Source organism: Streptomyces sp. NBC_01317, from assembly GCF_035961655.1.
In the GTDB taxonomy this organism is placed as follows: domain Bacteria; phylum Actinomycetota; class Actinomycetes; order Streptomycetales; family Streptomycetaceae; genus Streptomyces.
This window is the reverse complement of record NZ_CP108393.1, coordinates 7,824,981-8,055,666: the sequence shown is the minus strand read 5'-3', so window position 1 is coordinate 8,055,666 and position 230,686 is coordinate 7,824,981. Positions and strand designations below refer to the sequence as shown.

Sequence of the window (230,686 nt, the reverse complement as noted above, 5' to 3'; positions counted from 1 at the left end):
CATGAAGGCCGCCGCGACACCGGTGACGAACCGGGCGGTGATCAGCATCCAGCCCTCGGTGGCCAGGCCGCCGAGGCCGGAGAAGAGCAGGAACAGCACCAGCCAGAAGATGAACATCTGGCGGCGCCCGAACAGGTCGGCGGCCCGGCCGCCGAGCAGCATGAAGCCGCCGTAGCCGAGCACGTAGGCACTCATGACCCACTGGAGCGTGCCGGTGGACAGGCCCAGGTCCTCACGGATCGAGGGAAGCGCCACATTGAGCATCGCTACGTCGATGCCCTCCAGGAAGATCGCGCCGCACAGCACGAACAGCACGCCCCAGGCGCGCCCGCTCATGCGGTCGGTGCCGCTGCCCGACGGGTTTTGCACTGTGGACACAGGAAGTCTCCTTGAAAGCACGCAGGAATGAGGAAAGGGAATTCGCCCGCGCTCTTGTCCGGCGCAGGTGGAGCGCCCGGGGGAGGCGGTGTGCGGTTCCCCGGCCACGGAGTCCGGTTACGGGAGAGCCCGCCGGTTCCCACTTGTAACTCCCGGAATCATCCGGCAAGCTGACTGGCCATGGAAGAAGGCACTTTAAAGTCACCGACGCACTGCACGGGTACCGATGGGGACTACGACATCCTCCAGTGGGACACGCGGGAGGGCTGCGAGGTACGGCAGATCCTCGACCGCGTCGCCGACAAGTGGTCGCTGCTGGTCATAGCACTGCTGGAACGGCGGACCCTGCGCTTCACGGAACTGCGCCGCAGGATCGAGGGGATCAGCCAGCGGATGCTGACGGTGACACTGCGTCAGCTCGAACGGGACGGGCTCGTCCGCCGGACCGTACACCCCGTGGTGCCTCCCCGGGTGGACTACGAACTCACTCCTCTGGGGGCGACGCTCCACGACACCATCCAGGCCCTGGTGGCGTGGACGGAGGCGCACCAGCACGAGATCGCGGTCGCCCGCGGTGAGTACGACCAGCGTGCGAAGCTCGAGTCCCGGGCATCCTGACCGCTTGAACACCCGCTGTCCGGTGGGCGGTTACCGGGTGGTTGCCGGCCGGTGACCGCCCCGGGGGGGGTTACCGGGTGTCCGGGGGCCGGCCGGCCGGTGTGGTGTCAGGGGGCTTGGGAGAGGGGGAGCGTTCCATCTCGGCGGCGGCCTGGGTCACATGGTCCGTCCGCTCCCCCACCGAGAACTGCACGGCGTACGCCTCCTCGCCGAGCACGTTGCGCAGGCGCGCCGCGATGCGCTCCACATCGGCCTGTTCGGCGGGCGGCTGGGGTGCGCCTGTGCGCCGTCTGGTGGCGGCGGCCGTGCCCAGGAGTCTGGCCGCCCTTTCCCACCGGCCGGCCAGGGAGTGGGCGCCGGCGAGGCCTTCGAGTGCCAGGGCCACGGCGCGGGGGTCGCCGGTGGCCGTGGCGGTGGCCAGGCCGTCCTGATGCAGTGTCAGGGCTTGTGCGGCGTCCACGCGTTGCTCCGCGATGAAGCCCAGTTCGGCCAGTACGAGGGCCAGGCCCGGGGCGTCGTAGCGGCTGCGGTTCCAGGTGAGCCAGGGGCGCAGCCGGGCCTCGGCGACGTCCAGGTTGCCCTCGCGCCGGGCGCCGAGGGCCAGGCCGAGGGCGGCGAACTGCTCGGCGGGCCGGTTGCCCTGCTCGACGGCGAGGCGCTGGGCGCGGGTGTGGAAGTCCTCGGCCTCGCGGTAGCGCCATTCGAGGATGGCGATGCGGCCGAGTCCGGAGAGCTGGCGGGAGACCTCGGGCCACAGTTCGAGGGCCTCGGCGATGCGCAGGCCTTCGCGGTGGAGTTGTTCGGCCTGTTCGTAGTTGCCGTTGATCTCGGCCAGTACGCTCAGTACTTCGGCGGCCTTCAGCTGTCCCCATTGTTCTCCGAGTTCGGTGAACTGGGCGCGGGCTTCGAGGGCGTTGTCGCGCAGGGCGTCGAGGTCGCCGCGGGCCAGGGCCAGGGCGGCGCGGCTGCTGAGGGCCGCGGCGGTGCCCCAGCTGTCGTGCAGGGCGCGGGAGTTGTGGAGGGCGCGCCGTACGCCGTCCTCGCCGGCGGACAGGACGCCCACGCTCCAGTGGGCGGCGCCGAGGAACCACTCGGCCCTGACCTGTCCCACCTCGTGCCCGGCCGGGCCGCCGCGGGCGGCGGGGGGCCCGGGGTCCGAGACGCCCTCGCCCAGCAGCATGGAGAAGCCGGCGTGCCAGCAGGCTGCCTCGGCCCGTTCGGCGGGGACCGCTTTGCCGCCGGTGGCCTCGCTGTCGACGGCCAGCGCGGTCGCCAGTGCCCTGCGGGCCTCGCCGAGGCGGCCGCGCAGGAACCGGTACCAGCTGAGCGCGTTGGCCAGGCGCAGCGCGCGGTGGGCGTCCTCGGTGCGCCTTGCTTCCTGGAGCGCGCGCTGGAAGTTGGCGGCCTCCGCGTCGAGGCGGCGCAGCCAGCGGCGCTGGTCGCGGCCGTGGAGGTGGGGTTGGGCGCGTTCGGCCAGTTCGGTGTAGTAGCGCAGGTGGCGGGCGGCCAGGTCGTGGGACTCGCCGGATTCGCCGAGGCGCTGCTGGCTGTAGGCGGCGACGGATTCCAGGAGGCGGTAGCGTGCGCCGGCGGGGCTGTCGCTCCTGAGTGCCAGTGAGCGGTCCACGAGCACGGCGAGTGCGTCGACCACGTCCTGGGCCGTCATGCCGGTGCCGGAGCAGACTTGTTCGGCCGCTTCGAGGTCGCAGCCTTCGGCGAAGACGGAGAGTCTGCGCAGGACGGTCTGTCCGCGGGTGTCCAGCAGGCTCCAGCTCCAGTCGATGGTGGCCTGGAGGGTGCGGTGGCGGTGGGGTGCGTCGCGGTATCCGCTGGTGAGTATGCGGAAGCGGTCGTCGAGCCGGTCGTAGAGTTCGTCCACGCCCAGGGCCCGGACGCGGGTGGCGGCCAGTTCGAGGGCGAGGGGGATGCCGTCGAGGCGCCGGCATATCCCGGCGATCCTGCGGACGGTGGCGGCGTCGGGTGAGAAGTCGGGGTCGGTGGCGCGGACCCGTTCGACGAACAGTCGTACGGCGCTGGAGGCGAGGACGGTCTCGAACCGTTCCTCGCCGGAGGGCGGGAGGCCGAGGGAGGGCACGGGCCAGAGTGTCTCGCCGCTGATGCGCAGGGGTTCCTGGCTGGTGGCGAGGATGTGGAGGCCCGGGGCGCTGTCGAGGAGGGGGCCCGCGAGGCGTGCCACGTCGTCGATCGCGTATTCGCAGCTGTCCAGGATGAGGACGAGGCGCTGGGAGGCGAGGATGCCGGCGAGGCGCTGGGTGGCTCCGGCGGCGGGGCTGTCGGAGGCGGATTCCCTGATTCCCAGTACGGCCATGATCCGTTCGGCGAGTGGTTCCGGTCCGATGGTGCGTTCCGGGGCGCGGGCGCCGGCCAGTTCCACCAGCCAGGTCCCGTCGGGGAATTGGGCGGTGAGGCCGTCGACGATGGCGGTGGCCAGCCGGGTCTTGCCGACTCCGCCGGGGCCGGTGAGGGTTACCAGGCGGCGGTGTGAGATGAGCCGGCGCACCTCGTCCATGGCCTCGTCCCTGCCGACCAGGGTGCTGACGGAGGCGGTGAGGTTGGTGCGGGCGCGGGCGGCGGTGGCGGGGGCGGGTCGGGAGTCGGGCCGGGCGAGTTGGGGGTCGTGGCGCAGGATCGCCTGTTGGAGGGCGTCGAGCGCGGGTCCTGGCATCAGGCCCAGTTCCTCGTCGAGGCGGCGGCGCAGGTCGGCGTAGCTGTCGAGTGCTTCGGAGGGGCGTCCGGCCCGGTAGAGGGTGCGCATCTGTACGACGCGCAGGCCTTCTCTGAGGGGGAAGCGCTCGACCAGGGCGGTGAGTTCGCCGACCAGGGCGCTGTGTTCGCCCAGTTCCAGGCGGGTTTCCGCGTAGACTTCGACCGCGGCGAGGCGTTCTTCCTCCAGGGTGGCCGCGGCGGAGCGTACGAAGGGCTGGTCGGCGAAGTCGGCGAAGGCGGGGCCGCGCCACAGGGACAGGGCTTCGGTCAGGACGGTGACCTTCTCGCGGGGTTCGTCGCAGGTGCGGGCTTCGGCGACCAGGGCGCGGAACCGGCCGACGTCCAGTGCCTGGGCCGGTATGTCGATGGTGTATCCGGGTGCCTGGTGGGCGATGAGGGAGCGGGCTCCGGTTTCGGCGTTCTCCAGGGCCCGGCGCAGTTGTGAGACTTTGGCCTGTAAGGATGAGGTGGGGCGGGCGGTGTAGGCGGAGCCGCCCCAGAGGTCTTCGATGAGCCGTCCTTTGGGTACGACTTCGCCGTGGTGGGCGAGGAGGTCCGCGAGGAGCGTACGGACCTTCACCTCGGGAACCGGCACCAGGCTCCCCTCGGCGCTCCACACCTCCAGTGGGCCCAGCACCCCGAATCGCATGATCACACAGTAACCCGATCGACTCGCGGAGTGATGAGGCCTCAAGCGGGCTCCAACCGGGGCCGGCCGAGAACGGGGCGGGCGCCCCGAACCGGACCCGAAGCAAACCCGAAGGACCATCCGCGACTGTGGGACCGGACCGAGGGCGCCAGAGGGGAGTCCGGTGCGGGGAGACGCGAGGGGCGGGACCGGCGCGGCCACGGCCCGGCGGCCCGGTGCCGCGGCCGCTCCTGTGGGGAGCGGGGCCGGGGGTGGCCGAAGACCCTGCGCCGTGGCCGGCGCGTGTGTGGTGGTGCCCGGGTGCCGGGGGGTGTGCTCTCCCGGTCCGCCGGGGGGTGTGGCATGCCGGGGCGCCCGGGTGGCCGGCCGGTGGGCGGGTGGGGCCGTGCGCCGCGCCCGGCCCGCGCTCAAGGAATCCTACGAGCAACCCCGATCGCACGCACAGGAGTTGAGAACACTATGAACAGTCAGTGGTTCAGGCGGTTCGCGGAGGCGGGGCCCGGCGCGGTGCGGCTGGTCTGTTTCCCGCACGCCGGCGGTTCGGCCAGTGTGTACGTCCCTCTGGCGCGCCGGCTGTCGGCCGGGGCCGGCGGCCCGGGTGCGGTCGGTGTTCCCGGCGGCCCGGGCGTCGATGTGCTGGCCGTGCAGTATCCCGGGCGCCAGGACCGCAGGAACGAGGCGGGGCCGGCGGGCATCGTGGAGCTGGCCGGGCGGATCGCCGGGGAGCTGGGCGCGGCGCCGGGCGGCCCGTACGCCTTCTTCGGCCACAGCATGGGTGCGCTGCTCGCCTACGAGAGCGCCCGCGCCCTGGCGGCCGCGGGGGCGCCGCTGCCGGTGCGGCTGTTCCTCTCGGCGCGCGGGGCGCCCGGCCCCTTCCCGGACCGGCACGACGTGCTGGCCGGTGACCGGGAGATCCTGGCGGCCGTCCGCTCCCTGGGCGGGACGGGTGCCGCCGTGCTCGCCGACCCGGAGCTGGTGGAGATGGCGCTGCCCGCGCTGCGCGCCGACTACCGGGCGCTCGCCTCCTACCGCTGGGGCGGTGGTGCGCCGCTGGAGATCGCGGTGAGTGTGCTGGCCGGGCGCGAGGACCCGGTCGTCGCGGTCGAAGAGGCGGCGCGCTGGCGGGAGTTCACCCGGGCGGGGTTCGAGCTGGAGGTCTTCCCGGGCGGTCACTTCTTTCTGGACCAGAACCTCGACGCCGTGGCCGGGCTGGTGCTGCGCGGTGTGCGGGACGCGGTCACGCAAGGGGGCAGGTAGCGCGAGCCCCAGTCACCGACGGTCGGTTGGTCAACTCGCGGGAGAAAACGTGGAATTCAAGATTCTGGGTCCGCTGGAAGTCCAGTCCCTGGACCGTACGCTGGTTCTGGGCGGCTTCAAGCAGCGTGCGGTTCTGGGGAAGTTACTCTTACGGGCCAATCACGTGGTCGCCACCAGCGAGCTGCTGGACGCCCTGTGGTCCCAGGAGAGCCGCCCCGTGACGGCCAGGAAGATCATACAGAACGCGGTGTCCGGGCTGCGGGCGGCTCTGTCGCGGCCGCACTCGCTGCTGGAGGTGCCGGGGGCGCCGGCCCCGGAGCTGCTCACCCGGTCCCCGGGCTACATCCTCCAGGTCGCCCCCGACACCCTTGACGTCTCGCGCTTCGACCGGCGGGTGGCCGAGGGCCGCAGGCTCCTGGACGCGGGCGAACCGGCCCTGGCGGCCGAGCTGTTGCGCGAGGCGCTGGACGAGTGGCGCGGCCCTGTCCTGTCGGATCTGGTGGAACAGGGCCTGGACTGGCCGGAGGTGGCGCGGCTGCGGCAGTTGCGGCTCGACGCGATGGAGTACCGCTTCGAGGCGGAGCTGGCCTGCGGGCGGCACCACGCCGTGCTGGGCGAGCTGGTCTCGCTGGCGGAGTCGGAGCCGCTGCGCGAGCGGCTGTGCGGGCAGTTGATCCTCGCGCTGTACCGCTGCGGGCGGCAGGCCGAGGCGCTGAGCGTGTTCAGCCGGGTGCGGCTCGAACTGGTCCAGAAGTACGGTCTCGAACCCTCCCGTGACCTCCAGACCCTCCAGCAGCACATCCTGCACCACGACCCCTCGCTGACGGCGCCCGCCGAGGAGCCGGCGGAGGTGGCGCAGGTGACAGGGATGAGGGGGGCGCCGCTGGGGGATGTGCCGCGGCCCGCGGCGGCCGGGCCCGTCCCGGACCCCTCAGGGGCGGATCCCTCCGGGGCGGCGCCGGTGCCGGCCGGGGTGCCCGTCGCGGTGATCGGTGGCAAGGACCCCGCTCTCCCGGCGCAGGAGGAGGGCACACCGGCCGCGCGGGCGGCGGGCGGCGGCGCGCCGGCGAACAGGCGCCAGGAGGTGTCCGTACTGCTGATCCAGACCGGCACCCCGGCGGAGCAGCCGCTGGACGCGGAGCAGCTCAATGCCGCGCTGCACCGGGCGGTGACCCTGGTGGCGCAGTGCGTCGAGGAGCACGGCGGCACCGTCGTGGGGTCGGTGGGCCATCTCTCCGCGGCGCTGTTCGGGCTGCGGGGGGACCCTTCGGCGGCGTCGCTGGACGCGGTGCGGGCGGCGCTGGCCGTACGGGAGAGGTTCGGGGACGTGACGGATCTGGCGGTCCGTTCGGTGGTCACCACCGGCGGGGTGCTGGTGCGTGATGTGCCCGGTGCGCCCGGCGGCGGGGTCTCGGTGGTGGGGGCGCTGCTGGACACGGCGCAGCGCCTGCTGTCCGACGTGCCGCCGGGCAGGGTGTACGTGAGCCGGAAGGCGGCGGTCGGCACGGACAGCCAGGTGCGCTATGTGCGGGTGCGGGGGAAGGCGGGCATGGTCTTCGATGTGCGGGAGGCCTGCGCCGTCTATCCGCAGGGGCGCGGGGCGGAGGTTCCGGGCGGTGTCGCGGGCGGGGGGCCGGGGGTGCGGGGTTCCCGCGGGAACATGAACTGGACATCCTGAACAGTCTGCTGGCGCACTCCCGGCATCATCGTGTGCCGTGTCTGCTGACGGTCCTGGGCGAGCCGGGGTCGGGCAAGTCCCGGCTGCTGGCGGAGTTCGAGCACCGGATCACGCGCAGTCCGGGCGGGGTGCTGGTGCTGCGGCCCTCGGCGCCCGTGAGCGGCGCGGGCACGCTGGCCGGTGCGCTGCTGGACGCGTGGCGGGAGTTCTCGTCGATTCCCCCCGGCACCTCGCAGGGCGAACTGCTCATGCGTCTGGTGCACGGGACGGCCGGCAGCGGACCGGTGGCGGACCGGTTGCTCCGGGACCTGGTCGTACCGGACCGTCCGTTGTCGCGCGTGCATCCCCGTCCGGTGATGAACGGCTGGGCGGAGCTGCTGTCCCTGCGGGCGCGGCAGCAGCCGCTGGTGCTGTGCCTGGACGATCTGCATCTTGCCTCGGACGCGGTGCTGGACTGGGTGGAGGAGCTGGCCACGACGGCTGAGGGCTGCCCCTTGCTGATCGTGGCGTGCGCGCGGCCCGAGCTGCTGGGCAAGCGCCCGTTCTGGGGGGTGGGGCAGCGCAGCACCAGTACGCTCAGCCTCACCCGGCTCTCCGGGCCGGGCGGGCTGCCGCTCCAGGCGGTGTCCGGCGGCGAGGCCTAGGAGTTCCGCCGCGGCCGGGGCCCGTACGGGCGCGGCGGGGGTGGGCGGCCGGGTGTGGCAACCGGCCGGTCACGGTCTTTCCACGGCCGGCGCGCAGAGCGGCAGGTGGGCACGCGGTGTACGGGACTTGGTTGGCTGCTCGTATGGACAACAGCCGTACGCAGCGCGAGCACCCCGGCTCCGGGTCCTCGTCGCGGGCCGCCCAGGAGCCCTTCGAGGACGAGGCGACACTCGCCGTGTTCGTCGGCAGGGAGTTCGCCGTGGCCCTCACCGAGGGGCTGCGCCGGGCGAGGGTCACGTCCCGGACCACGGTGTCCGGTGAGGGTGCTCCCGCTGTCCGCCGTCCTGCCCCGGCTCCTGAGGGGGCGCCGGGCGGATCCCTGCTGGCGGAGTACTCCGGGGCGATCCTGCGCCGTTTCGAGCGGAACCTGCTGGCCGTTCCCGCGCCGGGCGTGCTGGCGCACCGCGGGACACGGGTGTCGGTGGCGCGGTGGGCGGGGCGGGTGCTGGCCGCCGCGGGCCGGACCCCGTGTCCGGGGGGCGGGGACGTGCCGCCCTTCCCCCGGGGCGCGGCCTCCCAGCACGCGGTCGCGATATCCCTGCTGATCGAGTCGGCGGCGCACACGCTGCCGCCCCAGGCGCCGCGGTGCCTGGAGGTGATCCGGGCACTGGCCCGCGCCGGCGGGCCGGCCGGGGCGGGCGGCACCGGGGCGGGCGGCACCGGGGCGGGCGGCACCGGGGCGGCGCGGGTGGTGCGGGCCGGGCCGTCTCTTTCGGATCTTGCCGGCTGAGGCCGCGTTGTCCGGGGCGGGGGGTGCCTCCCGCGCCCCGGGCCGCGGGGGGGGCGTCGCGGGGCGGGGGGCCTGCCCGTAGCGGACGCGGGGGGGGCAGGTCCGCCAGCGCGGCGCGTGCGGGGCGCTGGCGGACCGCAGGGCGCTTCGCGGATGTCTTCGCGGATGTCCTGGGGGTGTCCGCGAAGTGGCGTCGTCCGCCCGCAGGGCGGGGCCCGCGGCGTCCGGTGCGTGCGATCGCGAGGCGGAGGACCGGGCGTGTACCGGAGGTACTCGCCCGGTCCGGCAACGCGGCGAGCGCGTGCCAGGCGCCGCGTGCCGGACGCCGCTTCGCGGACACGCCCTAGGCGACCACTGCTGCCCGGCCCGATATGAGGAGGCATTCGAGAAGCTGGTCGAGGGCGTCGTCGGCGACCGGGCCGAGGCTGATGGTCATCGCCTGCGGGCGGCCGGCGGCCCAGCCGGGGCGGCGTGCGAGAAGCCTGGCGTCGGCGCCGACGACGTTCAGCAGCGGCAGGTCGGCGCGCGGGTCGGCCAGTTCCTCGACCAGTTCGAGCAGCGGTTCGTCGGCGCGCTCGAGATCGTCCCAGATCACCACGAGGGGGTGTTTGGCCGCGGCCAGGGCGAGGAAGTCCCGCCAGGCGCCCAGGACCGCGCGCCGTACCGGGCCACGCGCGTAGATCAGCGGGCCCAGGGCGGCCAGCAGGGCGGCCCGGGTCTCCTGGTCGTCGGTGAGCCCGGCGAGGGCCGTGTCGAGTTTGGCCGAGGCGGATCCGGGGGTGTCGCCCGGGCCGGTCCCGGCGTAGGAGGCGAGCATCTGGGCCGGCGCGGACATGCCGCCGCGCGAGGGGGCGACGGTGCCGGTCAGTACCCGTACGGGCTCGGTGGTGCCGGTCCGCACCAGGCGCTGGAACTCCAGCAGCAGGCGGGCCTTGCGGCCGGGCGGGCCGAGGACGGTCACCAGGTGCGGGGTGGAGCGGTGCCGGGTCCTGAGCAGGACGGCCCGCATCAGGTCGAGTTCGCACTCGCGGTCGCCGGCCGAGGTCCCGCACTGGTTGGTGAAGCCGTCGCCGACGGCCATCAGCTTCCAGGGGGCCGTGCCGGTGCCGGTGCCGCGGTAGGTGATGCGGCCATCGGTCAGCCGGCGGGTGGCCTCGCAGACATGGACCTCCCCCGCGGGGACCATGCCCAGCGCCGTGCGGCAGTCGTCGACGAGATGGCCGCCGATCCACGGCGGGGTCACACCGGCACCGGGCCAGCGGCAGACGACGACCTGCCCGGTGGAGACCGCGCCGTGCGCGGAGAGCGCCTCCCCCGTGGAGTGCAGGGTGTCCGCGGCGATGGCCAGGCAGTCGCGTACGGCCGCGGCGGCCCGTACCGCGCGCACCGCGCCCGCGTTCGCCGGGGTGTCGGTGGCGGTGTCCTCGAAGAGGCCGAGCAGGACGGAGCCCAGCGCCGAGGCGACGATGCCGCCCTCCGCCTCGATCTTCTCGCGGGCGAGCTGGGTCACCGCGTCCAGGACCCGGTCGACGTCCTCCGGTGGCAGGGTGCCGAACTCGGGTCCGAGCCCGAAGCGCAGCAGGAGCACACTGGCCTGCCGGTACTCGCCCGGCAAGGCGGCGCGTGCCGCCGTGGGCTCGGCCGTGTGCGGGGAGGGGGGCGCGATGTGCTGCCGCGGGGGCGGGGTGTGCTGCGCGGGCGGTCCGGGCCGGGGGGGCCGTGCCGTCTGCCCGGGCGGGGGGAGCTGGGTCTGCCCGGGGCGGGGGAGCTGGGCGGTGCGGGGCAGGTCCAGTGCCGGGTCCTGGGTGAGGACGGCCCGCTGGAGCTGCTGGAGTTCGGGGCTGGGCTCCAGGCCGAGGCCCTCGACCAGGGCCTCCCGTACCCTCCCGTACACGGCGAGGGCGTCGGCCTGCCGGCCGCAGCGGTAGAAGGCGAGCATGAGCTGGCGCGAGGCGCGCTCGCGCAGGGGCTCGGCCTCGACCAGTGCCTTGAGTTCGTGGAGCACGCTCTGGTGGCCGCCGCAGGCCAGCTCCGCCTCGAAGCAGTCCTCCATGACGTCGAGGCGTTTTTTCTGGATGGAGGTGACCTCGGCCCAGTAGGTGCCCTCCTCGGCGAGATCGGCGAGCACCGGGCCGCGCCAGAGCGCGAGTGCCTCGGTCAGCAGGTCGCGTGCGGCGGCCGGGCGGCCGGCGGCCAGGGCCACCCGGCCCTCGGCGACCCGCTGCTGGAAGACCAGGAGATCGACCTGCTCGGGCCGTACCCGCAGCATGTACCCGGGGTACCAGGTCAGCAGTTCGGGGGCCGGCTCGCCGGGGGACAGCCCGGCGAGGACTCCGCGCAGCCGCCAGATCGCGTTCTGGAGGATCTTCCGCGCGGTCATGGGCGCGTCGTCGGCCGGCCAGAGCGCTCCGAGTAACCGGCTGGTGGAGACCACCTCGTTGGCGTGGAGGAGGAGGTAGGCGAGAGCGGATCGCTGCCTTATACCGCCGAGTTCCACCAAGCCGTGATCATCATTGACTTCCAACGCGCCCAGAACACGAAATCGCATGAACTCCCCCGTTCAATGGCCACCGGCCATGGTGATTGTCATGGCCCCGGCATGGTTCCGGTCTGCTGCCGGAATTCCGGTTTTGATTTGTCAAGCGGGCGCGGCCCCTGATGATCTTTCAGTTCTGTACGCTGAAGAATCCTCACAGGAGTCGCGCCCGTGCCCGCATCATCGCTGACCATCCCCTGCCTTGACCAGGTCTTTAATCCGAATGCCACGCCCGGGGGTGGGCCGGTGGGCTCAGGGCGCGGTCAGTGCTTCGCCCGCGCCGGCCCGCAGCAGCTCGCACACGTCGCGCAGCCCGGTGTCGAGCTGGGCGATCTCGGCGTCGGTCAGCTCGACGGAGGGCTCGAAGCGCAGGGTGTTGAGCGCGCTCGCGGTGGGGAACGTACGCACCCGGTGGCGGCGCAGGAGGTGTCCGGCCAGGACGTAGCCGAAGAAACCGCCGCCCGCGATCTCCCGGACCACCGGTGAGGAGGACCCCGACTGGTCGAGGAATTCCAGGCCCAGCATCAGGCCCCGGCCCCGGACGTCGGCGACGACGTCGGGGAAGTCCGCCCGTACGCCGTCCAGTGCGGCGCGCAGCGCGGCTCCCCGCTCCTGGGCGACGCGGTAGACCCGTCCGCCGTCGGCCTCCAGCAGTTCGAGGACCTTGAGGGCGATGTGACAGGAGAAGCTGTCCTTGGCGAAGGTCGAGCTGTGGACGATCTCGAATTCCTTCCGGTAGTACTTCTCGCGCACCAGCATCACGGATGTCTTGGCGATACCGCCGCCCAGTGTTTTGGCGAGGGTGAAATAGTCGCCGCGCAGTCCGAGGGGGGCACTGGCGAGGAGTGTCCCGGTCCTGCCCATTCCGCTCTGGATCTCGTCGACGACAAGGGGGCAGCCGATCGACTCGCAGAACTGCTGGATTTCCTCGGCGAATTCGCGGGAGAGCACGCGGATTCCGCCCTCGCCCTGGATGGGTTCCACCAGGAAGGCGCAGAAGACCGGGAACTCCCGTTCGGTGAGGGTGACCTGGCCGTCGACGGCCCGCGCGCCGAGGAGGACGCCCCGTTCCTTGGCGTGCACCTGCTTGAGGACGTCGGGCCGGTCCTGGGGGACGAACCGGGCCTGGGCGGCGAGCGACCGGAAGGGGGCGCGGTACCCCTCGTTGTGGGTGAGCTGCACGCTCGCCGCGAGCTTGCCGTGGAATCCGCCCTCCAGTGCCAGGAACAGCGGTGGCCTGGCGGTCTGCTCGGCGTTGCGCCGGGCGAGTTCGGCCTCCAGCAGGGCGAAGGCCTCGCGGGGGTCCGCCGGGGCGGTGAGACCCAGGCGTTCCAGGGTGTGCCCGGCGAGGACGGCGGTGCCGTCGGCGACCGCGGTGCGCGCGGTCTCGTTGTGTGCGCGGATCTCCTCCAGGAGGGCGGCGGTGCGCATCCCCCGGTCCAGTTCGGCGTGTTTGACCGCCGCCTCGACCGCTTCCGCGCCGCTGTTGGCGAATACCGCGAAATACGGTTCCTCGGTGGCCAGTTCCCGGTGGATGATCCGGTTCAGCTCGGCGGCGAGGGCGTTGGCGTAGGGGTGGCTGGAGAACTGGGCGTGCACGGGGGTGTCGCCGTCGAGCAGTTCCCGCGCCCTTGCGACGATCTCGGGGCGGTTGTGCCCGAGCAGGACGGATCCGTAGCCGCCCGCGAAGTCGGCGACGGGTATCTCGCCGCCCTCGCCGTCCCGTTGGTAGAGGGTATTGCCCTTCGCGCGGACGTATTCGACGGCCAGGCCGGCACCGGCGAGCACTTCGCGGAGAAAAGGTTCGGCCAGTTCTCTGGACGGGGTTGCGGTGTTGGTGTGATCCATGCACCACAGGGTGCTCGCGTCCGGTCAACCAGCGGTCACCGCGGGGTCATCCGCGAGGGGTACGGGCAGGTGGCGCGGCGGTTACCCGGGGGTGGGAGACGGCGGGGCCGGCGCGGGTACGTTGAAGGCCACCGGCCGGCGGGACCCAGGGACAACCACGCGATACCCACGGATGGCACGTGATGTGCGCTGCTCAAAATACCTCGGAGAGGGTGGCATGAATTCCGCGTCCACTGAACTCGATCCCGCGGCCGTGCGTCCGGGGCCACAGCCGGTGCAACCCGTCCGGCTCAGGGAAGTGATGTCCCGCTTCGCGACCGGTGTCACGGTGATCACCGTGGGGGGCGAGCACGTGCACGCCATGACCGCGAACGCGTTCAGTTCGGTCTCCCTCGATCCGCCGTCGGTGCTGTGCAGTGTGAGCCACGGCGCGGTGATGCACGGCGCGCTGGCCTCCGCGGGCCGCTTCGCCGTCAACATACTCGGCGTGCGGCAGGAGCCCCTGGCGCGGCATTTCGCCGACAAGCACCGCACGCTGGGGGCGGCCCAGTTCGAGGGGGTGGCGTGGGAGGCCGGGAAACACACCGGGGCGGCCCTGCTGGGCGGTTCGGTGGCCTGGCTGGAGTGCGAGCTGAGCGACTCGCACGTCTTCGGCGACCACACCATCTTCATCGGGACGGTCCTGGCGGCCGGCCGGGGCAGCGGCGAGGACGGGCTGCTCTTCGTCGACGGCCGCTTCGGCAGGCCCGACCCGGCCCCGGCCCCGGGCCACTAGGGGTCGTCTTCAAAGCTGTTTGTGCGATGCGGGATTATGGCGGGTGTGGTGCGTCGTCATGAGTTGTCGGATGTTGAGTGGGCTGTGTTGTCGCGGTTGTTGCCGAGTTCGGGGACGGCTGGTCGGCCCCGGTCGGATGACCGGGTGGTGCTGAACGGGATCGTGTGGAAGCTGCGGACCGGTTCGGCCTGGCGGGACGTGCCGGAGCGTTACGGTTCCTGGCAGACCTTGTACACGCGTTTCCGCAGGTGGGCGCTGGACGGAACCTTCTCCCGCATGCTGAAGGCGATCCAGGCGGAGAGGGACGCGGCGGGTGACATCGACTGGCTGGTGTCGGTGGACTCCACGATCGTGCGGGCCCACCAGCACGCGACCGGTGGGAAAAGGGGGCTGCCGACCGGGACGAAGCGGGTGATCACGCCCTCGGCCGATCCCGTGGAGGACTGAGCACCAAGGTCCACCTGGCCTGCGACGGACACGGCCGGCCCCTCGCCTTCGTCCTGACCGGCGGCAACACCAACGACTGCACCCGCTTCGAAGACGTCCTGGACGCCATCCGTGTTCCGCGCACCGGCCCGGGACGTCCCCGCACCCGACCCGACCACGTCATCGCCGACAAGGGCTACAGCTCTCGCAAGATCCGCGCCTACCTGCGCAGACGCGGTATCGGGCACACCATCCCCGAACGCATCGACCAGGCCACAGGCCGCCTGCGCAAAGGCTCACGCGGCGGCCGCCCACCCACATTCGACAGGAGGGTCTACCGGCTCCGCAACGTCGTCGAACGATGCTTCAACCGACTCAAGCAATGGCGCGGCCTGGCCACCCGCTACGACAAAACCCGCGAGTCCTACCAAGCCACCGTCACCATCGCCTCCATCTTCCTCTGGATATGACCTTTGAAGACGACCCCTAGGGCGTCTCTTGCGGAGCACACCCGGGGCCGCCGGGTGTGCCGGAGCGGTGGGCGGCCCGCCCGGGTGCCGGGCGGGCCGCCGTTTCGGGCGCGGCGGGTGAGAGGGTGTGGGGGTCTTGCGGGCCCGGTGTGCGGAGAGCCGTCCGTGCCGGGGCCGTTCAGGGCCCGGCGCCGTACGTACGCGGAAGGCCCGGGGCGGTGAGCGCGGCCCGGGCCTTCTGCGTGGGTGGGTGCGGGACCGTGCCCGCGGGGGGGATCAGAGGAAGTACGTGCCGGGCTCCAGGCCCAGCAGGACCCGGCCCTGCACCTCCAGGTTGGCGTTGAGCTGGACCAGGGCGTGCAGCGAGAAGCCCTGGATGTCGCGGTGGAAGCGCTGGAGGTCCACCTCGCGGCGGATGACCGAGCCGCCGCTGGCCGCGAAGAGCAGTTCCACGGCCTCCTTGGAGAGCTGCGCCGCGTAGGCGGTCCTGCCGCGGATGACGGCCTTCTCCTCGTCCGAGGGCTGGAGGCCCGCGTCGGCCGCGCCCTGCAGGACCCGGTGCCAGGAGTGGGAGAGTGCCGCGGCCGCCTCGATCTTGCTGGAGGCGAGGGCCACCTGCTGCTGGGTGAGCGGGTGGTGGCTCTGCTCGGTCCACTGGGTGTAGGTGATGCCGCGTCCGGGCAGCCGCTCCAGGAACAGTTCGAACGCGCCGCGCGCCATCCCGACGAAGGTCGCGGAGACACTGGACATGATGTAGCCCAGCAGACCGTAATTACGGCCGGTGGCACCGGTGTTGGAGCGGTTGCCGGTGGCCGAGACCATGGCCTCCTCCAGCGGTACGACCCGGTGCGCGGGCACGAAGACGCCGGTGGCGGTGGTCGTGGAACTGCCGGTGGCGGCGCCGGCCGAGACGTGCCAGTCGTCGGCGAAGGCCAGCTCGGAGGTGGGCACCAGCGCGACCAGTTCCTGGGCCGTCCCGTCGGGCTGCTCCACCACCGCGGCCAGCAGGTCCCAGTCCGCGCCCCGGCAGCCGGAGTTGAAGCGCCAGGTGCCGTCGAGGCGGTAGCCGCCCTCGACCGGTTCGAGGGTGCCGGTGGGGGCGAAGACGATGGAGACCCTGCCGCTGCCTTCAAAGACCTCCTTCTGCGCCTGGTCGGGGTAGAGGGTCGCGCACCAGGCGCTGGTGAGCCACACCATCGTCAGCCAGCCGGTGGAGGGGCACCCCCGGGCCACCTCGGCGATGACCTGGGCCTGCTGCGCCACGTCGAAGTCGAGACCGCCGTGCTCGCGCGGCACGGCCGTGCGGAACACCCCCGCCCTCTGGAGCAGTTCGATGTTCTCCTCCGGTATCCAGCGCTGCTCCTCCGCGGCGGCCCCGTTGCGGCGAAGGGCGGGCACGGCGTCGCGTACCGCGTCCAGTACAGAGGTCAGTTCTTCCTGCGTGGCCACTTTTCTCTCCTCGAAGTGCCGTGGAGTACACGGGCAATACACGGGATGTGCCGTCTTTGACGCCAGAACCCCCCTGGTCCCAGGGGGGTTCGCGGTCGTGCCCCTCGTTCGCGCCCGGACCGCCCGGGGCGTGTGCGCGAAATGGTGTCCGGCTCGCGCCCTGCGGGCGGACGGCCCCACTTCGCGGACACGGCCTAGCCGGCGACCAGGCCCGTCGCGGCCACGGGACGGTCGATGGACATCAGCCAGCGGCCGTCCTCCCCGCGCCGCAGGACGTCGGTGCACACGCCCCGCAGCTGTACGGGCTGTCCGTCCGCCTCGATGGTGTCGATCTCGTAGTTGACACCGATCAGCGCGACGTCGCCGGCGACATACGCGTGGGTCACCGTGGCGCGCAGGTCGGGCTTGCCGCCGAGGAACTCCTTGAAGAACGCCAGCCGTGCCTCGCCGGTGAGGGGCTCACCGGAGAAGTTCGAGATCGAGTCCTCCCGGTAGAGGCTGTCGAACAGCGCTCCGTCACCGGAGTTGAACGCCTGGATGAAGATGTCGTTCTGGGTGTCGGTGTCGGCGGTGAGGTCGGGGTTCGCCGGGTCGAAGTCGACATCGAAGGTGTACGCCATGATCGGTCGGTCCTTTCCGTGGGAGGGGGGAGGAGGGAGGGGGGCGGTGCGGTCCCGGGTCAGTCCTCCTGGCCGTACGGGTCGTCGATGGCGTAGCGCCACACCTTGTCCTCGCCCAGCCGCAGGACGTCGACGCCCGTGCCGGTGAGCCGCTCGGGCTTCCCCTCGGCGTCGACCGTGTCGATCGTCCAGTCGACGATCAGCAGGGCCGTGTCGCCGGTCACGAACGTCTGCCGGGGCACGGCGGTCATCGTCGGCCGGTTCTTGAGGAATTCCCGCTGGTATTCCCGGCGCGCGTCGCCCGTCAGCGGCTTGCCCGGCTCCCAGACTGCGACGGACTCCGCCGTGTAGAAGCTGTCCATGGTTTCGAAGTCGCCCGCGTTGAAAGCCTCAACATATTGACTTGTGTGCTTTTCCACGTCGTCGGTGAGCTGTGACATGACGAAATCCAACCTGCCTTCTCTTGTAGCCGGGTGCCGCCCTTTCGTACGCCGACACTATTGCGGGGTCATCAACGTCCCGCCCATGAACGGGTAATGCGGCGGTCTCCCGGCATGTGGCCGGGGTGGTTACCGCCCGGTGGAGCCGCGCTGAGAGGGCCGAGAGGACCACCTGCCTACGATCTGGAAGCAGTGTCACCGAAATGCCTTTCAAGGTCGCCCAGTTCGGCCGGATTCACTGGAAAGGGAAGTCGAGCGCGATGACGAATCAGCACCATTTCCACAGGGCCGCGCAGGGCGAGGGGCCCGGCGAGGGCATCGCGGTCGTCGGAGTGTCCTGCCGGCTTCCCGGCGCGGACACCCCCGGGGCTTTCTGGGACCTGCTGCGCACCGGCTCGGACGCCATCACCCCGGTGCCCGGCGGGCGCTGGCTGCCCGCCTCCGGCGAACCGGCCTACCAGGCGGCGGAGCCGGGGACGCGCCGGGGCGGGTTCCTGGACCGGGTGGACACCTTCGACGCGGACTTCTTCGGCATCTCACCGCGCGAGGCCACCACCATGGACCCCCAGCAGCGGCTGGTGCTGGAACTGGCCTGGGAGGCCCTGGAGGACGCCGGCACCCTCCCGGCCGCGCTGCGCGGCAGCCGTACCGCCGTGTTCGTGGGCACCCTGCGCGACGACTACACGGCACTGCTCTACCAGTACGGCGACCGGGCGCTCACCCAGCACACCATGACCGGCGTCAACCGGGGCGTCATCGCCAACCGGGTCTCCTACCACCTGGGCCTGCACGGACCGAGCCTGACCGTCGACTCGGCGCAGTCCTCCTCGCTGGTCGCCGTCCATCTCGCCTGCGAGTCCCTGCGCTCCGGCGAGAGCGACACGGCGATCGCGGCGGGCGTCAACCTGAACATCCTCGCCGAGAGCGCGGCCACCGGGGAGCGGTTCGGCGGGCTCTCCCCCGACGGCACGACCTACGCCTTCGACGCCCGCGCCAACGGTTTCGTGCGCGGCGAGGGCGGGGCGGTCCTCGTCCTCAAGCCGCTGGCCCGCGCGGTCGCGGACGGCGACCGCGTCTACGGGGTCATCCGCGCCAGCGCGGTCAACAACGACGGTGCGACCGCGGGCCTGACGGTCCCCGGCCGGCCGGCGCAGGAACGTGTCCTGCGCGAGGCGTACGAGAAGGCCGGCATCGACCCGGCCGCCGTGCAGTACGTCGAACTCCACGGCACCGGGACCCCGGTGGGCGACCCCGTGGAGGCGGCGGCGCTGGGCGCGGTGCTCGGCGCGGGCCGGGCCCCGGGCGCGGGGCTGCGGGTCGGCTCGGCCAAGACCAACGTGGGCCACCTCGAAGGCGCGGCCGGCATCGTCGGCGTGCTCAAGACACTGCTGGCGCTGAGCCACCGGCGGCTGCCCCCGAGCCTCAACTTCGCCGCCCCCCACCCCCGGATCCCCCTGGAGGAGCTGGGACTGGAGGTGCAGCGGGAGCTGACCGAGTGGCCCGCGCCCCAGCGGCCGCTGGTGGCCGGGGTCTCCTCCTTCGGCATGGGCGGCACGAACGCGCACGTCGTCCTCACCGAGGGCCCGGTGTCCCTGGCACCCGGCGCTCCCGCCCACCGGGCGGCCGGTACTCCCGGTGTGGTCCCGCTGGTGCTCTCCGGGCGCTCGGAAACAGCGCTGCGGGCCCAGGCCGCCCGCCTGCGGAACGCCCTGACGGGCGAGGGCGCGCCGGTGACCGCCGACGCCGCCTGGTCCCTGGCCACCACCCGTACCGTCTTCGAGCACCGGGCGGTCGCACTGGCCGCGCCCGGCGGCGGTCCCGGCCTCCTTCACGCGCTCGACGCCCTCGCCGCGGGCGAATCGTCGGCCGATGTGGTGCGCGGCGCGGCCGGCCCGGGGCGGCTCGCCTTCGTCTTCACGGGGCAGGGCGCCCAGCGTGCCGGGATGGGCCTGGAGCTGTACGGGGCGTTCCCCGCGTTCGCCGAGGCCTTCGACGCGGTCCGCGCCGAGCTGGACCCGCTGCTGGAGCGGCCGCTGCTGGAGGTGATCGCCTCCGGGGAGGGCCTGGAGGAGACCGGGTACGCCCAGCCCGCGCTCTTCGCCCTCGAAGTGTCCCTCTACCGGCTGGCGGAGTCCTGGGGTGTGGTGCCGGACCTGCTCGCCGGCCATTCCATCGGTGAGATCGCCGCCGCGCATGTCGCGGGGGTCTTCGACCTGCCCGACGCCGCGCGGCTGGTCGCCGCGCGCGGGCGGCTGATGCAGGCGCTGGCGCCCGGCGGTGCGATGGTCGCGGTCGAGGCCACACCCGGTGAGGTGTCCGCGCTCCTGGCTGGCCATGAGGACCAGGTGGGCATCGCCGCGGTCAACGGGCCCCGTTCGGTGGTCCTGTCCGGTGCGCGCGAGAGCGTCCTGGCGCTCGCGGAGCGGCTGCGCGGCCAGGGGCGGCGGACGAAGCGGCTGAATGTCTCGCACGCCTTCCACTCCCCGCTGATGGACCCGATGCTCGACGACTTCCGTACGGTCGTGGACGGGCTGAGCCTGCGCGCGCCCCGCATCGGCGCGGTGTCGTCGGTGACCGGGCAGCTTGTGGGCGAGGCCTGGTCGTCGGCCGCGTACTGGGTGGAGCAGGTGCGCCGCCCGGTGCTGTTCGGGGACGCGGTGCGGGCCCTGGAGGACGCGGGCGCCACCGCGTTCGTGGAGCTGGGGCCCGACGGGGTCTGCTCGGCGATGGTCCGCGACAGTGTCCGGGAGGCGGACGCGGTGCTCGCGGTGGCCGCGCTGCGCGGGGGGCGGCCGGAGGCCAGGACCCTGCTGGCGGCCCTGGCGGCGGCCTTCGTGCGGGGTACGCACGTCAACTGGGGTGCGATCCCCTCCTACGGTGACGCCCGGCGCGTACCGCTGCCGACCTACGCCTTCCAGCGGGAGCGGTACTGGGTCTCGGGCACCGCTGCCGCCCGTGAGCTCACGCCCGGCGCGCCGCAGGCTCCCGTCACGGGGGAAGCCGCACCCGGCGGCCGGGAGGCGGGCGATGTAGCCGGGGTGGGGGCCGCGGTGGACGCGGACGCGCTGGTGGCCGGGCTGGTCGCGCGGGTGCTGGAGTATCCGGCCGGGCGGCGGGTGCCCCCGCACGCCACGTTCAAGGAGCTGGGCTTCGACTCGCTGATGTCGGTGGAGCTGCGCGACGCGCTGGCCTCCGCGACGGGGCTGCGCCTGGCCGGCGGGCTGCTCTACGACCACCCCACACCGGGCGCCCTGACCAGCCACCTCCAGTCCCTCCTCGCCGGGAAGGACGCCACGGGGGCAGAGGGGCCGGCGCTGCCCGGCGGGCCGGACGAACCGGTCGCCATCGTCGGCATGGCCTGCCGCTACCCCGGCGGCGTCACCTCGCCCGAGGACCTGTGGCGGCTGGTGGCCGGCGGCGGGGACGCCGTCTCCGCGTTCCCCGCCGACCGCGGCTGGGAAAAGGACCTGTACGACAGCGACCCGGCCCGCGGTGGGCACAGCACCGTGCGCGAGGGCGGGTTCGTCAAGGACGCGGCCCGCTTCGACAACGCCTTCTTCGGGATCTCGCCGCGCGAGGCGCTGGCGATGGACCCCCAGCAGCGGCTGCTCCTGGAGACCGCCTGGGAGGCGGTGGAGCGGGCGCGGCTGGACGCGGACGCGCTGCGCGGCAGCCGTACGGGCGTGTTCATCGGCGCCACCACCCTGGACTACGGGCCCCGGATGCAGGACGCGCCCGACAGCGTCGAGGGCTATCTGCTGACCGGCACCACCCCCAGCGTGATGTCCGGGCGCATCGCCTACCAACTGGGCCTGGCGGGCCCGGCGGTGACCGTCGACACGGCGTGCTCGTCGTCGCTGACCGCCCTGCACCTGGCCCTTGGGTCGCTGCGCTCGGGCGAGTCGGCGCTGGCGATCGCGGGCGGCGCCACGATCATGTCGTCCCCCGGGATGTTCGTGGAGTTCTCCCGCCAGCGGGGGCTGGCCGCCGACGGCCGGTCGAAGTCGTTCGCGGCCTCGGCCGACGGCACCTCCTGGGCCGAGGGCGTGGGCCTGCTGGTCCTGGAACGGCTCTCCGACGCACGGAAGAACGGGCACCAGGTCCTGGCGGTCGTCCGCGGCAGCGCGATCAACCAGGACGGTGCCAGCAACGGCCTGACCGCGCCCAACGGCCCCGCGCAGGAACGGGTCATCCGCGCGGCGCTGGCGGACGCGGGCCTGGCCCCGGCGGACATCGACGCCGTGGAGGCGCACGGCACCGGCACCCGCCTGGGCGACCCCATCGAGGCCGAGGCGCTCCTGGCGACCTACGGGCACGAGCGCGGGGACCGCGCCCCCGTCCTGCTCGGATCGCTCAAGTCGAACATCGGGCACGCCCAGGCCGCGGCCGGGGTCGGCGGCGTCATCAAGATGGTGCAGGCCATGCGCCACGGCGTCCTGCCCCGCACCCTGCACGTGGACGAGCCGACCCCGATGGTCGACTGGTCCCGGGGCACGGTGAAACTCCTCACCGAGGCCGCCGACTGGCCCCGGACCGGGCGCCCGCGCCGGGCCGCCGTCTCCTCCTTCGGCATCAGCGGCACCAACGCCCACGTCATCCTCGAACAGGGCCCGCCCGCCCCGCAGCCCGCCCCCGCGCACGAGTGGTCCGGGCCCGCGCCCTGGCTGCTGTACGCCCAGGACGAGGCGGCGCTGCGTGAACAGGCCGCCCGCATCCGCGCGTTGACCGCCGGCGGAGCCGGTGCGTACGACACCGGGTTCTCGCTGGCCACCACCCGTACCGCGCTCCCCCACCGGGCGGCGGTCCTCGCCGCCACCCCGCAGGACCTCCTGGCCGGCCTGGACGCGCTCGCCGGGGGCCGGGAGGACCCCCGGGTCGTCACCGGCAGCGCCGCGGCCCCGGGCAAGACCGCGTTCCTCTTCACCGGGCAGGGCGCCCAGCGCACCGGCATGGGACAGGAACTGTACGAGGCGTACCCGGTCTTCGCCCAGGCGCTGGACGACGCCTGCGCCGCGCTGGACGCGCATCTGCCGCAGCCGTTGCGCACGGTGCTGTTCGCCGCCGAGGGGACCCCTGAGGCGGCGGTGCTGCACCGCACCGCGTACACCCAGCCCGCGTTGTTCGCCGTGGAGGTCGCGCTGTTCCGCCTGGCCGCGCACCACGGGCTCACCCCCGACCTGCTCGCCGGGCACTCCATCGGCGAACTGGCCGCCGCGCACTGCGCGGGCGTGCTCTCCCTGCGGGACGCGGCGCGTCTGGTCGCCGCCCGGGGGCGGCTGATGGAGTCGGCGCCGGCCGGCGGGGCCATGGTCGCCATCGAGGCGAAGGAGAGCGAACTGGCCGCCGACCTGGCCGAGTTCGGCGGCCGGCTGTCCATCGCCGCGGTCAACGGCCCCGCCTCCCTGGTCATCTCCGGCGACCAGGACGCGGCCGGGGAACTCGCCGGGCGGTGGCGGGCACAAGGCCGCAGGACACGCCGCCTCCAGGTCAGCCACGCCTTCCACTCCCCCCACATTGACGGCGTCCTGGAGGAGTTCCGGGCCGTCGCGGCCGCACTGACCTGGCACGCGCCGCGGATACCGATCGTCTCGACGGTCACCGGGCGCCTGGCCACCACCGGTGAACTCACCTCGCCCGACTACTGGGCCGGGCAGATCCGCGAGGCCGTACGGTTCCTCGACGCGACCCGGGAACTACAGGCGCGCGGCGCCACCGTGTTCGTGGAGATCGGCCCCGACGCGGTCCTCGCCCCGCTGGCCCAGGGCTGCCTGAGCGGCGAGGACACCCACACCGTGGCGCTGCTGCGCGCCGGGCGGCCCGAGCCGCGGACCCTGGTCACGGGCCTGGCGAGCGCCCGGGTCCACGGGGCGCCCCTGGAGGGCGCCTCGTTCTTCCCCGGCGGCCGCCCCGTCGATCTGCCGACGTACGCCTTCCAGCGCGAGCACTACTGGCTGGCACCCCACGCCCCCGGTGACGCACGGACCCTGGGCCTGGATTCCGCGGACCACCCGCTGCTGTCCACCGCCATGGACCTCGCGGACGGTGAGGGCCTGGTCCTGACCGGTCTGCTGTCGGCCGCGGCACATCCCTGGCTGGCCGACCACACGGTGGGCGGCGGGGTGCTCCTGCCCGCCACGGCCTTCGTCGAACTGGCCCTGGCCGCCGGCGGGCGGACCGGCGCGGACCGGGTGGGCGACCTCACCCTGGAGGCGCCGCTGCCACTGCCGCGGGACACCGCGGTGCGGGTCCAGGTCTCGGTGGGCGCCCCCGGCCCCGACGGCGCCCGGCCCTTCGCCGTGCACGCCAGGCCCGACGGCACCGGGCACGGCCAGGTGCCCTGGACACGCCACGCCTCCGGTGTCCTGGGCGGCCCACCCGCCCCCACCACCACCGGCACACGTGATCTCGCGCAGTGGCCGCCCGCCGGGGCGTCCGACCTGCCGCTGGAGGGCGTGTACGAGCGGCTCGCGGACCTCGGATACCACTACGGCCCCGCCTTCCGGGGGCTGACCGGTCTCTGGTCGGCGGGCGAGGACCTGTACGCCACGGTGCGCCTGCCCGGCGACCAGCACGCGCAGGCCGCCCGGTTCGCCGTGCATCCCGCGCTCCTGGACTCCGTGCTGCACCCCCTGGTCCTGCACGCCGCCGACGCGGCGGGCGACGGCGGCCTGCGGCTGCCGTTCGCGTGGGCGGGCACCCAGCTGTACGCGAGCGGCGCGACCGAGCTGCGGGTGCGGATCTCCCCGGCGGGCCGGGACACCTTCGCGCTCACCCTCGCCGACACCACCGGCACCCTGGTGGCCGAGGTGGAGTCCCTGGCCCTGCGCGTGGTCCCCCGGCAGGCGCTCGCCACCGCGGCCGCCGGGCACACCGAGGGGCTGTACCAGGTGGAGTGGATGACCGTACCGCCCGCCCCCGCACCTGCGGGCGCGGGCCCGGGCCCGCGGATCGGGTGGGCGCGGGGCACCGAACTCCCCGAAGAGGAAGGGCTGGAGGCCGTTGTCGTCCGCACGGCAGACCTCGGCCCCGGCGCCGGCGCCGGCGCCGGCGCCGGGGACCGGCCGGCGGCGGTGCACGGGACCGTACAGGACGCCCTGGCCGTGGTGCAGCGGTTCCTGGCCGACGACCGGTATGCCCGTACCCGCCTGGTGTTCCTCACCCGGGGGGCGGCCGGGGCCTCTCACCCCGAGGAAGCCGGCGCTCTTCCCGGCGCCGGGGTATGGGGCCTGGTCCGCTCGGCGCAGAGCGAGCACCCGGACCGCCTGGTCCTGCTCGACACCCCCACCCCCAACCCCAGCCCCTCTGACTCTGCCGGGCCTTCCGACCTGGAGATCGCCGCGGCCCTGGCCACCGGTGAGCCCCAGCTCGCCCTGGCCGAAGACGGCCTGCGCGCGCCCCGGCTGGTGCGGGCCGCACCGGACACCGGCACCCCCGCGGCCCCGCTGGACCCCGACGGCACGGTCCTGATCACCGGCGGCACCGGCGGCCTGGGCGCGCTCTTCGCCCGCCACCTGGTCACCGCGCACGGTGTACGGCATCTGCTCCTGGCCGGCCGGCGCGGACCCGACGCCCCCGGCGCGGGCGAACTGCGCTCCTCGCTGGAGGAGCTGGGCGCCCGGGTGACCTTCGCGGCCTGTGACGTGGCCGACCGCGGCCAGCTGGCCGCCCTGCTGGACACCGTGCCGGCCGGGCACCCGCTGACCGGAATCGTCCACACCGCCGGGGTCCTGGACGACGCCACGGTCCAGGCCCTGACCCCCGAACGCCTGGAGTCCGTCCTGCGCCCGAAGGCGGACGCCGCCTGGCACCTGCACGAACTGACCCGGCACCTGCCCCTGTCGGCGTTCGTCCTCTTCTCCTCGGTCTCCGGGCTGCTGGGCACCGCGGGACAGGCCAACTACGCCGGCGCCAACAGCTATCTGGACGCCCTGGCAGCGCACCGCCACACCCTCGGCCTCGCCGCGACCTCCCTGGCCTGGGGCCTGTGGGACGCCACCCACGGCATGGGCGGCACACTCGGTGAGGCCGGTGCGGCCAGGTGGGCCCGGGCCGGTGTCCGCCCGCTCACCCCGCGACACGGCCTGGCCCTGTTCGACCGCGCCCTGGCGGGCGGAGGGGCGCTGAGCGTGCCCGTGGACCTCGACCTGGCCGCCCTGCGCGCCCGTACCGAAGCACCCGCGCCGCTGCTGCGCGTCCTGGTCGCCCCCGCCCCCCGCCGCACCCCCGCGGCGGCCGCGGGCGGCGGCACCGGCTGGGCCCGGGACATGGCGGCACTCCAGGAGGACAAGCGCCGCGAGGCGGTCCTGGAACTGGTGCGCTCCACCGTGGCCGGCGTGCTGGGGCACACCGGTGCCTCGGCCGTCGACCCGCGCCGCGCCTTCAACGAGATCGGCTTCGACTCACTGGCTGCGGTCGAACTGCGCAACCGGCTCAACACCGCCACCGGGACACGGCTGCCCGCCACCGTGGTCTTCGACCACCCGTCCCCGCAGGCCCTGGCGGACCGCCTGGTCACCCTGGCCGCGGGCACGGGTACCGGTGCGGCGGCGGCGCGGCCCGCCCCGGCCGGCGCCGCCGCCGCGACCGAGGAGCCGATCGTGATCGTCGGCATGGCCTGCCGCTACCCCGGCGGCGTCACCTCGCCCGAGGACCTGTGGGACCTGGTCGCGAAGGGCACCGACGCCATCAGCGAGTTCCCCGCCAACCGGGGCTGGGACCTGGACCGCCTCTACGACCCCGACCCCGACCACACCGGCACCTCCTACGTGCGCCACGGCGGATTCCTCCACGACGCCGACCAGTTCGACCGGGAGTTCTTCGGGATCTCACCGCGCGAGGCCACCGCGACCGACCCCCAGCACCGGCTCCTGCTGGAAACCGCGTGGGAGACCCTGGAGAGCGCGGGCATCGACCCGGGCACCCTGCGCGGTTCGCGTACGGGCGTGTTCGCCGGGGCCATGTACGACGACTACGTGTCGCGGCTGGCCGCCAGCCCGCCGGAGTACGAGGGCTTCCTGCTGGCCGGGAACCTCTCCAGCGTCGTATCGGGCCGCCTGTCCTACACCTACGGCTTCGAAGGCCCCGCCGTCACCGTCGACACCGCCTGCTCCTCCTCCCTGGTGGCACTGCACCTGGCGGCGAACGCGCTGCGCAACGGGGAGTGCGACCTGGCACTGGCGGGGGGTGTGACGGTGATGGCCGGGCCCAGCGTCTTCGTCGAGTTCTCCCGCCAGCGCGGCCTGTCCGCCGACGGGCGCTGCCGCTCGTTCGCGGCCGGCGCGGACGGCACCGGCTGGTCGGAAGGGGTGGGCCTGCTGCTCGTCGAACGCCTCTCCGACGCCCAGAAGAACGGCCACCGGATCCTGGCCGTGCTGCGGGGCAGCGCCGTCAACCAGGACGGCGCCAGCAACGGCCTCACCGCCCCCAACGGCCCCGCCCAGGAACGCGTCATCCGCCAAGCCCTCGCCAACGCCCGCCTCACCCCCACCGATGTGGACGCCGTCGAAGCCCACGGCACCGGCACCCGCCTGGGTGACCCCATCGAGGCCCAGGCACTCCTCGCCACCTACGGGCAGGACCGCCCCGCCGGACAACCCCTCCTGCTCGGCTCACTGAAATCCAACATCGGGCACGCCCAGGCCGCGGCCGGGGTCGGCGGCGTCATCAAGATGGTCCAGGCCCTGCACCACGGCGTCCTGCCCAAGTCGCTGTACGCGAACGAGCCGACCCCGATGGTCGACTGGGACTCCGGCGCCGTCAAACTCCTGAACGAGACCACCGACTGGCCCCAGACGGGGCGTGCGCGGCGCGCCGGGGTGTCGTCCTTCGGCATCAGCGGCACCAACGCCCACGTCATCATCGAGCAGTACACCCCCGCCCCGGCCGCCCCCCGGCCACAGACCACCCCCACCCCCGCTGCCGCTCTGCCTGTCGTGCCCTGGCTGCTCTCCGCGCGCGGCGAGGACGCCCTGCGCGCGGCCGCCGGACGCCTGCACACCCACCTCACCGACCGGCCCGGCGCCGCTCTCGCGGACATCGGCCTGTCCCTGGCCACCACCCGCACCCTGCACGAACACTCCGCCGCGATCCTCGCCGCGGACCGGGAGGGCCTGCTGGAGGGCCTGGCCCACCTCGCCCAGGGACAGACCTCCGCCACAGTGGTACGCGGCGGGCCCCCCGCCCCGCGCGGGAAGACCGCGTTCCTGCTGACCGGGCAGGGCGCCCAACGCCTGGGCATGGGGCGCGAACTGTACGCGTCCTCCCCCGTGTTCGCCGCCGCCTTCGACGCCGTGTGCCACTACCTGGACCGCGAGCTGGTACGCCCCCTCAAACAGGTCCTCTTCGCACCCGAGGGGTCCGCGGACTCGGCGCTGATCGACCAGACGGCCTTCACCCAGGCGGCACTGTTCGCGGTGGAGAGCGCCCTGTTCCGCCTCGCCGAACACCACGGCCTGACCCCGGACTTCCTCCTCGGCCACTCCATCGGCGAGGTCACCGCCGCCCACCTCGCCGGGGTCCTCGACCTCCCCGACGCCTGCGTCCTGGTCGCCGAGCGCGGGCGGCTCATGCAGGCCGCCAAGGAGGGCGGCGCGATGGCCGCGATCGAGGCCGCCGAGGAAGAAGTACGCGAGAGCCTGGCCCAGGAGGCCGGCACGGTGAGCATCGCCGCGGTCAACGGCCCCCGCTCCACCGTCATCTCGGGCGACGCGCAGAGCGTCGAACAGCTCAGCACCCTGTGGCGCGAACGGGGCCGCAGAGCCACCCGGCTGCCGGTCAGCCACGCCTTCCACTCCCCCCACATGGAAGAAGTACTGGACGAATTCCGCACCATCGCCCAGGACCTCACCTTCCACCCGCCCCGCATCCCCGTCGTCTCCAACCTCACCGGCACCCTCGCCACCACTGAACAGCTCACCTCACCCGAGTACTGGGCACGGCACATCCGCGAAGCGGTCAGGTTCCACGACGGAGTCCGCCACCTCACCGAACTGGGCGTCACCGAATGGCTGGAGCTGGGCCCCGACGCCGTCCTCACCTCACTGGTACGCCAGTGCCTGGAAGAAGAGGAGGAGGGCGGCCCCACGAACACGGCGGCCGGGGCCCTCGTGCCGGCCCTGCGCCGGGGCCGGGACGAGGCGGCCGTCTTCGCCACCGCCCTGGCCCGCCTCGCCCTGCGGGGCGCCCCGGTGCGCTGGGAGAACGTCTTCCCCGGCGCCCGCCGCGCCGACCTGCCGGGCTACGCCTTCCAGCACCGGCGCTACTGGCTGGACGCCCCCGCCGGCGCGGGTGACGCGGCCGGGTTCGGGATGTTCGCCGCCGACCACCCCTTCCTCGGCGCCGCCGTCATGCTGGCCGACCGCGACGAACACGTACTGACCGGCCGGCTCTCCCGGCACACCCACCCCTGGCTCAGCGGCCACACCATCGCCGGCACCGTCCTGGTGCCCGCCACCGGACTCCTCGAACTCGCCGTCAAAGCCGGGGCACACAGCGCCACCCCGGTGGTGGAGGAACTCACCCTGGCCGCACCCCTCGTCCTGCCCGAACACGGCGGCCTCCACCTCCAGGTATCCGTATCGGCCCCGCAGGACGACGGCGGGCGGACCGTGCGTATCCACACCCGGCCCGACGCGGACGACACCGACACCTCCGGGCAATGGGCCCTGCACGCGCACGGGCGCCTGACCACCACCCCCACCACCGACACCACCACCGGTCCTGCTGCTGGTGGTGCTGGTGGGGGTCCGGCGGTATGGCCGCCGCCCGGCGCGACCGAGAGCGACCTGGGCGGGGCCTACGAACGGCTCGCCGAGGAGGAGTACGCGTACGGCACGGCGTTTCAGAACCTGCGGCGCCTGTGGACCGGCCCGGGGGGCGACCTGTTCGCCGAGGTCTCACTCGGCGGGGAACTACGCCCCGACGCCGGCCGGTTCGCCCTGCACCCCGCCCTCCTGGACGCCGCACTGCACCCCCTGCTGCCCGCCGTCACCGGCCGCCCCGGCACCCCCCTGCTGCCGTTCTCCTGGACCGGCGTCACCCTCCACACCACCACAGGCCCGGCGGACCTGCGGGTCAGGCTGACCCCCGTACCCGGCACGGACCCGGGCTCACCGGCCTACGCCCTCAGCGTCACGGACACCACGGGAACACCGGTGGCCACGGTCGAGGCACTCACCCTGCGCCCCCTGTCCGCGGACCTCCTGCGCCCGGCGGACAACACCACCACCAACGGCCTGTTCCAGGTGGACTGGACCCCGCCCGCCGGCGAACCCGCCACCCCACCGGGAGGAGAGGTGGCCGTCATCGGCGACCCCGCCCACACCCCCTGGGCCCCCGGCGCGACCGCCCACACCTCGCTCGGCGAACTGCGGGACACCCTCGGCCAGGGCAACCAGGCACCCTCCCTGGTCCTGCTCCCCCTCCCGGACACCACAGCCGCGGACGGGCCCGGGGTGCCGGACGCGGTCCGCACCGTACTGCACCACCTGCTGGCACAGGTACAGCAATGGCTGGCGGACGACCGGTTCGCCTCCTCACGCCTCGCCGTGATCACCCGCAACGCCGTCGCCACCACCCCCGCACAGGAAACGGACCTCGTGCACGCCCCGGTCTGGGGACTGCTGCGCAGCGCACAGAGCGAGAACCCGGGCCGGATCGTGCTCGCCGACCTCGACGGCAGCGAGCACGGCGGCCCGCACAGCCCCCCGCTCCTGGACACCCTGCGGGGCGACGAACCCCAACTGGCCGTGCGCCAGGGGCGGATCCTCCTGCCGAGGCTGGCCCGCGCCCTGCCCACCACCCCGCACCAGGCCCAGGCCCAGGACCGGGATTCCGCCACGGCCCCGGTCTGGGGCGAGGGCACCGTCCTGGTCACCGGCGCCACCGGCGCCCTGGGCACGGTCCTCGTACGGCACCTGGTACGCCGGCACCACGTACGCCACCTGCTGCTCGTCAGCCGGCGCGGCGCCGACGCCCCCGGCGCGGCCGGCCTGCGTACCGAACTCCTGGAAGCGGGCGCCACCGACGTACGGTTCGCCGCCTGCGACACCGCCGACCGCGACCAGCTCGCCGCCCTCCTGGACACCGTGCCGGCCGGGCACCCGCTGACCGGAATCGTCCACACCGCCGGCGTCCTGGACGACACCACCCTCCAGGCCCTGACCCCCGAACGCCTGGACACCGTCCTGCGCCCGAAGGCCGACGCCGCCTGGCACCTGCACGAACTGACCCGGCACCTGCCCCTGTCGGCGTTCGTCCTCTACTCCTCGGTCGCCGGGCTGCTGGGCACCGCGGGACAGGCCAACTACGCGGCCGGGAACACCTTCCTCGACGCCCTGGCCGCGCACCGCAGGGCACTGGGCCTGCCCGGCACCTCGCTGGCCTGGGGCCTGTGGGCCCAGGCCAGCACGCTCAGCGGGCACCTCGCCGAGGCCGACCTGCGCCGGCTGGCCCGCTCCGGACTACGGCCGCTGGCCACCGACGACGCACTGGCCCTCCTCGACGCCGTACCCGCCACCGGCCAGGCCCTGCTCGCCGTCACCCGGCTGGACACCGCCGCACAGCGGGCCTCCGGCGAACGGCCCGGCCCCCTGCTGCGCGGCCTGGTCCGCGGGGCACCCCAACGCGCCACCACCACGGCCGGCGGGCCCGCGGCCGGACCCACCCTGGTCGAACGCCTGGCCGCCGTACCGGCCGGCGAGCAGAGCCGTATCCTCACCGACCTGGTACGGGCACGGGTCGCCGAGGTACTCGGACACCCGGACCCCACCGCGATCGCACCCGAACGCGCCCTGCAGGAACTGGGCTTCGACTCACTGACCGCCGTCGAGCTGCGCAACCGGCTCGCCGAGGCGACCGGACTGCGGCTGCCCACCACCCTCGCCTTCGACCACCCCACCCCCGGCGCCCTCGCCGTTCATCTGCGCGAACGGCTCGCGGTCAAGGAGACCACCCCGGACGAGGCGGTACTGGCCGAACTGGCCCGCCTCACCCCCGCCATCACCGCCCTCACCACGAACGGGGGAACCCCCCGGAACGCCGGGAACAGCGGGAACGCCGGGGGCGGGGGTAACGGCGGGGACGGGGGGCCGCGCGGGCGGGTCATCGCCCGGCTGCGGGAACTGCTGGACTCCGCGGAAGCCGCGCAGGCGCCCGCCGCCCCCGGGGACAGTGAAGCCGATCTGTCGGGCGCCACCGACGAGGAGCTGTTCGCCCTGCTCGACGACCTCGAATGACCCGCGCACCCTCCCGGCGCACGCGCACCCACGACGCAGCAGACCGATCCCACAGGAGTGGAGAACACCATGGCGGGCGAGGACAAACTCCGCGACTACCTCAAGAAGGCCGTCGCGGATGCCCGTGACGCACGCAGACAGCTCCACGAGGCGAACGACCGGCAGCACGAGCCGATCGCGATCGTCGGCATGGCCTGCCGCTACCCCGGCGGCGTCACCTCGCCCGAGGACCTGTGGGACCTGGTCGCGAAAGGCACCGACGCCATCAGCGAGTTCCCCGCCAACCGGGGCTGGGACCTGGACCGCCTCTACGACCCCGACCCCGACCACCCCGGCACCTCCTACGGGCGCGAGGGCGGATTCCTCCACGACGCGGACGGCTTCGACGCGGACTTCTTCGGGATGTCCCCCCGCGAGGCCCTGGCCACCGACCCCCAGCAGCGGCTCCTGCTCCAGGCCACATGGGAGGCACTGGAGAGCGCCGGGATCACCCCAGGGGCCCTGCGCGGTTCGCGGACGGGCGTGTTCACCGGGGTGATGTACAACGACTACGGCTCCCGCCCCCACCTGCCGGCCGACGGTTTCGAGGGGTATCTGTTCAGCGGCAGCGCGGGCAGCGTCGCCTCGGGCCGCCTGTCCTACACCTACGGTTTCGAGGGGCCGGCGGTCACGGTCGACACCGCCTGCTCCTCCTCGCTGGTGGCACTGCACCTGGCGGCGAACGCGCTGCGCAACGGGGAGTGCGACCTGGCACTGGCGGGGGGTGCGACGGTGATGTCGACGCCGGTCGCGTTCGTGGAGTTCTCGCGGCTGCGGGGGCTGGCGGCGGACGGGCGCTGCCGGTCGTTCGCGGCCGGCGCGGAGGGGACCGGCTGGTCGGAAGGGGTGGGCCTGCTGCTCGTCGAACGCCTCTCCGACGCCCAGAGGAACGGGCACCGGATCCTGGCCGTGCTGCGGGGCAGCGCCGTCAACCAGGACGGCGCCAGCAACGGCCTCACCGCCCCCAACGGCCCCGCCCAGGAACGCGTCATCCGCCAAGCCCTCGCCAACGCCCGCCTCACCCCGGCCGATGTGGACGCGGTGGAGGCGCACGGCACCGGGACCCGCCTGGGTGACCCCATCGAGGCCCAGGCCCTGCTCGCCGCCTACGGGCAGGACCGGCCCGCCGGACAACCGCTGCTGCTGGGCTCGCTGAAGTCGAACATCGGGCACGCCCAGGCGGCGGCCGGGGTCGGGGGCGTCATCAAGATGGTCCAGGCCCTGCGCCACGGTGTCCTGCCCAAGTCGCTGTACGCGAACGAGCCGACCCCGATGGTCGACTGGGACTCCGGCGCCGTCAAACTCCTGAACGAGACCACCGACTGGCCCCAGACGGGGCGTGCGCGGCGCGCCGGGGTGTCGTCCTTCGGCTTCGGCGGTACGAACGCGCATGTGATCGTGGAGGAAGCCCCACCAACCCCGCAAGCCCCGCAAGCCCTGTCGGCCCCGCAAGTGGCGGCCCCGCAGGCCCTGTCGGTCCTGTCGCGGGAGCCGGGCGCCGGGGGGGTGCGGCCGGCGGGGGTGGTGCCCTGGGTCCTCTCCGGCAAGACCCCGGAGGCGCTTGCCGGGCAGGCACAGCGGCTGTTGGCGCATGTCGAGGCCGATGCCTCGCTCACCGTGCCCGACATCGGGTACTCGCTGGCCACCACCCGTACCGCCCTCGACCACGGTGCGGTCATAGCCGGCAGCACCCGCGACGAACTCCTCGCGGAGTTGCGGGTGCTCGCGGAAGGGGTGCCGGCGGGGGGCGGGCGGCCGGCGGTGGGACGGGTCGCGTTCCTGTTCACCGGGCAGGGCGCCCAGCACACCGGCATGGGCATGGAACTCTACGCCGCCTACCCCGTCTTCGCCGAAGCCTTCGATACTATTTGCGCCCACTTCGACCCCCACCTCCCACGCCCCCTGCGGGAGATCATCACCACCGGTGAAGGCCTCAACGACACCGCCCACACCCAGCCGGCGCTGTTCGCCCTCGAGGTCGCGCTCTACCGGCTGGTGGAAAGCTGGGGCGTCGTCCCCGACTACCTCGCCGGGCACTCCATCGGTGAAGTGACCGCGGCTCATGTCGCCGGTGTCCTGGGCCTGGCCGACGCCGCCCGCCTCGTAAGCGCACGGGCCCGCCTCATGCAGGCCATGCCCCCCAACGGGGCCATGATCGCCGTCCAGGCGCCCGAGGACCAGGTCCGCCCCCTCCTCGCAGGGCGGGAGAGCGAGATCGGTGTCGCGGCTGTCAACGGGCCCGCCTCCGTCGTCATCTCCGGCGACACACAAGCAGCCGAGGAGGTGGCCGCCCGGCTGGCCGAACAGGGATACCGGACGCGGCGCCTCACGGTGTCGCATGCCTTCCACTCCCCTCATATGGACGGCATGCTCGACGACTTCCGCACCACCGCCAAACAACTCACCTACCACCCCCCGGCCATCCCCGTCGTCTCCACCCTCACCGGCCGCCCCGCCGAGGGAGAGGACCTGCGCACCCCCGACTACTGGGCCAACCAGGTCCGCCACACCGTCCGCTACAACGACGCACTCCACACCCTGCAATCGCAAGGGGTCACCACGCTGCTGGAGCTGGGGCCCGACGGTGTGCTGAGCGCGCTCGCGGTGGCGGGCGCGGAGCGGCCCGAGGCGCTGACGGCCGTGCCGGCACTGCGCCGGGGGCAGCCGCAGGCCCGGACCCTGGCAGGCGCGATCGGCACCTTGCATCTGAGCGGGGTACGGGTGGACTGGGAGGCCTCCTTCGCCGGCACCGGCGCCCGGCACATCCCCCTGCCCACCTACGCCTTCCAGCACGAACCCTTCTGGCTCACACCCGAAATCCCCGCCGCGGACGACGGCGCCCAGGAAGGCGGGCTGGTCCACCGCACCTGGGAGCCCCTCGAACTGCCCGAGCCCGCCGCAACGGCGCGCTGGGCCGTACTGACCCCGGAAGAACCCGGCACACCGGCCGGGGCGCTGGGCGGGACACCGGCCGGGGTGCTGGTGGGGGCGGCGCGTTTCTCGCGGGTCGCGGACCTCGCGGCCCAGGCAGAAGGCGGGGCGGGGCCCACCGCCGTACTCCACCACCTCACCGCCTCCAAGGAGGCACCGCACCAGGCACTGGCTCTCGCCCGGCAGTGGCTCGCGGAGGACCGGCTGGCGGACATCCCCCTCATCGTGCTGACCGACAACGCCGTCCCCGCCGGCCAGGTCCCCGATCCGTACACCGCCGCCGCCTGGGCACTGCTCAGCTCGGCACAGTCCGAGGCACCGGGCCGCATCATCCTCATCGACATCGACGCCTCCCAGGACGCGGATCCCGCCGTCCTGGACGCCATCGTCGCCTCCGGCCACGCCCGCACGGCCATACGCCCCCAAGGGGTCCTCGCACCCCGGCTGCGCCCCCTGCCCACCACCCCCACCACCCCCTCCGCCCCCGTGTTCGACCCCGCCGGCACCGTCCTGATCACCGGCGGCACCGGGACCCTGGGCTCGCTGGTCGCCCGCCACCTCGTGACCTCACACGGCGTGCGCCACCTGCTGCTGACCAGCCGCCGGGGAGACCAGGCCCCCGGGGCACAGGACCTGGTATCCGCACTGTCCGCTCTGGGCGCCACGGTCACGGTCACCGCCTGCGACGTCACCGACCGCGACGCGCTCGCCGCACTGATCACCCACATCCCGGCCGGCCACCCCCTGAACGCGGTCGTCCACACCGCGGGCATCCTCGACAACGGCCTCCTCTCCGCGATGACCTCCCCGCGCCTGGCCGCGGTCCTCGCACCGAAAGCCGACGGCGCCCGGCACCTGCACGAACTGACCCGGCACCTGGACCTGAGCGCGTTCATCCTGTTCTCCTCGGCCGCCGGGGTGTTCGGCGCACCCGGCCAGTCCAACTACGCCGCCGCCAGCGCGTATCTCGACGCGCTCGCCGAACACCGCGCCGCCCACAACCAGCCCGCCACCTCCGTCGCCTGGGGCCTGTGGCAAACAGGAGGAATCAACGCGGACCTCGACGAGAGAGAGCTGACCCGCTCGGCGCGAGAAGGCTTCCGGGCCCTCACCGACCAGGAGGGACTGGCCCTGCTCGACGACGCCCTGGCCTCAGGACGCCCGGCACTGATCGCCGGCGTGAGCGCGGCGGCCCCCGTGCGGGGCCCCGCACGGGCACCGGCCGGCACCGCACCGGCCGCCCTCACCCAACGGCTCGCGAACCTCCCCGCGACCGAACGGGAACCGTACCTGTCCGCCATGGTCACCAAGGAGATCGCCTCCGTACTGGGCCACGCCTCGGCCACAGCTCTCACCCCCGGCAGGCCCCTGCAGGAACTCGGCTTCAACTCCCTGACCGCTGTGGAACTACGCAACCGGCTCAGCGCCGCCGCCCGCCTCCCCCTGCCCGCCACCCTCGTCTTCGACCACCCCACCCCCGCGGCACTCGCCGCGTTCCTCCTCACCCTGGCCGCACCCCCCGCCGAAGACCCCGCCAAAACCGTCCTGGCCGAACTCGACCGGCTGGAAGCCTCCCTGGCCGCCCTGCCACCCCAGGACGAATCCCGCCCCGCCCTCTCCGTACGCCTGCACGCGCTGCTGGGAAAACTCAACGCCAAAACACCCGAAGGGGACGGCGGGGAACCCGGCGAGCCGTTCGCGGCCGCCTCGACCGACGACATCTTCGACTTCATCGACAACCAACTCGGCCGCGGTACCGGCTGACACCCGGCCACCACCGGCCCACCGGCCCGGAGCACACCCCACCACCCCACCACTGCCGCCGTTTCCGCCACCACCCCCACCCCCACCACTGCCACCACCGCCGCCGCCGTTTCCGCCACCGCCGCCACCACTGCTGTTCTGGTGGCGGCACCGGCCCGCCGGCCTACCGGCCCACCGGCACCGACGAGGAGAGACTGATCCCGCATGTCCGCTGACCCGTCCAAAGAGCAGAAGCTGGTCGACTACCTGAAGTGGGTCACCGCGGATCTGCAAAAGGCCCGTGAGCGCATCACCGAGCTGGAGAACGCCGGTGAGGAACCGGTCGCCATCGTCGGGATGGCCTGCCGGTTCCCCGGCGGCGTCACCTCACCCGACGGCCTGTGGGACCTGGTCGCCGAAGGCACCGACGCCATCGGCGGCTTCCCCACCGACCGGGGCTGGGACCTCGAACAGCTCTACTCCCCCGACGCCGACACCCCCGGCACCTCCTACACCAGGGAAGGCGGATTCCTCGACGGGGCCGCCCTCTTCGACGCCGGCTTCTTCGGCGTGTCCCCCCGCGAGGCCAGGGCGATGGACCCCCAGCAGCGCGTGCTCCTGGAAACCGCGTGGGAGGCACTGGAGGACGCCGGGATCGACCCGGCCTCACTCAAAGGCTCCAGCACCGGCGTGTTCGCGGGCCTGGTGGAACAGAGCTACCTCGGCCTCGAAGGACCCCAGGAACTCGAAGGCCACCTCATGACCGGCCGCCTCAGCAGCGTCGCCTCCGGCCGTATCGCCTACACCCTGGGCCTCGAAGGCCCGGCCGTCTCCATCGACACCGCCTGCTCCTCGTCCCTGGTCGCCCTGCATCTCGCCGCACAGTCACTACGCAGCGGGGAATCCACACTCGCACTGGCCGGCGGCGCCACCATCACCGCCACCCCCGGCGGCTTCGTCGACTTCTCCCGGCAAAAAGGCCTGGCCCCCGACGGACGCATCAAATCCTTCGCCGCCGCGGCCGACGGCACCTCATGGTCCGAAGGCGCCGGCATCCTGGTCATCGAACGCCTCTCCGACGCCCAGAAGAACGGCCACCGGGTGCTCGCCGTGCTGCGGGGCAGCGCCGTCAACCAGGACGGCGCCAGCAACGGCCTCACCGCCCCCAACGGCCCCTCACAAGAACGCGTCATCCGCCAAGCCCTCGCCAACGCCCGCCTCACCCCCACCGATGTGGACGCCGTCGAAGCCCACGGCACCGGCACCCGCCTCGGCGACCCCATCGAAGCACAAGCCCTCCTCGCCACCTACGGCCAGAACCGCCCCACCGGACAACCCCTCCTGCTCGGCTCACTGAAATCCAACATCGGCCACACCGTCGCGGCGGCCGGCGTCGGCGGCGTCATCAAAATGGTCCAGGCCCTGCGCCACCGCGTCCTGCCCCCCACCCTCCACATCGACGAACCCACCCCCATGGTCAACTGGTCCCTGGGCGCCGTGGAACTACTCAGGGAAAAACGCCCCTGGCCCACCCGCGGCGGCCAACCCCGGCGCGCCGCCGTCTCCGCGTTCGGAGTCAGCGGCACCAACGCGCACGTGATCCTGGAGGAAGCCCCACCAACCCCACAGGCCCCGCAAGCCCCGCAGGCCCTGTCGGCCCCGCAAGTGGCGGCCCCGCAAGCCCTGTCGGTCCTGTCGCGGGAGCCGGGCGCCGGGGTGGTGCGTCCGGCGGGGGTGGTGCCCTGGATCCTCTCCGGCAAGACCCCGGAGGCGCTTGCCGGGCAGGCACAACGGCTGTTGGCGCATGTCGAGGCCGATGCCTCGCTGCGCGTGGGGGACATCGGGTACTCGCTGGCCACCACCCGCACCACCCTCGACCACGGCGCCGTCATAACCGGCAGCACCCGCGACGAACTCCTCGCGGAACTACGGGCGCTCGCGGAAGGGGTGCCGGCGGGGGGCGGGCGGCCGGCGGTGGGACGGATCGCGTTCCTGTTCACCGGGCAAGGCGCCCAGCACACCGGCATGGGCATGGAACTCTACGCCGCCTACCCCGCCTACGCCGAAGCCTTCGATACTATTTGCGCCCACTTCGACCCCCACCTCCCACGCCCCCTGCGGGAGATCATCACCACCGGTGAAGGCCTCGACGACACCGCCCACACCCAGCCGGCCCTCTTCGCCCTCGAAGCCGCCCTCTACCGGCTGGTGGAAAGCTGGGGCATCGTCCCCGACTACCTCGCCGGGCACTCCATCGGTGAAGTGACCGCGGCTCATCTGGCAGGTGTCCTGACCCTGGCCGACGCCGCCCGCCTCGTCACCGCACGGGCCCGCCTCATGCAGGCCATGCCCCCCAACGGGGCCATGATCGCCGTCCAGGCGCCCGAGGACCAGGTCCGCCCCCTCCTCACGGGACGCGAGAGCGAGATCGGTGTCGCGGCTGTCAACGGGCCCGCCTCCGTCGTCATCTCCGGCGACACACAAGCAGCCGAGGAGGTGGCCGCCCGGCTGGCCGAACAGGGATACCGGACGCGGCGGCTCACGGTGTCGCACGCCTTCCACTCCCCTCATATGGACGGCATGCTCGACGACTTCCGTACCACCGCCAAACAACTCACCTACCACCCCCCGGCCATCCCCGTCGTCTCCACCCTCACCGGCCGCCCCGCCGAGGGAGAGGACCTGCGCACCCCCGACTACTGGGCCAACCAGGTCCGCCACACCGTCCGCTACAACGACGCACTCCACACCCTCAAAGAACGCGGCGTCACCACCCTGGTCGAACTGGGACCCGACAGCGTACTCACCGCCCTCGCACAAAACGCGTTCCACGGGACCCCCGACACCCTCACCACCACCGCCCTGCTCCACCACGGCCGGCCCGAGGCCCGGACACTGGCCACCGCCCTCGGCCGGCTCCACCACACCGGAGCAGGACCCAACTGGAAGGCCTACTTCGCCGGCACCGGCGCCCGGCACATCCCCCTGCCCACCTACGCCTTCCAGCACGAGCGGTACTGGATCGACCCCGCCACCACACCCGCCGACGCCAACGGACTCGGACTCCTCCCCGCCGCACACCCCCTGCTCGGTGCCGCACTCCCCCTCAGCGGCACCCAGGAAACCGTGTTCACCAGCCGCCTGACCCGCACCACAACCCCCTGGCCGGCCGGCCACACCCGCGGCGGAATCCCCGTCCTGCCCGAATCCGCCCTCGTAGAACTCGCCATACGCGCCGGCGACGAAGCACACTGCACCACCCTGGACGAACTCCACATCACCCAACCCATCACCCTGCCCGCCGAAGGAGCCATCCACCTCCAGATCCGCCTCGGCGCCCCCGACACCAACGGACAACGCACCCTCACCTTCCACACCCGCCCCGACCACACCCAAACCCCCTGGACCCCCCACGCCCACGGCCTGCTCAGCACCACACCCCACCCCACCCCGGCCACCACACCCAACACCCCCTCACCCCACCCCGGCCCATGGCCACCCGCCGGCGCCACCCCCCTCGACCCCCACACCCTCTACGAACAATCCACCAAAAACGGAATCACACACGACCCACAGACCCGGGCCCTGACCCGCCTCTGGCAACACGGACACGACCTGTACGCCGAAGTAGAACTGCCACCCGGCACACCCACAGAAACAAACCCCTACGCACTACACCCCCTCCTCCTCGACGCCGCCCTGCTCCCCCTCCTCACCCCCACCCCAACAAAAACCAGCACCCAACCAAAAGCCGAGACCGGGGAAACCGGAGCCGGGGAAACCCGAACCGACACAGGGAACAGGGAAACCGAGGCCGAGACCGACGCCGGGGCCGGGGAAGCCGGAACCGAGGCCGGAGCCGGAGCCGAGACCGGGGCCGAGGCCGAGGCCGGGGCCGGGGCCGGGGCCGGGGCCGGGACCGAGGCCGGGGCCGGAGCCGAGACCGGGGCCGGAGCCGAGACCGGGGCCGGAGCCGAGACCGGGGCCGGAGCCGAGACCGGGGCCGGAGCCGAGACCGGGGCCGGAGCCGAGACCGGGGCCGGAGCCGACGCCGAGGCCGAGGCCGGAGCCGACGCCGAGGCCGAGGCCGGAGCCGACGCCGAGGCCGAGGCCGGAGCCGAGACCGGAGCCGGAGCCGAGACCGAGGCGGGGGCGGGGGCGGGGGCGGGCATTGTCACCGCCTGGCACAACGTGCGGCTCCACGCCGCCGGAGCGACCACCCTGCGCGTACACCTGGCCCGCGGCGGCGAAGGCACCGCGAGCGTACGGCTGGCCACCCCCGCGGGACAGCCCGTCGCGGACATCACGGCCGTCACCGTGGAGCCCCTGGACCTGACCGCACTCGCGGCCGCGGCCGCCCGCGACCACGAAGCGCTCTTCCACCTCGACTGGACACCCCACCACCTCACCCCCACCACCGGAACACCCGCCCCCCACACACCCGCCGACGGAACACCCGCCGACGGCATACCGGCCGGCGGAACACCGGCCGACGGCATACCGGCCACCCACACGCCGGCCGCCGGCGCACCGGCAGGTGGCGTACCGGCCGACGGCATACCGGCAGGTGGCGTACCGGCCGGTGGCATGCCGGCCGGTGGCATGCCGGCCGGCAACGTGATCGAGCGCCTGCGCTCCGCCGACCCGGCCGATCCCCTGGCCTCGCTGCACGAGACGACCCTGCGCGCACTCCAGCTGGCCCAGCGCCACCTCGCCGACGAGGACAGCACCCACACCCTGACCGTCCTGACCCGCGGGGCCGTCAGCACCACCCCCGGGGAGCCGATCACCGATCCGGGCGCCGCCGCGGCCTGGGGCCTCCTGCGCTCCGCCCAGTCCGAAGCACCCGGCCGTATCATCCTCATCGACGCCGAACCCGGCACCGACCCCGCCCTCATCGCCGCGGCCGCCGCCTCCGGCGAACCCCAGGCCGCGATCCGCCAGGGCACCATGACCGTGCCCCGCCTGACCCGGGCCACCCGCCCCCAGCCCCCCACCACACCCGCCTTCACCCCCGGGGGAACCGTCCTGATCACCGGCGGCACCGGAACCCTGGGCTCCCTCTTCGCCCGCCACCTCGCCACCTCACACGGCGTACGCCACCTCCTGCTCGCCGGCCGCCAGGGCCCCCGGGCACACGGAGCCCAGGAACTCGCACAGGAACTCAACCGCCTCGGCGCGAGCGTCACGATCAAAGCCTGCGACGCCGGCGACCGCGACCAGCTCGCCGCCCTCATCGACGCGATCCCCGCAAACCGGCCCCTGACCGGCGTCATCCACACCGCCGGCATCCTGGACGACGGGCTCATCCCCGCGATGACCCCCCAACGCCTGGCCGCGGTCCTCACCCCCAAAGCAGACGCCGCCTGGCACCTGCACGACCTCACCCGCCACCTCCCCCTCACCGCCTTCGTCCTGTTCTCCTCCGTCGCCGCCCTCATCGGCGGCCCCGGCCAGGCCAACTACGCCGCCGCCAACGCCTCCCTCGACGCCCTGGCCCACCACCGCGCCGCCACCGGCCTGCCCGCCACCTCCATCGCCTGGGGCCTATGGGCCCAAAGCACCGGACTCACCGGCAACCTCAGCGAAACCGACCTCAAACGCATCGCCCGCACCGGCCTGCTCCCCGTCCCCACCACCCAGGGCCCCACCCTCCTCGACCTCGCCCTGCGCACCGGCCGCCCCGACACCGTGGCCACCCCCCTCGACCTGACCGCCCTGAGCGCACAACCCCACATCCCCACCGTCCTCACCACCCTCGCCCACCGCCCCCCACGCCCACACGTCCACAGCGACACCCCCCACACCCCCCCGCTCACCGAACAACTCACCCACCTCACCGGCGAACAACGCCACGAAGCGGTCACCCGCACCATCCTCGAAGAAATCGCCGGAACACTCGGACACACCACCCCCCAGCACATCGACCCCCACCGCCCCTTCCAGCAACTCGGCCTCGACTCCCTGACCTCCGTCGAACTACGCAACCGCCTCACCACCCGCACCCACCTCAAACTCCCCGCCACCCTCGTCTTCGACCACCCCCACCCCCACGCCCTCGCCACCCACCTCCTCACCCGCCTCACCCCCCACACCACCAGCACCCAACCCGCCGACACCACCAACACCCCCGACACCACCGACTACACCGCCGACATCCACCTCGACGACGACATCCGCCCCACCACCCCCCACACCCCCCGCACCACCCCACCACGCCACATACTCCTCACCGGCGCCACCGGCTTCCTCGGCACATTCCTCCTGCGCGACCTCATGCGCACCACCACCGCCCACATCCACTGCCTCGTCCGCGGCACCGACACCACCACCGCCCTCCAACGCCTCACCACCAGCCTGAAGTGGTACCGGGTCTGGGACGACATCGACCCCCAGCGCCTCACCGTCCACCCCGGCGACCTCGCCCAACCCCTCCTCGGACTCACCGAAAACACCTTCAACACCCTCGCCCGCACCCTCGACGTCATCCACCACGCCGGAGCCACCGTCCACTGGCTCCACCCCTACACCACCCTCAAACCCGCCAACGTCGGCGGCACACAAGAAATCCTCCGCCTCGCCACCCGCCACCACACCATCCCCGTCCACCACGTCTCCACCGTCGGCGTCTTCAACGGCCCCCGCACACCCGGCACCCCCCTCAAACCAACCGACCCCACCGGACCCCCCCAACACCTCCCCAGCGGCTACCTCAAAACCAAATGGGTCGCCGAACAAATCCTCGACATCGCCCGCACCCGCGGCATCCCCGTCACCACCTACCGCGTCGACGTCATCTCCGGCGACCAGAAAAACGGCGCCTGCCAAACCCGCGACTTCGTCTGGCTCACCCTCAAAGGCATCCTCCAGACACAAACCGCCCCCACCCACACCCAAAGCCGCTTCCACCTCCTCCCCGCCGACTACGTCAGCGCCGCCATCCTCGCCCTCGCCGACAACCCCCACACCACCGGCCACACCTACCACCTCCACAACCCCCACCCCCTCACCCTCACCGACTGCATCGAACACCTCCGCACCCTCGGCTACCCACTCCACAACACCACCCGCCACCAATTCACCCAAACCATCCAGAACAACCCCGACAACGCCCTCCAACCCCTCCTCCACGCCTTCGACATGATGACCAACCACACCGACGCCTTCTACCCCCCCATCGACACCACAGAAACAACCCGGGCACTCACCGGAACCAACATCCACTGCCCCCCCATCACCCCCCAACTCCTCACCACCTACATCCAATTCTTCATCGACCAAGGCCACTACCCCCCACCCCCCAACCCCACCAACACCCAACACACACCACCCACCTAAACCCACACCCACACCCACAAGAACACCCAGCCGCCGCCCCGCCCGCACCCCGGCCGGCCACCAAACGCACAGCGCCACGAACACCACGCGGTCCAGGAGACGACGCGCCCGGCCGGACACCGCCCGGGCGCCCACGCCACGCATACGGCCCATACCCGCCAGACAGGCAAGGACGGAAAAGCGTTCACCGGGCCCGAACGCAGCACACCAACTTCCCTCACCGACGAACGACCTCACCCCACACCCGGACAACACACCCGAAAACCCCACCCGCTTCCAGCACCACAGAGGATGCCCCACAGCCCAGAGCGTGTCCGCGAAGTAGGGCCGTCCGCCCGCAGGGCCTGGCCCGCCGCGCCCGGTGCCCGCGACCCCAAGACGGAGCACCCACCCCATACCGGACGCACCCGCCCGGTCCGACAACACCACGAACGCGCGCACCAGACACCGCAAACCAGACACCCCCTAGTCTTCTGAGTCAGGAATTCTGTTCAGATATGAGGCGAGGCGTTCGAGGATCTCGTCCGCGGTCTTGGTCCAGATGTAGGGCCTGGGGTCGGTGTTCCAGGCTGTGATCCAGGTCCGGATGTCCTTCTCCAGGGCCTGGACGGTCTTGTGGACGCCTCGCCGTATCTGTTTGTTCGTCAGCTCGGCGAACCATCGCTCCACGAGATTGAGCCAGGACGATCCAGTCGGCGTGAAGTGCAGATGGAACCGCGGGTGGGCCAGTAGCCATGTCTTGATGGCCGGGGTCTTGTGGGTGGCGTAGTTGTCCAGCACGAGGTGGATGTCGAGGCCGTCGGGCACTTCCCGGTCGAGTTTGACGAGGAACTTCTTGAACTCCTCGGCGCGGTGGCGGCGATGCAGGGAACCGATGACCTTGCCTGTGGCGACCTCCAGGGCGGCGAACAGGGTGGTGGTGCCGGCGCGGACATAGTCGTGCGTGACGCGTTGCGGCACTCCGGGCATCATCGGCAGCACCGGCTGCGAGCGATCGAGGGCCTGGATCTGCGACTTCTCGTCCACGCAGAAGACCAGAGCCCGCTCGGGCGGGTCCAGATAGAGGCCGACGACATCGTGGACCTTGTCGACGAAGTACGGGTCTGTCGACAGCTTGAACGTGTGCGACCGGTGCGGCTGCAGACCGAACGCCCGCCAGACCCGCGACACCGTCGACTGCGACAGGCCCGTCCGCCTCGCCATCGACCGCGTCGACCAGTGCGTCGCGTTCTTCGGAGCCGACTCCAGCGTCCTGGTGACCAGCGCGGCCACCTGCTCGTCGCTCACCGTCCGGGGACCGCCCGAGCGGGGCATGTCGCCCAGGCCGGCGATCCGATACTCGACGAACCTCGCCCGCCAGCGGCCCACCGCATGCGGCGTCGCGCCGAGCCGGGCAGCGACGTCCTTGTTGGAGGCGCCCTCCGCGCAGGCCAGGATGATCCGACAGCGCAAGGCCCACGCCTGCGGCGTGGAACGGCTCCGCACCCACCCCTCGAGCGCAGCCCGCTCCTCGTCCGACAGAACCAACTCGGCCTTCGGCCGTCCAGTACAGGCCAAGCCTAAACATCTGAACAGAATTCCTGACTCAGAAGACTAGGGCGTTTCGTTTGGATCATCGGGCGGACCAGATGAAGATGCCTGCGAGGTGGAGTCCGGCGAGGTAGATGGTCGTGGTCTTGTCGTAGCGGGTGGCCGGGCCGCGCCACTGCTTCAAGCGGTTGATGCACCGCTCGACAGTGTTGCGCTGCTTGTACGCCTCACGGTCGAAAGCGGGTGGTCTGCCGCCGCGACTGCCGCGACGGAGTCGGTGGCCGCGCTGGTCGGCCGGGACGGGGATGACCGCCCGGATGCCGCGTCTGCGCAGGTGTTCCCGGATAGCGCAGGAGGAGTACGCCTTGTCGGCCAGGATCACGTCCGGTCTGGTGCGGGGCCGCCCGCGAGGGCGGGGGACGCGCAGGCGGGCCATGACCTCGGGAAACGCGGGTGCGTCGCCGGCCTGCCCGGCGGTCAGGACGAACGCCAGGGGCCGACACCGGTCGTCGGACGCCAGGTGGATCTTCGTGGTCAGTCCGCCGCGGGAGCAGCCGATGGCATGGTCGTGCGGCTCGCCGGCCGGGACCCTTTTTTGCGGGCCCCGGCCGCGTGCTGGTGCGCGCGCACGATGGTGGAGTCCACCGAGACTGCCCAGTTCAGGTCCTCATCGGCGTCGGCCCGCGCCATCAGCGCGGCGAAGACCCGCTCCCAGGTCCCGTCGACGGCCCACATCCGCAACCGGTTGTAGACCCCCCGCCAGTTCCCGTATATCTCCGGCAGATGAACCCACTGCGACCCGGTCTGGAACTTCCACGCGATCGCATCGATCACCTCACGGTGATCCCGCCACCGCCCACCCCGCCTGGGAGTCCGGTCCGGCAACAACGGCTCGATCCGCGCCCACTGCGCATCAGTTAACGGCACACCCAGACCAACGATCAGATGATCCGAACGACACGGCCTAGGCCTGGTCGAGCCACCGGACGAGTTCGATGCGGGAACGGATGCCCAGGGTAGCGAACACATTACGCAGATGGTGATCCACCGTACGGGGACTCAACGACAAGCGCAACGCCACCTCACGATTAGTGGCACCCTCCGCCACACAACGCGCAATCCGCTGCTGCTGAGGCGTCAACACACGCAACACACCCACCCCACGAAACCGCTCCCCCGCCGGATCGGACACCGCCTCACCCGCAGCACGCAACTCACCACGCACCCGCCCCAACCACAAATCCGCACCACACCACTCAAAAGCAACAAGAGCATCCCGCAACGGCCCCCTCGCCTCACGAGTCCTGCGACGACGCCGCAACCAATGCCCATAAAGAAGCAACGTACGACCACGCTCAAAATCACCAGACACACACCCATGCCGACGCAACGCCTCCTCAAACCACCACCCCGCCTCACCCCCAGAAGCCAACAAAGCCCGACAACGCGCCAACTGAGCCGACACCACCACATCCCCACAACCACCCACCCAAACACCAAACTCCTCCACCACCACACCAACCCCCGGCTCAACACCCCGCCCCCCCAACACCATCGCCTCCACATAACACGGCACAACCAACATCCGAACCGCGAAATGACCACCCCCCGCACCCCGCCCCACCAACGGCCCCAAACGCGCCGCCGCCTCACCACACCGACCCACCGCCAACTCCCCACGACCCACAGCCCACCCCGCCAACGAAGCCGCCAGGACAAGCCCACGAGACCCCGCCTCCGCCAACGCCACACGCGCATACCTCACACACAAACCAGCCCCACCCTCAACAGAAGCCACCAAAGCCAGCACAGCCTGCAAACACACCACCGCATTACCCAGCCCCAACCGCCCCGCCACCACCACACCCTCCCCAGCAAGCACCCGCGCCCGCCCAAAACGCCCCACACGCAACTCACCAAAAACAACACACACCAACGCCCGCACCAACCACACCCCAACCCCCCCACCACGCACCACCGCCAAAGCCCTCGCCCCCACCCGGCAGGCGGTGTCCACCTCGCCCAGCACCAAGGCGGCCACCCCGGCTCTCAACAGCGCCGCGGGATCTCCGGGCTCACCGGGCACCGCAGGCTCAGCGGGCTTGCCTGGACTGCCAGGCCTTACGGGCTCACCTGGGCGGACGTGTTGTCGCGTGCCCGGCCGTGTCTCGGCGTTGATGCTTGCGCCGATGCCCTCGTCTCCTCTCGCACGGATCCGTGAGCTGATCTTCTCGCCGATCCACGGGTCGGTAGGCGGACCGGTCTGCGGGACGCCCTCGGCACGCGACCCCGCGCCGGCCGCCGACCCCGGAATGCCACCGGGGTCGGCGGCTTCGTGGGACCCCCGGTCACCCATCGCCCCCAAGTACCCCCGTAGCAGCGCGTGTCCCTCACCCGTACGCCCGGCCAGGACCGCCGACATGCCCGCGCGGTACAACTCCAGCACCGGGTCGGCCGGTTCAGGACATATACGGTCCAGCGCCTCGCGGCAGGCCGACGCGTCGCCCATCGCCCAGGCCGCCTCCGCCGCGCCCAGCAGCGCGCTCACGGTCCGTTCCGTGTCGTGCGCGCGGAGCAGGTCCGCCGCCATCAGCAGGGTTTCCCTGGCGTCGGCCGCAGGACCGTCGCACAGGGCGAGCAGCCCGTGCACGTAGTGCGCGCGGCCCGGCGGCGGTACGGTCCGTACCCGCGCCAGCAGCAGGCGGGCCTCGCCGGGCCGCCCGGCCAGCCACGCCTGCTCGGCGGCCGCGGCCAGGCGCGCGCCGCGCAGGACCTCGTCCGCCGTGAGCCCGGCCGCGCGGACCAGCGCCGCGGCCCGGTCGGCGTACGGGCGCGGCGGCACGGCGGCACGGGTCAGCGCGTGCGCCAGTGCCGCGTCGGGCCCCGGCGCCGCGCAAGCCGCCTGGACCAGGCGCGGCAGTGCCTGGTGAGGGCCGTCCAGGACGGCGGACAGGGTGCGGTGCACGGCGCGGCGCCGGGCCGGGGGCGCCGTGCGCAGGACCGCCGTACGCAGCAGGGGGTGGATGAAGCGGACCCGGCCGCCTCCGCTGCGTACCACTCCCGCTTGTTCGGCGGGCGCCAGCCGGCCGGGGTGGATCCCGGCCGACCTTCCGGCTCTCAGCAGCAGTGCGGCGTCCGCTCCCGCCCCGTCCGGTTCGTGCTCGGCCGCCGCGGCGGCGAAGAGCAGCAGGGCCCGGGTGTCGGCGGGCAGCGTGTCGAGACAGGTCGCGTAGGCGTCCAGCAGCTCCTCACCGCCGGGCAGCGGCTGCGGCAACGGCTGTTGGCCGGAGAGTTGCGCGGTGCTCAGATGTCCGGCCAGGGCGGTGAGCAGCCGGGGGTTGCCCGCGCCCTCGCGGCGCAGCTCCTCCCGTACCGCCGGGCCCAATTGACGATCCGTCAGGTCATCGAGCAGCGCGTCGGCCGCTTCATCGTCCAGGGGGCCGAGGCGCAGCGCGGGCAGTCCGGCGAAGGCGTCCGCGCCCGGCCCGTGGTCCGCCACCGCGAGCAGGACCGCGACCCGGCCACGAGCCGGCAGCCGGCGGGCCGCGAAAGCGAGCGCCGCACGGGACGCGGGATCCCAGGCGTGGGCGTCGTCCACCTGGACCAGGAGCGGTTCACGGGCACCGAGATCCGTCAGACGGTTGAGCAGGGCGGTCCCGGCGGGCCCCATCCGTACTCCGGCGCCGAGCGGGAGGAGGGGCGGCACGGGCGCCCGTAGGGGCGCGTGCGGCGCTGAGCACAGGAGCGCGTGCAACCCGCTGTAGGGCAGGAGCCGTTCGGCCGCCGCGGCCTCGGCGCGCAGGACCGTACCGTCAGTGTGTAAGGCGGCGGTGTGGTCCAGGAGTGCGGTACGGCCCAGGCCCGGTGGCGCGGTCAGTACGAGCGTGCCACCGTGACCTGCCCTCAGGCGGTCCAGCAGCGTGCCCAGGATGGCGAGTTCACCGCTTCGGCCGTACAGCGGACGTGAACTACGCACGGTTGTCGATGAGTTCATCTCCGTGACGTTACTTGCGCGTAACGGACGCCGGAAGGCCCGCGTCCACGGGCGTGAGGCCCGTGGCGCGGGTCTTGGGCGCCGACCCAGCCGGGCCGGCGCCCCGCTGTGCGCCGGCACAGCCCAACGGACGGTGGGTCAGGGGAACGGATGGTGGGTCAGTGGTCCGGACGGTGGGTCAGGCGTGCGGGCAGTTGCCCCGGTACTCCTCGATGGTCAGGCTCGGCCTCGGCAGCGGGCAGAGGAACTGCTCGTACCGGGTGTCGTCGTCGATGAACCGCTTCAGCCACGAAATGCTGTACTTCGCGATCGTGGTGTCGGAGGAGTTCGGCGTGAAGTGCGTGGCGCCGTTGAGCTCCAGATACGCCTTGTCCAGCGAGCTGGGCAGCGAGGTGTAGAACGGTTCCGAGTGCGAGGCCACGGGCGCGACCGTGTCCCCGTCCGCCCCGATGATGAGGGTGGGCGTACGGACCTCGGGCCAGGACTTGTCGGTGTTCCACCCGGTCAGCGGGATGGCCGCCTGGAGCGACGGCCGGCTCTTCGCGGCCTCCAGGGTGCCGCCGCCGCCCATCGAGTGGCCCATGACTCCCAGACGCGCGGAGTCGATGCGGGTGCGTACCGACGAACGCTCCGTCAGATAGTCGAGCGCGGCGAGCAGTTGGCGTCCCCGGCTGTCCGGCTGGTCGAGGGTGGTGTTGGTGTCGATCGTGAAGACGACAAAACCCTGGGAGGCGAGGCGGGGACCGAGCCACGAGATGCTCGACTGGGTGGCGGTGAAGCCGGGCGAGATCACGACGGCTCCGAAGGTGCCGTCCGCGGTGCTGGTGGGGTAGTAGACGGTTCCGCCGCCGAAGCCGGTCACGCTCACCGAGGAGACGGAGGTCTGCGAGACGGCGTAGGAACCACGGGCCGCCTCGATGCTGGACACGGAGGGCGCGGGACCACGCTCGTACGGGTTGGCGGCGGCCTGGGCCCCGGCGGTACCGGGAACCAATGCGGCGATCAGCGCGGCGGCGGTGATCCCACCGGCCCACAGGGCGCGCGGGCCGGACCGGGCGCGACGACGGAGACGGAGGCGGGGACGAACGGGGGTACGGGCGTCGGAGAGCGGGTGCACTGGGGGGCCTCTCGGTCGAGGCGGGACCACTCCGGAAACTCGGACGGACCGGGTGGACGCCGCCGTACGGACTGACGGTGGCCACTGTTGCCGGGCGAACGGCCCCTCGGCATCGGCGAGTTCGCCAGTCATCGCGGAAGCCGTCACGCGGGGCGTCACCGCGTGGGACGGAGCCGGTGCCCACGCGCGGTCGGACCGGCGCCCGTCGAAGGCACATCGGACGCACCCAAATCCGCGCGCACCCGGCGAGCAACGCACAAAACCGCCGAAGTCCTCGACCCGCTGCCGACGTCGGCCCGGCCTGCGGCCAAGCGCGCGCTCCAGGAGATCTACGACGTCGAGGACAAGGAGCACGCCGCCACGGCAACGGCCGCGTTCGCCCAGCCGTACGGTGCGAAGTACTCCAAGGTCGTCAAGCGGCCCACTGACAATCAGGAAGAACAGCTGCGTTCCTCGACTTCCCCGCAGAAGACTGGTTCCACCGAGGAGGCGGGGGCGACCGGGGCTTGTCCAGGTCAGTCGGATGTCTGACGCAGGACCAGGCTGACGAAGCCCCACGTGTCCCGGTAGACGCGCATCCGTTCGGTGCGGCGGGTCGTGGCTGTCTCAAGTGCCTGAGAGCTGTCCGGGTCGGCCGGGTGGTCCAGGGCCCCATGAGGCCAGCGACCTCCAGCAGGCCCACTCGTAGTCGTCCAGTTCACGGCGCGTGCTGACATACCCGTGGACGGCAGTCCACCCGTCGGCGACGACGCGGTCCAGGGTGGCCGCCAGGTCGGTGAAGTCCCCGAGCATCTCGATGGCGTCCTGTGACGGTTCACGTTCCCAGAAGCCCTCACCGATCAGCAGACTTTCGCCCGGAGCCAGATGCTCACGTGCCGCCGCGAGGGTGGGCAACAGGCCGCCGAAGGCATGCGTGGCCCCGACGCTGATGTCGACGCCCTCGGCGTGCAGTTGCGGGTCCGCGGTCAGAGCACGCAGAAGCTGTTCCCCGCCGCCGCAACCCAGATCGAGTACCCGCTCGTCGCCACGCGCCACGCCATGTTCCAGCACTCCAGGCGGTTGAGCATTCAGGCGGTCCGTGGCGGGGTGGAGGGGCCCGGGTGACGATCGTACTGAGGGCCCGGTGTAGGTGGTGCCCAGTTCGGTCACCGTTCCGGGGAAGGGGCCGGGGCCGTGGCGCAGGGCGCTGACGTAGTTCTCGGGCAGGAGTACCCGGTCTTCGACCTCTGGCTTGCCGGGGCCGCTCCAGCGGTATCCGTAGCCGGCGACTGTGACGGCTTGGCAGCCGTCGTCCTCGTGACGGCGGGTGTTGGCGTCGAGCTTTCCCGGAAGGTACGGACCTGTTGTTCACGGCGTTCGATGCACGCGGCCGCGGCCTGTTGTTTTCCCACTGCTTCGCGCGTGTCCGGCCGGTTTCGAGTCCCTGGAGGTAGGCGTCCACGAGGGCGTTCTCATGGTCGGTGGTGTGTATCTCACAGGCGAAGCCGGGGCCGGAGAACTGCACGCGGCACGGATTGCCGGACTTGGTGGAGCGCCCGCAGGGGCGTTGGTGTGTCTCGTCGAGCGGCTGGGGCGTGGCGGATTTTGGTGCGCGGCACGCGGCCCACTCGGACGGTACGAAGGGCTCGCTCGGCGACACCCTCGGTTCCTGGAGTGCGGAACTCTCCCGGGGCGTCCGGCCCCACCATGTTGAAGCCGGGGCCGGCTCAGAGCCCGAAGGCTCCGCCTTCGGCGAGGATGAGCAGGCCGAGGGCGATCAGGACCACGGGCAGCAGGATGTGGCCCCAGCGCGCGAGTGCCTTGGCGATGACCGGGCGGGTGGCGAAGAACTTGCCCGCGAAGCACCAGACGGCGACCAGGACGAGGAAGACCACGGCGTAGACGCTCGTCCCGCCGACACCCGCGGTGGCGAACACGGGGACGTAGACGCCGATGTTGTCGCCGCCGTTGGCGAAGGTCACCGCAGCGACCGTCAGCGGACCGAGGCCGCCCTCTTCGGCTTCGGCTTCGCCGTCCTCCCCGGCGTCGCGCGCCTTCCACTCCTGCCAGGCGGTCTTGAGGCCCAGGGTCAGCGGCAGCAGGCCGAGGTAGGGGACGGCCGACTCGGGCAGGAACGAGGAACCGAACGCGGCGGCCACGGCCACGGCCAGGATCGCGGTGAAACCGAGGTATTGGCCGAGCACGATCCCGCGGGTCGAGCCGCGGTGTCCGGCGCCCCGCGCGAAGAGCAATGCCAAGATCAGGATGTCGTCGATGTTGGTGACGGCGAACAACCCGACCGCCTGTCCGATCACACCCAGGTTCACGAACCGGCCCGCTCCGCTCGTAGGACAAGACGGATCACCCTACTCCGGCCCGAACGAAGAGTCCCAGCCGCCCTGACGACCGTGATCAACCTTCGCTGTCAGGTTCCTTGCCGCACTCACGTGACCTTCGGCGATTTCTACAGGCCGCCGAGTCGCTTGTTCAGCGTGTCGAGTGTCGGCCAAGGAGGACCGTCGTGCAGTGCGCTCAGGAGTTCCTCTCCGAACCGCCTCCCGTTCGGAAACTGGTCGCCGAGCTCCCACCGCCACGCGGCGACCATCGCGAGGACGAGCTGTCGGCACTCGTCCAACAGCCCTTGGTCGACGTTCGGGTAGTGCGCGCAGACCGCCTCCGGAACATGGGCGAGGTCGAACTCGACAGGTCCGCGGCAGCACGTCTCAAGATCGATGAACAGCGGGCCGTTTGTCGTGCTGAGCACATTGCCTGGATGCGGTTCGCCGTGGAGCAGCTGCTCCACGGCACCGCGGTCGTCGATCGCTCGTCGCAGGCTTGCCAGCCTGCCGCTGAGGAAAACGCGGTCTGCGTCGGCGAGTTCCGGCGAGCGATCCGGGTCGACGACAACTTCTTCCGCCTCCGTGATCCGGTCCGTGAACCTCGGGCTCGGCAGATCGGCCTTGCGCATGCCGACGTGCAGTTGCTTCAGCGCCCTGGCGTATTCGACCGGCGAGGTGTGAGGTGTCACGGGCTCGTAGTAGGTCCACAGCGTCACCGCGAAGCCATCGCGCGTGTACACACGCGGGTCCGCCCGAGGTTCCAAGGGACACACCGGGCACCCGACTTCGGCGAGTCGCCCGGCGAGCTCGACTTCGAACTGTGCAACCTCTTGTCCCACAGGGGCGACCCGGGCGAAGACTCCGCATGGCGTCAACCGCAGTGCCAGCTTGTTCGAGTTGTGGAGAACGATCGCGTCGTCGGTCGGCAGGTCGAGCGATGCGGCGACCGACGTCGCGGCCGCGATCGCACGCGTGACGTCGGTCATCTCCACCCTCGAATCTTGGCATAGGTGAGGGAGGCGGTGCCAACCGGCGTCGCCGGAGGTGACTTCGTCCGCATCATGCCTGCGAAGCCCTCCCCCTACGCCTGGGCCCGCTCGGTCCGCTGTCCGGATGCTGTACGAAGAGCGGTGTGAACGAACCGACTCGGCCTGCGACCATTCGTGTATTCATCGCCCTCGCGCCGCCGGACCCCGCGAAAGAGGAACTGGGCCAGAAGCTGCGCCCCGCGTACGACACGCACCCTCACATGCGGTGGAACCGCATCGAGGACTGGCACATCACCCTGGCCTTCCTTGGGGAACTACCGGCTGAGACGGTCCCGCTTCTGCTCGGGCCTCTCGCCGACGTCGCAGCACACCACCAGCCACCCCGCCTGGCACTGCGCGGCAGCGGAAACTTCGACGACCGGGTGCTGTGGAGCGGACTCGACGGCGACCTCGATGAACTGCACGCGCTCGCCGCCGACGTGCGTACCGTCGTCAAGGACTGCGGTGTCGTCTTCGAGGACCGGCCGCTGCGACCCCATCTGACGTTGGCTCGTGCGCGTCGGGGGGATCAATCCTCGGTCGGGGAGATCGCCGAAACGTTCGCCGGATTCACCGGCCGCCGGTGGTCGGCCGAACGGCTGCACCTGGTCGGCAGCAACACCGGCCGCAGCCGCGGGCCGATCCACTACCGCGACATCGAGGCGTGGCCCCTCGGTAACGCGGACTCCAGCGGATCTCGGAACTGGATGTGATCATCCCGGATCTCCTACGGACTGCGTGCGTCAGGCGCTGAACGATCACTGACCGCGCTTCCGAGTCGGACCAAGCGCCCTGGTTCCAGCCGGGCCGACCGCGTGAGTGGGCTGGGGAGCCGTGCGGTCGTTTCGGAGGTTTAGCCGGCGGCGTACGGGTGAGGCGAAAGGTGTCCAGCGATACTCGACGAGCAGGGCAGGACGTGAGCACGATGAAGGACAACGAGAAGACCGAGGCGAAGGTCGAGCAGGCCAAGGGCAAGGTCAAGAAGGTCGCCGGCCGTACGGTCGGGAACGAGCGGATGACCGCCGAAGGCCGCGCCGAGGAGTCGAAGGGCGACGTGCGGCAGGCGAAGGAGAAGGTGAAGGACGCCTTCAAGCACTGACGCTCAGGGACTGATGGGCGCCCCTCCGAACCGGGGGCATGCCTGACGCGGGAGGGGCCGACCAGCAGCGCTGGTCGGCCCCTCCCGCGTTGTCACGCCCGGTGGTCGGCACACCCTCCGCCCACACATCGCCAACCATTTCGGCAGCCCCAGCCGTTGGCGCGATCCATTTCCACGCGCGATCGGCAGGGTTGCCGTGGCACTGGTCGGCGGGCGCGCAGTAATCTCGTATTACGGTCGCGCACGACGGCGGCGCGGGAAGAAGGGCCTGATGGACCGGTACGCGGGAGAAGTCGCCCTGCTTGAGGACGCGGCGCTCACACGGGCCGCGCAGGCGGGGGAGGTCGCCGCCCTGGGACTGCTGCTGGAACGGCACCGGGCAGGGATGCGCGCGGTCGCGCTGAGCATTCTGGGGCCGGGGCCCGACGTCGACGATGTGCTCCAGGACGCGGCCGTGACCGCGCTGCGGCGCGTGGGCGATGTGCGCGACCCGGCGGCCGTGGGCGCCTGGCTGCGGATGATCGTACGGAACGCCAGCCGTTCCCTGGTGCGCGGAGCCGTACCGTACCGGCCCATCGACGATCTGCCCCTGCCCGCCACGGACCCCGGACCGGAGCAGTGGCTGGAGCGGCACGCCCTGCGGGACTGGACCTGGGAGGCGATGGAGGAGCTGTCCCCGGCCTTGCGCCTGCCCCTGGTGCTCCGCCATTTCAGCACCGGCGTCACCTCCTACGAGCGGATCGCCGAGGCCTGCGGAGTCCCGGTCGGCACGGTCCGCAGCCGGCTCAGCCAGGGACGGGCCAAGCTCGCGACGGCCCTCGCCGCCACGGCGGACGCCCCGCACGGCGACACCGCGCGGCGGCTCCGCACCAGCCGTGCCGAGGCACGCGAGACACTCGCCGCTGCCGAGAGCGGACACTTCGGCGCGCTGCTGACGGAGCGCTGGTCGCCCGAGATCGCCCTGCTGCGGGGGAACGAGCCGGTGGGCGGCAGGAACGTCCTGACCCGGGGCATGGAGTGTGACCTGGAGGCCGGTGTGCGCCAGCGCCTGGTGCACACCGTGGCGGGCCGGTCCCTGGCCGTCTGGGAGATGGATCTCCTCAGCCCGGTCGACGACCCCGACCACTGCCCGCCCTCCGTGGCATGGGTGATGACCCTGGACGGCGCCGGCCGTCCGTACCGGCTGCGTCTGCTGCACCCCAGGCCCGTGGCGGCTCTCCAGGCGCTCACCCCCGTGTGACGGGCCGGGCACTCACCGCCATGTGACGGGCGCCACATGGCGGAAATCGAACTTCTCCCCTCCTCCGGCGTCCTGCCGGTGTCATCGACACCTGCCGGATTACGGAGAACCCCATGACCACCTCTGCGACCGATCCTCTGGCCGCCGGATCGCACGCTGTCGAGATCGACGGTGTCGTACAGCGCTATCACGTCCACGGCACGGGCCCCGTGTGCGTCGCGCACTCCGGCGGGCCGGGTATCGACTGGGAATACCTGCGCATGCCCGCGCTGGAGCGCCACCTGACGATGGTGTATCCGGAGCCGGTCGGCAGCGGCGCCTCCGGACGTCTGCCGTCCCACCCCCACGGCTACACCCGGCCCCTCTACAGCCGGTTCCTCGGGGAGCTGATCGAACACCTCGGCGTCCCCGAGGTGCACCTGCTGGGGCATTCGCACGGCGGCTTCGTCGTCCAGTACCACGCCCTGCGTCACCCCGGGCGCGTCGCCGGGGTGATCCTCTACGAGAGCGCGCCGCTGACCGGTCCCGAGCACGGCGCGGAGGCCATGCGTCTGGTCGAGCTGTTCGCGGCGCGGAACGCCGGCCGACCCGGACTCCCCGAGGTCCTCGCCGCGTTCCGGGCCATCCCCACCATCTCCGACGACGCGCGGATGACCTCCGTCGTCAAGGGGCTGCTCCCCGCGTACTTCGCCGACTACTGGGGCCGGGAGGAGGAGTTCGCGCCCTTCCGCGCCTCCGTACGGGCGTCCCACGTCTCCGGGCTGGACGAGCATCTCGTACCGGACCTCATCGACGACCGCGCGGCCCTCGGCTCGCTCACCGTGCCGGCCCTCGTGGTCGTCGGCCGCCACGACGTCATCTGCGGGGTGCGGTGGGCCGAGGAACTGCACCGGCTGATTCCCGGATCGGACCTGCTGATCCTGGAGGACAGCGGGCACTTCGGCCACCTGGAGGAGCCGGCGGCCTTCGCGCGGGCGGTGACGCGTTTTGTGACGGATACGGCGCGAAGCGCGGCATGACCTCGCACCGTACGAACCAGGAACACGCCGGGCCGGGACCGGCGGTTCAGGTCGGGCCGGGCCGGGTGAGGCGAACCATGGCCCGGTACAGGGCGGCGCGCGCGGGCGCGTCAGGCAGAGCGGGGAGAGGGGCGCCGGGGGCGGCGTAGGAACGGAGCATGTGGGCGGTGAGGCGGCGCCAGGTGTCGGGGGCCGCCTCACCGGTGGCGTTGACGACCCCCGCGTTGGCCATGAGCAGGATGACGAGGTCCTGGCTGGTGAAGTCGTCGCGGAGGTGACCGGTGCCCTTGGCGCGGGCGACGAGTTCGAGGAAGGCGTTGTACGACTCGGCGCGGCGCTTCTCCAGGGCCTTGGCGGCGGGGAAGGTCATGGTCAGGACGTCGGCGAAGCCGCGGTCTGCGGCCTGCATGGCACAGACGGCGGTGACGTAGCCGGTGAAGCCGCGCCAGGGCTCGGGGTCGGCGAGGGCTTCGGTGACGGCCGAGGCATAGGCGTCCATGCGGTCGGCGAAGACGGCGTTGACGAGCTCGTCGCGGGTGGCGAAGCGGCGGGAGAGCGTGGCTTTGCCGACTCCGGCTTCGCGCGCGACGGAGGCCATGGACACGCTGAGCCCTTCGGTGGCGAAGAGGCGGCGGGCGGCGGCCAGGATGCGGTCGCGATTGCGTTCGGCGTCGGCGCGCAGCCCGGTGTCGGGCGGGCGGCCGGGGGTCTCGTCGGGGGCTGCGTCGCTGTGCATGGCCCCACCCTAGCGAAGTGGAACAGGCGGCCCAGTTGTGTTGTTACGCTGGCGGCACTGGAAACGGGAAGGCCGTTCCACTTACCGAAGGGTGTCAGCCATGCGTGCTCTCGTACTGAACGAGGTGCCTTCGAGCCCGGCGGTGGCCGAGGTCGACTCCCCCCGCCCGGAGGCCGGTGAGCTGCTGGTGAAGGTGGCCGTGTCGTCGGTGAACGGTTTCGACGCCGCGACGGCGGCCGGGTATCTGCGGGGGATGATGGAGCACCGGTTCCCGCTGGTGGTCGGCAAGGACTTCGCGGGCACCGTCGAGGCGCTCGGGGAGGGCGTGGAGGGCTTCTCGGTCGGCGACGCGGTCTTCGGCGTGATCATGAAGCCGTTCCTGGGCACCGGGTCGCTGGCCGAGTACGTGACCGTGTCCGCCGGCTACGGCGTCACCCACGTCCCGGCGGGTCTGGACATCAAGGACGCGGGCGCGCTGGGGCTGGCCGGGATCGCGGCCTTCGACAGCCTGTCCGCCCTGGACCTCGCCAAGGACGAGACCGTGCTGGTCTCCGGTGCCACCGGCGGGGTCGGCGCGCTCGCCGTGCAGCTCGCCGCCGCCCTGGGCGCCCGCGTGATCGCCACCGCGCGCCCCGGCGCCGAGGCCGACTTCGTGTCGGGCCTGACCGATGCCGAGGTCGCCGTCGTGGACTTCACCGGCGACCTCGCCGCCCAGGTCCGCGCGCTCGCCCCCGAAGGCGTCGACGCGATCGTGCACCTGGCCGGGGACGGGGTCCGGCTCGCGGGGCTGCTCAGGCCGGGCGGCCGGATAGCGTCCACGGTGGGCCTGACCCAGGAGGCCGTCACCGGACAGGATGTGATCGTCCACGGTGTCATGGCCGACGCGAGCGCCCAGACCTTGACCGCGCTGGCCGAGAAGGCCGCCTCCGGTGCGCTGCGCGTGCCGGTCACCGCCGTCTTCCCGTTGGAAGAGGCCGCGGACGCGTTCGCCGCGTTCGGCGCGGGGGCGCTCGGCAAGATCACCGTCACCTGCTCCTGACCGTCCCGTCCCCCTGTTCCTCACCGCCCCGTTCGCTTCTGACCGCCACGTTCGCTTCTGACCGCCCCATTCCCCCCGTACCACGGAAAGCAGAGCCTGATCGTGTCCACCATCGCCATCGTCGGGGCCGGCCCCGGCATGGGCCTGGCCATCGCCCGTACCTTCGGCCGTCGCGGCTTCGACGTCGCGCTGATCGCCCGTGACAAGGGCAGGCTCGACGCCCTGGCCGAGCAGCTCGGCGGCGAGGGCATCACCGCCGAGGGTTTCGCCGCCGACGTCCTGGACCGGCCGTCCCTGGCCGCCGCGCTGGGGGCCGCCAAGGCCCGGTTCGGCTCCGTCGACGTGCTGGAGTACTCCCCGGCCCCGCACTCCCCCGTGCCCGGCTTCACCCAGGCCGCACCGTCCGAGGTGACGGTGGAGAACCTTCAGCCGCAGATCGAGTACTACCTGTACGGAGCCGTCGAAGCCATCCGCGCGGTGCTGCCCGCGATGCGCGAGGCCGGGGCGGGGACGCTGCTGTTCAGCTCCGGGGGCGGCTCGGTCGACCCCATCCCGATGCTCGGCAACGTCAACGCCGCCGCCGCGGCCCTGCGTAACTGGGCCCTCAACCTCAACAAGGAGCTGACCGGCAGCGGCGTCCACGCCGCGCACGTCGCGATCGGCGTGTGGATCGGCGAGGGCGGCCCCGAGGGCTTCCCCACCGCCACGGCCGAACAGATCGCTCCCCTGTACTGGGACCTGCACGAGGCACGCGACCGCGCCGAGGCCGTCTTCACCGGCTGACGGTCCGGTCCTCGACCGCCGTACGGTCCTCACGACCCGTACGGCGGTCGTCCGTCCGGCTCTCAGCCTTTGACGAGGCAGAAGGGATGTCCGGCCGGATCGAGGAAGACCCGCCACCTGTCCTTCCCGGGCTGATGGTCCGGCTTGACCGCGCCCAACTCCACCAGCCGGGCCTCGGCCTCGTCCAAGTCCTCGACCGCGAAGTCGAGATGGGCCTGCTGCGGGACGGACTGCTCGGGCCAGCGCGGCGCCCGGTAGTCGTCGACCCGTTGGAAGCCGATGAACAGTCCGTCCTCACGCTTGAGGCCGGCGAAGTCGGCGCTGGACTCCGGGTGGGGTTCGAGGCCGGTGGCCTGCTGATAGAACGCGGCAAGAGCCGGCGGATCAGGGCAGTCCAGTGTCACCGCGGTCAACTTCATCTGTACGGTCATGGCATCTCCGGGCGGATCGGGGACCTTCGCGATAGACACCCTAGAGACGGCCGTGTGCGTGCTGGTCCACGACTCTCCCGTCACTCGTTCTCATCATCCGAGCCGGCCCCATTCCGGTGCACTCCGCTCGGCGCGGATCGGGCCGGCCGGGTCCGCCGCGAGGTCGTCGCGCCGGCGCACGGACAGGCGCCGGCTCAGGATCGCCGCCGCCGCGGTCGGCAGAGGCAGGAGCAGGAACACGCGCAACGCCCCCCGGGCGCCTCGTCCCGCACGGCCCACGCGCCGAGATCGGCCGCCGTGGGGGGGCGGCGCCGGGTCCGGTCGGTGCCGGGCCGCTTCCAGCAGCCCCCGCGCCGCCCGGGCCTCCGCCGCGAGGGTCCTCATCCGCAGATCGAGGGGCTCGTCGGCGGAAAGGTCCACCGGTTCGTTCCGGCGGATCCGGCGCAGTGCGCGGGCGATCTCCGGGTAGGTGTCGATGCCGGTCCCGGACGCCAGCCGGGCGAGCTGTGCCGCCATCGCGGTCTGTCGCCCTCGCTCCGCGGATCCCAGGTGATGCCGTATTCCGTGGTCGGGCCGGCAAGCAGCCGGGTGTACGCGGCTGTCGAGCCCGGCCAGGGATCGACGCGGACTCGCTGCCACTCCCGTACGGCGGATCCGGTCACGTAGTCCCACTCCTCTCGGGGCGAATCAACCCGGCGTGCCCCGTGAGGCCGCTCCGCGCCGTCCGCCACCGTCAGGGCGGCTGGCGGTCTCGGACCCCGGCTGGATCAGAGACCCGCGAACCGTCGCTGTGCCCCCGGGCGGGTTTCCGGTCACGCTGTCGCTATTGCGCACGACACACGGGGCCAGTGTCGCCGCGGCCAGGGTGACGTTCCTGGACATCCCGCCCCGCGAGTGGGAAATGGCCCTCCGGCCTGACGAGGACCTAGGGCTGCTCGGCGAGGGCCAGTTCTACGGGGTTGGCGTGGATACCGGCACAGCGGCTTTCATGGATGCGACGCGGACGGTGCTCGAAGACCAGCTGGACGAGGACCTTTTCATACCCCTCGGCAGCGACAGCCATTTCAGCGTGGAACTGCCCAGCACGGAGCCCGAGCCGAACCTCATCGCCTTCCGCGCCGGCCAGGGCGACGGGGCCTACCCCGTCTGGATCGGCCGCACCGATGACGGACAGGTCGGTTGCGTCGTCGTCGACTTCCAACTCCATTCCGCCGACGGGGGAGAGTAAGGAGCCGCCGGCCATCGGCGCGAGGCCGCACTGCCCGGGACGGGACCACAGCGAACCTCAGAGTGCACGTGTTGACGTGGACCAGGGCGGACTGGAGCAGGTGCAGCGCAAGCATGCTGACCTCCTGGGACTCCTTGTCCGCACCGGCCAGGTCGCCGTCCTTGCCGTAGAAGAGGTCCTTGTTCGCGGAGTTCCAGTTCTCCCCCACCTGCGATCCCTCATGGATCTCCTGGCGCATCTGAGCGACATCCCGTCAGTTCTCCTGGGCCCCGATGGAGACCGTGCGCCCCTGGCCGGCAGACTTCATGTCGTTCTGGAGGTGCGGAGCCTGGATGCCCTCACCCGCCGTTCCGTCCTGGCCTGGCTCGACCACCGCCGCAGCCGCCGGCCGAACACCGCCAACCGCCACCTGCTGATCACCCAGAAGACCGCTGTCGAACTCGGCCCGGCCGGCAAGCTCTGGACCACCCGGGCGACCCGCGACCTCACCGCCACTCTGGAACGGCTCCGCGTCGACCGACAGTTCGAAGAGGCCCTCACCCACAGCGCCGACCCGCACCACCTTGCGCTCGTCTTCGGCATCGACGAGAAGACCGCCATCCGCTACGGCGACGCCGCTCGGCAGCTTCTAGCATCAGAAGCCGAGGAACACCACGGGAGGTCATAGGCATGCGCATCTCAACAGACGACGGCCGATTCGGGCTGGTCTTGACCCCAGCAGGTGACCCCTGGGATGCGCGTTTCTTCCGTTTCCAACTCATCGTGGACTCCATCATCATGGGCGATTCAGAGCCCTGCATCCTCGGCTCGATGATGCTGACACTGGAGAACATGGCCAGGCTTGAGGACCCGCGTCTGGCCCAGCCCGACGCTGACCCGGCCGCGACGCTGTCCGTGTTGCGCTCCGATGCCGCCCTAAACGATGCGTCGCTGCTGGGGGCTGCCGAATCCCTCGACCATTGCCTGGTCCGCGGGTATGTCCACGGCACGAACGCGATCGTGATCGGCGAGCCCGCCGAAACGCCCGTGGGGACGCGCACGCCCCACGTCGCAGTCATGGCGCTGCACGACTTTCAAGCGGTCGTCACAGCCGCCGCCCACTATTGGGAGGGGGTTCAGCGTGATGCACGGATCGACACACTCAACCGATGAAACGGCACCTTGAGTTCATCGAGAACACACGGGTCGAAATCCTGCAGAGGGCCTGAGCACCCGTCGGTTCCCGACGAAAACCCTCAGTTTCGCTGAAACCGGGACTCACGGCCCTGTTCTCGGATAGCTACGGCCAGGTGGCACGTAGCGCTGAGTGACTACACGGGGCTGTGGTCGCGCTCCTGGAGGGCGGCGAAGTTGGCGTGTGCTGTCTCGACGGCCTCCGGGTATGCCTGGGTCTTCTCGTGCTCCGGGGCGTGCGTCTTGATCTCCCGGGCGGTCTTCAGCCCCTCCTCGCTGAGGTGCGAGCAACGGGCATAGCCGATGCGGATGTCCGCGCTCGGCAGACTGGGGTCGACGGCCGCGGGCACCGACTTGCCGGGCCGCCAGGGTTGCCCCGGCCCTCGGTCGGCCGGGGTCGGCACCCGCAGTTCCTTCGCCGGCTTCGGCAGCTTGGTGAAGCGGCCGGTGTGGTAGGCGCTCGTCACTGCCCCGCTGCGCGAGCGGCACGGCGAGGCGGGGGCGGCCTTGCACTTCGGGCACGGACGGCATTCGACGAGATCGGCTTCGGACTCAGGTCCGACGGCAAGTTTTTGAGGGGCCGTCATGGACCCTGACTTTCGCACCACGCAAGTCGCAAAACCCCCCTCCTGCCACTTTTGAGCGCGAACGGGTTCTGAGAGCCGATCCGCTTCTTGGTGATCTTCGCCCGACCTTATTTGATCTTGCTCGGGCGAAGGGTCGTTTCTGGGAGCCGCCCGGTGAGCGCCGGCCGATGTGCCCACGCCCCTGCAATCAGACCGCTGGTACACCCTGAACGCGCGCTGCGTACAGATGACATCCCGGACCAGACCCCAAGTTGACCGTGCCGCGCCCACGGCTCCGCTCCCTCGCAGGGCCAGCCGCGGTGCACAATTATTGACCGACCGATCCAGATATGGCTATGGTCCTCGACGTGGCCAGGACCAAGGAATTCGATCCGGACGCCGCGCTGCAGTCGGCCCTTGAGCTGTTCTGGCGGCGCGGCTACGAAGCGACGTCAGTGACGGATCTCGTCGAGCACCTCGGCGTCGGCCGTGCCAGCATCTACGCGACCTTCGGTAGCAAGCATGAGCTTTATCTGAAGGCCATGGACCGGTACGCCGAGATGCGTGACCCGCTCCTCCTGGCCGAGCTGTCCCAGCCGGGCCCCGCACTGCCCGCGGTGCGGGCGATAGTGCGCCGCTTCGCCGCGGAAGCCGCCTCCCCGGAAGGGCGGCTGAACGGCTGCTTCGTCACCAATACCGCGGCCGAGCTGGCCCCCCACGACCCGGCGGCGGCCCGCCGGGTCGAGATCAGCTGGGAGCATCTCGAGACCCCACTGCACTCCGCGCTCGTACGGGCCCAGGCCCAGGGTGAGCTTGCCGAGGACCGCGATCCGCGCGCGCTGGCCCGCATGCTGCTCGTCCTGCTGCAGGGCGTACGGATCGTCGGCAAAGCGTCGAACGATCCCGCCCGGGTGCGGGACGCGGCCGAGCAGGCGCTGGCCCTGCTGGACTGAATCACACCCACCGGAGCCGCCGGGCTTCCTTCCGTACGCCCAAATAATGAACCGATCGGTCAAATATCAGGGGGAAGCATGACCGCCACGGGCACCGCCCGCGTCACCGCCATGCAGCACCGATGGGCCTTCGTCATCCTCGGCAGCGTCCAGACCACGCTGATCTTCACGCTCGCCGCGATCGCCGTACCGCTGCCCCGCATCGGGCGCGAATTCGACCTGAAGCGCGCAGACTTGATCCTGCTCAGCGCCGCTTACGGACTGACCTTCGCCGGGCTGCTGCTCTTCGGCGGACGCCTCGCCGACCGCTACGGCGGGCGGCGCGCCCTCACCGCGGGCCTTGTCCTCTTCGCCGCTGCCTCGGCCGCCGCCCCACTCACCTCCGGCATCGGGGCACTGCTCGCGGCGCGCTTCGCGCAGGGCGCGGGCGCGGCCCTCGTCGCGCCGGCCGCCATGGCCGTGCTGCGCGCCGTCTTCCCCTCCCCCACCGCGTACGGCAGGGCGATGGCCACCTGGGGCGGGCTCTCGGTGCTCGGCGCGACTGCGGGGAATCTGCTCTCCGGCGTCATTTCCGCGCTGCTTTCTTGGCGTTGGACCTTCGCCGTACCACTCGTGGTGGCGATCGCAGCCCTCGCCCTCACGCCCCGGCTGCTACCGGACACCGCACCGAACCGGGGCAGGACTCTCGACCTGCCGGGTGCTCTGCTCGCCACCGTCGGGATCACCCTCACCAGTTACGGGCTCGTCGTCACTGACGCCCGACCCTGGTCGTCGGCCGGCGTGCTCGTGCCGCTGCTCGGCGGGACCGCGCTGCTGGCCGCGTTCTGGTACGCCGAGCGCCGGGCCCGCGACCCACTGCTGCCACCCCGCTTCCTGCTTGACCGGCGGCGGGCCCTCGCCCTCACGGCCATCGCGCTGAGCGCCTGCGGGACCGCAATGACCTTTGTGGTTCTCTCACTCCACCTCCAGCAGGCGCGCGACTGGTCCCAGTTGCAGACCTCGGCCGCCTTCGTGCCGTTCGCCGTTGCGCTGATCGCCTCGGGCCGGGCGGCAGGACCGCTCATCGGCCGGTACGGGGCCGGAGCCGTCACGGCCGCCGGGCTGGGCACGGGCGCGGCCGGGATCGCCCTCCTCGCGTTCACCGGGCTCGATGCGCACACCTGGTACGCGTACGGACTGCTGCCGGGCCTTGTGCTGCTGCCGGCCGGCACCGCGGCCTCCTTCGCCGGAGCCGCCGTGCTCGCCACCGAAGGTGTACCGCAGCAGCAGACCGGGCTCGCGGGTGGCGTGCTGAACACCGCGATGGAATTCGGCCCGACCGTCCTCTTCGCCGTCCTGCTCACACTCGGCAGCGACGCCTGGTCCCTGGCCGCGACGGGGGCCGCCCTCGCCGTCGTCGCCCTCCTGAACCACCGCACCAAGTAATCCATCACTCAAGGAAGTCACCCAAATGAACCGCTTCACCGGCAAGACCGTCCTCGTCACCGGCGCAGGCTCCGGCCTCGGCCGAGCGATCGCGATCGCCTTCGCCGCCGAGGGCGCATGCGTGGTCGCCGCGGGACGCACCGCGGCCTCCCTGGACGAGACGGTCGGCCTCATCGAGGCCACCGGCGGCACGGCCACCGCCGTCACCGCCGATGTCACCGACTCCGGCCGCCTCCAGAACCTCGTACGCGAGAGCGTCACCCGCTTCGGCGGACTGGACATCGCGGTCAACAACGCCGGGATACTCCGCGCCACCGTACCCGTCGGCGAGGTGAGCGAGCAGGACTGGGACGCGGTGCTGCGGACCAATGTCACCGGCGTCTGGCTGGCCATGAAGCACGAGATCGCGCACATGAAGGAGAACGGCGGCGGCGCCATCATCAATATCTCCTCCAACCTGGGCGCACACCTTCGGATCCCGAACGTGGCCGCGTACATCACCTCGAAGGCAGCGGTCTCCGCGCTGACCCGCGCCGCCGCTCTCGACCACATCCACCAGGGCATCCGCATCAACGCCGTCAGCCCCGGCGCCTCCGCCGCTCCCATGTCGCTGCGGCCCGGCGAGACCGAGGCCGACCGCGCCGAGCGGGTGAAGACAGAAAACCCGCTCGGCCGGGTCGCGGAGGCCGAAGAAGTGGCGGCCGCGGTGCTCTACCTCGCCTCGCCCGCGGCCGGCGCGGTCGTCGGCACCGACCTGGTCATCGACAGTGGGTCATCGGCCTGACGGTTCGTAGGCCGGGATGCCCTCTTCCTCAGGTTGAGGGGGACGGTGTGGCCGAACTGGTTGAGCTGGGTCACGGCCCGGCGGGTGGCGCGTTCGGCTCCCACAGTAAGAATAGGAAGAGGCCGGGCCCCCGCCATCTACGCCCTGACCCGGACCGGCGACGGCTGGGCTTTGGGTCTCCCGGTAGCCCCGCCGCTGCCGCTCACGCACGTTGCCCGGGACGCTTGAAGCGTCCCGGGCAACATTGCCTCCACTCGGGTTCCGGCCAGGCCCGGAGCCCGAGTGTCACGCCGCGGCTGCGGCTGCCTCACCCTGCGGGGCACGCGGGCCGGGCACTGTCGCCCGGCGGACAGACAGGTCCAGATCGAGACGGCTGTTCCTGTCCAGCGCGAACCGGCCGTACGGATTGACGTGGGTCCAGAACAGCGGCGACAGCGCCCGGCGGTCCGCGTTGGTGAGCTTGTCCGCCCCCTTCGGATCGGCCAGGACCTCCTGCATCAGCAGCGTGTTGACGTGCGGGCAGGTCGTCCTCCGGGTGACGCCACCGGTTCGCCCCCACCACCCAAATCTCCCGCCTTCGCACCGCGTCTCGAAGCGCCACCAGCACGCACAGTTCGCACGGGATGCGCTCGACACGGCCCTTGTCCAGGGTGATCAGGAGGCGTTCGTGCGGCCAGTACGCGTACTGGTCCCGCTCCTCCTCGTCGAGATCGGCCTCGTCCTCGGCGACGTCCGACCCGATGCCCCGCAGGAACTCGGTGCTGTGGACGATGTCCTCGACGCCGGACGGCGGCCCGTAGTAGTCCAGTGTCAGTGTTCCGTCCTGGAGCTGTACGCCGTCGTGCCGCGGCGGCGATTCCCTCAGGTCGGACGGGAAGGCCACTCCCGGACGGAATTCGGCCGCCGCGATGTCCTCCGGTCGGGCCGACCCGGCCCCGGTGTCGATTCGGAGCCCGGCGCGAGCCGGTCCTCACATGCCCGGATGGAGTTGGGAATCCGGAAAACAGCAATGCGCGCCTGCCGCCGTCGGCAGGATGGGGAGCATGAGTCATCGGGATGAGAGTGCGGACCGGATGCGGCCGATCCTTGTGAGGCAGCCGCAAGGGCCGGTGGAGGCGGTCACGGAGGCGGACGCGCTCGACGCCATACTGGACGAGCGGGCGATGCTGGTGCGCGGGCCGCTGTTCGGGGTGGTCGCCCAGGGCACGCAGAACGCGGGGGACGACGCCTCGCGGTGGCGGGTGGTGGTCGCGGTGGTGGCCGGCTGTCCGCAGGAGGCCCGGGACAGCCTCAACTCCTTACTGTGGTTCCGGGCGAAGGACGACGCCAAGGACAGGGTCGAGCGGCGTGCCCTGCTGGCGGCGGTCGCCCGGTTGGAGAGCGAACGCGTCGACGAGCTGACCGTACTCGGAACCCGTTACCGGGTGGTGCGCGCCGAGGAGTACACCGCGGCCGGGCCGGACGGCATCGAGCAGCCCCGGCCGACCGATCCTGAGCCCTCCGTACCGAATTGGGACCGCGGCGTCCGCGAGCCGGGGATCGACGACGGCCTGGTCCTGGACCCGGAAGCGGCGGTCACACCCGTCCAGGCCGCGGAACGGCTGGCGCGCCGCCAACTGGCGTACACGGGAGCCCGGTTCCCCGATGACGTGCTGGACGACTCCGAACGGGCGCTGGACACCCACCCCGATGTGTTGTTGCTGCCCGCGCTGTTCAGGATCGTGGAACAGGACGGTGACGCGTGGAAGGCCGCCAGCGGCCTGCACGCCACCGCGCATGAGGCCCGCAAGACACTGGACTTCTCGCTCACCTGGTTCGAGCCGCGACGGCTCGGCCTCATCCCCTGGGATGTCGAGGACAGGAACGCCGACGCGCGTACGGTGACCGCGAAGGGCACCGCGACCGCCGAACTGGCCACCTACGCCGAGGCCGCCGACCGCCTCCGGGCCGAACACGCCAACAGGATCGAGGTCCTGGGCACCGTCCACCAGGTCTGCCGCGCCCGCCGGCTGCTGCGCTGGGGCCCCGACGGGCCCGAAGGACCGCGCCCGTCCGACATCGACAGTCATCCTCCCGAGCAGATTCGCCCCCTGCTCGACGAGGACGGCGTCATTCACTACGAGGGCGAGGACGAGGACGAGAACAACGAGGACCAGACGGCCCCCGGCGCCTGAGGCCGGCCGACGTCGGCGTGTTCATGAACGGCCCCGGAGGCGAGGGGTCGCCTCCGGGGCAAGACTCTGACGATGTGTCAGACAGGTAGTGCGAATTGCTGGTTCGTTCCGCCCGCGCACGTCCAGATCTGTAGCCGGGCTCCGTTGGCGGTGGAGCGGTCCACGACGTCGAGGCACTTGCCGGATGCAGGGTTCACCAGGGTGTTGCCCGTGCCCTTCTGCCATTTCTGGGCGCCGCTGCCGTTGCAGTCGTACAGCTGCGCCCTGGTGCCGTTGGCCGTACCGGCCGCGGTGAGGTCCAGGCACTTGCCGAGCGCCTGGATCGAACCGTCCGAGGCCACCGTCCAGCGTTGCGCGGTGGAGCCGTTGCAGTCGTAGAGCTGGACCGCCGTGCCGTTGGCGCTGCTCCCCGCCGCCACGTCGACACACTTGCCGCCGAGGCCGGTGATCCGGCCGGCACCGCCCGTGGGTGGGTTCGGATCACCGGGCGGGGGTGTGCCCGAGTACGGGTTGGCGATGATGGTGACGGTACGGTTCTGTACGCCCCAGTTGTTCGCCTGGGTCCCCGGCGGGAGCCAGATGTCCACGGTGTTGTTCTGGATCCAGGTCCCGATGTCGGCGGCGTAGCAGATCCCGTACCCGGGGACGCTGAAGTAGGTGCCCCACGGGATCACCCGCGGATCGACGGCGCAGACCCCGAGTTGGGCCTTGTATCCCGACGCCGTCGTCCCGGTGTCGTTGTAGGCGGTGACCTTCATGTCGACGGTCCGGCCGGCCGGCGTCACCCACGGGACGACCGAGCCGTTGGCGTTGAGCTGGTACGGCGCCGAGAGCTGGCCGGTCGACGGGTCGGTGGCGCTCTGGTCGGACAGCGCGATCACGTTGTAGTAGGCGTTCTCGCAGGGCGCGGTGTCGGTGATCGTGATCGTCGGCTGGTCGTAACCGAGAAGCCAGGCGATCGGCTGGCCGTTGCGCCACAACCGGTAGGACTGGGCGCCGGGAACCCGGTTGAACGTGACGGCGACCCGGCCCCCGGCCAGAGACCCGGTGACTCCGGTGGGGGCGGGCAGCCGCTGGGTGAAGTTCACGGCGGGGGAGGTCTGGAGGGGAGGAATCCAGGGGGACACGGGCCGTTCCGGCGGGATGACGTCGCTCCAGAACGGACAGGCCGGCAGCGCCGCGGTGGGCGCGGCGGTGGCGGGCGGGGCCAGTCCCGGTACCAGCATGCCGAACAGCGCCAGCGCGAACGCCACAGCGGCGATCACACCGAACCGGGTCCGGCCGATTCGTTCCCTAGTCGTGAACATGATCAAAACTATGGTTCAGACCAATGCGGCCGTCAATGCCGTCAGCGCGCTCAGTGCCCTCAGTGGCGGGTCATCGCCAGATCGGCATGTTCGGGGGCGGGTTGGGGACTATTCAGGCGTCTGCCTTCGAGGTCCACGTCGGGCAGTCGCCGGGCGAGCGGGGCCGGGAGCCACCAGGCGGCGTGCCTGGTCAGGGCGAGCACCGCCGGGACCAGTGTCATCCGTACGACAAAGGCGTCGATCAGGACACCGAGGGCGAGGGCGAACGCCACCTGCTTGAGGATCATGCCCTCGCTGCTGATGAACGCGGCGAACACGGACACCATGATCAGAGCCGCGGCGGTCACCACGCGGGCGCTGTGCCGGGCACCCATATGGATCGCGTGGAGGGGCCGGCGGGTGTGGGCGTACGCCTCGTGGATACGGGCGACCAGGAACACCTCGTAGTCCATGGCCAGCCCGAACAGGACGGCCATGACCACGACGGGGAGGAACGACGCCGTCGGGGTGGGCCCGTCGACGCCCACCAGGCCCCGGAAGTGGCCGTTCTGGAAGACGCCGACCGTGGCGCCGAACGTCGCCGCGACGGACAGCAGGAATCCGGCCGCGGCCTTCAACGGGACGACGAAGGACCGGAAGACGATCAGCAGGAGCACCAGGGACAGACCGACCACCACGGCGCCGAAGGGGACCAGGGCGGAGGCCAGTTGGACGGAGACATCGATCGACACCGCTGTCTGCCCCGTGACGCGGATGGTCGCTCCCGTCTCCTCGGCGATCCGCGCCGCCCGGTCGCGGATCGTGGTCACCAGGTCCTTGGTGGTCTGCGCGTCGGGCGCGCCCCGGGGAACGAGCTGGACGACGGCGTACGTACCCGAGTCGTTCACCTTGGGCGGGGCGACGGCGGCCACGTCGTCCAGGACTTTCAGGTCCTTCGCGATGGTCGCGGCGGCGGCCTTGGGTGACGCGGTGTCACCGGTGTCGGCCAGGACGACGAGGGGGCCGTTGAAGCCGGGGCCGAAGGTCCGGGAGACGGTGTCGTAGGCCGCGCGCTGCGAGGAGTGCGCGGGCGCGGAGCCGTTGTCCGGCAGGGCGAGGTTCAGGTCCTTCGCGGGCCAGGCCAGCGCGCCGAGCGCCGCGAGCACGGCGAGGGTCGTCAGCCAGGGCTTGGCGGTGGCGAGGCGGACCCAGCGTTCGCCGAGGTTCGCCGCCCGGGTCTCGGGCCCGGCCACGGCCGTCTCCCGGCCGGCTGCCCGCGATCCGGGCTTCGGTACGAGGCGGGCGCCGACCACACCGAGCAGCGCGGGCAGCAGGGTGAGCGCCACCGCGACCCCGGCCAGCACCGCGAGGGCGGCGCACAGGCCCATCACGGTGAGGAACGGGATCCCGACGACGGAGAGTCCGGCCATGGCGATGATGACGGTCAGTCCGGCGAACACGACCGCGCTGCCCGCGGTCCCGGCCGCCAGCGCCGCCGATTCCTCCGGGCTCCGGCCCTCGGCGAGGTGCGAGCGGTGCCGGGAGAGGATGAACAGAGCGTAGTCGATGCCGACCGCGAGGCCGATCATCAGGGCGAGGGTCAGGGCGGTGGAGGAGATGCCGACCACCCCGGTCAGCGCCAGCACCCCGCCCACCCCGGCCAGTACCCCGGCCAGCGCGATGAGCAGCGGCATGCCCGCCGCCAGCAGCGATCCGAAGGTGACCGCCAGGACGAGCACGGCGACCAGTACACCGATGAGGTCCTGGGCGCCCGGCTCGGCGCCGCCGCCGCTGAACGCCGACCCGCCGAGGTCCACGCGCAGGCCCGCCGCCCGGGCCGGGGCCGCGGCGGCGTCCAGCGCGTCCAGGCTGTCCGCGTCCAGGTCGTTCTTGGACACGCGGTAGCCGACCTGGGCGACGGCGACTCCCCCGTCGGCCGAGACGGTGCCTGTCGCCTCGGGCGCGGTCACGCCGGCGACCTGCGGGGCGCGGGCCGCCCTGGCCAGCGTGCTGTCGATCGCCGCCTTGAAGGGGGCTTCCTTGACGCTCTCGCCCGTGGGTGCGGTGAACACGAGCTGGGCGCTGGTCCCCCCGGCGCCGGGAAACGCCCGGCCCATGACGTCCAGGGCCTGTTGGGACTCCGAGCCGGGGATCGAGAACTCGTCGTCCAGCCGCCCCGTCCCGCCGAACACCGCGCCCACGGCGATCACAGCCGCCAGGAGGGTCAGCCAACAGGCGAACACCAGCCGGCGGCGACGAAAACAGGACCGGCCGAGCCGGTACAGGAGGGTGGCCATATGTGTGCTCCAGAAGGAAAGCAAAGGGAAGCCCCGGAGAGAGCCGGGCCCGAAAGTGGCAGCGCTGCCATGTTAGCCCAAGTGGCAGTTCTGCCACTTTCCAGGGTGGGAGAGCTTGCGATAATCCGCGTATGGACAGCCCTGGACTCCGTGAACAGAACAAGCAGAAGACGCGCCAGGCCATCGAGGAGGCCGCCGCGCGCCTCTTCGGCGAGCGGGGTTTCGAGCACACGACGGTGCGTGACATCGCGACGGCCGCCGGCGTCGGAGAGCGGACCTTCTTCCGCTACTTCCCCTCGAAGGAGTCCCTGATTGTGAGTCAGGTCCGTGACCTGATCCCCCGGTTGGCCCGTCTTCTGCGCGAGCGCCCGGCCGCCGAAACCCCCTACCGGGCCATGTGCAACGCCGTACTGACACTGGCGGGCGAGCACGACGTACCGCCGGCCATCTTCATCACCGGTTCGCCGAAGGATCTGACGCCGGACTCGTCCCGTACCGACCGGTTCCTCCTGAGAGACCTCGAACAGGCCGTCACGGCCGCCATGGAGGAGCGTCTGGGCGCCGGTGAGGACGCTCCGGAGCTGCGCCTGCGGGCGGCGGTCAAGGCCCGGGCGGGTGTCTCCGCCCTGCGCGGGCTGCTCGCGGTCCACACCGGGAGCACGTTGACGACAAGCCTGAGCATGAAGCAGCTCGCGGGCCTGGTCGAGGACGCGTTCGCCGCGCTGGACGACTGACAGGCGGGACGACTGACAGGCGGGACCGGCGTCGACGCCGGTCCCGCCTGTACGGAGGTACGGGAAATCCTGTACGGGGGTACGGGAAAAACGGACGCGGCGTTACGGCCGGGGCTTGTCCGCGAACACCCAGCGGTTGCCCGCCAGCGCGTCGTTGTCCTCGGGCAACGGCCCGCGTCCGTGGTACCGGGTGAAGTCGAAGGGCGTGTGGACCGCGGTGGACCAGCCCTTGACCGCCAGGTCACCGACGGAGTCGGGCCGCGGCCGGAGGTCGAACAGGTTGAGCAGGTCGATGCCGATCTGGTGATGGGTCGAGGTGTAGAGCGGGCTGTCGCGGTATGCCAGCAAGTCCCTTTCGAGCTTGACCTCGAACGCGAGGGCGCTCCCCGGCGCGCTCAACCGGTCCACCGTGTCGATGAGGTACGTCTCGGCGACGGGCGGCAGGTAGAAGAGCAGCCCCTCCGCCAGCCACACGCTCGGCGCTGACGCGTCGAAGCCGGTGCCGGCCAGCGCCGCGACCCAGTCGTCCCGCAGATCGACCGGGACGGGTACGCGCTCCGCCTTCGGGACGGCCGACAGCCCGTCGAGGACCTGGTGCTTGAACGCCAGCACCCCTTCCCGGTCGATCTCGTAGACCACACAGCCGGAAGGCCAGTCGAGCCGGAAGGCCCGCGTGTCCAACCCGGCCCCGAGCAGGACCACTTGGCGGGCGCCGCCCTTGCGCACCGACCGGAGGACGAAGTCGTCGAGGACCCTCGTCCGCAGGCCGAAGTACCGCGCGAACCGCCCCCACAGCGGGTTCGCGTCCCCGTCCGCGACCTGGTGCGGGCGCACCGGCCAGGCGGCGGACGCCGGTGCGGCGAGCACGAAGTGCTCCGCGTAGACGTCCCTGGCCAGGGCGTCGTGGCGGTGGGTCTCGATCGCCCGTGACGCGGCGACCAGGAGAGCGGTCAGGCCGACCCCTCCTTCCACGCCTTCCACACCGGTGTCACGGGTTGTTGTGCCGGTCACATGTTCTCCCTTGTCGCACGTCGGCTGCTCCCGCTACGGGAGCAGGACGGGTTTGACGACGCGGCCCGCCTCACAGTCGCGTTCCGCTTCGTTGATGTCGGCGAGTGGGTAGGTACGGATCAACTCGTCGAAGGGAAACCGCCCGGCCTGCCACAGTCCGGTCAGCCGCGGTATCAGCAGTCCCGGCACCGCGTCCCCCTCGCAGATGTGGGAGATCTTCCTGCCCCGGTCCAGCGCCCCCGGTTCGAGCGGCAGCGCGGTGTGGAGCCGGGCCACCAGACCGAGGTGACCGGTCGGGCGCAGGGCCCGCAGCGCGTCGTTGATCAGCGGGGCCGAGGCCGTGGTGTCCAGCGCGTATCGCGCTCCGCCGTCGGTCAGGTGCCGGATACGGCCGGGCAGGTCGGGTGTCGTGGCGTCCAGCGCGATCGCGCCGAAACGCCGTGCGAGGGCGAGCCGTTCGGGGTACCGGTCGACGGCCACGACCACCGCCCCGCAGGCGACGGCCGCCATCACCGCGGCCAGGCCCACCGCTCCCGCGCCGAAGACGGCGACGGTGTCACCGGGCCCGGCGCCGAAGGAGTTGAGGACCGCACCGGCGCCGGTGAGGAAACCGCAGCCGAGCGGTCCGAGCAGTTCGACGGGCAGCGCGGGGTCGACCCGGACGGCGTTACGGGCCGCCACCACCGCGTACTCGGCGAACGAGGACTGGCCGAACCACCGGGGGGCCAGTTCGCCCCCCATCGCGTCGGTGAACCGGGCTGCGTTCTCCTTGCGCCCGCCGAAGAGGTTGAGCGAGGCGAAGGAGTCGCAGTAGGCGGGGGCCGCGCCCAGGCAACTCCGGCAGTGTCCGCAGGAGTCGAAGCTGAGCACCACGTGGTCGCCGTCGCTCAGACCGGTGTGCGGGCCGCCGGTCTCCACCACGACCCCGGCCCCTTCGTGGCCGAGCACCGCCGGCAGCGGTGAGCGGCCCGCCGACCGCCGGACCGCGAGGTCGGTCCGGCACATGCCGGTGCCCGCGATCCTGACCAGGACCTCACCGTCGGCGGGACCCCGGTCCAGCTCCACCTCCTCGACGGCGAACCGGCTCTCGTACGAACGCAGCACCGCAGCGCCGAATCTCATCCTCACGGCTCCAGCGGACGGTGTACGACGAACGGCGCGAGGTTCCCGTACAGCCCCCAGAGGCCGCCCGCGACTCCGACACCGCTGTCCTTGACGCCCGCGAAGGGCTGGGCGAGGGACAGTTCGGCGTGGTGGTTGATCCACGCCGTCCCGCACTCCAGCCGGCCGGCGACCGCCTCGGCCCGGTCGAGGTCGGTCCCCCACACCGACCCGCCCAGCCCGAAGCCGGTGCTGTTGGCGGCCTCGACGGCTTCGCCGACGCTCTCGTACGGCAGCACCGGCAGGAGGGGGCCGAACTGCTCCTGTGTCACCACCGGGCTGCCGGGCGGGACATCGGCGAGGATCGTCGGAGCGTAGAAGTAGCCGGGCCGGTCCAGCCGGTGGCCGCCGGCCACCGCCCGGGCGCCGTCCGCCAGGGCCTGGTCCGTGTAGCGCTCGACCCGGGCCAGTTGGGGGGCGTTGTTGACCGGGCCCAGCTGCGTGCCCGGATCGAGGCCGGCTCCGACAACGGCGCTCTTCGCGCGCTGTGCCAGGGCCTCGACCACGTCGGAGTAGAGCCGGGCCGGGGCGTAGACGCGCTTGACCGCCATGCAGACCTGCCCGCAGTTGCGGAACGCCGCCCAGAACAGCCGGTCCGCGATCCGCTCCACGTCCACGTCGTCCAGCAGGATCGCGGCGTCGTTGCCGCCCAGTTCCAGGGTGACCCGGCCGAGCGACGCCGCCGCGCCCCGCGCGACGGCCCGCCCGGTGGGAACGGAACCGGTGAAGGTCACGTGCCGGATCCCCGGATGGGCGGCCAGGCGGGCGCCGAGGGGTTCGTGACCGGTGACGACGGTGAGCACGTCCTCGGGGAGGACGGAGGAGACGACGGAAACCAGCAGCCGGGTGGCAAGGGGCGTGAAGGGCGACGGCTTGAGCACCACCGTGTTGCCCGCCGCGAGCGCGGGCGCGAACTTCGCCGACGCCAGCTGGAGCGGGAAGTTCCACGGGACGATCGCGGCGACGGGCCCCAGCGGCCGCCAGCGGATCTCACTGCGTACCGGACGCCCGTCCGAGATCCGCTGGGGCCCGGGGACCAGATCGGCGAAGTGGCGCAGGCGGGCGGCCGTACGGTCGATCTCCGCGTGCGACTCCGCCAGGGGTTTGCCCTGTTCCCGGGTGAGCAGCGGGGCGAGATCCGCGCCGGCCACCTCCACGGCGTCGGCCGCCGCGAGCAGCGCGGTGGTGCGGGCGGCGGGATCGGCCCGCCAGCCCCGCCAGGCCTCCCCCGCCCGGCCGACCACGGCGTCCAGTTCCCCGGGCGGCTGGTCGGGAGCCTCCTCGAAGGCCTCGCCCGTCGCCGGATCGAGGACGGCGAAGCGATCCACGCGGGTCCCGGGTACGTGAGTGGGCTGAGGTGTCGGCATGCCGGCACTCAGCTCGCGGCCGCGGCGGCGGCCGCGTGTTCCCGGGCGTGCCGGTCCATCTCCGCCCGGAAGGCGGCCACCAACTGGGGCTGAATCCTTCCCGTGTTGCGGTCGCCGCCCTCACAGACGGCCCCGCGTACCCCCACGATGTCCGTACCGATACGGGTCAGCTCACCGAGGTCTCCCACCTTCACACTGCCGGCGAGGGCCGCGAGCAGACCGTACTCGTGGGCGAGGCGGACGAACTCCCCGCAGACGTCCGGCGGAAGGTGGTCGAACAGCCGGGTCCCGTCCTTGACCGCGGTGTCGAGCATGGCCGCGTCCGCGCCGGAGCGGCGGGCGATGTCGGGCAGCGCGAGCGGGTTGACGCAGCCGATCCGGTGGGCGTCAGCGTAGCCCGAGGCGACCACCAGCGCCTCCGGCCGGTACTCCTTCACCGCCCGGACGACCCCCCGCATGACGTCGACCGCCTGTTCGGGTGTCGTGCAGCCGTAGAGGCCGACCTTGATGTACGTGGCCCCCGAGACGGCCGCGCCGAGGGCCGCCTGGGCCACCGTGCCGGGCTTGTACGGCACATCCCCCACCGTCGCGGACACCGGCTTCCCGGCCGGGACCGCTTCACGGATCTCCCTGATGACCCAGGGGAAATTCGCGCCGAGCGAACCCTCGTCGGGCTTCTTCACATCGACAATGTCCAGATACTCCGCCGCCTTCGCACAATCGAGAGCTTCCTCGACACTGTCCGGAGAGATGAGAAGCAACAACGTGGACTCCTTTTCATCGCACACCCGTCCGATCACCAGACAGGTATACGGAGACGACCGGATTCCTTGCGGTGTGTTCATCATTCACCGGGCTCCATAGCCCTCGGTAGAGCGCACAGAACCCGGACGGGAATGGCAGTTCACCCCCCAACGCGCCGTGCACGCCCGTGAAAGCACGCCGCACACACCCGTCCGAAGCGAAGACGCCGGCGATCACTCGATCGACCAGTTCCGACATATGGCAGATATAGGATGAGTGGGACATAAAGCTCGGGACCACCGGGATCGCGACAAGAACGGACCAGTCATGTCTCATCACCTCGACACCCCGCTGGCGGCGCAGAACGGCCAGTTGTTCATCGACGACCTCTACGTCTTCGCCGGGGAGGACAGCACGGTGTTCGTCATGGACGTCAACTCGAACATCACCGGCGTCCACGCCGAGCCCGGCTTCCACCACGAGGCGCGCTACGAGATCAAGGTGCACTTCGACGGCGCCGACCGGGAGACCCTGACCTACCGGTTCTCCTTCGGCGAACCCGACGCGAACGGCCGGCAGGCGCTGCGCCTGCACTCCCTGACCGGCGCGGACGCCCAAGGGGATGCCGCAGAGGGTGAGTTGGTGCTGGAGGGCCGTACCGGCGAAACCGCCACGGGGGCCGGAATCCGCGCCTGGGCCGGGCGGGTCCAGGATGCCTTCTACGTCGACCTGTCCCTGCTCTCCGTCGTCAACGGAGCCGTGGGGAAGGGCACCGCCGTGGACCTGTCGTCCTGGAACCCCCGGGAGGCGCGGAACACCTTCGACGGTACGACGGTCGAAGCGATCGTCCTCGAAGTCCCGCACACCCACGACCGGTTGCGGCCCGGGGCCCGTACCGGCGTGTGGTGCGCGACCAAACTGGCAACCGACGCCGGCGGCTGGCGGCAGATCAACCGTGGCGGCAACCCGATGATGTGGCCGATCTTCTGGCCCGACGACACGGACTTCTCGAACCCGGCCAACACCCGCCACCCGTCCGAGGACGTCGCCGCCGACGGCCCGGCGATCGCCGGCCGGATCGCCGCCGTGGTCGCGGCCACCGGTACCTCGGCCGACCCCGCGGGCTACGGGCAGACCGTCGCCCTGGGGCTGCTCCCCGACGTCCTGCCGTACGTGGTCGGCACCCCGGCCTCCTTCGGCTTCGCCGCCCGCAACGGCCGTACCCGCGCGGACAACGCACCCGAGGTGATGATGTCCCTGGTCACCAATCTGCCCGTGCCCAGCGGCCTCTCCCCCGCCACCACCAAAAACCAGCGGAACGACCGTTTCCCGTACGTCGTACCGGAGTGAGTACGCCCCTTGCCTCTTCCCATCCGATTCATATGCGAGCCCTGATCCGGGCTCCGGTGGCGAGAGGCCGGACGGCATGAGATCGTGTCGTCCGTTGGGTCGTGCGCCGGGTTGTACGGGGGGCCGAGGAGGAGAATCCGATGGCCATGGAAGCGCTGAGCAAATTGATGGACCAGATTTCGCCGGACCATCAGGATTGGGTCAACTCATTGCCGAGGGAACGGCAGCTCGAACTGCTGAAAATGTGGGAGAACCACGGCGGGAACACCGAGCTCGGCAATATCGGGACCGACAGCAACAGCGTGGACCCGGACGCGCTGATCGAGAAGTTCAGAAAGAACTGACACCTCAGCTGTCGTAGTCGACGCTCACCGTCTCGGAGACGGGGAACGTCTGGCAGGTGAGCACGTAACCGGCGTCGACCTCGGCGGGTTCGAGCGCGTAGTTGCGGCGCATGTCGGCCTCGCCGTCGGTGACCAGGGCGCGGCACGTCCCGCACACGCCGCCCTTGCAGGCGAACGGCAGGTCGGGGCGTGTCTTCTGCGCGCCGTCGAGGATCGTGGCCGTACGGGCCAGCGCGCCGGTGGTGGAGCGGCCGTCCAGCGTGATGGTGACCTGGCTGACCGGGCCGTCGGCGACGCCGTCCACGTGGCGCGTCTCCCGTACCGGCTCGTCGTCGGCGAAGAACAGCTCGCGGTGGACGCGGTCGGCGGGGATGCCCAGGCCGGTCAGGACGCGCTGGGCGTCGCGGACCATGCCGTGCGGGCCGCACAACCACCAGTGGTCCGCGTCGGCGGTGTCGACCAGGCCGTCGACGAGCGCGGCGAGCCGGTCGCCGTCGAGGCGGCCGGTGAGCAGCTCGGCCTCGCGGGGCTCGCGGGAGAGGACGTGCGCGAGCTGGAAGCGGGTGGGGTAGAGGTCCTTCAGGTCGGCGAGTTCGTCGGCGAACATGACGGAGTTGGTGCGGCGGTTGCCGTAGAAGAGGGTCACCCGGGAGCGGTCGTCGGCGGCGAGGACCGACTCGGCGATGGAGATCATCGGGGTGATGCCGGAACCGGCCGCGATCAGGACGTGGTGTCCGTGCACGGTGAGGTCGGGGGTGAACGCGCCACTGGGGGCCATCACGTCGATGACGTCCCCCGGCCTCACCTCGTGGACCAGCCAGGACGAGAACAGGCCGTCGGGCACTTCCCGTACCCCGATGCGCGGCGGGGTGCCCGCCGGGGCGCAGATGGAGTACGAGCGCCGCTCGTCCCGTCCGTCGACCTGGCGGCGCAGGGTGAGCGCCTGTCCGGGGGCGAAGGCGAACTCGCCGGCCAGTTCGTCGGGGATCGTGAACGCGACGGAGACCGCGTCGTCGCACAGCCGCCGCACCTCGGCCACGCGCAGGGGGTGGAAGGCGGGCCGGCGCCGTGGGGCCCGTACGGGTGCCGGGCTCAACAGGTCTGCCATCAGATCTCCTTGACGTACTCGAACGGCTCGCGGCAGGTGCGGCAGCGCCACAGCGCCTTGCACGACGTGGCGCCGAACCGGGAGGTTTCCTCGGTGTCCGCCGAGCCGCAGAGGGGGCACATCACCTCGGCGCGGGTGGGCGAGAGCACCAGCGGCACCGGGCCGGGCCCGTGCCGCGGCGCGGGTCCTGGCGGGGCGATGCCGTGCTCGGCCAGCTTGCGGCGGCCGGCGGGTGTGATCCAGTCCGTGGTCCACGGCGGGTCGAGCACCGTACGGACCTCCACGCGCGCGTACCCGGCTGCCTTCAGCCGGGTGGCGACCCCGGCGCGCATCTCGGCCATGGCCGGGCAGCCGGAGTAGGTCGGGGTGAGGCTCGCGACGATCGTGCCGTCCGCGCCGGCCTCGACCTCGCGCAGCACGCCGAGGTCGGCGAGGGTGAGCATGGGGAGTTCGGGGTCCGGGACGCCCTCGGCGATGCCGCGGGCGCGGCGGACGTCCGCCGGGCCGGTCACCATGTCCCCTCCGGGTGGGCCCGGGCCACGGACTGCAATTCGGTCAGCAGCGGGACGAGGTGTTCGGTGTGGTCCCCGTCGCGGCCCGATCCGGGAAGCGGCTGCCAGGCGGGCAGGGGCAGTCCGGCCGTGTCCAAAACCTGGCGCAGGACACCCACGACTTCGTCGCGGACGTCGTACGCGGAGAACAACTCGCCCAGATACGGGGTCACTTGCCGCAGCGCGGCCCGCATGCGACGGTGCGACTCGTCCGTACCGTCGCCGAGGCGCACCGCCCAGTCGGCGGCCCACTGGCGGTGGTACGCCAGCTCCTTCACGCCCTTGACGGCGATGGCCGAGAGGACGGGGTCCGCGGTGGCGGTCAGCCTCTCGAAGTGGGCGAGCCGCCAGCTGGAGAGCACCAGGAGCCGTACGACGCTGAACGCGAAGTCCCCGTTGGGCAGTTCGGCCAGGCGCACGTTGCGGAACTCGCCGGCGTCGCGGAAGTAGGCGTACGCGTCCTCGCCGCGGCCGGTGCCGTCGGCGTGGCCGGCCCGGGTGTAGAGCAGGCGGGCCTGGCCGAGCAGGTCGAGTCCGATGTTGGCGAGGGCCACGTCCTCCTCCAACTCGGGGGCGCGGGTGGTCCATTCGGCCAGCCGCTGGGCGCCGACGAGGGCGTCGTCGCCGAGCGCGAGGCACGACGCGGTGAGTTCCCGCCGGTCGACCCCGTCCGGGACGGTGGTGTCCACGCCGTGCAGCGGGTCCTCGAAGCCGGTGCCGAACGCCCACCGGGCGTCGCTGTCGTCGTGCCCCTCGGCCAGGGTCATGTAGACGTGGTCGTCGGTCATGCCCTGCTCCTAGATGTGGGGGACGTCGTCGGGGATGTCGTAGAAGGTGGGGTGGCGGTACACCTTGTCCGCGCTGGGCGCGAAGAAGGGGTCCTTCTCGTCGCGGGTGGAGGCGGCGATGTGCGCGGAGGGCACCACCCAGATGCTCACGCCTTCGTTGCGCCGGGTGTACAGGTCCCTGGCGTGCGTGAGGGCCATGCGGTCGTCGGCGGCGTGCAGGGAGCCGACATGGACGTGGTTCAGCCCTCGCTTGCCGCGTACGAACACCTCGTACAGCGGCCAGCCCGCCTTCGGCTCCTGGGGGTCGCTGTCGCTCATGTCGCCGCTCCTTCGCGCGTGCGTGCCGTCCGCTTCGCCGCGTGGGCCGCGGCCGCCTCCCGTACCCAGGCGCCTTGCTCGTGGGCGTCGCGCCGCCGCTCGACCCGTTCCGCGTTGCACGGCCCGTCGCCCTTGATGACGCGCATCAGCTCGTCCCAGTCGGGGGTGCCGAAGTCGTGGTGGCCCCGCTCCTCGTTCCACCGCAGTTCGGGGTCGGGCAGGGTCACGCCGAGCTTCTCCGCCTGGGGCACGGTCATGTCCACGAAGCGCCGGCGCAGTTCGTCGTTGCTGTGGCGCTTGATCTTCCACGCCATGGAGGCCGCCGAGTTGGGCGAGTTGTCGTCCGGCGGGCCGAACATCATCAGGGATGGCCACCACCACCGGTCGACCGCGTCCTGCACCATGGCCCGCTGGGCCCCGGTGCCGCGCATCATCGTCATCAGCAGTTCGTAGCCCTGCCGTTGGTGGAAGGACTCCTCCTTGCAGATGCGCACCATGGCGCGGGCGTAGGGCCCGTAGGAACTGCGGCACAGCGGCACCTGGTTGCAGATGGCCGCGCCGTCCACGAACCAGCCGATCACGCCGACGTCGGCGAACGTCGGCGTGGGGTAGTTGAAGATGGACGAGTACTTCTGGCGGCCCTCGATCAGCCGCCGGGTGAGATCTTCGCGGTCGACGCCGAGGGTCTCGGCGGCCGAGTACAGGTACAGGCCGTGGCCGGCTTCGTCCTGGACCTTCGCGAACAGGATGGCCTTGCGGCGCAGCGAGGGCGCGCGGGTGATCCAGTCGCCCTCCGGCTGCATGCCGATGATCTCCGAGTGGGCGTGCTGCGCGATCTGCCGGATCAGCGTCTTGCGGTAGCCGTCGGGCATCCAGTCGCGCGGCTCGACGCGCTGGTCGCGCGCGATGGTGGCCTCGAAGTACTCCGCGAGCCCCGGAGCGGCGCGAACCGCCGCCTCGGGCTGTGTGTCATCCATGCCATCTCCCCAACCGACCGTTCGTTCGGTTCTTCATATCATGCATTCTACGGCTTCCCACAAGTGCCGCGCGGGGTCAGCGACCCGCGTATTCGGGCCGGTCGTGCCCTTCCCCGACCGGGAGGGATTCCGGGACCCCCGCGCTCACACCCGCTCCACCAGCATCGCGACACCCTGGCCGACGCCGACGCACAGGGTCGCGAGCCCCCTGCGGGCGTCCGCCCGCTCCAGACGGCCGAGCAGGGTGAGCACGAGGCGGGCGCCCGAGCAGCCCAGCGGGTGGCCGAGCGCGATGGCCCCGCCGTCGGCGTTGACCCTCTCCTCGTCGAGCTTGAGGCGCCGTACCACCGCCAGCGCCTGGGCGGCGAACGCCTCGTTCAGTTCGACGGCGTCGAGGTCGGCGGTCTGCCATCCGGCGCGGGCGAGAACCTTCTGGGTGGCGGGCACCGGTCCGAGGCCCATGAGGTTCGGCTGGACGCCGGCCGAGGCCGACCCGACGATCCGGGCGCGTGGCGTGAGCCCGTACCGCGCGACGGCCGCCGCGCTCGCCACCACCAGTGCGGCGGCGCCGTCGGAGAGCGGTGAGGAGGAGCCCGCGGTGACGATGCCGTCCGCGCGGAAGATCGTGCGCAGGGCGCCGAGCTTCTCCGGCGTGGTGGTGGGACGCGGCCCCTCGTCCTGGGTGACCTCGCCGTCCTTCACCGGGACCGGCACGATCTCACGGTCGAAGTGCCCGGCCGCCTGGGCCGCGAGGGCGCGCCGGTGGCTGCGCAGGGCGAACGTGTCGGACTCGGCGCGGGTGATGCCGTCGAGTGCGGCGACCTCCTCCGCGGTCTCCCCCATCGACAGGGTCACCTTCGTCGTCAGCGGATCGGCGCCGGCGGGCACGGCCCGGTCGGCGGCGGCGAACCGCGGGTGGGTGAAGCGCCAGCCGAGGGACGTGTCGTACACCTGCCCCGGCTTGGCCCACGGCGTGCCGGGCTTCTCCATCACCCAGGGGGCCCGGGTCATCGACTCCACCCCGCCGGCGACGACGAGGTCCGCCTCGCCGGCGCGGATCGCCTGGGCGGCGGAGGCGACGGCCGTCAGCCCCGAGGCGCAGAGCCGGTTGACGGTGTAGCCGGGCACGGTGTGGGGCAGTCCGGCCAGCAGGACGGCCATGCGCGCCACGTCCCGGTTGTCCTCGCCCGCCTGGTTCGCGGCACCCAGGATCACCTCGTCCACGGCGTCGGCCGGGATCGCGGCGCGGCGTACGGCCTCGCCGACCACGAGGGCGGCCAGGTCGTCGGGGCGTACGGAGGCGAGGGCGCCGCCGTAGCGGCCCTGCGGGGTACGGGCTCCGTCGATCAGGTAGACGTCGTCAGTCATGGGCGGGCTCCTCGGCGGTGACCGGGCGGCGGGACTGGAGGATGGCGAACCGGCTTTCCTGCGGCAAGTGTCCACCTCTTGACGGGAACGGTTCGCGGCTGGGCGACGTACCCTCTCCGCACGCTAACCGAATGGTCGGTCGGGACACAAGACGGAGGGAACCGGGACGGCTGCGACGATCAGCGGGCACGGCCCCGTGGCGGTCGCCGCCGGGGCCGACGTCCGCCGCCGGGCCGCCGGCCACCTTCCGTACCGCCCGGCCCACCACATCCTGACCCGGTGTCAGCTTACGGACGGATTGTCCCGGTGGGCTCCTCCGTCCGCGGACAGGTGTGGTGAAGACTCCTGCCACAAGCATTGATCATGTCTATGTCATCCGCTTTCCTTTCCTTGTTCAGGCGTCCGCCCTCCGGTGCCGGAACAGTCGCGAAGTGTGTGGTGCGTCGGCGCGGAGAACCGCGCGGATGTCGGAGTCGCTCCCCCCGTGCCGGCCTGATGTCGCGTCATGGGTCTTGAGTCCTGCGAGGAGAGTCAAGAATGAGAAGTTTTCTGCGCCAAGCGCCGGTGGCCCAGGCGGGGGTGAGGACGTCGGAGAGCTCGGCCGTACCGGTCACCGCGCCGTCCAAGCCCTCCTTCCTCAAGCGCGGGGCGGCCCGGTTCGCGACCGTACTCGGTGCCACGGTGCTGGCGGTTGTCATCCCCGCCTCGATGGCGCACGCCGATCCGCCGCGCAACCTGCCGCAGAACGCGGGAGGTTGGGAGCAGTCCTTCTCCCCGGCCTACGACTACGACACCGACGGCTGCTACGCCACCCCCGCGATCGGCCCTGACGGCACGCTCGCTCCCGGGCTGAACACGACCGGCGCGGTCAACGGCAGCTGCCGGGACCAGTCAGACCTCGACAACTCCCAGACGTACGCCCGCTCGAAGTGCAACAACGGCTGGTGCGCCATCGTGTACGCCAGCTACTTCGAGAAGGACCAGGCTGTCGCGGGCAGTGGCCTCGGGGGCCACCGCCACGACTGGGAGCACGTCATCTCCTGGGTCAACCAGTCCACCAACCAGGTGGAGTACGTGACGACCACGCAGCACAGCAGCCAGGTGACCTACCCCCGCTCGCAGGTGCGCTTCGACGGGTCGCACCCGAAGGTCGTCTTCCACAAGGACGGGCTGTCCACGCACTTCTTCCGGCTCGCCAACAGCAATGACGAGCCGCCGGAGAACCACTACCACAACTGGCGCTATCCGGCCCTTGTGGACTGGAACGGCTGGCCCAGCACGGCATTGCGCGACCGGCTGATGAACGCCGACTTCGGTTCGGCGACCATCAAGATCAACGACGGCAGGTTCGTGAGCCTCCTCACCAACTCCAAGCCGTCCGGCATCGCCTTCAACCCCCAGGGCTGACAGCGGTTTTCCGGCACCGGCGGCAGCGCTGTGGCGTTGCCGCCGGTGCCGGCGCATGTGGTCGTGCGTTGTGGTGAGTCGTGGCGTACGGTCGTCGCCCCGGCTCAGTCGCGTGGCCAGGGGCGGCCGTCGAGGCGTTCGATGTCCCGGTTCAACCGCCCCAGGCTGTCCGCCAGTTGGGCCGCCTCCCCGGGTGTCCAGGCGTCCAGCAGTCTGGCCAGGCCGTTCACGTTCCCGGCCCGGTCGCTGTCCAGGCGGCGTTCGCCTTCGGGGGTGATGGCGAACCGGCGGGCGATGCCTCCCCCGGGGTCCGGGATCCGCTCGACGACCCCGGCTCGCAGCATGGCGGCGGTCTGCCGGTTGAGGGTGGACGCGTCCAGGCCGAAGGCGTCGCTCAGCCCGCCGATGGACATCGGCCCCTCGGCCCGGATGCGGCTGAGCAGGGTGTAGGCACTGCGGTCGAGCCGCCCGCCGCCCCGGGAGGCGAGCAGGTGCAGATACCGGCCGAGAAGCATGGTCTCGAACTCGATCCGCTCCAGGGGCTTGCCGGGGGTCCCAGCGTGTTCAGGGTTCTCGGGGCTTTCCGGCTTCTCCGGCTTTTCGCGCTCTTCGGGCTTGTCCAAGGGATGGTCCACGCGGGCTCTCTTCGGCTTCGGATCCTGCCCGTCCTCTCTATCACGGCTGAGATGCATCACGCACATCGCGTGCATCTAGCACGTCTCATGCATGACACACGTCTCATGTATGGTGCACATCGAGCGCACCCCTGGTGGCGCTCCGCCGTGACCTGGAAGACCAACAGGGAGACACCCGTGGACAGTTCCCAGCCCGCAGCCCGCCCCGGCGGCGTTGTCGGCATCCTCGCCTTCGCCGGCATCGTGGCCGCGATCACCCAGACCCTGGTGGTGCCGCTGATCGCGGAACTGCCGAAGCTGCTCGACACCTCCGCGTCGAACGCCTCCTGGGTCATCACCGCCACCCTGCTCGCGGCAGCCGTGGCCACGCCCGTCGCCGGACGGCTCGGCGACATGTACGGCAAGCGCCGCATGCTGCTGGTCTCCCTGGTCCCGCTGGTCGCGGGCTCGGTGGTCTGCGCCGTGTCCTCCTCCGTCGTCCCGATGATCGTCGGCCGTGGTCTGCAGGGCATAGGCATGGGCGTGGTTCCCCTCGGCATCAGCCTCCTGCGTGACGTGGTGCCGGCCGAGAAGCTCGGCTCCTCCATCGCGATCATGAGCGCGTCCATGGGCGTGGGCGGCGCGCTCGGTCTCCCCTTCGCGGCCGCGATCGCCGAGAACACCAGCTGGCGGGTGCTGTTCTGGGTGGTCGCCGCCCTGGCCCTGGCCGTCGGAGCACTCATCTGGGCCTTCGTACCCGCCGGTGGCGAGACGACCGGCTCGAAGGGCTTCGACGTGCTCGGCGCCATCGGCCTCGGCATCGGCCTGGTCTGCCTGCTGCTCGCCGTCTCCAAGGGCGCCGACTGGGGCTGGGGCAGCGGCACCACCCTCGGCCTGTTCGCCGCCGCGGTGGTGGTGCTGCTGGTGTGGGGCCTGTGGGAGCTGCGTATCAGTGACCCACTGGTCGACCTGCGGGTGACCGCCCGTCCCCAGGTCCTCATGACCAACGCGGCCTCGGTCCTGGTCGGGTTCGCGATGTACGCCCAGTCCCTGGTCGTGCCCCAGCTGCTCCAGCTGCCCGAGGCCACCGGTTACGGCCTGGGCCAGTCGATGCTGGCCATGGGTCTGTGGATGGCGCCGGCCGGCCTCATGATGATGATCATGTCGCCGCTCGGCGCGAAGCTGTCCGCCGTCAAGGGCCCCAAGGTCACGCTGGCCGCGGGCAGCCTGGTCATCGGCGTGGGTTACGGCATCTCGCTGCCGCTCATCGGCTCCGGCTCCCCGTGGAGCCTGCTGGTGGTCACCCTCGTCTGCAACACGGGCGTGGGCTTCGCGTACGGCGCGATGCCCGCTCTCATCATGGGCGCCGTCCCTCTGTCGGAGACGGCCTCCGCCAACAGCTTCAACACACTGATGCGGTCGATCGGCAGCTCGGTCTCGGCCGCCGTGATCGGTGTGGTCCTGGCCCAGATGACCACCGACTTCGGTGGTTTCGCCCTGCCGTCCGAGGACGGCTTCCGTATCGCGATGCTCATCGGCTGCGTTGTGGGACTCGCGGCCGCGGTGCTCGCTTCCCTCATTCCCGTACGGAAGACCACGCAGCCCGGATCCGCCCTCGCACCGGCCCCCGTACCGGAGACGGCCGCCAAGGCCTGACCGTACACCCGTACGTGAGATGGCTGCCGGCGCCCGTCGAGGCGCCGGCAGCACGTCCCTTGTCCGCTAGCGGGCTTCGGCTTCGGCGGGCTGGGTGCGGGAACGCAGGCGCAGGGCCTGCCGCTGCATCGTGCGCTTGAAGCGGGGGCCGAACGGCTTCTCCACCAACCGGTGGATGAGCCAAGCCAGTACGAGCATCAGGGCGACGGTGGCGAGGAGGGTCAGGCGCGGGTCGATCCCGAACTTCCGGTGCAGGACGGCGATCGCGAACCAGCCGAGGTGTTCGTGGACCAGGTAGAAGGGATAGGTGAGGGCGCCGGCGAAGCTGAGCCAGCGCCAGTTCGCCCACCGGAACCAGCCCAGCGCCACGGCCGCCACCGACGCGAACGCGAAGGTGACGATGAGCAGGATGACGTGCGGGGAACGCTGTTGGAAGACCTGGGTGGCGTCGGGGCTCCACAGGGCGACGGTCGCGTAGTGCTGGCCCAGCAGCCAACTCGTGGCCACGATGCCCCAGAGCAGCAGGTCACTGCCGTACCGGTGGATCAGGTAGAGCGCGAGACCTCCGACGAAGAACGGCGCGTACTCCTGCATCACGATCTCGTTCAGGAGGGGGACGTCGGCGACCTGGGCGAGGGCCGTGGACACGATCCAGAGACAGCAAAAGATCACAACACGGCGGTAGTTGACGCCCTTCCACACCACGAAGAGCGCGAACAGCAGGTAGAAGCGCGCCTCCACCCAGAGGGTCCAGCACACTCCCAGGACACGGTCCACGCCCGTCGGCTGCTGGAGCATGGTGAAGTTCACCAACACCTCGTCGAGGCGCAGCGGTTCACTGACGGACGGAAGCACGAAGCACGCGGCGGTGACCAGGACTATGGCCGCCCAGTAGGCCGGGTAGAGGCGTGAGACCCGTGAGCGGAAGAAGTCGCCGAGGGTACGGCCCCAGCTGCTCATGCAGATGACAAATCCGCTGATGACGAAGAAGATCTGGACGCCGAGGCACCCGTAGACCGCGACCGCGGAGAGATCGGGGAACAGGTGCTTCGGGGACTGCCCCCAGACCCGGGTGATCTCGCCGCCGCGCCCCGCGTAGTGGTAGAGACAGACCATCAGCGCGGCCAGCAGACGCAGCCCGTCGAGGGCCCGCAACCTGCTCTGCTTCGTGGGCTGTTCCGCCGAGGGCGCCGCGGCGCCCTCCGGCCGGGGCGCCGGATCCGGCACCCGTACCAGGGTCGCGTGAGTCATTCCGTCTTTGTCCGTTCGTTCCGGGGCGGGAGGGGACCGGGGGTTCCGCGGCAGGATCCGAAGGAGACGGCGCAGGGCGGCACAACGGTCCGTCGGAGAAATCTAGGCGGCGTTCGATGAACCGTGCGATATCGCACGGGTGAACAGGTCCTGACTCGCGGCGACCACCGCGTGAACTCCGGGCACAGGCGCCCGGGCCCTTCCGCCGACGCGTCAAGAAAGCCGTCGGTCCGCCGAGTCGTCGCGATCGCGCTGGGTATACACCCTGTCACGGAGTGAGTTCGGACCGTGTCACAGAAGTGGCACTCCGTCCGGCTTCACTCCTGACACACCACCGGTGACCGCTCTCGCGGGACGTCCGGGCCCCGGCCCGGTCACCACCGGTCGCCGTTCCATGGAAGTGCTGATGCGCCCCACTCGCAAGCTCCTGACCCTCGCCGGATCCACCCTGCTCTTGACCGGCAGCGTGTTCCTCCTCCCCACCAGCGCCCTGGCCGGAGTCGCCGCCGCCGTCCCCTGTACGGAAGCGGGGCTGGTCTCCGCGGTGAACGCGGCCAACGCGGCCGGCGGCGGTACGGTCACGCTGACCGCCCGCTGCACGTACACGCTCACCTCCGCCCACGGCGACGACGGTGTCAACGGCCCGGCCGGGTTGCCGCTCATCACCACCCCGATCAGCTTCTCCGGCAACGCCAACACTTTCGCGAGGCCCGCGTCGGCGACCCCGTTCCGTATCGCACAGGTCGCCCCGACCGGCGCCCTGACGCTCAACGCCGTGACCCTCACGGGCGGCAAGGCCACAACCGCCGGCCACGACAACGGGGGCGGCGTCCTGAACTTCGGGGCGGTGACGCTCACCGGCGGCGCGCTCAGCGGCAACAACGCGGTCGGCCTCGGCGGCGGCATCCACAGCAGCGGTACGGGGGCGGCTGCCACGTTCACCAGCAGTACGGTCCAGGGCAACACGGCCGGCCGGGGAGCCGGCATCGCGAGCGCCGGCGCGACCCTCACGCTGACCAGCACGACGGTCACGCTCAACGCGGCGACGACCCAGCCCGGCGGGATATACTCCGGGGGCACCTCCACCCTCACCACCACCACCGTGACCGCCAACACACCGACGAACTGCGTCAGCAGCCCCAACCCGGTCGGCGGCTGCGTCGGCTGACCCGACACGACCTGACCGTATCCGAACCGGTCGGGGCGTCCGCCGCCGTGGACGGCCCGATCGGTGGGGCGGCCTGTGCGGTGGGGCGCCCTCTCCCCTCTCTTCAGCAGACAGTCACGCCGCGTTCCGGCGGTGTTCGCCGGAGCGTTCGCCCCGACCAGGTTCGATGGCACGTCAGCGGCCCCACCCGTCACCGTCCGAACTCGCCCGCGCCCCACCGCGCCTGGGAGCGCCCGTGCCCGTACCCTCTCCGCTCACGCGCGGAACCGTACTTGTGGCGCTGGCGGCCCTCCTGTGCGGTTGCGTCAACTTCACCCGCGCGGCGGAGCGTTCGGACGGCGGGGCGGCCCGCTGCGAGTCGTCCGTGGTCTTCCGGTCCGGGACCGGCGGCTACCACACGTTCCGTATACCGGCTGTGGTCACCACACCCCCCGCCCCCGACACCCCCGACACCCCCGGTACGCTCGTCGCCTTCGCCGAAGCCCGCCGGCACTCCAAGGCCGACGCCGGTGACGTGGACGTCGTCTCCCGGCGTTCGACCGACGGCGGTTGTACGTGGTCTCCCGTACGGGTCGTGTCCGACGCCGGCACGGACACGGTGGGCAACCCGGTCCCCGTCGTCGTCCCCACCACCGGCCGCCTGGTGCTCGTGACGTGCCGCAACGCGGCGACCGCCACCGAGAGGACGATCCTGGAGGGAAAGCGGCCCACCGCGTCGCCGGGGCGCCGGGTCTACGTCCAGCACAGCGACACCGCCGGACGCACCTGGTCCCCGCCCACGGAGATCACCGACCAGGCCACGAGGCCGGACTGGCGCTGGTACGCCACCGGCCCCGGCCACGGTCTCGCGCTGACCCACGGCCCGCACACCGGACGGCTCGTCGTGCCGGCCGACCACTCCACCGCACCACCCGCCGACAGCCCCGACTCCGGCGCGGAGCCCGGGTACTACGGCGGACACGCCCTGCTCAGCGACGACGGCGGCGCCACCTGGCGCATCGGCTTCGTCGACCGCACCCCCGACGGCCACATCAACGCCAACGAAACCACCGCCGCGCAACTCCCCGACGGCCGCGTCTACTTCAACACCCGCGACCAGCGTGGCACCGCCCCGGCCTCCCGCGCCGACGCCTACAGCAGCGACGGCGGAGAAACCCTGGACGCGCCCTTCGCCCCCACCGAGGACGTGACCGCACCCCTCTCCGAAGGAAGCGTTCTCCAGACCCAACACGGCGGACTCGCCGGCCCGCTCCTGCTGTCCGCGCCCGCCGGCCCCAAAGCCCGTACCGACATGACCGTGCGCTCCAGCGACGACGGAGGCCTCACCTGGAGCGGTGGCCTGCGGCTGACCACGGACCCCGCCGCCTACTCCGACCTGGTCCAGGTCGGCCCCGGCACCGTGGGCGTGCTCTACGAGACCGGCCGCCGCACCCCGTACGACACCATCACCTTCACCCGGCTCCCCCTGGACCGGCTCCGCGCCACGAACTGATTGGTTCATCAGTTCTGGGATGCCCTAGGCTGAGGCGCATGCAGCAGCCGACTCCCCCGCCCGCCAACCGCTTCGAACGCCGCAGGGCGCACTCCCGTCGGGCCCTGATCTCGGCGGCGCGCCGGATCCTGGCCGAGACCGGGGACACGGCGGTGAGCATCCAGCAGATCTCCGAGCGGGCGGACGTCGGCTTCGGCACCTTCTACAACCACTTCGACACCAAGACCGCCCTGTTCGACGCGGCGGTCGCCGACGCGCTGGAGGAGTACGGCCAGCTCCTCGACAAGGTGACGGAAGGCATCGACGATCCGGCGGAGGTGTTCGCCACCAGTGTCCGCCTCACTCTCCAACTGTCCGCCACCCACCCGGAGATCACCCAGATCATCCGCTTCCGCGGGCTGTCGCACGTGCACACCGACACCGGCCTCGCGCCTCGCGCACTGCGCGACCTGGAGATCGGCAAAGCATCCGGCCGGTTCAGCATCGACGACCCCGAGGTCGCGCTGAGCGCGATCGGCGGCGCCCTCATCGGACTGCTCCAGCTCAACACCGTCAGCGAGATCGGGCCGGGGGCCGGCGAGCAGATGGCCGAGCTGCTCCTGCGCATGCTCGGCCTGCCACCCGACGAGGCGTCGGACCTGGCCACCCGCCCGCTGCCCTTGTTGAGCTGAGGACCCTCTCCGCGTCGAACCGAGGAGGACCCTCTCCGCTCACGCCTGGGCGAAACCGCCCGGGTGGTCGGTCGCCGCGACGGCGGCGGTGCGGCGGCGGGCGAGAACCCCGGAGATCCAGTAGCCGCCGAGCATCACGGCGATGACAGCGAGGGTCTCCGCCGTGCCCCATTCCCAGGTGGACAGGCTGACTTCCTTGTCGGGGAGCTTCGGCAGGTCGTCCAACCCGACCGTGGAATGTTTGGCCGCGTCGGCCTGGAACGCCTGGTTGCGGGCCGAACCGTGCAGGAACGGGGCGACGAACAGAAGCGCCGTTCCGAGCAGCGCCTCGGCGGTGACCACCAGGGGGAACTCCCGTACGAGGAGAGTACGGAGCGGGCGTTCGTCACCGGCGGCGCGCAGCGCGTCGACACGCGGGTGCAGCCAGAACTGGTTGAAGACGCCGAGCAGCAGCAGAGTGCCGAAGATGAGGATCTTCACGCCCAGCACGCGGCCGTACATGGTGGAGAGCAGTTGGGACGGGCCGTCGACGTGCTCCCAGTAGAGGAACAGACCCGACAGCGCGACGGCGGCGACGCAGCTCATCGCGGCGGCGGAGAAGCGCCGGATCACCGGGGACCAGAAGGCGCCCCGGTCGGCGGGCGCGACCACGCGGGAAGTGGCGAGCAGCGCCAGCCCCGCCAGACCGCCGAGCCAGACCGCGCCGCCGAGCAGATGCAGCATCCACATGACGGTCTCGAAGGTGGTACGGCCCCAGTCCGCCGGCACCTCGTCCGGGAACTTGGTGGTACCGAGGGCGATCGCCCCCGCACCCAGTCCGAGCGGGAGCAGCCACGGCCGGGCGGGGCTCGCGGCCACGCGGCGTACGGCCAAGGGGGCGACCAGTGCGGCGCCGACCAGGACGAGAGTCACTTCCAGTCCCGACAGACGGCCGGCATTGGTGCCGTCGAAGAGCGTGTTCCACGCGGCGCCGTAGTCGTAGCCGGCCTGCCCCGACTCCCCCGCTCGGTCTGCCGCCGCCTCGTGGGCGAGGCTGGTGAGCACCGCCGGGACGGCCAGGACGCCCAGCACCACCGCCGCGCGGGAGAGCCGTACCGTCACCGCGGCGAGCGTGTCCGATCCGATCCGGCGGGCGACCGGTCCCGCCGCCACCAGCGCGAGGGCGACCACGCCGACAAATCCCATCAGGGTCACCCAGGTTGCCCAGGTCACGGCGGTGTCCTCGAACGGACCGAGGGGGGTGGACGGCGCGGCCGCGGCGAGCGGCGAAGCGGGGTGCGATGGGCTGAGCAGGGGCATGGGTGGCCGTCCTCGTGCGCGAACTCCGAACAGCGGGCGCATTAGGTTAGGCATGCCTAAGTTATCTGGTCAATGTGTGCGATGCCGCACCGGCCGGCGAGGTGCCCCTCCGTGCGGCTGCCTCACTTCACGTGTGCGGCGATGACCCGCGCACAGTCCAGGGACTCCGCGTGGGTGGTGTCGACCTCCAGGTCGTAGACCACACCCCGGTGGACCACCTCCGCCTGCGACGCGGCCATGCCCGGCGCCCGGTCCCCGCGGGCGATCCCGCGGGCCTCGGCGACCGCGGTCTCGCACCTGACGCCGACCCACAGCACATCCAGTCCGCCCAGCGCCTTCCGCCACCGCTCCTGGGACTCCGGTCCGCCGAGGAAGACGTCGTCGACGATGACCCCGGCGCCCGCGCGCGCCATCGCGGCGACTCCCTCCATCCAGGCAGCCTCAAGCCTCAGGAACTCCGCTCCGACGTGCACACCGCCGTCCGCGGCGAACTCGATGCCCGCGTCGGTGGACCGGAGGGAGGCGGGCATGGCATCGACCAGCGAGTCGATCGCGGCGGCGAGCCACGGGTCCGGCAGCACCGCCTGAAGACACCGTACGATCCCGGACTTGCCCGAGCTGGACCCACCGTTCAACACGATCACCTGAGTTGTCACCAGGTCACGGTAGAGGCAACCACCACGGCACCCGAAGCGATTTTCGCCGAGACCGCAGCGGTCCCGCGTACCGGCAAGGCTGTCGCGACAGCGGAGAGGCGTGGTGTGATGGCTCCGTGAGCCGGGCCGCAGAAGAGACCAACCGTCGCATGCTCCGGGCACGGGACGCGATGGACCACGCGTACGCGCGACCGCTGGACGTGCCGACCCTGGCCCGGATCGCCCTGGTGTCGGAGGCACACTTCGCCCGTACCTTCCGGGCCACCTTCGGCGAGACGCCGCACCGCTACCTCCAGCGCCGCCGGGTCGAGCGTGCGATGTTCCTGCTGCGGGACACCGACCGCAGTGTGACGGACATCTGCTTCCAGGTCGGCTTCGGCAGCCCGGGGACCTTCAGCCGTACGTTCCGCGACATCGTGGGCCGGTCCCCGAGGACGTACCGCAAGGAGGCCAGGGACGCGGCCGTGGGCACGGCTGTACCCACGTGTTTCACGATGGCGTGGACCCGGCCGAGCGCCTGACCGTCTCCACCGCCTGTGGCATCCGTACGGCCGTGGCATCCGCCGAACGAGCAGTTTTGGATAAGTTTCCGTCCGACCCGGCCGGTAGCGTGACACACATGTTCAACGCGATCACACACTCACAGATCTACGTCCTCGACCAGGACGAAGCCCTCGACTTCTACGTCGGCAAGCTCGGCCTGGAGGTCAACGCCGACATCGACATGGGCTTCATGCGCTGGCTGACCGTCAACGTCCCGGGTCAACCCGACCGCCAGATCATGCTGGAGAAGCCGGGTCCCCCGGCGATGTCCGAGGAGACGGCGGGGCAGGTCCGCGAGCTGCTGACCAAGGGCGCGGTCGGCGGACACCTCATCTTCAGCACGGGCGACTGCCGCAAGACGTACGAGACGCTGGTCGGCCGGGGCGTCGAGTTCACGGAGGAGCCGACCGACCGCCCGTACGGAATCGACTGCGGCCTCCGCGACCCCTTCGGCAACCACATCCGCTTCACGGAGCCGAAGGCCTGAGGTCCGAGCGTCCGGATGGTCCGGGGAATCCGGACGGTCCGGAGAGCCCCGACCTGGCCCGTGCCCAGGGACGGTCCGGAGAGCCCCGACCTGGCCTGTGCCCAGGACGGGCCGATGCCGAGCGATTCAGGCCCGTCCCTGCCGGACGTCGAGGCAGGGGAGCACGCGGCGCGGGACCATGACAAGTCGGACAGTACGACGCTGCGCCGGCTGCGCGAGACACTCGGTCCGCTCGTCCTCCAGGTCGCGTGTGCGCCGTACGGCGAGGACGTCCTCGCCGGACAGCAGGTGATCCACGACCCCGACGAGCCGGTGCCCGACCAGCCGGGCGGTCTCCTGCTGCTCGTCGGGGGCGCGCCGGGGCGGGACGAGTCGCTCCGGGCGATCCGGGACGCGCGGGACGCGCCGTACAGCGCGGTTGTCGTCAAGGCGCGCGGGGCCGACCTCACCCGGGCGGTCAGCGCCGCCGAGCCGGCCGGCGTGGCGCTGCTCGTCGCCCCGGACGACATGCCCTGGCGCCACTTCGACAGCCTGGTCACGGCCGCCGCCGGCGTCGTGGGGCCGGCCGGGACCGCCTATCCCTCGATCGGCATCGGCGACCTGTTCCCGCTCGCCAACGCCATCGCCTACCAGGTCGGTGGGGCGATCACGATCGAGGATCCGCGCGGGCATGTGCCGGCCTACTCCAACCTGCCGCACCAGGAGATCGACGACATCCGGCGGCAGGGCATCCTCGGCCGGCGGACGCCGGACAGGCCGACCAACATCGACGAGTACCGGCGGGTGTGGCGCGCCGAAGGGCCGGTGCGGTTCGTCACGCCCACCGGCGACCATGTGAACCGGCTGGCGATCGCGGTACGGACGGGGCCGCAGCTCCTCGGGCTGCTGTGGGCGCTCGACGGGACGCCACCGCTCGGCGAGGGGGCGGAGGCCGCCCTGGAGGAGCCTGCGAAGATCTCGGCACTGCACCTGCTCAGGGCCCGCAGCCGGCGCGACCCTGACCGGTGGAATCGTGCCGAGGCGCTGGTGTCGCTCCTGGACGGCACGGTGTCCGGGAACACCGCAGCCGCCCGGCCGGCGATGGCCGTCGACACGCCCGTCTCCGTCCTGGCCATCGCCCAGGCGGCTCCGGAGGACATGCCGGGCCTGGGCAGTGCCCGCATCGTCGACCTCGTCACCCTGTACTGCGAGGCGTGGCACCCGCAGGCGTGTGCACGGCGGCCCGCGGTCTTGTGTACGCGCTGCTGCCGACCCGTACCGATGCCGGTGCCGGTGCCGAGCAGCGGGTGGTCCAGTTCGCGGAGAGCGTCGCGGCGACGGTGGAGCGCAGCACCGGCCTCACCCTGCACGTGGGGATCGGCACGAGCAAGGTCGCCACCGTCGCCGACGTCCGCAGCCGGGTGCTCTGCTGGAACTGACCGAGCACGGCGCCGCGTCGGACGATCCGACACCCGGTCCGGTGCAGGCGATCATCGAGCACGACCGGTCCCGCGCGACCACGTACGCCCCGTCGCTGCCGGCCTACCTGGATGCCTTCGGCGAGGCGCTCCCGGCAGCGGGACGGCTGGGCGTCCACGAGAACACCCTGCGCTGCCGGATCCGACGCGTCCAGGAGCTGTTCGGCCTGGACCTGGACGAACCGGACACCCGGCTGGTCACCTGGCTCCAGCTGCGCCTGCACCAGATCACGAGCTGACCGGCCACCGACGGGCAGGCAGGCGCACGGTTTGTCGGCGCCGACAGATCGTGTCCTCCTTTTTGCTCCGCCTCCATGATTCGGTTGTCCAGCGCCCGCCTAACGTTGTCCGGGACGACAAACCCGAGCCCTGGGGGACAGCGATGCTGGATCAACAGATCTACGCCCTGACCGAACCGACCGCGTTGCGGACCCTGATCGAGGCGCACGGCTGGGTGACCCTGGTCAGCGCCCTCGGTCACGGCGACCCGCAGATCTCGCACCTGCCGCTGATCATCGAGCCGGACGAGGACGGCCTGACCGTGGTCGGACACCTGGCACGTACCGACGCGCTGCGGCACGAACTCGGCGCACACGACGTGGCCGTCGTGGTCGAGGGCCCCAACGGCTACATCTCCCCCAGCGTGTATCAGGTGGGCCCGCACGTGCCGACCTGGAACTTCGTCGTCGCGCACCTGTACGGCCGCCCCACGCTGCTCGGTGCGGAGGAGACGTACGACGTGCTGCGGCGCACGGTCGACCACTTCGAAGCGGTACGGCCCCGGCCCTGGCGGCTGGACAGCGTCAGGGAGTACGCCCGCGCGATCGCCGGGCACACCACCGCGTTCCGGCTGCGGCCGTCCCGGGTGGTGGGCAGGCGCAAGCTCAGCCAGGAGGAGCCGCGTGAGGTCGCGCTCCGCGTGACGGACGCACTGGACGGCGAGGCCCCGCACGCCGACCCCGCTCTCGCCGAGGCCATGCGGCAGGTGCTGGTGCCCGGTGAGTGACACACGCGCCCCCTCCGAAGAGGCCGCCGCCCCGCTGGTGCTGCGCCGGATACGCCTCGGCTCCGGCGGACCGGTCGGCGACCTCGTGCTGACCGGCGGCCGGATCACCGCCGTCGGTACGGACACCACTCCGCCTCCCGGGGCCGAGATCGTGGACGCCAGGGGCCTCACCGTGCTCCCCGGCTTCTGGGACGCACACGTGCACAGTGTCCAGTGGGCCAGCGCGCGCCGCCGCGTCGACCTGTCCGGGGCAGACTCCGCACGCGCGGCGGCGGACATCATGGCCGCCGCCGCGCGCGACGGGCACCACACACCGGACGAGCCGCTCATCGGGTTCGGCTTCCGCGACGGGTTGTGGCCCGACGCGCCGGATCCCTCGCTGCTCACGTGGTCCGAGGGCACCGGTCATGCCGTGGCGCTCGTCAGCAACGACCTGCACACGGCGTGGTTCGGCCGGGCCGCCCTGCTCCGGATCGGCCAGCCTGGCCACCCGACCGGCGTGCTGCGCGAACAGGCGTGCCTCGACGGGGTGGCGCGCCTCGCCCAGGCGGGTCCCGAGGTGGTCGACCGCTGGGTCCGGGACGCCGTACGCGCCGCCGCGGCCCGGGGCGTCGTCGGCCTCCTGGACTTCGAGTACGCCGACAACATCGCCGACTGGTCCCGCCGCGCCTCCGCCGCGCCCCTGGACGTCCGTGTCAGCTGCTCCGTCTATCCGAGCCATCTGGAGCGGGCGATCGAGGAGGGCCGGCGGACCGGCGACGTGCTGCCGGGCACCGGCGGGCTGGCGCGCGTCGGTCCGCTCAAACTCTTCGTGGACGGCTCGCTCAACACGCGGACCGCGCTGTGCGCCGATCCGTATCCCGGCGCCGCCAGGCCCGGGGAACGGCACGGCATTCTCCAGACCCCTCCGGAGGAGCTGGCGCGGCTCATGGCGCGCGCGGCCGCGCACGGCATCCACTCCGCGGTGCACGCGATCGGTGACCGGGCCAACACCCTCGCCCTGGACGCGTTCGAGGAGGTCGGCTGCCCGGGCCGGATCGAACACGCCCAGCTGATCAACCGTGCGGACCTCCCCCGCTTCGCCACGCCGGGGCTGGTGCTGGGCATCCAGCCGGCCCACGCCCCGGACGACCGGGACATCGCCGACCACCACTGGGCCGGGCGGACCGACCGGTCGTACGCGTACGCCGAGTTGCTCCGCGCCGGGGCGACGCTGGAGTTCGGCTCGGACGCACCGGTCTCCCCTCTGGATCCGTGGTACGGCATCGCGGCAGCCGTGCACCGTTCGGGTCCTGACGGACGCGACCCGTGGCACCCCGAGCAGGCGATCGGCCTGGACGACGCGCTCGCGGCCGCCTCCGGCGGGCGGCGCGGACTGCGGGTCGGGGACCCCGCCGACCTGGTGCTCACCGCGTACGACCCGGCACGTCTGTCCGCGCGCGAGCTGCGGGACATGCCGGTGTCCGGCACACTCCTGGCCGGCCGATGGACGTACCGCACGGGCTGACGAAGCCACCCGGTCCCGTGGCGGACCGAGGTCACGGGCCGGTGCGATCCGGCGTCCCCCGGCCGGCGGGAATCCCCGCGCCCGCCCCGGGGTTGTCGCCGACCGGACGGACTCGGCAGCGGTCTCCCGGACGTTGCGGGACGATCCGTCATGAGAGAGGAAGAGGGAGGACGGGATGACCAACTCGACCCACGTCGTCGTTCTGAGCGGTGAGGGGCAGCACTCCGATCCATGGCACCCGCTCCAGGAGACGAGCGCCGCGCTGGCCGGGGCACTGGGCGAGGAGAACGAGGTCACCGTCGTGACCTCCCTCGACGACCTCGGTGCCCGGATCGGGAACGCCGACGTGCTGGCCGTGAACGCAAGCGCCGACCGCTCGGAGCCGGTCCCCGACGACGCGGCCTTCGGACACCTTCTCGACGGTTTCCTCGCGCGCGGCGGCGGCCTGCTGGCCATGCACAGCTCCGCCGTCGCCTTTCCGGGCCTGCCGACCTGGCGGTCCGCACTCGGCGGGACCTGGAAGCCCGGGACAAGCTTCCATCCCCCGATCGGGCGGACCCTGATCCGAAGGAGCACCCCGCAACACCCCCTCACCGAGAACCTCGAAGAATTCTGGATCTTCGACGAGCGTTACACCGACCTGGACTTCGTACCGGACGTCGGGATCTCCCCTCTGTACGTGCACACGGAGAACGGCGCGACGCATCCCCTCGTTTGGACCCGCACGGCCGGGGAGAGCCGCGTGCTGTACGACGCCCTGGGCCACGACGTCAGGTCGTTCGAGGCCCCGGAACACGTCGAACTGCTCCGCCGCGCCGTGCGGTGGCTCGGCCCGCGCCGACCGTAGGAAGCGCGCGGGCGGTCACGGGCGGCCTTCGCGCCGGCGCACCGCATTCAGGAGGTGCCGGCGAAGTCCACGTCCTTGGTGACCACCGTCCCGGCCGTCCGCCCCGGGGCCGTCTGGAAGCTCCAGTACAGGTTCGTGTGCGCGATGACCTGGTCCGGCGGCGGCGCGCCCCACTGCGACTTGTCCCCCGTGGTGTGGGCGTCGCCGACCAGGGTCGCGTCGTACCCCCTGGTCAACGCGCCGTGGAGGGTCGAGCGGACACACGCGTCGGTCTCCGCGCCGACCACCACCAGGCGCCCGACGGCGAGGTCCGACAGCACGGTCTCCAGGGTGGTGTCCTCGAAGGAGTCGCCGTACCGCTTCTCGACACGTGGCTCGGCGTCACCCGGCGCCAGCTCGGCGGCGATCCGCCAGTCGTCGCTCCCGTGCTCAAGGTCCTCGTCGGAGTGCTGGACCCAGACCACGGGCACCTGCTCCCGCCGCGCCCTCTCGACCAGGCCGCCGATGTTGGCCACGATCGCGTCGCGCTCGTGCGCCCCCTCGACCACGCCTTTCTGCACGTCGACCACAAGCAGTGCGGTGTTCGGCCGGTTCTCAAGCGTCGTCATGACTCTCCTTGCTCACGCTGGACTGATCCACGAATCCACCGTAGACCCGACCACTGACAACGGACCTGGTTCAGGTGCGCGCGACGGTGAAGCGGGCATGCAGTTCGCGCGTGTGATCCACGTGTCTCGGTCCGCCCGTCAGTGTCACCACGGCCGTGAACCTGATGTCGGTGCTGGACGCCGCCAGCCGCAGTTCCAGCTGCCCCGGCTCCACGACCCGGCGTCCGTCCCTGCCGGTGAAGGACGCCAGGTCCGCGGGCACCGTGACGCCGACCCTCGCCGACTCCCCCGGGTCGAGCGCGACCCGTACGTATCCGATCAGCCGCTGGACCGGCTGGACGACCGAGGCCACCGGGTCCCGCAGGTACAGCTGGACCACTTCGTCCCCCGCCCGCTCACCGGTGTTGCGGACGGTGAAGGCCAGGCTGACCGTGCCGTCGGTGGGTACGGCGGGCGTACGGTCCCCGTCCCCACCGGTGTCGAGGTCCGACCAGGAGAACGTGGTGTACGTCAGACCGTGCCCGAATCCGAAGGCCGGGGTGGGGTCGATGCTGGAGACCTCACTGGCCATGGCCAGCGGGGCGGCCAGATAGGTGGAGGGCTGGGCGCCCGCCAGCCGGGGAACGCTCACGGGCAGCCGCCCGGAGGGGGTGATCCGGCCGCTGAGCACCCCGGCCACCGCGCCGGTGCCCTCCTGGCCCGGGAAGAACGCCTGCACGACCGCCGCCGCCTCACGGACCGCCCGGCCCAGGGCGTACGGCCGGCCGGCCAGCAGTGTCAGCACCACCGGTGTCCCGGTGTCGAGGAGGGCGTCGAGGAGCTGTTGTTGTACGCCGGGCAGGGCGAGGCTCTCCGCGTCGCAGCCCTCCCCGCTGGTGCCGCGGCCGAACAGTCCGGCCCGGTCCCCGAGCGCGGCGACGACCACGTCCGCCGCACGGGCCGCCTCGACGGCCTTCTCGAATCCGCCGGTGTCCATGGTGTCGACGTCCGCCCCGGGGACGGTGGTGATCTCGCTGCCGGGGAATTCGGCCGCCAACGCCTGCCGGAGGGTGGGCAGTTCGATGCCTGTGGGCGTGCCGGGGTGCTGGGCCCCGACGTGCACGGGGAAGGAGTAGCAGCCCAGGACAGCCGTCGGGGTGTCGGCCTGGGGGCCGACCAGCGCGATCCTGGCGGGGCGGCCGAGCGGAAGCGTGCCCTGGTTGCTGAGCAGGATGACGGCCCGCTCCGCCAACCGGCGGGAGATATCCCGGTGTTCGGTACGGTCCAGGCTGACGGTCCCGCGCAGGTGTTCCTTGTCGCCGAGGACCCGTGGATCGACGGTGGCGAGGGCCGGGGGCACCGGGCTCCAGGCCGGGTCGAGGAGGCCGAGCGCCTCCTTCTGGGCCAGGACACGGCGTACCGCGCGGTCGACCACGGCTTCCGGCACCCGCCCCGACGACACCAGGTCGCGCAGCGGTGTCCCGAACGTCTTCACGGTCGGCAGTTCGATGTCGACCCCGGCGGTCAGCGCGGCGGCGGCGGCCTCGCCCCAGTCGGCCGCGACTCCGTGCAGGGACGAGAGGAAGGCGATGCCGAAGTAGTCGGCCACCACCGTTCCCGTGAAGCCCCAGGTGTCGCGGAGCAGTCCGGTCAGCAGGTCCTCGTCGGCCGCGCAGGGCACGCCGTCGGTGTCGGTGTACGCGTGCATGACGGACCGTACGCCGCTCTCGCGCACCGCCATCTCGAAGGGCGGGAGCATGACGTCGGCCCGCTCCCTGGGTCCCATGCCCACGGGTGCCAGGTTGCGCCCGCCGCGCGAGGCCGAGTACCCCACGAAGTGTTTGAGGGTGGCCACGACCCCCGCGGCCTCCAGCCCCTTGATGTAGGCGACGGCCGTGGTGCCGACGAGGTAGGGGTCCTCGCCGATGGTCTCCTCGACCCGCCCCCAGCGGGCGTCCCGTACGACGTCGAGGACGGGGGCGAGCCCTTGGTGCACGCCCACCGACCGCATGTCGCGTCCGATGGCGCGGGCCATCTCCTCGACCAGGGCGGGGTCGAAGGCGGCTCCCCAGGACAGCGGGACCGGGTAGGTGGTGGCCCCCCAGGCGGAGAACCCGGCGAGGCATTCGTCGTGGGCCATGGCGGGGATGCCGAAGCGGTTCGCGGCGACGACGCGTTCCTGCGTACGCATGAGCGACAGGGCTCCCAGGGCGGAATCGACCGGGACGGTGCCGAAGGGCCGGGTCAACTGGCCCAGTCCGTAAGGCAGTAGCGCGTCGAGCGTCGGTGGCTCGTCCATGTCGTGCTGGTGGGGCGCCACTTCGGCACCGTCGTTGGAGGCGCCGGCCCACAGGCCGTAGAGCTGGGCGAGCTTCTCCTCCAGGGTCATGGCGGCGATCAGTTCCTCGACGCGTGACGGGGCAGGAGACGCGTCGGACGCGCCAAGTCGTAGGAAAGGAACGGGATCCGTGCTGTCGGAGCGGGTGTCGGCGGTCACGTTGGGGATCACTTTCCTCCGACGCCCATGAGCCCCTGGACCAGGGCGCGGCGGGCGAACAGGTAGACGAGCAGGACCGGCACGGTGGAGAGGACCACGGCCGCCAGCAGGCCGGGGATGTTGATGCCGTACTGGGTCTGGAAGTTGTACAGCCCGAGGGTGAGCACCTTGGTGTTCTCGGACTGGGTGAGGACCAGGGGGAAGAGGAATCCGTTCCAGGCCTGGAGGGCGGAGAAGACCACGATGGTCGACAGTCCGCCCTTGGAGAGGGGGACGACGAGTTGGAAGAACACCCGGCGGGTGTCGGCGCCGTCGATGGCCATGGCCTCGAACAGTTCGTCGGTGATGTCACGCATGGTGCCGGTGAGGATGAGCGCGCAGACGGGCAGACAGAACGCGGCGGTCGGCAGGATGACCCCGATGAGGTGGTCGTAGAGGCCGGCTTTGCTGATGACGTAGAACATCGGGACGATCACCGCCTGCGCGGGGACGGCGAGCCCGAGCAGGAAGAGGCGGAAGACACGCGGTCCCGACCGGCCGCGGTGGCGGACGATCGAGAAGGCCAGCGGGGGGACGAGGAGGAGCACGATGACCACCACGCTGGTGGTCACGATGACGGTGTTGAGGAAGTAGCGGCCGAAGCCGTTGGAGAAGTCCTCCGTGTAGTTGGACAGGCTGAAACCGCGCGGGAACGACAGGGGGCCGCCCGCGGTGTACTCCGCGCGGGACTGGACGGTGGCGCCGAGGAGCACGTACAGCGGCAGTCCGACCAGGCAGAGCCACAGCAGAGCGCCGGCGCCCGCCAGGTAGTTGGGGGTGCGCCTCATGAGAGTCCGTCCTTTGTACCGGCCATCTTGTCGTAGCCGGAGACACGCACCACGACGAGCGAGATGAGGGTCGCCACGAGGACGAGGAGCAGCGCGATCGCGGCGCCCGCCCCGAAGTCGAAGCCCTTGAAGGCCTTTTGGTACATGTAGAAGGCCGTGATGGTGGTGTCGGTGCCCGGTCCGCCCTGGGTGAGGATCAGGACGGTGTCGAAGGTGGTGAGCCCGCCGACGACCATGAGGATCACCGACGTGATGATGGCGTTGCGCAGTTGCGGCAGGGTGATGTGGAAGAACTGGCGTACGGTCCCCGCCCCGTCGATGGCGGCGGCCTGGTAGAGGACCACCGGTACCGCCCGCGCGGCCCCCTGGTAGATCAGCGCGTGCAGCGGGGTGAACTGCCAGGTGCTGACGAGCACGAGGACGCCGATCGCGCCGGTCCGTGATCCCAGGAGGTTGCCGTCGCCGAACAGCCAGCGGGCCTGCGCGGGGACGCCGAAGTTGGGGTCGAGCAGGGCGCGCCACAGGACGGACACCGCGGTGGCGGAGAGCAGGAGCGGGACGAAGAAGACGGCGGACAGGACGGCGCGGTTGCGCTGGGGCCCGGCCGCCCAGACACCGAGCAGGATGCTCAGGGGCGTCTGGACCGCCACACCCAGCGCGGTGAGCAGGACGCTGAGCCAGAGACTCTTGATCATGACCGGGTCGTGGAACAGCGTGGTCCAGTTGTCGAGGCCCGCGAACTCGGGTGAGCCCAGACCGCTCCAGCTGGTGAAGGAGAGCACCGCGACGAGAACGAGCGGCACGAGGGCGAACAGGACGAAGAACAGGGTGGCGGGCAGGGCCCAGCCGATACCGGGGCGGGCGACTCCGGGCGGACGCCCTCCCCGGCCGGGCAGGGCCCGGGCGCGCCGGACCCGGGAGGCGGTTGCGGTCATGATCAGGTCAGCCCTCTACGCGGTGGTCAGGGCCTGCATGGCCTTGATGAAGCCGTCGGCGTCGAGGCTGCCGTTGAAGAACTGCTGGACGGCCTGGTGGATGGGGGTGATGTTCTCGGGCGCGTACGCCTGGTCCCAGGAGAGCTGGAACGACGGAGCTTTGCTGACCAGGTCGAGCTGGTACTTGAGGTAGTCGGGGTTGGCGGCGCCGGCGAGGTGCTTCTCCGTGGTGGTCGTGGTGGGCAGGTTCCCGATGGAGAGCTGCGAGGTGACGAACGCGTCGGAGTACATCAGCTTGAGGAACTTCGCTATGGCGTCGGCGTGCTTGGTCTTCTTGGTGACGGAGTAGAAGTTGTTGGTGTTGCCGACGATGCCGGCCGCGTCGCCCTTGCCGCCCTCGACGGTCGGGAAGGCTCCGTACCCGAGGTCCTTCTTGGCGAAGTCGGGGCTGGCGTCCTGCTGGGTCGAGTACTCCCACGAGCCCATCAGCTCGAACCCGGCCTTGCCGCTGGCCAGCAGGGCGGCGGAACCGCCGTCGGTGAACTTCACCGAGTCGTAGTTGGTCCCGAAGGCCTTGGCGTCGATCAGCTCCTTGAGCATGCTGAGCGCCTTCCTGCTGTCGGGACTGTCCCAGGCGTCCTTGTCGCCGGCCAGGGCCTTCTCGAAGAGTCCGGGGCCCGCGACCCGGTCGTACAGGTACTCGAACCACATCAGCGTGGGCCACTGGTCCCCGCCGCCGAGGGCGATCGGGGTGACGCCCTTCTCCTTGAGCCTGCTGACCGCCGTGAGCAGTTCGGCCCAGGTCGCGGGTGGCTGTACGCCCGCGTCCGCGAGCACCGCGCGGTTGCTGAAGAGCAGGACGGGCTGGGTGCCGCGCATCGGCACGCCGTACGCCTTGCCGTCGACGACCGCCGTGTTGAAGACCGAGGGCAGGAAGTTCGACTTGAGGCCGGGGTCCTTCTTGATCATGTCGTCGAGCGGCAGCAGCAGACCGGCCTTGACGAAGGGCTGGATGCTTCCTCCGCCCCAGTTGAAGAAGACGTCGGGGGCCTGCGGGGTGTTGATGACCGTCTGGAGCTTCTGCTGGTAGTCGGCGCCGGGAACGGTGTCGAGCACGGCCTTGACGTCCGAGGTCTTGTTGAAGGTCGCGACGATCTCCTTCTCCACCTTGTTCGCCGCGTCGCCGTAGACGAGTACGTGGAACTCCTGGGACCCGCCGGCGCTGCCGCCGTCACCGCAGGCCGTCAGGGACAGACCCATCACGAGGGCCGCGCCGCCCGCCACGCACCGGGCGAGTCGTATGCGTATCTTCATCGAATGACCTCTCGAAAGTATCGGCCACATTGCCGAAAGTCTCTTGGCGGGCGACCGTAGAACGCCCGCAAGAAGCGGTCAACAGCACGGTCGGGCCGCTACCAAACCGTTACCAAGCGGCGGTGCCCTATCATTCGGCCATGCGTGATGACAGGAGTGCAGGCCGAGTGACCCTCGCCCAGGTGGCTTCGCAAGCCGGAGTTTCCCTTTCGACAGTTTCGAAGGTCCTCAACGGGCGCGCGGACGTCGCGGCCCCGACACGGGTCAGGATCGAGGGACTGCTCGACGAACACGGGTACCGGCGCTCGGCCCCCACGCCGCCGGACGCACCCCTGCTCGAAATCGTCTTCCACGAGCTGGACAGCGCCTGGTCCATGGAGCTGATCAGGGGCGTGCAGAACGTGGCCAAGGCCACGGGGATGAGCGTGGTGCTCACGGAGACCGGCACCCGGCACTCCCCCGGCGCCGACTGGGTCGAAGGGGTGCTGCGCCGCCGGCCCCTCGGGGTGGTGCTGGTCTTCTCCACGCTTCCCGACGAGCTGAAGAAGAAGCTGTGGTCCCGCGCGATCCCGTTTGTCATCATCGATCCCGCGGGTGACCCCGAGCCGGACGTGCCGTCGGTGGGCTCGGCGAACTGGGCGGGCGGGCTGGCCGCGACCCGCCATCTCATCGAGCTGGGTCATCGCCGGATCGCCGTCATCACCGGGCCCGAGGACATGATCTGCTCACTCGCGCGCCTCGACGGCTTCCGTTCCGCCCTGGGCATGGCGGGGCTGGAGGCGGATCCCGCGCTCATCCGGTTCGGCGACTTCCACGTCGGGTCGGGTCACGCCCACGCCATGGATCTGCTGAGCCGTCCCGACCGCCCGACCGCGATTTTCGCCGGCAGCGACCTCCAGGCCCTGGGCGTGCTGGAGGCGGCCCGGGTCCTCGGTCTCCAGGTACCGGAGGATCTGTCCGTCGTGGGGTACGACGACATCCCGCCCGCCCAGTGGTCGAGCCCCGCGCTGACGACCGTCCACCAGCCCCTGGTGGAGATGGCCGAGGAGGCGGCGCGCATGCTCCTGCGGCTGCGGGACACGGATCAGACCGACGCGCGCATCGAGCTGGGGACCAGACTGGTCGTCAGGAACAGCACGGCGGCCTTCCGCGCGGACACGCCCTAGTTCGGCGCACCACCGTCCGGGTGGGCGAGCACTTCACGGATCACCCGGCGCCCGATGCCATGCATCACCGGGTCCGTGTGCCGGTAGTACGAGACCTCCATCAGGGCGATCGACAGCGCCCAGCCGCGACCGCGCGCCCAAGCCGCGTCGTCCGCTTCCACGGTGGTGTGGAAGACGTCGCGCGCCGCGCCGCCCAGCAGGTACCAAGCCGGGATCAGGTCGACGGCGGGATCGCCCAGGCCCATGCAGCCGAAGTCGATGACGGCGCTGAGACGTCCCTGGGCCGTCAGTACGTTGCCGGGCTGGAGGTCCGCGTGGATCCAGACGGCCGGGTCACGCCACTCGGGTGCGCGCAGGGCAGCCTCCCAGACGGCCGTCGCCGCCCGCGCGTCGACGATCCCGTGCAGCTCGTCGATCGCGGCGCGGGTCGCGGTGTCCCTCGCGGCCAGGTGTTCGCTTCGGTAGGAGGGAGGGCCGTCAGTGGGATCGATCCGCCGCAGGGCGCGGACGAACTCCGCCACGTCCCGCGCGAACAGGCCGGTCCGGCCGGCGCCGCCGACGGTCAGGGTCTCCCCCTCCAGCCACCGGTAGACGGACCAGGCCCACGGATAGTCCGCCGCCGGCCTCCCTTTCCCGAGGGGTACGGGAACGGCGAACGGGAGCGAGGGGGCGATCCGCGGCAGCCACCGGTGCTCCCTGTCCACGTCGGCGGCGGCCGCCTCACGGCGGGGAAGGCGCACCACCATGCCGTCGCCCAGCCGGTACATGGCATTGGACGTCCCGTTGTCCACCCGTACGACCGGCAGATCCGCCCACTGCGGGAACTGCGCGGCGAGCAGTCGCCGTACGAGAGACGCGTCGATGTCCGCCTCGTCGGCGTGCAACGTGCCGGCGTGCGACGTGTCGGCGCACATGGAACCTCCTTGGCCGGGGTGCGGGGGGGGTGCGATCACGCGATGTCGGTCAGGGACACGCTGTCCTTCTGGGCTTCCACTTCCCGCAGCCGGGCGGTGAGGGACGCGTGTACCGCGTCGTAGGCGTCGGTACCCAGCAGCAGCCTGCGGGGAGGGCGGGGCGTGTCGGCGGCGGCGATGACCGCCGCGGCCAGGCGGGCCGGGTCGCCGATGGGCTCGGAGAAGGTGGCGAGCATCTGTTCGCGCAGCGCGGCGTAGGCGGGCAGCGCGGGCGCGGCGTCCGCGCTGCGGGTGTTGGCGTCGGTACGGAATCCGCCCGGTTCGATCAGGGTGGTGGCGATGCCGAGCCCGGCGACTTCCTGGGCGAGGGCCTCGTAGAACCCTTCCATGGCCCACTTCGTGGCGTTGTAGACGCTGACGAACGGGAACGCGGCCTGTCCGCCGATGCTGGAGAACTGCATCAGGTGGCCGCCGCGCTGGGCGCGGAGGTGGGGAAGCGCCGCGCGGGCCAGGGTCATCGAACCGAGCACATTGGTGTCGAGCTGGCGCTCGACCTGTTCGTCGGTCGGTTCCTCGGCGGCGCCGACCAGCGAGTATCCCGCGTTGGAGACGACCACGTCGATCCGGCCGAGCGCGGCGAAGGCGTCGTCGACGACGTCACGCACCTGCGCGGGGTCGCTGACGTCGAGTACGGCGCGCCACAGCCGGTCTTCGCCGTACGCGGCCGCCAGGTCGTCCAGGGCGGCGGGGCGCCGCAGCGTGGCGGCGACGCGGTCGCCCCGCGCGAGCAGCGCTTCCGTGAGCGCACGGCCGAAGCCGGTCGAGGTTCCCGTGATGAACCAGGTCTTGGACGTCATCGGACCGCTCCTGTCGGGTTCGGGGACATGTAACGCTCACCTTGTGCGTTAATTAGCCTACGACAATCCCGTACGACGGTCAACGCGCAGCCTGTGCGTTATTGAGCGGCCGTTCCGGACACCGTCGCCTGGACCAGGATTCCGACCACGGTGGCGGTGAGCAGCCGGGTGAGCGTGGGGACGAAGTCCACGGCCCAGGAAGGCGCGACGGCCGGATCCTCGGCGTAGACGCGCGCCAGGGCCCCGGGCGGGTGCGCGACCTGCCAGAGCGTGGCGGCGAGGGCGTTCGCGGCGGTCACGACGTCGAGCGCGCCCCGGCCGTCGAGCCCCGGCAGGGCGTCCTCGATAGCGCCGGCCATGGAGTCGACGGCGGCGCGGCTGACGTGTTTGAAGGCGGTGACGCGCTCGACGTCTACCTCGTGTTCGAGGTGCAGCGGAACGTTGGCGAGCAGGTCACAGAAGAGCGGATCGGCGTCCAGGGCGCGCGCCAGCACCCCGGCCACCGCCGCGGGCGTCACCGGCGCCAGGGCGCCGAGCCCTTCGCGTACGGCCTCCGACCAGCTCACCCAGCCCTCCGCGGCCAACTGGAGAAGCACGTCCTTGTGCGAGCTGAAGTAGCGGCGTACGGCGGAGTGGTGCACGCCGGCGCGGTCGGCGACCGCGGTCAGCGTCACCGACGCGACGCCACCCTCCAGCGCCAGCGAGCGCGCGGCCTCCACGAGCGCGCTCGCCCTCTGGCGTTTGTTCTCGGCGGAGCGCGCACGTTGGAATGAGGGGGTGGCCATCCGTCCACGATAGCGCACAAAGTGTGCGGTGTATCGTGGCGCCGGCCGCCGGACTCACGGGTCCAGGGTCTTGGCGGCGAAGGCCGCCAGACGCTCCCTCATCCGATCAGAAGTCATGTGCTCCTCGGTCGCGAGGTGTTCGACGAGGTCGGCACGGGTGGCGGCCAGCAGCGCGTGCGCGGTGAAGCCGCTGTCGGCGACCCCGGGCAACCTGCTCAGCGCGTCGCCGAGGGTGTCGTGCCACCACGTGTAGTGCTCCGCCCGGTAGGGGCTGGCGCCGCCCGCGTCCTCCAGGGCCAGGGCGAGATACCGGTTGTCGAGCTTGAACCGCAGGATCGCGTCGAGCAGCGCGAGGACACGCTCGCGCGGCGGGGTGCCGGGGCCGAGAGGCGCGGGCCCTGTCTCGACGGCCTGCCTGAGTGGTTCGATCCGGCGCGCGACCAGGACACGGATCAGGCCCCTACGGTCGCCGAAACGGCGGAACAGGGTGCCTTTGCCGACGCCGGCGGCCGTCGCGACATCTTCCATGGACACGCTGCGCGGGCTGGCGCTGCGGGCGAAGAGGTCGTCGGCCGCGGCCAGGACAACCTCCCGGTTGCGCGCCGCGTCCGCGCGTTCTTTGTGCTGGGTCACGACCACTCCATTTGCAAAACGGACCAGCGGTCCGTATCTTTAACCGGACCCGCAGTCCACATCATAGAGGACGGAACACACCGATGACAGATCCGATGAAACCGGCGGATGTCTACCGCCACAGCCTGCGCCTGCTGCTGGAGAAGGACATGGACGGCTGGGTGAGCCTGTGCGACGAGCACGTGGTCATCGACTTCCCTTACGCCACCGCGGACTTCCCCGCGAAGCTGGAGGGCCGGGCCGCCGTCGCCGCGTACATGCGGGGATATCCCGACCACATCGACCTCCGGGAGATCCCCTCCCTGGAGATCCACGAGACCGGCGACCCGGAGAAGATCATCGCCGAGTGGCAGGGCAACGGCCGCATCGTGGCCACCGACACCCCCTACGAGATGCCCTACGTCGCCGTGGTCACCGTCAAGAACGGCCTGATCACCCACTACCGCGACTACTGGAGCCCGTCCTCGATCCCCGGCTCGCCGAACGACATCACGTTCTTCTCCGACGAGCGACAGGGCCACACCCATGTCTGACCGCGCCACCTCCCCAACGGACAGCGTCATCCTGGTCACCGGAGCCACCGGCACCACCGGCAGCCGCGTCGTGTCCCGGCTCGCCGGACTCGGCCACGCCGTCAGAGCGGCCGGCCGCCGGCCCGTCGCCCCGGGTGACACCAGGGCCGTCCGCTTCGACTGGTACGACTCCGCCACTCACGCCGACGCCCTGCGCGGCGCGGACCGGATGTACCTGATCCCGCCCATCGGCGAACCGGACCCGGCGGCCGTCATGCTGCCCTTCCTGCGCCAGGCCCGCACCGGGGGTGTGCGGCGCGCGGTCCTGCTCAGCTCCTCGGCGATACCCGCCGGGGGTCCGGCGGTGGGCCAGGTGCACAGTCTGGTCGCCGAGTTGTTCGACGAGTGGGCGGTGCTCCGGCCGTCCTGGTTCATGCAGAACTTCACGGGACAGCAGTCGCACGCCGACAGCATCCGTACGGAGGGCGCCATCATGTCCGCCACCGGCGAGGGCCGGATCGGCTTCATCGACGCCGACGACATCGCGGCGGTCGCCGTACGGGCGCTCACCGACCCGTCCGCCCCCAACACCGACCTGGTCATGACCGGGCCCGAGGCACTGAACTACGACGCCGTCGCGGCCGTCATCAGCGAGGTCACCGGACGGCCCGTGTCCCACCGGCCGCTGACGTACGAGCAGATGCGCGACCGCCTGGCCACCGGGATGCCCGAGGAGTTCGCCGCGCTGCTGGCGGGCCTGGACCGCGCCATCTCCGAAGGGTCCGAGAACCGCGTCACCGACACTGTCGAGCGCCTCACCGGCCGCCCGGCCAGGAGCTTCCGCGCGTACGCCGAATCGGCTATGCGGTAGGGCGGTAGGGCGGTCGGCACCACAGAAAACAACGACACGCAGCGGTTCTCCCCTCGGTGGCGAGAGGTCGCCACACACGATTCCTGAAAATCCCCGCCGGGTAGCCAATCTCCGCCGAAAGCATCTCGAAAAGGGAGAATCGTGAAAGCTCTACGTGTCGTGTCCGTGCTCGCCGCCGCCATGGCCTCGCTGGCGGCCCTCACCGTCCCGGTCTCCGCCGCCGACGCGGAGCCGGCCTCCGCGACCCACTGTCTGCTGGTACTGGACCAACTCCGCCCGGGGGAAGAGCCGTCCACACCCCGTTCGCGCACCTGTTTCACCGGCCCGCAGGCCGAGCGGAGAGCGGTCGCCGCGGCGCCCGCCGCCTCCGTGAAGCTGATGACCTGGGCGACGGACGCCAACTACGGCGGCGAGTACACGCATGTCTACGGCGGCGCGGCATGTGACAGCGCGGGATACTCCTTCTCCCCCAACTCCTGGTGGTCGAGCCGCCTGTCCTCGTATCTCGTGTACAGCGGCTGCAACAAGTCCTTCGCCCGGGGCAACCGGGGCAACGCCAGCTTCACCGGGGATGTGCCCTGGGTGGGTTCGACGCTCAACGACGACGTCGACTACATCAAGATCTGGCGCGGCTGACCCGCGCGGCCCCCGCTCACGGTCCACCGATGACGCCGGCGCCGTCGTCCCCGGTGGGCCTCAGGGCCGGGCACTTGGGGCTGCCCGGCCGGCCGGCGGCCCGAGGTATGATGCAAGGCGTACCTATGGATGAGGTGGTCATGGCTGACGAGTTCGGGCACCCCGCTCCCGGCGAGATGGACCTCGGGAAGGTCCTGGCGGCGCTGGCGGACCCCCTGCGCCGGGGAGTCGTGACGGCGCTCCTGCGGGAGCCGGACGGTACGGAACGTACCTGCGCGTCGTTCCAGCTGCCCGTGTCGAAGTCGAGCTGTACGTACCACTTCCGGGTGCTGCGCGAATCGGGCCTCATCCTGCACCCGGACTACGGCAACCGCCGTGGTGTCACCCTGCGGCGCGCCGAGCTGGAACAGCGCTTCCCCGGACTCCTCGGCGTCCTCGCGCACGACGCGTTGGCGGTGGGCGCGACCGCCTGAGCCGTCGAGCGCGCGGCTACGGGATGATGCCGCTCTCGCGGAACCGGGTGAAGATGCCGAAGAACATCCGCTCGGTCTCGACGTACTCATGGAAACCGGCCCGCCGGGCCTTCGAGGAATCGGCGAACATGTCGTAGTCCAGGCCGAAGACGAAGTCCCCGAAGGGCCAGCACGACACCTCGTCGTACGGGTACGCGAGGCCGTACTTCGCCGTCATCTCGCGCCACAACGGCTCCTTGTCCGCCATCACGGTGTCGAGGGACATCGGCAGCGGCGGAGCGACCTCCATGTCGAAGAATCCGGCGATCCTGGGCCACAGCTCGCTCCACCGGAACAGGTCGCCGTTGGCGATGTTGAACGCCTGCCCCGCACCCTGTTCGTCCGTGGCCGCCCACACGGTGGCCTTGGCCAGCAGGTGGGCGTCGGTCATCTCCAGCAGGCTTTCATACGCACCCGGCTTGCCCGGGAAGCGCAGCGGGAGGCCCAGCTCCTTCGAGATCGACGCGTACACGGCGATCACCAGCGCCAGATTCATCGGATTGCCGAGCGCGGCGCCGCCCACCATCGAGGGCCGGACGGCGGACCACGTCCAGGACGCACCCTGGTGGCGGCGTTCGAGGAACGCCTGCTGGTCCACGTTGAACTCCGGCGGCATGTGGCCCGCGTCCGTCTCGCGGGCCGGGGTCTTGAACGGGCCGAGGTGGGCGCCGTACACCTTGTACCCCTGCATCAGGCTGATGTGCCGCAGCCCCGGTGCGACCGGCTCGATCGCGTCGACCGTGTGCACGAGCATGGCGAGGTTCGGCGGGACGAGTTCCGCCCAGCTCGGCCGGTCCTGGTAGGCGGCGTAGAAGACATGCGTGACCTCGGTGAGCCCGCTCAGCTTCGCGCGGGTGTCCTCCGCGTCGAGCAGGTCGACGGCGACGTACCGCAGACGGTCACCGTCCTGGCCGCCCCGCCGGGAGAGCCCGACGACATCCCAGTCGCCGAGCCCCTGAAGATGCTCGACGAGGTCGCGGCCGACCACTCCGTTGGCCCCGACGACCAGGGCGACCTTCTGCTCCGTACTCATGAATCGACTCCTGGACGCGATGCGGTTCCATGGTGATGCGCATGGGCGCCCATGGGTATGACGAATGACGTACCTACGACGCTACACATACCCATAGGTACGAAGCAAGTTGTACCTAGTTCGGGGTGTGGCGCACCTCCACGGCGCCCTGACGCACCATGAAGACGTCGACCGGGTCCTCGGCCTCCACGACGAAGCCGTTGCGTTCGTACAGCCGTTGAGCTGTGCTGCCCCGCAGGACGTTCAGCCGGACGGTCGCCCCCTGTGCGTCGACGCGGGCGAGCAGCGTGCGCAGGACGGCCGATCCGAGGCCCCGGCCCTGGTGGTGGGGTGCCAGGTAGAAGTGCTCCAGCCACTGTCCGTCCTGGGCGGGCCGCACGGTGACACACCCCGCGAGCGCGCGGTCGACCTCGATGATCGAGGTGTACCGCATGGACAGGGAGTCCCGCAGCCGCTGTCGTACCCGGTGCTCGTCGAAACGGCCCAGCCGCTCCAGGTCCGCCCGCATGACGGTCGCCCGTAGTTCGGCGATCACCTCGACATCGGCAGGCGTGGCGGAACGCAGCGCCCAGCGTGCGCCGGGCAGCGGCCGCGTCCCACCCCGGTTCTCCCCGTCACCACTCATCGGGCGCCCCCGTCTCCCGCAACCGGCCCTCGCTGAGCCGCAGCCAGCGGTTCACACCGATCTCCGCGAGGAACCGCTCGTCGTGGCTCACGACGACAAACGCACCCTCGTACGCGTTGAGCGCTCCCTCCAACTGGCCGACGCTGACCAGGTCGAGGTTGTTGGTCGGCTCGTCCAACAGCAGCAGTTGCGGGGCGGGTTCGGCGTACAGGACACAGGCCAGCGTGGCGCGCAGCCGCTCGCCGCCGGAGAGCGCCACGACCGGGAGGTGGATGCGGGAGCCCCGGAACAGGAAGCGGGCCAGGAGATTCATCCGCTCCGCCTCGGGCATCGCGGGGGCGGACGCGGCCAGGTTCTCGGCCACGGTGCGGTCGGGGTCCAGCAGGTCCAGGCGCTGGGACAGGTACGCGACCCGGCCGTCGGCCCGCTTGACGCCGCCGCCCGCCACCGCCCGCTCATCCTCCGGATCGTCGCCCGCCGGCTCACCGTTGATCACGCGCAACAGGGTTGATTTTCCGGCGCCGTTGGGGCCGGTGAGAGCGATCCGCTCGGGACCCCGGATCGCCAGGTCGACACCCGGCGCGGAGAACAGGTCCCGCTCTCCGTGGCGTACCCGCAGCTGTTCGCCGAGGAAGACCGTGCGCCCTGCGGGGACGTTCGTGCCGGGCAGTTCCAGCGCGATGGCCTGTTCGTCACGCAGCGCGCGGCCCGCCGCGTCGAGGCGGGCCTTGGCGTCGCCGACCCTGGAGGCGTGTGTTTCGTTCGATTTGGCGGCCGATTCCTGAGCGTTGCGTTTCATCGTCCCGGCGAAGATCTTCGGCAGGCCGGCGCTCTTGAGGTTGCGGGCGGCGTTGCCCGCCCGGCGCTCGGCCCGTTCGCGGGCCTGCTGCATCTCCCGCTTCTCCCGCTTGACGTCCTGTTCGGCACTGCGGATGTTCTTCTCGGCGACTTCCCGCGCGGTGCGGACGGCGTCCTCGTACGCCGTGAAGTTCCCGCCGTGGAAACGGACTTCGCCCCGGTCGAGTGCGGCGATGCGGTCCACCCGGTCGAGCAGGGCCCGGTCGTGGCTGACCACCAGCAGGCAGCCGTTCCAGTCCTCCAGCACGCCGTAGAGCCTGCGGCGGGCGTCGAGATCGAGGTTGTTGGTCGGCTCGTCGAGCAGGAGGACGTCGGGTTGCCTGAGCAGTTGCGCCGCCAGCCCGAGGGAGACGGCCTGCCCGCCGCTGAGCGTGTGCAGGTGCCGGGTGAGGGCGATGCCACCGAGACCGAGGCGGTCGAGTTGAGCGCGGGTGCGCTCCTCGATGTCCCAGTTGTTGCCGATGGTGGTGAAGTGCTCCTCGCTCGTGTCCCCGGACTCGATGGCGTCGAGTGCGCGGATCACCGGGGCGACGCCCAGGACATCGGCGACGGTCAGGCTTCCGGCGAGCGGCAGGCTCTGCGGGAGGTGGCCGAGCACGCCGTCGACGGAGACGGAACCACCGCTGGGCCGGTACTCACCGGCGATCAGCTTGAGCAGGGTGCTCTTCCCCGCGCCGTTCGGCGCGACGAGGCCGGTGCGGCCTCCTCCCACGCTGAAGGAGAGGTCCTGGAAGACGGGTGTGTCGTCGGGCCAGGAGAAGGAGAGGTTCGAGCAGATGATGAACGCGTCGGACATACGGGAGCCCTCATGGGTGATGCGGGCGGGTCGGGACCGCCCGACAGGGAGACAGGGAAGGGGGACGACAAAGCGGCCACGGTGGCGGCGCTCGGTGCGCGGCTGCCGGTGGCCTCTCACTTCCGGGATTCACCCGGAGATGTCGTCGTCACCCGCCATGTCTGCTCTCCCTGGTCCGATCACTCGGATCACTCGGATCACTCGGATCACTTCACTCAGATTTCCCCAGATTAACAAGGGCGATCTTCCGTTCCAAACGAATTGAGGGCCGTCCGCAGAGGCCTTCGCCCCCTCCCGCCCCCACCCTGGCCCACCGTTTCAACCGGTGTCGGCCTGGGATCAGGAGGTAGCCTCGCACCATGACGGGAGAACTGGTGGGAAACACGGCAGGCGGTACGGCGGGTGGCGCGGCGGCCACCGACGCGCCACCCGCGTTTGTGTTCGTCGGCGGGCGGCCGTGCCTGGACTTCGCGGCGACCCTCGGGCGGCGCGGCAGCCTGGACCTGGAGCGGCTGCCCGACCCGGAGTCCCTGGTGCGGTGGTTCTCGCAGTCCGGGCTCACCCCGCCCGACTCGTCCGCCGCGTCGGGAACGACAACGCGGACGACAAGGCGGACGGCGATGCGGGTGACGGACGCGGACCTGGAACGGGCCCGTGGCCTGCGCGAGTCGGCGTACCGGCTCATCCGCGCCGTACCGGAGGACCGCTCACCGGCGCCGGCGGACGTGGCGCTCGTGAACGCCTTCGCCGCCGCGCCCGACCTCGTACCGCAGCTGACCTGGACACCGCACGGCGAGCCCGCGGCGGCCACGGGGTGGACCGGCGGGGACGCCGTGGGGGCCGCCCTGTCCACCGTCGCGCGCGACACGGTCACCCTGCTGGGCAGCCCACTTCTGGCACGGGTCAAGCAGTGTGAGAATCCCGTCTGCACCCTGCTCTTCCTGGACGATTCCCAGGCCCGGCGCCGCCGTTGGTGTTCCATGGAGCGCTGCGGGAACCTCGCCAAGGTGGCGGGCTACCGCTCGCGTTCCGCGCGGCGCGCCTGACCTTCGGCCTCCCGTCCGCGTGCGGTGATCACTGCTCCCGGACGGTGAGCAGCACCTTGCCGCGGGTGGAAGGGTCCTCCAGGTGGGTGTGCGCCTTCCCGGCCTCGGTGAGGTCGTACGTCGCGTCGACGGGCACGCTGAACCGCCCCTGGGCGAGGCCCGTGAGCAGGTCGCGCAGGTCCGGGCGCGGGTCGTAGCCACCCTCCCTGAGGGCGGTGATCTGGAAGCCGAAGATACGGGCGTTCTTCGGGTAGAAGTCGCGGGTGTCGATGGTGCTCGGTTCGAGCGCAGTGTTGGCCATGGCAATCACCCGCCCGGCGTTGCCGACGATCAGCAGGCTCTCGCTGAAGGTGGCGCCGCCGACTGTGTCCAGGACGACGTCGGCGCCCTTGCCGCCGGTCAGGTCGAGTACGTGCTGGACCCGTTCGGCGGAGGACGGGCCCCGCGAGTCCAGGACGTGGTGTGCGCCGAGGGACTCGACCCATTCCCGCTTCTCGGGGGATCCGGCCGTGGCGATCACCGTCGCTCCCGCGTCCACGGCGATCTGTACGGCCGCGCTGCCGACACCGCTCGCGGCCGCGTGGACGAGAACGGTCTCACCGGCGTCCAGGCGGGCGAGGGTCCGCAGCGTGTACCAGGCGGACAGCCACGCGGTGGGCAGGGCGGCGGCGCTGAGGCTGTCGACCTCGTCCGGGACGAGCACGGTCTGAGCGGCCGGGACGGCGACCCGCTCGGCGTAGAAACCTGGGTCGTTGGTCGCCCCGAAGGCCAGGACGCGCTGCCCGACGGCCACTTCGGTGACGTCGTCGGCGACCGCCACGACCGTTCCCGCGCCTTCGAGACCCAGGCGCAGCGGGGGCCGGCCGGCGCGGTGGTACTTCCCGGCGCGCGCGAGTGCGTCGGCGCGGTTGACGCCGGCGGCTTCGACCGCGAGGACGATCTCTCCCTGGCCTGGGGCCGGTTCGGGAAGTTCGGCGAGTTCCAGCCGCTCCGGACCACCGAACTCTCGTACTACGACTCCGCGCATCGGCTGCTCGCTCTCTCGTTCGTGGTGCCTGACACGATCATCGACAGCAGCGACACTACCTGAACAGGTGTCGCCCTGTCTCGAACGCTTCGGCCGGCTCGGCCTCGGGCATCACGCAGCGGGCAGCGGGCAGCGGGCAGCGGGCCAGGGAGTCAGCTCGTGCCCGCCGGTGGGTCGGCCAGGTCTCCCGTGAGGAGTCCCGTGGCCTGGCCGACCTCGATGAGATAACCGTCCGGGTCGCGGAGGTAGCACCGCAGTTCGGCTTTCCTGTCGATGGGCGGGGTGAGGAACTCCGCCCCTTTGGCGCCCCACTCGCGGTAGCAGCGGTCGATGTCCGCCACGCGGAGGTTGAGGAAGCTGGAGACCGTGTTCAGGTCCTCGGGCACGCGCAGCGTGACGTCGGGCTTGTCAGGTGTGGGCCCACCACCGGGATTCATGATGATCCACCCGTTGGCGAGGCGCACGATGCACGGGTTCTCCTCCAGCACCACGGTGCCGCCCAGGACGTCCGTGTAGAACGCCCGTGAGCGCGCCACGTCCCCCACGGTGAGGAAATGGGTCAGGTAGAGGCCCGTGTCCGGGGCGGGAAGATCGGCCGGTTGCGGCTGCACCATGACACCCCCTGCGCTTGGGTGGCGAACGTCCCCCAACAGGTTGCCCGGCGTCTCACCAGGCCACATACATCACCCATTCAGTGTCGCACCGTGGCGCACGGACACAACCGGAAGGCTTACGCGCCGGACCGCTCCCCCGCCCCGGCCGCTCACCTGAACGCCGCGATGTTCCGTACCGCCCACTCGGCGAAGCCCCGGGGCGCCCGGCCCAGGACCCGTTCGACGTCGGCGCTGATGCGCCGCTCGGCGGGGTGGGGGTCGCCGAGGATGTCGAGTGTCGTCTCGACCACGGGCTCGGGCAGGAACCCGAGCATCTGCGCGCGGGCCTCCTCGCGGGTCTGCTCGACGAACCGGATCGGCTCGCCCAGCGCGTCCCCGATCGCCTGGGCCCGCTGGCGGGGCGAGTTGAGCGCGGGCCCGGTCAACTCGTAGACCTGCCCCACGTGTCCGTCCTCGCGCAGGGCCGCCGCGGCGACCTCCGCGATGTCGGCCGGATCGACGGTCGGCAGGCCGACGTCACCGAACGGCGCGGCGACGGTCCTTCGGGTACGGATGCCCTCGGCCCAGCCGTACGCGTTGGAGTCGAAGCCGATCGGCCGCAGGATCGTCCAGTCCATGCCCGACTGCCGGACCGCCTCCTCGAAGGACCGTCCCGTACGCCCATGGGAAATGGACCCGGCCCGGGTCGCGACCGCCTGGGAGGACAGCAGCACGATCCGTCCCACTCCCCCGGCCTTCGCGACGTCGACGATGTCCCGCGGGCTCAGCAGGTACGCTCCGGGACCGCTGTCGTGCAGGAACAGCGCGTCGGCGCCGTCGAAAGCGGGCCGAAGACTCTCCGGGTCGGCCAGGTCCGCCTTCCGGTGCCGTACCCCCTCCGGCGCGGACTCGCCCGACACGTTGCGGGACACGGCCGTCACCTGCTCCCCCACTGCCGCGAGTGCCTGTACGAGGGGGCGTCCGACGTTGCCGGTTGCTCCGGTTACCACGATCATGCTCAGCTCCATTTGTCTCTGCATGTCTCCGCATGTCTCTGCGGGGTCGTTCTCTGTCCGGCGCGTCCGGTCATGCCCCTCATCCTGGAAGCTGAACAGGCCATCTCCTGGCCACTTTCCGGAAGAGAATGGCCCGTATGAGAGCGGACAGGCTGGTGGCGACGCTGCTGTTCCTTCAGGCGTCAGGACGGGCGACCGTCGCGGAGGTGGCGGCGGAACTGGAAGTGTCGGAACGTACGGCGCGGCGCGACCTGGAGGCGCTGGCGACGGCCGGCGTTCCCGTCTACTCGCGGCGCGGCCGGGGCGGCGGCTGGTCGTTGGTGGGCGGGGCGCGGACGAACCTCACCGGGCTGACCGCCGACGAGATCCGGGCGCTGTTCCTCCTCACGGGGCCCTCGTCGGCCACCCCCGAACTGCGCACGGCCCTGCGCAAGTTGGTCCAGGCCCTGCCGGCGCCCTTCCGGCGCGACGCCGAGGCCGCGTCGCGCGCGAGTGTCTCCGACGGCACGGACTGGTCGCGTACCACCGTCACGGCCGATGGCCCGCATCTCGATGTGCTCAGGAACGCGGTGGTGGACGGGACGCAGATACGGCTCGGGTACGCCGGACCCGGCAGGCCCGCCGGCGAGCGGACGGTCCACCCGCTGGGGCTCGCGTCCAAGGCCGGGGTCGAGTATCTGGTCGCGGGCACCGACCGGGGCCTGCGGACCTTCCGGCTCAGCCGCGTCACGTCCGTCGCCGCGACCGGCGATCCCGTCGTCCGGCCGGCCGGCTTCGATCTTGCCACGGCGTGGCGCTCCCTCGCCGCGCGGATGGAGGACCGGATGCGCGCCACGACCGTACGGGCCCGAGCCGACGCGAGCACCGGGCCCCTGCTTGAACGGCTGTTCGGCGACCGGCTGCGGGTAGGGGCGCCGCTCCCCGAAGGATGGGTGGAGGCGGAGATCGACGGACCGTCGGCGGAGGTGGTCGCGGCACAACTCGCCGGGCTGGGGGCGCGCGTCGAGGTCCTCGCGCCGCCGGAGGCGAGGGAGCGGCTGGCGGCCCTGGCGGCGGAGCTCGCGGCCGTGTACGGACGACCGGCGACGGACGACGAGGTTCGCGCCCCAGCGCGGCGTCGACCTGCCACTGCCGCGTCACCTGCGACCGCCATATCGGCCGACTGAGCGGTAGCGGCCAGGAGCGGTGCCGTACGGACCGGGGTGTCCGCGACCACCGACACCGGCGTTGCGGACCCGGCAACCGGACCCCCGGCCACGCGTCATCCGATGACCGAACGCCCTCCGGCGACCGGGACGGCCGTTCGAAGGCATACACGCGCACGGGGTCGAGGTGCAGCTCGTACGGGCCCATGCAGTCGGCGACGAGGGTGGCCACAAGCGTCCCGCAGGTGCAGGCCATGTGCGTCCCCCCGTGCCCAGCGGGCCGCAACAACCCCAGTGGATACCGCGCTCCGTAGTCTCGTGCAGGCCGGGCACGTCGTCCGGGTGCACGATCACCGTGTTCCTCGGTCCGGCGAAGACCATCCCGGTCATGCCCGGCGGCAGGGGCAGGGCTCGGTCGCCGGGTGCGGCCTTCTCGCCGCTCCCGGCGGGTTCGTACGGCGCGCCCCAAGGCTCCGGATCGATGGCGTACCGGCCGCGCGGCACCGTCGAGGGCGCCGGCCTCGTCTTCCTGTCGCGATCCCGCTCGCGCAGGAGCCTGCCGGGGACAGCGGGCAGTGCTTCCAGTTCCGTGGCGAGCTCCACTCCACACTTCGCGCAGTAGAAGACCGTCATAGCGGCTGTTATATCGGCCCGAGGCCTCACGCCGGCCGGAATCCGTGGCCAGGGCATCCATTTTGGCCCCTGCGCCAGGTATGAAACGCTGAATGAAATGCCGCAAAAGCGACACACGCGCGTCGATGGGATGCAGGTGATGGCAGGTCTCGGTGGGGTGGCACCCGGGAGTGGGCGAGGAGTGGACCGCTCGGGGGTCGGGCCGTTCGTGGTGGTCTGTGTGATCCGGGCGGACGGGACCGTCGCCGGGTGGACGAAGGCCGCCGAGGACATGGTGGGCCGCCCGGCCGGCGACGTCGTGGGACGGCCGGCCGGGCGCCTGCTGATGTCCGGCGGTGATTCGCCCGCTCCGGAGACCTGGTCGGCGCGCGCCAGGGAGCGGGAGCCGTGGACCGGGATGATCGAGGTCCGTCACGGCGAGGGCCACGGGGTCAGGCTGATCTTCCACGCGTCCCCCATGTCCGCCGAGAACGGCAGGACCGACTGGCTCCTGTCGGCGGCCGAGCTGTCCGGAACCCGTTCCTCCCCCGGCGCCGAGGCCGCGACGCAGGCCGCCCTCCTCGCCCGCTCGCCGATCGGCCTGTCCCTCTGGGACCGCGATCTGCGGTGTGTCTGGCTGAACGGTACGGCGGAGCGGCAGGACACCACCCCGCGCCGGCAGCGGCTGGGACGGCGCGTGACCGAGACACACCCCGGCAGCGAGGCGGAGGCGGTCGAGGCGGCGATGGTACGTGTCCTCGACAGCGGCACACCGGTGGTCGACCACGCCTACCAGTGGGCCGCACCGGGCCGGCCGGAGCAGCCGACCTACTCCTGCTCCTACTTCCGCCTCGACGGGGAGGACGGCCGGCCCCTGGGCCTGTGCGGCATGTCCGTGGACGTCAGCGGCAGTTGGGCGAGAGAGCGCCTCGCCGTGCTCAGCGAGGCCGGCACCCGCATCGGCACGACGCTCGACGTGATCAACACCGCCCAGGAGCTGGCCGACGTGTCCGTGCCGCTCCTCGCCGACTACGTCACCGTCGACCTCGCCGACTCCGTACCCCTCGGCGACGAACCCCTCGGCCGGCTCGCGTCCACCGCGCAGAGCATTCCGGTCTTCCGGCGGGCGGGCGTGGCCTCCATCCATTCGGCGCTGCCCGAGTCCCTGTGGCCGGTGGGGGAGGCGGTGTTCGTTCCTCCGGCCTCACCGTTCACCAGCGTGCTGGCGTCGAGGTCGTCCCACTTCGAACCGGTACTGGACACCTCCCCAGGCACCTGGCTCGACCACGACCCGGACCGGGCGCGGACCATCGCGGCGACCGGCATGCACTCCCTGATCATCGTGCCGCTCCAGGCGCGCGGGACGGTGCTGGGCGTGGCGGTCTTCGTCCGTACGGAGAACCTCGCCGCGTTCACCAGGGACGATCTGCTCCTGGCCGAGGATCTCGGCGCCCGTGCCTCGCTCAGCCTGGACAACGCGCGCCGCTACACCCAGGAACGGACCGCCGCACTCGCGCTGCAACGCAGCCTGCTCCCCCACTACCTCTCGGGCGGCAGCGCCGTCGAGATCGCGTCCCGCTACCTGCCCACCGACATGCGCGAGGGAGTGGGAGGGGACTGGTTCGACGTGATCCCCCTGCCGGGCGCCCGGGTCGCCCTGGTGGTCGGTGACGTCGTCGGGCACGGCATCGCCGCCGCCGCGACGATGGGCCAACTCCGCACGGCCGTGCGGACGCTGGCGGACATGGACCTGCCGCCCGACGAACTGCTCGCCCACCTGGACGAATTGGTCGTCCATCTGACCGAAGGGGACACCGGGAACCAGAACTTCACCGCCCCGGTCATGGGTGGTACGTGCGTGTACGCCGTCTACGACCCCGTCAACCGATGTTGCACCGTGGCACGGGCCGGGCACCCGCCGCCCGCGATCGTGGGCCCGGACGGCCGGGTCACGTTCCCCGACCTGCCCCCGGGAACACCGATCGGCCTCGGTCTGGCGCCCTTCGAGTCCGTCGAGCTGGAACTGGAGCCGGGAAGTGTGATCGCTCTCTACTCCGACGGGCTCGTCGAGAGCCGGGAGGCCGACATCGACGCCGGGCTGGCACGGTTGGGAACGGCCCTGTCCCGGACCGGGACGTCACTGGAGGATCTCTGCACCGAGGTGGTCGCCGCCATGACGGCGCACGCTCCACGGGTCGGCAACGCGGCTTCCGGCGGCGCGGGCGCCGCCGCTGCCGGACGTGCGCTGACGACGGCGCCCTCGGAGGACGACGTGGCCCTCCTGCTGGCCCGTACCCGCGCGCTCGGCCCCGACCAGGTCGCCTCGTGGGACCTGCGCCGCGACCCCACCACCGTCGCCGACGCGCGCTCCTACGCGGCCGGCCGACTCGCCTCGTGGGGTCTGGAGCACCTCGTCGGTACGGTGGAACTCCTCGTGAGCGAGCTGGTCACCAACGCCCTGCGGCACGGCGCGGGGCCCGTACGGCTCCGTCTGATCCGGCACAGCTCGCTGGTGTGCGAGGTCTCCGACGCCGACAACAGCACGCCCCGCCTGCGCCGCCCGCGCGCCCTCGGCGAGGGCGGCTGGGGCCTGCTGCTCGTCTCCTCGCTGTCCGATCGCTGGGGCAGCCGCCTCACGGCCGACGGAAAGATCGTCTGGGCGGAACTGGAGCTGCCGCCCGGCTCCTGAGAGCCGACGCGGGATTCGCAGACGCCCGGACGTCAGCCCGACCGGTCCGCCAGGCCTTCCAGCAGCGCGACGGCCTCGGCGGCCCTCTCGTACGGGACGAACAGGTGGTCGTGGTGGAAACCGGCGACCACGTTGCAGCTGACGCCCGCCGAAGCCATTTCCTGGGCGACCGCGGCCGTCAGGCCGACCGCCTCCAGGGCGGAGTGCACGCGCAGGGTGATCCACCCCGCCACGTAGTCGTACGGAAGTCCCGCCGCGTCCGCCTCCTCCAGGCGGGCCACCAGCGTCAGCCCCTCCCGTTCGGCGACCGTCACCACGGGCGTCACGCCGGAGGGGATCCCGTCGGGGCCCCCGACGGTCGTGAAGACGTAGCGTCCGGGGTTCGGTTCGGGGCGCATACCGCTCAGCAAGGCGCGCAGATCCTTCTCACCGCTCATGATCACCACCCTAGGCGGGCGGCAGGGCCGGAACGGTGGCAGGGTCTCGCCGGAAGCGTCGTCGACTGTATACACTCGCCCACAGGATCCGCGTCCGCGACCCAATGGAATTTTCTTTCTCGGAGGCGACATGGAAGACCTGGACCCCGACGTCGTACTGGGAATGGCTTCCCGGGCCCCCGACGGCATCGTGATCATCGACCGCGAGGGTCTGATCCGGTACTGGAACCGTGGCGCGGAGCGGATCTTCGGCTACTCGGCGGCCGAGGTCGACGGCCGCAACCTGGACGTGATCATCCCCGAGAAGCACAGGCAACGCCATTGGGACGGCTTTGTGGCCGCCATGGCCTCGGGGACCAGCAAGTACGGGGACGAAGACCTCCTCGCCGTACCCGCCCTCACCGCCGACGGCAGCACGGTGTCGATCGAGTTCAGCGTGGTGCTGCTGACCGCCGCCGACGGGACCGCCGGCCATGTCGGGGCCGTCATCCGTGATGTCACGGCCCGTCGGGCGCAGGAGAAGGAGACGCGTCGGCGGCTCCTCGCGGCCACGCCGAAGGCGGAGACCGCGACACCCACGCCCTGACCGGGCCGAAACGACAGCCAGGCGGCAGAGCGACTGAGCAGCTGAGCGGCCGTCACTTGCCGCCGACCCACTCCGCCGTGGCGCGCGGCAGCGAGAACGCCGCCAGGAACGCGAGCGCCAGCAACAGCCCGCCGATCAGCAGCGGCACCGCGTCGTCGGAGTGCAACACGGTCGCCGCGCCGATCAGGGCGCCCAGGAACAAGGCCACCGCCGACAGGGAACGCCTGCCGATCTTGCCGCCGGGACCACCCGCCAGCCGGCTGTCCGCGGCCATCCCGGTGAGCGTCATGGTGAGGACCGTGGTGGTCAGGTCGGGGACCGTCAGCGCCCGCGCCACCGCGTTCTGCACTCCCATCGCCACGCCGAGGAGCACGATCAGGACGTAGCGGGCGCCGCCCGAGGACGGGGAGTCGACCAACTCGGCGGTGAGGTAGGAGGCCAGGACGAGCACCGCCTCCAGGCCCAGTGCCCCGTACAGCATCTTCCCGCGGTGCCGGTGGACCTGGTGGACGAGCCGCCCCCCGGCCAGCGCGCCGACCAGGAACGCTCCCAGGGCGGTGGCGGAGGCGGCGACGGAGAATCCGGATGCTCCGAGGACGGCGAAGGCCAGGAAGACGACGTTGCCCGTCATGTTCGCCACGAAGACATGGCCGAGCACGAGGTAACTGAACGCGTCGACCAGGCCGGTGACCAGCGTGAGCCCGACCAGCAGCGGGGGCAGCGGGCCATGCTTGACGTCACGCCCCGGCACCAGGGTCGACCACGCGTCCCGAAGGATGACCGACACCGGCACGCTCCCTTGATCGCGGGCGGCGGCCGGGGAGCCGCCAGGGGAAGTCTGGGAAGTTCATGACGGTCTGTCCAGCATGTAAGCCCCGTTTGTAGGACTTCTTTGAGGAAATCAGGCGGTCTGCCGAACACAGAGACGTGATCCCTTCCTCCTTCTCAGAACCATTCCGCGAGTTTTCCGCATCCGTCCTTGTGCGACGTCCGCGCGGCCACACCCCCCGCCTCCGGATCTGGGCCGCGGCCATGACGGCCGCCGTGGTCGTCCTGGTGCCCGGCTCGGCAGGCCCCGTCGTCGCCCGCCCGGTGCACATCGCGTCCACCCCGGCGGCGCGGGCCGCCGCGACCATCACCCTGGACGGGAACCACCTGACGGTCCCCCAGATGAGAGCGGTGCTGCGCGGGACGGCCGGTGCGGTGCGGCTGTCGGACGCGGCGGCGGACCGGATGCGCGCTGCCCGGGCGGGCGCGCTCGACGCCCTCAAGGCCGGTCAGCGCGTCTACGGCTGGAACCAGGCCCTGGGCCCGCTCAAGGACCATCCGCTCTCGGACGAGGAACAGCGCGATTTCCAGCGCCGTATCCTCAACTCCCACGCGGCGGGCACGGGCAGTGAGCTGTCAGCGGGCGTGGCCCGCCTCGCGCTGGTGCTCCGCGCGAACGCCATGGCCCGCGCGCACATGGGCGTACGCCCCGACATGGTGCGGCGCATGCTGGCCCTGGTCAACGCCGGGGTGACCCCGGTCATGCCGTCCGTCGGGTCGCTCGGCACCGGCGATCTCCAGCCGATGGCGGCGGCCGGGCTGGTGCTGACCGGGGAGGGGGCGACGGCCCGGCTGCGCGGCGGCCAGGAGCGGCCGGCGGGCGATGTCCTCGCCGAGGCGGGGCTGCCGCGTACGTTCGAGCTGGAGGCGGGCGAGGCGTTGCCGCTGATCAGCGGCAGCGGGGTGCTGACGGCCCGGTACGTGGCGGCCACGTACCGCGCGGAGTCCCTCCTCGATCAGTTCTTGGGGGCGTTCGCCCTGTTCCTGGAGGCCACCCGGGCCGAGGCGGGTTCCCTGGACGCGCGGACCCACGCGGAGCGGCGGATCCCCGCCGAGGAGGAGGAAGCCGCCAAGCTGCGGGCCTTGACCGCGAACAGCGAGTGGATGACGGAGAAGGGCAGGAAGCAGTTCGGGGAGACGTCGCCCCGAGTGCAGGACGCGGTCTCCGTACGGGCCGCTCCGCACATCGCCGCGACGCTCCGTCAGACGCTCGACGAGGCGGACACGATCATCACGCGCGAGGCCAACGCGTCGACGTCCAACCCCCTCCTGTTCCCCCGGGACGGCGGCGGGCACGAGTTCGTGATGGGCGGCAACTGGGACGGCGCGCAGATCGGGCACGCGATCGACACCCTCAACGCGCAGGTCACGGATGTGTCGGTGCTCAGCCATGAACTGTCGGGACGGCTGATCGCCTCCAAGTGGAGTTACGGCCTGCCGGACAACCTGGCGGCGCCGCCGGTCGGTCTCAACTCCGGGATGGTGCAGGTCCAGACGGTGGGCGCGGCGCTGATCCCCGAGATGCAGACGCGGGCGATGCCGGCCGGGGTGCTGTCACGGCCGGAGAAGTTCGGGCAGGAGGACCACAACACGATGGCGATGGCGTCGGTGCGCAACCTGGACGACAACCTCGTCCGGGCCGAGACGGTCCTGGCCGTGCAATTCCTGCTGGCCGCGCAGGGCATCGATCTGGCGCGCCCCGCGATGGGATCGCTGCACCTGGCCAAGGCGACCGACGCGCTCCATCAGCGTTTCCGGGAGGCGGTGGAGGTGCTGGGTGAGGACCGGTGGATGACACCGGACGTCCGCAAGGCCAACGCTCTCGTCGGCGCGGGCGCGCTGCGTCCCGACGGGATCTGACCGCATCTGAGGACATCTGACGGGCCCTCACCTGATCTGACGGCGATACGCCACGGGCACCGGCCGTCGTCACCGCCGCTTCACTCGGACGGACGACGGCCGGGGTCCTTTCGGGGGCGATCATTCGAACGCCCGCCGGTGTCGCACGCCGTGGCAGGGGCTCCGGCCCCAGCGTGGCGCCATGCAGCAAGCGTCTCCCGCCACGGACCTGCCGGAGAAGGATCCTCGCGCCGACGCGGACCGGGGCGGCGGGCGCGCCGCGCGTCCGCCGCTCTCGTTTGTCCTGGTCGCGGTGGCCTTCGTGGCCGCCCAGGCGGTCCTGATGATGCCCGGCATGGGGCTGGGGTGGGACGAGACGGTGTACGTCAGCCAGGTCAGCCCGCACGCGCCGGCGGCGTTCTTCAGCGCGCCGCGCGCCCGGGGCATCAGCTTCCTCGTGGCGCCGGTGGCCGCGTTCACCACGTCCGTGGACGTGCTGCGCTGCTATCTCGCCCTGCTGTCCGGCGTCGCTCTCCTCCTGGGGCTCCAGGTGTGGCGGCGGCTGCTGCCGGTCGCGGTGCTCACGCTCGCCGGGGCGCTGTTCGCGACGCTGTGGATCACGCTCTTCTACGGGCCGCAGGTCATGCCCAACCTGTGGGTCGCCTTCGCGGCACTCGTCGCGGTGGGCTGCTTCCTGCGTGCCGTACTCGACCCTGGGGACCGCGCGGCGCGCATCGGCCTGGGCTCTGCGGTGGCGGTGGCGGCGCTGATGCGCCCCACCGACGCGTGCTGGCTGGTCGCGCCGCTCGCGGTGGCCGCCTTGTGGGTACGGTCGTGGCGCCGCCCGGCCGTCCTGGCGATCCTGGCCGTGGGTGCGGCCGTCGGCGCCTCCGCGTGGGTCGTCGAGGCGTACCTCTCGTACGGCGGGCTCGCCACCCGGTTGCGCCGTGCCGGTGAGATCCAGGGCGGGCTGGGCTGGCATCCCGCCTTCGGTCACCAACTGCGGGCGCTGGAGGGGCGGTCGCTGTGCCGGCCGTGCGACATGCGATGGCACGATCCGGCGACGGCCCTCTGGTGGTTCGCCCTGCCGGTTCTCGCGGCGGGCGGGGTGTGGGCCGCCGCGCGCACCCCGCTGCGGGCCGTCGTACTGCTGCCGACTCTGACCGGGCTGGTCCTCGCGGTGCCGTACCTGCTGACGATCGACTACGCGGCGGCGCGGTTCCTGCTGCCGACGTACGCGCTGCTCGCGCTGCCCGTCGCGTTCTGTCTGTGGCGGCTCGTGACGGCGGCGCGGCCGGTGCTGCGGCCGATGGCCGTCGCGGTGATCGGCGTGGTCCTGCTGGCCCATGCCGGGTCGCAGTACGTGACGGCGGACCGGCTCGTGTCGCGCAGCCGGGCCACCCGGGACACCCTGGCCCGTATCTCCACCGAGCTGCACCGCCAGGGGGTACGGCCGCCGTGCACGGTGACCGGCAACGAATCCGTACGGATCGCCTTCCAGGCGGGCTGTTCGTCGCGGCAGCTCGCCGGCCATGACGGCAGCATCTCGCGTACGGGCCTGCTGGAGCTGGCCGGGCGGCAGCCCGTGGGGGTGCTGGTGGCCCCGGGCAGGCCCGCGCCCGGGTACGCGCGGGGGTGGCGGTCCGTCCCGCTGCCGCCGCTGCCGGGACAGGCCGCGTCCCGTCTCTACGTGTCGCCGCCGGCGCGGTCCTGACGTCGCGCACTCCACACGGGGTCGTCCGTGCCCCACGGCCCCGGCGGCCTCGCCCAGTCCTCGGGGCCGCCGTCGAAGGCGACGGGCGGCCGGGCGTACCGCAGTCCGCCGAGCGCGCTGTCGGTCTCGGCGAGCCAGGGGGCGAGGTGGTCCGGGTCGTAGGCGGCGTGGATCTGTCCGGCGCCTGTCTGCCCGGCGCCTGTCTGTCCCGTGTCCGGAGCCAGGTCGTGCAGCAGCCAGTGGGCCGTACGGGCGAGGACCGGCCGTACGGCCAGGGCCCCCGCGCCACCGAGCTGTCGGGTGAGGCCCCTGAGCACGGCGGCGGCCAGCAGGTAGCCCGTGCCGTGGTCCAGCGCCTGTGCCGGGAGGGTGCCGGGCTGTTCAGTGGATCCTTCGGCGACCGCGATCCCGGCGGCGACCTGGACGAGGCTGTCGAAACCGCGCCGGCCCGCCCAGGGGCCGTGGTCCCCCCAGGCGGACAGCTGGGCCACGACAAGTCCCGGCCGGCGTTCGGCGAGGGCCTCGGGGGCGAGGCCGAACCGGTCCAGGGCGCCGGGGCGGTAACCGGTGACCACGACGTCGGCCAGGGTCAGCAGCTCCTCGAAGGCCGCCCGGTCGCGGGTGTCGCCGAGGTCGAGCCGCGTGGAGCGTTTCCCGAAGCCCGTGTCGGTGTGCTGGTCGGGCAGTTCGGGCAGGCCCGGTGGGTCCACCCGCAGGACGTCGGCGCCGAGGAGGGCGAGCGTCCTGGTGGCGACGGGTCCGGCGATCACGCGGGTCAGGTCGAGGACCCGTACCCCTGCGGCGGGCAGCAGCGGGTCGCTCCCGAGCGGTGGCAGGCGGCGGACGCCCGTAGCCGGGGCTGAACCGTCGACCGGCCGCAGGTCCAGGAGCGGACGGGCCGCCACCGCGGCGGCCTGCGGATGCGCGGCCCATTCCCGCGCGGTGCGCAGCGCGACGGCCAGTCCCCCGGCCGCGGACACCTCGTCCTCCACGTCCTGGGCTTGGCGGTCGGCGAGGATCGCCGCCACCCGTTCGACCGAGGCGGCCTCCTCCGTGAGGCCGAGCGCGGAGAGCAGACGGGCGCGGTGGTGCGGGTAGTTGGCGTGGGTACGGACCCAGCCGTCCGCGGTCCGCCAGAAGCGGGACAGCCCGGCGAAGGCGACCGGCGCCCTGCCGTCGACGAGCAGGTGCCGCTCGCTGACGAAGGCCGTGGCGACGGCGCCGTCGTCGACCCGTACGGCGGGCACCTCCCGTCCGGTTCGCGCCGAGGCCAGCTCGGCGGCGGCGAGGGCGCAGGCCGCCACGCAGGCGCGGGCCAGTTCCCGTACCGGAAGCCGGGCCGGCAGGGCGTGCTCCCGTGCCGCGACCGAGACCCGGGAGAGCAGGCGGGGGTCGCCGCCGAGCGCGCGCCAGGCCGTTTCCGTACCGCTCAGGAATGCGTCCGTCATGTGATCATCATGCGGCTCACCGGGCCATGACGTGCTCGCTTCTCGCCGTCCGAAGGACTAGGTTCGACGAGGTAAGCGTACTGACGATCAGAGTGCAGAACGTCAGACTGTGCGGTACAGATGCGAGAGACGTGACATGGCGAAGATCCTTTTTGTACTGACCGGCGCCGACCACTGGACGCTGGCGGACGGCACGCGGCACCCGAGCGGGTACTGGGCCGAGGAGGCGGTGGCTCCGTACCGGGCGATCAAGGGAGCCGGCCACGAGATCGTGGTCGCCACCCCGGGCGGCGTGGTGCCGACCGTCGACAAGGGGAGCCTCTCCCCCGGCGTCAACGGTGGCCAGGAAGGCGCCGACGAGATCATCCGCGCCCTGGCGTCGATGACCGAGCTCCAGCACCCCGTGAAGCTGGCGGAGGTGGACCTCACCGACTTCGACGCGGTCTTCTACCCGGGCGGTCACGGTCCGATGGAGGATCTGGCCGTCGACGCGGACTCCGGGAAGCTGCTCACCGCGACCCTGGCCTCGGGCAAGCCCCTCGGCATCGTGTGCCACGGCCCGGCGGCGCTGCTGGCGGCGGAGGCCGTGGACGGCGCCTCGCCGTTCGCCGGTTACCGGGTGACCGGTTTCACCAACGACGAGGAGCGGCAGGGCGGGCTCGCCGACCGGGCGAAGTGGCTGCTCCAGGACCGGCTGGTGGAGATCGGTACAGACTTCCAGGAGGGCGCGTCGTGGGCCCCGCACGTGGTGGTCGACCGCAATCTGGTCACCGGGCAGAACCCGTCCTCGTCGGCGCCGCTCGCGGCCGAACTGCTCAAGCTGCTGGGCTGAGTGTGGCCACCGACCGGCTCACCGAGGTCCTCGACGCCACGTACGACTGTCTCGCCCGGTACGGCGTGCGGCGCACCACGATGGACGACATCGCCTCCACCATGGGTGTGTCGCGGTCGGCGGTCTACCAGTACGTGAACAGCAAGGACGACGCGTTCCGCCGGCTCGCCGAACGCCTGCACACCGAGGCGCTCGTACGGGCGGGACAGGCCGCGGTGGCCGACGCCCCGTACGCCGAGCGCGTCCGGGGCGTCCTGGACGCGAAGCTCCGTCTGGTGCTGCGGCTGACCGGCGATTCGCCGCACACGGCGGAGCTGATGGACGCGAAGGCCCGGCTGTTCGGCGACGTATGCCTCGGCTTCACGACGGAACTGCGTGGCCTCCTGACGGAGTTGTTCACCGAGGCGGGCAGCCACCCGGGATCTTCCCTCCGTACGGCGACGCTCAGCCCGTCCGACGCGGCGGACGTCTGCCTCGCCCTGGTGACCGGCCTGGAGTCGATACCGGACGGAGCACGCCTCCTGCCCCCGGCCGCCGACGCCCTGCTGGCCGGGCTCCTCGGCGAAACGCCCCACGGGCGGCCGGCCGGGAGCGACGGCGCTACGGTGTCCGTGGGATGACCGTCCCGGCCGGCCGCGTATCATCCCAGCCGACCGCCGGACAAGGGACGTTACGGATCGGGATCGTTCGCGTGCCCCGGAGAACCGATGAAACTGCCGATCACGATCCACCGAGCACGGCTCGGACCCATGGAGTTCAAAGTCATCCGGCCGGCCCGGCCTCTGGTCCACGCCGTGCTCATCGACCACGACCGGCACCTGGACGCGTACCTCGATCAGGATGCCGCGCAGCGAATCGGCGGGCTGTGGTCGCTCGCGGCCCCTTCCCCCCGCTCACTGGTCCACGTGCCGAAGCGAGCCAACCGGTCCCCCTCCCGACTCCACTCCAACGACGGCGTTCTCGGCGACGCGCGCGAGATCCACATCGAGTACTGCGACCAGTGGGACGCCTGACCCGGAGTGACACGACCCCAGCGGACCACGACGCTCAACAAGCGGCGCGGCCAACTGGCGCGCCGGGGAACCGTGTTCGGGACCGTCCCCCGGGCGCTTCGGCGTCAGTTACGGACTACTTGCCGCTGAGGAAGAGGTAGTCGGCCTGGTACGGGACCGATGCCTTGCGGTGGGTGGTGGGGTCGCACGTGCCGGTCGGGGCCACGCCTCCTTCCGTGTTCAGGCGCAACACCAGCTTCGTGGCGGAGAATTCGCCGCCGGACGTGCCGGACTGGGTTGCCGCCAGGACCAGTTCGGGGATGTTGCCGTCGCCGTTCGGGATCTTGTGGAGCACCTTGCCCGTGACGGCGGAGTGGTCGGGTGCGATCCACTGGGGCGGCCCGGTGGGGCCGGACTTCTGGAAGGTGTGGGCGATGTTGCCGTCGAGCGTGGCCTTCACGTTGTCCTGGATGAACTTCCCGTCGCCGCCCGGCTGCTTGGTGCAGGCGTAGATCTGGGCGCCGGTGACGACGGAGTGGAGGCTGTTGCCCTGGAAGGCCTCGGGGAGGCTCATCGGGAGCGGCAGCCGGTGGACCTGCCCGCGAACGGCGCCGCCCGGGAACTCCGCGGTGTGGAGGTTGAAGTAGAACTGTCCGGGGTCCGCCTTGAGGCTCTTGAGCAGCGCCGCGTCGGTGACCTTGACGGTCCCGTAGACGGAGTCACGGCCGCCGGGCAGCTTCTCGGTGAAGAAGGGGATCTTCACGTCGCCGTTGGTGCCCGCGCCGCCCTGGTGGATGTGCCCGGCGGTGGGGGTGCCGGTGCCCTTCCATGTGAAGGCGAAGGAGACCTCGTCGCCCTGGACGCGCATCAGCGCGATGGCGTGTCCGTCCTTGTCCCCGACGGCCGGGCCGCCCTGGGTGGGCACCTCGTTGGCGCCGTTGAGTACGGAGGCGAAGAAGACGGCGTCGCTCCGGTCGACGGGGTCGTACTTACCGATCACGTCGACCGCCGGCGCGCCGGTGTGCGGGTGCCCGCTCGACTCCGCCGCCGAGGGGGCGACCGTCCCCGCGGCGCCGGTGTCGTCCCCTTCGCAGGCGGTCAGGAGCATCGCTCCCGCGGCCACGGCGGTGGCGGCGATCAGCTTGGCGCGGTGGTTCAACATGCGTGTCTCCCGAGGTCAGACGCTCCGGAACGTCCGGTGCGGTCACCACGGGGTACGAGGGCGGGACCCGGCCCCCTCAGCCGGTTACGGCTCCGGGACACAACGCCGACAGCACTCCGACAACCCCTACAAGATCAAGACGCCGATGGCATGACAGGCACGAAACGGGGCGGGTGCCGGAGAAAAACGATCCGCCCCCGCACCGCCGACGGTCATCGGTCGGCGGTGCGGGGGCGGATCAGGGGCTGAGAGGCGAGAGGACTACTTGCCGGCCTCGTCGACGACGCCGGACGCCGAGACGGCGATCTTGGAGCGGGTGGCACCGGAGCGGGACCCCAGGGACTCGATCTTCTTGACCAGGTCCTCGCCCTCGACGACCTCGCCGAAGACCACGTGCTTGCCGTCCAGCCACGGCGTCTTCACCGTGGTGATGAAGAACTGCGAGCCGTTGCTGTTCGGGCCGGCGTTCGCCATGGACAGCAGGAACGGCCGGTCGTGCGTGAGGGTGAAGCCCTCGTCGGCGAACTTCTCGCCGTAGATGCTCTTGCCACCCGTGCCGTCGCCCCGGGTGAAGTCGCCTCCCTGAAGCATGAAGTCCGGGATGACCCGGTGGAAGGGCGAGCCCGCGTAGCCGAAGCCGTGCTCGCCGGTGGCCAGCTCCCGGAAGTTCTTGGCCGTCTTCGGTACGACGTCGTCGTACAGCTTGAAGACGATCCTTCCCGCGGCCTCATCCTGGATGGTGATGTCGAAGTAAATGTTGCTAGGCATACGGACATCCTGTCACGACCGGTAGCGAGGGGTCGCACGGCGCTCGGGACACGGTGGGCGAAGGCCCGTACCGTCAGCGTCAGATGCGCCACAGGCGCAGCTGCTCGGCCACGTCGTAAAGGGTCACACCGCCGGTCTGGATCTTGCGGACCAGCTCGGGGAGGGCGCCGTACGGCGGATCGATGCCCTCACCGGACTGCCCCATGTACTGGGCGGCGACGAGGGCCGCGAACCAGCTGTTGCGCTGGGGCAGCGGCTCCAGCCGCACGATGGTGTGCAAGAGCGCCGCCGCCCGCCAGGCCGCGTCGGGGTCGGCGGCGGCGAGCGTCGGCAGCTTCGTCCGGTGCCGGGCGACGGCCGCGACCAGCGCGGAGTAGTCCGCTATCGACACGTCCTCGGGGACGGCCCCTTCCTGGACGTCGAGCAGCCAGGGCACATCCACGTACAGGAGCATCAGGCGGCACTGGCTCCGTATCCGGGACGCTGTGCGGCGGGGATCTCCTCGGGGAAGGCCTCGTCGAACTGGCCGCGGAGCTTGTCGCCCCAGTCCAGCGCGCCGGTGACGAACGTCCTGCGCTGGTGTTCGCGGACGCCGAGGTCGTGCAGGTACTGCTTCAGGCTCTTGCCCTCGGCTGCCGCGGCGACCCGGACATGTTCGAGTTCCTCATCGGTGAAGGACACGTTCAGAGAAGGCATGACCGTACGGTACCTGATTGGTACCGCGCGGGAGAGCCCCCGTACGGAGACGGTCCGCCGGGTGGGGGCGCGCGCCCGGGGTGCGTCGGGTTCGTGGGGCGGAAGAGCAAGATGGGTTCATGGCCGCACCTCCCCTGCCCGGTCCGCTCGCGTATCTGGCCCCGCTGCTCGACCACTACGGCTACCTGGCGGTCGGCCTGCTGATCCTGGTCGAGGACTTCGGTGTGCCGGCTCCCGGCGAGACGATCCTGATCGCCGCGGCGGTCTACGCCGGGGCGGGGCAGCTCAACATCTTCGCCATCGCGGCGATCGCCGTCGCGGCGGCGATCGTCGGGGACAACATCGGGTACGTCATCGGCCGCACCGGCGGCCGGGCGTTCGTCCACCGGTGGGGGCGGTACATCTTCCTCACCCCGGAGAGGTTCGGCCGCGCCGAGGACTTCTTCACCCGCAACGGCGGGAAGGTCGTCACGATCGCCCGCTTCGTGGAGGGGCTGCGCCAGGCCAACGGGATCATCGCCGGGACGACGGGCATGCCGTGGTTGCGGTTCCTCGCGTTCAACAGCCTGGGGGCCGTGTTGTGGGTGGGGCTGTGGGCGGGGCTCGGCTATACGGCGGGCACGAACATCGGGCCGATCTACGACGAGATCTCGCGCTACCAGACGTATGTGCTGATCGGGCTCGGGGTGCTGATCGCGGCGTTGGTCGCGCGGCATGTGATCCGGCGCCGGAGGCGGCGGGCCGAGGAGGAGCGCGGGGAGGGGGAGGACGGGGACGGCGGGGAGGGTACGAAGCCGGAGGAGCGGGCGGACGACTGAGCGCGGGGGCGGTGTGCCGTGCGGGGGTGACGCGTCGTACGGGGCGGCGCGTCGTACGGAGGTGCTGTGCGTCGTACGGAGGTGCTGTGCGTCGTACGGCGCGGCCGGGCGCCCCAGGTCAGATGCGCCGCTGGATCGCCTGGAGCGCCCCGTCCTTGCGGCCCGGCACCGCGCGGCGCAGGGCGGTGAGCGCCGGGGCGAGTGAGCGGGCGCGTACGGGGTCGTCGAGTTGCTCCCACTGGTGATGGGCGCGGTCGACGTTCGCCTCGACGTCCTTGTCGTCGCCGGCCTCGCCCCGCGCGAGGCGGGCCTGAGCCGCCGCCATCCACAGCTCGCAGCTGCGGGCGGCGTCGCCGACGAGGCGGGCGAGGTCGGCCCGTACCTCCAGCCAGTGGATCGCCTGCGCGGAGCCGGGCCCGTACGTGCGGAGCGCGGCGCTCTCCCAGGTGGCCGCGATGGACGCCGCCTCGGCGTGCCGGCCGTCCCGCGCGGCGGCGAGGATCGCCGGGTGGGGATCGGTCTCGGGCTGGGGCGCGGGCTCGGGGTCGGGATCGGGGCCAGGGGTGGCGACGGTACCGGCCACCGGCCGCACCGGCGTACGGTCGTCCGTCCCCCAGGCCGGCGGCCAGTTGCCCCGCCCCGGGACACGACGGCCCGCGGCCGGCCGCGGGGAGGCCGGAAGGGCCCGCTCGGGGGCGGGGGCCGCGGGGACGGCGGGAGTCGCCGAGGAGGCGGGCCCGGCCGTGGACTCCGGGACAGCCGGACGGTCAGGAGTGGCCGCGATGGCGGGCCCGGCCGTGGACCCCGATGCGCCGGGGCCGCCCGTGGACTCCGGGACGGCCGGGCGGTCAGGGGCGGCCTCGATGGCGGGCCCGGTGGGGGACGCCTGGGCGGCGGGACCGGCGGGGGACGGCGAAAGGGGCGCTTGCCCGGCAGGTGGTGCGGCGGTCGCCTGGGTGGGGGCCGTTCCCCCGGGGGCGGGCGGGAGGTCTGCGCCGACGGGCGGACCCGAAGGTGTCCAGGCCGCCTCGGTGGAGCGGAAGTCCGGGGACGGGGACGCGGGTGCGGTGTCGACCGCGAGGAACAGCGCGTCGGGGGTGGCCGCACGAGCCGTCGCCTGTTCGTGCAGGTGGGTGAGCGCCGGGCGCATCCCGCTGCGCCAGATCGCCGCGCACGCCGCGAGATAGGACGGGGCGAGGACCGTACGGCGTGACGGGGCCGGGACCACGCGCCCGTACAGGCGGATGCCGTAACCGAGCCCGATGCCCTCGGTGGTGACCTGCCGCCAGGCCTCCCCGTCGGCCACCAGGTCCACCACCACCGTGGTCGTGCCCGGTCTGCGGAGCTTGAGTTCGCTGACCAGCCAGTGCCACGGCAGGCCGGTGTAGCGCAGGGTGGCCGGGGTCGAGCGGGCCAGCGCCAGGTGGAACAGGCTCTGCTTGTGGTCCAGTTGGAGCTGCCCGGCGATGTAGAGGAAGAGCGGCCCGGCCGTGGTGGCGGCCGCGCGGATCCGGGTGAGGACGGTCTGCGGGTCCAGCGGGTCGGCCAGTTCGATCACGGTCGCCGCCTGCGTACCGGTCAAGGTGCTGGGGGCCACGGTCGCGAGCGCCGGCAGGACCGACGTGGCGTCGACCAGACGCCCTTTGCCCGCGGGCGCCGCCGCGAGCAGCACCGCCGTCCCCGCTTCTGTGTCCGCTCCGCTGATCACCACCTCAGCACCGTATCCCGGCGCCGCCGGGAAGCCCGCCCCCACGACGGAGGACCGCCGAACCGGTCTGTTATCTCTCCGTGACCCGAGTGGAGTTCACCGCCGGACGGCGGTCCGGGAGCCGCCGGAGCCCGGCGGGTCGACTTCTGATGAAGCATCCGGTTTGGCTTGTTTGACCCCTGGGAAAGCGTGTGCGAATCTTGCCCCGTGTTCCGCTCCCTGCACCTCGTCGGCCGAGCCCACGTGGACCTCCTCCGCGTCGCGAGCGCTCTCTGTAGCCGCTCCGACGCCTGACCGGTCCCCCCGGGCTCCCTTGGGCTGCGCGGCCTGCGCCCGCGGCCTCCGCCGGCGCCACGACCGGACCCGCGTCCCACGGAGTGGACACGAGCCGAGCCGCCCGCCCCTCCGCAGCACACCACGGAACAGGGCCGTTCCACTCCCCGTCACGCCACGCCCGCCCCCGGGTCCGGCCTCCCCATCTCACCTTTCGAGACGTGTGTCGAAGCACACATCCTCGCCGTTGAATCGAGTCAGCATGTCCCTCCCGTCGAGCGCCTCGGCGCGGACCACCGACCCCGCGCCGGACGACTGGAACGCGTGGCGCACCGCGCGGGCCGCGTCCGTGACGGCGCCCACCGGCAACCTCGCCCTGGTCGAGACCCGGTGGCTGCCCGCGGGTACGGAGCCGGACCCCGGGGCCGAACGCCAGGGGCTTCCCCCGCACCTCCGGGTGACGACGCTCGAACGGGCCGACCTCCTCACCGGGGAACCGGAACACGGTCTGCGTTTCTGGGACGCCCGCTCCCCCGCCATCCAGCACTTCTCCCACATCGAGACGTACGACCACGACCCGGCGTGGGTGACGCGCGCCACGTTCACCCCGGTCGCCGCCGACCGCCGGATCCCCTTCGAGTACATACGCGACAACGGGGGCAGCCGGGGCATGATCGTCCCCGGTGACATCAGCCTCTCGCTCGACGGGGTCGACTACACCCTGGCGGCCTTCGACGACGAGGGCACCCTGCTCCTGGTCTTCGGCGACCCGACCAACGGGGTCGAGACCTACGGCTCGGGCCGCTTCCTCTTCGTCCCGCGCGAGGACGGCGTCGAGACCGTCACCCTGGACTTCAACCGCGCCTTCGTGCCACCGTGCGGATTCTCGGCCCAGTACAACTGTCCGCTGCCTCCCCCGCAGAACCGGCTCCACCTGCCCGTCAGGGCCGGCGAGAAGCTCCCCGTCTTCCGCGACGGCCACACGATCGGCTGAGGCCGAGAGGCCGAGCCGGCCGCCCCTCCCGTACAAGCCCCGAAGGCCCCCCACCCCACGAACCCCGCACGCGCGCACCGAAGCACGCACGCACCAGCGCCCCCGCCAGACCTCCGGCGGCCGCCTCTCAGGAGAACGAAGTGAAACGAATTTCCACGCCCCTCGCCGGTGGCGCTCTGGTGGTCGCCGTGTCCGTCGCCCTCACCGCCTGCGGCGGCGGCACGTCGAGCCAGAAGGGCGGCTCGGCGTCCGGGTCCTTCGACAAGAACGCGACCGTCGGCATCGGCTCCGTCTACGAACCGCAGAACCTCGACAACACGGGCGGCGGCGGTCAGGGAGTGACCGAGGCGCTCAACGGCAACGTCTACGAAGGCCTGTTCAAGCTCACGGACAACGGCAAGGTCGAGAAGCAGCTCGCCCAGAGCTACACGGTGTCCCCGGACGGCCTGACCTACACCTTCAAGCTCCGCGGCGGTGTGAAGTTCCACTCGGGCAAGGCCCTCGACTCCGCCGACGTGAAGTACAGCATCGAGAAGGTGACGGGGCCCACGTCCCAGTCGGCCCGCAAGAGCAGCCTCACCGTCGTCAAGTCCATCGACACCCCCGACGCGAGCACCGTGAAGGTCACGCTGTCGAGCAAGTCCATCTCGTTCATCTACAACCTCAGCTACGTCTGGATCATCAACGCCCAGGCCAAGAACCTGAAGACGTCGGAGGACGGGACCGGGCCGTACAAGCTGGACAAGTGGACCCGGGGCTCCGCGCTGAGCCTCGACCGGTTCGCCGGCTACTGGGGCGACCCCGCGACCAACAAGGAAGTCGTCTTCCACTACTACAAGGACGCGACCGCCCTCAACAACGCGCTGCTCACCAACGCCGTGGACGTCGTGACCAGCGAGCAGAGCCCCGACGCGCTCGCCCAGTTCAAGTCCAACCCGGCGTACAAGGTCAACAGCGGCAGCTCGACGACCAAGCTGCTGCTGGCCTTCAACGACAAGGTCAAGCCGTTCGACAACGTCAAGGTCCGTAAGGCGGTCACCTCGGCGATCGACAACAAGAAGCTGCTGGAGTCCATCTGGGGCGGCTACGGCAAGCTGATCGGGTCGATGGTCCCGCCGACCGACCCGTGGTACGAGGACCTGACCCACGTCAATCCGTACGACCCGGCGCTCGCCAAGAAGGAACTGGCCGAGGCGGGCTACCCCAAGGGCTTCGACTTCACCCTCGACACCCCGAACTACGACCCGCACCCCACCGCCGCCACGTTCATCAAGTCGCAGCTGGCGAAGGTCGGGATCAACGTCAAGATCAACGTGATCACGCCGGACCAGTGGTACACGAAGGTCTACCAGAACCACGATTTCAGCGCGACGCTCCAGGAGCACGTCAACGACCGCGACATCGTCTGGTACGGCAACCCCGACTTCTACTGGGGCTACAACAACAAGCAGGTCACGCAGTGGGTCACGCAGGCCGAGCAGTCGGACACCACCGACCAGCAAACCGCGCTGCTGAAGAAGGTCAACCAGCGGATCGCCGAGGACGCGGCCAGTGACTGGCTGTACCTCTACCCGCAGATCGTCGTGGCCTCCTCGAAGCTCTCGGGCTACCCTCTCAACGGCCTGAACTCGCAGTTCTACGCCTACGACATCAAGAAGAGCTGATGGTACGGAGAGAGCCGGTCCGGCCGGCCGGACCGACGGGACCGGCCGGCCCATGACCGTGTACGTCCTGCGGCGACTGGCCTTCCTGGCCGCCTCGCTGCTGCTGGCCAGTGTGGTGCTGTTCCTGCTGCTCCGGCTGCTCCCCGGCGACCCCGCCAACGCGCTGACGTCCGTGGGGGCCAGTCCGGAGCAGCTGGCGGCGGCCCGTCACCAGATCGGGTCGGACAAACCGCTGCCCGAACAGTTCCTGACCTGGCTGCACGACCTGGCCACGTTCGACCTCGGGAACTCCTTCATCAGCACGCTGCCGGTCGGCCCCGAGATCGCCACCCGGATCGAGGTCACAGGGCCCCTGACCCTGATGGCGTTCGTCCTGGCCCTGGTGATCGCGGTGCCCGTCGGCTTCCTGGCGGCCCACCGGGCGAACACCTGGTACGGACTCATCCTGAGCGGCGTCTCACAGCTCGGGATCGCCGTCCCGGTGTTCTGGGTCGGCATGATCCTCATCACGGTGTTCTCGCTGCATCTGGGCGTACTGCCGGCCGGCGGCTTCCCGCAGGACGGCTGGTCCGACCCGGCGGGCGCGCTGCGGTCGCTGGCCCTGCCGGTGATCACGGTGGCCCTGGTGATGTCCGCGTCCCTCATCCGGTACGTACGGTCGGCGACGCTGGACGTCCTCGGCAGCGACTACCTGCGGACGGCGCGGGCGCTCGGTTCCTCGTTCGGGGGTGCGATACGGCGCCACGGGCTGCGCAACGGGGCCGTACCCGTCGTCGCCGTCCTGGGCATCGAACTCGCCTCCACCCTGCTGGGCGCGGTGGTCGTCGAGACGGTCTTCGCCCTGCCGGGCCTCGGCAGCATGCTCTCGCAGGCGGTGGCCCAGCACGACTACCCGACCATCCAGGGGGTGCTGTTCGTCACCACCCTCGCGGTGCTGGTGATCGGGTTCCTCGCCGACCTCGCCCAGCGGCTCATCGACCCGCGGCTGCGCTCCACCCTCACCGGCGGGAAACCATGACCGAACACGTTCTGGCCACCAGCCCGGAGACCGGACACCCGCCGGCGGTACGCGCCCCGCGCCGGCGGCGTTCGGCGACCCTGATCACCGGTGGTGTGCTCGTCGGGGTGATCGCCGCGCTCGCCGTGGTCTCCTTCTTCTGGCTGCCGTACTCCCTGGACGACACCTCCGGCACCCGGCTGGCCGGGCCCGGGGCCTCGCATCTGCTCGGCACCGACAAGCTGGGGCGGGACCTGCTCTCCCAGGTCATGATCGGCGCCAGGATCGCCCTGGAGTCGGGTCTCGGGGCGGTGGCGATCGGCGGGGTGCTCGGGGTCGCCGTCGGCCTGGCGGCCGGTTTCGCCCAGCGCTGGCTGGACGACACCTTCTCCGCCTTCCTCGATGTCCTGATCGCCTTCCCCACCCTGCTGCTGGCGATGCTGGTGGTGGCCGCGCGGTCGGCGTCGCTCGGTTCGGCGATCGTCGCGATCGGTCTCGCCATGACGGCGGTGGTCGCCCGGCTGACCCGCATCCTGGTCAAACGGGTACTGGCGCAGGACTACATCACGGCCTCCCGGACGTCCGGCACGTCCTGGTTCCGCGTCGTCACCGGCCATGTGCTGCCCAACATCTGGCCGACGCTGGTCGTCAACCTCGCCCTCCAGTTCGGCCTCGCCGTGCTCGCCGAGGCGAGCCTGTCGTTCCTGGGTCTTGGCGCGCCGCCGCCCAACGCGTCGTGGGGGCGCATGCTCCAGGAGGCGCAGGCGACGGTGTCGATCGCGCCGTACGGGGCGATCGCCCCCGGCGTCCTGCTGGTCGCCCTGGTCGTGGGCGTCAATCTGGTCGCCGACGGGCTGCGCGACACACTGGACCCCACCCGCAGGAGGACCGCATGAGCCTGCTCGACGTCACGGGCCTCACCATCCGTACGGAGTCCGGCCGCGCCCTGGTCTCCGACCTGTCGTTCACGGTCGAACCGGGAGGGCGTGTCGGGCTGATCGGCGAGTCCGGGTCAGGCAAGTCGCTGACGGCCCTCGCCGTGATGGGACTACTGCCGCCCGGCCTGACGGCGTCGGGCCGTGTGGTGCTGGACGCGCCGGGCCTCGGCCGTACGGACGTGGTCGGCGCGGGCGAGTCCGCGCTGCGCGCGCTGCGCGGGCGGGGCGCGAGTGTGGTGTTCCAGGAGCCGCTCACCGCGCTCGACCCCCTGATGCGGGTCGGACGCCAGATCGCCGAGCCGCTGCGGCGGCGCCGCGGGCTGCGCGGTACGGAGCTGCGCCGGGCAGTCGCTTCGGCGCTCGACCGGGTCAGGCTGCCGGAGCCCGACCGGATCGCGCGTGCCTTCCCGCACGAGATCTCGGGCGGGCAGCGCCAGCGTGTCGCCCTGGCGATGGCCCTGGCCTGTGAGCCCGCCCTGCTGATCGCCGACGAGCCGACGACCGCGCTCGACGTGACCGTCCAGGCGGAGATGCTGCGGCTGCTCAACGAGCTGATCACGGAACAGGACATGGCGCTGCTGTTCGTCAGCCACGACCTGGCCGTCGTCTCCGGGGTCACCGACCGGCTGGTCGTCCTCAAGGACGGCGTGGCGGTGGAGTCGGGATCCACCGCCGACATCCTGCACGCCCCTCGACAGCCCTACACCAAGGGGCTGGTGGCGAGTGCCAGGACCTTCGAGAACGCACTGGAACGGATCACGCGATGAACGCCCCCGTCCTCGCCACCCGGGAGGCGGGGTTCGCCTACCGGGGCGCCGCTCCCGTCCTGCACGGCATCACCCTGGACATCACGGCAGGACGCAGTGTGGCGCTGGTGGGTGAGTCGGGCGCCGGGAAGACCACCATGCTGCGGCTGCTCCTCGGGCTCACCCGGCCGACCAGCGGGCAGGTCCTCTTCGACGGGGAGCCGCTGCGGATCGGGGACCGGGCGCGGATGCGAACGTTCCGGCAGAGTGTGCAGAGCGTCTTCCAGGACCCGTACTCCTCGCTGGATCCCCGTCAGCGGGTACGGAACATCGTCTCGGAGCCGCTGCGCTCCCTGGGCCTGGCCGGTGCCGGCACCGCGGAGCGGGTGGCGGCGGCGCTGGCGGGGGTGGGGCTGCCCGCCGACACCGGGGACCGCTATCCGCACGAGTTCTCCGGCGGGCAGCGCCAGCGGATCGCCCTGGCGCGGGCGACGGTCTGCGACCCCCGGGTCCTGCTGGCGGACGAACCGGTCAGCGCCCTCGACGTCACCACGCGTGTGCGGATCGTCGATCTGCTCGAAGAGCTCAAGGAATCTCGGGGGTTGACGATCGCGATGGTCTCGCACGACCTGTCGGTGGTGGCCGCGCTGTGCGAACACACCGCCGTGCTGGAGAACGGCCGCATCGTGGAGCAGGGGGACACGCACGCGGTCCTGGGCGCCCCCGGCCACCCGTACACACGGCGGTTGATCGCCAGTGTGCCGAGGCTGCCGACCGGGCAGGCGGGGCCGTCCGACCGCGGCTGAACCGGTTGACTTGGAGTGCTCTTCAACGCCCAGACTGCCGACGGGCGTCCGGAGTCGCCGGGCGGTACGAGGGGACGGGCGTATGAAGTACCGCACGATCGGCACGGATCCGGCGACGCGCCGGGAGGTCAGTGTGCTGAGCCTGGGGGCCATGCTGTTCGGCTCGGTCACGGACGAGGCGACGTCGTTCGCGATCCTGGACCGGTATGCCGAGGCGGGCGGCACCTTCGTCGACACCTCGAACAACTACGCGTTCTGGGTCGGCGGCACACAGGGCGGGGAGAGTGAGGCACTGCTCGGCCGCTGGCGGCGTGCGCGGGGCGTCGGGGACGAGATCGTGATCGCGACCAAGCTCGGAGCCCGGCCGAACGTGCCGACCAGCACGTTCAGCGAGAACATCGAGGGACTCTCGGCGAAGGTGATCCGCGAGTCGGCGGAGCGGAGCCGGGAGCGGCTCGGCGTCGAGAAGCTGGACCTGCTGTACGCGCACGTCGAGGACCCGGCGGTGCCCCTCCGGGAGACCGTGGAGGCGTTCGCCCAACTGGTCGCGGAAGGCGGGGTGGGCCTGCTGGGGGTGAGCAACCACTGGGCGTGGCGGGTGGAGCGGGCCCGCGCGCTGGCCGCGGCGGCGGGTCTGCCGGGCTACGAGGTGCTCCAGTACCACCACAGCTACCTGCGGCGGCGCACCGACCAGCCCGGTCCGCGCTCCCCCGACGGGAACCAGGGCATCCTCGGCGGCGACCTGCTCAGCTACGCCCGCGCCGAGCCGTCGCTGGCGCTGGTCGCCTACTCGCCTCTGCTGTCGGGCGGTTACGTGCGCGAGGACAAGCCGTTGGACCCCGGTTTCGACCACGCGGGCACGCCGGTGCGCCGGGCCGCGCTGCGCGAGGTGGCGCGGGAGACCGGCGCGACCGTGAACCAGGTGGTGCTCTCCTGGCTGATCGGCGGCGAGGTTCCGGTGATCCCGCTGGTGGGGGCGTCCTCGGTGGCGCAGCTGGACGAGAGCCTGGCGGCGGTGGACCTGGAGCTGACCCCGGAGCAGCGGGCGGCGCTGGACGCGGCGCGGTAGCCCGTACGCCCTCGTGTGTCACGGGCTCGGACCGGGCCCGTGACAGCACGGAAGCCCACGGCCTCGGGGGCCGTGGGCTTCCTCAGTGCCTCAGGACGTCAGTGTCCGCGTCACGCGGTCCGCGTCAGGCGGCGATGTGGCTCGACCGCGCCGGCGTGTCGGACCGGTTCTCCGCCGGACGGCGAACCTCCAGGGAGTGCACCACCCGCTCGGTACGCAGTTCGTGTGCGACCAGGTCGCCCAGGGCGACCGCCACCACGGCGGCCCCTCCGGCGAAGACCAGCCAGGTCAGCACGGTGCCGGAGAAGATCAGCGAAGCGATCAGCGACCACAGGGCAACCGCCGCCAGCAGGCCGTGGCCCGCCTTCGCGGCCGCCTTGCGGGCGAAGACCGCACCCACGATCCCGAGCACCGCGATACCGGTGAACACTCCGAAGCCGATCCAGCCGGCCACGGAAGCCGTGAAGGCCATGGCCACCACCGCCAGGAACGCACCGGCGATGACCGCGATGCTGTTGAGCGCGAAACGAGGGCTGAGAGCCATCGTGAAACACCTCCTCGGTACCGCATCCGAGCGGCACCGCATATGAATGCCAGGAAGTGGGTCGTCGCGGGGCGTCAACCGACGCCGAGGGCGGCTCGCTTGCCTCCGATTCCCAACCGGAGACATATGTATGTAACTCGTGAGGAGAACGGTCCATGCCCGCCCAGTCACCTCTATTCCTGTGACCTGCATCACATTATATGAAGCTTATCCGAGTCATCGCAACAGGGCCGGATCGACGGCTCCCGCGATGGCACGGAGCCCCGCCTCGTTGGGGTGCAGGTGGTCACCGCTGTCGTACTCCGCACGGAACTTCGTCGGCCGCGCCGGGTCGTGTGTCGCCGCGTCCTGGTCGATCACGCCGTCACACCCACTGCCCGCGCCCCGGACGAAACTGTTCACGGCGGCCCGCTTCGTCTCCAGCTCCGGCTTCCAGCCACCGGCCCCCTCGAACGGAGTGAGCGTGGAGCAGAGGAACTTGACGCCCCGTTCGTGCGCCCGCGCGATCAGCTGCTTGAGTCCGCCGATCAGCCGGTCCGCCGTGGGATTGGTGTTCGACAGATCGTTGATGGGATCGTCGGCGAAGACCACCCACCGGACGCCGGGCTGCGAGAGCACGTCCCGGTCGAACCGGTTCAGAGCGCTCTGCCCGGCCCCGTCGGTGAGCAGTTGGTTCCCGCTGATGCCCTGGTTGAGCACGCCGACGGTCCGCCCGGCGCCCACCAGCCGGCTCGCCAGCTCGTTCGGCCAGCGCCGGTTCGCGTCGTTCCTGGAGGCGATGCCGTCGGTGATCGACGCACCGAGCGTGACCACCGCGCCCTCCGCCGCCGGGTTCACCACGTCGAGCCCGGAGAGGAAGTAATAGCTGTTGGTGGTCCGGGCGTTGGTCAGATTCGCGTTGCCGCTCACGTCCCCCGCGGCGACGTAGTTCGTCTGCAACCCCGACTGGTGGTACGTGACGGGGCCGGTGGTCCTGGGGAGGTGGAAGCTCACCGCCACGTCCGACAGGGCGTCCACCGGGAACGCGACCTCGTCGCTGACCGCCGAGCCCCCGGCGGGGATGGTGACGGTGCGCTGACCGCCGAAGGTGACCGTACGATCGGTCGCGGCGGACACCGAGGAGCCCGAGGTGCGGCGCGCGACATGTATGTCCTGGACGGTCAGGGGGGCGTTGCCGAAGACGTTCGACAGGCGGACGCGCGCCGACGTGCCCGCGATGCTCGTACGGACGATCTGACGCACCGTCTGCTGCGTGAACGTGTCGCCGCCGCTCTGCGGCGCGGCGGCCCAGGTACCGGTCCACGGGCCCGCGGCGGGGGCGGCCGACGCCGTCCCCTGGACTCCTGTCTGGACTCCGGTCATGATCAGCGCTGCCGCGCCCGCGGCAAGGATGTGGGGGGTTCGCTTCACGGAGGACTGCCCCTTGTCCGAATGAGGCGCCCCCGGACGGGGCGCCCCTCCCCCACCACCTACCCCCTCGGCACCGGCGTGACCACCCAGTCCGGGTGCCCCGGCGTCGGCGGCGTGGCCGGACCGTACAGCCACGGGGTCAGGAACGGCTCCAGGTACCGTCCCGCGACCTCCGACGCCAGTGGGATCGGCGGGGCGCCGTAGTCGTGGCGCCACTGGTCGTGGTTCTGGTAGGCGGTCCGCATCAAGGCCTCGAAGCTGTGGCCGAACCACTGGTGCGTTCCGCGTCCACGCGGGTGCCGAGCAGATCGGCCTTGGGGAGCGGCGAGAGGGTCTGCGTCTCCGGCGCGACGGCGAGGCCGGTGTCGCCGACGAGCACTCCGTACCGGTGGAACGGGTAGGCGCCGAGGCGCTGTTCGTGCCAGGTGAGGTGCTCGGAGGTGAGGTCGCGGCACGCGTCGGTCGCGTCGACCAGGGCGTCGGGCACGTGGTCCCGGATCGGCAGCCCGTGCGGTCCTGTGGTGTCGACGGCGGTGAACCTGCCGATCGCCAGCTGGGCGAGCTGGGGGGCGACGGGCTGTTCGGAGTCGTACGTCCGGCGGACCCGGCCGCCGGGGCGGTCCTGGCGGGAGACGAGCTTGCCGTTGGCTACCGCGGTCAGTCCGCCGGGCACGGTGATCCGGAAGGTGATCGGGGCGCGCCGGCTGGGGTGGTCGTCGGACGGGAAGATCATCTTGGCGCCGTTGGGCTGCGGACAGAGGACCGTGCCGTCCGGCGTGGGTATCCACCCGTAGTCCTCGATCGCGTCGTCGCGGTGGCGCGTCCGGGTCGGGTCGGCGGTGCAGGTGACCGTGACGGTGAAGCTCCCGCCGTCGCGGATGGGCGACTTGGGCGTGATCACCAGCTCGTCACCGTCGCGTACGGCGGTGGCCTTGATCGTGTCTTCGCCTCGAAGGGCGTCCTGGGCGCCTGCCGGTCGAAGTCGAGTGCGTAGTGGCGCACTTGGTAGCCGCCGTTGCCGTCGGGCGGGAACATCGGGTCCCCGAGGCCGGGAGCCCCGTCCGGTCCGGCCGCCGCCAGGACGGGCCGTAAGCCGCGCCGGGACATCGTGAACGTGGTCAATGTGGTGACTTTCCCCCCGTGACGGGAACTTCAGGTCGTCCCGCCTCACCTCTCAGGACCGCGGAGGAAGCCGAAGGGGTGCCCCGGCACGGCCGGCCGGACCGGCGACGGCGACGGGTCCCTGCCTCTTTCGGCGCATCCGGCGGGGTGGGAAACCGCTGCCCGGCGGGGCCGCGTCCGCGAACGGGGACCCGCGTGTACGGCCCGGCGGGAGGCCGTCCCCCGGTGGTCGGGGGCATCGCCCCGTGGTTGCCTGGGGGCGTCACCACCGCCCTCCGCGACCGCCGCATCCGAGCCCCGAGGCAGGACGTCCCATGAGCGAGTCCACGCTGATCACCACCCCGTTCACCGCCCGGTCCACCGCCGCCGAGGTGGTGGCCGGCACGGATCTCCTGGGCCGCTTCGCCGTCGTGACGGGCGGGGCCTCCCCGGTGGGGATCGAGACGGCGCGGGCGCTCGCCGCGGCGGGCGCCGACGTGACGCTGGCGGTACGGGACACGGAGGCGGGACGGCGGGCGGCGGAGGACATCATCGACACCACCGGCGCCAGGGAGGTCCGTATCGCCCCGCTGGACCTCGCCGACCGGGCCTCGGTCGCCGCGTTCGCCGGCGCGTGGCAGGGACCGCTGCACATGCTCGTGCACAACGCCGGGGTACGGGAGACGCCCGAGCGGCGGACCCCGGAGGGCTGGGAGCTCCAGTTCGCCGTCAACCACCTCGGCCACTTCGCCCTCGCGACCGGCCTCCGCGGCGCGCTGGCGGAGGCGGGCGGGGCGCGCGTCGTGGTGGTCGCCTCGGACGCCCACCTGCGCGCGCCCCTGGACTTCGACGACCTCCACTTCCGTACGCGCCCGTACGACCCCGTGGCGGCGTACGGGCAGTCCAGGACGGCCGACGTGCTGTTCGCGGGCGAGGCGTACCGGCGGTGGGCCGGCGACGGCATCACGGTCAACACCCTGGACGCCGGGGCGTCCGAGGCCGATCGCAGAACCCCCGCGCAGGCGGCGGCCACCTCGGTGCTGCTCGCGGCGTCGCCCCACGTCGAGGGCGTGGGCGGCCGCTACTTCCAGGACTGCGCCGAGGCACCGCGTCACGTACCGGGCGGGCCGCCCCGGGGTGTCGCGCACCACGCGCTCGACCCCGAGGCGGCCGCCCGGCTGTGGCAGGTGTCCCTCGGCCTGCTGGCCGGCTAGGGCCGCCCCTCAGACCGGTGGGAAGGGGATCTCGGCCAGGGCCGGGAGCAGCGATTCCTCCTCATGGTCGAGATGTGCGTCCAGCCGTTGTGACAGATCGTCCAACGTGGCGAGGAACAGGGCCGGTTCGGCCGTGTCGATGCTGTCGAGCAGCGTGAGCAGTTCGCCCTGGACGCGGGCGAACGTCCGGTGTTCGTCACCGAGCCGGTCCAGGACAGGGCGCAGCTCGGGGTGGTGGCGTGCGAGCGACGGGAACACATGCGTGTCCTCGCTGGTGTGGTGGAATTCCAGCCAGGCGCAGAACTCCAGGCAGTGGCGGCGCAGTTGGAGTCCCAGGCCGGGCGCCGGGGGCGCGCCGGGGCCCTGGTGGGCGGCCCGTTCCGCGACGTGTGCCTCGGCCTCGGCGCGCAGGGCGCGCACCTGCTCGCGGAGCCCGGTGTGCACCTCGATGAGCTTGTCGGCCAGGGTGGGGACGGCCTGGGAGCCCTCCGCCGTACCGGGCCGGGCACGTTCCAGCACCACGACCGGCAGGGTACGTGCCGTCCTGGACTGGTAGTCGGCGTAACCGGGGGCCGTACGCACCATCTGCGCGAACAGCCGGTCGCGCCGGGCCCCTTCGGCGGGGACGGCGCGGGCGGCGAACACCTCGGTGCCGACCTCCACCCGTACCAGGGGGTGGGCGAGCAGGTTGTGGTACCAGGCGGGGTGCCGGGGAGCGCCGCCGGCGGAGGCGACCACGAGCAGGTGCGCCCCGTCGCGGACGTAGCCGAGCGGAACGGTGTGTTCGGCGCCCGACCTGGCGCCGGTGGTGGTGAGCAGGAGGAGGTCTCCGCCCTCGAAGGGGCCGCCGACCGTGCCTCCGGCGGCCCGGAACTCGTCGATGATCCGCTGGTTGAAGGATGTGGGCATGCGCTGTCGCATCTCCTGAAGAGCGCGCGGGCGTTCCGCGCGGAAGGTACGGGTGAGGGACGACGTGATGCGCGCAGGACGTACGGACGTCACACTGCGGGGACGGGAGACGTCGCGCGCGGGCGCTGACGTCAGTCGCGGGGTGCGGAGTATGAACTCATGGCGTGGCCCCTTGGTGAAGGGTGTCGCCCAACTGCCCGCCTGCCCACTGCTCTTTGGCGGACGTCACGCGACACCGGGCTCATTACAGCGGTCCGGCGGGCCCGGTGTCAACGTCCGCTCAGCGCAGGGGGATGGTGAAGTCGTCCTCGACGGGCGGTGCCAGTTCCTCCGTACGGTAGCCGGTCGCCGCGAAGCACCGGATCCGCAGGTGGTCCGGGGTGACGTCCAGCCGGAGGAAGCTCTTGAAGAACGGCGGGGTGTACGTCGTGGAGCTGGGCGAGAAGGCCTGCGCGTAGATCTTGCGGACGGGCAGCCGGAACCGCCGCTTGGCGTCCGGCCGGGCGGGCACGCCGAGGAGAGAGGCCACCAGCCTCGTACGGCGGGTCACCGGCGCGTTCGTCTCCCGGGTCGGTGCCACGCCGAGGCGCTCGGCGATCACGGCCGCCGCCTGTTCCGCGGTGAGTTCGAAGAAGCGCCGCATGCGCAGCCGCCGCCCGTAGAGCTTGCTGTAGAAGGCCAGGGAGTCCCCGCGCAGCGGGTAGCAGCGGAAGTCCTCTTCGGTGACGGCGGCCACCGCGACGCGCGGAATGGTGTGGGTGGCGTGCATGAACGCCCCGCCGCCCCCGGCCACGAGGTATTCGACGGTCCGGCCGCCGACGTCGACCGGGTAGTGCTGGTAGTTGTGGATGTCACCGCCTATCGCCGCTATGTAATGGCAGGCGGGGTCGCGGACGATGTCGTCGACCGTGCCGCCGCCCTCGATGGCACACGGCTCGTGGGCACCGTCCACGTAGATCGGCGAACCGGTCACCAGGATCTTGGGCCGGGGCCCCGCCGAGACGCGGCGCAGCCACTCCCCCTGTTCCTGGTCGATGCCGCCGAGCAGACCGGTGTCGATGCCTATGATCCGCAGCGGGCCGGCGTCGACGGCCCAGTACGGCCCCGGCTGTACGGCCTGCTGCTCGGGGGCGGACCGCAACTGCCGGGCCTCGGACAGAAGTTGCTCGTCCACCGAGCCGGGGCGCCGCCACAGCAGGGCCCGCCACCAGCCGGCCGACAGGGGTTTCGGGCGGGCGGCGGGCGCCGGCGCGGGGGCGTCGCAGAAGACGCGCATGAAGCCGTTGAGGCCGTCGTACCAGTCGTGGTTGCCCGGTACGGCGTAGACGGGCGCGGGGTAGTCCTTGTACGGCCGGAAGAACTTGGGGCCGTACTCGCCGGCGCTGCCGACCGGGTAGATGACGTCGCTGGACAGGACGGCGAAGCGGGTGCCCTCGGCCGCCTTCAGGAAGCCGGGCACCACGGCGTACTGTGGCGCGTCGCCCTCACCGGTGTCCGCGAGCAGCATGAACGAGAAGGTGTCCGGGTCGTCCCGCTCGATCACCAGGTCCGGTGCGGCGCCCCGGTCCAGCTGTCCCCGTACCCAGCGCTTCCGGTCGTCGCCGGTCGGGTCGCCGATCAGCGAGGCGACCACGCCGTTGCGTGCCTTCCACAGGGTGGCCGGGTTCAGCCAGGAGATGTGGGTGGTGCGCTCCGGCATGAGATTCCGGTAGCGGCCGGGCTCCTGGCCCGGCTCCTGACCGTGCCAGCCTGCGCCTGCTGCCGAGTCACGTGAAGAGGGAGACACCGCCGCACCCTAACAACCCTGCCCGGGCACAGGGAGGTTGGGGTGGCGGCCTGTCCGGTGGTACGGGCCGGGCGGCGGGTACGACGGTCGTGCGCCGGGAGCGGCGGCGACCGGAAGGCGCCGCCCGGCGGGCGGGACCGGCGCGGGGACGGCGATGATGGTGCGGAAGACCGGCCGGCCACCGCTCGCCCGGAAGAAGAGACCGGAAGAAGAGAGAAGAGTCCTTCGTGACGTACGACATCGACGCCGTCCGTTCGCACTTCCCCGCGCTGGAGGCGGGAGGCGCCCACTTCGAGGGGCCCGCCGGTACGCAGACACCCCGGCAGGTCATCGACGCCATCGCCGAGGTGATGGCGAACCCGCTGTCCAACCGGGGGGCCGCGACCGCGGGGGAACGCAACGCGGACCGCACGGTGGCCGGCGCCCGGCAGGCGATGGCCGATCTGCTCGGCGCGGACCCGGCGGGCATCGTCTTCGGCCGCAGCGCCACCCAGCTCACGTACGACTTCGCCAGGACGCTCGCCAAGACCTGGTCGCCGGGGGACGAGGTCGTCGTCACCCGGCTGGACCACGACGCCAACATCCGCCCCTGGGTGCAGGCGGCCCAGGGCGCCGGGGTCACGGTGCGATGGGCCGACTTCGACCCCGCGACGGGCGAGCTGTCCCCGGCCGACATCGGCGCGGTGCTCTCGGAGCGCACCCGGCTGGTCGCGGTCACCGGCGCCTCGAACCTCATCGGCACCCGTCCCGACCTCCCCGGGATCGCCCGCCTGACGCACGCGCACGGGACCCTGTTCTACGTCGACGGGGTGCATCACGCGGCGCACTCCTTCGTCGATGTCGGGCTGCTGGGCGCCGACTTCTACGTCTGCTCGCCGTACAAGTTCCTCGGTCCCCACCTGGGTGTGCTCGCGGCCGCGCCCGGCCTGCTGGAGGGGCTGGCGCCCGACAAGCTGGCGCCTTCCACGGACGCGGTCCCCGAGCGTTTCGAACTGGGCACGCTGCCCTACGAGTTCCTCGCGGGCGTGCGCGCGGCCGTGGACTTCCTGGCGGATCTCGCCGACGGCGGCCCGACCTCCCCGCGCGACACCGGTGACAGACGGGAGCGGCTGGCACGCTCCTTCGCGGCGCTGGAGGAACACGAGGAAGGCCTGCGGCGGCGGATGGAGGAGGGGCTGGCCGGCCTCGCACCGGTCACGCTGCGTTCCCGGGCGGCGGACCGTACGCCGACCCTGCTGCTGACCCTCGAAGGCCGGGACACCCAGGACGCGTACCGCCATCTCGCCGGGCGCGGGGTCACGGCGCCCTCCGGATCGTTCTACGCCCTGGAGGCATCCCGCCGGCTGGGCCTCGGCGACACCGGCGGGCTGCGGGCCGGCCTGGCGCCGTACAACAACGCCCAGGACGTCGACCGGCTGCTGGAGGGGCTGGCGGACTTCCTGCGACAGCCGTCGACGTGACGTGGGGTGCGCCGGGCCGGGGCATGCTGGGAGTGCGCGGACGCGCACGACCGCTGTGACAGGGGGCCCTGGCCGGTGTTACGCATCCACTTCACCTCGGAAGACCTCACGCGGACCCGGGTGGCCGCGACGATCGGAGTCGCGGCGGAGACCTACCACAGCCTGGAACTGCTGAGAGGGAGCCAGGACCATCCCCACTTCCGCGCGTGGCGGTCGGCGGTCGCGGACCGGACGGGGCCGGACACGCGCCCGCCGACGGCCCCGCTGACGGCCTTGGTTCCGGTCCGCGGCCCGGGGCTCGACCTGCTGGCCCTGATGGGTGACGTGCCCTCGCTGGACCACGCGGTGGACAATCTCCTGCACGCGTCCGGGGCCCGGCTGCGCCGTGAATTCGAGGGTGTCGACTTCCACCCCGGCCACCTGCCCTGGGCCAGACGGGTGAGCGAGGGAGACAGCGACGCGCGGAAGGAGCTCGCCGAGGCCGTGCGCGCCTGCCATCGGCTGACCGTGGAGCCCTACTGGGACAGGGCGCGGTCCGAACTGGTCGCGCGGTCCGCCCGCTACGCGCATCTGCTGCTTGAAGGAGGCATCGATCTGCTGCTGCGCTCGCTCTGCCCACCACTGATCCGCTGGCGTCCGCCCGTGCTGGAAGCTCCCTACCCGCGCCCGACCGAGGTGCGTCTCCAGGGCAGGGGACTGATCATCACACCCACGGTGTTCACGACACGCCCCGCGAGCTTTCTGTGGGACCCGCTCGACACCGCCCAGCCGCCCCGGCTGGCCGTGCCGGCCCTCCGCGGGCCGCTGACCGGTGCCGGCCCGGGCGGACCGGACCGCTCCTCCGCCAAAAACCTGGAGTCGCTCCTCGGCCGGACACGGGCCGCCGCGCTGCGCGTGACGGCGGAGGGCTGCACGACGAACGAGCTGGCACGCCGGCTCAACGTCTCGGCCGCGTCGGCCAGCCAGCACGCGAAAGTGCTGCGGAACACGGACCTCATCACCACCAGCCGCCGGGGTGGATCCGTGCTGCACCTCATCACCCCTCTGGGGCTGGCCCTGTTGAAGACCGGCACCACGGCGGAACCGTGACCGGGGGCAGTGCGGGCATCGGATCGGTGGAGAGACCGACCGGCCCTCCTTCGAGCCGTGGCTCAAGAGCCGGGCCGCGGGTGTACGTCCGGCGGCCCTGACCCCCGAACAGCGACACCCTGCGTACGGCGATATCCAACTGGTATGCCAGTAGGCCCTGTTGAGGGTGGCGGCCGGGAGTACGGCTCTGCCAAGCTCTCAGCCGCGATCAACACGGGTGCGACCAGGAGGAATGGGAATGGGTACTGTGCGACGGCTCTTGACGGGGCGGCTCTTGACGGGGCGGCTCTTGACGGGGCGGCTCTTGACGGGGCGGCTCATGGCGCGGTGGCTGATGGTGGCCGCGCTGTTGCTGGGCGGCACGACGCTGACGGGAGCCCCCGCCGCCGTCGCGGCCGGGACGGCGGCTCAGGGCGCCACGACGACGATCTGCGGCTATACCCCCGTGCCCACCGGGTGGGTGATCATCAACCAGACGACCGCCGGGTGCAGCGGCTACGGGTCCCGCACCATCACCGAACTGGGGACCGCGACGTCCATTCAGGCCTGTTCGAACTCGCCCATCCCCGACTGGTGGGTCATCACCGCCATGCAGAACTCGAGCGCGTGCGGGCTCTACCCGATGTACTCGCTGTTGAAGATCACGAACCAGACCACCGTCACGGACTGCGGCCAGTCCTTCATCCCCCCCGGCTGGGTCATCATCTCCGTCCAGCAGGGCGCCCAGTGCGGGGCCTACACCGTCTACACCGTCACCGCACTCGGTGACCGGACGACGATCCAGGCGTGCGGCCACTCGGCCATCCCCAACGGCTGGGTCATCACCGCCATGCAGAACAACGCGGGCTGCGGCGCCTACCCCCTCTACACGCTGCTGAAGATCACCGACCAGACCACGATCACGGACTGCGGGCAGTCCGCCATCCCGGACGGCTGGGTCATCACGTCCATACAGCAGGGCGCCCAGTGCGGGGTGTACACCGTCTACACCGTCGTGAAGCCGACCACCCAGACCGTCATGCAGGTCTGCGGGCCGACCAGGATCCCGAGCGGCTGGTCGATCGTCGGCCAGCAGTCCGGCTCCCAGTGCGGTGTCTACGCGATCTACACGATCCAGCGCACGGGCTGACCGTACGGACCGGCGTATCGCCCGACGGCCCGAACGGGCCCGAGGCGGTGGGGTGGCGGTCCCGGCCCGGGACCGCCACCCGACCCGTCCTGGGCCTCAGTTGACCAGGTCGTTGGCGGACTTCACCACGTCGGCCCCGCCCCGCACCATGCCTTCGGCGGCGTTCACCTTCTCGCCGAGGTCGGGACGGTGTTCGCCCTTCTCACCCGCGACGGCGCCCGCCGCACGCGCCGCGCCGTCCAGGGTGTTGCCGAGATCGACGGCATGGGCGGCGGGGACGACGACGGCGAGGAGGGTGGAGCCGGCGGCGGCTGCGGTGAGGAATCGGCGCATGTTCATGGTCCGTGTAACGCGACGGGCGCCCCGAGGTCACGATGCCGTGGCTCCCGCCGTACCGTATTCACCTCCGTGGCCCGCAGCCGGCCGTTACGGTTTCGGTATGACCGACACCTGGCAGCCCACCGACACCGGAGTCCTCACCCTGCCTTCCGGACGCCTCGTCAGGGGACGTGGTCTCCGCCGACCGCTGCCTGCCGGTGCCGCGCCGTCCTTCGCCGTGTACCTGCTCGGCGAAGAGCCGCCCGAAGTCCCCTGGGAGACGCGGTGGTTGCGCTGGCCCGACTTCCGGCTGCCCAGCAGCCGCCCGCAGGCAAGGGCCGTCCTCGGCGAGGTGTGGGAGCGGGCGGCGGACGAGCGCGTCGAGCTGGCGTGCCGCGGCGGACGCGGCCGTACGGGCACCGCCCTGGCCTGTCTCGCCGTCCTCGACGGGGTGCCGGCGGACCGCGCGGTGGAGTACGTACGCGCCCACTACTCCCGGCACGCGGTCGAGACGCCCTGGCAGCGGCGGTACGTCCGCCGCTTCACCACCTGACCCCCGGCGCCGGGACCCGTCGCGCGACAGGCACCCGTGCCGTCCTCGGCCGACATCCGGCACGGGAGCGCGCCCCGCGCACGGGAGCATGTGATCGTGTGGGGAACGCGCACCCGTGTGTCCGGCCGGCGAGGAGCAGGAAGGTCCCATGACACAGCCCACGCACCCCTTTCAGGCCGATCCGGCGCTGCTGCGCCGTCATGTGACCGCGCTGGCCGGGGAGCCCCGCAGCCGCCGGCACGCCCCGCAGGCCATGGAACGGGCCGAGGAGTACGTCACCGACCACCTCACCGAGGCGGGCTGGGACGTGCACCGCGACCCGTTCGACGTGCGGTGGCGGTGGGGCTCGACCGACGGGTCAGGGCATCGCGCGATGCCGCTGAAGGTCCGTCTGCACCGGCGGGTGACGGGCGCCAACCTCCGTGCCGAGCCGCCAGGACCGCAGGACCGGGGCGAGGGCCCCGCCCGGCGCTCCACCGTCGTGGTCGGCGCGCACCTCGACACGGTGCTGGACAGCCCGGGAGCCGACGACAACGCGTCCGGTGTCGCGGTGGTCCTGGAGACCGCGCGGGTCCTCGCGCGGCTGCCCCAGCCGCCGGACGTCACCCTGATGCTGTTCGACATGGAGGAGATGGGCCTGATCGGCTCACGGGAGGCCGTACGGCAGTTGCTGCGCACCCGCCGCGTCGCCGGGATGATCTGCCTGGAATCCGTCGGCTACTTCTCCTCGGCCCTCGGCAGCCAGCGGCTCCCGCCGGGCGCGGGCCTGGCGTTCCCCGCCGCCGCCGAGGCGGTCGACGAGGGCCACCACCGGGGCGACTTCACCCTCGTGGTCCACCGCACGTCCTCCCGCCCGGCCGCCGACGCGTGGGCGCGGGCCGCCGCCGAGGCGTCCCCCTCGCTGCCCTCGGTCCTGCTCCGCGACCCGCGCCCGGACGGACGCTTCGGCGCGGCCGCCGGACTGGCCCTGCCCGTACTCAACAACCTGTCGCGCAGCGACCACGCGCCGTTCTGGAACCACCGGATCCCCGCGCTGATGCTCACCGGCACCGCGAACTTCCGCAACACCCACTACCACCGGCCCACGGACACCCCCGACACCCTCGACTACGACCGGCTGGCCGCGGTGGCGACGGCGACCGCCGCCACCGCGGCCGCCTGGCCCGGCGGGGCACCGGCCGGTGCCTGACCACGGGAGACGGCGCTCCCCGGCTCTCACTCGGGCAGGGGGAACCCGAGCTCCCTGGCCGCCGTCTCCGGGGTGGGCTGCGACCAGCGGTCGATCAGGTGCGGGGTGGTGGCGAAGGAGCGGGTCTCGGCGAGGTCGAGATAGAGCGTGCCGCCGAGATGGTCCGTCTCGTGCTGGACGATACGGGCGGGCCACCCCGTGAACTCCTCGTCGAACTCCCGCCCCGTCTCGTCCTGCCCGCGCAGTCTGACCGTCTCGGGCCGTGCGACGACGGCCTGGAGCCCGGGAACACTGAGGCAGCCCTCGTAGAAGCCGACCCGCCGGTCGCCGACGGGTTCGTACGACGGATTGACCAGGACGCGGAACGGCTGGGGCACCCGGCCGCGCGTCCGGCCGACCTCCTCCGCCACCTCGGCGGGGTCCTCGATCACGGCGATCCGCAGCGGGATCCCGACCTGCGGCGCCGCCACGCCGACGCCGGGGGCGGCGTGCATCGTCGCGCGCATCGCGTCCACCAGGCGCTGGAGCCGGGCGTCGCCGAGCTGTCCTTCGTACGGCACGGCGGGGCGGCGCAGCACCGGGTCGCCGACATGGACGAGGGGCAGCGGTACGGGGCCGTCGAGGAGTCCGTCGACGAGTTCGGTCAGTGTGGTGTCGATCATGGGTCCACTTTCCCAGACCCGGGCGCCGGGCCGGGCGCCGAGCCCGGCTCGGGGTGCGCCCCGGGCGGGGGCTCCCCCGGCGGTACGAAGGAGAGCAGCGTCGCGGTCAGGAGCAGGCCCGCGGGCAGCACCGGCGCGTACGTGCGCGCCCAGGTCACCAGGATCGCGCTGAGGGCGGCGCCCAGCGGCAGCACGGCGATCAGGACGACGTTCGACCGCTGGAGCCGTCCCTTCGTGGCGAGTTCGGCGAGAATCCCGGTGAGCGTGCCGGTGAGGTAGGTGGTGGACATGGTGGGGGTGCCGATGACCCGGATCATCCCGCTCTGACAGCCCATGGCCACGGCGGCGGTGGCCAGCAGTCCCATCTCCGCGCCCCCGGCGGGCCGGCCGCCGACCGCGATCCAGCCGGCCAGGAACCCGCAGAGGAGCAGGGTCTCGACGACCAGCGCGGCCCGGTGGGGCGCCTTGCCGGGATCGCCGGAGGCGGCGATCCGGCTGCCGAGGAGCACGCCGCACACGAATCCGGCCAGGGCCACGGCCACATGTCCGGTGAGGGTGAAGTCGTCGGATCCCACGGACAGTCCGAGCAGGGCGAGATTGGCGGTCATCACGCTGGTGAAGACGTCACCGAGGGCCATGAAGCTCAGGGCGTCGACGGCGCCCGTGACGAGGGTCAGTGTCACCACGGTCGCGGACGGCGTGGAGCCCGCGTGCCGGGAGGTGAGCGGGCCGCCCGCCCGGCCGGACCGCGCCTGCGCCGTCACCCGATCTCCCCCTCCGGTCGGACCGTCTCACGAGCGGTCCGGTGCCGGGCCGGCGCGGGCGCTCAGGGGAAACCTGCCCCACCGGCGCGGACGAGCACGGCGCCGACACCTCGGGGGGCGGCAGATGGGCCCGGATGGAGTCATCCGACGAAGCGGGGAACGGACGAAGCGGCCCGCCGGAGGATCCCGGCGGGCCGCTTCACCGGCTCGGCCGCCCCGGGCCGGCCCGGGGTGTGACGCCGCCGGAGTGTGTTACGGCTGCTGGACGAGCTGGAACGACTGGGCAGCCGATCCGTTGCAGGCGCGCTGGACCAGGGCGGTCCCGGTCGTGGCGGTGTCGGGCGCGCTCAGGCACTTCCCGCTGTGCCGGGCGGTGAAGTGGAAGCGGCCGCCGGTCTCGGCGACGGCCTGCCACTGCTGGTTCGTACCGCCGGTGTAACTCCACAGCTGGAGCGGGGCGTTGTCGGCGGTCGAGACATTGGTGACGTCGATGGCCTGCGCGGCGTTGGCGCGCGGGCCGATGCGGGAGAACCCGCCGTCGGTGGCGCGGATCTGGTACTGCTGCGCCTGGGTGCTGTTGCAGGTGTACTGCTGGATCACCGTGCCGTTGGCGGTGGCCGCCGCGCGGGCGTCGACGCAGAGGTTGTTACCGCTGTTGACGAGGGAGTACCAGGCGTTCTCGTTGATGGGTCCCGGCGGCGTGGTGGTGCCGCCCTCGCCCGTGCCGAGCCACTTGAGGCTGTCGAGCACGAAGCGGTTCTGGGTGGCGCTGCCGAACGTGGAGGACAGGGTCTGGCCCGTGCTGTAGTTCATGGCGTTGTGCCCGAAGTTGGCGTAGATCATCTTGTAGTTGGTGTTGGTCCACGTGATCGGGTAGTCACCGCTGTACCAGGACTGGTTGGGGTCCGTGCCGAGCGGGAAGCTGACCGGGTCGACCGAGGACAGGACCTTGATGCCCGGCCGGGTGCGCAGGTTGTTGGTCCAGCTGTACCACTCGCTGACCGACGAGGTGAAGGTGCCGGGCAGGCCGACGGTGGTGGGGTGGGTCCGGTCGTCGACCTTGATGGTCGCCGTGGTGGGTCCCCAGGTGTTGGACTTGAAGTTGCCCGAGCCGAGGAAGTCGTTGTAGTACCAGGACCAGGCACCCGCGTTGGTGGTGAAGGCGGAGACGTGGAAGCCCATCCAGGCGCCGCCGCTGCGGATGTACCGCTCGAACCCGGCCCGCTGTGAGGCGCCCTGCGGCGCGTCGTCGAGGAAGAGGACGACCTGGTACTGCTCCTTGGTGATGGTGTTGAGCTGGTCCCAGTTGGTGGTCGCCGTGTACGTGAAGTTGTTGGCGGCGGCCTGCTGCGGGAACCAGGTGTTGGCTTCCCGTACGAAGCTGATGTGCGCGTCGTCCCAGGTGCCGTTGTAGAACGCCAGCACCTTGTACGGGGCCGCCGCGGCCTTCTGTTCGGCTCCGTGGGCGGCGGGGGCGGCGGTGAGGCCGAACAGCACGGCGACGAGCGCGAGGAGTCGGAGGCCGACGTTTCTCGCGCGGACCCTGTCTATGGTCATCCGGGGATGATCCCTTCTTCTGCCGACATGGGGGGTGAGGTCGTACCGGTCAGCGACTTATCATGTATATGACAGACGTTCACAGCACGACGGCCGGGGAATGCGCCGCCCCGGGCAGGGCGGCAAGGCTCGTTCGTGATTTAAGAAGTGAACCCATCCCATGTCAAGGCTTTGGTATGGACCAATACTCTCGAAGGCGGTCCGTCCGAACTCGACGGGCCATCAGGGGAGTTGTGGCGCCCCGCGTTCACGAGTCTGTCCCGGAGTCCGTCAGGAGATCGGGAGGATCATCTCGGGCCGGTCCCACATCACGGCCGGCGGCCGGGCGTACTCCGTGCCGGTGCGTCCCGCGCCCACGCTGAGGTAGAAGCCCTCCGAGGGCGGATGCGCGACCACCCGTACCCCCGTCAGCCCCGCCTCGCGCGCCCGGTCCGTCAGATGCGCGACCAGCAGGCGGCCGATGCCACGCCCCTGGGCGTCGTCGGTGACGAACATCAGGTCCAGCTCGGCCTCGGTGAGAAGGAGGGCGTAGAAGCCGAGCACCCGCTCGGGCGTCCCGAAGCTCCCGGCCGCCTCGACCGCCACGAAGACCTCGTGCGCCTCGATGTAGTCGGGGCCGATCCGATAGCCGGCGATCATCGGCGCGTACGGCCCCTCGTAGGCGCGCGAGGACAGCACGATCCGGGTCAGCCGCCGGGCGTCCCGGGCCGTGGCCCGCCTGATGCGCACGGCATCGCCGTGCCCGCTCCTCATCACCGGGACGCCGAGGTGTCCCATTCCGGGTCGGCCGTCATCGGCAGGCAGATCTGGAACCGGGTGTCCCCCGGCCGCGAGTCCACCCGGATGTCCCCGTGGTGCTTGTTGACGACGATGCGGTACGAGATGTCCAGCCCGAGGCCCGTCCCCTCGCCCACCGCCTTGGTGGAGAAGAAGGGCTCGAAGATCCGCGGCCTGACCTCGTCCGGGATCCCGGAGCCGGTGTCGCCGATCTCCACGATCAGCCGGTCGACCTCACCCCACGTACGCAACGTGAGCGTGCCGCGCCCGCCCATCGCGTACACGGCGTTGTCGATCAGGTTGGTCCACACCTGGTTCAGCTCGGCGCCGAACGCGGGGATGGGCGGCAGGTCGCGGTCGTACTCCTTGACCACCCGCACCCCGGCCGGGATCTTCGCGCGCAGCATGGTCAGCGTGGCGTCGAGCAGGGTGTGCACGTCGACGGGCTGCTGCGGCGCCCGGTCCAGCTGCGAATACTGCTTCGCCGCCCCGACCAGGTCGGAGACGCGGGTCACGGCGTCGTCGATCTCGCCCATCAGCAGCTCGGCGTCGATGGTGTACGCGAGCCAGCGGACCGCCGACTCCAGGTGTTCCGCGCCGACCGCGTCGGCGACCGTGGCCAGCCAGGGCACCTCGATGCCGCCGGCGACCAGTGCGGGCGCCAGGTCCCAGGCGCTGCTCACGCCCTGCTCGTCCAGCCAGTCGCCGATGACGTCCTCCGCGTCGGCCGCGGCCAGCGCGGGCAGCGGGGTCGCGGCGGCGGCCTGCTTGACCGCCGCGTCCTGGAGCTCGACCAGGCCGCGCAGCCTGCTGCCGTCCAGCCGGCCGTCGGCGATCAGGGCCAGCTTGTGGCGCATCCCCGCCACCCGCTCGCGCAGGGCCTCGGTGGCCCGCACGGCCGCCGCGGCCGGGTTGTTCAGCTCATGGGTGAGGCCGGCGGACAGCGACCCGAGGGCGACCAGGCGCTCCCGCTCCCCCACGATCATGTTGGCCGCGCGCGAGCCGAAGAACAGCCCCTCCAGCAGGTGGAGCGCCATCGGGAACCACATCCGGATCGCGGTGGTGAAATCGTCCGCCGACAGGACGAACAGCTCCACGTCGCTCACGGCCCGCAGGGTGTTGCCGTACACCTGGTCCACCCGGTCGCCGAGGTACGCCTGCATGGCGCCGCTGTAGACGCCGCGCTGATCGGTCCTGGTGACCTCGATGTCGTCGCCGTGCAGCCGCCGGTTGAGAGTGATCGCGCCGCTGAGCAGGACGAAGAAGCAGGTGGCCGGCTCGCCTTCCTGGTAGACGGCGGTGCCGCCGTCCCGCCTCTCCACCCTGCCCCGCTCGGAGAGCCAGGCCAGTTGCTCGTCGTCCAGCGCCTCGAAGAGGAAGAGCGTGCGCAGTTCCGCCGGGCTCAGCCGTTCCTCGGGGGCCCCGGCCGGCGCCGCCGAGGTGCCGGACGATCCGGAAGATTGCTCTGAAGACTCTGAAGACGTCACTGTGCCTCCATGTAGCGATGGACCAGCGAGATGGCCATCGCGCCGTCACCCACGGCGGACGCGACGCGCTTGAGGGACGCCGCGCGGACGTCACCGGCGGCGAAGACCCCGGGAATGCTGCACTCCAGGTGGTACGGATCCCTGGGCAGCGTCCAGTCGGCCGGCCGCTGTCCGCCGGCCAGCAGGTCGGGGCCTGTGACCACGAAGCCCAGCTCGTCGCGGACCACCACCCCGTCCAGCCACTCCGTACGCGGCTCGGCGCCGATGAAGACGAACAGCCAGGACGTGCTGACGGTGTCCGTCGCACCCGACCGGGTGTCCCGGAGGGTCAGCTGCTGGAGGTGGCCGTCGCCCTTGCCGTCGACCACCTCGGTCCACGGGTGCAGGACGATGTTGTCGATGGCCTCGATCTGGTCGATCAGATAGCTGGACATCGACCGTCTCAGGTCACCGCCCCTGACCAGCATGTGCACCCGGTCCGCGAAACGGGAGAAGTGGACGGCCGCCTGGCCCGCCGAATTGGCGCCGCCCACCATGTAGACCTCCTGGCCCTTGCAGGTGGGTGCCTCGGTGACGGCGGCCCCGTAGAAGACCCCGGCGCCGGCGAACTCCTCCAGGCCCGGCGCGTCGAGTCTGCGGTACGAGACGCCGGTGGCCAGGACCACCGTGTGCGCGGTGATGGAGGCGCCCTCGCCGAAGTGCAGCACGCGCCCGGAACCGGCGGCCTCCATGCCGGTGACCTCGCGGGTGCTGAGGATCTCGGCCCCGAACTTCAGCGCTTGTCGGCGGGCCCGGTCGGTGAGCTGCGATCCTGACACGCCGTCCGGGAAGCCGAGGTAGTTCTCGATACGGCTGCTCTGGCCGGCCTGTCCTCCGGTCGCGGCGCGCTCGACGAGGACCGTACGCAGGCCCTCGGAGGCGCCGTACACCGCGGCGCCGAGTCCGGCGGGGCCGCCGCCCACCACGACGAGATCGTAGAAGTCGGACGTCGGTACGGTGCTCAGCCCGACGTGCGCGGCCAGTTCGCCGTCGGCCGGCGCCAGCAGCGACGTGCCGTCGGACGTGACGACCAGCGGCACGTCGGCGGCGGTGGCCCCGGCGGCGGCCAGCAGCCGCTCGCCCTCGGGCTCGTCCGCCTGGAGCCAGCGGTACGGGACCAGGTTCCGGGCGAGGAAGTCGCGTACCGCGAACGACGGCGCCGACCAGCGGTGTCCCACCACGCGGATCTCGGTGGCCGTCGGGTCGGGGGTGGAGAGCCAGGCGTCCAGCAGGGTGTCGATCACCGGGTAGAGGTGCTCCTCCGGCGGGTTCCACGGCTTGAGGAGGTAATGGTCGAGATCGACCACGTTGATCGCGTCGATGGCCGCGCCGGTGTCGGCGTACGCGGTCAGGAGCACCCGCCGGGCGCGCGGGAAGAGGTCCATCGCCGCTTCGAGGAACTCCAGCCCGTTCATCTGGGGCATGCGGTAGTCGGCGAGCATGATCGCGAGTTGTTCGCCGCGCAGCTTTATCTCGCGCAGCGCTTCCAGGGCGTCCGCTCCCGAGATGGCGCGCACCACGCGGTAGCGGTCGCCGTAACGGCGCCGGATGTCGCGTGCGACCGCCCGGGAGACCGCCGGATCGTCGTCCACGGTCAAGATCGTCGGATTCACCATGACACCGCACCACCCCTGGTCTGCTCTGCCGGCAGCTCCGCGCGAAGCACCGCCCGGTCGAGGCCGACGGCGTGATCGACTCCCCACATTACGCCGTCGACCCCCGTCGGCGCCGTTTGTGAGTCTTCGGTGAAGCAACCTGAGATGTCGATGAGGATCGCGTGCGGGACCTGTTTGTGGGCAGCGGCTCGGAGTGGACAGTATTCGAACAGCCCCGGCGACCAGGACAGGAACGGACAGATCGGGCGGGACCGGAAGCCTGGGGGTGGTGCCCGTCCGGGTCGGGCGCCGGGCCGGGCACGGCTTTCCCTCGGCGCTGACCGGCGGGCGGATCGACGGGGTGGACGGGCTGCGGGCCCTCGCCGTCGCGGTGGTCATGGTCTACCACCTGGACGCCGACCTGCTCCCGGGCGGCGCCTTCGGTGTGGACGTCTTCTTCACCATCAGCGGGTTTGTCATCACCCGGCTGCTGCTGGCCGAGTTCGCCCGCGGCGGGACCGTGGCCATGGGCCCCTTCTACCGGCGCCGCTGGCTGCGGCTGGTGCCCGCCCTGCTGGCGCTGTGCGCGGTGTGCGCCGTGCTGGCCCTCACCACCGGCCTGCCCGGCTTCGACAACGCCTGGGCGTCGATCGGGCTGTCCGCGACGTTCCTGGTCAACATCGTCCGGGCGGGACAGCCCGGCGCGTACTCGGACGACACCACACTCCTCGCGCACACCTGGTCCCTGGGGGTGGAGGAACAGTTCTACCTGCTGTGGCCGCCGGTCCTGGTCCTCCTCCTGCGGTGGGTCAGGCCGCGGACGGTGCTGATCGCGGCGGCCGTGCTGTGCGCGCTGCCCGTGTTCTGGCGCTGGTACCTGTGGGACCCGACCGCGGCCCACCGCATCTACAACGGCACCGACACCCGCGCGGACCAGCTGCTCGCCGGCGCGCTCCTGGCGATCGTGGTGGCCCGGCTGGACGCGGAGGACCGGCGGCTGGCCGCGCTGCGGCGCTGGTCGGGGCGGCTGGCGTGGCCCGCTCTGGGGGTGCTGGGCCTTCTCGTGTGGTACGTCCCCGGCACCCACACCGGGGTGTGGACCGTGCCGCTCTACACCGTCGGTTTCCTGGTCACCGCCGTCCTGACGGCGACGGTCCTGGCGGCGCTCGACCTGTCGCCGCGCGCCCCGCTGGCCCGGGTGCTGTCCGTCGCGCCGCTGGTCTGGGTGGGGCGCAACCTGAGCTACGCCCTCTATCTCTGGCACTATCCGCTCGGGCGGCTGCTGGCCGGGCTGGGGGTCGACACCTGGCACACCCCGGCCACCCTCGCGGCCTCCTTCGCGGCCGCCACGGCGTCGTACTACCTGATCGAACGACCGCTGACGCGCCGCAAGCGCCCGAAGCGGCCGGAACCCTCCCGGGACATCACGGCGTCCGTAGCCGCTTCCGCCGTGCGTGGCGGTCCGGCCGGCTGATCCCTCGACCCTCTACTTTCATCTCGTCATACCTCACATATCCGTACAGAACGAGGATGAGATGAGAGTCCGCGCCTTTGGTGCCAGGACCAGGACCGTCCGCCGGTTCCTGGCGTTGCTGCTGTCCCTCGCCGCGGGTCCGGCGGCGGTCCAGGTGCCGTCCGCCGCCGCGTCGGCGCCCGCCGCGTGCCCGCCGTCGGTTCCGTACCGGTCCGGGCAGTCGGGTTACTTCACCTTCCGTATTCCCGCCGCGCTCCAGGTGCCCGGCGGCGCCCTGCTCGCGTTCGCCGAGGGGCGGCGGCACTCGTCGGCCGACGACGGTGACATCGACCTGGTCCTGCGGCGCTCCTTCGACGGCGGATGCACCTGGGGGCCCCTCCAGGTGGTGGCCGACGCGGGCGCCGACACGGCGGGCAACCCCGTACCGGTCATCGATCCGGCCAGCGGTGACGTGGTGCTGCTCACCTGCCGGACGATCAGCGGGGCGACCCGCCGCCAGGTCACGACGGGAGCGGCGCCCGCGTCGACCCGCCGGGTGTACGTCCAGCGCAGCGCCGACGGCGGCGCGACGTGGACACCGCAGCGCGACCTCACCGACACGGTCAAGCCCGCGGACTGGCGCTGGTACGCGGTCGGCCCCGGGCACGCGGTGTCCTTGCGCCGGGGCCCGCACCGGGGCCGGCTGCTGATCCCCGCGAACCACACGTCGGGCCGTACGGGACGCAGCGGCGCGCACTCCCTCTACAGCGACGACGGCGGCGTGACCTGGCACGTCGGTTTTGTGGCCGGCTCGGCCGGCGGGCCCGTCCAGCTCAACGAGAGCACCCTCGCCGAGCTGCCCAACGGCCTGGTGTACGTCAACTCCCGTGACCACAGCCGCAGACCGGACGAGGCCCGCGCCGACGCCTACAGCTCCGACGGCGGGCTCACCCTCTCCGTACCGTTCCGGCCGCAGCCCCTGATCGCCGGACCGGTCGTCCAGGGAAGCGTGCTGCTCGCGTCCGGACTGCCGGGCAGGGGCCCGCTGTTGTACTCGGGACCGGCGGATCCGCGCGCCCGCGTACGGATGCAGGTGCGGGCAAGCGGCGACGGCGGGCGGTCCTGGCAGCCCGTGTGGACGGTGTCGGAGGACCGCGCGGGTTACTCGGATCTGGTGCGAACCGGCCCGGGGGCCGTGGGGTTGCTGTACGAGACCGGGCCCAGGACGTTCCACGACACCATCCGCTTCACCCGGCTCCCGGCCCGCGTCCTGTCCCCCTTCCCCGCGTCCATGTTCGCCCCGCCCTCTTGATCGGTCGCCCTCGGTGAACGTACCATCACCTTGAGTAACGACACGTCACCGCCCGTACGGCCCTCATGCTCCCTACGGTGCCAGGCCGTACACCGTCGGTACCGGTGAAAGGGATGCGATGGGACAGCGTGGATCCCCGTTCGTGGAATGGCTCGCCGAGAAGCTCGGCCGGGTGCCGGGACCGAGGGGCAGACCACCCGGTCCGGTGTCGCAGCGGCCGGGGCAACCGGGGCCCACGGGTCCGGTGCCCACAGTGCCGGTGCCCTCGCGCCCCGGAGCGCCGCCGGTCTTCACGGCCGACTTCTCCTCGCCCGACCAGTGGGTCGCGGGCCGCTCGTGGGCCTATCCGAACGGCGGGCCCACCAATCCCGGCGACAACAAGCTCGACCACCTCTCCCCCGACGCGGAGTTCAGCCGCGACGGGATCTTCCGCGCGTCCCGCAGGCGCGACGGCTACTGGGACACGGGGCTGCTCACCACGGAGGGCAGCGAGGACGGGTTCATGGTCCGTACGGGCGACGTCCTGGAGGCGCGCGTACGGCTGCCCGCCGAGATCGGCGCCTGGCCCGCGATCTGGACCTGGCGGGACGGCGGGAACGAGATCGACGTCTTCGAGTACCACCCGGACAACCCGGATCTCCTGGAGCTGACCAACCATGTCCGGGGCGGGCAGCGCTACTTCACGGATCCGGCGATCGCGCCCGGCGCGTGGGTGGACCTGCGGGTCGAGTTCCGGAGGTGGTCGGTGGTCTGGTGGGTCAACGGGGTACGGGTCTTCGCCGACAACCGGGGCGTCGGGTGGTTCTGGCGCGCGTATCTCATCGTGAACCTCTCCGTCTGCGCCGGTGCCTTCCACCCCGCCCCCGAACCGTCCGTGGACAGCATGTCGTACGAGGTCGCGTATCTGCGCGTCCACCGCCCCTGAGGCGAGACGGCCGGGAGGGCCCGCCGGCCGTCTCCGACATGCGGGAGCGCGGCCGGTGGGCAAGACTCGTCGGGATGAACCGCGACGATCAGGACACCGGGGCGGAGGGTCCGTGGAGAGCTGCCGGGCAGCGCTCCGCGGAGCGTCCCGACGACCGGGGCGAGGACTACCTGCCGATCGCCGAGCACGGTCTGATCGGTGACCTGCGGACCGCCGCGCTGGTGGGGACGGACGGCCGGGTCGACTGGTTCTGCGCGCCCCGCTTCGACTCCCCCAGTGTCTTCGCGTCCCTGCTCGACGTCCGGCGCGGCGGCTTCTGGGAGATCGCACCGGTGTGCGAGGTGGTGGACCGTCACCAGTTCTACTTCCCGGACACGAACATCCTGATCACCCGCATGTTCACGGTGGACGGCATCGTGGAGATCCAGGACTTCATGCCGATCCTGAGGGAGAACGACTCCGCCCATCGGCAGCGGCTGGTGCGGCGGGTGGTGAACATCCGCGGCCGGATGTTCATGTCGGTGCGGATCGCGCCCCGGACGAACTACGGACGCGACGAGCACCGGCTGGAGCGGATCCCTCGCGGGGTGCGGTTCAGCGGTGACACGGTCATCCTGTCGGTGCGGGCGAGCGTGGGTCTGGAGCTGGACGACACCGACGCGTTCGGCGAATTCGTCCTCGGGGAGGGCGAGACGGCGCTCTTCGTACTGGAGACGTCCGCCGAGCCCGCCGAGCCCCCCGAAACCGCCGAGGAGCTGTTCACGGCGACGGTGGCCTTCTGGCGGCGCTGGCTGAGCCGGTCCACGTACACCGGCCGCTGGCGCGAGATGGTCCACCGCTCGGCGCTGACCCTCAAGCTGCTCACCCACGAACCGTCGGGCGCGGTGATCGCCGCGCCGACGCTGGGGCTTCCCGAGCAGCTGGGCGGGGTGCGGAACTGGGACTACCGGTACGTGTGGATCCGCGACGCCGCGTTCTCGCTGTACGCGTTGCTGCGCCTCGGCTTCACCCAGGAGGCGCAGTCCTTCATGGACTGGCTGACCGAGCGGCTGCGCGACGCGACGGACGGCGAGGCGGGGCCGCTGCGGGTCATGTACTCGATCGACGGCCACGCGCACCTGCCCGAGGAGGTGCTGGGGCACCTGGAGGGCTACCGGGGCTCGTACCCGGTCCGTACGGGCAACGACGCGAGCGGCCAGCGGCAGCTGGACCTCTACGGCGAACTGATCGACTCCATCTACCTGTTCGACAAGTACGGCGCCGGGATCTCGCACGAGAGCTGGACCGATCTCTGTGTGGTCCTGGACTGGCTGCTGGAGCACTGGAACACCGTCGACGAGTCGATCTGGGAGACCCGGTCGGGCCAGCAGCACCACACGTACTCACGGCTGATGTGCTGGGTCGCGGTCGAGCGCATGATCAGAATGGCGCGCCGCCGGGGCCTGCCCGGTGACCTGGGCCGGTGGATCTCGGTACGGGACCGGATCTACCACGAGATCATGGCGCGCGGCTGGAACGACGAGGAGCGGACGTTCGTGCAGCGGCTCTCCGCGGACGACGGACAGCAGCCGGCGAACATCCTGGACGCCTCGCTGCTGCTGATGCCGATGGTCAAGTTCGTGTCGCCGGTGGATCCGCGCTTCCGGTCCACGGTCGAGGCCATCCGCCGCCGGCTGGTGGTGGACAGCCTGGTGTTCCGGTACGACCCCGAGCAGGCGCCGGACGGGCTGGACGGCACCGAGGGCACGTTCTCGATCTGCTCGTTCTGGTGGGTGGAGGCGCTGGCCAGGACCGGTGACGTGGAGGCGGCGCGGCTGGCGCTGGAGAAGATGTTCACCTACTCCAACCACCTGGGGCTGTTCGCGGAGCAGATCGGGCTGACGGGTGAGCACCTGGGCAACTATCCCCAGGCGTTCACCCATCTCGCGCTGATCAGCTCGGCGATCAACCTCGACCGCGCGATGGGGTGAGCGCGCCGGTCACCGCGCCCGACACGGCTCCCGACGCCGTTCCGGCGGCCGTCGCCACGGCGTGCCGGGCGGCGTCGGTGTGCCCGACGGCGGTGTAGGCCAGGAGGAGGGCAGCGGCGTCCTCCAGCAGGGCCGCCGGCCAGTCGGGGCGGCCGGCCTCGGCGACCGTACGCCGCCAGTAGGCACCGGCCAGGGTGCCCACCGCGGACGCGGCGGCCCCCACCGCGGCCGCGAGGACGGGCGGGGCGCCGCCCGGCTCCCGCGAGGACAGCGCGACGGCAGCGAACCCGCCGAACGCCATCCGGGAGGCGATCCCGGCGGGAGTGAGACGGCTCGGGGTCCACGGCAGCTTGTCCGCGACCAGCTCCCCGACGGCCCCGGCGGCGGCGCCCCGCTTGCCCCACACCCCCGCGAACAACGACGCGGGCCGGGCGCGCTCCCCCGGCTCGGTGGTCAACGCGACGGCCGCGATCCCCGTCTGGCTGCGCAGTCCGGAGACCAGCCCCACCAGGACCAGGCGCGTCACGTCATATTTCACACAAACACTTTCCCGGGTCATGCACGCCTGAGTGCCCGGCCCGGCTTCCCCGGAAACGGACCTGGCGACCGCTCACCCCAATGCCGGGAGCTGCGACGATGTCCCCATGAGCGCGCAGAGCGGAAACGATTCGCTGTCCGGGGCCGTACGGCTCAGGGAAGAAGGCCGGCACGAGGAGGCGCGCACGCTGCTGCTGGACCTCTCCGCGCGGTCCCCGCAGGACGCGGAAGTGGCGTACCAGACGGCGTGGATCCACGACGTGCTGGGGCTGGAGGCCGATGCCGTGCCGTACTACGAACGCGCGCTGGCGGGTGACGGACTGTCCGACGAGGACCGCCGGGGCGCGTTGCTGGGGCTCGGGTCCACCTACCGGGTACTCGGCCGCTACGAGCAGGCGGTCGAGACGCTCCGGCTCGGTGTGGCGCGGTATCCCGGCGACGGGGCGCTGCGGGCGTTCCTCGCGATGGCGCTGTACAACACGGGCGCGCACCGGGAGGCGACCGGGACGCTGTTGGAGGTGCTCGCCGAGACCAGTGGGGATCCGTCCGTGCGGCGGTACCGGCGGGCCATCGCGCACTACGCGGGTGATCTCGACGGGACGGTGTGACCGGACGGTGTGACGGGACCGGGCAAGGGCGTCGCCGAATCTGCGGCGCGTCACATGCGTAAGAGCGTGTGCGGCGGCAAGGTGGGGAGCATGCGTCGGGGGCGGGGTCGATCCGTCCCCGCCCGGACGAATGGAGCGCACCAGCGTCATGCCGGCGTCACCTCAAGCCGTCACCGGATCTCCCTGCTGGGTGAGTCTGATGGCCCGCGATCTCCCCGCCGCCCAGGAGTTCTACCGCGCGGTCCTCGGCTGGTCCTACCGTTCGACGTCCCTGGGCGACGAGTTCTCCGTCGGGCTGGTCGGCGGGGAGGCCGTCGCCGGGATCGGCGCTCTCGCCTCCACGCTGCGTACCGCCGTCTCCTGGACCCCGTACTTCGTGGTGGACGACGTGAACGGGGCCACCTCCCGGGTGAGGGAGCGGAGCGCCACCGTCGCCGTCGGTCCCCTCGCCATGAACACCGGACGCGGGGCACTGGCCGCCGATCCCGACGGCGCGGTCTTCGGCCTCTGGGAGGGCAGGATCATCCCGGGCTGGTCGATCGGGAAGGGGCAGGGCCCCGCCCGCCTGGAGCTGCGCACCCGGGACGCCTTCGCCGCCGCGATCTTCTACGGGCAGGTCCTGCACTGGGCCCCGGAGGGGAAGGAGGGGCTGGAGGCGCACTACGAGCAGGACCGGGTAATGGTGCGGGACGGCGAGCGTACGGTGTGCGCGCTGCGCGGCGGGGCCGTGGGCAGCGCTCCCGATCCGCGGATCCGCCCGCGCTGGCAGGTGTCGTTCCGGGTGGACGACGTGGACGCGGCGGCGGACGCCGCCCTCGCGGCGGGGGGCGAGGTCGTGGCTCCCCCGTCGTCCCCGCCGACCGGCCGGGAGGCCACGCTGCGCGACCCGGACGGCGGCATGTTCACCGTGGTGAGCGACCGTTAGCGAGCGTCCGGGAGAGGCCCACCCGGAGGCGGGCCTCAGGCGTCGGACCCGCTGCTCGCGAGGCGCCTGTTGCGCAGGACCGAGGACCAGAACGACCAGCCGATCAGGACCACGCCGACGAGCCCGGTGATGAGTTCGCTGATCTGGTACTGGATGGTGACGATCAGGATCACGGCGAGCGCCCCGATCGCGTAATGCGCGCCGTGCTCCAGGTACACGTAGTCGTCCAGCGTGCCCTTGCGCACGAGGAAGACCGTGAGCGACCTGACGTACATCGCGCCGATGCCGAGGCCCAGCGCCAGCAGCACGATGTCGTTGGTGATGGCGAAGGCGCCGATGACCCCGTCGAAGGAGAACGACGCGTCGATGACTTCCAGGTAGAGGAACATGAAGAACGCGGCCTTGCCCGTGACGGCCGCCGCCGAGCGTGCCCGGCCGACCTCCTCGGCCTTCTCCGTCTCGCGTTCCTCTTCCGCCTCCAGCCGGCCCTCGAAGAAGCTGGAGAGCCCGCCGACGATCAGATAGGTGATGAGGCCCGCCACCCCCGCGGTGAGCACCGTGGACGCCTTGTCGGCGTGATGCCCGCCGTGCTGGTGGGCGCTCGTGGCGACCGTCATGGACGCGATGAGCAGCGCGATGAGCGCGAGGCAGACGGCGAGCATGTCGACCTGGCCGAGCTTGGCCAGCGGCCGCTCCAGCCAGGCCTGCCACTTGATCTCCCGGTCCTCGAAGATGAAGTTGAGGAAGATCATCAGCAGGAACATCCCGCCGAAGGCCGCGATCGACGGGTGCGCGTCGGTGACCAGCTGCTGGTAGCGGTCCTTGTCGTTCAGGGCGAGCCGTACGGACTCGATCGGCCCGATCTTGGCCGTGACGGACACGATCAGGATGGGGAAGACCAGCCGCATGCCGAAGACCGCGATCAGCACACCGATGGTGAGGAAGATCTTCTGCCAGAAGACACTCATCTTCTTGAGGATCCCGGCGTTGATCACCGCGTTGTCGAAGGACAGCGAGATCTCCAGGACCGCCAGGATCGCGACGATCCCCAGCGCTTTCGTACCGTCGTAGAGGACCCCCAGTCCCAGGCCGAGCGCGGTGACCACGAAGGCCCACCGGAAGGTCTTCAGAATCACTGGCTACCCCATCATCCGTATCATCCGTGTACGAAGGCGCGTCATCCGGGTACGGCGGCGCGGATCTCCGGCCCAGTGAATCATCATGCGTCGTACACCGTCCTGGCGGGGCGCCCGACGGGCCCGGCGACCCGGATGTTCGTACGACCGTCCCCGCCGGCCGGTCTCCGGGCAGTCAGTTGTTGGGGTACCGGTCCGGGTCGAAGCCGGTGCGCTCGTCGCGGTTGAGCGCCGAGATCTCCGCCATGTCCCCCTCGGTGAGGGTGAAGTCGAAGAGACGGAAGTTCTCCTCGACCCGGGCGCGGGTGACCGACTTCGGGAAGACGATGTCGCCGCGCTGGATGTGCCAGCGGAGGGTCACCTGGGCGGGGGTGCGGCCGAGGCGCTCGGCGACGGACGTGAGGGTGGGGTCGTCGAGCACCTTGCCCTGGGCGATCGGCGACCAGGCCTCGGTGGCGATGTCGTGGTCGGCGTTGAAGGCCCGTACGTCGTCCTGGGTCAGGTAGGGGTGGATCTCGATCTGGTTGACGGCCGGCACGATCACGCTGCTCTGGAGCAGCCGGCGCAGGTGGTGGGGCTGGAAGTTGGAGACGCCGACCGCCCGGACCTGCCCGCCGTGGTACATCTCCTCCATGGCGTGCCAGGTCTCCACGAAGTCGCCGACGGACGGCATCGGCCAGTGGATGAGGAAGAGGTCGAGCGGGCCGGTGCCGAGGACCTCCAGGGTCCGGTCGAAGGCCCGCAGGGCGTCCTCGGGGGCGTGGGCCCGGTCGTTGAGCTTGCTGGTCACGAAAATCTCGCTCCGGTCGATGCCGGAGTCACGGATCGCCTGGCCGACCTCCTTCTCGTTCCCGTAGGCCTCGGCGGTGTCGATGTGCCGGTAGCCGGTCTCCAGGGCGAGGAGCGTCGCTTCGCGGGTCTGCTGCGGCGGGATCTGGAAGACACCGAATCCGAGCTGCGGGATGGTGACGCCGTTGTTGAGCGTGCGGGTGGGGACCGCGGGCATGGGGTTCCTCGATCTGTCTCGGCCACAAGCGAGGAGATATCAGTACAGAAGGTGACTCGATCTCCCTGGACAGGACAAAACGTACCCACGATCCGGGACCCCGGCCGTGATTGATGGGGCCGTCCCGCGCATCGGACCCGCCCTTCCGGGAAGCGCGGGCGGCTGACAGACTCCTTCCGTGCCCGACTTCGACATGCTTGTCATCGGATCAGGACCGGGCGGCCAGAAGGCCGCCATCGCCGCGGCCAAGCTCGGTCGCCGGGTGGCGGTCGTCGACCGCCCCGACATGGTCGGGGGCGTCTCCATCCATACGGGGACGGTGCCCTCCAAGACGCTGCGCGAGGCGGTGCTCTATCTCACCGGGCTCAGCCAGCGCGACCTGTACGGCCAGAGCTACCGGCTCAAGGAAGAGATCACCGTCGCCGACCTGACGGCCCGTACGCAGCACGTGGTCAGCCGTGAGGTCGACGTCGTCCGCAATCAGCTGGCCAGGAACCAGGTCACGCTGCTCTCGGGCACCGGACGGTTCGTGGACGACCACACCGTGGCCGTACGGGACTCGGCGGGGCAGGACCGGCTGCTCACCGCCGACCACATCGTCATCGCGACCGGCACCCGTCCGGCGCGTCCGGCGACCGTCGAGTTCGACGACCGTACGGTCATGGACTCGGACAGCGTCCTGAACATGGCGGACGTGCCGCGGTCCATGGTGATCGTGGGCGCCGGGGTCATCGGCATGGAGTACGCCTCGATGTTCGCGGCCCTCGGCAGCAAGATCACCGTGGTGGAACAGCGGGACGGGATGCTGGACTTCTGTGACGTCGAGGTGGTCGAGGCGCTCAAGTACCGCCTCAGGGACCTGGCTGTCACGTTCCGGTTCGGCGAGACGGTCGCGGCGGTGGAGCGGCACGAACACGGCACGCTCACCGTCCTGGAGAGCGGCAAGAAGATAGCCGCCGACGCGGTGATGTACTCGGCGGGACGCCAGGGGCTGACGGACGAACTCGACCTGGACAAGGCGGGGTTGAGCGCCGACAAGCGCGGGCGCATCAGCGTGGACGAGCACTACCGCACCACCGTGCCGCACATCTACGCCGTCGGTGACGTCATAGGCTTCCCCGCGCTGGCCGCCACCTCGATGGAACAGGGCCGCGCCGCCGCGTACCACGCGTGCGACGAGCCGGTGAACGCGATGCACCACTTGCAGCCGATCGGGATCTACACGATCCCCGAGATCAGCTTCATCGGGAAGACCGAGGACCAGCTGACCGACGAGAAGGTGCCGTTCGAGGTCGGTGTCTCGCGCTATCGGGAGCTGGCCCGGGGCCAGATCATCGGGGACACGCACGGCATGCTGAAACTGCTGGTGTCGCCGGAGGACCGGAAGCTGCTGGGGGTGCACTGCTTCGGCTCCGGCGCGACCGAACTGATCCACATCGGCCAGGCCGTGATGGGGTGCGGCGGGACGGTCGACTATCTGGTGGACGCGGTGTTCAACTATCCGACGCTCGCGGAGTCCTACAAGGTCGCGGCGCTCGACGTGACGAACAAGATCCGCCAGATCGACCGCATGGAACGCTGACCGGGCCGCCCCCGCGTCGCTTATTCTTCAGGCTACCTGCGCATTTGCTGTACGATGCGAGCCATGACCGGTCGGAGGAACGAGGCGGCGCGGGCGGCGGTGGGCCTGTCGCTCGCCCTGGGCAGACTGCGGGGGCGGTTGCGGGCGGAGGGCGGGCCCGGGTCCTCGGTGTGGACCAGGAGTCAGCTCGCGGCCCTGCACCGGGTGGTCAGCGGGCCGCCCGCCACGACCAGCGACCTGGCCGCGGCGGAGTACATGCGGCCGCAGTCCATGGCGCAGACGCTGGCCGCGCTGGAGAAGGGCGGGCTCATCACCCGCCACCCCGACCCCGACGACGGCCGGCGGTTCCTGGTGGTGGCCACGGACCAGGGGCGGGACGTGCTGCGGGCCGCCATGGAGGGGCGCGAGGCGTGGCTGGCGCACGCCATCGAGACCACGCTGAGCCCCGAGGAACTGGCGGCCCTGCCGGGCCTGATCGAGGTGCTGGACCGGCTGGCCGCGTCCCCGCCCGGAGTGCCGTCGCACCGCTCAGGCTGAGGGCGGCCTGCGGTCCGCGAGGAGACCGAAGATCAGGTCGTCGGTCCACTCACCCTTGAGCCAGGTGAACGCGGGGCGCAGGCCCTCCCGCTGGAAGCCGACCCGTTCCAGCAGCCGGGCGGAGCGGGTGTTGCGCACGTCGCACTCCGCCGACACCCGCCGCAGCCCGCGCGCGAAGAGGTCGTCCAGCACGGCGCGTACGGCTTCCGTGGCATAGCCGTACCCCTGCCGGTCGGCGGCGAGGGTGAAGCCCAGGTCGGCCTGCATCAGGTTCTCGTGCAGGTTCACCCCGACGTCCCCGATCAGGCACCCGTCGGCCTTCAGCTCGATCGCGTACTGGAACCAGCCGGGCAGGGCGGGGTCGGCGGCGGCGAACCGCTTCACGAGCGGCGCGGCCTCCTCGACGGGGACCGGCGCCGTCCAGCCCTGGTAGCGGGCGACGTCCGGGTCGGACTGGTAGGCCGAGAAGGCGGGCACGTCGTCGGCCTGGAAGTGGCGCAGGCGGAGCCGGGGGGTTTCGAGCAGCACCCCCCAAGCTTCTCATGGCCCCCCGGAGGGCGGCACCGGCATTCCGTCCGGTTAATCACGGGGCGAAAAATACGGCAAAACAGTAAACAGCCGCCGCAAACAAACATCAAACACCATCTAGATGCCCACTTCGCCAAGAATAGTTGACAGTGCTCAGTTCGGCTTGAGAGGGTGACCCGGATCGACGTTGCTGTCAAATTGCTTAATTGGCTGCTCCTGGTAAGGAGCGCGAGCGTTGACCGGGGTGCGGATATGTCTGGATCGCATGGTGGCCGTCGTGAACTGATGGCCGGACAGCTTGGCGTATGGCACGCGCAGCAAATGAATCCGGATAATCCGATCTACAACATGGGTGAATACATAGAGATTCACGGGGTCGTGAACACGGACTTCTTCGAAGTGGCCGCGCGGAGAGTCGTCCAAGAAGTCGACTGTTTTCACCTGCGTTTCGAGGGAACAGCGCCCGAGGGAACAGCGGACGAACTCCCGCGGCAGTATTTCGGCCTGCGGAGCGATTGGCCGTTTCCCGTGATCGACGTGAGCGGCGAGGAAGATCCCCGCTCCACCGCGGAGAGCTGGATGCGGGCGGACATGCGGCGGCCGGTGGATCTCCAGGGCGGTGAGCTTTTCAGCCACGCCCTGTTCAAGGTGGACGAAGACCTCTTCTTCTGGTACCAGCGAATACACCACATCATCGCGGACGGACTCGCGGGACCACTGATAGCCGCCCGAGTGGCCGCGGTTTACACCGCGCTGCTGGCCGGCGAATCCGTCACGGACCCCGCGCTTCCCTCGACTTCCGTACTGATGGACGCCGACGCCGCGTACCGGGCGTCCGCGGCATTCGAACTGGACCGGGAGTACTGGACGGAGCGTCTTGCCGACCGCCCGCGACCGGTCGGCCTGAGTGGCCGGGAACCTTCCACCACGCCCCATGAACTGACACGCCACACTCTCCACATCCCTCCCGGCGCCGCCGCGGAACTCAGAAGCTCCGCCCGCCGGCTGGGAACGAGCCTCTCAGGTCTTTCCATCGCCGCGAGCGCCGCCTACCTGCATCGCACAACGGGACAGGAGGACCTTGTTCTCGGGGTGCCCGTCATGGGCAGAGCAACCGCATTGCGGGACGTCCCAGGAATGACGGCCAATATCATTCCTCTGCGCCTCACCGTGCAGCCGAAGGCCACCGTGAGAGAACTCGTGAAGCAGGTGTCCCGCGGCGTGAGAGACGCTTTACGGCATCAGCGATACCGGTACGAGGACATTCTCAGGGACCACAAGCTCGTAGGGCGCGGCGGGCTTTACCCCCTCCTCGTCAATATCGTCTCCTTCGACTACGGTCTGGAATTTGGCGGCGCCCCCAGCAAGGCCCATGGGCTCGGCGGCATAAATTTCAATGACTTGTCGATTTCGGTGTACGACAGGTCGTCCGACGGAAGCATGTCCGTGGTCGTGGACGCCAACCCGGATCTTTACAGCCGGCGGGCAGTGCGTGAGCACGCCGCGAAATTCCTTGACGTGATGAATTGGATGGCGCGTTCCACGGCGGAGGAACGCGTACACCGGATCACCTTGATGAGCCGCTCCGAGCAGCGTCAGGTGCTGGAGGACTGGAACAACACCGCTCGGGAGGTGCCCGCGGCGACGCTGCCGGAGCTGTTCCAGGCCCAGGCAGCCCGCACCCCGGACGCGGTCGCGGTGGTCTTCGAGGACCTGGAGGTCAGTTACGCGGACCTCAACGCGCGTGCCAACCGCCTCGCCCGGCTCCTGATCGACCGCGGAGTGGGACCGGAATCGCTGGTCGCGGTCATGATGCACCGCTCCGTCGACCTGGTGGTCGCCCTCCTCGCGGTGACCAAGGCCGGCGGCGCGTACGTACCTGTCGACCCGGACTACCCCGCCGACCGCATTGCGTACGTCCTCACCGACGCCCAGCCCCTCCTGGTGCTCACCGGCACGGACCTGGCATCCCGCCTCTCCGACAGCCACCCGCCGCACGTGGCCGTCGACGACCCCCGTACCGCCACCACGCTCAAGAACCTCCCGGACACCGACCCCACCGACATCGAGCACCACACCCCCTTGCTGCCCGCCCACCCCGCCTACGTCATCTACACCTCCGGCTCCACGGGGCAGCCCAAGGGCGTGGCCGTACCCCATGCGGGTGTGGTGAACTGGCTGACCTGGTTGCAGGGCACCTATAACTTGGCCGCCTCGGACCGGGTGTTGCAGAAGACCCCCTTCGGTTTCGACGTGTCGGTACGGGAGTTCTTCTGGCCGCTTCTCCAGGGGGCGACGATGGTGGTCGCCAAGCCCTCGGGCCACCGCGACCCCACGTACCTGGCGGAGTTGATCCAACGCGAACGTGTCACGATCGCGCACTTCGTCCCGTCCCTGCTCCAGGTCTTCCTCCGCGAACCGGCCGCCGCCTCCTGTACGGACCTGCGCGCTGTGTTCTGTAGCGGCGAAGCGCTCTCCGGCGACGTCGCCGGGCAGTTCCGGAACGTACTGGACGTTCCACTCCACAATCTCTACGGTCCCACCGAGGCATCGGTCGAGGTCACCGCGTGGACGTGTGACAGCGACACCAGCAGGAGCAGCGTCCCGATCGGACGACCCGTCTGGAACACGCAGGTCTATGTGCTGGACGCGGCGCTGCGGCCGGTGCCGGTGGGTGTCACGGGTGAGTTGTATCTGGCCGGCGTGCAGTTGGCCCGTGGGTATCACGCCCGGCCGGGGCTGACCGCGCAGCGGTTCGTCGCGAACCCCTTCACCCCGGATGCGCGGATGTACCGCACCGGCGACCTCGCGCGCTGGAACGCCGACGGGCAGCTGGAGTATCTGGGCCGTACGGACGACCAGGTGAAGGTCCGTGGGTTCCGTATCGAGCTGGGCGAGATCGAGGCCGCGCTGCTCGCCCACCCGGACGTGGCCCAGGCGGCGGTGACGGTACGTGAAGACCGCCCCGGCGACCAGCGCCTGGTCGGCTACCTCGTCCCGGCGAGCGGTCCGGCGGGTGTGGACATCGCCGTGATGCGTAGACATGTGCAGGGTGTGTTGCCGGAGTACATGGTGCCGTCCGCGCTGATGGTGCTGGATGCGCTGCCGTTGACGGTCAACGGCAAGCTGGACCGGCGGGCTCTGCCCGCTCCGGACCACCAGCCGACCGACAGCGGCCGGGGGCCGGCCACGGTGCGGGAAGAGCTGCTGTGCACCGTCTTCGCCGAGATCCTGGGCCTGCCCACGGTCGGCGTGGACGACAACTTCTTCGAACTGGGCGGCCATTCACTGCTCGCGACCCGGCTGGTGAGCCGCATCCGGACGGTCCTCGGGGCCGAGGTGCCGATCCGGACCCTGTTCGAGGCACCCACCCCCGCTGCCCTGGCCGAGCGGTTGACGGCCTCCGGAGCGAGGCGGCCACCGCTCGTACGGGCGGAGCGCCCGGAGCGGGTGCCGTTGTCGTTCGCGCAACAGCGGTTGTGGTTCCTCGGCGAGTTGGAGGGGCCGTCGGCCACCTACAACATTCCGGTGGCTCTGCGACTGTCCGCGCCGGTGGATGTCGACGCCTTGAAGGCCGCACTGCGTGATGTGGTCGGCCGGCACGAGGTTCTGCGCACCGTGTTCGCGACGGTGGACGGGGAACCGTACCAGCGGATCCTGCCGGCCGAGAACGCCCCGGTCCCCCTCGCGGTCGAACAGGCAGCTGACGTCGGAGCCGCGATCACGAAGATCGCGGGTCACCACTTCGATCTCGCCGACGAGATTCCGCTGCGGGCCTGGCTGTTCGAAACGGGTCCCGACGAGCACGTCCTGATGATCATGGTGCACCACATCGCGGGTGATGGGTGGTCCCTGGCCCCGCTGACGCGGGATCTGACGGCCGCGTATGCGGCCCGATCCACCGGCCGCCCCCCGGAGTGGGCGCCGTTGCCGGTGCAGTACGCCGACTACAGCGTGTGGCAGCGCGAGCTGCTGGGCGACAAGGCCGCCCCCGGCAGCCTCCTGAGCGAGCAGTTGGCCTATTGGCGCCAGGCACTGGCCGGCCTGCCGGAGGAACTGGCGTTGCCGTTCGACCGGTCGCGTCCCCCGGTCGTCTCCCACCGGGGTGGCAGTGTCGAACTGACCATTGACGCGCGGGTGCACCAGGCGTTGGCCGAGCTGGCCCGGGTACAGGGCGTGACGGTGTTCATGGTGGTGCAGGCGGCGCTGGCGGTCCTGCTGCACCGGCTGGGGGCCGGAGACGACATTCCGGTGGGCACCCCGATCGCCGGACGCACCGACGAGGCACTGGACGATCTGGTCGGGTTCTTCGTCAACTCCCTCGTCCTGCGCTCGGACCTGTCCGGCGATCCGACCTTCGTGGACCTGCTGGCCAGAACACGGGAAGCGGACCTCGGCGCCTATACGCACCAGGATGTGCCGTTCGAACGGCTGGTGGAGGACCTGGCCCCGGCCCGGTCGATGGCCCGCCATCCGCTGTTCCAGGTCATGCTCACCCTCCACAACGCCGCCGAGGCGCCTCTCGACGTGCCCGGCCTGGACATCGGGGCGCTGCCCGCGGGCCTCCTTCCCGCCAAGTTCGACCTGGACTTCCAGATCGCCGAGCGGATCACCGACGACGGCACCCCGGCGGGCCTGACCGGGCTGATCATCTATGCCGCCGACCTGTTCGACCCCGCGAGTGTCGAGGCGATCGCACGGCGCTTCCTCCTGGTCCTGGAGTCAGTGACCGGGGATCCGTCGCTGCCGGTCAGCCGCGTCGAGATCCTGGACACCACGGAGCGGGAGCGGATCCTGTCCGGGTGGAACGAGACCAGTCACGAGGTCCCGCCGACCACGCTGGCCGAACTGTTCGAAGCCCAGGTCACCCGCACCCCCGACGCGATCGCGGTGGTCTTCGACGGCACCGGGACGACCTACGCGGAGTTGAACGCGCGGGCCAACCGGCTGGCCCGCGTCCTCGTGGGCAGGGGCGCCCGGCCGGAAGAACACGTCGCGGTTTTGATGGATCGTTCCGCCGACCTCGTCGTCGCACTCCTCGCGGTGGTCAAGACCGGAGCCGCGTACGTCCCGGTCGACCCGGCCCACCCCGCCGACCGCATCGCCTACACACTCCGCGACGCCCACGCCACCCTGCTGGTCACACACCGGGCCATGACAGGCACGGCGGATGACGACGACGGTGTGACGCGCGTCGTGACGGATGCCCCGGACACCACGGCGGCCCTGTCCGCCATGGCCGGGGAGAACCTCACCGACCACGAGCGAGGAGCGCCGCTCCTTCCCGTGCACCCCGTCTACGTGATCTACACCTCCGGCTCCACGGGACGCCCCAAGGGCGTTGTGGTGAGCCACGCGGCCGTCTGCCACTACCTCACCTGGGCCGGCGGCGCGTACCCCGGGTTGAGCGGTCGGACCGTGCTGCACTCGTCGGCCGCGTTCGACCTGACCGTCACGCCGTTGTACGGCACGCTGATCTCGGGCGGTGCCCTGCACCTCGCGGACATCCGGGACGGGCTTCCCGCTGAACTGGCGCCCACCTTCTTGAAGGTGACGCCGAGTCACCTGAGCCTGCTGTCCGAGGAGCCCGCCGGATCCTTCACCCGGGGAGACCTCGTCGTCGGCGGCGAGAGCCTCGCGGGCGAGCAGCTCACACGCTGGCGGTCCGCGCACCCCGACGTCCTGATCACGAATGAGTACGGTCCGACCGAGGCCGCCGTCGGATGTGTCACCTTCACCGTCCGTCCCGGGGACCCGGATGGGGTGGGTGGCGTCCCCATCGGCCGTTCCGTTCCGAACATGCGAGCCTTCGTGCTGGACGCGGCCTTGCGGCCGGTGCCGCCCGGGGTGGCGGGTGAGGTGTATCTCGCCGGCGCGCAGCTGGCCCGTGGCTACCTCGGGCGGCCGGGGCTGACCGCGCAGCGGTTTGTCGCGAACCCGTTCGGTGGTCAGGGCGAGCGGATGTACCGTACCGGCGACCTGGCCCGGTGGAACGCCGAGGGGCAGCTGGAGTATCTGGGCCGTACGGACGATCAGGTGAAGATCCGGGGTTTCCGCATCGAGCCGGGTGAGGTCGAGGCCGTACTGACCGGACACCCGGGTGTGGCCCGGTCAGCGGTGGTGGTGCGTGAGGACCAGCCCGGCGACAAGCGTTTGGTCGGCTATCTCGTCCCCGACGGGGACAGCACTCCGCAGGCGGACAGTGCCGCGCTGCGCGCCCATCTCGGCGCGATGCTGCCGGAGTACATGGTGCCGTCCGCGCTGGTGGTGCTGGATGAGCTGCCGTTGACGGTGAACGGCAAGCTGGACCGTGGGGCCCTGCCCGCTCCGGACTATCAGGTGACCGATGCCGGGCGGGGGCCCGCGACGGTGCGGGAGGAGATCCTGTGCGCCGTGTTCGCCGAGGTCCTGGGCCTGCCCCAGGTCGGCGCGGACGACAACTTCTTCGAGCTGGGCGGCCACTCACTGCTCGCGGTGCGGGTGGTGAGCCGGATCCGATCGGTCCTCGCGGCCGAGGTGCCGATCCGGACCCTGTTCGAAGCGCCCACTCCGGCTGCCCTGGCGGGCAGGTTGACCTCCTCCGGTACGAGGCGGCCACCGCTGGTACGCGTGGCGCGGGCGGAGCGGGTGCCGTTGTCGTTCGCCCAGCAGCGGTTGTGGTTCCTGGGCGAGTTGGAGGGCCCGTCGGCCACCTACAACATTCCGGTGGCTCTGCGGCTGACCGGTGACCTCGACATCGAGGCATTGCGGAGGGCGCTGGGCGATGTGGTGGGTCGGCACGAGGTGTTGCGGACGGTCTTTCCGACCGATGAGGGCAGGCCGTATCAGCAGATCCTTGACCCGCCTTTCTCTTTCGATCTGCCGGTGGTCGAGGTGGGACGGGAGGGGCTGACGGAGGCGGTTGCCGGGCTGGCTGGTCACGCGTTCGATCTGGCGGCTGAGTTTCCCTTGCGGGCGTGGCTGCTGCGGGTGGGGCCGGGTGAGTGTGTGCTGGTGATGGTGGTGCATCACATCGCCGGTGACGGATGGTCGATGGGTCCGCTGGCACAGGATGTGTCGATCGCGTATGCGGCACGGTCCGGCGGCCAGGCGCCCGGGTGGGAGCCGTTGGCGGTGCAGTACGCGGACTACACCTTGTGGCAGCGTGAGTTGCTGGGCGAGGAGACCGATCCGGACAGCCTGCTGAACGAGCAACTGGGCTACTGGCGGCAGGCTTTGGACGGGGTGCCGCACGAGCTGGTGCTGCCGTTCGACCGGCCACGGCCGACGGTGGTCTCACACCGCGGCGGCCGAGTGGACATCCGTGTGCCGGCCGAGGTGCATGCCCGGGTGGCGGAGCTGGCCCGCGCCGAGGGTGTGACCGTGTTCATGGTGCTCCAGGCGGCGCTCGCGGTACTGCTGTCGCGGGTCGGCGCGGGCAGTGATATCCCGGTGGGCACCCCGGTCGCCGGACGCACCGACGAGGCACTGGACGACCTGATCGGGTTCTTCGTCAACACCCTGGTGATACGCACCGACCTGTCGGGTGACCCGTCGTTCGCCGGCCTGCTGGAGCAGGTCCGTGAAAACGGCCTGGCCGCGTTCGCGCACCAGGACGTGCCCTTCGAGCGACTGGTCGAAGACCTCGCACCGGCCCGCTCCATGGCCCGACATCCTCTTTTCCAAGTCATGCTCGCCTTGCAGAACAATGCCCAGGCCGTCCTCGACCTGCCGGGTGTCGACTCCGTACTGTTGCCCGCCGGCGAGCCGGTGGCCAAGTTCGACCTGTCCTTCACCCTTACCGAGACCTTCCACACCGGTGGCCGCCCGGCCGGTCTGGACGGCGGTGTCGACTACGCCCTCGACCTGTTCGACCACAAAACGGTGGAGACCCTGGCCGACCGGTTCGTCCGCGTCCTGGACACCGTCACCGCCGATCCCCACCAGCACCTCACCGCTATCGAGGTTCTGGACCCGGCGGAGCGGAAGCGGATCCTGGTCGAGTGGAACGACACCGCCCGCGACGTACCCGCCGCGACGCTGCCGGAGCTGTTCCAGGCCCAGGCGGCTCGTACCCCGGACGCCGTCGCGGTGGTCTTCGAGGGCGTGGAAGTCGGTTACGCGGACCTCAACGCGCGTGCCAACCGCCTCGCCCGGCTCCTGATCGGCCAGGGGGTGGGACCCGAGTCGCCGGTCGCGGTCATGATGCACCGCTCCGTCGACCTCGTCGTCGCCCTCCTCGCCGTGACCAAGGCCGGCGGCGCGTACGTACCCGTCGACCCGGACTACCCCGCCGAGCGGATCACCTACCTCCTCACCGACGCCCAGCCCCTCCTCGTACTCACCAGTGCAAACCTGGCCTCCCGCCTCACCGGCGGAGAGCTGTCGCACCTGGCCGTCGACGACCCCCGCACCACCGCCGTACTTGATGGCCTCGAAGACACCGACCCCGCCGACGCCGAGCGGCGCACCACCCTGCTGTCCGCCCATCCCGCCTATGTCATCTACACCTCCGGCTCCACCGGGCAACCCAAGGGCGTGGCCGTCACCCACCAAGGGCTGCCGAGCCTGACCACCGCGCAGGCGGAGGAATTCGCGATCACCACAGGCAGCCGCGTGCTCCAGTTCGCCTCGGCAAGCTTCGACGCGGCGATCTGGGAAATGGTCATGGCCCTGTGCAACGGGGCCTGCCTCGTCTCGGCCCCCTCACCTGACCTGCTGCCGGGCCAGGCACTCGTCCGCCTGGTCGCGGAACAGTCGGTCACGCACGCACTCCTGCCCCCGGCCGTTCTGGCTCTCCTGGAACCGGACAGCCTGCCGTCGATCACGACTCTCATCACCGGCGGCGAAGCCCTCAGCCAGAACCTGGTGGCGCATTGGGCCGACGGCCGCCGCCTCGTCAACGCCTACGGACCGACGGAGTCCACCGTCTGCGCCACCACCACCGACCCCCTGTCAGCGAACGAGAACAAGACTCCGCCCATCGGCACGCCCGTCGCCAACACCCGGGTGTATGTGCTGGACGCGGCGTTGCGACCGGCGCCGGCGGGTGTCGCGGGTGAGTTGTACGTCTCCGGCGCGGGCCTGGCCCGTGGTTATCTCAACCGGCCGGGGCTGACCGCGCAGAGGTTTGTCGCGAACCCGTTCGGTGGTCGGGGTGAGCGGATGTACCGTACCGGCGACCTGGCCCGGTGGAAGCCCGACGGGCAGCTGGAGTATCTGGGCCGTACAGATGACCAGGTGAAGGTCCGTGGGTTCCGTATCGAGCTGGGTGAGGTGGAGGCCGCGCTGCTCGCCCACCCGGACGTGGCCCAGGCAGCGGTGACAGTACGTGAGGACCGCCCCGGCGACAAACGTCTGGTCGGCTACCTCGTCCCGACCGCCGGTCACACCGGCGTTGCCGATACGGCCGCCCTGCGCGCCCACCTCGGCGCGATGCTGCCTGAGTACATGGTGCCGTCCGCCCTGGTGGTCCTGGAGGGTCTGCCACTGACGGCGAACGGCAAGCTGGACCGACGGGCCCTGCCCGCTCCGGACCACCAGCTGACCAACAGCGGCCGGGGACCGGCCACGGTGCAGGAGGAGATCCTGTGCACAGTGTTCGCCGAAGTCCTGGGCCTGCCCACGGTCGGCGTGGACGACAACTTCTTCGAACTGGGCGGCCACTCGCTGCTCGCGGTGCGGGTGGTGGAGCTGCTGCGTGCCCGGGGGATTTCGGTTGACGTGCGGTCGCTGTTCGCGGCGCCGACGGCTGCCGGACTGGCCGCGTCGGACGGCCGGGCCGAGGTGGCGGTGCCCGAGAACCGGATTCCGGACAACGCCCTGACCCTTTCTCCCGACATGCTTCCCCTGGTGGATCTGCACCGCGAGGAGATCGACCGGATCGTGGCCCGGGTTCCCGGCGGAGCGGGAAACGTGGCGGATGTGTACCCGCTGGCTCCGCTCCAGGAAGGGATCCTCTTCCATCACCTGATGGGCGACTCCGGTGACGGAGGTGATGTGTACGTGCTGCCGGTGCTGTTGGGGTTCGACGCCCGGGAGCGGCTCGACGGGTTTGTCGACGCACTGCAGAAGGTCGTCGACCGGCACGACATCCTGCGGACCGCCGTCCTGTGGGAAGGACTGCGCGAACCGGTCCAGGTGGTGGTGCGCCGTGCCGCGATCCCGGTGGAGAGCGTCGATCTGCCCGAGGGGCCTGACGACGAGGTCACCGGCCGGATGCTGGCCGCGTGCCCCGGATCGATGGACATCGGCCGGGCGCCGCTGATCCGCGTGTACACGGCGGCCGACCCGGTGAGCGGTCAGTGGCTGGGGCTCGTTCAGGCCCATCACCTGATCTCGGACCACACCACCCTCGACGTGCTGCTGGAGGAGGTGCGCGCGTTCGTCGAGGGCCGCGAGGACACCCTGCCCGCGCCTCTGCCGTTCCGGAACTTCGTGGCCCAGGCCCGGCTGCGGGTGGCGGAGGAGGAACACCGGAGGTATTTCTCCACCCTGCTGGGGGATGTGACCGAGCCGACCGCGCCGTACGGACTGCTCGACGTCCGTGGCGACGGCACCGGCGTGACGGAGTTCCGTCGCGTGATGGACGCGGAACTCGCGCGACGGCTGCGGGACCGGTCACGCCGGCTGGGCGTGAGCCCGGCCACGGTCCTGCACGTGGTGTGGGCGCGGGTGCTGGCGGCCACCGCGGGCCGGGACGACGTCGTCTTCGGTACGGTCCTGTTCGGCCGCATGGCCGCGGGAAGCGGCGCGGACCGTGTGCTGGGCCTGTTCATCAACTCCCTGCCGGTACGGGTACGGACTCAGGGCGCGGAAGTGAGGGACACGGTCCGGTCGGTGCAGAACCAGCTGGCGGACCTGCTCGTCCATGAACACGCCCCCTTGAAACTGGCCCGGCAGGCCAGCGGTATCAAGGCGGACACCCCGCTGTTCACCTCCCTGTTCAACTACCGGCACTCCAGGAGCGCCGATCCAGGGACGGACCACAGCCTTGACGGCGTCGCGGTGCTGTACGACCAGGAGCGGACGAACTACCCGGTCGCGCTGAACGTCGACGACGCCGGTGACGGATTCACCCTCACCGTGCAGGTCGCCGAACCTGTCTCGGGTGAAGCACTGTGCGCCATGGTCCACACCGCCGCCGAAGGCGTTGTCTCCGCCCTGGAAACTGCGCCCCACCAGCAGATCAGCACGGTGGACGTCCTCGATCCCGCGGAGCGGCACCGGGTCCTGGCCGGGTGGAACAACACCGCCCGCCCCGTGCCCGCGACGACGCTGCCGGAACTGTTCCAGGCCCACGCCGCCCGCACTCCCGACGCGACTGCCGTCAACTTCGACGGCGTGGAGGTCAGTTACGCGGATCTCAACGCGCGTGCCAACCGCGTCGCCCGGCTCCTGATCGACCGGGGCGTGGAGCCCGAGTCGCTGGTGGCGGTCATGATGCACCGCTCGGTCGACCTGGTGGTCGCCCTCCTCGCCGTGACCAAGGCCGGCGGCGCGTACGTACCCGTCGACCCGGACTACCCCGCCGACCGCATCGCCTATGTCCTTACCGATGCCAAGCCGCTTCTGGTACTCACCACCACCGACCTGGCCTCCCGCCTCCCCGACAGCCACCTGCCGTACCTGGCCGTCGACGACCCCCGTACCGCCGCCACACTCAACGACCTCCCGGACACCGATCCCACCGACAGCGAGCGCCGCACCCCCCTGCTGCCCGCCCACCCCGCGTATGTCATCTACACCTCCGGCTCCACGGGACGGCCGAAGGGCGTGGCCGTCACCCACCAAGGACTGCCGAACCTGGCCGCCGCGCAGGCGGAGGAATTCGCGATCACAGCAGGCAGCCGGGTGCTCCAGTTCGCCTCGGCAAGTTTCGACGCGGCAATCTGGGAGACGGTGATGGCCCTGTGCAACGGCGCCTGCCTCGTCTCGGCCGCGCCGCACGACCTGCTGCCGGGCCAGGCGCTTGTCCGCCTGATCGCGGATCGGTCAGTCACGCATGCCACCCTGCCTCCCGCCGTACTCGCTCTCCTGGAACCCGACAGCCTCCCGTCGATCACGACCCTCGTCACCGCCGGCGAAGCCCTCAGCCAGAACCTGGTTGCCCGTTGGGCCACCGGCCGCCGTCTCGTCAATGCCTACGGACCGACGGAATCCACCGTCTGCGCCACTACCACCAGCCCTCTCTCCGCCGACGAACACAACACCCCACCACACATCGGCACACCCCTCGCCAACACCCAGATCTATGTGCTGGACGCGGCGTTGCGGCCGGTGCCGGTCGGAGTCGCGGGTGAGTTGTACATCGCGGGCGCCGGCCTGGCACGCGGCTATCTCAACCGGCCGGGGCTGACCGCGCAGCGGTTCGTCGCCAACCCCTTCACCCCGGGCCGGCGGATGTACCGCACCGGCGACCTGGCGAAATGGCGACCGGACGGTGTTCTGGACTTCCTGGGCCGTACGGATGACCAGGTGAAGGTCCGTGGGTTCCGTATCGAATTGGGTGAGATCGAAGCTGCGTTGCTCACCCATCCGTCCGTGGCCCAGGCGGCGGTGACGGTACGTGAGGACCACCCCGGGGACAGACGCCTGGTCGGCTACCTCGTCCCCGACGGGGGCGACGCTCCGCAGCCGGACAGTGCCGCGCTGCGCGCCCATCTCGGCGCGATACTCCCGGAGCACATGGTGCCGTCCGCCCTGGTGGTGCTGGATGAGCTGCCGTTGACGGTGAACGGCAAGCTGGACCGCAGGGCCCTGCCTGCTCCGGACTACCAGCCGACCGACGGTGGGCGGGGGCCGGTCACGGCGCAGGAGGAGATCTTGTGCACCGTCTTCGCCGAGATCCTGGGCCTGCCCACGGTTGGCGTGGACGACAACTTCTTCGAGCTGGGCGGCCACTCACTGCTCGCGGTGCAGCTGACCAACAGGATCCGCACGGATCTGGGCGTGGAGGTCGCGATGCGGGCGCTGTTCGAGGCGCCGACCGTGGCCGGACTCGCGCGGCGGCTGACCGATTCGGGTGCGGCACGTCCCGCGCTGGTGGCGATGACACGGCCCCAGGCGGTACCGGTCTCGTTCGCCCAGCAACGGTTGTGGTTCCTGGGCGAGTTGGAAGGGCCGTCGGCGACCTACAACATTCCGGTGGCTCTGCGGCTGACCGGTGACCTGGACGTCGAGGCGTTGCGGAGGGCGCTGGGCGATGTGGTGGGTCGGCACGAGGTGCTGCGGACGGTGCTTGGCGCCGATGAGGGCAGGCCGTATCAGCGGGTCCTTCGCCCGCCTTCCTCTTTTGATCTGCCGGTGGTCGACGTGGAGCAGGAGGGTCTGGCAGGGGCAATTGCCGGACTGGCGGGTCATGCGTTCGACCTGGCGGCCGAGCTTCCCGTGCGGGCCTGGCTGCTGCGGGTCGGGCCGGGCCAGTGTGTGCTGGTGATGGTCGTCCATCACATCGCCGGCGACGCGTGGTCGATGGGACCGCTGGCACGGGACGTCTCCGTCGCGTACGCCGCCCGTACCGCCGGGCGGGCACCCGGCTGGGAGCCGTTGGCGGTGCAGTACGCGGACTACACCTTGTGGCAGCGTGAGTTGCTGGGCGAGGAGACGGACCCGGACAGTCTGCTGAACGAGCAACTGGGCTACTGGCGGAAGGCTTTGGACGGGGTGCCGCACGAGCTGGTGCTGCCGTTCGACCGACCGCGGCCGGTCGTGGCCTCGCACCGCGGCGGCCAGGTGGAGATCCACGTGCCGGCGGACGTGCACTCCCGGGTCGCCGAGTTGGCCCGCTCCCAGGGCGTGACCGTGTTCATGGTGCTCCAGGCCGCTTTGGCGGTACTGCTGTCCCGGATGGGCGCGGGCAGTGACATCCCGGTGGGCACCCCGGTCGCCGGACGCACCGACGAGGCACTGGACGACTTGGTCGGATTCTTCGTCAACACCCTGGTCATGCGCACCGATCTGTCCGACGACCCGTCGTTCGCCGGCCTCCTGGAACAGGTCCGAGAAAACGGCCTCGCCGCGTTTGCTCACCAGGACGTGCCCTTCGAACGGCTGGTCGAAGACCTCGCGCCGGCCCGCTCGATGGCCCGCCACCCCCTCTTCCAGGTCATGCTCACCTTGCAGAACAACACCCAGGTGGCACTGGACCTGCCGGGCATTCGCACCGAACCGTTGCCCACCGGCGAACCGGCAGCCAAATTCGACCTGTTCTTCAGCCTGAGCGAAACCTTCCACACCGACGCCGGTGCCAACAGCGGCAACGGCAACGGCAATCGCCCGGCCGGTCTGCACGGCGGTGTCGACTACGCCCTCGACCTGTTCGACCGCGAGACGGTGGAGACCCTGGCCGAACGGTTCGTCCGCGTCCTGGACACCGTCACCAGGGAACCGCGCCGGCGGGTCAGCGGCGTGGACGTCTTGTCGGCGGAGGAGCGGCACCAGGTGGTGTCGGGGTGGAACGCCACCGCCCAGGAGGTGCCCGCGACGACGCTGCCGGAGCTGTTCCAGGCCCGCGCCGACGAACATCCTGCCGCGGTCGCGGTGGTCTTCGACGGCACCGAGGTGACGTACGCGGAGCTCGACGCGCGTGCGAACCGGCTCGCCCGGCTGCTGATCCGTCGCGGTATCGGTCCCGAGTGCATCGTCGGGCTGGCCGTGCCCCGCTCGGTGGACCTGATCGTCGCTCTGCTGGCGGTGCTGAAGTCGGGCGCCGGTTACCTCCCGATCGATCCGGAGTACCCGGCCGAGCGGATCGCCTTCATGGTGGCCGATGCCGCCCCCTCCCTGACGCTGACCACCACGGAGGTCGCCGGGCGCGTGGCCACCGGGCCCGCGCTGGTGCTGGACGACCCGGCGGTGGCCGCCGAGCTCGGCGCACTGCCGGCCGGCGTTCCCGGCGATGAGGAGCGGACCGGTCCGCTGCTGCCGCAGCACCCCGCGTACCTGATCTACACCTCCGGCTCGACCGGGCGTCCCAAGGGGGTGGTGATGTCCTGCGGCGCGCTGGTCAACCTGCTCTCCTGGCACGCTTCCGCCATCCCCGCCGAGCCCGGTTCGCGGGTCGCCCAGTTCACCGCGATCAGCTTCGACGTCTCGGCCCAGGAGATCCTCTCGGCCCTCCTGGACGGCAGGACACTCGTCATACCCGATGAAGAGATCCGGCGTGACCCCGAAGAATTCGTGGCGTGGCTGCGGGAGCAGAAGGCCACCGAGCTGTACGCCCCCCAGATGATGGTGGACGCGCTGGGTGAGGCTCTGGCGGAGCGGGGCACGGACCTGCCGTGGCTGCGTCATGTCTCCCAGGCCGGAGAGGCCCTTGTGCTCACTGACCGGATCCGTGACCTGTGCGGGACGGCCGGGACGGTGCTGCACAACCACTACGGTCCGTCCGAGACCCATGTGGTCACCGCCCATACCCTGCCGGCGGACCGGGAGGCATGGCCCCGGGGTGCCGCGCCGATCGGCCGTCCGGTGTGGAACACCCAGGTCTACGTCCTGGACGCGGCGCTGCGGCCGGTGCCGGTGGGTGTCGCCGGTGAGTTGTACGTCTCCGGCGCCCAGCTGGCCCGTGGCTACCACGCCCGGCCGGGACTGACCGCGCAGCGGTTTGTCGCCAACCCGTTCACCCCGGGTGCGCGGATGTACCGCACCGGCGACCTGGCCCGCTGGAACGCCGACGGGCAGCTGGAGTATCTGGGCCGTACGGACGACCAGGTGAAGGTCCGTGGGTTCCGTATCGAGCTGGGCGAGATCGAGGCCGCGCTGATCGCCCACCCGGACGTGGCCCAGGCGGCGGTGGTCGTACGGGAGGACCGTCCCGGCGACCAGCGCCTGGTCGGCTACCTCGTCCCCAGCGGTGGCAGCACTCCCCAGCCGGAGAGTGCCGGCCTGCGCGCCCACCTCGGCGCGATGCTGCCGGAGTACATGGTGCCGTCCGCCCTGGTGGTCCTGGAAGCTCTCCCGCTGACGGCGAACGGCAAGCTCGACCGACGGGCCCTGCCCGCTCCGGACCATCAGCCGACCGACGGAGGCCGGGGGCCGTCGACGGTCCAGGAGGAAATCCTGTGCGGGATCTTCGCCGAAGAACTGAATGTGCCTCACGTCGGCGTCGAGGACAACTTCTTTGAACGCGGCGGACATTCACTTCTGGCGGTCAAGCTGGTGAGCCGGATTCGTTCGGTCATGGGCGTCGATGTCTCCGTCCAGATGCTGATGCAAGCACCCAGCGTCGCCGGACTCGCACATCGGCTCAGTCTTCCCGCGATGAAGGACTCGCTTCGTACGCTTCTTCCCATCAGGACGCACGGGAACCGGCCGCCCCTCTTCTGCGTCCATCCGCGATCCGGGCTGAGCTGGTGCTTCGCGCCTCTGGCCGGATTTGTACCCGCTGACATCCCCTTGTACGGCCTTCAGGCGCGGGATGTCGACAACGCGGGCGGGTTGCCGGGATCCATCCGGGAAATGGCGGAGGAATACGTCAAAGAACTGCGCACCGTGCAACCGTCCGGTCCCTATCATCTGGTGGGGTGGTCCATGGGAGGCCGCGTGGCGCAGGAGATGGCCGTACAACTACAGGAAGACGGCCAGCACGTGGCGCTCGTCATCATGGGAGGCTACGCACCCGCCCCGCTCGACACGCCCGGCTCGGCGGCGGAGGATTCGGCAGAACTCGACGAGGCGCCTTCTCTCCATGATCTCGCCGGACTTCCGGACTACTTCCGTAACGAGATCTCAGAGGAAGAGGCCGAAGTACGGGCGCGAATCATCGCTAACAACACCCGTATCTACGTGAAGCATTACCCCCGCAGATTTCACGGCGACCTCCTCTTCGTCTCGTCGGACGAACTGGAGGACGGTTCGGGCCGTTTCATGTGGCAGCCCTATACGGCCGGTCACATCAGCGAGTCACGGCTGCCGTGTTCTCACGACGACATGGCCGATCCCCCCATGCTCTCCCTGCTGTGGGATTCCATTTCCGACTGGCTGTCCACGACAAACGACAGGGACAGGACTGAATAGGGACTCACGGACCGCTCCCTCAGAGCCGGCCCGCCTCCACGATCCGGCGCAGGAACTGCTGGGTGCGGTGCTCGCGCGGTGCGCCGAAGACCTCGGCCGGGGTGCCGCGTTCCAGCACCACGCCGTCGTCCAGGAAGCACACCTGGTCCGCGACCTCCCGGGCGAAGCCCATCTCGTGGGTGGCCAGCACCATCGTCATGCCCTCGCCCTTGAGGTCCCGTACGACCGACAGCACCTCGCCCACCAACTCGGGGTCGAGCGCCGCCGTGATCTCGTCGAGGAGCAGCAGCCGGGGCCGTACCGCCAGGGCCCTGACGATCGCCGCGCGCTGCTGCTGGCCGCCGCTGAGGCGGTCCGGGTACTCCCCCGCCTTGTCGGCCAGGCCCAGCCGGGCGAGCAGTTCGCGCGCGCCCGCCTCCGCCTCGGCGCGCTCGACGCCGAGGACCCGGCGGGGGGCGAGGGTGACGTTCTGGAGGACCGTCATGTGCGGGAAGAGGTTGTACGCCTGGAAGACGACGCCGATACGGCGGCGCACCGCGTCCGGGTCGGCCCGGGGGTCGGTGATCTCCTCGCCGTCGAGGAAGATCGCCCCGTCGTCGATCTCCTCCAAGAGGTTGGCGCACCGCAGGAGCGTCGACTTGCCGGAGCCCGAGGCGCCGATCAGCGCCGTCACGGTGTGCTGCGGGACGTCGAGGCTGACGTCCCGCAGGATGACGCGGTCCCGGCCGAAGGTCTTGCGTACGGACTCCAGCCGCAGCACGGGGGTGGCCCCGTTCCGGTCGTTTCGGTCGGCCGTCATACGGTCCCTCCCTGCGCGCGCCGCCGGTCCATCCGGGCCGTGACCCAGTCGGTGAAGCGGGTCATCGGGATCGTCAGCGCGACGAAGACGAGGCCCGCGACGACGTACGGCGTGTAGTTGAAGTACTTTCCGGCGATGATCTGCGCCGCGTAGACGGCGTCGACCGCGCCGGCGATCGACACGAGGCCCGTGTCCTTCTGGAGCGAGACCAGGTCGTTGAGGAGCGGCGGCACCACGCGCCGTACCGCCTGCGGGAGCACCACGTACCGCAGCGTCTGCGCGCCGGACAGCCCCAGCGAACGGGCGGCGGCCCGCTGCGAGGGGTGGACGGACTCGATGCCCGCGCGGAAGACCTCGGCCACGTACGCGGAGTAGGTGAGGACGAGCGCGGTGCCGCCGAGCACCACCGGGTCGTTGGTGACGCCCTGGAGCCGGAGGGCCGGGACGCCGAAGACGACCATCAGCAGGCAGATGATCAGGGGCAGTCCGCGGAAGAAGTCGGTGTACGCGGTGGCCAGCGCGCGGACCGGGAAGAAGACCGGGCCGCGCAGCGTCCGGGCGACGGCGAGGAGCAGGCCGAGCAGGAGGACGCAGACACCGCAGATCGCCAGCAGCCGCAGGTTGAGGAGCAGGCCGTCGAGGACGTCCGGCAGTGCCATGCGGGCGTACTTGGCGCTGAAGAACGTCTCGCGGGTGCGCTGCCAGCCGGGCGAACCGGTGATGACGACGAACAGGACGCCGCCGGTCACCAGGGTGGAGAGGGCGGCGATCGCGGTGGCGCGGCGGGCCCGGACCCGTTTGAAGCGCTCGCGCTCCAGCCGCCGCGCCGAGGGGGTGTACGTGTCCCCGACGGGGCTCCCCCCGCCGTTCTCGCCGTTCTCCTTGCGGATGGTGCCAGTGGTCACTTGAGCACCGGAGCGTCCACCGCGTCCGACAGCCACTGCTTCTCCAGGTCCGCGAGCGTGCCGTTCCCGCGCAGCCCGTCGACGGCCCGGGTGACGCAGGAGGTGAGCTTGCTGCCCTGGTCGAGCACGAGCCCGAACTGCTCGGTGGCGCCGCCCGCGTTGGGGAACTGGCCGACGACCTCGGCGTCGGTCACCTCGGCGCCGGTGATGTAGAAGGCCGTCGGCAGGTCCACGACGATCGCGTCGACCTGCTTGTTGCGCAGCGCCGACTTGGCGAAGTCGTTCTTCTGGTAGACGGCCGGCTTCCGGCCGGGCTTGATGACGTCGTTGATCGTGTCGAGGCTGGTGGTGCCGACCTGGGCGCCCAGTTTGGCGCCCTTGAGGTCCGCGATCGTCTTCGCCTTCGCGTACGGGGAGCTCTTCAGCGCGATGACGGCCTGGCGCACGTCGTAGTAGCCGGACGAGAAGTCGACGGCCTGCTTGCGTTCGTCGCTGATGGAGACCTGGTTGATGTCGAAGTCGAAGTCCTTCGCACCCGGTGAGAAGGAGTTGTTGAAGGGCACCGTCTGCCAGACGACCTGGTCCTTGCCGTACCCGAGGGCCTCGGCGACGGAGTACGCGACGGCGGACTCGAATCCCTTGCCGTTGGCCGGGTCGTCCTGGAACCAGGGCGCGTACGCCGGCTTGTCGGTGCCGATCGTCAGCTTGCCCGCGGTGTGCGTGGCGAGTTTCCCCTTGTCGCAGGCCGGCGCGGTGGCCGACGTTCCGGGGGACGCGGCGTCGTCGGACGCCGAGTCGTCCTGCGGGGCGCAGCCGCCGACGGTGACAGCGGCGGCGACAAAGAGGGCGGGAAAGCCGATTCGGGCTCTGAGGTGCATGGCGGGAGAATTGCACTCCACGGGCCGCGCTGTCGAGATCACCTGATTGCGATCGTATGAAATTCCACCGATGTGTGTTTTCTCCGCGCTCGGACCCGCCCCCCGCACCGGAGCCGCCGCGTGCGCGACTAGGCTCCTGAGTGATGTTCACCCCTCAGGGCCCGACCCTTCGCGAACTCGCCGTCCAGGCGCTCTCCTCCATCGAGCACGGCTACGACCTGCTCGCGCCCAAGTTCGACCACACGCCGTTCCGTACGCCGGAGCGGGTGCTGGACGCGGTGACCCGGGCGGTACGGCCGCTCGGCCCGTTCCGTAGGGGCGTCGACCTCTGCTGCGGCACCGGGGCCGGGGTGGGGGTGCTGCGGCAGGTGTGCGAGGAGCGGGTGACCGGGGTCGACTTCAGCGCGGGCATGCTCGCCGAGGCCGCGGCCCGGTTCGGTGACGATCCGCGCCCGGGACCCGCCGTCGGCTGGGTACGGGCCGACGCCCGCGCCCTCCCCTTCACCTCGGCGTTCGACCTGGCCGTGAGCTTCGGCGCGTTCGGGCACTTCCTGCCCGCCGAGCGCCCCGGACTCTTCGCCCAGGCCCACGCGGCGCTGCGACCCGGCGGCCTGTTCGTCTTCCCCGTGCCGGCGCCGCCGCCGGTCGGCTCGCGGCTGTACTGGACGCTGTGGGGCTTCGACGGCGTCATGCGGCTGCGCAACCTCGTACGCCGTCCGTCCTTCGTCATGTACTACCGCACCTTTCCCCTGCCGGATGTGCTGGCCGATCTGACCCGGGCCGGCTTCACGACCGAGCTGCTTCCCCTCCCGGACCTGGGCGAGCGGCCCGACGGAACGCCGCGGGGCGCGCTCATGGTCGCGCGCCGGGGCGGATCGGCGCATTCGCGGTAGCGCTCGGCCGCTGCCCGTTCGTCGGTCACCGGGGATGGGCACGGTTGAATGGGAGAGGCACACCGCAGGCGAACACGGGAGGACCAGCGCCATGGACCACGGGACACCACGAACGGTCGCGCTCTCCGCCGTCCCGGAGACGCTGCTGTGGAATCTCTACCACCGCTCGTTCGCGGCCCGGCAGCCGGTCGCCGCGTTCGAGGACCCGCACGCGGTCACGCTCGTGGACTCCATCGACTATCCCTTCGAGGAGACGTTCGGGCCGCCGAGCCCGTTCCTCGCGCAGGGCCAGGCGCTGCGGGTGCTGACCTTCGACTCGGTGGTACGGGACTTCCTCGCCGAACACCCCGACGGCACGGTCGTCGCGCTGGGCGAAGGACTGGAGACCCAGTTCTGGCGGGTGGACAACGGGCGCGTGCACTGGCTCTCCGTCGACCTGCCGGAGACGGTGGCCGTCCGGCGGGACCTGCTGCCCGACGGTGAGCGGCGCCGTACGCTCGCCTGTTCCGCCCTCGATCCCGCGTGGATGAACGAGGTCGACACCTCCCGGGGTGTCCTCGTCACCGCGCAGGGACTGCTGATGTACCTGCGCCCGGCCGAGGTGCGGGAGCTGATCGCCCGGTGCGCCGAGCGCTTCCCGGGGGGCGCGCTCGTCTTCGACGCGGTGCCGCGCTGGTTCAGCACGCGGACGGCGCACGGCGGGATGACCACCGTGCAGGGCTACACCACCCCGCCGATGCCGTGGGGCATGAACGCGGGCGAGCTGCGGAAGGTCTTCACCGCGCATCCGGGCATCAGCGAGGTGCGGGAAGTGCCGGTCCCCCGGGGTCACGGGGTGTTCTTCGGCGCGGTGGCTCCTCTCGCCCGCCGTGTGCCGGGTGTACGGAACCTGCGGCCGACCATGACCGTCCTGACGCGTTTCGCACCGCGCTGACCGCACCCGGCGGCGGAGTCCCCCTCGGTGCGGGGGTCGTCAGTGCGGGACCAGCAGATCCTCCAGGCCGATACGGGTGAGGAACTCGGCGCGGATGTGGTCGGCCACGGCGCTCACCGTGCCGCTGCCGTCGTCGGCCGGGTCGACATGGACGCGGAAGGGCCGCTTGCCGTGCTCGGTGTCCACGACCTCCACGACCGCGGCGGCGACCTGCGACACGTCCGCGTCGTCCGGGGCCAGATCGGCCGGCCGCCCGGAGACCTGGCCCATCAGCCCCGCGTACTCCTCCTCATAGGCGGGGATCACCGTCCGGTCGGCGGGCCGGCCGCTGGTCGCGAAGTGCTGGGTCCCGGTGGTGAAGGACCCGGGCACGACGATGGTCGTCTCGATGTTGAAGCGGGCCAGCTCGGCGGCGTACGTGACGGCCAGCGCGTCCTCGGCGGCCTTGGCCGCGAAGTAGGGGCCGAGGTAGGGCGGGGTGCCGCCCTTGGCGGAGCTGGAGCCGACCCAGAGGAGCAGGCCGTCGCGGCGGGACCGCAGGTGGGGCAGGGCGGCGCGGTTCACCCGCTGGGCGCCCAGCACATTGGTGTCGTAGACGCCGGTCAGCTCCTCCGCGGTGAAGGCCTCGGCGGGGCCGACGACCATGTGACCGGCGTTGTGCACCACCACGTCCAGCAGCCCCGAAGCCGCCAGGACGGTGTTGACGGCGGTGTCGGCGGAGTCCTGCGACAGGACGTCGAGTTCGACGGTGCGCAGGTCCACCCGGTGTTCCTCGGCATACGTCTTGGCCTCGTCGACCCGCTTGGCGTTCCGGCCGGTCGTGTCGCGCATCACCGCGTACACGGTGTGGCCGGCGTCGGCCAGCGCGCGGGCCGCCAGAGCCCCGAATCCGGAGCCGGCGCCTGTGATGATGATCGTCTTTCCCATGACGAACTCCTGTGGAAAAAAGCGGACGGGGCGCGCGGACGCGCCCTCAGTCGAACGCGATGACCGACCTGCCGTGCGTACGGGCTCCGGTGGCCAGCCCGTCCACGGCGGCGGGCGCGTCGTCCAGGTCGATCGGGGTGATCTCGGGGAGGATCCCGTGCTGGGCCGAGAAGGCGAGCGTGTCGCGCAGGTCGTGGGGGGAGCCGGACGGGCTGCCCGTCACACGCAGCCGGCTGAGGACCATCTGCTGGCTGGGCACGGTGACCGGCCCGGAGCCGTATCCGCAGAAGACCAGGGTGCCGCCGGGGGCGAGGCCGCCCACGGTGGCGTTCCCGGCTTCGGTGGCGGGGGCGGCGTTCAGGATGACGTTCGCTCCGCCGTCCCACTCCTTGAGGGCCACCGCCGGATCGGTCTCGGCGCCGGCCACGAACAGTTCCGCGCCCATCTCCTTGGCCCGGTCGTCGCCCCGCCGCGAGCGGCCGACCACGGCGACGCGGGCTCCCATGGCGATGGCGTACCGGATGGCGAGGGCCCCGATGCCGCCCGCGCCGACAACCGCGACGCGCGAGCCCGCGTGGACGTCCGCCCGGCGCAGCGCGTTGAACGCGGTGAGGCCCGCGCACATCAGCGGGGCCGCCGCGACGGGGTCGAGCCCGCTCGGCAGCGGTGTGACAAACGCGCCCTTGAACACGCCGTACTCCGCGTAGCCGCCGTCGGCGACGACGCCGGTGATCCGCTTGTGGGGGCAGAGGATCTGGTCGCCGCTGACGCAGTAGTCGCAGGAGCCGTCCGAGTCGTAGAGGAACTGCGCCCCCACGGCGTCACCGACGCGGTGTCCCGCGACGCCGTCGCCCACCGCGGCGATCGTTCCGGTGATCTCGTGGCCGGGGATCACCGGGAACCGGGCGAAGGGGTAATCGCCCTGGATCAGTCTGAGATCGGAGAAACACACTCCACACGCGGTCATCTTGACGAGGACTTCCCCGGTGCCGATGTCGGGGACATCCCGCTCGACCCGTGACAGCGGTGTGTTCACCGCGTTCGCAACAACTGCACGCATGCCGGATCCACCTCATCCACGACGACAACTTGAGCGGTATCCCTCCATTGTCGCGAGATCGGCGCATTTGCGCAGAGGCGGTCGCCCCCGGCGTCCCCGCGGGCCGGAACGGCGGGCGAATCAGGCGGTCAGAGCCGACACGGCCGCCTTCGCCGCACGCTCCACCAGCGAGATCCCGCTCTCCATCGAGACACTGCCCTTCGACACCACGGCGAGCAGGTAGGGGTGTCCGTCCACGGTGACCTCGCCGATGCTGTTGATGTCCCACAGCCCGGTCGCGCTGCGCGGCAGCCAGCCGTTCTTCAGCCCCACGGCCTTGCCCGCCGCCGAGACCCCCCAGTCCTGGCCGTCGGCTATCCGTCCCATCAGCGTCCGCGCGTAGGACCGGGACGAGGCGGTCAGCGGGGAGTCCTCGCCGAACACCGCGGAGAGCAGTATCAGCTGGTCGGGGGCGGTGGTCTGGGTCAGGCCCCACAGCCCGCCCGCGCCCGCGGTGGTGTCCCTGAGCCCCAGGCGGCGGTTCGCGGCGTCCAGACCGCCGGCCCCGCCGATGATCCCCCAGAGGGCGTCCGTCGCCGCGTTGTCGCTGACGCGGATCATCGAGGACGCGTACGACCTCTCCGCGGCGGTGAGCCCGCGGTGTTCGTCCTGCGCCTTGAGCAGCAGGGCCGCCAGGATGTCGACCTTGACGATGCTCGCCGTGTCGTACGTCCGGCCCGCCTTGACTCCGTACCGCGCCCGGCTCGTGTCGTCCAGGTCCACCACCGCCACGGACAGGGAGGCCGGGGTGGACGCCATCGTGTCGTGGAGCTTCGCGGAGAGGAGGGTGTCCCGGTCGGCGGGTACGACGGCCCGTGCCGTGCTCCTGGACGCCTGGGGCGACGGGGACGGGATCGACGGGGTGTCGGGGAACAGGGTCCGGAGCAGGGGTACGACCCCTGAGGGCGGGGCCGGTGAGGAAGCGGGCAGGCTCAGCGTCCCGAGGCCGCCCACCCTCAGTTCCGACTCCGGGCGGCTCTGCGCGGACGCGTCGAACCCGCCCGCCACCGCGCATCCGGTCATGAGCAGGACCACCGCGGACGAGGTGGTGAGGGCGTGCCGGCGCCGCGCGGAGGACGCGGGGCGCCGCGCGGGGGGAATGCGGGGCATGTCGCGAGGTTAGGAACCGAAACTGGGTCCCGGCTATGCCCCAGGTAAAAATCCGGTGACAAATCACATTCCGGGCCGGCCGGAAACCACCGGGGGGATCCGTCAGCGGGGGAAGTACCGCGCGATCAGCTCGTTGCGGAACACCCCTGCGGGATCCAGCCGGGTGGTCAGCCGCTCGAAGTCGCCGTAGCGCTCGTACAGCTCCCTCATCCGCTCGGGGCCGGTGGTGAACAGCTTGCCCCAGTGCGGCCGCACACCGAACGGAGCCAGTGCCTCCTCGATGGCGCCGAGCACGGGGGTGACGGCCCCGGTGTCGGGGATCCAGGTGAAGTGGAAGGCCACCGAGTCGCGTCCGTACGCCGGACTCAGCCACAGGTCGTCGGCCGCGAGCGTGCGGATCTCGCCGACCTGGAGGACGGGCGCGATCCGGTCGCTGATCCGTGCCAGGGCGTCGAAGGCGGCGGGGCCGTCCTCGCGCGCCACGAAGTACTCGCTCTGGAGCTCGTCGCCGTTGCTCGGGGTGAACTCGGGCCGGAAGTGGGGGAGCCGCTCGTGCCAAGGTCCCGGGGCGCCCGACTGGGGGGTGCAGGTCACCGGGTCCATGCCCGGCACGGGGTGGCGGGGGCCGTCGGCCAGGGTCGCGCCCAGCCAGCGGCCGGGCGCCCGGTCCTCGCCGTACTCGGGACCGGAACCGGCGGCGGTGTCACCGGCCCGCTGCTTGAGCCAGACCTGGGCCTTCTCGTCCGGCTGCCAGCGGGTGAACACACTGACGCTGTACGCGGCGGACAGGACGTCCTCGAAACGCTCACGCAGCCGCGCGTACGGCAGCCCGTCGTACACCCATTGCCTGACGTCGTAGGACGGTACGAGAGCGAGTGTCATCCGGGTGACGACGCCGGTGGCCCCCAGCGCGACCACCGCTCCCGCGAAGTCGTCCTCGCCGCGGCGGAGGTTGCGCAGCCCGCCGTCGGCGGTGACGAGGTCCATCGCACGTACGGCGGTGGCCAGCGAGCCGTTGCCGATACCGGAGCCGTGGGTGCCGGTGGCGCAGGCGCCGGCGACGGAGATGTGCGGGAGCGAGCCGAGGTTGTGGAGCGCGAGGCCCGCGGCGTGCACGGCCCCGGTGAACGCGGCGAAGCGCAGTCCCGCGCCGACCGTCACCGTCAGGGCGTCCGGGTCGACCTCCACGGTCGGTGGCAGGCCTGCCACCGACACCAGGTCGGCGGTGGTGTCCGCGAGGGTGTTGAAGGAGTGCCCGCTGCCCAGTGCCCGTACGCGGTGGCTGCTCGCGACGATCTCCCGCAGGTCGTCCACGGTGGCGGGGCGGTGCACCCGCGCCGCGCGGAAGGCGATGTTGCCCGCCCAGTTGGTGAGGGGCTGTGCGGTGAGGGGCTTTACGGTGAGGGGCTGGCCGCCCGGGACGTCGGACCGGCCGGGCGTGCGGGGCACGGTGTTCTCCTTCACTGCGTGCGTACGCGCGGGCCTGACCCGTACGTACGTCCTGCTTCGTCGTCTCGCAGCACTCTGGCACGCCCGTATTGGGGGCGTGCCCCCGCCCCTCTCAGCGCCCGGCTGCGGCGAGCAGCCTCTCCACGCGCCGGATCGTGTCGCGGACGTTGGCCAGCGCGGTGTCCTCCACGGCCTCGGCGGGGGTCAGCCACCGCAGGGGCGCGTCGGGGTGCTCGGGGCGCGCGTCGTCGGGCCGGGCCGTGGCCAGGACGAAGCGCAGGTCGGCGTGTTCGTGGGCCGGTTCGTCGCGCCGGGCGGGGACGGGCACCACCGCCACGTGGACGAGCGACGCGTCCGGCCACGGTGTCAGGTCGGTGAGCCCGGTCTCCTCGGCGCCCTCGCGCAGGACGACGGCGAGGGGTTCGCTCTCCCCCGGGTCGCCGTGGCCGCCCACCTGCAACCACGAGCCCATTCCCGGGTGCCGGCGCATCAGCACCCGGCCGCTCGGCGGGTGCACGATCAGCGCGGAGGCCGTCGCGTGGAGGGGGTTCGAGCGGAGCCACGGATCCGGCGCGGTCCCGGCCAGTTCGCGGACGCGCCGTACGTCGGCCGCCTCCGCCGGGTCCTGCGCGCGGTATCCGTCCAGCGCCTCGATGATCGGTGTGCCCACAACGTCCATTCCGGGGAGCGTACGGAGGCGGGCGGGCCGGTGTCCTCCGAATATCCGGGGCCCGCTCCCCCGACCCGTACGCGACCCGCCGGTGCGCGGCTCAGCGCTCGGCGAGATGCGCGCCGACCACGGACAGCAGCTCAAGCCGCCGCTGCGCCTGGGTACCGGGGGCGGCGGTGAACACCGCGAGCACCTGCGACCTGCTCTCCTCGATGAGCGCCTGGCAGTCCAGTTCGACCACCCCCACCTCGGGATGGACGATCCGCTTGCGGCGCCCCCGGAGCACACCGACCTCGTGATCGGCCCAGATCCCCGCGAACTCGTCGCTCTCCGCCCGCAGCCGGGCCACCAGGGCCCGCGACCTCGGGTCCTGTCCGCGCCGTACGAGCGCCGCACGCAGGTCGGCGACCATCACCCGGCTCTCCTCCCGCTGTTCCTCCAGCGGGTACGCGGACCGGGCGCCCGGTTCGGTGAACCACCGGTAGACACCGCTGCGCGCCGCGCCCGTGCGGTGCTCGAAGTCGCCGAACAGCGCCCTCGCCAGGCGGTTCTGCGCGAGGGTCTCGCCCAGATCGGTCATGACCTGCGCCGGGGTGTCGTAGAGCCGGTCCAGCATGCGCAGCAGCGCCGGGCTGACGTGCTCGCTCGCCGCGTGGCGTTCGGGAATGTGCTGCCCGGCCAGCCGGAAGAGGTGGTCCCGCTCGTCGAGGGTCAGCCGCAGCGCCCGGGCCAGGGACAACAGCAGGGCCGGGGAGGGCTGGGGCGCGCGCTGCTGTTCGAGTCCCGCGTAGTAGTCGGCGGACATCGTGGCCAGGGCCGCGACCTCCTCGCGCCGCAGTCCGGCCGTCCGCCCCCGGACGCCCGGCCCGAGCCCGACGTCCGCGGGCCGGAGCGCTTCTCGGCGGGCCCGCAGGAAATCAGCCAGTTGAGCTCTGTCCATGTGTCCAGTATCAGGGGCTTCGCCGGACTCAGCCAGGGATCGCCGATCCCTGGCTGACCGCTCTCTGCCGGCAGTGGACCGAAGCCGCTCGGGAACGGGGCGACCGCGTCACCGCGACCGCCCGGGACCTCACCACGCCGGAACCGCTCGCCGAGCGCCATGGCGACCGCGCGGTGCCCGGCGGAGGGCGCGCAGGCAGGAAGGCATACCATCACTTCCCGGCATGGACATATCGTGGTGGGGATTCGCGGCACTGGCGGCGGCGGCGACTCTGGTCGGCTTCTCGAAGACGGCCGTGAGCGGAGCCAACACCGTCAGCCTGGCGGTGTTCGCGACCGTCCTGCCGGCACGGGAGTCGACGGGCGTCCTGCTGCCCATTCTGATCGTCGGGGACGTCCTGGCGGTCCTGACCTACCGGCGGCACGCGCACTGGCCCACGCTGTGGCGGCTGTTCCCCGCGGTCGCGGCGGGGGTCCTGCTGGGCACGGTGTTCCTGCTCCTGGCGGGGAACGACGCCGTCCGTACGTCCATCGGGGCCATCCTGCTGCTGATGGCCGGCGTGACGATGTGGCGGCGGCGGGGCGGGGCGGAGGCCTCGGTGTCGTCCGGCGGGCGTGTCAAGGCAGGTTCGTACGGGGTGCTCGGCGGCTTCACCACGATGGTCGCCAACGCGGGCGGTCCGGTGATGTCGATGTACCTGCTCTCGGCGGGCTTCCAGAAGCTGGGCTTCCTCGGCACCTCGGCGTGGTTCTTCCTGATCGTCAACACGACCAAGGTCCCGTTCAGCGTGGGGCTGGGCCTGATCGACGTCCATTCCCTGCTGCTCGACGCCGTCCTGGTCCTGTTCGTCCTGCCGGGCGCGTACCTCGGCAAGGTCTGTGTGAACCGTATCGACCAGCGGCTCTTCGAACGGCTCGTGATCGGGGCGACCGTGCTCGGCGGTCTGCAACTGCTGCTGCGGTGACACGCCCTAGAGCGGAAGTGCCCACGGGCGCCTCGTACCCTGAGCGCCATGAACCCAGGGGGATCCGAAGGACGTGTCATCGACGGCCGGTTCGAACTGCTCGACCGGCTGGGCGGCGGCGGTATGGGCCTCGTGTGGCGCGCCCGCGACCTGGCCCTTCACCGTGAGGTGGCGCTCAAGGAGGTGCGGCCGCCGGACCCCGCCATGATGGCGGCGGACCCGACGGCCGCGCGGGTGCTGCGCGAGCGCGTCCTGCGGGAGGCGCAGGCCCTCGCCGCGATCGATCACCCCGGGGTGGTGACGATCTATCACATCGTGGACGCGGCGGAGGTCGCGCATCCCTGGATCGTCATGGAGCTGGTGCCCGGCCGTTCGCTCCAGGAACGCCTGGAACAAGGGCCGTTGACCCCCATGGAGGCCGCCACGATCGCCCGTGGTGTGCTGTCGGCGCTGCGCGCGGCGCACGCGGTCGGCATCCACCACCGCGACGTGAAACCCGCCAACGTGCTGCTGCGCGCCGACGGCCGCCCCGTGCTCACGGACTTCGGGATCGCCGCGCTGCGCGAGTCCTCGAACCTCACGGCCACGGGCGAGCTCATCGGCTCCCCCGACTACATCGCCCCCGAGCGCATCCGGGGCGACGAGGGCAACCCGGCGTCCGACCTCTGGTCCCTGGGCATGCTGATGTACGTCGCCGTCGAGGGACGGCATCCGCTGCGCAGGACGTCCGCGCTGGCCACGCTGGCGGCCGTGCTCGACGAGGAGATACCGCCGCCCGTCCACGCCGGGCCGCTGGCGCCCGTACTGGCGGCGCTGCTGGACCGGAACACGGCCGCCCGGCCGGACGCGGCGGCGCTCGACGGGCTGCTGGCGGCGGTGGAGCGCGGGGCGCGGTGGCCGGAGCCCGCGGACGCGATGCCCGGTACGCCCACCACGCGGCTGCGCGCTGCGGGGCCGCCGCCGCAGGTGCCATTTCCGACGCCTCCGTACGCGCCCCCGCGGCCCGTCTCCACGAACACGCCGGCGCGGGTCCGCCTGGCCCGCAGGATCTCCATCGCCGCGACGGTCGCCGGGATCGCCGTGGCCGGGACGTTCGCCTGGTACGTGTCGCCGCTGTCGGGCGGCTCCGACGCCACGGACGGCGAAGGCGGCCCGTCCGCCGACCGCCCCGCCGCCTCGGCGCCCGACCGGTCGCCGTCCCGGTCCCTCTCCCCCACGCCCACGCCGACACCCACGCCTGCCGCCTCCGAGGACCTGTTGTCGCCTGCGGCCGTCAAGAAGATCATCGCCGCGCTCGACCCCGTCATGGGCGGTACGGAGGCCACCAGCTTCACGGTGCACGAGCAGTTCGCCTCCGCCGAGGCGCTGGTCAAGGGCGAGAAGAAGCTGTTCGACCGGTACGAGTACCGCAACGGCGCGGCCACCCGCCTGGGCCCCGGCCGGGAACTCGTCTCCGGGGAAGGCAGCGTCGACCTCACGTCCTTCGACTGGGACAAGATCCCCGAGCTGCTCCGCAAGGCGGACAACGATCTCGGCGTACGCAAGCCGACCAGTCACTACCTGATCGTCGAGCCCGCGTGGGTGTTCGCCGACGACCAGCCCGTGCTCCTCGTCTACGTGTCCGACGAGTACGGGGGCGCGTATCTGGCCGCCGACCGGAAGGGAAAGGTGCTGAAAACGTACCCGCGTTGATGTGCGATCGCGACCGGCTGCCGACGCTCCGGGGCCGGCCTGGCAGAGTAGGGGCTCATTCGAGGAGTCGGACGTGGGCGGAGTGAGCGGTGTGAGCGGTGTGGAGCGCGACAAGGTCAACTCGCAAGCTGTGGCGGGAGCTCCCTGCTGGGTGACGCTCCTCTCACGCGAACTCTCCGCGTCACAGGCCTTCTACGGGAACGTCCTCGGCTGGACCTACCGCGCCGCGGGGCTGGGTGACGACTTCTGCGTCGCGCTCTCCGACGGGATGGCCGTCGCCGGCATCGGCGCGCTCGCCTCCTCGCTCCAGGTCGCGGTCTCCTGGACCCCGTACTTCGCCGTCGCGAACGTGGACGAGGCGGCGGCCCGCATCCGCGAACGCGGCGCGACCGTGGCGGTGGGGCCGCTGGCCTTCCACACGGGGCGCGCCGCGCTCGCCATGGACCCCGACGGGGCCGCCTTCGGCATCTGGGAGGGCGCGGTGCGGTCCGACTGGACGGTGGGACGCGGGAGCGCGCCGGCCTGGCTGGAACTGCGGACGCGCGACACGGTCGACGCGGCGAGATTCTACGGGCAGGTCCTCGGTTGGGCGCCGGAGACCGCGGACGGTTTCACGCTCGTCCACGAGGACGACCACGCGGTGCTGCGGCAGGACGAGCAGGTGGTGGCGCGGATCCGCGGGGGCGCGGTGCAGGCCACGCCGGATCCGCAGTTGCGTCCGCGGTGGCATGTGTACTTCCGGGTGCCGGAGGTTTCCGGGTCGGTGGAGGCGGCGGTGAAGGACGGCGGGGTGTTGATCTCGCCTCCGGAGGCGACGGAGGGTCTCGATGAGGCGACTCTGCGTGACCCGGATGGTGCGCTCTTCACGGTGACGTCGCGGTAGCCTCTGCCCGGTGCGTTTGGCGCGGGTTACTGATGTCCTCAATCGCCGGACGGGCTGGGTTTGTCGTGGTGACGGGGGGCGGGGCCTGCGGAGGTACGTATGTCCGGACTGCATGTTTTACGGCGCCTCAGGGACTTGTTTGGTTCACCGGTAGTCATGCGCCACAAAACACGCTTTACGTCCGGACACACGCACCTCCTCCGACCCCACCCCCCTCACGCCGAGGGTGAGCTCAACGACCCCGCCGGTCCGGGGAGCCTCACCTCCACCCGGTGGACAGTGCCGCTTACTGATGTCCTCAAACGCCGGAGGGGCTGGATGGTGCCCCCGTGCCCTCCAACGCCGGGGCGGGCCGGGGTTTGTCTTGACGCGGGCGTGAAACGGGGACGGGCAGGGGTCGTGTCCGGAACGTAGAGCGTGTTTTGTGTCGCGTGACTACCGTGAATGTCCGGAGTCCCCGAACGCGACGTAAAACATGCAGTGCAGGACACGACCCCTGCCCGGCCCCCGGCAACAACCCGCACCCAGGCCCCCGGGCCGCAGCGGGCACAACCAAGCCCGTCCGGCGATTGAGGACAATCAGTAACCCGCGCGGACACCCCTCACCGCACAGGCGCAACGCCCTCGACCTCAAAGACGATCTCGTCCTCGTAGCACCACCACCACCCCTCCCCCGGCTCGTAAGACCGGATCAACGGATGCCCGGTCGCCTCATAGTGCGCCGTCGCGTGCTTGTTCTTCGACGAGTCGCAGCAGCCGATGTGCCCGCACGTCTGGCACTCCCGCAGGTGCACCCAGCTGTCACCCAGCGCCACACAATCGAGGCAGCTGTCCTCGCTGTCGGGCGTCACCTCGTCCACATCCGCGAGATGGCCACAGATCAGCCCGCCGGTCCGCTCTTCGTTGTTCGCCATATCGCCGCCGCCCGTCCGACCGCACAGGTCACTTCGAGTCAGTGCACCTTCACCGTAAGGCCGGTCCCGCGCGGACGCCAGCAGGGAGGTATCGCGGGGGCGGGCCCTGGGTATCAAGCCTGCGTGTGCGGCACCGGACCGGGTGCCGCAGGGGGACGGGGGGCAACAGGGTGAAGCTTTTACGTGCGCGCAGGTCAAAAACCGCTACCGCGCTCGGTGCCGTGCTGGCACTCGCGCTGCCGTTGACGGCGTGTTCCGGCAACGGGGACGGGGACGGGGACAGCAGCGGGGAGCCCAAGAACCGGGCCACAGCCACAGCCCCGGCACCGACGCCGACCCCGACCCCGACCCCCGTCGACCCCACCGCCTACCGCCACGCACTCGCCAAGATCGTCGCCCCGCTCGACACCGCCCTCCGCAAGGTGGACCGCGCGGGCGAGGGCAAGGCGCTCGACACCGCGCTCGACACGGCCGGCACCGCCGCGGACACCGCCGCCGGCCTGCTCGACCTGGAGCGGGCGCCCGACGACGCCTGGAGCGCCCACAGCGATCTCGCCGACGCCGTGCGTGACCTGGGCATCAGCCTCGTCGACGCGCAGTCGGGCGGCGGGCGCTGCGCCACCTCGCCGCGGATCACCCTGCGCTCGGACGACGCGCTGGGGTCCGTGCGGGAGGCGGACGCCGCGCTGACCGCGCTCGGTTACGCCGTGGACCTCAAGCTGCCCCGTACGGAAAAGGCCAAGCACCGGCGGCTCGGGAACAACTCCCTCGTGAGGGACCGGCGGCAGGGGGGCCTCGGCCGGCTCGTCATCAAGAACGGCACCTCGTCCGACGCGGTGGTCACCCTGGCCAAGGGGCAGCGGACCAACTTCACCGTCTACATACGCAAGGGCAAGGACGCGACCGTCCGGCGCGTCGCCGACGGCGCGTACACCGTGTACTTCGCCTCGGGCACGGACTGGAATTCGTCGAAGAGGTCCTTCACCCGTGACTGCTCGTTCCAGAAGTTCGACGACAAGGCGGATTTCAACACCCGCCAGGTCTCCGGCGGCACGCAGTACACGATCCTGACCTTCTCCCTGGAGAAGACGATCGGTGGCAACGCGACGACCAGCGAGGTGCCCGAGGACGAGTTCCCGTCCTGATCACGGCCCGGGACGGCGGCGGGAACATTCTCCGGGGGGGCCGCCGTTGAACACACTGAGGATGCGGATGGAACAGTGTCCCCGGGCCCCATTTGAGAATCGCCCATGGGGAAGATCGTTCGGCTGAAGCCCCATGGAGCCCATCGCCGCGAGGCGACCGCCATCCGCACCCTCCCCTCATTCGACCCCGATCGGCGTCCCCCGTCCGGTCGGGGTCTCTTGTTGCCTCCGTACAGTCACGCAAATCCGGTTAATAGCTGTTACCTGCATCTATTGCGCGGCCAACTCCCCCCGGGAACACACCTGTTGCCGTTCCACGGGTGCGCCGACCCGTCACCTGGCGAAGTGACCGCCTAGACTCGCCGACTGTGCGTTTCTCAGTTTTGGGGCCGGTCAGAGCCTGGCGTCACGGAACCGAGCTGGAACTGGGCCCTCCCAAGCAGCGGGCCCTGCTCGCGCTGCTGCTGACGCAGGCGGGGCAGCCGGTGGCCGTCCACGAGATCCTCGACGTGCTGTGGGGGCAGGATCCCCCGGACAGCGCGGTGAACGTGGTGCACCGGCACGTGGGCGCGCTGCGCCGCCTCCTGGAGCCCGATCTGCCGACCCGCGCGGCCTCCCGGCGGCTGGTGCGCGGCTCCGGCGGATACCGCCTGGACGTCGACCCGGACGGGCTGGACCTGCTGCGATTCCGCGCCCTGCGGGACGCGGCCGGGCAGGCGTCCGAGGCCGGGGACCCGGCCGGCGCCACCGAGCTGCTCATCGAGGCCCTCGGCCTCTGGCGCGGCCCCACGGCCACCGGGATTCCCCCGCAGATCCAGGCACACCCCGTCTTCGCCGCCGTCGACCGTGAGCACCTCGCCGTGGTGAAGGAAGCCGCGGAGAGGGCGCTGGAGACCGGTCCGAGCCTCACCGGACGGGTGCTGATCACGCTCCGGCACGCCGCAGCCCACCACCAGCTGGACGAGGTGCTCCAGGCCCGGCTGATCGTCGTCCTCGCGGCGACCGGCCACCAGGCCGAGGCCCTCGGCGTCTATCAGGCGGTACGGTCCCGGCTCGCCGACGAGCTGGGACTGGACCCGGGACCCGAGCTGCGGGCCGCCCAGCAGCAGGTCCTGCGCCAGAGCGTGCCGGCCGGACCTCCCCCGGTGGTGCCCCCGGCCGAGGACGGCGGCGGGGACGCCGGCGAATCCGTACCGCCCATGGAGCCCGCCGGCGGGCGGAACGACGATCCGGCCGGTCCCGGGAACACCGGGGAGCGGACGTACGCGCCCAAGGTGCGCCCGGCGCAGCTGCCCGCCGACCTGTCCGCGTTCACCGGCCGCCGCTCCGAGCTGGCCAGGAGCCATGCCCTGCTGCCCGACGAGGGCGAAGGGCCGGCCGCCGTGGTGATCAGTGCCATCGGGGGCATGGCCGGTGTCGGCAAGACCACGCTCGCCGTGCGCTGGGCCCACGAGGTCGCCCACCGCTTCCCGGACGGGCAGCTCTACGTCAACCTGCGCGGCTTCGACCCGACCGGCTCGGTCATGGACCCGGCCGACGCGATACGTACCTTCCTCGACGCCTTCGGGGTGCACCCGAACCGCATCCCCACCGGTCTGGACGCGCAGGCCGCGCTCTACCGCAGTCTCCTCGCGGGCCGCCGGGTGCTCGTGCTGCTGGACAACGCCAGGGACACCGAGCAGGTACGCCCCCTGCTGCCGGGGGCACCCGGCTGTCTGGCCATCGTCACCAGCCGCAACCAGCTCCACGGGCTGATAGCGGCCGACGGCGCGCGCCCCGTCACCCTGGACGTGCTGACCGTCTCCGAGGCGCGGGAGTTCCTGGCCCGGCGCCTGGGCGCGGACCGGCTCACCGCCGAGTCCGGCGCCGGCGACGAGATCGTCGCCCTCTGCGGCCGTCTTCCGCTGGCCCTGGCCATCGTCAGCGCCCGCGCCGCCGTCCACCCCGGTTTCTCGCTGTCCTCCATCGCCGCGGAGCTGCGCCGCGGTCACGGCAGTCTCGACGCCTTCGCCGGCGGGGACCCCGTCACGGACGCGCGCAGCGTCTTCTCCTGGTCGTACCGCACCCTCTCCCCCGCCGCCGCGCGGCTGTTCCGGCTGCTCGCCCTGCACCCGGGGCCCTGCTGCTCGACGGCCGCGGCGGCGAGTCTGGTCGGCCTCCGGGAGCCGGAGGCGCGGGCGCCGCTGGCCGAGCTGGTCCGCGCGCAGCTGCTCACCGAGGAGACGCCGGGCCGCTTTGCCTCGCACGAGCTGCTGCGGGCGTACGGCGCGGAGCTGGCGCACGCGCACGACTCCAAGGACGACCGGTCCGCCGCCCGCCACCGGATGCAGGACCACTACCTGCACACCGCGCTGGCCGCCGACACGTCGATGGCGCCCCACCGGGAGCGTTTCCCGCTGCCGCCGGCCGCGCCCGGCTCCGGTCCGCTCACCTTCCCCGACGCGCGGGAGGCCGCGGACTGGATCGAGAGGGAGCGCTCCGTCCTGCTCTCGTCCGTCGAGCAGGACGCCCGGTACGGCTCGACCGGCCACTGCTGGCGGCTGGCCGCGATCCTGGAGCTGTTCCTCGACCGGCGCGGACGCTGGCAGGAGCAGCTGACCCTGCAGACCTTCGCGGTGACGGCGGCGCAGCGGCTCGGTGACGTGTACGGGCAGGCGCACGCGCATCAGGTCCTCGGGTTTGTCAGCGGACGGCTGAAGCGCCACGACGAGGCCCGGGCCCAGCTGTCCCGGGCGCTGGAGCTGTACGGGGAGCTGAACGATCCGATCGGCATGGGCAGGGCCCATCGGTACCTCGCGTACCAGTCCAACGGGCTCGGCCGCCACCTCCAGGCCCTGGAGCACTACCGGCAGGCGGCCGTGTACTACCGGGAGGCGTCCCACACCGCCGGCCTCGGCAGCATCTTCAACGAGGTCGGCTGGACCTACATCCTGCTCGGCGAGCACGAGAAGGCGCTCGGCCAGTGCCGTCAGTCCCTGGCTCTGCACCAGGAGATCGGGGACCGCAACGGCGAGGCGGCGGCCTGGGACAGCCTCGGGTACGCCCATCACCACCTGCGCCGGTACCAGCAGGCCCTGGCCTCGTACGGGCACGCCCTGGACCTGTACCGCGATCTGCGCGACTGCCCGCTGGAGGCGGACACGCTCGTGCACATCGGCGACACCCAGGCGGCGCTGGGGGCTCCGGTACGGGCGGCCTCGGCCTGGGCGCACGCGCTGGAGATCTTCGACGGTTTCGACCATCCGGACGCCGAGGCGGTCCGGGACAGGCTCCACCGCCTCGGCGAGCCGTCGCCCCGCGACTCACCGGCGCTGAAGGTCTGACGCCGAGGGGCCGACGGGTTTCCGTCACTTTTTCGGCACAGGGTCCTGCCTAGGCTCGGTGGCGCTCCCGCCCGGAGCCGGCACGATCCCCCTCAGGAACCAGGACATGAAGCCCATCACGGCACCGAAGGCCTCCTCGCAGGCCGGCCAGGAACAGCTCCTCCACGTACTGGTGGCAGATCACGGGAAGGCGCTGCTCGCGTACGCCGAGAAGCTGCTGAGCGACCGCCAGCTCGCCGAGGACGTCGTCCAGGAGACGATGATCCGCGCCTGGCGCCACACCGAGCGGCTGTACAGCACGGACGGTTCCGTCCGTGGCTGGCTGCTCACGGTCACGCGCAACCTGATCATCGACCGGATGCGCAGCGCCCCCAACCGGTACGAGACGGTGGGCACGGACAACCAGGACATGGCGCAGCGGGACCACGCGGACTCCGTGCTCGCGTCGGTCGACGCGACCCACCTGTTGCGGCAGTTGTCGGTGGAGCACCGCGAGGTGCTGGTGCACACGTACATCTGCGGCCGGACCGTGCAGGAGACGGCCGGAATCCTGGGCATACCGCCCGGGACGGTGAAGTCCCGCCAGCACTACGCGCTGACCAACCTCCGCCGGCGGGTGCAGGGCGCGAACTGAGCCGCGCCCGCGCTCCGCACGCCGTGGCACAGTCTCCGGGACGGCACAGGGCGACGGAACGAGGGGCGCGGGCGATGGCGGGGGACGACGGGGTACGGAGCGGCGGGGCCCCGGGCCACGGGGCGGGCGGCGACGGCGGGTTCGAGGCGGCGACGGGTGACGGGCCGGTGCCCGGTGCGGCGCCCCGGGTGCGGGCCGCGGAGGTACGGGTCGCCTTCGAGGGGCTGCTCCAGATCCGCCGGCTGACGCACACCGGGACCGGCGACCCCGTGGCCGTACCGGCGGCGTGGGAGCGGCAGCGGCCGGTGCGGGCCGTGGCGCTCGTGCTGGAGGCGGCGGGGATCGCGCCGTCCGCGGTGGACGCGGCCGGGCGGCGGGTGGCGACCGGCTTCCAGGTGCGGGAGGGCGAGCGGCCGGGGACCGTACGGGTGGAGTGGGTGGGTCCGCCCGGCGGCGGGGCGGCCCAGGACGAGGAGCGCGCGCTGGGCGGCTGCGCGGCGGAGCTGGGGCGCCTGGGGTGGGAGGCGCTGCTGTACCGGGGTCCCAGCAGGCGGCGGTTCCTGGAGGTGGAACCCCTGCCGTGAGAGCGGGCCCCCGGCGGCGGAGACGCCGGGGGCCCGCTCGCTCAGGCCTGCGTGGGCCGCGCGATCTCCGTCAGTACGTCGTCCACGTGCCGCGGCTGCCAGCCGGTGTCCCTGCGGGCCCGGGCGCTGGTCATGCGCTGGTCCAGGGAGAAGGCCTCGGCGATCGGCCCCATCCGCTCCAGGCCCGCCTCCAGCGTCAGGGATTCCGTACGGCCGGGGTGTCCCGCCGCCTCGGCGGCGGCCGCCGCGATGTCGGCCTGGGTCGGTGCCTCCTCGCTGACCCCCATGTACGCCGACCCGGCGGGCGCGCCGAGCGCCAGCGCGTACAGCTCCGCGATGTCGTCGACATGGACCACACCCCAGCGGTTGCGGCCGTCGCCGATCACCGGCGCCGCGCCGCGCTCGCGCGCCGGGGCGGTGTAGAACATCTCGATGAGTCCGGCACCGTGGCCGTAGACCACGCCCGGCATCACGAGCACGGGGTGTCCCCCGGTCGTCGCGCGGGCCAGGACCAGGTCCTCGTTGGCCCGGCGCCACGCGGTGATGGCCGGCGGCTTCTGGGGCGCGTCCTCGTCGATGACCCCGTCGGTGTCGCCGTACACCCAGGCCCCGCCCGTGTGGACGTACGGTCCCGCGCCCACCCCGTCGAGGAGGGCCTCGGCGGCGGCGCGGTCGACCTCGTCGCCGCCGGGGCCGACGTCGGAGCCCAGATGGATCACGCCGTCCGCGCGGGACGCGGCCTCGCGCAGGACGGCGGTGTCGGTGAGGGTGCCCCGTACCGGTTCCGCCCCCAGGTCGGACAGAGTCCGCGCGGAGTGCTCGCTGCGGGCGAGCGCGGTGACGGTGAAACCGTGCCGGAGCAGTGCGGCGACGGTGGGCCGGCCGACGTAGCCGGAGCCGCCCGTGAGGAACACCTTGGTGACTGACATGTTGTGCCTCCAAAAGCCCGGCCCCGGAGTGTGGCCGGCTCCTCCACGATCGCCCGGCGGACGGGGACCCGTCCAAGACCTCTTGTGTCGATGGTGATGTCCGCAGGGCATCAGCGCCCGTCGGCGGGGTCCGTACGGAGGGCAGCGGGAAGGCCCCGGGCCTCCGCTCGCGCGGGACGCCCGGGGCCTTCCTGAGGTGGTGTGACGGGTGGTGCGGTGTTACGGGTAGCTGACGAGGTTCGCCACGTTCGTGGACGAGTTCGACGGGCCGCCCCTGTCGTTGATCACGTGCCGGATGGTCCCGACACCGCCGAGCGACACGGTCACCATGTTCTTGAACTTCACGTTCGGGGTGTTGGGAACCTCGAACGCGTGCTCCGCGGTCACCCCGTTGTTGACGTTGAAGAAGCAGTAGCTTCCGAGCCCGTACGCCTCGTGGCTCGTCACGGTGTTCGCCACCTTGTACGCGGCGTACCCCTGGGTGCTGCCGTTCATCCAGGCCGCCTGGTTGGGCGGGTCGTAGGGCATTTCGTTCTGGTAGAAGTACGTCTTGCCGCCGTTGCCGTTCCAGATGGTCTGGTGCTTCTGGTAGTGCTCGACGAACAGGCCGTACATGGTGACGTCGGCGCCGTTCACGATCAGGCCGGTGTCCGCCGTGTTGGTGGTCCAGCCGACCCCGCTGCCGTGGTCGGCGCGCCAGATCCACATGTGGTCACCGATGACGTTGCGGCTGTTGACCACCAGGCTGGTGGTCGCCTTGCCGACGCCCGCGCCGCCGATCCGGAAGAACACGTCGTGCAGCGAGGTCGGGTTGGCCGCGTGGCTCACGTTCGAGCCGTCGGCGCCGACCTCCATCAGACGCTGGGAGTTGACCGGACCCGCGTCGATGAGCAGACCCGCGACCTTCACGCCGTCGACGTCCGAGACGGAGACGGCGGTGATGCCGTTGTCCGGGATGAGGGTGGCGAGGCCGAGACCGAGGACGACCGTGTCGGGGCGGGTGACCCTGAGGGTCTGGTTCAGGTGGTAGACACCCGGCGTGACCAGCAGGTTCTTGCCCGCGGCGAGGGCCGCGTTCATGTCCGCGGCGCTCGCGCCGGGCTTGGCGATGTAGAACTGGTCCAGCGGGACGGACGTACCGGCGGGGGCGCCGGCGCTCCAGGTGGTGCCGGACGAGTTGTTCCGCAGGGCGGGTACGAACACCTTGTAGGCGCCGGCCGCGTCCACGTACAGGAAGGGCTTCTCACGGATCTGCGGGGTGGTCGCGACCGTGGTGTAGGGCGGGTTGGGGAAGGTGCCGGCGGGCGCGTTCCTCGCGCCGACGAACACCATGTTCCAGTTCTGCCCGGTCCAGCTGCCCCACTCGGTGTTGCGGGACAGCCACTGCTGCTGCGTACCGGAGCGGACCTGGCCGTCGACCTTGCTGTCGGCCATGAAGCCGCCGCTGGCCCAGCCGCCGTCGTCCAGCGCGAGGTTGCCGCGCACGTGCATACGGCGGTACGGGGCGGCCTGCGAGACAGCCCAGCGGTCGGTACCCGAGGGCGGCGTGACGGAGAGGTTCTCGGCGCTGCGCCAGAAGTTCTGGGTCGCGTTCTGCGGCGGGAACCAGTCGGCCTCGACGTGCACCGTGCCGCCGATGTTGACGTCGTCGGGGCTCAGGCCCAGGCCGGCGACCTGGGTGTAGAAGCCGACGTTGACGTTGACGTTGTTGTAGTTTCCGGGACGGAACAGGAACGCCTGGCGCTGGGTGCCGAACTGGTTGGTCTCCTGCTGGCGGAAGACCGCGTCCACCCGGCTCTGGATCGTCGCGGCCGGCATCGACGGGTCGAAGACCTGGACGTTGGGGCCGAGGTCCGGGGTGCCGGCGGGCGGCGGGGTGTCGGCCGCGGTCAGCCGGAAGGACTGGGCGGCGGACCCGTTGCAGGTGTACTGCCCGAGGACCACGCCGTCGGCGGTCGAGGCGGCGGGCACGTCGAGGCACTTGCCGCTGTTGCCGTTCACGAAGTGGTAGGCCCCGTCGGCTTCCTCCACGGGCTGCCACTGCTGGTTGAGGCCACTGCTGTACAGCCACAGCTGGATGGCGGCGCTGTCGGCGGTGGACACGTCCTTGACGTCCCAGACCTGGTTGGCGGCGTTGCGGTTGCCGACCCTGACGCGGCCGCTCCCGGTGTCCGTCAGGCTCCAGTTCTGGGCGGTGGTGCCGTTGCAGGCGTACTGCTGGACGGCGGTGCCGTTGGCCGTGCCGGCGGCGGCCGCGTCGACACACTTGCCGCTGGCCTTGTTGACGACGTTGACCCAGCCGGTGGGCAGCGCCGCGGCGGCCTGGGCCGCTCGCGGGGCCGTCTGCGGGGCGCTCGACGGCGCTGCCTGGGCGGGCAGCGCGACGAGCGCCGTGCAGAGGGACGCCGCCGCGACGAGAAGCGTCGTCACCGACGGTCCCGTCCGGCGGCGGAGGATCCCGCCGCCTTCGGTGCGTGAATTCACTGGTGCTCCTTGAGGATTCAGCCGGCGTACTGGGCGAACGTGCGGGTGAATTCCCACGCCTGCTGGCTCACACCGGAGCAGGTGTCGTTGTTCGGGTACGCCCCGGGGCACGGCCGGTCACGGTTGGCGGACCAGAAGGTCAGCCGCGCGAGGTGGTGCTGCTGGGCGTAGGCGAGGATCGTACGGAAGTCCGCCACGGTCACCGTCTCGTTGACGTCGGTGATGCCGTTCATCGAGGAGATGCCGATGCGGCGGTACGTCGTGTCGTCGCTGTACCCGTAGGCGTTCTTGACCGCGGTCTTGAGTCCCTCGGCCGCGCGGAGCGTGAGGGTGCCCATGTTCTGGCCGGCCCCGCCGAAGTCGAAGGGCATGATCGTCCAGCTGTCGACGGTCAGGCCGGCCGCGGCGCCGCGGTTGATCAGGCTGGTGTCGGGACCGTTGATGCTGGTGCCGATGGTGATGTAGACCTTGATGCCCGGGTTGTTGGCCTTGACGGTCTTGAGCGCGTCGATCGTCCGCTGCTGGACGGTCGGGTTGTCGTACGCGGCGGCCTCCAGGTCGATGTCGATCGCCTTGAGGCTGTACGCGTTGATGACCTTCTGGTACGCCGCCGCCAGTTCGCCCGCGCTGGAGCAGGAGCTCTCCAGCTTGTTGCCGCTGTAGCCGCCGAACGACGGGACGATGTCGCCGCCCGCGGCGCGCACGGTGTTGACCGTCTGCTGGTCGACGCCACCGGTGAGCGGACGGCCGCCGTCCCACTGCGGGTTGCAGTAGCCGTTGCTGAGCACGAACGCGAGGGTGAACCACTTGACGCCGGTCGCGTTCATGATCGTGACCGGGCTGGGCGGGTTGCCCCAGCCGTTGTAGATGTACGGCGCGACCGCCATGGCACCGGGCGCGGGGGGCGGGGTGTCGCCGCCACCCCCGCCGGCCGCGGGCGCGGTCCACTTCTGGTTGGCGGTGCCCGTGCAGGTCCAGATCTGGAGCCGGGTGCCGTTCGCCGAGCTGTTGCCCGTGGCGTCCAGGCACTTGTCCGCCTGGGTGTTCACGATGTCGCGGGCCGCGGAGACGGACCACTTCTGGTTGGCGGCGCCGGTGCAGTCCCAGATCTGGAGCTGGCCGCCGTTGGCGACGCTGCCGTCCTTGACGTCGAGGCACTTGCCGAGCGCGCGGACCGTACCGTCGGTGCCGACCGTCCACTGCTGCGCGGCCGAACCGTTGCAGTCGTACAGCTGAACGGCCGTGCCGTTGGCGGAGCTCGCCGCCGCCACGTCGACGCACTTGCCGCCGAGGCCCGTGATGGTGCCGACCGCCGCCGCGGCGGGGGTGGAGGTGCTCACGATCGAGGCGCCCACCGCGAGCGGCAGGGCCGCGAGCACGGCCAGGGGCTTGAGGAACTTCCGTACGCGCGTCATGAGGCGTTCACCGTCCACTTCTGCGCGGCGGAGCCGTTGCAGGTGTAGATCTGGAGCCGGGTGCCGTTGGCCTGGTTGGCGCTCGGGACGTCCAGGCACTTGTTCGCCTGGATGTTCACGACGTCCAGCGCGGCGGGCGTGGCCCATTTCTGGTTGTTGGCGCCGCTGCAGTCCCAGATCTGGAGCTGCGCGCCGTCGGCGACACTGCCGTCCTTGACGTCGAGGCACTTGCCGAGCGCGCGGATCGTACCGTCGCCGCCGACCGTCCACTGCTGCGCGGCCGAACCGTTGCAGTCGTACAGCTGGACCGGCGTGCCGTTCGCGGAGCTCGCCGCCGCCACGTCGACGCACTTGCCGCCCAGGCCCTTGATCGCCTTGCCCGTACCGGGGGTGCCGGTGTCGCCGGTGGTGACGCGGACGTAGTCGATGACCATGTACTGGGGGAAGACCGTGCTTCCGTTGGGGTCACCGGGCCAGTAGCCGCCGACCGCCAGGTTCAGGATCATGAAGAAGGACTTGTTGAACACCCAGGCGTCGCCGCCGAGGTCGGCGGGCGTCCTGCGCTGGTAGACGATGCCGTCCACGGACCAGGTGATGGAGTTCGGGGCCCAGTCGATCGCGAAGGTGTGGAACGCGTCGGCGAACTGCTGGCCGCCCGGGAGGGTGTAGCCCGCGCCGATGCCCTCGGCACCGGAGTAGCCGGGGCCGTGCAGGGTGCCGTGGACGGTGCCGGGCTCGAAGCCGACGTTCTCCATGATGTCGATCTCGCCCTGCGCGGGCCAGCCGCCGCCACCGTTGCCGAGCATCCAGAAGGCGGGCCAGATGCCCTGGCCGCGCGGGATCTTGATGCGCGACTCGACACGCCCGTACTGCGCGCTGAACTTGTTGGCGGTGTTCAGCCGTGCCGAGGTGTACTCACACCGGCCGTACCAGCACTGGTAGTTGTTGGGGTTCTCCTTGCGGGCCTGGATGACCAGGTTGCCGGCGCCGTCGAGTGCGGCGTTGTTGGTACCCGAGGTGTAGTACTGCCGCTCGTGGTTGTTGACGTTGTCGCCGGTCTCCAACTGCCACTTGCTGCCGTCCACGCCGGAGCCGGCGGGACCGTTGAAGTCGTCGTTGAACGTCACCGCCGCCGCGGCGGCGGGCACCGGTGCGGGGGCCGCGGTGGCCGCGCCCGCGGGGCCGGCCGCGATGGCGCTCGCGCAACACAGGAGGGCAAGGCCGTACAGCGCCATCCGGCGCCGCAAGGGGGTTCGCACAGGTCATCACATCACTTCATGTGGGGGGCATGCGCATGACATTCCAGGCACCGAGAGGTGTGAAGATCAGGGATGCCGTCTCGGACGCTTATTTCAATACTTGATTTAAGGGAGAGGAGGTGGGGCCGTCAAGGGATAGGTATGGACCAAAGTTCGGCGGACCCATGGCCGTCGCCCAGCGATATGGCCGCAGACCCGCCACAACCGGGCACCCGGTCGCCGTTCGGTGTCCTGACGGGCCGTCACAGGCCACTCTCCCACCCCACGCGCCTCATAGATTTGACCTGCACATGACCAACACGGCGCGTTCACTCCAGGTCCACAGCTCCTGTGGAAGGCTCCCGCTGAACCGTTCCGCACGACCACCACAGTGCCACTCCCGACCCTGTGAATCGTGCGCCGTGGTGGTCCCGCCCGAAGGGAAACCCCCACATGGTTCGTCGCCGACACACCGTCAGGCACACGCTGCTGGCCCTCTGTGCCGCCACCGCGGTGCTGGCCACCACCGCCGCCGCGGCTCCCGCCGCGCCCGCCGCGACCCCGCGGGCCGCGCTCGACGACACGTACTACCAGAGCGCGCTCGGCAAGACCGGGCCCCAGCTCAGAACAGCACTGCACTCGATCATCAAGAACCAGACGAAGATCTCGTACGCGGCGGTGTGGGAGGCCCTCAAGGTCACCGACGAGGACCCGGCGAACAAGTCGAACGTGATCCTGCTCTATACCGGGAAGTCCCAGTCGAAGGCGAGCAACGGCGGCAACTCGGGCGACTGGAACCGCGAGCACGTCTGGGCCCAGTCCCACGGCGGCTTCGGTACGTCGGCCGGACCCGGCACCGACATCCACCACCTGCGGCCGAGCGAGGTCGGGGTGAACTCGACGCGCGGGAACAAGGACTTCGACCTGGGCGGCAGCGCGGTGGCGGGCGCGCCGGGCAACTACACCGACTCCGACTCCTTCGAGCCGCGCAACGCCGTGAAGGGCGATGTGGCCCGGATGATCCTGTACATGGCCGTGCGGTACGAGGGTGACGACGCGTGGGCCGACCTCGAAGCGAACGACAAGGTCAACAACGGCTCCAACCCCCTGATGGGGAAGCTGTCCGTGCTCAAGCGGTGGAACGACCAGGATCCGCCGGACACGTTCGAGAAGCGCCGTAACGACGTCATATACACGTCGTACCAGCGCAACCGGAACCCGTTCATCGACCACCCCGAATGGGTGGAGTCCATCTGGTGAGCGCGGCGCGGCGCCGCCGTACCTGATCACACGCGGGCCAGACTGACCGCGTTAACTCCAAGCGCCCCCGACGGGGAATGCTGGCCGGGGCCTCCGGGGACGCGCTTCCCTGGGGGCCCCGGCTCATTCACGCCCGTACTCGTTCAGGTACGCGCCCGACAGGACACGCGCCCGTTCACACCCGCGCCGGGGCGAGCAGTTCGCGGTACCAGGCGAGGGTGCTGTCCACCGTCCGCGACAGCGGGATCGGCCGGACCCCGAAGGCGTTCTCGAAGGCGGACGAGTCCACGATCTGCGGCTCGGTGTGCTGGTAGAACATCTCCTCGTACTCCGCCATGAAGACCTCGTCGAACGGGCCGAACGGGCGCGGCTCGGGAAGCGGGACGATCGTGAGCGGGGCGCCCAGGCGCTCCCCGATCAGGGTGAGGATCTCCCGGGTGGTCGCGGCGGGCGCGGTGGGCAGGTGCCAGACCCGGCCGTCCCCCTCGGGGTGTTCGCCGAGGGTCGCCAGGCCCGTGGCCACGTCCTCGATGTTCGTATAGCTGTGCGGCAGGTCGATGTCGCCGATGCCCGGGACCTCTCCACCGGTCAGCGCCGCCGGGAAGACCGCGCCGCCGAGGGTCGAGTGGAGGACGCCGGGGCCGACGAAGTCGGCGGAGCGGCCGAGGACGACCCGGGCAAGGCCCTCGCGGTGTGCCTCCAGGTAGATCCTGTCCAGCTCCGCCCTCATCAGGCCCTTGCGCGAGGTGGCCCGCCAGGGAGTGTCCTCCGTCATGACCTCCCCGTGCGTCTCGCCGTACGGGTAGAGCGTGTCGAGGACGACGAGGCGCGCGCCCGTCCTCTCCACGGCGGCCAGGACGGCCCGCTGGATGCGGGGCATCACCTCGACCTGGAGGTGATAGGCGACGTTGAGGCAGTGGTGGACGACGTCGGCGCCCGCCACGGCGGCCAGGGCTCCCTCGGGGGTGCTCGCGTCGGCCGCGAGGCGTTCGACGCCGTCGGGGGCCGGGCCCGTGCCGGACCGGTCCACCAGGCGTACGGCGTGGCCGCGGCGGGCCAGTTCGGCGGCGAGCGCGGTCCCGGCGGCGCCTGCGCCGAGCACGGCGTGGGTGGTGCGGGCGGTAGCGGCGGTGACGGATGCGGCGGCGGACATGAGGGCTCCCTCGGGGTTGACCTGATGACGATGCGAACACTCTCTTGCTTCTGTTAGATACCGTAACTCTTACGATGGGGCATCGCAAGGAGGGGGCTCACCGCAAGGGGGGTGGGGAGCCGCAGCCGATGGACAGGTGCCTAGACTTCCGGGACACCTGTCCAGAAGTCTTCTCCCGGGGGATCCCGTCATGCAGACAGCCGCGCACGTCCTGGTCGGCCTGTTGGCCGCGCTCCACGTCTACATCCTGATATTGGAGATGTTCCTGTGGGAGCGTCGGCAGGGCCGTGAACTCTCCGGCTTCGACGCGGACATGGCCAGGGCGACGGCCGCCCTCGCGGGCAACCAGGGTCTCTACAACGGCTTCCTGGCCGCCGGGCTCATATGGGGGCTGATCGTCTCCGACCCGACCGGTTTCCGCGTGCAGGTCTTCTTCACGATCTGCGTGACCGTCGCGGGACTGTACGGCGGCCTCACCGCGAACAAGCGCATCCTCTTCGTCCAGGCGCTGCCCGGCGCGGTCGCCCTGGCCGTCGTCCTGGCGGCCGGATGACCGCCGTCCCGCCCGGCGACGGGGGCGATCCACGGACGGCCAGGACCCGCGCCAGACTGCGGCAGGCGCTGCTCGACGCGTGTGCGGAGCGCCCGCTGGAAGAGATCGGGGTCGCCGCGCTGGCCCGGCGGGCCGGGCTCGGCCGGGCGACGTTCTACCTGCACTACCCCGATCTCCAGGCGCTGGCCGTCGACGCCTGCGCGGAGGTCGTACGAGATGCCGTGGACGCCCTGCACGCGTGGCGGGGCGCTCCCGATCCACGGACGCCACCGCCCCCGCTCACCGCGTTCTTCGTGGGCCTGACCCCGCACGCGGCGCTGTACCGGACCTTGCTGCGGCCGGGGGGCGGCGGGCCGCTGGGCGAACTGCTCCACCGCCGACTGCGCGAGCGCAGCAGGGCGGAGCGCGCGCTCGCCGGCGCGCCCGCCCCCGACCTGATCGCGTCGGCGGTGGCGGCGGTCTTCGCGGGGGTGCTGGCCGACTGGCTGCACGGGCTGATCGAGGACAGCCCGGAGGGCATCGCCACCCGGATCTGGCGCCTGCTGGTGGCGCTCCATCGTCTGCCGGTCACGTAAGGGGGTGTCGCAGGGCTGCCCGAGCGGTGGGACTGTCCGGTCGGCGGGCCTGTCCGAAGCCTCCCGATGTGCAGCCGCTGGCATATGCCCTCCGCATGACCCCGCCGAGTGTGGCCAATCGGCCTACGGGCCTCCCGCGCCTGTGCGACAGTCTTAACGGTCCATCATCCGGACCAGGCAGTGCCGCCGCCCCATCGGAGTTCGAGATGCCGTCCCCTCTGTTCGCGGACCGTCCCGCCCCACAGCCTCCTGAGCGGGGCTCGGTCGACGCCCTGATCAGGCAGACCCGCAGGCTGCGCGGAGACGTGGACGCCGTACGCCGGGACGCCTCGGCCGAGGCGGACGACGACGACATCCTCCGGCGCTGGCAGCGCGCGCTCTGCGATCTGGCCGTACATCAACTGGACGATCTCGGCGCGCACTTGGACCAGCTCAGGGCCGGCAGGCCGGATCTGACGGACGGCGTGCGGGACGGCATCCCCGCCCAGGGACGCACCGCCCGCCCGGCCGCCGCGCGTCCCGCTCCGCTCACCGGCCGGGTCGGCAGCGCCGAATGGAACCTCCTCACCGACGAGGTCACCTGGTCGGACGAGTTGTACGAGATCTTCGGACGCCCCCGGGAGGCCGGCCCGCTGTCGCTCGACGAACTGCCGTCGCTGCTGTTCCCCGAGGACCAGGCCCTGCTCACCGCGATGGTGACGGCCTGTCTGATCGACGGGCGGCCCATCGACGGGGAGTTCCGGGTCCTCACCGCCCGGGGCCGGGTCCGTACGCTGCACATGATGGGCGAACCGGTCCTCGACACGGGCGGTTGCACCGCCTCCATGTGGGCGGTCCTTCGCGATGTCAGCACCCTGCGCCACAGCGAGCGGGTGTTGCGCGACACCCGTGACTCGGTCCAGCGGCGGCAGCACCTCGTACAGACGGAACAACGGCTGGTCGCCGAGTTGCAGGAGGCCGTACTCCCCACGCGGGGCGGCTCGTTGGAGCTCGCGCGCAGCGGACCGGCCGCTCTGGACCTGGCCGCCCGCCATCTCCCCGCCGCGTCGTCGCCCACGGCCCGCGGTGACTGGTACGACGCCCTCGACCTGCCCGGCGGGGACACCCTGGTGACGGTCGGGGATCTCCCGGGACAGGGCGTGGCGGCCGCCTCCACCCTGGCGATGCTCCTCGGGGCCCTGCGCGGGATGGCCGTGGCGGGCATCGAGCCCGGCGCCCTCCTCGGACATCTCAACCAGCTCCTGGAGACGTCGCGGCAACCCGCGCTCGGCAGCGCGCTCTGTGCCCGCTACCGGCCGGCCACCGGCACCTTCGTATGGGCACAGGCGGCGAACCCCGCCCCGTTGCTGTTCCGCGACGGGACGGGGCGCGCGCTCACACCGCCGGACGGCGTGCTGCTCGGGGCGACGTCGGGCGCCGCGTACGAGCAGGCCGACGTCCACCTCCTCCCCGGTGACGTGCTCGTCCTGCACACCGACGGGGCGGACCGTGCCGGGACGGAGGCACGGCAGAATCACCTCCTCGCGCTGGCCCCCCTGTTGACCCGGGCCCGCTCGGCGCGCGAATGCGCGGAGACGATCGTCGCGGAGCTCGGCGGGGCCGAACGCCCCGACGACGCCTGTGTGATGGTCGCCAGGCCGGACGGACCGACGGTCTGACGGATCGTCCGGTGAACGCGCCCTAGACGGATCCGTACGTCTTCCTGGCCGGGCCGAGCACGGACGGCTTCCCCTGGCTCTTCTTCGGCATGGAGAGTTCGATCTCCTCCCGCAGATCCTGGATCTTCGCGTAGTCCGCGTACTGGCCGGTGAGCCGGTACATCTCGCGCAGCCGGTCCCAGGTGCGGAGGGAGGAGGTCTCCCTTATCGACACCAGCGCCAGCCGGGCGTAGGTCGCCGCCTGCTCCGGGTCGTCCGCGATGAAGCACGCGGAGGCCAGCGAGATGTGGTCGAAGATCTTCGACCGCTGCCGGCCGCTGACCCGCAGGTCCAGCGCCCTCCGGGCATGGCGCTGGGCGGTGACCGCCGCCGACGGGTCGTGTTCGGCGAGCGTACGGAAAGCCAGGGCCTCCATCCCGTGCAGGTCGGCCTCGTCGAACATCTGCATCCAGCCGGGCGGCTCTACGTCCCCCTTGTCCGAGACGAAGAGATCCTCCGCCTCGCCCAGGGTGCGGCGCATGGCCTGCCCGCGCCCCAGGGACGCCTGCGCCCACGCCTCGATGGTGTGGAGCATGGCGCGGGTACGGGGCAGAGCCTCCTCCCCCGACCCCGATCTGGCGAGCTTCACCAGGTCGAGGGCGTCGTCGGGCCGGCCCAGATGGATCATCTGGCGTGCGGCTCTGGAGAGGGCCTCGCCCGCGCGGGGCCGGTCGCCCCCCTCGCGTGCCGCGTGGGTGGCGATGACGAAGTACTTCTGGGCGGTGGGTTCGAGGCCGACGTCGTGGGACATCCAGCCCGCGAGGACGGCCAGGTTGGCGGCGACGCCCCACAGGCGCCGCTGGAGATGGTCGGGGTGACGGTAGGCGAGCATGCCGCCCACCTCGTTGAGCTGGCCCACCACGGCCTTGCGCTGGAGTCCGCCGCCGTGGGAGGCGTCCCACGCACGGAACACCTCCACGGAACGTTCCAGCGCCTCGATCTCCTGCGACCCGATGGGGGCGGCCTCGTAGCGGTCGAACCCAGCGGGGTCGGCGTGCAGGGGAGCGTTGAGCCGGGGGGCGTCGGACGAGAGGACGGGATCGTGATGCAGCCAGTCGTGCATGGCACTGCTGAGTGCGGAGCCGGTGGCGAGCGCGGCGCCCGCGCCCACCAGGCCGCGTCGGTTGAGCATGAGGTCCATTCCCGTGAATTCGGTGAGGACCGCCGCCGTCCGTTCGGGCGCCCACGGCAGGCCGTCGGGATTCTCCGCGCTCCCGGCGTCCTGTCGTTTCCCCGTGCGCCCGGACCGTTCAAAGCCGAGGTCCTCGATGGTCACGACACGACCGAGCCGCTCGGTGAACAGCGCTGCCAGCACCCGGGGCACAGGATGGCGCGGGGTCTCCCCCATGTCGATCCAGCGCCGTACGCGCGAGGTGTCCGTGGCCAGTTGGGGGTGGCCCATGGCCGCCGCCTGCCGGTTCACCAGCCTCGCGAGTTCGCCCTTGGACCAGCCGGCCAGGCCGAACAGATCCGACAGACGGGTGTTGGGTTCGCCGCTCACGTCAAGCCCCCAGGTTCTCGGCCGGCTTCGACAGTAACCCCCCGTCAGATACCGGCAGAGGGGTGGCGACAATTCGCCAGGGTTCGCCAGGGTGCGCCAGATGGTGGGCCACCCGCGCGCGGGTGTCGGGTAGGAACGCGCCACCCCGGCCCGGCAGCCGGCCGTACTCCCCAGGGTGCGGACCGGCCGCCGGGACGGGAGGCGCGCGCTCCTCAGTCGGCACACGAAGGGATCTGTCTCGCCCATGTACACAGCATCGTCCTCCGTGTCCGCCCCGCCCCGGTCGACGCGTACGGTCGCGCCCGGCAGCGGACCGTACCTCGACCCCACGAACGCTCCCCGGCGCTGGGCCGGGGCGGTCAAACAACCGCTCAGCGGGAGACTCGACTTGTCCGGCCCCCAGGGCGCGCAGCTGCGGAAGGCGATCGCTTCGGTGCACCGGATCTGTCCGGAGTTCAATCCGGTGCAGGTCCTGCGCCGCAGCGGGCGGTCCGTCCTGCTCGTCGGATCCACCGGGCGCACCACCGCGGTCGCCAAGTGCCTGCTGGACCACTCGCCCGTCTGGGCGGAGCGGTTCCGCCACGAAATAGCCGCTTATCGCGCGTTCGTGCGGCACCGGCCGCCGGTACGCGTACCGCGCCTCATCGCCGCCGACCCCGACAACTGCACGCTGGTGGTCGAACGGATGCCCGGCCGCGCGGCGGCGCTGGCCCGCCACCCCGTGGAGGCTCCGCCCCGGGCCGACGTACGGGCCGCGCTCGGCGCGATCGCCCGGCTCAACACCTGGCGGCCGCCGCCGGGCATGTTCGACGCCCCCCTCGACTACGCCTCACGGATCGCCCGGTACCACGAGCTGGGCCTGTTCACCGACCGGGACCTGGGCGATCTCCAGAAGCTGCTGCACGGCCTGGCGGCCGGCCGGCAGGGCGCGGGCCAGTTCTGCCACGGCGACGCGCTGCTCTCCAACATCCTGCTCTCCCCGGCGGGCCCGGTGCTCGTGGACTGGGAGCACGCCGGGTGGTACCTGCCCGGGTACGATCTCGCGACGCTGTGGGCGGTGCTCGGGGACGCCCCGGCGGCGCGCCGGCAGATCAGCCAGCTCGCCCAGGCCCCGGGACCGGCGGCCCGGGACGCCTTCCTCGTCAATCTGATGCTCGTACTGACCCGGGAGATCCGGATGTACGAGACGGCCGTGCAGCGCGCCATGCGGGAGACGCAGCCGCCCGCCGCGGGCGCGTCGCCGGCCGCGTCCTCCGCGCGGAGCGGACTGCCGACGGGCGAGGAGCAGCGGTTGCTGCTCAGGCGCCTGCACGACGACTGCGCGATGGCCCGCCGGGCCGTGCGCGCGGCGGTCGGGACCCGCTGACACGGGGGAGGCCCCGGTCGCACGGGGAGAACCTGAAAGGCCGCACCGCCGCGCGCCCCGTACCGACAGACGGGGCGCGCGGCGGTGTGCGGTGTGCGCTGTTCCGTATACGGCCATTGGTTCATTCCACTGACGCGCCGCAGGCCCGGGCGCCACCATGGCGAAACCTCCCGACACGCGAGCTGACGTGCGAAATCCTTGTCGTGGCGCCTGATTGACGGATCGTCCGGAAGCAGATACCCCTGGAGCGAGACAGAGCTACCGGCATCTCGCGCACCACCCGTCACTGGAGGCCGCATTGCCCCCTTCCGTCCCCCCACGACCGAGGAACGTACGCGGACGCACGCTCGGAGCGGGAGGTGTCCTGGCGGCGGCCGCGCTGCTCCTGCCGCTGGTGTCGGCCGCTCCCTCCGCCACCGTGGAACGGCCCGCGTCCGGCACGTTGCAGACTCAGTTCGAGGCCGCCGCCGCGCGGTACGACGTGCCGGGGAGTGTGCTCCTGGGTGTCGCGTACCTCCAGTCCCGCTGGGACACCCACAGCGGCGCGCCGAGCGTCACGGGCGGCTACGGGCCGATGCACCTGACCGACGCGCGGACCGCGCTCGCCGACGCGCCGCACCACTCCGACGGTACGGAGGACGCGCGCGGCGACTCGGCACGGCCGGTCAAGGTGGCCGCCCCCGGTGCCGCGACCGCGGTGCCCGCGACCTCGGAGCTGCCCGCGCGGCTGCGCACCCTGGACCGGGCGGCCCGCCTCACCGGGCTGCCCGCGAAGGACCTGCGGGAGAGCCCCGCCGCGAACATCGAGGGGGGCGCCGCGCTGCTGGCCGCCGCCCAGCGTGAGCTGGGCGAGCCGCTCGGCGGCGACCCGGGCGACTGGTACGGGGCGGTCGCGCGGTTCTCCGGGGCCGACGACTCCGCGACCGCCGCGACGTACGCGAACGACGTGTTCGCGGTGATCAGGGACGGCGAGCGGCGCACCACGGACAACGGGCAGCGGGTGGCGCTGCGCGCGGTGCCCTCGGTGGCGCCCGACACGTCCCAGCTGCCGGCGCTCGGACTGCGCAGGACCGGCGCCGCCGGGACGGAGTGCCCGCGCACGGTCGCCTGCGAGTGGATCCCGGCGCCGTACCAGGAGTTCGGCGAGGGCGACTACGGCAACCACGACAAGGCCGACC

The 230,686-nt window shown here is 71.5% G+C and carries 183 protein-coding genes and 4 pseudogenes (2 of these 187 only partly in view); 92 read left to right on the top strand and 95 right to left on the bottom strand.

Annotated features, from left to right (window positions below; all coding sequences use genetic code 11):
- A protein-coding gene (locus OG349_RS34700) for an MFS transporter (RefSeq protein ID WP_327238382.1) crosses the window boundary here: on the bottom strand, positions 1-336 show its 5' end (the start). It extends 1,068 nt beyond the left edge of the window; only the first 336 of its 1,404 coding nucleotides appear in the window; its start codon is at positions 334-336; the stop codon falls past the left edge of the window.
- A 222-nt stretch (positions 337-558) separates the two neighbouring features.
- Here OG349_RS34700 and OG349_RS34695 point away from each other — a divergent pair, with 222 nt between their 5' ends.
- Entirely contained in the window at positions 559-996 is a 438-nt protein-coding gene (locus OG349_RS34695; RefSeq protein WP_327232563.1) for a winged helix-turn-helix transcriptional regulator, read from the top strand.
- Positions 997-1,066: 70 nt separating this feature from the next.
- On the opposite strand, the gene OG349_RS34690 is transcribed toward OG349_RS34695, so the two are convergent.
- Positions 1,067-4,372, bottom strand: coding sequence for an AfsR/SARP family transcriptional regulator (locus OG349_RS34690; RefSeq protein WP_327232564.1), 3,306 nt, complete (start codon positions 4,370-4,372; stop codon positions 1,067-1,069).
- A gap of 459 nt (positions 4,373-4,831) precedes the next feature.
- Here OG349_RS34690 and OG349_RS34685 point away from each other — a divergent pair, with 459 nt between their 5' ends.
- The 4 genes from OG349_RS34685 (at position 4,832) to OG349_RS34670 (ending at position 8,742) form a co-directional block, all read left to right on the top strand.
- Positions 4,832-5,629, top strand: a complete 798-nt coding sequence (locus OG349_RS34685) for a thioesterase II family protein (RefSeq protein ID WP_327232565.1) — start codon at positions 4,832-4,834, stop codon at positions 5,627-5,629.
- A gap of 49 nt (positions 5,630-5,678) precedes the next feature.
- Positions 5,679-7,307, top strand: coding sequence for a BTAD domain-containing putative transcriptional regulator (locus OG349_RS34680; protein ID WP_327238381.1), 1,629 nt, complete (start codon positions 5,679-5,681; stop codon positions 7,305-7,307).
- 32 nt (positions 7,308-7,339) lie between these two features.
- Complete coding sequence (locus OG349_RS34675) at positions 7,340-7,951, top strand: ATP-binding protein (RefSeq protein ID WP_327238380.1); 612 nt, start codon at positions 7,340-7,342, stop codon at positions 7,949-7,951.
- A gap of 143 nt (positions 7,952-8,094) precedes the next feature.
- Positions 8,095-8,742: a hypothetical protein gene (locus OG349_RS34670; protein ID WP_327232567.1), complete on the top strand. Its 648-nt coding sequence runs from the start codon at positions 8,095-8,097 to the stop codon at positions 8,740-8,742.
- A 343-nt stretch (positions 8,743-9,085) separates the two neighbouring features.
- On the opposite strand, the gene OG349_RS34665 is transcribed toward OG349_RS34670, so the two are convergent.
- Positions 9,086-11,239 carry a BTAD domain-containing putative transcriptional regulator gene (locus OG349_RS34665; protein WP_327238383.1) on the bottom strand — a complete coding sequence of 718 codons (2,154 nt, stop codon included), beginning with the start codon at positions 11,237-11,239 and terminating at the stop codon, positions 9,086-9,088.
- A gap of 291 nt (positions 11,240-11,530) precedes the next feature.
- On the bottom strand, positions 11,531-13,126 hold the full coding sequence (locus OG349_RS34660) for an aspartate aminotransferase family protein (protein WP_327232568.1): 1,596 nt from the start codon (positions 13,124-13,126) through the stop codon (positions 11,531-11,533).
- Between the two features lie 301 nt (positions 13,127-13,427).
- Here OG349_RS34660 and OG349_RS34655 point away from each other — a divergent pair, with 301 nt between their 5' ends.
- Positions 13,428-13,901 carry a flavin reductase family protein gene (locus OG349_RS34655; protein ID WP_327232569.1) on the top strand — a complete coding sequence of 158 codons (474 nt, stop codon included), beginning with the start codon at positions 13,428-13,430 and terminating at the stop codon, positions 13,899-13,901.
- A 48-nt stretch (positions 13,902-13,949) separates the two neighbouring features.
- Positions 13,950-14,797 (top strand): IS5 family transposase gene (locus tag OG349_RS34650; protein WP_442806354.1). Its coding sequence is split into 2 segments (ribosomal slippage): positions 13,950-14,297 and positions 14,300-14,797, totalling 846 coding nucleotides; the frame shifts between segments, so codons are not numbered across the junction.
- Positions 14,798-15,073: 276 nt separating this feature from the next.
- On the opposite strand, the gene OG349_RS34645 is transcribed toward OG349_RS34650, so the two are convergent.
- From OG349_RS34645 to OG349_RS34635, 3 genes are all read right to left on the bottom strand, one after another.
- Positions 15,074-16,246 (bottom strand): acyl-CoA dehydrogenase family protein, encoded by a 1,173-nt coding sequence (locus OG349_RS34645; RefSeq protein WP_327232570.1) that lies wholly within the window; start codon positions 16,244-16,246, stop codon positions 15,074-15,076.
- Between the two features lie 194 nt (positions 16,247-16,440).
- Positions 16,441-16,866: a YybH family protein gene (locus OG349_RS34640; protein WP_327232571.1), complete on the bottom strand. Its 426-nt coding sequence runs from the start codon at positions 16,864-16,866 to the stop codon at positions 16,441-16,443.
- 59 nt (positions 16,867-16,925) lie between these two features.
- Positions 16,926-17,306, bottom strand: coding sequence for a YybH family protein (locus tag OG349_RS34635; RefSeq protein ID WP_327232572.1), 381 nt, complete (start codon positions 17,304-17,306; stop codon positions 16,926-16,928).
- Between the two features lie 260 nt (positions 17,307-17,566).
- On the opposite strand from OG349_RS34635, the gene OG349_RS34630 reads away from it, so the two are divergent.
- The 3 genes and pseudogenes from OG349_RS34630 (at position 17,567) to OG349_RS34620 (ending at position 43,591) form a co-directional block, all read left to right on the top strand.
- Positions 17,567-31,540, top strand: coding sequence for a type I polyketide synthase (locus tag OG349_RS34630; protein WP_327232573.1), 13,974 nt, complete (start codon positions 17,567-17,569; stop codon positions 31,538-31,540).
- A 72-nt stretch (positions 31,541-31,612) separates the two neighbouring features.
- A pseudogene (locus OG349_RS34625) lies at positions 31,613-36,274 on the top strand (SDR family NAD(P)-dependent oxidoreductase); the annotation flags it as partial.
- Positions 36,275-36,478: 204 nt separating this feature from the next.
- Entirely contained in the window at positions 36,479-43,591 is a 7,113-nt protein-coding gene (locus tag OG349_RS34620) for a type I polyketide synthase (protein WP_327232575.1), read from the top strand.
- 465 nt (positions 43,592-44,056) lie between these two features.
- Here the strand turns inward: OG349_RS34620 and OG349_RS34615 are convergent, their stop codons facing one another.
- The 4 genes and pseudogenes from OG349_RS34615 to bdeA form a co-directional block, all read right to left on the bottom strand.
- Positions 44,057-45,148 carry an IS630 family transposase gene (locus OG349_RS34615; RefSeq protein ID WP_327238379.1) on the bottom strand — a complete coding sequence of 364 codons (1,092 nt, stop codon included), beginning with the start codon at positions 45,146-45,148 and terminating at the stop codon, positions 44,057-44,059.
- A gap of 55 nt (positions 45,149-45,203) precedes the next feature.
- Positions 45,204-46,150, bottom strand: a pseudogene (locus OG349_RS34610) (IS5 family transposase).
- On the bottom strand, positions 46,086-49,097 hold the full coding sequence (locus tag OG349_RS34605; protein WP_327238378.1) for a helix-turn-helix transcriptional regulator: 3,012 nt from the start codon (positions 49,095-49,097) through the stop codon (positions 46,086-46,088). Before OG349_RS34605 ends, OG349_RS34610 begins: the two are co-directional and overlap by 65 nt.
- Before the next feature lie 196 nt (positions 49,098-49,293).
- Positions 49,294-50,232: a bis(hydroxyethyl) terephthalate hydrolase gene (gene bdeA / locus OG349_RS34600; protein WP_442806352.1), complete on the bottom strand. Its 939-nt coding sequence runs from the start codon at positions 50,230-50,232 to the stop codon at positions 49,294-49,296.
- An 87-nt stretch (positions 50,233-50,319) separates the two neighbouring features.
- Between bdeA and OG349_RS34595 the strand changes: the two genes are divergently transcribed.
- Positions 50,320-50,763 carry a transposase gene (locus OG349_RS34595; protein ID WP_327238377.1) on the top strand — a complete coding sequence of 148 codons (444 nt, stop codon included), beginning with the start codon at positions 50,320-50,322 and terminating at the stop codon, positions 50,761-50,763.
- On the opposite strand, the pseudogene OG349_RS34590 reads toward OG349_RS34595, so the two are convergent.
- The 3 genes and pseudogenes from OG349_RS34590 to OG349_RS34580 form a co-directional block, all read right to left on the bottom strand.
- A pseudogene (locus OG349_RS34590) lies at positions 50,748-51,303 on the bottom strand (SAM-dependent methyltransferase). The gene OG349_RS34595 and the pseudogene OG349_RS34590 sit on opposite strands and share 16 nt — an antisense overlap.
- A gap of 635 nt (positions 51,304-51,938) precedes the next feature.
- A complete protein-coding gene (locus OG349_RS34585; protein ID WP_327238376.1) occupies positions 51,939-52,538 on the bottom strand; it encodes a cadmium resistance transporter in 600 nt (199 codons plus the stop codon).
- A gap of 137 nt (positions 52,539-52,675) precedes the next feature.
- A complete protein-coding gene (locus OG349_RS34580; protein ID WP_327238835.1) occupies positions 52,676-53,536 on the bottom strand; it encodes an aminoglycoside phosphotransferase family protein in 861 nt (286 codons plus the stop codon).
- A 146-nt stretch (positions 53,537-53,682) separates the two neighbouring features.
- On the opposite strand from OG349_RS34580, the gene thpR reads away from it, so the two are divergent.
- From thpR to OG349_RS34560, 4 genes are all read left to right on the top strand, one after another.
- Positions 53,683-54,291 (top strand): RNA 2',3'-cyclic phosphodiesterase, encoded by a 609-nt coding sequence (gene thpR / locus OG349_RS34575; RefSeq protein WP_327238375.1) that lies wholly within the window; start codon positions 53,683-53,685, stop codon positions 54,289-54,291.
- A gap of 212 nt (positions 54,292-54,503) precedes the next feature.
- Entirely contained in the window at positions 54,504-54,677 is a 174-nt protein-coding gene (locus OG349_RS34570) for a CsbD family protein (protein WP_327238834.1), read from the top strand.
- A gap of 271 nt (positions 54,678-54,948) precedes the next feature.
- Positions 54,949-55,917 carry an RNA polymerase sigma factor gene (locus tag OG349_RS34565; RefSeq protein WP_327238374.1) on the top strand — a complete coding sequence of 323 codons (969 nt, stop codon included), beginning with the start codon at positions 54,949-54,951 and terminating at the stop codon, positions 55,915-55,917.
- 113 nt (positions 55,918-56,030) lie between these two features.
- A complete protein-coding gene (locus OG349_RS34560; protein ID WP_327238373.1) occupies positions 56,031-56,936 on the top strand; it encodes an alpha/beta fold hydrolase in 906 nt (301 codons plus the stop codon).
- 46 nt (positions 56,937-56,982) lie between these two features.
- On the opposite strand, the gene OG349_RS34555 is transcribed toward OG349_RS34560, so the two are convergent.
- Positions 56,983-57,672, bottom strand: coding sequence for a TetR/AcrR family transcriptional regulator (locus OG349_RS34555; RefSeq protein WP_327238372.1), 690 nt, complete (start codon positions 57,670-57,672; stop codon positions 56,983-56,985).
- A 100-nt stretch (positions 57,673-57,772) separates the two neighbouring features.
- On the opposite strand from OG349_RS34555, the gene OG349_RS34550 reads away from it, so the two are divergent.
- Positions 57,773-58,711, top strand: coding sequence for an NADP-dependent oxidoreductase (locus tag OG349_RS34550; protein ID WP_327238371.1), 939 nt, complete (start codon positions 57,773-57,775; stop codon positions 58,709-58,711).
- A 102-nt stretch (positions 58,712-58,813) separates the two neighbouring features.
- On the top strand, positions 58,814-59,494 hold the full coding sequence (locus OG349_RS34545; RefSeq protein WP_327238370.1) for an SDR family NAD(P)-dependent oxidoreductase: 681 nt from the start codon (positions 58,814-58,816) through the stop codon (positions 59,492-59,494).
- Positions 59,495-59,556: 62 nt separating this feature from the next.
- On the opposite strand, the gene OG349_RS34540 is transcribed toward OG349_RS34545, so the two are convergent.
- A complete protein-coding gene (locus OG349_RS34540; protein WP_327238369.1) occupies positions 59,557-59,925 on the bottom strand; it encodes a VOC family protein in 369 nt (122 codons plus the stop codon).
- A 93-nt stretch (positions 59,926-60,018) separates the two neighbouring features.
- Entirely contained in the window at positions 60,019-60,441 is a 423-nt protein-coding gene (locus OG349_RS34535) for a hypothetical protein (protein ID WP_327238368.1), read from the bottom strand.
- A 181-nt stretch (positions 60,442-60,622) separates the two neighbouring features.
- Between OG349_RS34535 and OG349_RS34530 the strand changes: the two are divergent.
- A pseudogene (locus tag OG349_RS34530) lies at positions 60,623-61,105 on the top strand (DUF4241 domain-containing protein); the annotation flags it as partial.
- On the opposite strand, the gene OG349_RS34525 reads toward OG349_RS34530, so the two are convergent.
- Positions 61,029-61,391 (bottom strand): Tn3 family transposase, encoded by a 363-nt coding sequence (locus OG349_RS34525; protein ID WP_327238367.1) that lies wholly within the window; start codon positions 61,389-61,391, stop codon positions 61,029-61,031. The pseudogene OG349_RS34530 and the gene OG349_RS34525 sit on opposite strands and share 77 nt — an antisense overlap.
- An 81-nt stretch (positions 61,392-61,472) precedes the next feature.
- Here OG349_RS34525 and OG349_RS34520 point away from each other — a divergent pair, with 81 nt between their 5' ends.
- Together OG349_RS34520 and OG349_RS34515 are read left to right on the top strand one after the other, a co-directional pair.
- Entirely contained in the window at positions 61,473-61,820 is a 348-nt protein-coding gene (locus tag OG349_RS34520) for a hypothetical protein (RefSeq protein ID WP_327238366.1), read from the top strand.
- A gap of 2 nt (positions 61,821-61,822) precedes the next feature.
- Entirely contained in the window at positions 61,823-62,305 is a 483-nt protein-coding gene (locus OG349_RS34515) for a hypothetical protein (RefSeq protein WP_327238365.1), read from the top strand.
- Between the two features lie 158 nt (positions 62,306-62,463).
- On the opposite strand, the gene OG349_RS34510 is transcribed toward OG349_RS34515, so the two are convergent.
- Positions 62,464-62,913: a zinc finger domain-containing protein gene (locus tag OG349_RS34510; protein ID WP_442806351.1), complete on the bottom strand. Its 450-nt coding sequence runs from the start codon at positions 62,911-62,913 to the stop codon at positions 62,464-62,466.
- A gap of 347 nt (positions 62,914-63,260) precedes the next feature.
- On the opposite strand from OG349_RS34510, the gene OG349_RS34505 reads away from it, so the two are divergent.
- The 3 genes from OG349_RS34505 (at position 63,261) to OG349_RS34495 (ending at position 66,054) form a co-directional block, all read left to right on the top strand.
- Entirely contained in the window at positions 63,261-63,845 is a 585-nt protein-coding gene (locus OG349_RS34505) for a TetR/AcrR family transcriptional regulator (protein WP_327238363.1), read from the top strand.
- Positions 63,846-63,923: 78 nt separating this feature from the next.
- A complete protein-coding gene (locus OG349_RS34500; RefSeq protein ID WP_327238362.1) occupies positions 63,924-65,270 on the top strand; it encodes an MFS transporter in 1,347 nt (448 codons plus the stop codon).
- A 25-nt stretch (positions 65,271-65,295) separates the two neighbouring features.
- Positions 65,296-66,054 carry an SDR family NAD(P)-dependent oxidoreductase gene (locus OG349_RS34495; protein WP_327238361.1) on the top strand — a complete coding sequence of 253 codons (759 nt, stop codon included), beginning with the start codon at positions 65,296-65,298 and terminating at the stop codon, positions 66,052-66,054.
- A 285-nt stretch (positions 66,055-66,339) separates the two neighbouring features.
- Here OG349_RS34495 and OG349_RS34930 read toward each other — a convergent pair whose 3' ends face one another.
- Positions 66,340-66,690, bottom strand: a complete 351-nt coding sequence (locus tag OG349_RS34930; protein WP_442806350.1) for a Tn3 family transposase — start codon at positions 66,688-66,690, stop codon at positions 66,340-66,342.
- A gap of 407 nt (positions 66,691-67,097) precedes the next feature.
- Between OG349_RS34930 and OG349_RS34485 the strand changes: the two genes are divergently transcribed.
- Positions 67,098-68,228 carry a DUF5954 family protein gene (locus tag OG349_RS34485; protein WP_327238359.1) on the top strand — a complete coding sequence of 377 codons (1,131 nt, stop codon included), beginning with the start codon at positions 67,098-67,100 and terminating at the stop codon, positions 68,226-68,228.
- Between the two features lie 77 nt (positions 68,229-68,305).
- On the opposite strand, the gene OG349_RS34480 is transcribed toward OG349_RS34485, so the two are convergent.
- Together OG349_RS34480 and OG349_RS34475 are read right to left on the bottom strand one after the other, a co-directional pair.
- Positions 68,306-69,535: a ricin-type beta-trefoil lectin domain protein gene (locus OG349_RS34480; protein ID WP_327238358.1), complete on the bottom strand. Its 1,230-nt coding sequence runs from the start codon at positions 69,533-69,535 to the stop codon at positions 68,306-68,308.
- A gap of 59 nt (positions 69,536-69,594) precedes the next feature.
- Positions 69,595-71,811, bottom strand: a complete 2,217-nt coding sequence (locus tag OG349_RS34475; RefSeq protein ID WP_327238357.1) for an MMPL family transporter — start codon at positions 71,809-71,811, stop codon at positions 69,595-69,597.
- 131 nt (positions 71,812-71,942) lie between these two features.
- On the opposite strand from OG349_RS34475, the gene OG349_RS34470 reads away from it, so the two are divergent.
- Complete coding sequence (locus OG349_RS34470) at positions 71,943-72,545, top strand: TetR/AcrR family transcriptional regulator (protein WP_327238356.1); 603 nt, start codon at positions 71,943-71,945, stop codon at positions 72,543-72,545.
- 102 nt (positions 72,546-72,647) lie between these two features.
- Here OG349_RS34470 and OG349_RS34465 read toward each other — a convergent pair whose 3' ends face one another.
- Genes OG349_RS34465 through OG349_RS34450 form a run of 4 tightly spaced genes read right to left on the bottom strand, consistent with a single transcriptional unit; the run spans position 72,648 to position 76,848 of the window.
- Positions 72,648-73,556 carry a class I SAM-dependent methyltransferase gene (locus tag OG349_RS34465; RefSeq protein WP_327238355.1) on the bottom strand — a complete coding sequence of 303 codons (909 nt, stop codon included), beginning with the start codon at positions 73,554-73,556 and terminating at the stop codon, positions 72,648-72,650.
- Between the two features lie 33 nt (positions 73,557-73,589).
- On the bottom strand, positions 73,590-74,678 hold the full coding sequence (locus tag OG349_RS34460; RefSeq protein ID WP_327238354.1) for an NAD(P)-dependent alcohol dehydrogenase: 1,089 nt from the start codon (positions 74,676-74,678) through the stop codon (positions 73,590-73,592).
- A 2-nt stretch (positions 74,679-74,680) separates the two neighbouring features.
- Complete coding sequence (locus OG349_RS34455; RefSeq protein WP_327238353.1) at positions 74,681-76,084, bottom strand: aldehyde dehydrogenase family protein; 1,404 nt, start codon at positions 76,082-76,084, stop codon at positions 74,681-74,683.
- 8 nt (positions 76,085-76,092) lie between these two features.
- A complete protein-coding gene (locus tag OG349_RS34450; RefSeq protein WP_327238352.1) occupies positions 76,093-76,848 on the bottom strand; it encodes a (5-formylfuran-3-yl)methyl phosphate synthase in 756 nt (251 codons plus the stop codon).
- A gap of 307 nt (positions 76,849-77,155) precedes the next feature.
- On the opposite strand from OG349_RS34450, the gene OG349_RS34445 reads away from it, so the two are divergent.
- Both OG349_RS34445 and OG349_RS34440 read left to right on the top strand, forming a co-directional pair.
- Positions 77,156-78,178, top strand: coding sequence for a DUF4331 family protein (locus OG349_RS34445; RefSeq protein ID WP_327238351.1), 1,023 nt, complete (start codon positions 77,156-77,158; stop codon positions 78,176-78,178).
- A 140-nt stretch (positions 78,179-78,318) separates the two neighbouring features.
- The gene (locus OG349_RS34440) at positions 78,319-78,522 is read left to right on the top strand and encodes a hypothetical protein (protein ID WP_327238350.1); all 204 of its coding nucleotides are present in this window, start codon (positions 78,319-78,321) and stop codon (positions 78,520-78,522) included.
- A gap of 4 nt (positions 78,523-78,526) precedes the next feature.
- Here the strand turns inward: OG349_RS34440 and paaE are convergent, their stop codons facing one another.
- The 6 genes from paaE to OG349_RS34410 form a co-directional block, all read right to left on the bottom strand.
- Positions 78,527-79,630 (bottom strand): 1,2-phenylacetyl-CoA epoxidase subunit PaaE, encoded by a 1,104-nt coding sequence (paaE, locus tag OG349_RS34435; protein ID WP_327238349.1) that lies wholly within the window; start codon positions 79,628-79,630, stop codon positions 78,527-78,529.
- Positions 79,630-80,145 carry a 1,2-phenylacetyl-CoA epoxidase subunit PaaD gene (paaD, locus tag OG349_RS34430; protein ID WP_327238348.1) on the bottom strand — a complete coding sequence of 172 codons (516 nt, stop codon included), beginning with the start codon at positions 80,143-80,145 and terminating at the stop codon, positions 79,630-79,632. The genes paaE and paaD overlap by 1 nt, the downstream gene beginning before the upstream one ends.
- Positions 80,139-80,969: a 1,2-phenylacetyl-CoA epoxidase subunit PaaC gene (paaC, locus tag OG349_RS34425; RefSeq protein ID WP_327238347.1), complete on the bottom strand. Its 831-nt coding sequence runs from the start codon at positions 80,967-80,969 to the stop codon at positions 80,139-80,141. Before paaC ends, paaD begins: the two co-directional genes overlap by 7 nt.
- Before the next feature lie 9 nt (positions 80,970-80,978).
- On the bottom strand, positions 80,979-81,287 hold the full coding sequence (paaB, locus tag OG349_RS34420) for a 1,2-phenylacetyl-CoA epoxidase subunit PaaB (RefSeq protein WP_327238346.1): 309 nt from the start codon (positions 81,285-81,287) through the stop codon (positions 80,979-80,981).
- Complete coding sequence (gene paaA, locus OG349_RS34415; protein ID WP_327238345.1) at positions 81,284-82,264, bottom strand: 1,2-phenylacetyl-CoA epoxidase subunit PaaA; 981 nt, start codon at positions 82,262-82,264, stop codon at positions 81,284-81,286. The genes paaB and paaA overlap by 4 nt, the downstream gene beginning before the upstream one ends.
- A gap of 144 nt (positions 82,265-82,408) precedes the next feature.
- A complete protein-coding gene (locus OG349_RS34410) occupies positions 82,409-83,632 on the bottom strand; it encodes a thiolase family protein (protein WP_327238344.1) in 1,224 nt (407 codons plus the stop codon).
- A 537-nt stretch (positions 83,633-84,169) separates the two neighbouring features.
- Here OG349_RS34410 and OG349_RS34405 point away from each other — a divergent pair.
- Entirely contained in the window at positions 84,170-85,039 is an 870-nt protein-coding gene (locus OG349_RS34405; protein ID WP_327238343.1) for an NPP1 family protein, read from the top strand.
- Between the two features lie 104 nt (positions 85,040-85,143).
- Here OG349_RS34405 and OG349_RS34400 read toward each other — a convergent pair whose 3' ends face one another.
- A complete protein-coding gene (locus tag OG349_RS34400; RefSeq protein ID WP_327238833.1) occupies positions 85,144-85,554 on the bottom strand; it encodes a MarR family winged helix-turn-helix transcriptional regulator in 411 nt (136 codons plus the stop codon).
- A 297-nt stretch (positions 85,555-85,851) separates the two neighbouring features.
- Between OG349_RS34400 and OG349_RS34395 the strand changes: the two genes are divergently transcribed.
- Positions 85,852-87,309 (top strand): MFS transporter, encoded by a 1,458-nt coding sequence (locus OG349_RS34395; RefSeq protein ID WP_327238342.1) that lies wholly within the window; start codon positions 85,852-85,854, stop codon positions 87,307-87,309.
- Positions 87,310-87,375: 66 nt separating this feature from the next.
- Here OG349_RS34395 and OG349_RS34390 read toward each other — a convergent pair whose 3' ends face one another.
- Positions 87,376-88,560: an acyltransferase family protein gene (locus OG349_RS34390; protein ID WP_327238341.1), complete on the bottom strand. Its 1,185-nt coding sequence runs from the start codon at positions 88,558-88,560 to the stop codon at positions 87,376-87,378.
- A 406-nt stretch (positions 88,561-88,966) separates the two neighbouring features.
- Here OG349_RS34390 and OG349_RS34385 point away from each other — a divergent pair, with 406 nt between their 5' ends.
- The 3 genes from OG349_RS34385 to OG349_RS34375 all read left to right on the top strand — a co-directional run bounded on the left by OG349_RS34385 (position 88,967) and on the right by OG349_RS34375 (position 91,891).
- Positions 88,967-89,728, top strand: a complete 762-nt coding sequence (locus OG349_RS34385; protein WP_327238340.1) for a hypothetical protein — start codon at positions 88,967-88,969, stop codon at positions 89,726-89,728.
- Between the two features lie 235 nt (positions 89,729-89,963).
- Positions 89,964-91,220, top strand: a complete 1,257-nt coding sequence (locus tag OG349_RS34380; RefSeq protein WP_327238339.1) for a sialidase family protein — start codon at positions 89,964-89,966, stop codon at positions 91,218-91,220.
- A 38-nt stretch (positions 91,221-91,258) separates the two neighbouring features.
- Positions 91,259-91,891: a TetR/AcrR family transcriptional regulator gene (locus OG349_RS34375; protein ID WP_327238338.1), complete on the top strand. Its 633-nt coding sequence runs from the start codon at positions 91,259-91,261 to the stop codon at positions 91,889-91,891.
- Between the two features lie 39 nt (positions 91,892-91,930).
- On the opposite strand, the gene OG349_RS34370 is transcribed toward OG349_RS34375, so the two are convergent.
- Both OG349_RS34370 and cpt read right to left on the bottom strand, forming a co-directional pair.
- Complete coding sequence (locus tag OG349_RS34370) at positions 91,931-93,190, bottom strand: copper resistance D family protein (protein ID WP_327238337.1); 1,260 nt, start codon at positions 93,188-93,190, stop codon at positions 91,931-91,933.
- 122 nt (positions 93,191-93,312) lie between these two features.
- A complete protein-coding gene (cpt, locus tag OG349_RS34365) occupies positions 93,313-93,846 on the bottom strand; it encodes a chloramphenicol phosphotransferase CPT (RefSeq protein WP_327238336.1) in 534 nt (177 codons plus the stop codon).
- A gap of 116 nt (positions 93,847-93,962) precedes the next feature.
- Between cpt and OG349_RS34360 the strand changes: the two genes are divergently transcribed.
- The gene (locus OG349_RS34360; RefSeq protein WP_327238335.1) at positions 93,963-94,367 is read left to right on the top strand and encodes an AraC family transcriptional regulator; all 405 of its coding nucleotides are present in this window, start codon (positions 93,963-93,965) and stop codon (positions 94,365-94,367) included.
- A 98-nt stretch (positions 94,368-94,465) separates the two neighbouring features.
- Positions 94,466-94,876 carry a VOC family protein gene (locus OG349_RS34355; RefSeq protein ID WP_327238334.1) on the top strand — a complete coding sequence of 137 codons (411 nt, stop codon included), beginning with the start codon at positions 94,466-94,468 and terminating at the stop codon, positions 94,874-94,876.
- Between the two features lie 126 nt (positions 94,877-95,002).
- On the opposite strand, the gene OG349_RS34350 is transcribed toward OG349_RS34355, so the two are convergent.
- Both OG349_RS34350 and OG349_RS34345 read right to left on the bottom strand, forming a co-directional pair.
- Positions 95,003-95,398 carry a hypothetical protein gene (locus OG349_RS34350; RefSeq protein WP_327238333.1) on the bottom strand — a complete coding sequence of 132 codons (396 nt, stop codon included), beginning with the start codon at positions 95,396-95,398 and terminating at the stop codon, positions 95,003-95,005.
- 158 nt (positions 95,399-95,556) lie between these two features.
- Positions 95,557-96,039, bottom strand: a complete 483-nt coding sequence (locus OG349_RS34345; protein WP_327238332.1) for a hypothetical protein — start codon at positions 96,037-96,039, stop codon at positions 95,557-95,559.
- Between the two features lie 30 nt (positions 96,040-96,069).
- Between OG349_RS34345 and OG349_RS34340 the strand changes: the two genes are divergently transcribed.
- The 5 genes from OG349_RS34340 to OG349_RS34320 all read left to right on the top strand — a co-directional run bounded on the left by OG349_RS34340 (position 96,070) and on the right by OG349_RS34320 (position 99,693).
- Entirely contained in the window at positions 96,070-96,294 is a 225-nt protein-coding gene (locus OG349_RS34340; RefSeq protein WP_327238331.1) for a hypothetical protein, read from the top strand.
- A gap of 41 nt (positions 96,295-96,335) precedes the next feature.
- The gene (locus tag OG349_RS34335) at positions 96,336-96,572 is read left to right on the top strand and encodes a helix-turn-helix domain-containing protein (protein WP_327238330.1); all 237 of its coding nucleotides are present in this window, start codon (positions 96,336-96,338) and stop codon (positions 96,570-96,572) included.
- Positions 96,573-96,715: 143 nt separating this feature from the next.
- Entirely contained in the window at positions 96,716-97,339 is a 624-nt protein-coding gene (locus OG349_RS34330; RefSeq protein ID WP_327238329.1) for an FMN-binding negative transcriptional regulator, read from the top strand.
- Complete coding sequence (locus tag OG349_RS34325; RefSeq protein WP_327238328.1) at positions 97,332-98,846, top strand: amidohydrolase; 1,515 nt, start codon at positions 97,332-97,334, stop codon at positions 98,844-98,846. Before OG349_RS34330 ends, OG349_RS34325 begins: the two co-directional genes overlap by 8 nt.
- Positions 98,847-99,021: 175 nt before the next feature.
- On the top strand, positions 99,022-99,693 hold the full coding sequence (locus OG349_RS34320) for a ThuA domain-containing protein (protein WP_327238327.1): 672 nt from the start codon (positions 99,022-99,024) through the stop codon (positions 99,691-99,693).
- Between the two features lie 47 nt (positions 99,694-99,740).
- On the opposite strand, the gene OG349_RS34315 is transcribed toward OG349_RS34320, so the two are convergent.
- The 5 genes from OG349_RS34315 to OG349_RS34295 all read right to left on the bottom strand — a co-directional run bounded on the left by OG349_RS34315 (position 99,741) and on the right by OG349_RS34295 (position 105,853).
- Positions 99,741-100,301 (bottom strand): isochorismatase family protein, encoded by a 561-nt coding sequence (locus OG349_RS34315; protein WP_327238326.1) that lies wholly within the window; start codon positions 100,299-100,301, stop codon positions 99,741-99,743.
- Positions 100,302-100,371: 70 nt separating this feature from the next.
- The gene (locus tag OG349_RS34310; protein ID WP_442806445.1) at positions 100,372-102,669 is read right to left on the bottom strand and encodes a beta-glucosidase; all 2,298 of its coding nucleotides are present in this window, start codon (positions 102,667-102,669) and stop codon (positions 100,372-100,374) included.
- A 116-nt stretch (positions 102,670-102,785) separates the two neighbouring features.
- Positions 102,786-103,604 (bottom strand): carbohydrate ABC transporter permease, encoded by an 819-nt coding sequence (locus tag OG349_RS34305; protein ID WP_327238324.1) that lies wholly within the window; start codon positions 103,602-103,604, stop codon positions 102,786-102,788.
- Positions 103,601-104,539 (bottom strand): carbohydrate ABC transporter permease, encoded by a 939-nt coding sequence (locus OG349_RS34300; protein ID WP_327238323.1) that lies wholly within the window; start codon positions 104,537-104,539, stop codon positions 103,601-103,603. The genes OG349_RS34305 and OG349_RS34300 overlap by 4 nt, the downstream gene beginning before the upstream one ends.
- Before the next feature lie 15 nt (positions 104,540-104,554).
- The gene (locus tag OG349_RS34295) at positions 104,555-105,853 is read right to left on the bottom strand and encodes an ABC transporter substrate-binding protein (protein ID WP_327238322.1); all 1,299 of its coding nucleotides are present in this window, start codon (positions 105,851-105,853) and stop codon (positions 104,555-104,557) included.
- Between the two features lie 140 nt (positions 105,854-105,993).
- Between OG349_RS34295 and OG349_RS34290 the strand changes: the two genes are divergently transcribed.
- The gene (locus OG349_RS34290) at positions 105,994-107,019 is read left to right on the top strand and encodes a LacI family DNA-binding transcriptional regulator (RefSeq protein ID WP_327238321.1); all 1,026 of its coding nucleotides are present in this window, start codon (positions 105,994-105,996) and stop codon (positions 107,017-107,019) included.
- Here OG349_RS34290 and OG349_RS34285 read toward each other — a convergent pair.
- From OG349_RS34285 to OG349_RS34270, 4 genes are all read right to left on the bottom strand, one after another.
- Positions 107,016-107,933, bottom strand: coding sequence for an aminoglycoside phosphotransferase family protein (locus OG349_RS34285; protein WP_327238320.1), 918 nt, complete (start codon positions 107,931-107,933; stop codon positions 107,016-107,018). The genes OG349_RS34290 and OG349_RS34285 overlap by 4 nt on opposite strands.
- Positions 107,934-107,968: 35 nt before the next feature.
- The gene (locus OG349_RS34280; RefSeq protein ID WP_327238319.1) at positions 107,969-108,790 is read right to left on the bottom strand and encodes an SDR family oxidoreductase; all 822 of its coding nucleotides are present in this window, start codon (positions 108,788-108,790) and stop codon (positions 107,969-107,971) included.
- Between the two features lie 98 nt (positions 108,791-108,888).
- On the bottom strand, positions 108,889-109,575 hold the full coding sequence (locus tag OG349_RS34275) for a TetR family transcriptional regulator (RefSeq protein WP_327238318.1): 687 nt from the start codon (positions 109,573-109,575) through the stop codon (positions 108,889-108,891).
- A 54-nt stretch (positions 109,576-109,629) separates the two neighbouring features.
- Positions 109,630-110,208 carry a TetR/AcrR family transcriptional regulator gene (locus OG349_RS34270; RefSeq protein WP_327238317.1) on the bottom strand — a complete coding sequence of 193 codons (579 nt, stop codon included), beginning with the start codon at positions 110,206-110,208 and terminating at the stop codon, positions 109,630-109,632.
- An 83-nt stretch (positions 110,209-110,291) separates the two neighbouring features.
- Here OG349_RS34270 and OG349_RS34265 point away from each other — a divergent pair, with 83 nt between their 5' ends.
- The 4 genes from OG349_RS34265 (at position 110,292) to OG349_RS34250 (ending at position 112,700) form a co-directional block, all read left to right on the top strand.
- Positions 110,292-110,741 carry a nuclear transport factor 2 family protein gene (locus tag OG349_RS34265; RefSeq protein WP_327238316.1) on the top strand — a complete coding sequence of 150 codons (450 nt, stop codon included), beginning with the start codon at positions 110,292-110,294 and terminating at the stop codon, positions 110,739-110,741.
- On the top strand, positions 110,734-111,591 hold the full coding sequence (locus OG349_RS34260; RefSeq protein ID WP_327238315.1) for an NmrA family NAD(P)-binding protein: 858 nt from the start codon (positions 110,734-110,736) through the stop codon (positions 111,589-111,591). Before OG349_RS34265 ends, OG349_RS34260 begins: the two co-directional genes overlap by 8 nt.
- 141 nt (positions 111,592-111,732) lie before the next feature.
- The gene (locus OG349_RS34255) at positions 111,733-112,227 is read left to right on the top strand and encodes a hypothetical protein (protein ID WP_327238314.1); all 495 of its coding nucleotides are present in this window, start codon (positions 111,733-111,735) and stop codon (positions 112,225-112,227) included.
- A 140-nt stretch (positions 112,228-112,367) separates the two neighbouring features.
- Entirely contained in the window at positions 112,368-112,700 is a 333-nt protein-coding gene (locus OG349_RS34250; RefSeq protein WP_327238313.1) for an ArsR/SmtB family transcription factor, read from the top strand.
- Positions 112,701-112,716: 16 nt separating this feature from the next.
- On the opposite strand, the gene OG349_RS34245 is transcribed toward OG349_RS34250, so the two are convergent.
- From OG349_RS34245 to OG349_RS34235, 3 genes are all read right to left on the bottom strand, one after another.
- Positions 112,717-113,772: an SDR family oxidoreductase gene (locus OG349_RS34245; protein WP_327238312.1), complete on the bottom strand. Its 1,056-nt coding sequence runs from the start codon at positions 113,770-113,772 to the stop codon at positions 112,717-112,719.
- Between the two features lie 115 nt (positions 113,773-113,887).
- Positions 113,888-114,397 (bottom strand): GNAT family N-acetyltransferase, encoded by a 510-nt coding sequence (locus OG349_RS34240; RefSeq protein ID WP_327238311.1) that lies wholly within the window; start codon positions 114,395-114,397, stop codon positions 113,888-113,890.
- Positions 114,387-116,051 carry an ABC-F family ATP-binding cassette domain-containing protein gene (locus OG349_RS34235; protein ID WP_327238310.1) on the bottom strand — a complete coding sequence of 555 codons (1,665 nt, stop codon included), beginning with the start codon at positions 116,049-116,051 and terminating at the stop codon, positions 114,387-114,389. Before OG349_RS34235 ends, OG349_RS34240 begins: the two co-directional genes overlap by 11 nt.
- 359 nt (positions 116,052-116,410) lie before the next feature.
- On the opposite strand from OG349_RS34235, the gene OG349_RS34230 reads away from it, so the two are divergent.
- Positions 116,411-117,097, top strand: coding sequence for a CGNR zinc finger domain-containing protein (locus OG349_RS34230; protein WP_327238309.1), 687 nt, complete (start codon positions 116,411-116,413; stop codon positions 117,095-117,097).
- A 28-nt stretch (positions 117,098-117,125) separates the two neighbouring features.
- Here the strand turns inward: OG349_RS34230 and OG349_RS34225 are convergent, their stop codons facing one another.
- The 3 genes from OG349_RS34225 to OG349_RS34215 form a co-directional block, all read right to left on the bottom strand.
- The gene (locus OG349_RS34225; protein ID WP_327238308.1) at positions 117,126-118,124 is read right to left on the bottom strand and encodes a quinone oxidoreductase family protein; all 999 of its coding nucleotides are present in this window, start codon (positions 118,122-118,124) and stop codon (positions 117,126-117,128) included.
- A gap of 152 nt (positions 118,125-118,276) precedes the next feature.
- Positions 118,277-118,738 carry a VOC family protein gene (locus OG349_RS34220; protein ID WP_327238307.1) on the bottom strand — a complete coding sequence of 154 codons (462 nt, stop codon included), beginning with the start codon at positions 118,736-118,738 and terminating at the stop codon, positions 118,277-118,279.
- Positions 118,739-118,887: 149 nt separating this feature from the next.
- Positions 118,888-119,733: an NAD(P)H-binding protein gene (locus OG349_RS34215; RefSeq protein ID WP_327238306.1), complete on the bottom strand. Its 846-nt coding sequence runs from the start codon at positions 119,731-119,733 to the stop codon at positions 118,888-118,890.
- Positions 119,734-119,870: 137 nt separating this feature from the next.
- On the opposite strand from OG349_RS34215, the gene OG349_RS34210 reads away from it, so the two are divergent.
- Positions 119,871-120,899, top strand: a complete 1,029-nt coding sequence (locus tag OG349_RS34210) for a helix-turn-helix transcriptional regulator (protein WP_327238305.1) — start codon at positions 119,871-119,873, stop codon at positions 120,897-120,899.
- A gap of 793 nt (positions 120,900-121,692) precedes the next feature.
- A complete protein-coding gene (locus OG349_RS34205; protein ID WP_327238304.1) occupies positions 121,693-124,179 on the top strand; it encodes an ATP-binding SpoIIE family protein phosphatase in 2,487 nt (828 codons plus the stop codon).
- Positions 124,180-124,211: 32 nt separating this feature from the next.
- On the opposite strand, the gene OG349_RS34200 is transcribed toward OG349_RS34205, so the two are convergent.
- Positions 124,212-124,616, bottom strand: a complete 405-nt coding sequence (locus tag OG349_RS34200; RefSeq protein WP_327238303.1) for an ACT domain-containing protein — start codon at positions 124,614-124,616, stop codon at positions 124,212-124,214.
- A gap of 130 nt (positions 124,617-124,746) precedes the next feature.
- Here OG349_RS34200 and OG349_RS34195 point away from each other — a divergent pair, with 130 nt between their 5' ends.
- The gene (locus OG349_RS34195; protein ID WP_327238302.1) at positions 124,747-125,202 is read left to right on the top strand and encodes a PAS domain-containing protein; all 456 of its coding nucleotides are present in this window, start codon (positions 124,747-124,749) and stop codon (positions 125,200-125,202) included.
- A 52-nt stretch (positions 125,203-125,254) separates the two neighbouring features.
- On the opposite strand, the gene OG349_RS34190 is transcribed toward OG349_RS34195, so the two are convergent.
- Positions 125,255-125,989: a YoaK family protein gene (locus OG349_RS34190; RefSeq protein WP_327238301.1), complete on the bottom strand. Its 735-nt coding sequence runs from the start codon at positions 125,987-125,989 to the stop codon at positions 125,255-125,257.
- Between the two features lie 245 nt (positions 125,990-126,234).
- Between OG349_RS34190 and OG349_RS34185 the strand changes: the two genes are divergently transcribed.
- Positions 126,235-127,890 carry an HAL/PAL/TAL family ammonia-lyase gene (locus OG349_RS34185; protein WP_327238300.1) on the top strand — a complete coding sequence of 552 codons (1,656 nt, stop codon included), beginning with the start codon at positions 126,235-126,237 and terminating at the stop codon, positions 127,888-127,890.
- A gap of 181 nt (positions 127,891-128,071) precedes the next feature.
- Positions 128,072-129,583: a hypothetical protein gene (locus OG349_RS34180; protein ID WP_327238299.1), complete on the top strand. Its 1,512-nt coding sequence runs from the start codon at positions 128,072-128,074 to the stop codon at positions 129,581-129,583.
- Here the strand turns inward: OG349_RS34180 and OG349_RS34175 are convergent.
- Positions 129,556-131,031 (bottom strand): CoA transferase, encoded by a 1,476-nt coding sequence (locus tag OG349_RS34175; RefSeq protein ID WP_327238298.1) that lies wholly within the window; start codon positions 131,029-131,031, stop codon positions 129,556-129,558. The two genes, OG349_RS34180 and OG349_RS34175, sit on opposite strands and share 28 nt — an antisense overlap.
- Before the next feature lie 136 nt (positions 131,032-131,167).
- On the opposite strand from OG349_RS34175, the gene OG349_RS34170 reads away from it, so the two are divergent.
- From OG349_RS34170 to OG349_RS34160, 3 genes are all read left to right on the top strand, one after another.
- Positions 131,168-131,863 carry a type 1 glutamine amidotransferase domain-containing protein gene (locus OG349_RS34170; protein WP_327238297.1) on the top strand — a complete coding sequence of 232 codons (696 nt, stop codon included), beginning with the start codon at positions 131,168-131,170 and terminating at the stop codon, positions 131,861-131,863.
- Between the two features lie 2 nt (positions 131,864-131,865).
- Positions 131,866-132,483 carry a TetR/AcrR family transcriptional regulator gene (locus OG349_RS34165; protein WP_327238296.1) on the top strand — a complete coding sequence of 206 codons (618 nt, stop codon included), beginning with the start codon at positions 131,866-131,868 and terminating at the stop codon, positions 132,481-132,483.
- Between the two features lie 87 nt (positions 132,484-132,570).
- Positions 132,571-132,876, top strand: coding sequence for a hypothetical protein (locus OG349_RS34160; RefSeq protein ID WP_327238295.1), 306 nt, complete (start codon positions 132,571-132,573; stop codon positions 132,874-132,876).
- Positions 132,877-132,991: 115 nt separating this feature from the next.
- Here OG349_RS34160 and OG349_RS34155 read toward each other — a convergent pair whose 3' ends face one another.
- The 4 genes from OG349_RS34155 to OG349_RS34140 form a co-directional block, all read right to left on the bottom strand.
- Positions 132,992-134,017, bottom strand: a complete 1,026-nt coding sequence (locus tag OG349_RS34155; protein ID WP_327238294.1) for a CHRD domain-containing protein — start codon at positions 134,015-134,017, stop codon at positions 132,992-132,994.
- A 261-nt stretch (positions 134,018-134,278) separates the two neighbouring features.
- A complete protein-coding gene (locus OG349_RS34150; protein WP_327238293.1) occupies positions 134,279-134,785 on the bottom strand; it encodes a peptidylprolyl isomerase in 507 nt (168 codons plus the stop codon).
- A 79-nt stretch (positions 134,786-134,864) separates the two neighbouring features.
- Positions 134,865-135,239 (bottom strand): toxin Doc, encoded by a 375-nt coding sequence (locus tag OG349_RS34145; protein ID WP_161307701.1) that lies wholly within the window; start codon positions 135,237-135,239, stop codon positions 134,865-134,867.
- Entirely contained in the window at positions 135,239-135,481 is a 243-nt protein-coding gene (locus OG349_RS34140) for a hypothetical protein (RefSeq protein WP_161307700.1), read from the bottom strand. The genes OG349_RS34145 and OG349_RS34140 overlap by 1 nt, the downstream gene beginning before the upstream one ends.
- A 119-nt stretch (positions 135,482-135,600) precedes the next feature.
- On the opposite strand from OG349_RS34140, the gene OG349_RS34135 reads away from it, so the two are divergent.
- Positions 135,601-136,299 carry a DedA family protein gene (locus OG349_RS34135; protein ID WP_327238292.1) on the top strand — a complete coding sequence of 233 codons (699 nt, stop codon included), beginning with the start codon at positions 135,601-135,603 and terminating at the stop codon, positions 136,297-136,299.
- A 118-nt stretch (positions 136,300-136,417) separates the two neighbouring features.
- Here OG349_RS34135 and OG349_RS34130 read toward each other — a convergent pair whose 3' ends face one another.
- Positions 136,418-138,010 (bottom strand): hypothetical protein, encoded by a 1,593-nt coding sequence (locus OG349_RS34130; protein WP_327238291.1) that lies wholly within the window; start codon positions 138,008-138,010, stop codon positions 136,418-136,420.
- A gap of 186 nt (positions 138,011-138,196) precedes the next feature.
- On the opposite strand from OG349_RS34130, the gene OG349_RS34925 reads away from it, so the two are divergent.
- The 8 genes from OG349_RS34925 to OG349_RS34095 all read left to right on the top strand — a co-directional run bounded on the left by OG349_RS34925 (position 138,197) and on the right by OG349_RS34095 (position 145,494).
- On the top strand, positions 138,197-138,301 hold the full coding sequence (locus OG349_RS34925) for a putative leader peptide (RefSeq protein WP_401771684.1): 105 nt from the start codon (positions 138,197-138,199) through the stop codon (positions 138,299-138,301).
- A gap of 241 nt (positions 138,302-138,542) precedes the next feature.
- Positions 138,543-139,274, top strand: a complete 732-nt coding sequence (locus OG349_RS34125) for a DUF1684 domain-containing protein (RefSeq protein ID WP_327238290.1) — start codon at positions 138,543-138,545, stop codon at positions 139,272-139,274.
- 140 nt (positions 139,275-139,414) lie between these two features.
- Entirely contained in the window at positions 139,415-140,938 is a 1,524-nt protein-coding gene (locus OG349_RS34120) for an ABC transporter substrate-binding protein (protein WP_327238289.1), read from the top strand.
- 52 nt (positions 140,939-140,990) lie between these two features.
- The gene (locus tag OG349_RS34115) at positions 140,991-141,956 is read left to right on the top strand and encodes an ABC transporter permease (protein ID WP_327238288.1); all 966 of its coding nucleotides are present in this window, start codon (positions 140,991-140,993) and stop codon (positions 141,954-141,956) included.
- The gene (locus tag OG349_RS34110; RefSeq protein WP_327238287.1) at positions 141,953-142,831 is read left to right on the top strand and encodes an ABC transporter permease; all 879 of its coding nucleotides are present in this window, start codon (positions 141,953-141,955) and stop codon (positions 142,829-142,831) included. The genes OG349_RS34115 and OG349_RS34110 overlap by 4 nt, the downstream gene beginning before the upstream one ends.
- The gene (locus OG349_RS34105) at positions 142,828-143,640 is read left to right on the top strand and encodes an ABC transporter ATP-binding protein (protein WP_327238286.1); all 813 of its coding nucleotides are present in this window, start codon (positions 142,828-142,830) and stop codon (positions 143,638-143,640) included. Before OG349_RS34110 ends, OG349_RS34105 begins: the two co-directional genes overlap by 4 nt.
- Positions 143,637-144,425 carry an ABC transporter ATP-binding protein gene (locus OG349_RS34100; protein ID WP_327238285.1) on the top strand — a complete coding sequence of 263 codons (789 nt, stop codon included), beginning with the start codon at positions 143,637-143,639 and terminating at the stop codon, positions 144,423-144,425. Before OG349_RS34105 ends, OG349_RS34100 begins: the two co-directional genes overlap by 4 nt.
- An 82-nt stretch (positions 144,426-144,507) precedes the next feature.
- On the top strand, positions 144,508-145,494 hold the full coding sequence (locus OG349_RS34095; protein ID WP_327238284.1) for an aldo/keto reductase: 987 nt from the start codon (positions 144,508-144,510) through the stop codon (positions 145,492-145,494).
- 124 nt (positions 145,495-145,618) lie between these two features.
- Here OG349_RS34095 and OG349_RS34090 read toward each other — a convergent pair whose 3' ends face one another.
- The 5 genes from OG349_RS34090 to OG349_RS34070 all read right to left on the bottom strand — a co-directional run bounded on the left by OG349_RS34090 (position 145,619) and on the right by OG349_RS34070 (position 148,570).
- Complete coding sequence (locus OG349_RS34090) at positions 145,619-146,038, bottom strand: hypothetical protein (protein ID WP_327238283.1); 420 nt, start codon at positions 146,036-146,038, stop codon at positions 145,619-145,621.
- Between the two features lie 216 nt (positions 146,039-146,254).
- Positions 146,255-147,448, bottom strand: a complete 1,194-nt coding sequence (locus OG349_RS34085) for an SGNH/GDSL hydrolase family protein (RefSeq protein WP_327238282.1) — start codon at positions 147,446-147,448, stop codon at positions 146,255-146,257.
- Between the two features lie 59 nt (positions 147,449-147,507).
- On the bottom strand, positions 147,508-147,696 hold the full coding sequence (locus OG349_RS34080; protein WP_327238281.1) for a hypothetical protein: 189 nt from the start codon (positions 147,694-147,696) through the stop codon (positions 147,508-147,510).
- Entirely contained in the window at positions 147,693-148,349 is a 657-nt protein-coding gene (locus OG349_RS34075; RefSeq protein ID WP_327238280.1) for a hypothetical protein, read from the bottom strand. The genes OG349_RS34080 and OG349_RS34075 overlap by 4 nt, the downstream gene beginning before the upstream one ends.
- Positions 148,346-148,570, bottom strand: coding sequence for a hypothetical protein (locus OG349_RS34070; RefSeq protein WP_327238279.1), 225 nt, complete (start codon positions 148,568-148,570; stop codon positions 148,346-148,348). Before OG349_RS34070 ends, OG349_RS34075 begins: the two co-directional genes overlap by 4 nt.
- A 314-nt stretch (positions 148,571-148,884) precedes the next feature.
- On the opposite strand from OG349_RS34070, the gene OG349_RS34065 reads away from it, so the two are divergent.
- Positions 148,885-149,763, top strand: coding sequence for an SDR family NAD(P)-dependent oxidoreductase (locus OG349_RS34065; RefSeq protein ID WP_327238278.1), 879 nt, complete (start codon positions 148,885-148,887; stop codon positions 149,761-149,763).
- A gap of 9 nt (positions 149,764-149,772) precedes the next feature.
- Here the strand turns inward: OG349_RS34065 and OG349_RS34060 are convergent, their stop codons facing one another.
- On the bottom strand, positions 149,773-150,672 hold the full coding sequence (locus OG349_RS34060) for a nitroreductase/quinone reductase family protein (protein ID WP_327238277.1): 900 nt from the start codon (positions 150,670-150,672) through the stop codon (positions 149,773-149,775).
- Between the two features lie 280 nt (positions 150,673-150,952).
- Positions 150,953-152,458 (bottom strand): metallophosphoesterase family protein, encoded by a 1,506-nt coding sequence (locus tag OG349_RS34055; RefSeq protein WP_327238276.1) that lies wholly within the window; start codon positions 152,456-152,458, stop codon positions 150,953-150,955.
- A gap of 227 nt (positions 152,459-152,685) precedes the next feature.
- Here OG349_RS34055 and OG349_RS34050 point away from each other — a divergent pair, with 227 nt between their 5' ends.
- The 3 genes from OG349_RS34050 to OG349_RS34040 all read left to right on the top strand — a co-directional run bounded on the left by OG349_RS34050 (position 152,686) and on the right by OG349_RS34040 (position 156,136).
- Positions 152,686-153,918: a cysteine desulfurase-like protein gene (locus OG349_RS34050; protein WP_327238275.1), complete on the top strand. Its 1,233-nt coding sequence runs from the start codon at positions 152,686-152,688 to the stop codon at positions 153,916-153,918.
- Between the two features lie 75 nt (positions 153,919-153,993).
- Positions 153,994-155,007 carry an ArsR/SmtB family transcription factor gene (locus OG349_RS34045; RefSeq protein WP_327238274.1) on the top strand — a complete coding sequence of 338 codons (1,014 nt, stop codon included), beginning with the start codon at positions 153,994-153,996 and terminating at the stop codon, positions 155,005-155,007.
- Positions 155,008-155,326: 319 nt separating this feature from the next.
- Positions 155,327-156,136 carry a hypothetical protein gene (locus tag OG349_RS34040; RefSeq protein ID WP_327238273.1) on the top strand — a complete coding sequence of 270 codons (810 nt, stop codon included), beginning with the start codon at positions 155,327-155,329 and terminating at the stop codon, positions 156,134-156,136.
- Between the two features lie 96 nt (positions 156,137-156,232).
- Here OG349_RS34040 and OG349_RS34035 read toward each other — a convergent pair whose 3' ends face one another.
- Positions 156,233-156,469 (bottom strand): hypothetical protein, encoded by a 237-nt coding sequence (locus OG349_RS34035; RefSeq protein ID WP_327238272.1) that lies wholly within the window; start codon positions 156,467-156,469, stop codon positions 156,233-156,235.
- A gap of 106 nt (positions 156,470-156,575) precedes the next feature.
- On the opposite strand from OG349_RS34035, the gene OG349_RS34030 reads away from it, so the two are divergent.
- Both OG349_RS34030 and OG349_RS34025 read left to right on the top strand, forming a co-directional pair.
- A complete protein-coding gene (locus OG349_RS34030) occupies positions 156,576-157,007 on the top strand; it encodes a protein-tyrosine phosphatase family protein (RefSeq protein ID WP_327238271.1) in 432 nt (143 codons plus the stop codon).
- A 148-nt stretch (positions 157,008-157,155) separates the two neighbouring features.
- Complete coding sequence (locus OG349_RS34025; protein WP_327238270.1) at positions 157,156-158,196, top strand: M28 family peptidase; 1,041 nt, start codon at positions 157,156-157,158, stop codon at positions 158,194-158,196.
- Positions 158,197-158,222: 26 nt separating this feature from the next.
- On the opposite strand, the gene def is transcribed toward OG349_RS34025, so the two are convergent.
- The 6 genes from def to OG349_RS33995 form a co-directional block, all read right to left on the bottom strand.
- The gene (gene def, locus OG349_RS34020) at positions 158,223-158,858 is read right to left on the bottom strand and encodes a peptide deformylase (RefSeq protein WP_327238269.1); all 636 of its coding nucleotides are present in this window, start codon (positions 158,856-158,858) and stop codon (positions 158,223-158,225) included.
- The gene (locus OG349_RS34015) at positions 158,855-159,622 is read right to left on the bottom strand and encodes a YoaK family protein (RefSeq protein ID WP_327238268.1); all 768 of its coding nucleotides are present in this window, start codon (positions 159,620-159,622) and stop codon (positions 158,855-158,857) included. Before OG349_RS34015 ends, def begins: the two co-directional genes overlap by 4 nt.
- A gap of 252 nt (positions 159,623-159,874) precedes the next feature.
- A complete protein-coding gene (locus OG349_RS34010) occupies positions 159,875-161,179 on the bottom strand; it encodes a ThuA domain-containing protein (protein ID WP_327238267.1) in 1,305 nt (434 codons plus the stop codon).
- 270 nt (positions 161,180-161,449) lie between these two features.
- Complete coding sequence (locus OG349_RS34005; protein WP_442806349.1) at positions 161,450-161,956, bottom strand: GNAT family N-acetyltransferase; 507 nt, start codon at positions 161,954-161,956, stop codon at positions 161,450-161,452.
- Positions 161,932-163,362 (bottom strand): ATP-binding protein, encoded by a 1,431-nt coding sequence (locus OG349_RS34000; RefSeq protein ID WP_327238832.1) that lies wholly within the window; start codon positions 163,360-163,362, stop codon positions 161,932-161,934. Before OG349_RS34000 ends, OG349_RS34005 begins: the two co-directional genes overlap by 25 nt.
- Before the next feature lie 77 nt (positions 163,363-163,439).
- Positions 163,440-165,098 carry an FAD-dependent oxidoreductase gene (locus OG349_RS33995; protein ID WP_327238265.1) on the bottom strand — a complete coding sequence of 553 codons (1,659 nt, stop codon included), beginning with the start codon at positions 165,096-165,098 and terminating at the stop codon, positions 163,440-163,442.
- Between the two features lie 268 nt (positions 165,099-165,366).
- Between OG349_RS33995 and OG349_RS33990 the strand changes: the two genes are divergently transcribed.
- From OG349_RS33990 to OG349_RS33975, 4 genes are all read left to right on the top strand, one after another.
- Positions 165,367-166,551, top strand: coding sequence for an acyltransferase family protein (locus OG349_RS33990; protein WP_327238264.1), 1,185 nt, complete (start codon positions 165,367-165,369; stop codon positions 166,549-166,551).
- Positions 166,552-166,612: 61 nt separating this feature from the next.
- Positions 166,613-167,842, top strand: a complete 1,230-nt coding sequence (locus tag OG349_RS33985; protein ID WP_327238263.1) for a sialidase family protein — start codon at positions 166,613-166,615, stop codon at positions 167,840-167,842.
- Between the two features lie 253 nt (positions 167,843-168,095).
- Positions 168,096-168,767 carry a glycoside hydrolase family 16 protein gene (locus OG349_RS33980; RefSeq protein WP_327238262.1) on the top strand — a complete coding sequence of 224 codons (672 nt, stop codon included), beginning with the start codon at positions 168,096-168,098 and terminating at the stop codon, positions 168,765-168,767.
- A gap of 74 nt (positions 168,768-168,841) precedes the next feature.
- Positions 168,842-170,737 (top strand): glycoside hydrolase family 15 protein, encoded by a 1,896-nt coding sequence (locus OG349_RS33975; protein ID WP_327238261.1) that lies wholly within the window; start codon positions 168,842-168,844, stop codon positions 170,735-170,737.
- Here OG349_RS33975 and OG349_RS33970 read toward each other — a convergent pair.
- Positions 170,712-171,275, bottom strand: a complete 564-nt coding sequence (locus tag OG349_RS33970; protein WP_327238260.1) for a hypothetical protein — start codon at positions 171,273-171,275, stop codon at positions 170,712-170,714. The two genes, OG349_RS33975 and OG349_RS33970, sit on opposite strands and share 26 nt — an antisense overlap.
- 106 nt (positions 171,276-171,381) lie before the next feature.
- On the opposite strand from OG349_RS33970, the gene OG349_RS33965 reads away from it, so the two are divergent.
- Positions 171,382-171,882 (top strand): tetratricopeptide repeat protein, encoded by a 501-nt coding sequence (locus tag OG349_RS33965; protein ID WP_327238259.1) that lies wholly within the window; start codon positions 171,382-171,384, stop codon positions 171,880-171,882.
- A gap of 199 nt (positions 171,883-172,081) precedes the next feature.
- Positions 172,082-172,807 (top strand): VOC family protein, encoded by a 726-nt coding sequence (locus OG349_RS33960; RefSeq protein WP_327238258.1) that lies wholly within the window; start codon positions 172,082-172,084, stop codon positions 172,805-172,807.
- 35 nt (positions 172,808-172,842) lie between these two features.
- Here OG349_RS33960 and OG349_RS33955 read toward each other — a convergent pair whose 3' ends face one another.
- Positions 172,843-173,943, bottom strand: coding sequence for a DUF475 domain-containing protein (locus OG349_RS33955; RefSeq protein ID WP_327238257.1), 1,101 nt, complete (start codon positions 173,941-173,943; stop codon positions 172,843-172,845).
- A gap of 175 nt (positions 173,944-174,118) precedes the next feature.
- Positions 174,119-174,949 (bottom strand): aldo/keto reductase, encoded by an 831-nt coding sequence (locus OG349_RS33950; protein ID WP_327238256.1) that lies wholly within the window; start codon positions 174,947-174,949, stop codon positions 174,119-174,121.
- Positions 174,950-175,127: 178 nt separating this feature from the next.
- Here OG349_RS33950 and sthA point away from each other — a divergent pair, with 178 nt between their 5' ends.
- Both sthA and OG349_RS33940 read left to right on the top strand, forming a co-directional pair.
- Positions 175,128-176,531 (top strand): Si-specific NAD(P)(+) transhydrogenase, encoded by a 1,404-nt coding sequence (gene sthA / locus OG349_RS33945; protein ID WP_327238255.1) that lies wholly within the window; start codon positions 175,128-175,130, stop codon positions 176,529-176,531.
- A 63-nt stretch (positions 176,532-176,594) separates the two neighbouring features.
- Complete coding sequence (locus OG349_RS33940) at positions 176,595-177,068, top strand: MarR family winged helix-turn-helix transcriptional regulator (protein WP_327238254.1); 474 nt, start codon at positions 176,595-176,597, stop codon at positions 177,066-177,068.
- Here OG349_RS33940 and OG349_RS33935 read toward each other — a convergent pair.
- On the bottom strand, positions 177,060-177,596 hold the full coding sequence (locus OG349_RS33935) for a GNAT family N-acetyltransferase (RefSeq protein WP_327238253.1): 537 nt from the start codon (positions 177,594-177,596) through the stop codon (positions 177,060-177,062). The two genes, OG349_RS33940 and OG349_RS33935, sit on opposite strands and share 9 nt — an antisense overlap.
- A 252-nt stretch (positions 177,597-177,848) precedes the next feature.
- On the opposite strand from OG349_RS33935, the gene OG349_RS33930 reads away from it, so the two are divergent.
- Entirely contained in the window at positions 177,849-194,594 is a 16,746-nt protein-coding gene (locus OG349_RS33930; RefSeq protein ID WP_327238831.1) for a non-ribosomal peptide synthetase, read from the top strand.
- 19 nt (positions 194,595-194,613) lie between these two features.
- Here OG349_RS33930 and OG349_RS33925 read toward each other — a convergent pair whose 3' ends face one another.
- The 3 genes from OG349_RS33925 to OG349_RS33915 are packed head-to-tail and all read right to left on the bottom strand — an operon-like array spanning position 194,614 to position 197,176.
- Positions 194,614-195,393, bottom strand: coding sequence for an amino acid ABC transporter ATP-binding protein (locus OG349_RS33925; protein WP_327238252.1), 780 nt, complete (start codon positions 195,391-195,393; stop codon positions 194,614-194,616).
- Positions 195,390-196,298, bottom strand: a complete 909-nt coding sequence (locus tag OG349_RS33920; protein WP_327238251.1) for an amino acid ABC transporter permease — start codon at positions 196,296-196,298, stop codon at positions 195,390-195,392. Before OG349_RS33920 ends, OG349_RS33925 begins: the two co-directional genes overlap by 4 nt.
- Complete coding sequence (locus OG349_RS33915; RefSeq protein ID WP_327238250.1) at positions 196,295-197,176, bottom strand: ABC transporter substrate-binding protein; 882 nt, start codon at positions 197,174-197,176, stop codon at positions 196,295-196,297. The genes OG349_RS33920 and OG349_RS33915 overlap by 4 nt, the downstream gene beginning before the upstream one ends.
- A gap of 143 nt (positions 197,177-197,319) precedes the next feature.
- Between OG349_RS33915 and OG349_RS33910 the strand changes: the two genes are divergently transcribed.
- Both OG349_RS33910 and OG349_RS33905 read left to right on the top strand, forming a co-directional pair.
- Positions 197,320-198,069, top strand: a complete 750-nt coding sequence (locus OG349_RS33910) for a class I SAM-dependent methyltransferase (protein ID WP_327238249.1) — start codon at positions 197,320-197,322, stop codon at positions 198,067-198,069.
- A gap of 91 nt (positions 198,070-198,160) precedes the next feature.
- Complete coding sequence (locus tag OG349_RS33905; RefSeq protein ID WP_327238248.1) at positions 198,161-199,003, top strand: class I SAM-dependent methyltransferase; 843 nt, start codon at positions 198,161-198,163, stop codon at positions 199,001-199,003.
- A 39-nt stretch (positions 199,004-199,042) separates the two neighbouring features.
- On the opposite strand, the gene OG349_RS33900 is transcribed toward OG349_RS33905, so the two are convergent.
- The 6 genes from OG349_RS33900 to OG349_RS33875 form a co-directional block, all read right to left on the bottom strand.
- Positions 199,043-199,930 carry an SDR family NAD(P)-dependent oxidoreductase gene (locus tag OG349_RS33900; RefSeq protein WP_327238247.1) on the bottom strand — a complete coding sequence of 296 codons (888 nt, stop codon included), beginning with the start codon at positions 199,928-199,930 and terminating at the stop codon, positions 199,043-199,045.
- Positions 199,931-199,976: 46 nt separating this feature from the next.
- On the bottom strand, positions 199,977-200,990 hold the full coding sequence (locus OG349_RS33895; RefSeq protein WP_327238246.1) for an alcohol dehydrogenase catalytic domain-containing protein: 1,014 nt from the start codon (positions 200,988-200,990) through the stop codon (positions 199,977-199,979).
- Positions 200,991-201,110: 120 nt separating this feature from the next.
- Positions 201,111-202,139, bottom strand: coding sequence for a serine hydrolase (locus OG349_RS33890; protein WP_327238245.1), 1,029 nt, complete (start codon positions 202,137-202,139; stop codon positions 201,111-201,113).
- A gap of 102 nt (positions 202,140-202,241) precedes the next feature.
- Positions 202,242-203,492: a D-arabinono-1,4-lactone oxidase gene (locus tag OG349_RS33885; RefSeq protein WP_327238830.1), complete on the bottom strand. Its 1,251-nt coding sequence runs from the start codon at positions 203,490-203,492 to the stop codon at positions 202,242-202,244.
- 208 nt (positions 203,493-203,700) lie between these two features.
- Entirely contained in the window at positions 203,701-204,267 is a 567-nt protein-coding gene (locus OG349_RS33880) for an NUDIX hydrolase (protein WP_327238244.1), read from the bottom strand.
- 91 nt (positions 204,268-204,358) lie between these two features.
- Positions 204,359-205,198: an MmyB family transcriptional regulator gene (locus OG349_RS33875; protein WP_327238243.1), complete on the bottom strand. Its 840-nt coding sequence runs from the start codon at positions 205,196-205,198 to the stop codon at positions 204,359-204,361.
- A 223-nt stretch (positions 205,199-205,421) separates the two neighbouring features.
- On the opposite strand from OG349_RS33875, the gene OG349_RS33870 reads away from it, so the two are divergent.
- The 3 genes from OG349_RS33870 to OG349_RS33860 all read left to right on the top strand — a co-directional run bounded on the left by OG349_RS33870 (position 205,422) and on the right by OG349_RS33860 (position 208,737).
- The gene (locus OG349_RS33870; protein ID WP_327238242.1) at positions 205,422-206,162 is read left to right on the top strand and encodes a sulfite exporter TauE/SafE family protein; all 741 of its coding nucleotides are present in this window, start codon (positions 205,422-205,424) and stop codon (positions 206,160-206,162) included.
- 48 nt (positions 206,163-206,210) lie between these two features.
- Complete coding sequence (locus tag OG349_RS33865) at positions 206,211-207,854, top strand: serine/threonine-protein kinase (protein WP_327238241.1); 1,644 nt, start codon at positions 206,211-206,213, stop codon at positions 207,852-207,854.
- Between the two features lie 73 nt (positions 207,855-207,927).
- Entirely contained in the window at positions 207,928-208,737 is an 810-nt protein-coding gene (locus OG349_RS33860) for a VOC family protein (protein WP_442806348.1), read from the top strand.
- 602 nt (positions 208,738-209,339) lie between these two features.
- Here OG349_RS33860 and OG349_RS33855 read toward each other — a convergent pair.
- A complete protein-coding gene (locus OG349_RS33855) occupies positions 209,340-209,651 on the bottom strand; it encodes a UBP-type zinc finger domain-containing protein (RefSeq protein WP_327238240.1) in 312 nt (103 codons plus the stop codon).
- 221 nt (positions 209,652-209,872) lie between these two features.
- Here OG349_RS33855 and OG349_RS33850 point away from each other — a divergent pair, with 221 nt between their 5' ends.
- From OG349_RS33850 to OG349_RS33835, 4 genes are all read left to right on the top strand, one after another.
- Positions 209,873-210,796 (top strand): hypothetical protein, encoded by a 924-nt coding sequence (locus tag OG349_RS33850; RefSeq protein WP_327238239.1) that lies wholly within the window; start codon positions 209,873-209,875, stop codon positions 210,794-210,796.
- Between the two features lie 368 nt (positions 210,797-211,164).
- A complete protein-coding gene (locus OG349_RS33845; RefSeq protein WP_327238238.1) occupies positions 211,165-214,119 on the top strand; it encodes an AfsR/SARP family transcriptional regulator in 2,955 nt (984 codons plus the stop codon).
- Between the two features lie 106 nt (positions 214,120-214,225).
- Entirely contained in the window at positions 214,226-214,753 is a 528-nt protein-coding gene (locus tag OG349_RS33840; protein WP_327238237.1) for a sigma-70 family RNA polymerase sigma factor, read from the top strand.
- Positions 214,754-214,827: 74 nt separating this feature from the next.
- Positions 214,828-215,337 carry a hypothetical protein gene (locus OG349_RS33835; RefSeq protein ID WP_327238236.1) on the top strand — a complete coding sequence of 170 codons (510 nt, stop codon included), beginning with the start codon at positions 214,828-214,830 and terminating at the stop codon, positions 215,335-215,337.
- A 41-nt stretch (positions 215,338-215,378) separates the two neighbouring features.
- Here the strand turns inward: OG349_RS33835 and OG349_RS33830 are convergent, their stop codons facing one another.
- From OG349_RS33830 to OG349_RS33815, 4 genes are all read right to left on the bottom strand, one after another.
- Positions 215,379-216,266 (bottom strand): NAD-dependent epimerase/dehydratase family protein, encoded by an 888-nt coding sequence (locus OG349_RS33830; protein WP_327238235.1) that lies wholly within the window; start codon positions 216,264-216,266, stop codon positions 215,379-215,381.
- Positions 216,267-216,485: 219 nt separating this feature from the next.
- Entirely contained in the window at positions 216,486-218,696 is a 2,211-nt protein-coding gene (locus OG349_RS33825; RefSeq protein WP_442806444.1) for an RICIN domain-containing protein, read from the bottom strand.
- 71 nt (positions 218,697-218,767) lie between these two features.
- Entirely contained in the window at positions 218,768-220,165 is a 1,398-nt protein-coding gene (locus tag OG349_RS33820; protein WP_327238234.1) for a ricin-type beta-trefoil lectin domain protein, read from the bottom strand.
- Positions 220,162-221,400, bottom strand: coding sequence for a family 16 glycosylhydrolase (locus tag OG349_RS33815; RefSeq protein WP_442806443.1), 1,239 nt, complete (start codon positions 221,398-221,400; stop codon positions 220,162-220,164). Before OG349_RS33815 ends, OG349_RS33820 begins: the two co-directional genes overlap by 4 nt.
- Before the next feature lie 456 nt (positions 221,401-221,856).
- Here OG349_RS33815 and OG349_RS33810 point away from each other — a divergent pair, with 456 nt between their 5' ends.
- Entirely contained in the window at positions 221,857-222,663 is an 807-nt protein-coding gene (locus OG349_RS33810; protein WP_327238232.1) for an endonuclease I family protein, read from the top strand.
- Between the two features lie 175 nt (positions 222,664-222,838).
- Here the strand turns inward: OG349_RS33810 and OG349_RS33805 are convergent, their stop codons facing one another.
- On the bottom strand, positions 222,839-223,816 hold the full coding sequence (locus OG349_RS33805) for an NAD-dependent epimerase/dehydratase family protein (protein WP_327238231.1): 978 nt from the start codon (positions 223,814-223,816) through the stop codon (positions 222,839-222,841).
- A gap of 190 nt (positions 223,817-224,006) precedes the next feature.
- On the opposite strand from OG349_RS33805, the gene OG349_RS33800 reads away from it, so the two are divergent.
- The 3 genes from OG349_RS33800 to OG349_RS33790 all read left to right on the top strand — a co-directional run bounded on the left by OG349_RS33800 (position 224,007) and on the right by OG349_RS33790 (position 226,602).
- Positions 224,007-224,369 (top strand): DUF1304 domain-containing protein, encoded by a 363-nt coding sequence (locus OG349_RS33800; protein ID WP_327238230.1) that lies wholly within the window; start codon positions 224,007-224,009, stop codon positions 224,367-224,369.
- Entirely contained in the window at positions 224,366-224,944 is a 579-nt protein-coding gene (locus OG349_RS33795; protein WP_327238229.1) for a TetR/AcrR family transcriptional regulator, read from the top strand. Before OG349_RS33800 ends, OG349_RS33795 begins: the two co-directional genes overlap by 4 nt.
- Before the next feature lie 206 nt (positions 224,945-225,150).
- On the top strand, positions 225,151-226,602 hold the full coding sequence (locus OG349_RS33790) for a PP2C family protein-serine/threonine phosphatase (RefSeq protein ID WP_327238228.1): 1,452 nt from the start codon (positions 225,151-225,153) through the stop codon (positions 226,600-226,602).
- A gap of 22 nt (positions 226,603-226,624) precedes the next feature.
- On the opposite strand, the gene OG349_RS33785 is transcribed toward OG349_RS33790, so the two are convergent.
- A complete protein-coding gene (locus OG349_RS33785) occupies positions 226,625-228,142 on the bottom strand; it encodes a DNA-binding protein NsdB (RefSeq protein WP_327238227.1) in 1,518 nt (505 codons plus the stop codon).
- A 244-nt stretch (positions 228,143-228,386) separates the two neighbouring features.
- On the opposite strand from OG349_RS33785, the gene OG349_RS33780 reads away from it, so the two are divergent.
- Together OG349_RS33780 and OG349_RS33775 are read left to right on the top strand one after the other, a co-directional pair.
- Complete coding sequence (locus OG349_RS33780; protein WP_327238226.1) at positions 228,387-229,508, top strand: aminoglycoside phosphotransferase family protein; 1,122 nt, start codon at positions 228,387-228,389, stop codon at positions 229,506-229,508.
- 298 nt (positions 229,509-229,806) lie between these two features.
- On the top strand, positions 229,807-230,686 hold the beginning of the coding sequence (locus tag OG349_RS33775) for an N-acetylmuramoyl-L-alanine amidase (RefSeq protein ID WP_327238225.1). The gene runs 1,121 nt beyond the window's last position; only the first 880 of its 2,001 coding nucleotides appear in the window; its start codon is at positions 229,807-229,809; the stop codon falls past the right edge of the window.

Bases quoted from the DNA above. Each gene is read 5' to 3' on its own strand.
- OG349_RS34695 (WP_327232563.1), top strand. From the start codon at position 559: ATGGAAGAAGGCACTTTAAAGTCACCGACGCACTGCACGGGTACCGAT.
- OG349_RS34690 (WP_327232564.1), bottom strand. From the start codon at position 4,372: ATGCGATTCGGGGTGCTGGGCCCACTGGAGGTGTGGAGCGCCGAGGGG.
- OG349_RS34685 (WP_327232565.1), top strand. From the start codon at position 4,832: ATGAACAGTCAGTGGTTCAGGCGGTTCGCGGAGGCGGGGCCCGGCGCG.
- OG349_RS34670 (WP_327232567.1), top strand. From the start codon at position 8,095: ATGGACAACAGCCGTACGCAGCGCGAGCACCCCGGCTCCGGGTCCTCG.
- OG349_RS34660 (WP_327232568.1), bottom strand. From the start codon at position 13,126: ATGGATCACACCAACACCGCAACCCCGTCCAGAGAACTGGCCGAACCT.
- OG349_RS34655 (WP_327232569.1), top strand. From the start codon at position 13,428: ATGTCCCGCTTCGCGACCGGTGTCACGGTGATCACCGTGGGGGGCGAG.
- OG349_RS34640 (WP_327232571.1), bottom strand. From the start codon at position 16,866: ATGGCGTACACCTTCGATGTCGACTTCGACCCGGCGAACCCCGACCTC.
- OG349_RS34635 (WP_327232572.1), bottom strand. From the start codon at position 17,306: ATGTCACAGCTCACCGACGACGTGGAAAAGCACACAAGTCAATATGTT.
- OG349_RS34630 (WP_327232573.1), top strand. From the start codon at position 17,567: ATGACGAATCAGCACCATTTCCACAGGGCCGCGCAGGGCGAGGGGCCC.
- OG349_RS34620 (WP_327232575.1), top strand. From the start codon at position 36,479: ATGTCCGCTGACCCGTCCAAAGAGCAGAAGCTGGTCGACTACCTGAAG.
- OG349_RS34580 (WP_327238835.1), bottom strand. From the start codon at position 53,536: ATGACCGACGTCACGCGTGCGATCGCGGCCGCGACGTCGGTCGCCGCA.
- OG349_RS34570 (WP_327238834.1), top strand. From the start codon at position 54,504: ATGAAGGACAACGAGAAGACCGAGGCGAAGGTCGAGCAGGCCAAGGGC.
- OG349_RS34565 (WP_327238374.1), top strand. From the start codon at position 54,949: ATGGACCGGTACGCGGGAGAAGTCGCCCTGCTTGAGGACGCGGCGCTC.
- OG349_RS34560 (WP_327238373.1), top strand. From the start codon at position 56,031: ATGACCACCTCTGCGACCGATCCTCTGGCCGCCGGATCGCACGCTGTC.
- OG349_RS34555 (WP_327238372.1), bottom strand. From the start codon at position 57,672: ATGCACAGCGACGCAGCCCCCGACGAGACCCCCGGCCGCCCGCCCGAC.
- OG349_RS34550 (WP_327238371.1), top strand. From the start codon at position 57,773: ATGCGTGCTCTCGTACTGAACGAGGTGCCTTCGAGCCCGGCGGTGGCC.
- OG349_RS34540 (WP_327238369.1), bottom strand. From the start codon at position 59,925: ATGACCGTACAGATGAAGTTGACCGCGGTGACACTGGACTGCCCTGAT.
- OG349_RS34535 (WP_327238368.1), bottom strand. From the start codon at position 60,441: ATGGCGGCACAGCTCGCCCGGCTGGCGTCCGGGACCGGCATCGACACC.
- OG349_RS34525 (WP_327238367.1), bottom strand. From the start codon at position 61,391: ATGCGCCAGGAGATCCATGAGGGATCGCAGGTGGGGGAGAACTGGAAC.
- OG349_RS34515 (WP_327238365.1), top strand. From the start codon at position 61,823: ATGCGCATCTCAACAGACGACGGCCGATTCGGGCTGGTCTTGACCCCA.
- OG349_RS34510 (WP_442806351.1), bottom strand. From the start codon at position 62,913: ATGACGGCCCCTCAAAAACTTGCCGTCGGACCTGAGTCCGAAGCCGAT.
- OG349_RS34500 (WP_327238362.1), top strand. From the start codon at position 63,924: ATGACCGCCACGGGCACCGCCCGCGTCACCGCCATGCAGCACCGATGG.
- OG349_RS34495 (WP_327238361.1), top strand. From the start codon at position 65,296: ATGAACCGCTTCACCGGCAAGACCGTCCTCGTCACCGGCGCAGGCTCC.
- OG349_RS34485 (WP_327238359.1), top strand. From the start codon at position 67,098: ATGAGTCATCGGGATGAGAGTGCGGACCGGATGCGGCCGATCCTTGTG.
- OG349_RS34480 (WP_327238358.1), bottom strand. From the start codon at position 69,535: ATGTTCACGACTAGGGAACGAATCGGCCGGACCCGGTTCGGTGTGATC.
- OG349_RS34475 (WP_327238357.1), bottom strand. From the start codon at position 71,811: ATGGCCACCCTCCTGTACCGGCTCGGCCGGTCCTGTTTTCGTCGCCGC.
- OG349_RS34470 (WP_327238356.1), top strand. From the start codon at position 71,943: ATGGACAGCCCTGGACTCCGTGAACAGAACAAGCAGAAGACGCGCCAG.
- OG349_RS34460 (WP_327238354.1), bottom strand. From the start codon at position 74,678: ATGAGATTCGGCGCTGCGGTGCTGCGTTCGTACGAGAGCCGGTTCGCC.
- OG349_RS34455 (WP_327238353.1), bottom strand. From the start codon at position 76,084: ATGCCGACACCTCAGCCCACTCACGTACCCGGGACCCGCGTGGATCGC.
- OG349_RS34445 (WP_327238351.1), top strand. From the start codon at position 77,156: ATGTCTCATCACCTCGACACCCCGCTGGCGGCGCAGAACGGCCAGTTG.
- OG349_RS34440 (WP_327238350.1), top strand. From the start codon at position 78,319: ATGGCCATGGAAGCGCTGAGCAAATTGATGGACCAGATTTCGCCGGAC.
- paaE (WP_327238349.1), bottom strand. From the start codon at position 79,630: ATGGCAGACCTGTTGAGCCCGGCACCCGTACGGGCCCCACGGCGCCGG.
- paaD (WP_327238348.1), bottom strand. From the start codon at position 80,145: ATGGTGACCGGCCCGGCGGACGTCCGCCGCGCCCGCGGCATCGCCGAG.
- paaC (WP_327238347.1), bottom strand. From the start codon at position 80,969: ATGACCGACGACCACGTCTACATGACCCTGGCCGAGGGGCACGACGAC.
- paaB (WP_327238346.1), bottom strand. From the start codon at position 81,287: ATGAGCGACAGCGACCCCCAGGAGCCGAAGGCGGGCTGGCCGCTGTAC.
- paaA (WP_327238345.1), bottom strand. From the start codon at position 82,264: ATGGATGACACACAGCCCGAGGCGGCGGTTCGCGCCGCTCCGGGGCTC.
- OG349_RS34410 (WP_327238344.1), bottom strand. From the start codon at position 83,632: ATGACTGACGACGTCTACCTGATCGACGGAGCCCGTACCCCGCAGGGC.
- OG349_RS34405 (WP_327238343.1), top strand. From the start codon at position 84,170: ATGAGAAGTTTTCTGCGCCAAGCGCCGGTGGCCCAGGCGGGGGTGAGG.
- OG349_RS34400 (WP_327238833.1), bottom strand. From the start codon at position 85,554: ATGCTTCTCGGCCGGTATCTGCACCTGCTCGCCTCCCGGGGCGGCGGG.
- OG349_RS34390 (WP_327238341.1), bottom strand. From the start codon at position 88,560: ATGACTCACGCGACCCTGGTACGGGTGCCGGATCCGGCGCCCCGGCCG.
- OG349_RS34385 (WP_327238340.1), top strand. From the start codon at position 88,967: ATGCGCCCCACTCGCAAGCTCCTGACCCTCGCCGGATCCACCCTGCTC.
- OG349_RS34375 (WP_327238338.1), top strand. From the start codon at position 91,259: ATGCAGCAGCCGACTCCCCCGCCCGCCAACCGCTTCGAACGCCGCAGG.
- OG349_RS34370 (WP_327238337.1), bottom strand. From the start codon at position 93,190: ATGCCCCTGCTCAGCCCATCGCACCCCGCTTCGCCGCTCGCCGCGGCC.
- OG349_RS34355 (WP_327238334.1), top strand. From the start codon at position 94,466: ATGTTCAACGCGATCACACACTCACAGATCTACGTCCTCGACCAGGAC.
- OG349_RS34345 (WP_327238332.1), bottom strand. From the start codon at position 96,039: ATGCGGGCACTGCCCAGGCCCGGCATGTCCTCCGGAGCCGCCTGGGCG.
- OG349_RS34330 (WP_327238329.1), top strand. From the start codon at position 96,716: ATGCTGGATCAACAGATCTACGCCCTGACCGAACCGACCGCGTTGCGG.
- OG349_RS34320 (WP_327238327.1), top strand. From the start codon at position 99,022: ATGACCAACTCGACCCACGTCGTCGTTCTGAGCGGTGAGGGGCAGCAC.
- OG349_RS34315 (WP_327238326.1), bottom strand. From the start codon at position 100,301: ATGACGACGCTTGAGAACCGGCCGAACACCGCACTGCTTGTGGTCGAC.
- OG349_RS34310 (WP_442806445.1), bottom strand. From the start codon at position 102,669: ATGACCCTGGAGGAGAAGCTCGCCCAGCTCTACGGCCTGTGGGCCGGC.
- OG349_RS34305 (WP_327238324.1), bottom strand. From the start codon at position 103,604: ATGAGGCGCACCCCCAACTACCTGGCGGGCGCCGGCGCTCTGCTGTGG.
- OG349_RS34300 (WP_327238323.1), bottom strand. From the start codon at position 104,539: ATGACCGCAACCGCCTCCCGGGTCCGGCGCGCCCGGGCCCTGCCCGGC.
- OG349_RS34295 (WP_327238322.1), bottom strand. From the start codon at position 105,853: ATGAAGATACGCATACGACTCGCCCGGTGCGTGGCGGGCGGCGCGGCC.
- OG349_RS34290 (WP_327238321.1), top strand. From the start codon at position 105,994: ATGCGTGATGACAGGAGTGCAGGCCGAGTGACCCTCGCCCAGGTGGCT.
- OG349_RS34285 (WP_327238320.1), bottom strand. From the start codon at position 107,933: ATGTGCGCCGACACGTCGCACGCCGGCACGTTGCACGCCGACGAGGCG.
- OG349_RS34280 (WP_327238319.1), bottom strand. From the start codon at position 108,790: ATGACGTCCAAGACCTGGTTCATCACGGGAACCTCGACCGGCTTCGGC.
- OG349_RS34275 (WP_327238318.1), bottom strand. From the start codon at position 109,575: ATGGCCACCCCCTCATTCCAACGTGCGCGCTCCGCCGAGAACAAACGC.
- OG349_RS34265 (WP_327238316.1), top strand. From the start codon at position 110,292: ATGACAGATCCGATGAAACCGGCGGATGTCTACCGCCACAGCCTGCGC.
- OG349_RS34260 (WP_327238315.1), top strand. From the start codon at position 110,734: ATGTCTGACCGCGCCACCTCCCCAACGGACAGCGTCATCCTGGTCACC.
- OG349_RS34250 (WP_327238313.1), top strand. From the start codon at position 112,368: ATGGCTGACGAGTTCGGGCACCCCGCTCCCGGCGAGATGGACCTCGGG.
- OG349_RS34245 (WP_327238312.1), bottom strand. From the start codon at position 113,772: ATGAGTACGGAGCAGAAGGTCGCCCTGGTCGTCGGGGCCAACGGAGTG.
- OG349_RS34240 (WP_327238311.1), bottom strand. From the start codon at position 114,397: ATGAGTGGTGACGGGGAGAACCGGGGTGGGACGCGGCCGCTGCCCGGC.
- OG349_RS34235 (WP_327238310.1), bottom strand. From the start codon at position 116,051: ATGTCCGACGCGTTCATCATCTGCTCGAACCTCTCCTTCTCCTGGCCC.
- OG349_RS34230 (WP_327238309.1), top strand. From the start codon at position 116,411: ATGACGGGAGAACTGGTGGGAAACACGGCAGGCGGTACGGCGGGTGGC.
- OG349_RS34225 (WP_327238308.1), bottom strand. From the start codon at position 118,124: ATGCGCGGAGTCGTAGTACGAGAGTTCGGTGGTCCGGAGCGGCTGGAA.
- OG349_RS34220 (WP_327238307.1), bottom strand. From the start codon at position 118,738: ATGGTGCAGCCGCAACCGGCCGATCTTCCCGCCCCGGACACGGGCCTC.
- OG349_RS34215 (WP_327238306.1), bottom strand. From the start codon at position 119,733: ATGATCGTGGTAACCGGAGCAACCGGCAACGTCGGACGCCCCCTCGTA.
- OG349_RS34210 (WP_327238305.1), top strand. From the start codon at position 119,871: ATGAGAGCGGACAGGCTGGTGGCGACGCTGCTGTTCCTTCAGGCGTCA.
- OG349_RS34200 (WP_327238303.1), bottom strand. From the start codon at position 124,616: ATGAGCGGTGAGAAGGATCTGCGCGCCTTGCTGAGCGGTATGCGCCCC.
- OG349_RS34195 (WP_327238302.1), top strand. From the start codon at position 124,747: ATGGAAGACCTGGACCCCGACGTCGTACTGGGAATGGCTTCCCGGGCC.
- OG349_RS34185 (WP_327238300.1), top strand. From the start codon at position 126,235: ATGACGGCCGCCGTGGTCGTCCTGGTGCCCGGCTCGGCAGGCCCCGTC.
- OG349_RS34180 (WP_327238299.1), top strand. From the start codon at position 128,072: ATGCAGCAAGCGTCTCCCGCCACGGACCTGCCGGAGAAGGATCCTCGC.
- OG349_RS34175 (WP_327238298.1), bottom strand. From the start codon at position 131,031: ATGACGGACGCATTCCTGAGCGGTACGGAAACGGCCTGGCGCGCGCTC.
- OG349_RS34170 (WP_327238297.1), top strand. From the start codon at position 131,168: ATGGCGAAGATCCTTTTTGTACTGACCGGCGCCGACCACTGGACGCTG.
- OG349_RS34160 (WP_327238295.1), top strand. From the start codon at position 132,571: ATGAAACTGCCGATCACGATCCACCGAGCACGGCTCGGACCCATGGAG.
- OG349_RS34155 (WP_327238294.1), bottom strand. From the start codon at position 134,017: ATGTTGAACCACCGCGCCAAGCTGATCGCCGCCACCGCCGTGGCCGCG.
- OG349_RS34150 (WP_327238293.1), bottom strand. From the start codon at position 134,785: ATGCCTAGCAACATTTACTTCGACATCACCATCCAGGATGAGGCCGCG.
- OG349_RS34145 (WP_161307701.1), bottom strand. From the start codon at position 135,239: ATGCTCCTGTACGTGGATGTGCCCTGGCTGCTCGACGTCCAGGAAGGG.
- OG349_RS34140 (WP_161307700.1), bottom strand. From the start codon at position 135,481: ATGCCTTCTCTGAACGTGTCCTTCACCGATGAGGAACTCGAACATGTC.
- OG349_RS34135 (WP_327238292.1), top strand. From the start codon at position 135,601: ATGGCCGCACCTCCCCTGCCCGGTCCGCTCGCGTATCTGGCCCCGCTG.
- OG349_RS34125 (WP_327238290.1), top strand. From the start codon at position 138,543: ATGTCCCTCCCGTCGAGCGCCTCGGCGCGGACCACCGACCCCGCGCCG.
- OG349_RS34115 (WP_327238288.1), top strand. From the start codon at position 140,991: ATGACCGTGTACGTCCTGCGGCGACTGGCCTTCCTGGCCGCCTCGCTG.
- OG349_RS34110 (WP_327238287.1), top strand. From the start codon at position 141,953: ATGACCGAACACGTTCTGGCCACCAGCCCGGAGACCGGACACCCGCCG.
- OG349_RS34105 (WP_327238286.1), top strand. From the start codon at position 142,828: ATGAGCCTGCTCGACGTCACGGGCCTCACCATCCGTACGGAGTCCGGC.
- OG349_RS34100 (WP_327238285.1), top strand. From the start codon at position 143,637: ATGAACGCCCCCGTCCTCGCCACCCGGGAGGCGGGGTTCGCCTACCGG.
- OG349_RS34095 (WP_327238284.1), top strand. From the start codon at position 144,508: ATGAAGTACCGCACGATCGGCACGGATCCGGCGACGCGCCGGGAGGTC.
- OG349_RS34090 (WP_327238283.1), bottom strand. From the start codon at position 146,038: ATGGCTCTCAGCCCTCGTTTCGCGCTCAACAGCATCGCGGTCATCGCC.
- OG349_RS34065 (WP_327238278.1), top strand. From the start codon at position 148,885: ATGAGCGAGTCCACGCTGATCACCACCCCGTTCACCGCCCGGTCCACC.
- OG349_RS34060 (WP_327238277.1), bottom strand. From the start codon at position 150,672: ATGCCCACATCCTTCAACCAGCGGATCATCGACGAGTTCCGGGCCGCC.
- OG349_RS34040 (WP_327238273.1), top strand. From the start codon at position 155,327: ATGGCGCGGTGGCTGATGGTGGCCGCGCTGTTGCTGGGCGGCACGACG.
- OG349_RS34035 (WP_327238272.1), bottom strand. From the start codon at position 156,469: ATGCGCCGATTCCTCACCGCAGCCGCCGCCGGCTCCACCCTCCTCGCC.
- OG349_RS34030 (WP_327238271.1), top strand. From the start codon at position 156,576: ATGACCGACACCTGGCAGCCCACCGACACCGGAGTCCTCACCCTGCCT.
- OG349_RS34025 (WP_327238270.1), top strand. From the start codon at position 157,156: ATGACACAGCCCACGCACCCCTTTCAGGCCGATCCGGCGCTGCTGCGC.
- def (WP_327238269.1), bottom strand. From the start codon at position 158,858: ATGATCGACACCACACTGACCGAACTCGTCGACGGACTCCTCGACGGC.
- OG349_RS34010 (WP_327238267.1), bottom strand. From the start codon at position 161,179: ATGACCATAGACAGGGTCCGCGCGAGAAACGTCGGCCTCCGACTCCTC.
- OG349_RS34005 (WP_442806349.1), bottom strand. From the start codon at position 161,956: ATGGGACACCTCGGCGTCCCGGTGATGAGGAGCGGGCACGGCGATGCC.
- OG349_RS33995 (WP_327238265.1), bottom strand. From the start codon at position 165,098: ATGGTGAATCCGACGATCTTGACCGTGGACGACGATCCGGCGGTCTCC.
- OG349_RS33985 (WP_327238263.1), top strand. From the start codon at position 166,613: ATGAGAGTCCGCGCCTTTGGTGCCAGGACCAGGACCGTCCGCCGGTTC.
- OG349_RS33975 (WP_327238261.1), top strand. From the start codon at position 168,842: ATGAACCGCGACGATCAGGACACCGGGGCGGAGGGTCCGTGGAGAGCT.
- OG349_RS33965 (WP_327238259.1), top strand. From the start codon at position 171,382: ATGAGCGCGCAGAGCGGAAACGATTCGCTGTCCGGGGCCGTACGGCTC.
- OG349_RS33960 (WP_327238258.1), top strand. From the start codon at position 172,082: ATGGCCCGCGATCTCCCCGCCGCCCAGGAGTTCTACCGCGCGGTCCTC.
- OG349_RS33950 (WP_327238256.1), bottom strand. From the start codon at position 174,949: ATGCCCGCGGTCCCCACCCGCACGCTCAACAACGGCGTCACCATCCCG.
- OG349_RS33940 (WP_327238254.1), top strand. From the start codon at position 176,595: ATGACCGGTCGGAGGAACGAGGCGGCGCGGGCGGCGGTGGGCCTGTCG.
- OG349_RS33930 (WP_327238831.1), top strand. From the start codon at position 177,849: ATGTCTGGATCGCATGGTGGCCGTCGTGAACTGATGGCCGGACAGCTT.
- OG349_RS33925 (WP_327238252.1), bottom strand. From the start codon at position 195,393: ATGACGGCCGACCGAAACGACCGGAACGGGGCCACCCCCGTGCTGCGG.
- OG349_RS33915 (WP_327238250.1), bottom strand. From the start codon at position 197,176: ATGCACCTCAGAGCCCGAATCGGCTTTCCCGCCCTCTTTGTCGCCGCC.
- OG349_RS33910 (WP_327238249.1), top strand. From the start codon at position 197,320: ATGTTCACCCCTCAGGGCCCGACCCTTCGCGAACTCGCCGTCCAGGCG.
- OG349_RS33905 (WP_327238248.1), top strand. From the start codon at position 198,161: ATGGACCACGGGACACCACGAACGGTCGCGCTCTCCGCCGTCCCGGAG.
- OG349_RS33900 (WP_327238247.1), bottom strand. From the start codon at position 199,930: ATGGGAAAGACGATCATCATCACAGGCGCCGGCTCCGGATTCGGGGCT.
- OG349_RS33895 (WP_327238246.1), bottom strand. From the start codon at position 200,990: ATGCGTGCAGTTGTTGCGAACGCGGTGAACACACCGCTGTCACGGGTC.
- OG349_RS33890 (WP_327238245.1), bottom strand. From the start codon at position 202,139: ATGCCCCGCATTCCCCCCGCGCGGCGCCCCGCGTCCTCCGCGCGGCGC.
- OG349_RS33880 (WP_327238244.1), bottom strand. From the start codon at position 204,267: ATGGACGTTGTGGGCACACCGATCATCGAGGCGCTGGACGGATACCGC.
- OG349_RS33875 (WP_327238243.1), bottom strand. From the start codon at position 205,198: ATGGACAGAGCTCAACTGGCTGATTTCCTGCGGGCCCGCCGAGAAGCG.
- OG349_RS33870 (WP_327238242.1), top strand. From the start codon at position 205,422: ATGGACATATCGTGGTGGGGATTCGCGGCACTGGCGGCGGCGGCGACT.
- OG349_RS33865 (WP_327238241.1), top strand. From the start codon at position 206,211: ATGAACCCAGGGGGATCCGAAGGACGTGTCATCGACGGCCGGTTCGAA.
- OG349_RS33855 (WP_327238240.1), bottom strand. From the start codon at position 209,651: ATGGCGAACAACGAAGAGCGGACCGGCGGGCTGATCTGTGGCCATCTC.
- OG349_RS33840 (WP_327238237.1), top strand. From the start codon at position 214,226: ATGAAGCCCATCACGGCACCGAAGGCCTCCTCGCAGGCCGGCCAGGAA.
- OG349_RS33835 (WP_327238236.1), top strand. From the start codon at position 214,828: ATGGCGGGGGACGACGGGGTACGGAGCGGCGGGGCCCCGGGCCACGGG.
- OG349_RS33830 (WP_327238235.1), bottom strand. From the start codon at position 216,266: ATGTCAGTCACCAAGGTGTTCCTCACGGGCGGCTCCGGCTACGTCGGC.
- OG349_RS33820 (WP_327238234.1), bottom strand. From the start codon at position 220,165: ATGACGCGCGTACGGAAGTTCCTCAAGCCCCTGGCCGTGCTCGCGGCC.
- OG349_RS33815 (WP_442806443.1), bottom strand. From the start codon at position 221,400: ATGGCGCTGTACGGCCTTGCCCTCCTGTGTTGCGCGAGCGCCATCGCG.
- OG349_RS33810 (WP_327238232.1), top strand. From the start codon at position 221,857: ATGGTTCGTCGCCGACACACCGTCAGGCACACGCTGCTGGCCCTCTGT.
- OG349_RS33805 (WP_327238231.1), bottom strand. From the start codon at position 223,816: ATGTCCGCCGCCGCATCCGTCACCGCCGCTACCGCCCGCACCACCCAC.
- OG349_RS33800 (WP_327238230.1), top strand. From the start codon at position 224,007: ATGCAGACAGCCGCGCACGTCCTGGTCGGCCTGTTGGCCGCGCTCCAC.
- OG349_RS33795 (WP_327238229.1), top strand. From the start codon at position 224,366: ATGACCGCCGTCCCGCCCGGCGACGGGGGCGATCCACGGACGGCCAGG.
- OG349_RS33790 (WP_327238228.1), top strand. From the start codon at position 225,151: ATGCCGTCCCCTCTGTTCGCGGACCGTCCCGCCCCACAGCCTCCTGAG.
- OG349_RS33780 (WP_327238226.1), top strand. From the start codon at position 228,387: ATGTACACAGCATCGTCCTCCGTGTCCGCCCCGCCCCGGTCGACGCGT.